The 228,703-nt window shown below is 72.6% G+C and carries 202 protein-coding genes, 1 tRNA gene, 2 rRNA genes and 3 pseudogenes (2 of these 208 running past the window's edge); 134 read left to right on the top strand and 74 right to left on the bottom strand.

The annotated features are described in order from the left end of the window. The 4 genes and pseudogenes from CP980_RS25760 to CP980_RS25775 form a co-directional block, all read left to right on the top strand. Positions 1–2,663, top strand: a 23S ribosomal RNA gene (locus CP980_RS25760); it begins 461 nt to the left of the window's first position. A gap of 106 nt (positions 2,664–2,769) precedes the next feature. Continuing rightward, a 5S ribosomal RNA gene (rrf, locus tag CP980_RS25765) occupies positions 2,770–2,886 on the top strand. A gap of 468 nt (positions 2,887–3,354) precedes the next feature. Continuing rightward, a pseudogene (locus CP980_RS36850) lies at positions 3,355–3,954 on the top strand (hypothetical protein); the annotation flags it as partial. A gap of 615 nt (positions 3,955–4,569) precedes the next feature. Then, on the top strand, positions 4,570–5,412 hold the full coding sequence (locus CP980_RS25775) for a tetratricopeptide repeat protein (RefSeq protein WP_229907189.1): 843 nt from the start codon (positions 4,570–4,572) through the stop codon (positions 5,410–5,412). 84 nt (positions 5,413–5,496) lie between these two features. Here CP980_RS25775 and CP980_RS25780 read toward each other — a convergent pair whose 3' ends face one another. Beyond that, positions 5,497–6,768, bottom strand: a complete 1,272-nt coding sequence (locus tag CP980_RS25780; RefSeq protein WP_132760510.1) for a DUF1015 family protein — start codon at positions 6,766–6,768, stop codon at positions 5,497–5,499. A 140-nt stretch (positions 6,769–6,908) separates the two neighbouring features. On the opposite strand from CP980_RS25780, the gene CP980_RS25785 reads away from it, so the two are divergent. The 4 genes from CP980_RS25785 (at position 6,909) to CP980_RS25800 (ending at position 11,027) form a co-directional block, all read left to right on the top strand. Further along, on the top strand, positions 6,909–7,940 hold the full coding sequence (locus CP980_RS25785; RefSeq protein ID WP_099893531.1) for an HAD hydrolase-like protein: 1,032 nt from the start codon (positions 6,909–6,911) through the stop codon (positions 7,938–7,940). A 71-nt stretch (positions 7,941–8,011) separates the two neighbouring features. Then, positions 8,012–9,058, top strand: a complete 1,047-nt coding sequence (locus CP980_RS25790) for a FecCD family ABC transporter permease (protein ID WP_189998933.1) — start codon at positions 8,012–8,014, stop codon at positions 9,056–9,058. Then, the gene (locus CP980_RS25795) at positions 9,055–10,116 is read left to right on the top strand and encodes a FecCD family ABC transporter permease (protein ID WP_150529178.1); all 1,062 of its coding nucleotides are present in this window, start codon (positions 9,055–9,057) and stop codon (positions 10,114–10,116) included. Before CP980_RS25790 ends, CP980_RS25795 begins: the two co-directional genes overlap by 4 nt. Beyond that, entirely contained in the window at positions 10,113–11,027 is a 915-nt protein-coding gene (locus CP980_RS25800) for an ABC transporter ATP-binding protein (protein ID WP_229907184.1), read from the top strand. The genes CP980_RS25795 and CP980_RS25800 overlap by 4 nt, the downstream gene beginning before the upstream one ends. Here the strand turns inward: CP980_RS25800 and CP980_RS25805 are convergent. Beyond that, complete coding sequence (locus CP980_RS25805; RefSeq protein WP_132760508.1) at positions 11,011–11,358, bottom strand: SCP2 sterol-binding domain-containing protein; 348 nt, start codon at positions 11,356–11,358, stop codon at positions 11,011–11,013. The two genes, CP980_RS25800 and CP980_RS25805, sit on opposite strands and share 17 nt — an antisense overlap. 66 nt (positions 11,359–11,424) lie before the next feature. Between CP980_RS25805 and CP980_RS25810 the strand changes: the two genes are divergently transcribed. The 5 genes from CP980_RS25810 to CP980_RS25830 all read left to right on the top strand — a co-directional run bounded on the left by CP980_RS25810 (position 11,425) and on the right by CP980_RS25830 (position 16,711). Continuing rightward, the gene (locus tag CP980_RS25810; RefSeq protein ID WP_229907183.1) at positions 11,425–11,727 is read left to right on the top strand and encodes a hypothetical protein; all 303 of its coding nucleotides are present in this window, start codon (positions 11,425–11,427) and stop codon (positions 11,725–11,727) included. 7 nt (positions 11,728–11,734) lie between these two features. Beyond that, complete coding sequence (locus tag CP980_RS25815; protein ID WP_099893535.1) at positions 11,735–12,550, top strand: TlyA family RNA methyltransferase; 816 nt, start codon at positions 11,735–11,737, stop codon at positions 12,548–12,550. Between the two features lie 86 nt (positions 12,551–12,636). Next, positions 12,637–13,512, top strand: a complete 876-nt coding sequence (locus CP980_RS25820; protein WP_132760531.1) for an NAD kinase — start codon at positions 12,637–12,639, stop codon at positions 13,510–13,512. A gap of 106 nt (positions 13,513–13,618) precedes the next feature. Then, on the top strand, positions 13,619–15,337 hold the full coding sequence (gene recN / locus CP980_RS25825) for a DNA repair protein RecN (RefSeq protein WP_189998941.1): 1,719 nt from the start codon (positions 13,619–13,621) through the stop codon (positions 15,335–15,337). A 255-nt stretch (positions 15,338–15,592) separates the two neighbouring features. Further along, positions 15,593–16,711 carry a glycosyltransferase family 4 protein gene (locus CP980_RS25830; RefSeq protein ID WP_150529181.1) on the top strand — a complete coding sequence of 373 codons (1,119 nt, stop codon included), beginning with the start codon at positions 15,593–15,595 and terminating at the stop codon, positions 16,709–16,711. A gap of 348 nt (positions 16,712–17,059) precedes the next feature. Here the strand turns inward: CP980_RS25830 and CP980_RS25835 are convergent, their stop codons facing one another. The 3 genes from CP980_RS25835 to CP980_RS25845 all read right to left on the bottom strand — a co-directional run bounded on the left by CP980_RS25835 (position 17,060) and on the right by CP980_RS25845 (position 21,962). Continuing rightward, the gene (locus CP980_RS25835; RefSeq protein ID WP_132760505.1) at positions 17,060–18,685 is read right to left on the bottom strand and encodes a PucR family transcriptional regulator; all 1,626 of its coding nucleotides are present in this window, start codon (positions 18,683–18,685) and stop codon (positions 17,060–17,062) included. 22 nt (positions 18,686–18,707) lie between these two features. Next, positions 18,708–20,087 carry an FAD-binding oxidoreductase gene (locus CP980_RS25840; RefSeq protein ID WP_150529182.1) on the bottom strand — a complete coding sequence of 460 codons (1,380 nt, stop codon included), beginning with the start codon at positions 20,085–20,087 and terminating at the stop codon, positions 18,708–18,710. A gap of 108 nt (positions 20,088–20,195) precedes the next feature. Continuing rightward, complete coding sequence (locus tag CP980_RS25845) at positions 20,196–21,962, bottom strand: glycoside hydrolase family 15 protein (protein WP_165937438.1); 1,767 nt, start codon at positions 21,960–21,962, stop codon at positions 20,196–20,198. 535 nt (positions 21,963–22,497) lie between these two features. Between CP980_RS25845 and CP980_RS25850 the strand changes: the two genes are divergently transcribed. The 13 genes from CP980_RS25850 (at position 22,498) to CP980_RS25910 (ending at position 38,737) form a co-directional block, all read left to right on the top strand. Continuing rightward, complete coding sequence (locus CP980_RS25850; RefSeq protein WP_132760502.1) at positions 22,498–24,141, top strand: CTP synthase; 1,644 nt, start codon at positions 22,498–22,500, stop codon at positions 24,139–24,141. A gap of 122 nt (positions 24,142–24,263) precedes the next feature. Beyond that, the gene (locus CP980_RS25855; protein ID WP_132760501.1) at positions 24,264–24,893 is read left to right on the top strand and encodes an NUDIX domain-containing protein; all 630 of its coding nucleotides are present in this window, start codon (positions 24,264–24,266) and stop codon (positions 24,891–24,893) included. 58 nt (positions 24,894–24,951) lie between these two features. Next, entirely contained in the window at positions 24,952–27,021 is a 2,070-nt protein-coding gene (locus tag CP980_RS25860; protein WP_150529183.1) for a tetratricopeptide repeat protein, read from the top strand. 152 nt (positions 27,022–27,173) lie between these two features. Further along, positions 27,174–28,289: an alanine dehydrogenase gene (ald, locus tag CP980_RS25865; protein WP_132760499.1), complete on the top strand. Its 1,116-nt coding sequence runs from the start codon at positions 27,174–27,176 to the stop codon at positions 28,287–28,289. Positions 28,290–28,748: 459 nt separating this feature from the next. Further along, entirely contained in the window at positions 28,749–29,786 is a 1,038-nt protein-coding gene (locus tag CP980_RS25870; RefSeq protein WP_229340921.1) for a ParA family protein, read from the top strand. Then, positions 29,771–30,262, top strand: a complete 492-nt coding sequence (locus CP980_RS25875) for a hypothetical protein (RefSeq protein WP_099893544.1) — start codon at positions 29,771–29,773, stop codon at positions 30,260–30,262. The genes CP980_RS25870 and CP980_RS25875 overlap by 16 nt, the downstream gene beginning before the upstream one ends. A gap of 1,790 nt (positions 30,263–32,052) precedes the next feature. After that, positions 32,053–33,201: a segregation and condensation protein A gene (locus CP980_RS25880; RefSeq protein WP_150529184.1), complete on the top strand. Its 1,149-nt coding sequence runs from the start codon at positions 32,053–32,055 to the stop codon at positions 33,199–33,201. An 8-nt stretch (positions 33,202–33,209) separates the two neighbouring features. Next, on the top strand, positions 33,210–33,830 hold the full coding sequence (gene scpB / locus CP980_RS25885) for an SMC-Scp complex subunit ScpB (protein WP_132760497.1): 621 nt from the start codon (positions 33,210–33,212) through the stop codon (positions 33,828–33,830). Beyond that, positions 33,830–35,116, top strand: coding sequence for a pseudouridine synthase (locus CP980_RS25890; protein WP_123515157.1), 1,287 nt, complete (start codon positions 33,830–33,832; stop codon positions 35,114–35,116). The genes scpB and CP980_RS25890 overlap by 1 nt, the downstream gene beginning before the upstream one ends. Before the next feature lie 126 nt (positions 35,117–35,242). Further along, a complete protein-coding gene (gene pnuC / locus CP980_RS25895; RefSeq protein ID WP_373312936.1) occupies positions 35,243–35,839 on the top strand; it encodes a nicotinamide riboside transporter PnuC in 597 nt (198 codons plus the stop codon). Then, positions 35,836–36,924 (top strand): AAA family ATPase, encoded by a 1,089-nt coding sequence (locus tag CP980_RS25900; protein ID WP_150529185.1) that lies wholly within the window; start codon positions 35,836–35,838, stop codon positions 36,922–36,924. The genes pnuC and CP980_RS25900 overlap by 4 nt, the downstream gene beginning before the upstream one ends. Further along, complete coding sequence (locus tag CP980_RS25905) at positions 36,921–37,655, top strand: NUDIX hydrolase (protein ID WP_150529186.1); 735 nt, start codon at positions 36,921–36,923, stop codon at positions 37,653–37,655. Before CP980_RS25900 ends, CP980_RS25905 begins: the two co-directional genes overlap by 4 nt. Before the next feature lie 2 nt (positions 37,656–37,657). After that, entirely contained in the window at positions 37,658–38,737 is a 1,080-nt protein-coding gene (locus CP980_RS25910) for an ADP-ribosylglycohydrolase family protein (RefSeq protein WP_150529187.1), read from the top strand. Here CP980_RS25910 and CP980_RS25915 read toward each other — a convergent pair. The 3 genes from CP980_RS25915 to CP980_RS25925 all read right to left on the bottom strand — a co-directional run bounded on the left by CP980_RS25915 (position 38,726) and on the right by CP980_RS25925 (position 40,368). Continuing rightward, complete coding sequence (locus CP980_RS25915) at positions 38,726–39,427, bottom strand: nucleotidyltransferase domain-containing protein (protein ID WP_150529188.1); 702 nt, start codon at positions 39,425–39,427, stop codon at positions 38,726–38,728. The two genes, CP980_RS25910 and CP980_RS25915, sit on opposite strands and share 12 nt — an antisense overlap. Positions 39,428–39,455: 28 nt before the next feature. Then, positions 39,456–39,938: a Rieske (2Fe-2S) protein gene (locus CP980_RS25920; RefSeq protein WP_132760491.1), complete on the bottom strand. Its 483-nt coding sequence runs from the start codon at positions 39,936–39,938 to the stop codon at positions 39,456–39,458. 88 nt (positions 39,939–40,026) lie between these two features. After that, complete coding sequence (locus tag CP980_RS25925) at positions 40,027–40,368, bottom strand: DUF952 domain-containing protein (protein WP_150529189.1); 342 nt, start codon at positions 40,366–40,368, stop codon at positions 40,027–40,029. 107 nt (positions 40,369–40,475) lie between these two features. On the opposite strand from CP980_RS25925, the gene CP980_RS25930 reads away from it, so the two are divergent. The 5 genes from CP980_RS25930 to der all read left to right on the top strand — a co-directional run bounded on the left by CP980_RS25930 (position 40,476) and on the right by der (position 45,212). After that, positions 40,476–40,916, top strand: a complete 441-nt coding sequence (locus CP980_RS25930; RefSeq protein ID WP_150529190.1) for a YidB family protein — start codon at positions 40,476–40,478, stop codon at positions 40,914–40,916. A 190-nt stretch (positions 40,917–41,106) separates the two neighbouring features. Next, complete coding sequence (locus tag CP980_RS25935; protein ID WP_150529191.1) at positions 41,107–42,195, top strand: prephenate dehydrogenase; 1,089 nt, start codon at positions 41,107–41,109, stop codon at positions 42,193–42,195. A gap of 138 nt (positions 42,196–42,333) precedes the next feature. Then, a complete protein-coding gene (cmk, locus tag CP980_RS25940) occupies positions 42,334–43,032 on the top strand; it encodes a (d)CMP kinase (protein ID WP_099893555.1) in 699 nt (232 codons plus the stop codon). After that, on the top strand, positions 42,987–43,676 hold the full coding sequence (locus CP980_RS25945) for a lysophospholipid acyltransferase family protein (protein WP_132760487.1): 690 nt from the start codon (positions 42,987–42,989) through the stop codon (positions 43,674–43,676). The genes cmk and CP980_RS25945 overlap by 46 nt, the downstream gene beginning before the upstream one ends. Before the next feature lie 75 nt (positions 43,677–43,751). Next, positions 43,752–45,212, top strand: a complete 1,461-nt coding sequence (gene der, locus CP980_RS25950; RefSeq protein WP_132760486.1) for a ribosome biogenesis GTPase Der — start codon at positions 43,752–43,754, stop codon at positions 45,210–45,212. A gap of 16 nt (positions 45,213–45,228) precedes the next feature. Here the strand turns inward: der and CP980_RS25955 are convergent, their stop codons facing one another. Next, positions 45,229–45,618, bottom strand: a complete 390-nt coding sequence (locus CP980_RS25955) for a hypothetical protein (protein WP_229907182.1) — start codon at positions 45,616–45,618, stop codon at positions 45,229–45,231. 217 nt (positions 45,619–45,835) lie between these two features. Continuing rightward, the gene (locus CP980_RS25960) at positions 45,836–46,633 is read right to left on the bottom strand and encodes a hypothetical protein (RefSeq protein ID WP_132760484.1); all 798 of its coding nucleotides are present in this window, start codon (positions 46,631–46,633) and stop codon (positions 45,836–45,838) included. Positions 46,634–46,932: 299 nt separating this feature from the next. Here CP980_RS25960 and CP980_RS25965 point away from each other — a divergent pair, with 299 nt between their 5' ends. Together CP980_RS25965 and CP980_RS25970 are read left to right on the top strand one after the other, a co-directional pair. Beyond that, on the top strand, positions 46,933–47,742 hold the full coding sequence (locus tag CP980_RS25965) for a LysM peptidoglycan-binding domain-containing protein (protein WP_150529193.1): 810 nt from the start codon (positions 46,933–46,935) through the stop codon (positions 47,740–47,742). A 100-nt stretch (positions 47,743–47,842) separates the two neighbouring features. After that, on the top strand, positions 47,843–48,808 hold the full coding sequence (locus CP980_RS25970; RefSeq protein WP_132760530.1) for a helix-turn-helix transcriptional regulator: 966 nt from the start codon (positions 47,843–47,845) through the stop codon (positions 48,806–48,808). A 366-nt stretch (positions 48,809–49,174) separates the two neighbouring features. On the opposite strand, the gene CP980_RS25975 is transcribed toward CP980_RS25970, so the two are convergent. Further along, positions 49,175–50,269, bottom strand: coding sequence for a phosphatase PAP2 family protein (locus CP980_RS25975; protein WP_132760482.1), 1,095 nt, complete (start codon positions 50,267–50,269; stop codon positions 49,175–49,177). 271 nt (positions 50,270–50,540) lie between these two features. Continuing rightward, the gene (locus CP980_RS25980; protein ID WP_150529194.1) at positions 50,541–51,662 is read right to left on the bottom strand and encodes a glycosyltransferase family protein; all 1,122 of its coding nucleotides are present in this window, start codon (positions 51,660–51,662) and stop codon (positions 50,541–50,543) included. Between the two features lie 293 nt (positions 51,663–51,955). Between CP980_RS25980 and CP980_RS25985 the strand changes: the two genes are divergently transcribed. Both CP980_RS25985 and CP980_RS25990 read left to right on the top strand, forming a co-directional pair. Then, positions 51,956–53,647: an MFS transporter gene (locus tag CP980_RS25985; RefSeq protein ID WP_150529195.1), complete on the top strand. Its 1,692-nt coding sequence runs from the start codon at positions 51,956–51,958 to the stop codon at positions 53,645–53,647. Between the two features lie 106 nt (positions 53,648–53,753). Further along, positions 53,754–54,923: an acyl-CoA dehydrogenase family protein gene (locus tag CP980_RS25990; RefSeq protein WP_099893564.1), complete on the top strand. Its 1,170-nt coding sequence runs from the start codon at positions 53,754–53,756 to the stop codon at positions 54,921–54,923. A 61-nt stretch (positions 54,924–54,984) separates the two neighbouring features. On the opposite strand, the gene CP980_RS25995 is transcribed toward CP980_RS25990, so the two are convergent. Further along, positions 54,985–55,434 (bottom strand): cell division protein SepF, encoded by a 450-nt coding sequence (locus CP980_RS25995; protein WP_132760479.1) that lies wholly within the window; start codon positions 55,432–55,434, stop codon positions 54,985–54,987. A 282-nt stretch (positions 55,435–55,716) separates the two neighbouring features. Here CP980_RS25995 and CP980_RS26000 point away from each other — a divergent pair, with 282 nt between their 5' ends. From CP980_RS26000 to CP980_RS26015, 4 genes are all read left to right on the top strand, one after another. Beyond that, positions 55,717–57,060 carry a DUF5685 family protein gene (locus CP980_RS26000; RefSeq protein WP_150529196.1) on the top strand — a complete coding sequence of 448 codons (1,344 nt, stop codon included), beginning with the start codon at positions 55,717–55,719 and terminating at the stop codon, positions 57,058–57,060. A 94-nt stretch (positions 57,061–57,154) separates the two neighbouring features. Further along, positions 57,155–58,012, top strand: coding sequence for a DUF1684 domain-containing protein (locus tag CP980_RS26005; RefSeq protein WP_132760478.1), 858 nt, complete (start codon positions 57,155–57,157; stop codon positions 58,010–58,012). A 148-nt stretch (positions 58,013–58,160) separates the two neighbouring features. Then, positions 58,161–59,036: a S1 family peptidase gene (locus CP980_RS26010; protein WP_123515180.1), complete on the top strand. Its 876-nt coding sequence runs from the start codon at positions 58,161–58,163 to the stop codon at positions 59,034–59,036. Between the two features lie 129 nt (positions 59,037–59,165). Beyond that, a complete protein-coding gene (locus CP980_RS26015) occupies positions 59,166–59,939 on the top strand; it encodes a hypothetical protein (RefSeq protein WP_150529197.1) in 774 nt (257 codons plus the stop codon). A gap of 56 nt (positions 59,940–59,995) precedes the next feature. On the opposite strand, the gene CP980_RS26020 is transcribed toward CP980_RS26015, so the two are convergent. Both CP980_RS26020 and CP980_RS26025 read right to left on the bottom strand, forming a co-directional pair. After that, positions 59,996–60,856 (bottom strand): alpha/beta fold hydrolase, encoded by an 861-nt coding sequence (locus tag CP980_RS26020; RefSeq protein WP_229907188.1) that lies wholly within the window; start codon positions 60,854–60,856, stop codon positions 59,996–59,998. Between the two features lie 425 nt (positions 60,857–61,281). Further along, the gene (locus tag CP980_RS26025) at positions 61,282–61,839 is read right to left on the bottom strand and encodes a TetR/AcrR family transcriptional regulator (protein WP_150530359.1); all 558 of its coding nucleotides are present in this window, start codon (positions 61,837–61,839) and stop codon (positions 61,282–61,284) included. 242 nt (positions 61,840–62,081) lie between these two features. Between CP980_RS26025 and CP980_RS26030 the strand changes: the two genes are divergently transcribed. Next, complete coding sequence (locus tag CP980_RS26030) at positions 62,082–63,506, top strand: purine-cytosine permease family protein (RefSeq protein WP_150529198.1); 1,425 nt, start codon at positions 62,082–62,084, stop codon at positions 63,504–63,506. Positions 63,507–63,555: 49 nt separating this feature from the next. Beyond that, complete coding sequence (locus CP980_RS26035) at positions 63,556–65,205, top strand: amidohydrolase (RefSeq protein WP_150529199.1); 1,650 nt, start codon at positions 63,556–63,558, stop codon at positions 65,203–65,205. 178 nt (positions 65,206–65,383) lie between these two features. Here CP980_RS26035 and CP980_RS26040 read toward each other — a convergent pair whose 3' ends face one another. Then, a complete protein-coding gene (locus CP980_RS26040) occupies positions 65,384–66,478 on the bottom strand; it encodes a YhgE/Pip domain-containing protein (RefSeq protein WP_150529200.1) in 1,095 nt (364 codons plus the stop codon). Positions 66,479–66,656: 178 nt separating this feature from the next. Between CP980_RS26040 and CP980_RS26045 the strand changes: the two genes are divergently transcribed. The 3 genes from CP980_RS26045 to CP980_RS26055 all read left to right on the top strand — a co-directional run bounded on the left by CP980_RS26045 (position 66,657) and on the right by CP980_RS26055 (position 72,218). After that, a complete protein-coding gene (locus CP980_RS26045) occupies positions 66,657–70,145 on the top strand; it encodes a DNA polymerase III subunit alpha (protein WP_150529201.1) in 3,489 nt (1,162 codons plus the stop codon). After that, positions 70,142–71,131, top strand: a complete 990-nt coding sequence (locus tag CP980_RS26050) for a DNA polymerase Y family protein (protein ID WP_150529202.1) — start codon at positions 70,142–70,144, stop codon at positions 71,129–71,131. Before CP980_RS26045 ends, CP980_RS26050 begins: the two co-directional genes overlap by 4 nt. 226 nt (positions 71,132–71,357) lie before the next feature. Continuing rightward, the gene (locus tag CP980_RS26055) at positions 71,358–72,218 is read left to right on the top strand and encodes an esterase/lipase family protein (RefSeq protein WP_150529203.1); all 861 of its coding nucleotides are present in this window, start codon (positions 71,358–71,360) and stop codon (positions 72,216–72,218) included. Positions 72,219–72,280: 62 nt separating this feature from the next. Here the strand turns inward: CP980_RS26055 and CP980_RS26060 are convergent, their stop codons facing one another. The 3 genes from CP980_RS26060 to CP980_RS26070 form a co-directional block, all read right to left on the bottom strand. Next, positions 72,281–73,309 carry a lytic polysaccharide monooxygenase gene (locus CP980_RS26060; protein ID WP_150529204.1) on the bottom strand — a complete coding sequence of 343 codons (1,029 nt, stop codon included), beginning with the start codon at positions 73,307–73,309 and terminating at the stop codon, positions 72,281–72,283. Between the two features lie 322 nt (positions 73,310–73,631). Next, positions 73,632–74,114: a ribonuclease FAU-1 family protein gene (locus CP980_RS26065; protein WP_132760467.1), complete on the bottom strand. Its 483-nt coding sequence runs from the start codon at positions 74,112–74,114 to the stop codon at positions 73,632–73,634. Beyond that, entirely contained in the window at positions 74,111–75,055 is a 945-nt protein-coding gene (locus CP980_RS26070) for a GNAT family N-acetyltransferase (RefSeq protein WP_132760466.1), read from the bottom strand. The genes CP980_RS26065 and CP980_RS26070 overlap by 4 nt, the downstream gene beginning before the upstream one ends. 52 nt (positions 75,056–75,107) lie before the next feature. Here CP980_RS26070 and CP980_RS26075 point away from each other — a divergent pair, with 52 nt between their 5' ends. Continuing rightward, on the top strand, positions 75,108–75,512 hold the full coding sequence (locus tag CP980_RS26075) for a GntR family transcriptional regulator (protein WP_132760465.1): 405 nt from the start codon (positions 75,108–75,110) through the stop codon (positions 75,510–75,512). Positions 75,513–75,523: 11 nt separating this feature from the next. Here CP980_RS26075 and CP980_RS26080 read toward each other — a convergent pair whose 3' ends face one another. After that, positions 75,524–76,066 carry a heme-binding beta-barrel domain-containing protein gene (locus tag CP980_RS26080; protein WP_132760464.1) on the bottom strand — a complete coding sequence of 181 codons (543 nt, stop codon included), beginning with the start codon at positions 76,064–76,066 and terminating at the stop codon, positions 75,524–75,526. A 118-nt stretch (positions 76,067–76,184) separates the two neighbouring features. After that, positions 76,185–77,285, bottom strand: a complete 1,101-nt coding sequence (locus tag CP980_RS26085) for a DUF5925 domain-containing protein (RefSeq protein WP_373312935.1) — start codon at positions 77,283–77,285, stop codon at positions 76,185–76,187. A gap of 231 nt (positions 77,286–77,516) precedes the next feature. On the opposite strand from CP980_RS26085, the gene CP980_RS26090 reads away from it, so the two are divergent. Next, a complete protein-coding gene (locus CP980_RS26090) occupies positions 77,517–78,320 on the top strand; it encodes an SGNH/GDSL hydrolase family protein (RefSeq protein WP_132760527.1) in 804 nt (267 codons plus the stop codon). A 55-nt stretch (positions 78,321–78,375) separates the two neighbouring features. Here the strand turns inward: CP980_RS26090 and CP980_RS26095 are convergent, their stop codons facing one another. Then, on the bottom strand, positions 78,376–80,154 hold the full coding sequence (locus tag CP980_RS26095; protein WP_150530360.1) for a serine/threonine-protein kinase: 1,779 nt from the start codon (positions 80,152–80,154) through the stop codon (positions 78,376–78,378). Positions 80,155–80,490: 336 nt separating this feature from the next. Here CP980_RS26095 and CP980_RS26100 point away from each other — a divergent pair, with 336 nt between their 5' ends. Beyond that, positions 80,491–80,760 carry a hypothetical protein gene (locus CP980_RS26100; RefSeq protein ID WP_030870537.1) on the top strand — a complete coding sequence of 90 codons (270 nt, stop codon included), beginning with the start codon at positions 80,491–80,493 and terminating at the stop codon, positions 80,758–80,760. A gap of 35 nt (positions 80,761–80,795) precedes the next feature. On the opposite strand, the gene CP980_RS26105 is transcribed toward CP980_RS26100, so the two are convergent. Both CP980_RS26105 and CP980_RS26110 read right to left on the bottom strand, forming a co-directional pair. Further along, on the bottom strand, positions 80,796–82,046 hold the full coding sequence (locus tag CP980_RS26105; RefSeq protein WP_229907180.1) for a CaiB/BaiF CoA transferase family protein: 1,251 nt from the start codon (positions 82,044–82,046) through the stop codon (positions 80,796–80,798). Between the two features lie 58 nt (positions 82,047–82,104). After that, positions 82,105–83,232, bottom strand: a complete 1,128-nt coding sequence (locus CP980_RS26110; protein WP_167535969.1) for a type ISP restriction/modification enzyme — start codon at positions 83,230–83,232, stop codon at positions 82,105–82,107. 181 nt (positions 83,233–83,413) lie between these two features. Between CP980_RS26110 and CP980_RS35270 the strand changes: the two genes are divergently transcribed. Continuing rightward, positions 83,414–83,575: a hypothetical protein gene (locus CP980_RS35270; protein ID WP_165937435.1), complete on the top strand. Its 162-nt coding sequence runs from the start codon at positions 83,414–83,416 to the stop codon at positions 83,573–83,575. Between the two features lie 29 nt (positions 83,576–83,604). Here CP980_RS35270 and CP980_RS26115 read toward each other — a convergent pair whose 3' ends face one another. Together CP980_RS26115 and hmgA are read right to left on the bottom strand one after the other, a co-directional pair. Continuing rightward, positions 83,605–84,354 carry a GntR family transcriptional regulator gene (locus CP980_RS26115; RefSeq protein WP_123515205.1) on the bottom strand — a complete coding sequence of 250 codons (750 nt, stop codon included), beginning with the start codon at positions 84,352–84,354 and terminating at the stop codon, positions 83,605–83,607. A 116-nt stretch (positions 84,355–84,470) separates the two neighbouring features. Beyond that, on the bottom strand, positions 84,471–85,793 hold the full coding sequence (gene hmgA / locus CP980_RS26120) for a homogentisate 1,2-dioxygenase (RefSeq protein ID WP_150529206.1): 1,323 nt from the start codon (positions 85,791–85,793) through the stop codon (positions 84,471–84,473). A 173-nt stretch (positions 85,794–85,966) separates the two neighbouring features. Between hmgA and CP980_RS26125 the strand changes: the two genes are divergently transcribed. The 8 genes from CP980_RS26125 to CP980_RS26160 all read left to right on the top strand — a co-directional run bounded on the left by CP980_RS26125 (position 85,967) and on the right by CP980_RS26160 (position 97,743). Then, a complete protein-coding gene (locus tag CP980_RS26125) occupies positions 85,967–88,069 on the top strand; it encodes a right-handed parallel beta-helix repeat-containing protein (protein WP_150529207.1) in 2,103 nt (700 codons plus the stop codon). Further along, the gene (locus tag CP980_RS26130; protein WP_229907179.1) at positions 88,066–89,022 is read left to right on the top strand and encodes a cupredoxin domain-containing protein; all 957 of its coding nucleotides are present in this window, start codon (positions 88,066–88,068) and stop codon (positions 89,020–89,022) included. Before CP980_RS26125 ends, CP980_RS26130 begins: the two co-directional genes overlap by 4 nt. Before the next feature lie 76 nt (positions 89,023–89,098). Beyond that, positions 89,099–90,409: a hypothetical protein gene (locus CP980_RS26135; protein ID WP_150529208.1), complete on the top strand. Its 1,311-nt coding sequence runs from the start codon at positions 89,099–89,101 to the stop codon at positions 90,407–90,409. 35 nt (positions 90,410–90,444) lie between these two features. After that, positions 90,445–91,065 carry a TetR/AcrR family transcriptional regulator gene (locus CP980_RS26140; protein WP_150529209.1) on the top strand — a complete coding sequence of 207 codons (621 nt, stop codon included), beginning with the start codon at positions 90,445–90,447 and terminating at the stop codon, positions 91,063–91,065. A 155-nt stretch (positions 91,066–91,220) separates the two neighbouring features. Continuing rightward, positions 91,221–93,524: a molybdopterin-dependent oxidoreductase gene (locus CP980_RS26145; RefSeq protein WP_150529210.1), complete on the top strand. Its 2,304-nt coding sequence runs from the start codon at positions 91,221–91,223 to the stop codon at positions 93,522–93,524. A gap of 73 nt (positions 93,525–93,597) precedes the next feature. After that, positions 93,598–95,100 carry a CitMHS family transporter gene (locus CP980_RS26150; protein WP_150529211.1) on the top strand — a complete coding sequence of 501 codons (1,503 nt, stop codon included), beginning with the start codon at positions 93,598–93,600 and terminating at the stop codon, positions 95,098–95,100. Positions 95,101–95,207: 107 nt separating this feature from the next. Then, a complete protein-coding gene (locus CP980_RS26155) occupies positions 95,208–96,620 on the top strand; it encodes an aldehyde dehydrogenase family protein (RefSeq protein WP_150529212.1) in 1,413 nt (470 codons plus the stop codon). Positions 96,621–96,663: 43 nt separating this feature from the next. Further along, positions 96,664–97,743 carry a Zn-dependent alcohol dehydrogenase gene (locus CP980_RS26160; protein ID WP_123515216.1) on the top strand — a complete coding sequence of 360 codons (1,080 nt, stop codon included), beginning with the start codon at positions 96,664–96,666 and terminating at the stop codon, positions 97,741–97,743. Between the two features lie 53 nt (positions 97,744–97,796). Here CP980_RS26160 and CP980_RS26165 read toward each other — a convergent pair whose 3' ends face one another. After that, entirely contained in the window at positions 97,797–98,450 is a 654-nt protein-coding gene (locus tag CP980_RS26165; protein ID WP_150529213.1) for a TetR/AcrR family transcriptional regulator, read from the bottom strand. 90 nt (positions 98,451–98,540) lie between these two features. Between CP980_RS26165 and CP980_RS26170 the strand changes: the two genes are divergently transcribed. The 3 genes from CP980_RS26170 to CP980_RS26180 all read left to right on the top strand — a co-directional run bounded on the left by CP980_RS26170 (position 98,541) and on the right by CP980_RS26180 (position 100,789). Next, positions 98,541–99,692: an acyl-CoA dehydrogenase family protein gene (locus CP980_RS26170; RefSeq protein WP_132760454.1), complete on the top strand. Its 1,152-nt coding sequence runs from the start codon at positions 98,541–98,543 to the stop codon at positions 99,690–99,692. Positions 99,693–99,752: 60 nt separating this feature from the next. Next, entirely contained in the window at positions 99,753–100,043 is a 291-nt protein-coding gene (locus CP980_RS26175; RefSeq protein ID WP_099893599.1) for a YiaA/YiaB family inner membrane protein, read from the top strand. An 89-nt stretch (positions 100,044–100,132) separates the two neighbouring features. Further along, positions 100,133–100,789 carry a TetR/AcrR family transcriptional regulator gene (locus CP980_RS26180; protein ID WP_132760453.1) on the top strand — a complete coding sequence of 219 codons (657 nt, stop codon included), beginning with the start codon at positions 100,133–100,135 and terminating at the stop codon, positions 100,787–100,789. On the opposite strand, the gene CP980_RS26185 is transcribed toward CP980_RS26180, so the two are convergent. After that, complete coding sequence (locus CP980_RS26185; protein ID WP_123515222.1) at positions 100,780–101,241, bottom strand: MaoC family dehydratase; 462 nt, start codon at positions 101,239–101,241, stop codon at positions 100,780–100,782. The genes CP980_RS26180 and CP980_RS26185 overlap by 10 nt on opposite strands. Positions 101,242–101,375: 134 nt before the next feature. On the opposite strand from CP980_RS26185, the gene soxR reads away from it, so the two are divergent. Then, a complete protein-coding gene (gene soxR, locus CP980_RS26190) occupies positions 101,376–101,819 on the top strand; it encodes a redox-sensitive transcriptional activator SoxR (protein ID WP_099895846.1) in 444 nt (147 codons plus the stop codon). Here soxR and CP980_RS26195 read toward each other — a convergent pair. From CP980_RS26195 to CP980_RS26210, 4 genes are all read right to left on the bottom strand, one after another. Continuing rightward, entirely contained in the window at positions 101,800–102,573 is a 774-nt protein-coding gene (locus CP980_RS26195) for a 3-keto-5-aminohexanoate cleavage protein (RefSeq protein WP_229907178.1), read from the bottom strand. The two genes, soxR and CP980_RS26195, sit on opposite strands and share 20 nt — an antisense overlap. Positions 102,574–102,644: 71 nt before the next feature. Further along, a complete protein-coding gene (locus tag CP980_RS26200; RefSeq protein ID WP_099895848.1) occupies positions 102,645–103,271 on the bottom strand; it encodes a hypothetical protein in 627 nt (208 codons plus the stop codon). A 151-nt stretch (positions 103,272–103,422) separates the two neighbouring features. Further along, entirely contained in the window at positions 103,423–104,769 is a 1,347-nt protein-coding gene (locus CP980_RS26205; protein ID WP_132760451.1) for a serine-threonine protein kinase, read from the bottom strand. A gap of 115 nt (positions 104,770–104,884) precedes the next feature. Next, the gene (locus tag CP980_RS26210; protein WP_132760450.1) at positions 104,885–106,198 is read right to left on the bottom strand and encodes an exo-beta-N-acetylmuramidase NamZ family protein; all 1,314 of its coding nucleotides are present in this window, start codon (positions 106,196–106,198) and stop codon (positions 104,885–104,887) included. A 94-nt stretch (positions 106,199–106,292) separates the two neighbouring features. Here CP980_RS26210 and CP980_RS26215 point away from each other — a divergent pair, with 94 nt between their 5' ends. The 3 genes from CP980_RS26215 to CP980_RS26225 all read left to right on the top strand — a co-directional run bounded on the left by CP980_RS26215 (position 106,293) and on the right by CP980_RS26225 (position 109,479). Next, positions 106,293–107,057, top strand: coding sequence for an SDR family oxidoreductase (locus CP980_RS26215; protein WP_132760449.1), 765 nt, complete (start codon positions 106,293–106,295; stop codon positions 107,055–107,057). Further along, on the top strand, positions 107,054–108,796 hold the full coding sequence (locus CP980_RS26220; protein WP_132760448.1) for a class I adenylate-forming enzyme family protein: 1,743 nt from the start codon (positions 107,054–107,056) through the stop codon (positions 108,794–108,796). The genes CP980_RS26215 and CP980_RS26220 overlap by 4 nt, the downstream gene beginning before the upstream one ends. Positions 108,797–108,873: 77 nt before the next feature. After that, positions 108,874–109,479, top strand: coding sequence for a TetR/AcrR family transcriptional regulator (locus tag CP980_RS26225; protein ID WP_099893605.1), 606 nt, complete (start codon positions 108,874–108,876; stop codon positions 109,477–109,479). A 9-nt stretch (positions 109,480–109,488) separates the two neighbouring features. Here CP980_RS26225 and CP980_RS26230 read toward each other — a convergent pair whose 3' ends face one another. The 8 genes from CP980_RS26230 to CP980_RS26265 form a co-directional block, all read right to left on the bottom strand. Beyond that, positions 109,489–110,688, bottom strand: a complete 1,200-nt coding sequence (locus CP980_RS26230; protein WP_132760447.1) for a S8 family peptidase — start codon at positions 110,686–110,688, stop codon at positions 109,489–109,491. A 189-nt stretch (positions 110,689–110,877) separates the two neighbouring features. After that, positions 110,878–112,116, bottom strand: coding sequence for an acyl-CoA dehydrogenase family protein (locus CP980_RS26235; protein ID WP_132760446.1), 1,239 nt, complete (start codon positions 112,114–112,116; stop codon positions 110,878–110,880). A gap of 9 nt (positions 112,117–112,125) precedes the next feature. Further along, positions 112,126–113,202, bottom strand: a complete 1,077-nt coding sequence (locus CP980_RS26240) for a phosphotransferase family protein (RefSeq protein ID WP_132760445.1) — start codon at positions 113,200–113,202, stop codon at positions 112,126–112,128. Between the two features lie 163 nt (positions 113,203–113,365). Then, positions 113,366–114,277, bottom strand: coding sequence for an MBL fold metallo-hydrolase (locus tag CP980_RS26245; protein WP_132760444.1), 912 nt, complete (start codon positions 114,275–114,277; stop codon positions 113,366–113,368). A 115-nt stretch (positions 114,278–114,392) separates the two neighbouring features. After that, positions 114,393–114,689 (bottom strand): hypothetical protein, encoded by a 297-nt coding sequence (locus CP980_RS26250; protein WP_099893610.1) that lies wholly within the window; start codon positions 114,687–114,689, stop codon positions 114,393–114,395. Positions 114,690–114,772: 83 nt separating this feature from the next. Continuing rightward, positions 114,773–115,096 carry a DUF202 domain-containing protein gene (locus CP980_RS26255; RefSeq protein WP_132760443.1) on the bottom strand — a complete coding sequence of 108 codons (324 nt, stop codon included), beginning with the start codon at positions 115,094–115,096 and terminating at the stop codon, positions 114,773–114,775. Continuing rightward, on the bottom strand, positions 115,093–115,491 hold the full coding sequence (locus CP980_RS26260) for a YidH family protein (RefSeq protein ID WP_099893612.1): 399 nt from the start codon (positions 115,489–115,491) through the stop codon (positions 115,093–115,095). The genes CP980_RS26255 and CP980_RS26260 overlap by 4 nt, the downstream gene beginning before the upstream one ends. A gap of 4 nt (positions 115,492–115,495) precedes the next feature. Continuing rightward, positions 115,496–116,029 carry an NUDIX hydrolase gene (locus CP980_RS26265; protein WP_150529216.1) on the bottom strand — a complete coding sequence of 178 codons (534 nt, stop codon included), beginning with the start codon at positions 116,027–116,029 and terminating at the stop codon, positions 115,496–115,498. A 79-nt stretch (positions 116,030–116,108) separates the two neighbouring features. On the opposite strand from CP980_RS26265, the gene CP980_RS26270 reads away from it, so the two are divergent. After that, a complete protein-coding gene (locus CP980_RS26270; RefSeq protein ID WP_150529217.1) occupies positions 116,109–117,764 on the top strand; it encodes an FAD-binding dehydrogenase in 1,656 nt (551 codons plus the stop codon). Positions 117,765–117,822: 58 nt separating this feature from the next. Here the strand turns inward: CP980_RS26270 and CP980_RS35985 are convergent. Further along, a pseudogene (locus tag CP980_RS35985) lies at positions 117,823–118,092 on the bottom strand (ASCH domain-containing protein); the annotation flags it as partial. 206 nt (positions 118,093–118,298) lie between these two features. On the opposite strand from CP980_RS35985, the gene CP980_RS26280 reads away from it, so the two are divergent. From CP980_RS26280 to CP980_RS26290, 3 genes are all read left to right on the top strand, one after another. Beyond that, positions 118,299–119,246: a hypothetical protein gene (locus CP980_RS26280; RefSeq protein ID WP_132760440.1), complete on the top strand. Its 948-nt coding sequence runs from the start codon at positions 118,299–118,301 to the stop codon at positions 119,244–119,246. A gap of 84 nt (positions 119,247–119,330) precedes the next feature. After that, positions 119,331–120,875: an APC family permease gene (locus CP980_RS26285; protein ID WP_132760439.1), complete on the top strand. Its 1,545-nt coding sequence runs from the start codon at positions 119,331–119,333 to the stop codon at positions 120,873–120,875. A gap of 218 nt (positions 120,876–121,093) precedes the next feature. Continuing rightward, positions 121,094–122,530: an amino acid permease gene (locus CP980_RS26290; RefSeq protein WP_099893617.1), complete on the top strand. Its 1,437-nt coding sequence runs from the start codon at positions 121,094–121,096 to the stop codon at positions 122,528–122,530. 139 nt (positions 122,531–122,669) lie between these two features. On the opposite strand, the gene CP980_RS26295 is transcribed toward CP980_RS26290, so the two are convergent. Then, positions 122,670–122,754 (bottom strand) — tRNA-Leu (locus tag CP980_RS26295). Between the two features lie 169 nt (positions 122,755–122,923). Here CP980_RS26295 and CP980_RS26300 point away from each other — a divergent pair. The 3 genes from CP980_RS26300 to CP980_RS35275 all read left to right on the top strand — a co-directional run bounded on the left by CP980_RS26300 (position 122,924) and on the right by CP980_RS35275 (position 125,478). Next, a complete protein-coding gene (locus tag CP980_RS26300; protein WP_132760438.1) occupies positions 122,924–124,249 on the top strand; it encodes a M20/M25/M40 family metallo-hydrolase in 1,326 nt (441 codons plus the stop codon). A 130-nt stretch (positions 124,250–124,379) separates the two neighbouring features. Beyond that, positions 124,380–124,613, top strand: coding sequence for a chaplin ChpH (gene chpH, locus CP980_RS26305; protein ID WP_030163084.1), 234 nt, complete (start codon positions 124,380–124,382; stop codon positions 124,611–124,613). Positions 124,614–124,710: 97 nt separating this feature from the next. Beyond that, positions 124,711–125,478, top strand: coding sequence for a chaplin (locus CP980_RS35275; protein ID WP_167535879.1), 768 nt, complete (start codon positions 124,711–124,713; stop codon positions 125,476–125,478). 57 nt (positions 125,479–125,535) lie between these two features. Here the strand turns inward: CP980_RS35275 and CP980_RS26320 are convergent, their stop codons facing one another. Next, on the bottom strand, positions 125,536–125,724 hold the full coding sequence (locus CP980_RS26320; RefSeq protein WP_030860319.1) for a DUF5703 family protein: 189 nt from the start codon (positions 125,722–125,724) through the stop codon (positions 125,536–125,538). Positions 125,725–125,771: 47 nt separating this feature from the next. On the opposite strand from CP980_RS26320, the gene CP980_RS26325 reads away from it, so the two are divergent. After that, positions 125,772–126,449: a hypothetical protein gene (locus tag CP980_RS26325; RefSeq protein ID WP_132760436.1), complete on the top strand. Its 678-nt coding sequence runs from the start codon at positions 125,772–125,774 to the stop codon at positions 126,447–126,449. An 83-nt stretch (positions 126,450–126,532) separates the two neighbouring features. Here the strand turns inward: CP980_RS26325 and CP980_RS26330 are convergent, their stop codons facing one another. Next, complete coding sequence (locus CP980_RS26330) at positions 126,533–128,809, bottom strand: ATP-dependent DNA helicase (protein ID WP_150529218.1); 2,277 nt, start codon at positions 128,807–128,809, stop codon at positions 126,533–126,535. Then, complete coding sequence (locus tag CP980_RS26335) at positions 128,806–129,801, bottom strand: aldo/keto reductase (RefSeq protein WP_132760435.1); 996 nt, start codon at positions 129,799–129,801, stop codon at positions 128,806–128,808. Before CP980_RS26335 ends, CP980_RS26330 begins: the two co-directional genes overlap by 4 nt. A 109-nt stretch (positions 129,802–129,910) precedes the next feature. Here CP980_RS26335 and CP980_RS26340 point away from each other — a divergent pair, with 109 nt between their 5' ends. Together CP980_RS26340 and CP980_RS26345 are read left to right on the top strand one after the other, a co-directional pair. Next, positions 129,911–130,960: an LLM class F420-dependent oxidoreductase gene (locus CP980_RS26340; protein ID WP_099893623.1), complete on the top strand. Its 1,050-nt coding sequence runs from the start codon at positions 129,911–129,913 to the stop codon at positions 130,958–130,960. Positions 130,961–131,148: 188 nt separating this feature from the next. After that, entirely contained in the window at positions 131,149–131,937 is a 789-nt protein-coding gene (locus CP980_RS26345) for a ferritin-like domain-containing protein (protein ID WP_150529219.1), read from the top strand. A 27-nt stretch (positions 131,938–131,964) separates the two neighbouring features. Here CP980_RS26345 and CP980_RS26350 read toward each other — a convergent pair whose 3' ends face one another. Next, entirely contained in the window at positions 131,965–132,957 is a 993-nt protein-coding gene (locus CP980_RS26350; protein WP_132760433.1) for a magnesium and cobalt transport protein CorA, read from the bottom strand. A gap of 54 nt (positions 132,958–133,011) precedes the next feature. On the opposite strand from CP980_RS26350, the gene CP980_RS26355 reads away from it, so the two are divergent. From CP980_RS26355 to mshC, 4 genes are all read left to right on the top strand, one after another. After that, entirely contained in the window at positions 133,012–133,749 is a 738-nt protein-coding gene (locus CP980_RS26355) for a histidine phosphatase family protein (RefSeq protein ID WP_150529220.1), read from the top strand. A gap of 62 nt (positions 133,750–133,811) precedes the next feature. Next, a complete protein-coding gene (locus CP980_RS26360) occupies positions 133,812–134,402 on the top strand; it encodes a DUF3090 domain-containing protein (RefSeq protein WP_132760431.1) in 591 nt (196 codons plus the stop codon). Beyond that, positions 134,366–135,238: an SCO1664 family protein gene (locus CP980_RS26365; RefSeq protein WP_150529221.1), complete on the top strand. Its 873-nt coding sequence runs from the start codon at positions 134,366–134,368 to the stop codon at positions 135,236–135,238. The genes CP980_RS26360 and CP980_RS26365 overlap by 37 nt, the downstream gene beginning before the upstream one ends. Positions 135,239–135,359: 121 nt before the next feature. Then, positions 135,360–136,589, top strand: a complete 1,230-nt coding sequence (mshC, locus tag CP980_RS26370; protein ID WP_132760429.1) for a cysteine--1-D-myo-inosityl 2-amino-2-deoxy-alpha-D-glucopyranoside ligase — start codon at positions 135,360–135,362, stop codon at positions 136,587–136,589. An 86-nt stretch (positions 136,590–136,675) separates the two neighbouring features. On the opposite strand, the gene CP980_RS26375 is transcribed toward mshC, so the two are convergent. The 5 genes from CP980_RS26375 to CP980_RS26395 all read right to left on the bottom strand — a co-directional run bounded on the left by CP980_RS26375 (position 136,676) and on the right by CP980_RS26395 (position 142,896). Continuing rightward, the gene (locus CP980_RS26375; protein WP_132760428.1) at positions 136,676–137,656 is read right to left on the bottom strand and encodes a PAC2 family protein; all 981 of its coding nucleotides are present in this window, start codon (positions 137,654–137,656) and stop codon (positions 136,676–136,678) included. 127 nt (positions 137,657–137,783) lie between these two features. Continuing rightward, positions 137,784–139,391 (bottom strand): glycerol-3-phosphate dehydrogenase/oxidase, encoded by a 1,608-nt coding sequence (locus CP980_RS26380; RefSeq protein ID WP_099893631.1) that lies wholly within the window; start codon positions 139,389–139,391, stop codon positions 137,784–137,786. A gap of 37 nt (positions 139,392–139,428) precedes the next feature. After that, positions 139,429–140,955 carry a glycerol kinase GlpK gene (gene glpK / locus CP980_RS26385; RefSeq protein WP_099893632.1) on the bottom strand — a complete coding sequence of 509 codons (1,527 nt, stop codon included), beginning with the start codon at positions 140,953–140,955 and terminating at the stop codon, positions 139,429–139,431. A 73-nt stretch (positions 140,956–141,028) separates the two neighbouring features. Then, the gene (locus CP980_RS26390) at positions 141,029–141,811 is read right to left on the bottom strand and encodes an MIP/aquaporin family protein (RefSeq protein ID WP_150529222.1); all 783 of its coding nucleotides are present in this window, start codon (positions 141,809–141,811) and stop codon (positions 141,029–141,031) included. A 317-nt stretch (positions 141,812–142,128) separates the two neighbouring features. Next, on the bottom strand, positions 142,129–142,896 hold the full coding sequence (locus CP980_RS26395) for an IclR family transcriptional regulator (protein WP_099893634.1): 768 nt from the start codon (positions 142,894–142,896) through the stop codon (positions 142,129–142,131). A 252-nt stretch (positions 142,897–143,148) separates the two neighbouring features. Here CP980_RS26395 and metH point away from each other — a divergent pair, with 252 nt between their 5' ends. From metH to CP980_RS26415, 4 genes are all read left to right on the top strand, one after another. Further along, entirely contained in the window at positions 143,149–146,661 is a 3,513-nt protein-coding gene (gene metH / locus CP980_RS26400) for a methionine synthase (protein ID WP_132760426.1), read from the top strand. 115 nt (positions 146,662–146,776) lie between these two features. Continuing rightward, on the top strand, positions 146,777–147,478 hold the full coding sequence (locus tag CP980_RS26405; RefSeq protein WP_132760425.1) for an HAD family hydrolase: 702 nt from the start codon (positions 146,777–146,779) through the stop codon (positions 147,476–147,478). A gap of 480 nt (positions 147,479–147,958) precedes the next feature. Then, the gene (locus CP980_RS26410; protein WP_132760424.1) at positions 147,959–149,563 is read left to right on the top strand and encodes an ABC transporter substrate-binding protein; all 1,605 of its coding nucleotides are present in this window, start codon (positions 147,959–147,961) and stop codon (positions 149,561–149,563) included. Positions 149,564–149,672: 109 nt separating this feature from the next. Further along, the gene (locus CP980_RS26415; protein WP_229907177.1) at positions 149,673–151,253 is read left to right on the top strand and encodes an ABC transporter substrate-binding protein; all 1,581 of its coding nucleotides are present in this window, start codon (positions 149,673–149,675) and stop codon (positions 151,251–151,253) included. 75 nt (positions 151,254–151,328) lie between these two features. Here the strand turns inward: CP980_RS26415 and CP980_RS26420 are convergent, their stop codons facing one another. Both CP980_RS26420 and CP980_RS26425 read right to left on the bottom strand, forming a co-directional pair. After that, a complete protein-coding gene (locus tag CP980_RS26420) occupies positions 151,329–152,003 on the bottom strand; it encodes a response regulator (protein ID WP_099893639.1) in 675 nt (224 codons plus the stop codon). A 65-nt stretch (positions 152,004–152,068) separates the two neighbouring features. Further along, the gene (locus CP980_RS26425; protein ID WP_189998925.1) at positions 152,069–152,992 is read right to left on the bottom strand and encodes a RecB family exonuclease; all 924 of its coding nucleotides are present in this window, start codon (positions 152,990–152,992) and stop codon (positions 152,069–152,071) included. A 232-nt stretch (positions 152,993–153,224) separates the two neighbouring features. Here CP980_RS26425 and CP980_RS26430 point away from each other — a divergent pair. The 3 genes and pseudogenes from CP980_RS26430 to CP980_RS26440 form a co-directional block, all read left to right on the top strand. Next, positions 153,225–154,379, top strand: a pseudogene (locus tag CP980_RS26430) (site-2 protease family protein); the annotation flags it as partial. Positions 154,380–154,397: 18 nt separating this feature from the next. Continuing rightward, positions 154,398–155,294 carry a tRNA (adenine-N1)-methyltransferase gene (locus CP980_RS26435; RefSeq protein ID WP_030860276.1) on the top strand — a complete coding sequence of 299 codons (897 nt, stop codon included), beginning with the start codon at positions 154,398–154,400 and terminating at the stop codon, positions 155,292–155,294. Between the two features lie 211 nt (positions 155,295–155,505). After that, positions 155,506–156,117, top strand: a complete 612-nt coding sequence (locus CP980_RS26440) for a hypothetical protein (RefSeq protein ID WP_373312934.1) — start codon at positions 155,506–155,508, stop codon at positions 156,115–156,117. 4 nt (positions 156,118–156,121) lie between these two features. Here CP980_RS26440 and CP980_RS26445 read toward each other — a convergent pair whose 3' ends face one another. After that, positions 156,122–156,442 carry a ferredoxin gene (locus CP980_RS26445; RefSeq protein ID WP_030157182.1) on the bottom strand — a complete coding sequence of 107 codons (321 nt, stop codon included), beginning with the start codon at positions 156,440–156,442 and terminating at the stop codon, positions 156,122–156,124. A gap of 264 nt (positions 156,443–156,706) precedes the next feature. On the opposite strand from CP980_RS26445, the gene arc reads away from it, so the two are divergent. From arc to prcA, 6 genes are all read left to right on the top strand, one after another. Beyond that, the gene (gene arc / locus CP980_RS26455) at positions 156,707–158,473 is read left to right on the top strand and encodes a proteasome ATPase (RefSeq protein WP_099893640.1); all 1,767 of its coding nucleotides are present in this window, start codon (positions 156,707–156,709) and stop codon (positions 158,471–158,473) included. 246 nt (positions 158,474–158,719) lie between these two features. Then, on the top strand, positions 158,720–160,237 hold the full coding sequence (gene dop / locus CP980_RS26460) for a depupylase/deamidase Dop (RefSeq protein ID WP_132760421.1): 1,518 nt from the start codon (positions 158,720–158,722) through the stop codon (positions 160,235–160,237). Positions 160,238–160,400: 163 nt separating this feature from the next. Next, entirely contained in the window at positions 160,401–160,613 is a 213-nt protein-coding gene (locus tag CP980_RS26465; protein ID WP_030233608.1) for a ubiquitin-like protein Pup, read from the top strand. 116 nt (positions 160,614–160,729) lie between these two features. Continuing rightward, on the top strand, positions 160,730–161,242 hold the full coding sequence (locus CP980_RS26470) for an endonuclease VII domain-containing protein (RefSeq protein ID WP_150530363.1): 513 nt from the start codon (positions 160,730–160,732) through the stop codon (positions 161,240–161,242). Beyond that, positions 161,194–162,033, top strand: a complete 840-nt coding sequence (prcB, locus tag CP980_RS26475; protein ID WP_132760419.1) for a proteasome subunit beta — start codon at positions 161,194–161,196, stop codon at positions 162,031–162,033. Before CP980_RS26470 ends, prcB begins: the two co-directional genes overlap by 49 nt. A gap of 41 nt (positions 162,034–162,074) precedes the next feature. After that, on the top strand, positions 162,075–162,839 hold the full coding sequence (gene prcA, locus CP980_RS26480) for a proteasome subunit alpha (protein ID WP_099893644.1): 765 nt from the start codon (positions 162,075–162,077) through the stop codon (positions 162,837–162,839). A gap of 89 nt (positions 162,840–162,928) precedes the next feature. On the opposite strand, the gene CP980_RS26485 is transcribed toward prcA, so the two are convergent. Next, a complete protein-coding gene (locus CP980_RS26485; protein WP_132760418.1) occupies positions 162,929–163,924 on the bottom strand; it encodes a LacI family DNA-binding transcriptional regulator in 996 nt (331 codons plus the stop codon). Between the two features lie 114 nt (positions 163,925–164,038). On the opposite strand from CP980_RS26485, the gene CP980_RS26490 reads away from it, so the two are divergent. The 12 genes from CP980_RS26490 to CP980_RS26545 all read left to right on the top strand — a co-directional run bounded on the left by CP980_RS26490 (position 164,039) and on the right by CP980_RS26545 (position 176,496). Further along, the gene (locus tag CP980_RS26490) at positions 164,039–165,325 is read left to right on the top strand and encodes an MFS transporter (protein WP_150529224.1); all 1,287 of its coding nucleotides are present in this window, start codon (positions 164,039–164,041) and stop codon (positions 165,323–165,325) included. Between the two features lie 58 nt (positions 165,326–165,383). Further along, complete coding sequence (gene pafA / locus CP980_RS26495) at positions 165,384–166,745, top strand: Pup--protein ligase (RefSeq protein ID WP_030157196.1); 1,362 nt, start codon at positions 165,384–165,386, stop codon at positions 166,743–166,745. Between the two features lie 104 nt (positions 166,746–166,849). Beyond that, positions 166,850–167,788, top strand: a complete 939-nt coding sequence (locus tag CP980_RS26500; RefSeq protein WP_150529225.1) for an FKBP-type peptidyl-prolyl cis-trans isomerase — start codon at positions 166,850–166,852, stop codon at positions 167,786–167,788. Between the two features lie 42 nt (positions 167,789–167,830). Then, positions 167,831–168,208, top strand: a complete 378-nt coding sequence (locus CP980_RS26505) for an FKBP-type peptidyl-prolyl cis-trans isomerase (protein WP_099893648.1) — start codon at positions 167,831–167,833, stop codon at positions 168,206–168,208. Positions 168,209–168,362: 154 nt separating this feature from the next. Next, positions 168,363–169,319 (top strand): helix-turn-helix transcriptional regulator, encoded by a 957-nt coding sequence (locus tag CP980_RS26510; RefSeq protein ID WP_099893649.1) that lies wholly within the window; start codon positions 168,363–168,365, stop codon positions 169,317–169,319. Between the two features lie 129 nt (positions 169,320–169,448). Then, positions 169,449–170,417: a helix-turn-helix transcriptional regulator gene (locus CP980_RS26515; protein WP_132760415.1), complete on the top strand. Its 969-nt coding sequence runs from the start codon at positions 169,449–169,451 to the stop codon at positions 170,415–170,417. A 114-nt stretch (positions 170,418–170,531) separates the two neighbouring features. Then, entirely contained in the window at positions 170,532–170,789 is a 258-nt protein-coding gene (locus CP980_RS26520) for a CpXC domain-containing protein (protein ID WP_099893651.1), read from the top strand. 26 nt (positions 170,790–170,815) lie between these two features. Further along, positions 170,816–171,016, top strand: coding sequence for a hypothetical protein (locus CP980_RS26525; protein ID WP_150529226.1), 201 nt, complete (start codon positions 170,816–170,818; stop codon positions 171,014–171,016). 225 nt (positions 171,017–171,241) lie between these two features. Further along, positions 171,242–171,538, top strand: a complete 297-nt coding sequence (tatA, locus tag CP980_RS26530; RefSeq protein WP_132760413.1) for a Sec-independent protein translocase subunit TatA — start codon at positions 171,242–171,244, stop codon at positions 171,536–171,538. Positions 171,539–171,611: 73 nt separating this feature from the next. Then, complete coding sequence (gene tatC, locus CP980_RS26535; protein WP_132760412.1) at positions 171,612–172,577, top strand: twin-arginine translocase subunit TatC; 966 nt, start codon at positions 171,612–171,614, stop codon at positions 172,575–172,577. Positions 172,578–172,605: 28 nt separating this feature from the next. Then, positions 172,606–173,511 carry a diacylglycerol kinase gene (locus CP980_RS26540; protein WP_132760411.1) on the top strand — a complete coding sequence of 302 codons (906 nt, stop codon included), beginning with the start codon at positions 172,606–172,608 and terminating at the stop codon, positions 173,509–173,511. Between the two features lie 144 nt (positions 173,512–173,655). Further along, positions 173,656–176,496, top strand: a complete 2,841-nt coding sequence (locus tag CP980_RS26545) for a DEAD/DEAH box helicase (protein ID WP_132760410.1) — start codon at positions 173,656–173,658, stop codon at positions 176,494–176,496. Here CP980_RS26545 and CP980_RS26550 read toward each other — a convergent pair. The 4 genes from CP980_RS26550 to CP980_RS26565 form a co-directional block, all read right to left on the bottom strand. Then, complete coding sequence (locus CP980_RS26550; RefSeq protein ID WP_150529227.1) at positions 176,478–177,455, bottom strand: pseudouridine synthase; 978 nt, start codon at positions 177,453–177,455, stop codon at positions 176,478–176,480. The two genes, CP980_RS26545 and CP980_RS26550, sit on opposite strands and share 19 nt — an antisense overlap. Before the next feature lie 18 nt (positions 177,456–177,473). Next, positions 177,474–179,009 (bottom strand): serine hydrolase, encoded by a 1,536-nt coding sequence (locus CP980_RS26555; RefSeq protein ID WP_150529228.1) that lies wholly within the window; start codon positions 179,007–179,009, stop codon positions 177,474–177,476. Between the two features lie 115 nt (positions 179,010–179,124). Next, on the bottom strand, positions 179,125–179,958 hold the full coding sequence (locus CP980_RS26560) for a siderophore-interacting protein (protein ID WP_150529229.1): 834 nt from the start codon (positions 179,956–179,958) through the stop codon (positions 179,125–179,127). A 49-nt stretch (positions 179,959–180,007) separates the two neighbouring features. After that, positions 180,008–180,913, bottom strand: coding sequence for a 5'-3' exonuclease (locus CP980_RS26565; protein WP_189998937.1), 906 nt, complete (start codon positions 180,911–180,913; stop codon positions 180,008–180,010). Between the two features lie 259 nt (positions 180,914–181,172). Here CP980_RS26565 and CP980_RS26570 point away from each other — a divergent pair, with 259 nt between their 5' ends. Together CP980_RS26570 and CP980_RS26575 are read left to right on the top strand one after the other, a co-directional pair. Further along, the gene (locus tag CP980_RS26570) at positions 181,173–181,784 is read left to right on the top strand and encodes a helix-turn-helix domain-containing protein (RefSeq protein ID WP_099893661.1); all 612 of its coding nucleotides are present in this window, start codon (positions 181,173–181,175) and stop codon (positions 181,782–181,784) included. Further along, positions 181,781–182,518, top strand: a complete 738-nt coding sequence (locus CP980_RS26575; protein WP_150529231.1) for a helical backbone metal receptor — start codon at positions 181,781–181,783, stop codon at positions 182,516–182,518. The genes CP980_RS26570 and CP980_RS26575 overlap by 4 nt, the downstream gene beginning before the upstream one ends. Here the strand turns inward: CP980_RS26575 and CP980_RS26580 are convergent. Then, positions 182,515–183,636, bottom strand: a complete 1,122-nt coding sequence (locus CP980_RS26580; RefSeq protein WP_150529232.1) for a TDT family transporter — start codon at positions 183,634–183,636, stop codon at positions 182,515–182,517. The genes CP980_RS26575 and CP980_RS26580 overlap by 4 nt on opposite strands. 70 nt (positions 183,637–183,706) lie before the next feature. Between CP980_RS26580 and CP980_RS26585 the strand changes: the two genes are divergently transcribed. Next, positions 183,707–184,630 (top strand): LysR family transcriptional regulator, encoded by a 924-nt coding sequence (locus CP980_RS26585; RefSeq protein WP_132760403.1) that lies wholly within the window; start codon positions 183,707–183,709, stop codon positions 184,628–184,630. Between the two features lie 67 nt (positions 184,631–184,697). Here CP980_RS26585 and CP980_RS26590 read toward each other — a convergent pair whose 3' ends face one another. The 3 genes from CP980_RS26590 to CP980_RS26600 all read right to left on the bottom strand — a co-directional run bounded on the left by CP980_RS26590 (position 184,698) and on the right by CP980_RS26600 (position 187,760). Next, positions 184,698–185,402: a gamma-glutamyl-gamma-aminobutyrate hydrolase family protein gene (locus tag CP980_RS26590; protein WP_150529233.1), complete on the bottom strand. Its 705-nt coding sequence runs from the start codon at positions 185,400–185,402 to the stop codon at positions 184,698–184,700. Between the two features lie 31 nt (positions 185,403–185,433). Continuing rightward, a complete protein-coding gene (gene eat, locus CP980_RS26595; RefSeq protein ID WP_229907176.1) occupies positions 185,434–186,903 on the bottom strand; it encodes an ethanolamine permease in 1,470 nt (489 codons plus the stop codon). A gap of 110 nt (positions 186,904–187,013) precedes the next feature. Next, on the bottom strand, positions 187,014–187,760 hold the full coding sequence (locus CP980_RS26600; RefSeq protein WP_150529234.1) for a FadR/GntR family transcriptional regulator: 747 nt from the start codon (positions 187,758–187,760) through the stop codon (positions 187,014–187,016). 77 nt (positions 187,761–187,837) lie between these two features. Between CP980_RS26600 and CP980_RS26605 the strand changes: the two genes are divergently transcribed. The 4 genes from CP980_RS26605 to CP980_RS26620 all read left to right on the top strand — a co-directional run bounded on the left by CP980_RS26605 (position 187,838) and on the right by CP980_RS26620 (position 192,854). Next, complete coding sequence (locus CP980_RS26605; protein ID WP_099893667.1) at positions 187,838–189,202, top strand: glutamine synthetase family protein; 1,365 nt, start codon at positions 187,838–187,840, stop codon at positions 189,200–189,202. A gap of 75 nt (positions 189,203–189,277) precedes the next feature. After that, complete coding sequence (locus tag CP980_RS26610; RefSeq protein ID WP_244328234.1) at positions 189,278–190,657, top strand: aldehyde dehydrogenase family protein; 1,380 nt, start codon at positions 189,278–189,280, stop codon at positions 190,655–190,657. Positions 190,658–190,664: 7 nt separating this feature from the next. Then, positions 190,665–191,456 carry a 3-oxoacyl-ACP reductase gene (locus CP980_RS26615; protein WP_132760400.1) on the top strand — a complete coding sequence of 264 codons (792 nt, stop codon included), beginning with the start codon at positions 190,665–190,667 and terminating at the stop codon, positions 191,454–191,456. 111 nt (positions 191,457–191,567) lie between these two features. Further along, entirely contained in the window at positions 191,568–192,854 is a 1,287-nt protein-coding gene (locus CP980_RS26620; protein ID WP_229907174.1) for a haloacid dehalogenase-like hydrolase, read from the top strand. Positions 192,855–192,886: 32 nt separating this feature from the next. Here CP980_RS26620 and CP980_RS26625 read toward each other — a convergent pair whose 3' ends face one another. Then, positions 192,887–194,092, bottom strand: a complete 1,206-nt coding sequence (locus tag CP980_RS26625) for an amino acid deaminase/aldolase (protein WP_150529235.1) — start codon at positions 194,090–194,092, stop codon at positions 192,887–192,889. Between the two features lie 176 nt (positions 194,093–194,268). Here CP980_RS26625 and CP980_RS26630 point away from each other — a divergent pair, with 176 nt between their 5' ends. The 3 genes from CP980_RS26630 to CP980_RS26640 are packed head-to-tail and all read left to right on the top strand — an operon-like array spanning position 194,269 to position 197,020. Next, a complete protein-coding gene (locus tag CP980_RS26630; RefSeq protein WP_150529236.1) occupies positions 194,269–195,060 on the top strand; it encodes a hypothetical protein in 792 nt (263 codons plus the stop codon). Continuing rightward, the gene (gene mycP / locus CP980_RS26635; protein WP_132760397.1) at positions 195,057–196,277 is read left to right on the top strand and encodes a type VII secretion-associated serine protease mycosin; all 1,221 of its coding nucleotides are present in this window, start codon (positions 195,057–195,059) and stop codon (positions 196,275–196,277) included. Before CP980_RS26630 ends, mycP begins: the two co-directional genes overlap by 4 nt. Positions 196,278–196,279: 2 nt before the next feature. Then, positions 196,280–197,020: an SseB family protein gene (locus CP980_RS26640; protein ID WP_150529237.1), complete on the top strand. Its 741-nt coding sequence runs from the start codon at positions 196,280–196,282 to the stop codon at positions 197,018–197,020. A 96-nt stretch (positions 197,021–197,116) separates the two neighbouring features. Here the strand turns inward: CP980_RS26640 and CP980_RS26645 are convergent, their stop codons facing one another. Then, positions 197,117–197,503, bottom strand: coding sequence for a DUF1844 domain-containing protein (locus tag CP980_RS26645; RefSeq protein WP_099893672.1), 387 nt, complete (start codon positions 197,501–197,503; stop codon positions 197,117–197,119). Between the two features lie 378 nt (positions 197,504–197,881). Here CP980_RS26645 and infC point away from each other — a divergent pair, with 378 nt between their 5' ends. The 10 genes from infC to CP980_RS26700 all read left to right on the top strand — a co-directional run bounded on the left by infC (position 197,882) and on the right by CP980_RS26700 (position 209,012). Then, complete coding sequence (gene infC, locus CP980_RS26655) at positions 197,882–198,601, top strand: translation initiation factor IF-3 (protein WP_099893673.1); 720 nt, start codon at positions 197,882–197,884, stop codon at positions 198,599–198,601. Between the two features lie 105 nt (positions 198,602–198,706). Continuing rightward, a complete protein-coding gene (gene rpmI / locus CP980_RS26660; RefSeq protein WP_030860183.1) occupies positions 198,707–198,901 on the top strand; it encodes a 50S ribosomal protein L35 in 195 nt (64 codons plus the stop codon). A 104-nt stretch (positions 198,902–199,005) separates the two neighbouring features. Further along, positions 199,006–199,398: a 50S ribosomal protein L20 gene (gene rplT / locus CP980_RS26665; RefSeq protein WP_030860181.1), complete on the top strand. Its 393-nt coding sequence runs from the start codon at positions 199,006–199,008 to the stop codon at positions 199,396–199,398. A gap of 125 nt (positions 199,399–199,523) precedes the next feature. Continuing rightward, positions 199,524–200,390: a TrmH family RNA methyltransferase gene (locus CP980_RS26670; RefSeq protein ID WP_123515274.1), complete on the top strand. Its 867-nt coding sequence runs from the start codon at positions 199,524–199,526 to the stop codon at positions 200,388–200,390. 55 nt (positions 200,391–200,445) lie between these two features. Next, on the top strand, positions 200,446–201,708 hold the full coding sequence (locus CP980_RS26675; RefSeq protein WP_132760394.1) for a sensor histidine kinase: 1,263 nt from the start codon (positions 200,446–200,448) through the stop codon (positions 201,706–201,708). Positions 201,709–201,860: 152 nt separating this feature from the next. Then, a complete protein-coding gene (gene pheS, locus CP980_RS26680; RefSeq protein WP_132760393.1) occupies positions 201,861–202,988 on the top strand; it encodes a phenylalanine--tRNA ligase subunit alpha in 1,128 nt (375 codons plus the stop codon). Next, positions 202,988–205,516 carry a phenylalanine--tRNA ligase subunit beta gene (pheT, locus tag CP980_RS26685; protein ID WP_132760392.1) on the top strand — a complete coding sequence of 843 codons (2,529 nt, stop codon included), beginning with the start codon at positions 202,988–202,990 and terminating at the stop codon, positions 205,514–205,516. Before pheS ends, pheT begins: the two co-directional genes overlap by 1 nt. A gap of 159 nt (positions 205,517–205,675) precedes the next feature. Continuing rightward, complete coding sequence (locus tag CP980_RS26690; RefSeq protein WP_229907173.1) at positions 205,676–206,719, top strand: PP2C family protein-serine/threonine phosphatase; 1,044 nt, start codon at positions 205,676–205,678, stop codon at positions 206,717–206,719. A gap of 368 nt (positions 206,720–207,087) precedes the next feature. After that, positions 207,088–208,428, top strand: a complete 1,341-nt coding sequence (locus tag CP980_RS26695) for an NsdA family TPR-like regulatory protein (RefSeq protein ID WP_150529238.1) — start codon at positions 207,088–207,090, stop codon at positions 208,426–208,428. Positions 208,429–208,481: 53 nt separating this feature from the next. Further along, positions 208,482–209,012: an NUDIX hydrolase gene (locus CP980_RS26700; RefSeq protein WP_132760390.1), complete on the top strand. Its 531-nt coding sequence runs from the start codon at positions 208,482–208,484 to the stop codon at positions 209,010–209,012. Positions 209,013–209,099: 87 nt separating this feature from the next. Here the strand turns inward: CP980_RS26700 and CP980_RS26705 are convergent, their stop codons facing one another. After that, positions 209,100–209,993 carry a 3-hydroxybutyryl-CoA dehydrogenase gene (locus tag CP980_RS26705; protein ID WP_063789474.1) on the bottom strand — a complete coding sequence of 298 codons (894 nt, stop codon included), beginning with the start codon at positions 209,991–209,993 and terminating at the stop codon, positions 209,100–209,102. Positions 209,994–210,146: 153 nt separating this feature from the next. On the opposite strand from CP980_RS26705, the gene CP980_RS26710 reads away from it, so the two are divergent. After that, entirely contained in the window at positions 210,147–211,385 is a 1,239-nt protein-coding gene (locus tag CP980_RS26710) for a glycoside hydrolase family 10-like protein (protein WP_150529239.1), read from the top strand. Positions 211,386–211,421: 36 nt separating this feature from the next. Here CP980_RS26710 and CP980_RS26715 read toward each other — a convergent pair whose 3' ends face one another. Then, a complete protein-coding gene (locus CP980_RS26715) occupies positions 211,422–211,619 on the bottom strand; it encodes a DUF1918 domain-containing protein (RefSeq protein WP_132760388.1) in 198 nt (65 codons plus the stop codon). 61 nt (positions 211,620–211,680) lie between these two features. Beyond that, entirely contained in the window at positions 211,681–212,691 is a 1,011-nt protein-coding gene (locus CP980_RS26720; protein WP_132760387.1) for a DMT family transporter, read from the bottom strand. On the opposite strand from CP980_RS26720, the gene CP980_RS26725 reads away from it, so the two are divergent. The 4 genes from CP980_RS26725 (at position 212,690) to CP980_RS26740 (ending at position 215,819) form a co-directional block, all read left to right on the top strand. Further along, the gene (locus CP980_RS26725) at positions 212,690–214,129 is read left to right on the top strand and encodes an aminotransferase-like domain-containing protein (RefSeq protein WP_150529240.1); all 1,440 of its coding nucleotides are present in this window, start codon (positions 212,690–212,692) and stop codon (positions 214,127–214,129) included. The two genes, CP980_RS26720 and CP980_RS26725, sit on opposite strands and share 2 nt — an antisense overlap. Before the next feature lie 41 nt (positions 214,130–214,170). Continuing rightward, complete coding sequence (locus CP980_RS26730; RefSeq protein WP_132760385.1) at positions 214,171–214,926, top strand: N-acetyltransferase; 756 nt, start codon at positions 214,171–214,173, stop codon at positions 214,924–214,926. Positions 214,927–215,016: 90 nt separating this feature from the next. Then, positions 215,017–215,352, top strand: coding sequence for a hypothetical protein (locus tag CP980_RS26735; RefSeq protein ID WP_189998924.1), 336 nt, complete (start codon positions 215,017–215,019; stop codon positions 215,350–215,352). 218 nt (positions 215,353–215,570) lie between these two features. Beyond that, on the top strand, positions 215,571–215,819 hold the full coding sequence (locus CP980_RS26740) for a hypothetical protein (protein WP_150529241.1): 249 nt from the start codon (positions 215,571–215,573) through the stop codon (positions 215,817–215,819). 20 nt (positions 215,820–215,839) lie between these two features. Here CP980_RS26740 and CP980_RS26745 read toward each other — a convergent pair whose 3' ends face one another. From CP980_RS26745 to CP980_RS26755, 3 genes are all read right to left on the bottom strand, one after another. After that, positions 215,840–216,661 carry a S1 RNA-binding domain-containing protein gene (locus CP980_RS26745; RefSeq protein WP_229907172.1) on the bottom strand — a complete coding sequence of 274 codons (822 nt, stop codon included), beginning with the start codon at positions 216,659–216,661 and terminating at the stop codon, positions 215,840–215,842. A gap of 187 nt (positions 216,662–216,848) precedes the next feature. After that, complete coding sequence (locus CP980_RS26750) at positions 216,849–217,547, bottom strand: alpha/beta fold hydrolase (protein WP_132760384.1); 699 nt, start codon at positions 217,545–217,547, stop codon at positions 216,849–216,851. 304 nt (positions 217,548–217,851) lie between these two features. Further along, on the bottom strand, positions 217,852–218,679 hold the full coding sequence (locus CP980_RS26755) for a HEAT repeat domain-containing protein (RefSeq protein ID WP_167535880.1): 828 nt from the start codon (positions 218,677–218,679) through the stop codon (positions 217,852–217,854). Between the two features lie 488 nt (positions 218,680–219,167). Between CP980_RS26755 and argC the strand changes: the two genes are divergently transcribed. From argC to CP980_RS26785, 6 genes are all read left to right on the top strand, one after another. Beyond that, positions 219,168–220,196, top strand: coding sequence for an N-acetyl-gamma-glutamyl-phosphate reductase (gene argC, locus CP980_RS26760; RefSeq protein ID WP_132760383.1), 1,029 nt, complete (start codon positions 219,168–219,170; stop codon positions 220,194–220,196). After that, complete coding sequence (gene argJ, locus CP980_RS26765; protein WP_132760382.1) at positions 220,193–221,350, top strand: bifunctional glutamate N-acetyltransferase/amino-acid acetyltransferase ArgJ; 1,158 nt, start codon at positions 220,193–220,195, stop codon at positions 221,348–221,350. Before argC ends, argJ begins: the two co-directional genes overlap by 4 nt. Next, on the top strand, positions 221,347–222,285 hold the full coding sequence (argB, locus tag CP980_RS26770; RefSeq protein ID WP_132760381.1) for an acetylglutamate kinase: 939 nt from the start codon (positions 221,347–221,349) through the stop codon (positions 222,283–222,285). Before argJ ends, argB begins: the two co-directional genes overlap by 4 nt. Then, positions 222,282–223,481 (top strand): acetylornithine transaminase, encoded by a 1,200-nt coding sequence (locus CP980_RS26775; RefSeq protein ID WP_132760380.1) that lies wholly within the window; start codon positions 222,282–222,284, stop codon positions 223,479–223,481. The genes argB and CP980_RS26775 overlap by 4 nt, the downstream gene beginning before the upstream one ends. A gap of 7 nt (positions 223,482–223,488) precedes the next feature. Next, positions 223,489–224,052 (top strand): arginine repressor, encoded by a 564-nt coding sequence (locus CP980_RS26780; protein ID WP_030157281.1) that lies wholly within the window; start codon positions 223,489–223,491, stop codon positions 224,050–224,052. Between the two features lie 96 nt (positions 224,053–224,148). Continuing rightward, positions 224,149–224,961, top strand: coding sequence for a hypothetical protein (locus tag CP980_RS26785; protein WP_150529243.1), 813 nt, complete (start codon positions 224,149–224,151; stop codon positions 224,959–224,961). On the opposite strand, the gene CP980_RS26790 is transcribed toward CP980_RS26785, so the two are convergent. Genes CP980_RS26790 through CP980_RS26800 form a run of 3 tightly spaced genes read right to left on the bottom strand, consistent with a single transcriptional unit; the run spans position 224,948 to position 227,748 of the window. Beyond that, positions 224,948–225,643 (bottom strand): L,D-transpeptidase family protein, encoded by a 696-nt coding sequence (locus tag CP980_RS26790; RefSeq protein WP_132760514.1) that lies wholly within the window; start codon positions 225,641–225,643, stop codon positions 224,948–224,950. The two genes, CP980_RS26785 and CP980_RS26790, sit on opposite strands and share 14 nt — an antisense overlap. A 6-nt stretch (positions 225,644–225,649) precedes the next feature. Then, positions 225,650–226,231, bottom strand: a complete 582-nt coding sequence (locus tag CP980_RS26795) for a pyridoxamine 5'-phosphate oxidase family protein (RefSeq protein WP_150529244.1) — start codon at positions 226,229–226,231, stop codon at positions 225,650–225,652. Positions 226,232–226,236: 5 nt separating this feature from the next. Continuing rightward, on the bottom strand, positions 226,237–227,748 hold the full coding sequence (locus CP980_RS26800) for a hypothetical protein (RefSeq protein WP_150529245.1): 1,512 nt from the start codon (positions 227,746–227,748) through the stop codon (positions 226,237–226,239). Positions 227,749–227,921: 173 nt separating this feature from the next. On the opposite strand from CP980_RS26800, the gene CP980_RS26805 reads away from it, so the two are divergent. Next, positions 227,922–228,703, top strand: partial view of an argininosuccinate synthase gene (locus CP980_RS26805; RefSeq protein ID WP_150529246.1) — the 5' portion only. The gene runs 412 nt beyond the window's last position; the window shows 782 of its 1,194 coding nt (coding positions 1–782); its start codon is at positions 227,922–227,924; the stop codon falls past the right edge of the window.

Here is a 228,703-nt window from a genome sequence, read left to right on the forward strand (position 1 = left end):
AGCACGGGGCCCGAGAAATCCCGTGTGAATCTGGCGGGACCACCCGCTAAGCCTAAATATTCCCTGGTGACCGATAGCGGATAGTACCGTGAGGGAATGGTGAAAAGTACCGCGGGAGCGGAGTGAAATAGTACCTGAAACCGTGTGCCTACAAGCCGTGGGAGCGTCGCGTTGCATGCTTGCATGTAACGTCGTGACTGCGTGCCTTTTGAAGAATGAGCCTGCGAGTTAGCGGTGTGTAGCGAGGTTAACCCGTGTGGGGAAGCCGTAGCGAAAGCGAGTCCGAATAGGGCGTTTGAGTTGCACGCTCTAGACCCGAAGCGGAGTGATCTAGCCATGGGCAGGTTGAAGCGGAGGTAAGACTTCGTGGAGGACCGAACCCACCAGGGTTGAAAACCTGGGGGATGACCTGTGGTTAGGGGTGAAAGGCCAATCAAACTCCGTGATAGCTGGTTCTCCCCGAAATGCATTTAGGTGCAGCGTCGTGTGTTTCTTGCCGGAGGTAGAGCACTGGATAGGCGATGGGCCCTACCGGGTTACTGACCTTAGCCAAACTCCGAATGCCGGTAAGTGAGAGCACGGCAGTGAGACTGTGGGGGATAAGCTCCATGGTCGAGAGGGAAACAGCCCAGAGCATCGACTAAGGCCCCTAAGCGTACGCTAAGTGGGAAAGGATGTGGAGTCGCAGAGACAACCAGGAGGTTGGCTTAGAAGCAGCCACCCTTGAAAGAGTGCGTAATAGCTCACTGGTCAAGTGATTCCGCGCCGACAATGTAGCGGGGCTCAAGCGTACCGCCGAAGTCGTGTCATTGCAGCAATAAGCCCCAACGGGTGTTGTGATGGGTAGGGGAGCGTCGTGTGCCGGGTGAAGCAGCAGCGGAAGCTAGTTGTGGACGGTTCACGAGTGAGAATGCAGGCATGAGTAGCGATACACACGTGAGAAACGTGTGCGCCGATTGACTAAGGGTTCCTGGGTCAAGCTGATCTGCCCAGGGTAAGTCGGGACCTAAGGCGAGGCCGACAGGCGTAGTCGATGGACAACCGGTTGATATTCCGGTACCCGCTTTGAAACGCCCAATATCGAATCAGGCGATGCTAAGTCCGTGAAGCCGTTCCGGACCCTTCGGGGAAAGGAAAGTGGTGGAGCCGACGAACCAGACTTGTAGTAGGTAAGCGATGGGGTGACGCAGGAAGGTAGTCCAGCCCGGGCGGTGGTTGTCCCGGGGTAAGGGTGTAGGCCGAGGGGTAGGCAAATCCGTCCCTCATTAAGGCTGAGACCTGATGCCGAGCCGATTGTGGTGAAGTGGATGATCCTATGCTGTCGAGAAAAGCCTCTAGCGAGTTTCATGGCGGCCCGTACCCTAAACCGACTCAGGTGGTCAGGTAGAGAATACCGAGGCGTTCGGGTGAACTATGGTTAAGGAACTCGGCAAAATGCCCCCGTAACTTCGGGAGAAGGGGGGCCATCACTGGTGATCGGACTTGCTCCGTGAGCTGGGGGTGGCCGCAGAGACCAGCGAGAAGCGACTGTTTACTAAAAACACAGGTCCGTGCGAAGCCGTAAGGCGATGTATACGGACTGACGCCTGCCCGGTGCTGGAACGTTAAGGGGACCGGTTAGTGACCTTTCGGGGTTGCGAAGCTGAGAACTTAAGCGCCAGTAAACGGCGGTGGTAACTATAACCATCCTAAGGTAGCGAAATTCCTTGTCGGGTAAGTTCCGACCTGCACGAATGGCGTAACGACTTCTCGACTGTCTCAACCATAGGCCCGGTGAAATTGCACTACGAGTAAAGATGCTCGTTTCGCGCAGCAGGACGGAAAGACCCCGGGACCTTTACTACAGTTTGATATTGGTGTTCGGTTCGGCTTGTGTAGGATAGGTGGGAGACTTTGAAGCCCCAACGCCAGTTGGGGTGGAGTCGCCGTTGAAATACCACTCTGGTCGTGCTGGATGTCTAACCTCGGTCCGTGATCCGGATCAGGGACAGTGTCTGATGGGTAGTTTAACTGGGGCGGTTGCCTCCCAAAGGGTAACGGAGGCGCCCAAAGGTTCCCTCAGCCTGGTTGGCAATCAGGTGTTGAGTGTAAGTGCACAAGGGAGCTTGACTGTGAGACCGACGGGTCGAGCAGGGACGAAAGTCGGGACTAGTGATCCGGCGGTGGCTTGTGGAAGCGCCGTCGCTCAACGGATAAAAGGTACCCCGGGGATAACAGGCTGATCTTCCCCAAGAGTCCATATCGACGGGATGGTTTGGCACCTCGATGTCGGCTCGTCGCATCCTGGGGCTGGAGTCGGTCCCAAGGGTTGGGCTGTTCGCCCATTAAAGCGGTACGCGAGCTGGGTTTAGAACGTCGTGAGACAGTTCGGTCCCTATCCGCTGTGCGCGTAGGAATATTGAGAAGGGCTGTCCCTAGTACGAGAGGACCGGGACGGACGAACCTCTGGTGTGCCAGTTGTCCTGCCAAGGGCATGGCTGGTTGGCTACGTTCGGGAGGGATAACCGCTGAAAGCATCTAAGCGGGAAGCCTGCTTCAAGATGAGTATTCCCACCTCCTTGAGAGGGTAAGGCTCCCAGTAGACGACTGGGTTGATAGGCCAGATGTGGAAGCCCGGTAACGGGTGGAGCTGACTGGTACTAATAGGCCGAGGGCTTGTCCTCAGTTGCTCGCGTCCACTGTGTTAGTTCTGAAGCAACGAACAGTTGCTGGTTTCTAGAGCTGGAACACAACTACAAAGTGTGCTTGTTCGCTCGAAACCGATAGGGTTTCGGTGGTCATAGCGTTAGGGAAACGCCCGGTTACATTCCGAACCCGGAAGCTAAGCCTTTCAGCGCCGATGGTACTGCAGGGGGGACCCTGTGGGAGAGTAGGACGCCGCCGAACAATCTTTCAAAGGACCCTTGGTCCAGCGTTCAACGCTGGACCAAGGGTCCTTTTTGTTTTTCACCTCTTTACGCCGAAGCGCGGCCATGGGTTGGTTGCGCGAGAATGACTAGCGGTACCCCGAAGACAGGAGTCACACCCATGTCCAACTCTCCCGACGATCGTCCGGAGCGCGAGCCTCGGCGCAACGACGGCGGTGACAGGGGCGGCTACCGCGGGGGCCGTGACGACCGTGGCGGTGACCGTGGTGGCTTCCGCCGCGACGACCGCGGTGGCCGTCCGACCGGTGGCGGCGCAGGCGGCGGCGGTTTCCGCCGTGACGACCGCGGCGGGCGTCCCGCCGGCGGTGGTGGCGGCGGCTTCCGTCGCGACGACCGCGGTGGCGACCGTCCGTCGTACCCCCGTCGTGACGACGACCGCGGTGGGCGTCCGTCCTACCCGCGTCGTGATGACGACCGCGGTGGTTTCCGCGGCGGTCGTGACGACCGTGGCGGCGACCGTCCGTCCTACCCGCGCCGCGACGACCGGGGCGAGCGTCCCTCGTACCCGCGTCGCGACGACCGTCCCTCCGGTGGTGGCGGCGGTTTCCGTCGTGACGACCGCGGTGGCGACCGCCCGTCCTTCCCGCGTCGCGATGACGACCGCGGTGGTTTCCGCGGCGGTCGTGACGACCGCGGCGGCGACCGTCCGTCCTACCCGCGCCGCGACGACCGCGGTGAGCGTCCCTCCGGTGGTGGCGGTGGCTTCCGCCGTGACGACCGCGGCGGCGACCGCCCGACCGGTGGCGGCTTCCGCGGCCGCGAGGACCGTCCGTCGTACCCGCGCCGTGACGACCGGGGCGAGCGTCCCTCGTACCCGCGTCGTGACGACCGGCCCTCCGGTGGTGGCTTCCGTCGTGACGACCGGGGCGACCGGCCTTCCGGTGGTGGCGGCGGTTTCCGTCGTGACGACCGCGGTGGCGACCGCCCGTCCTTCCCGCGTCGCGATGACGACCGCGGTGGTTTCCGCGGCGGCCGCGACGACCGTGGCGGCGACCGCCCCTCCTACCCGCGCCGTGACGACCGGGGCGAGCGTCCCTCGTACCCGCGTCGCGACGACCGGCCCTCCGGTGGTGGCTTCCGTCGTGACGACCGGGGCGAGCGTCCCTCCGGTGGCGGCGGCGGTTTCCGCCGCGATGACCGCGGTGGCGACCGTCCGTCCTACCCCCGTCGCGACGACGACCGCGGTGGTTTCCGCGGCGGCCGCGACGACCGTGGCGGCGACCGCCCCTCCTACCCGCGCCGCGACGACCGCGGTGAGCGTCCCTCCGGTGGCGGCGGCGGTTTCCGCCGCGACGACCGCGGTGGCGACCGCCCGTCGTACCCCCGTCGCGACGACGACCGCGGTGGGCGTCCCTCGTACCCGCGTCGTGATGACGACCGCGGTGGTTTCCGCGGCGGTCGTGACGACCGTGGCGGCGACCGTCCGTCCTACCCGCGCCGCGACGACCGCGGCGGCGACCGCGGCGGCTTCCGTGGCCGTGACGACCGTGGCGGTGACCGCGGTGGCTACCGTGGCGGCCGTGATGAGCGCGGCGGTGACCGCGACTACCGTGCGGACCGCGACCGTGACCCGGTCAAGCGGCTTCCGATCGACGAGGACGTCACCGGTCTCGAGATCGACGCCGATGTCCGCCAGGAGCTCCTGAGCCTGCCCAAGGGGCTGGCCGAGGAGGTCTCCCGCAACCTGGTCATGGTGGCCCGGCTGATCGACGAGGACCCGGAGCAGGCGTACGCGTACTCGCGCATCGCCCTGCGCCTGGCCTCCCGCGTCGCCGCCGTGCGCGAGGCCGCCGGCTTCGCCGCGTACGCCACGCAGAAGTACAGCGAGGCGCTCGCCGAGTTCCGCGCCGCCAAGCGCATGACCGGCTCCGTCGAGCTGTGGCCCGTCATGGCCGACTGCGAGCGCGGCCTCGGCCGCCCCGAGCGCGCGCTGGCCATGGCCGGCGAGCCCGAGGTGCAGAAGCTGGACAAGGCCGGCCAGGTCGAGATGCGCCTGGTCGCCGCCGGTGCCCGCCGGGACATGGGGCAGCTCGACGCCGCCATCGTGACCCTGCAGAGCCCGGAGCTGGCCTCCAACTCCGTGCAGCCGTGGACCGCACGCCTGCGGTACGCCTACGCCGACGCCCTGCTGGCCGCCGGCCGTGAGGACGAGGCCCGCGAGTGGTTCGCCAAGACGGTCGAGGCGGACAAGGACGGCGCGATGGACGCCTCCGACCGGCTCGCCGAGCTGGACGGGGTCGAGTTCGTCGACGCGCTCGGCGGCGATGAGCCGGACGACGTCGACGCCGACGACGAGGACGACGAGCAGGACGCCGCCGAGGTGGCCGCCGCCGAGCGCGCCTCCGACCAGGCCGAGTACTACGACGAGGACGACGAGGAGTACGAGCCCCTGGAGGGGTCCGCTTCCGACGCCGACGTCGACGTCACCGACGAGATCGCCGTCGTCGAGGACGAGGACGACGAGCAGGACCGTGACAAGGCCTGAGCGCCTGACCGGCTGAGTTGAGAAAGGGCGGTACCCCTCCGGGGGTACCGCCCTTTCTCGTGTCCGAGGCTGCGCCGGGCCGGGTCAGTCGAGGCTGCGCAGGACCAGGCCGGTGGCCGGCTTCGGGCCGAACGAGGTCGACTTGCGGGGCATCGTGACGCCCTGGCGGGCCAGGTCCCGGACGACCGCCTCCCGTACGGGGTGCAACAGGACCGCGGTGCCGCCGTGGCGCTCGGCCATGGCGACGGTGGCCGCCGCGTCGTGGATGTAGGTGATCTGGTCCGGGGCGTCCGGGATCCGCCACAGGGTGTCCAGGAGCGTCGCGTGCAGGACGGTAGCGTCCAGCCGGCGCCAGGCCTCGGGGCGGTCGCGCCGTACGGTGCGCTCCAGCAGGTCCAGGTCCGGGTCGGTGACCAGGTGGAAGGTGCCGTCGCCGGCCAGGAGGAAGGCGTTGCCGCGCTCCGCGGCGTCGGCGAGGGCCTCCAGGGCGAGCGGCAGAGGTCCCTCCACCGGGCGGACCAGGAAGTGGCCCTCCACGGCGGCCAGGGCGTCCGCGACGGGGAGGCGGCGCAGCATCCGGTGGATGGCGCGGACCTGGAGCGGGTAGCGGGCGGTGTCGACGAGGAGGACCAGGCCGAAGTCCCAGTCGGTGGGGGACTGGTGCTCCTCCTGGAGGCGCAGGTACGTCGCCCAGCGGTGGTGGCCGTCGGCGATGAGGGCCTGGCGGTGGCCGAGATCGGTGGTGACGGCGGCCAGGTCGGCCGGGTCGGTGATGGCCCAGAGCCGGTGCCGGAAGCCGTCCTCGGTGGTGGTGGCCAGCAGCGGCGGGCGGGCGGCGGTCCGCTCGACGACCGCCGTCGCGCCGGCCGCGGGGTCGCCGCCGAGGTAGGTGAGCAGGAGCGGTTCAAGATTGGCCGAAGCGGCCCGCATGAGACCGGCCCGGTCGGTGACCACGTCGGGCATGACGTCCTCGTGCGGCAGGACGATGCCGGCGTCGGGCTTCGAGAGGGCCAGGGCGCCGATCACGCCGCGCTGGAGCACGCTGCCCTTGCGCTGCTCGTAGACGTACAGCGCGGGCTCGGGGTCGGCGCTGAGGACGCCCTTGGAGAGCCAGTCGTGCAGGGTGTGCGCGGCCTGTTCGTTGCGCTCGGCGGGAGTGTCGGCCTGGGGGAGGATCAGGCGGACGATGTTGTGCGGGTCGGCGGACTCCAGGTGGTCGACGCCGTCGGGCCGCACGACCACGTCGTACGGCGGTGAGGTGACGGCGGCGAGGCTGCCGACGCGCTCCGGGTCATAGCGCAGTCCATGGAAGGGGATCAGGCGCAGCCCGTCGTCCGCGGTACCAGATGTGGTCATTGGTGCATGGTAAGACGCGTCTCGCGATGCGGGATGATCGGGTGAGGAAGACAGCAAGTCGCATGCGTTCGGTATCGGTCACGGGCGGACGGATGTGACGGACGGACCGTCGTGGATCGAGTGGACAGGGAGCCGACAGGATGACCCGGCAGAGCAGGACGAGTCCGGCGGGCAGCGAGCGCAGCCTGCACCAGGCGTACGACACGGCCCTGCTGGACCTGGACGGGGTGGTGTACGCGGGTGGCGAGGCGATCGCGTACGCGGCGGAGTCCCTCGCCGCGGCCCGGGACGGCGGGATGCACCTCGCGTACGTCACGAACAACGCGCTGCGCACCCCGGAGGCGGTCGCCGAGCACCTGGGCGAGCTGGGGATCCCGACCGAGGCCGGCGAGGTGATCACCTCGGCGCAGGCGGTGGCCCGGCTGATCTCGGAGCAGGTGGAGCCGGGGTCCAAGGTGCTGGTGATCGGCGGGGAGGGGTTGCGGGTCGCGCTGCGCGAGCGGGGGCTCGTACCGGTGGACTCCGCCGACGAGGAGGGGCTCGCGGCGGTCGTCCAGGGGTACGGGGGCCCGGACCTGCCGTGGTCGCGGTTCGCGGAGGCTTCGTACGCGATCCACCGCGGGGTGCCGTGGTTCGCGTCGAACACCGACCTGACGATTCCGGGGGCGCGGGGGATCGGGCCGGGCAACGGGGCCGCGGTGGAGGTCGTACGGATCGCGACGGGAGCGGAGCCGCAGGTGGCGGGCAAGCCGCTGCCCCCGATGCACCGGGAGACGGTGCTGCGGACGGGGGCGGAGCGGCCGCTGGTGGTCGGGGACCGGCTGGACACGGACATCGAGGGCGCGTTCAACGGGGACGTGGACTCGCTGCTGGTGCTGACCGGGGTGACGGACGGGGCGCAGCTGCTGCGGGCCGAGCCGGCGCACCGGCCGACGTACGTGGACCGGGACCTGCGGGGGCTGCTGACGGGGCAGCCGGAGGTCGTGGCCGCGGGGGAGGGTTTCCGCTGCGGGGGCTGGACCGCGGTGGCGGCGGCGGACGCACTGGAACTGCGGGGCGAGGGCGAGCCGCTGGACGGGCTGCGGGCGCTGTGCGCGGCGGCGTGGACCCGGGCCGGGGACGGCTCGTGCACGCTGGACGCGGGCAAGGCGCTGGCCCGGATCGGCCTTTAGGCCGGGCCGCCGGGCCCCCTTGGACCAGGACGGAGGGCCAATTCGGGTGCAGGGTAGGCTAACCTAACCTCGTGTTGGTCGAGAGTCCCCCTGAACAGAGCGCGGCGCCGGTCGCCGCCATCCGCCCGCGGCACGCCGCGCGCGCCGCCGGTCTGCTCGGCGCCCTGGCGGTGCTGGCCGTGATCGCGGTGGCGAGCATCGCCGTGGGGGCCAGGCAGATGCCCCTCGACCAGGTCTGGCACGGCCTGTTCCACTACGCGGGAACGCCCTCCGACGTCGTGGTGCGCGATCTGCGGGTCCCGCGCACCCTCCTCGGGCTGATGGTCGGGCTCGGGCTCGGCCTTTCCGGGGCCGTGATGCAGGCGTTGACCCGCAACCCGCTGGCCGAGCCCGGCATCCTCGGCGTCAACGCGGGCGCGGCGGCCGCCGTGGTCTCGGCGATCACCTTCCTCGGGGCCTCCTCGCTCAGCGAGTTCGTGTGGTGGGCCTTCCTCGGCGCCGCCGTCGTCTCCGTCGTCGTCTACGTACTCGGCGGAAGCCGCAGCGCCACCCCGGTGCGCCTCGCGCTCGCCGGTACGGCGGCCAGCGCGGCCCTGGTCGGCTACATCAACGCCGTGCAGCTGATGGACAGCAAGGCGCTGGACAAGCTGCGCTTCTGGACCGTGGGCTCCCTGGCCTCCGCGAACATGGACACCGTCCGGCAGGTGGCGCCGTTCCTGGTGGTGGGCGCGCTGATCGCGCTCACGCTGGGCCGGTCGCTCAACGCGATGGCCATGGGCGACGACACCGCACGGGCTCTGGGTGCCCATCTGACGCGGACCCGGATCGGCGCCATGGTGGCCATCACGCTGCTGTGCGGGGCGGCGACCGCGGCCTGCGGGCCGATCGTCTTCATCGGGCTGATGATCCCGCACCTGGTGCGGATCATCACCGGTCCCGACATGCGCTGGGTGCTCGCCTACTCGGCGGTCCTCTCGCCGGTGCTGCTGCTGGGCGCGGACGTCATCGGCCGGGTCGTCACGCGGCCCGCCGAGCTCCAGGTCGGCATCGTCACCGCGCTGATCGGCGGGCCCGTCTTCATCTACCTCGTCCGGCGCAAGAGGATGGCCCAGCTGTGACCGTCGACCTTCGGGCGGACAAGCCCGGATCCCGTGCCCTGTGCGGCCCCGCGGGGCTGTCCCTGCGGCTGGAGCCGCGCGCGCTGACGGTCGGGCTGCTGCTCGTCGCGGCCGCCGTGGCGATGGCCGTCGTCCTCATCGGCACCGGCGACTTCGAGATCGCGCCGTGGGACGTCGTACAGACCCTGCTGGGCAACGGCACCCCGGCGAACGACTTCATCGTCAACGACCTGCGGCTGCCGCGGGTGGTGGTCGCGCTGCTGGTGGGCGCGGCGCTGGGGATGGCCGGCGCCGTCTTCCAGTCCGTCTCCCGCAACCCGCTCGGCTCCCCGGACCTGCTCGGCTTCAGCTACGGCTCGTCGGTCGGCGCGCTCGTCGTGATCGTCCTGTTCAAGGGCGGCGCGACGGAGGTCGCCGCGGGCGCGCTGGTGGGCGGGCTGATCACCGGCGTCCTCGTCTACCTGCTGTCCTACCGGCGCGGCATCCACGGCTACCGGCTGGTGCTGGTCGGCATCGGTGTCTCCGCGATGCTCGTCGCCGTCATCAACTACCTGCTGACCAAGGCCGAGCTCGTCGAGGCGACGCGCGCGATGGTCTGGCTGACCGGCTCGCTGGCGGGCCGGGACTGGAGCCAGGTCTGGCCGCTGCTGGTGACCTGCGCGGTCCTGTTCCCGCTCGTCCTCGGGCAGGGCAGGGCCCTGCGGATGATGGAGATGGGCGACGACGCCGCGTACGCCCTCGGGGTACGGGTGGAGCGCACGCGGATGCTGCTGATGCTGGCGGCGGTCCTGCTGACCACCGCGGCCGCCGCGGCCGCCGGCCCCATCTCCTTCGTCGCGCTGGCCGCGCCCCAGCTGGCGCGGCGACTGACCCGCTCGCCCGGGTCGAACCTGCTCACCGGCGCGCTGATGGGCGCCGTCCTGCTGCTCGTCTCCGACTGGGCCTCGCAGCGCGCCTTCGGCGCCGACCAGCTGCCGGTGGGCGTGGTGACCGGGCTGGTCGGCGGTGTCTACCTGCTCTGGCTGCTCGTCACCGAGCGAAAGGCGGGGCGCATATGAGCACGGATGCCGGCACGGATGCCCGCACGGACACGAGCACGGACACGAGCAACTCAAGGAGTACGCAGGTGCAGCAGCGGCTGACCGCGCAGAACGTGACCCTCGGCTACGAGCAGCGGGTCATCGCCGAGAACCTGTCGGTGGAGATCCCCGACCACTCGTTCACGGTGATCGTGGGACCCAACGCGTGCGGCAAGTCCACGCTGCTGCGCGCCCTGTCGCGGATGCTGAAGCCGTCCGCCGGGCAGGTGCTGCTGGACGGGCACGCCATCGGGTCCATGCCGGCGAAGAAGGTCGCCAAGACGCTGGGCCTGCTGCCGCAGTCCTCGATCGCGCCGGACGGGATCACGGTCGCCGACCTGGTCTCGCGCGGCCGGTACCCGCACCAGGGGCTGCTGCGGCAGTGGTCCCCGGAGGACGAGCGGATCGTGCGCGAGTCGATGGCCTCGACCGGGGTCGCCGAGCTCGCGGACCGGTCGGTCGACGAGCTGTCGGGCGGGCAGCGCCAGCGGGTGTGGATCGCGATGGCGCTGGCGCAGCAGACTCCGCTGCTGCTGCTGGACGAGCCGACCACGTACCTGGACATCCAGCACCAGATCGACGTGCTGGACCTGTGCGCTGAGCTGCACGAGGAGCAGGGGCGGACCCTGGTCGCCGTGCTGCACGACCTCAACCACGCGGCCCGCTACGCCACGCACCTGATCGCGATGCGCGGCGGCGAGGTCGTGGCGGAGGGGCCGCCGGCCGAGGTGGTCACGGCGGAGCTGGTGGAGGAGGTCTTCGGCCTGCGCTGCCAGATCATCGACGACCCGGAGACGGGCACCCCGCTGGTGATCCCGGCCGCGCGCAAGCCGAAGACGGCGGCCGGGCGGCTGACGGGGACCGCGGCAGGGGCTACAGCAGGCTCTTGAGGCGGAGCAGGTCGCGGAAGCCGGCCTCCAGGCGGACCCGCCCGGAGGCCCAGGCCTTGGCGAACTTGAGCTCGCCCGCGACCATCGCCACCAGGTCGTCGCCCGTCATCGCGAGCCGGATCTCGGCCTTCGTGGCGGGCGGGCCGGGGGAGACCGCGTCCACCCGGATCCGGCCACCTTCGAGGCGGCCGGTGAAGGTCTGGTCCAGGTCCGTGATGTGGCAGCTCAGGGAGCGGTCCATCGCGGCGGCGCCGCGCACACTGCCGTCGGCCTGCGCGAGGTTGCCGGAGAGTCTGTCGAGTGCGGCGCGGCACTCATCGATCGTAGCCATCGTGATCTCGACCGTACCGCAGAGCCGTGCGTGGCCGCCCGGGGGCTTCGGGGTAGCGTCGGGGGCATGACCGACGACATGGCCGACGACGTACCGGACACGGCCGGCGTACCGGAAGCGGCGGACGCACCGCCCGCGGCGGACGCGCCCGCCGGGTCCGGGCCGGCGGCGCCCGAGCCCCTGGGGCTCGCCCGTACGCCCACCGGCCACGCCGGGGTGGACGCGCACCTGGAGCGGCTGGCCGACGCCGACCACCTCACGGCGGACGGACACGTCGCGGTGTACGAGGATGTGCACAGGGGGTTGCGTGACACGCTGACCGCGCTGGACGCACCGCCCGCCCCCGGACCGTACGAAAACAGGAGCTGAACCGAACGTGGCAGGAGTGGCACGCCGCCGCCTGGACGCCGAACTGGTACGCCGCAGCATGGCCCGCTCGCGCGAGCACGCCGCCCAGCTGATCGCCGCGGGCCGGGTGACCGTCGGCGGCGCCACCGCGACCAAGGCGGCCACCCAGGTCGAGACCAGCGCGGCCCTCGTCGTCCTCAAGGACGACAGCGACCCCGACTACGTCTCCCGGGGCGGTCACAAGCTGGCCGGGGCGCTCGCGGCCTTCCGGCCGCGGGGGCTGGCCGTCGAGGGCCGCCGCGCGCTGGACGCGGGCGCCTCCACCGGTGGCTTCACCGACGTGCTGCTGCGCGCCGGCGTGGCCCACGTGATGGCCGTCGACGTCGGCTACGGGCAGCTCGCCTGGTCGCTGCAGAGCGATGACCGGGTGACGGTCAAGGACCGTACGAACGTCCGGGAGCTGACGGTCGAGCAGCTCGACGGGGTCCCGGTCGACCTCGTCGTCGGAGACCTGTCCTTCATCTCCATCGGCCTGGTGCTGCCGGCCCTGGTGCGCTGCTGCGCCCCGGACGCGGACCTGGTGCTGATGGTCAAGCCGCAGTTCGAGGTCGGCAAGGACCGGCTCGGCAGCGGCGGCGTCGTGCGCAGCCCGGAGCTGCGCGCGGAGGCCGTGCGCGAGGTGGCGGCCCAGGCGGCGAAGCTGGGGCTGGGCGTGCTCGGGGTGACCGCGAGTCCGCTGCCCGGTCCGTCGGGGAACGTCGAGTACTTTCTGTGGCTGCGGGCGGGGGCACCGGCACTCGACCCGGCGGATGTTGACCGTGCAGTGGTGGAGGGGCCTCAGTGACTGATTCAGCGGACAGCTCGTCGTACACCTCGGACAGCTCGAACGACTCGGACCCGGCGGCCCCGGGGCGGGGGCGGACCGTCTTCCTGCTCGCGCACACCGGGCGGCCCGCGGCCATCCGCAGCGCCGAGCTGGTCGTCCAGGGGCTGCTCAAGAACGGCCTGGGCGTACGGGTCGTCGAGTACGAGGCGAGGGACCTGCCGCTGCCGCCCGAGGTGGAGCTGGTGTCCGAGTGCACCCCCGAGGTGCTCGAAGGCTGCGAGCTGCTGATCGTGCTGGGCGGCGACGGGACCCTGCTGCGCGGCGCGGAGTTCGCGCGCGGCTCGGGGGTGCCGATGCTGGGGGTGAACCTGGGGCGGGTGGGGTTCCTCGCGGAGGCCGAGCGGGAGGACCTCGACCAGGTCGTGGAGCGGGTCGTGACGCGGGCGTACGAGGTCGAGGAGCGGATGACCCTCGACGTGCTCGTGCGGACCAACGGTGACGTGCTCCACCGGGACTGGGCGCTGAACGAGGCCGCCGTCCAGAAGGTGTCCCCCGAGCGGATGCTGGAAGTGGTCCTGGAGATCGACGGGCGCCCGGTGTCGGGCTTCGGCTGCGACGGGATCGTCTGCGCGACCCCGACCGGCTCGACGGCGTACGCCTTCTCGGCGGGCGGGCCGGTGGTCTGGCCGGAGGTGGAGGCGCTGCTGATGGTGCCGATCAGCGCGCACGCGCTGTTCGCGAAGCCGCTGGTCACCTCGCCGGACTCGGTGCTGGCGGTGGAGGTGCAGCACGGGGTTCCGCACGGGGTGCTGTGGTGCGACGGCCGCCGGATGCTGGAGCTGCCGGCCGGGGCCCGGGTGGAGGTCCGGCGCGGGGCGGTGCCGGTGCGGCTCGCCCGGCTGCACCACGCGTCGTTCACGGACCGGCTCGTCGCGAAGTTCGCGCTCCCTGTCTCGGGGTGGCGCGGGGCGCCTCGCTGAGAGCCCGGAGTGACCCGCTAATAGCACATGCGTTCGGGAAACTCCCGACGGGTGACGTCACATGGCACGGGTGAAACCTCGGTATCGTCGTCCCGTGCTTGAGGAGATGCGGATACGGTCGCTCGGGGTCATCGACGACGCGGTGGTCGAGCTGTCGCCCGGTTTCACCGCGGTGACCGGCGAGACCGGCGCGGGCAAGACGATGGTCGTCACCAGCCTCGGCCTGCTGCTCGGCGGTCGCGCCGACCCGGCCCTGGTGCGGATCGGGGCCAAGGCCGCGGTCGTGGAGGGCCGCATCGTCTTGCGCCCCGGCGCGCCCGCCGCCGTACGCGCCGAGGAGGCCGGGGCCGAGCTGGACGACGGCGCCCTGCTCATCAGCCGGACGGTGTCCGCCGAGGGGCGCTCGCGCGCCCACGTCGGCGGCCGCTCCGTGCCCGTCGGCCTGCTCGCCGAACTCGCGGACGACCTGGTCGCCGTACACGGGCAGACCGACCAGCAGGGGCTGCTGCGGCCCGCCCGCCAGCGCCAGGCCCTCGACCGGTACGCGGGCGACGCCGTCGCCGTACCGCTGGAGAAGTACGGGGCCGCCTACCGGCGGCTGCGCGCCGTCGCCGTGGAACTCGAAGAGATCACCACCCGGGCCCGGGAACGGGCCCAGGAGGCCGACCTGCTGCGCTTCGGCCTGGAGGAGATCGCGGCCGTGGAGCCGCTGGCGGGCGAGGACGCGGAGCTCGCGGCGGAGGCCGAGCGGCTCGGCCACGCCGAATCGCTGGCTTCGGCGGCGCAGATCGCCCACGCGGCGCTCGCCGGCGATGTCGAGGACCCGGAGGGCGTCGACGCGAACACCCTCGTCGCGGGCGCGCACCGGGCCCTGGACGCCGTACGGTCGCACGACCCGGCGCTCGGCGCGCTCGCGGAGCGGATCGGGGAGCTCGGGATCCTGCTGGCCGACGTGGCCGGCGAGCTGGCCGGGTACGCGGACGACCTGGACGCCGATCCGCTGCGGCTGGCCGCGGTGGAGGAGCGGCGTGCGGCGCTGACCCAGCTGACGCGCAAGTACGGAGAGTCGATCGACTCCGTACTGGAGTGGGCCGAGCGCGGTTCGGCGCGGCTGCTGGAGCTGGACGGCGACGAGGAGCGGATCGCCGAGCTGACCGCCGAGCGGGACGGGCTGCGGGCCGAACTCTCGCTGCTGGCGCAGGCGCTGACGGACGCGCGGGTGGAGGCGGCGACGCGGTTCGCCTCGGCCGTCACGGCGGAGATGGCCTCGCTGGCGATGCCGCACGCGCGGGTGACGATCGACATCCGGCAGGTGGAGGACCCCGAGGGGGTGGAGGTCGACGGCCGCCCGGTCGCGTACGGGCCCTCGGGCACGGACGAGGTCGAACTGCTGCTGGCCCCGCACCCGGGCGCCCAGCCGAGGCCGATCGCCAAGGGCGCCTCGGGCGGTGAGCTCTCGCGCGTGATGCTGGCGGTGGAGGTCGTGTTCGCGGGCTCGGACCCGGTGCCGACGTACCTCTTCGACGAGGTCGACGCGGGCGTGGGCGGCAAGGCGGCCGTGGAGGTCGGGCGCCGCCTCGCGAAGCTGGCCAAGTCGGCGCAGGTGGTGGTCGTCACGCACCTGCCGCAGGTGGCCGCCTTCGCGGACCGGCAGCTGCTGGTGGAGAAGACCAACGACGGATCGGTGACCAGGAGCGGGGTCAAGGTCCTGGAGGGCGAGGACCGCGTCCGCGAACTCTCGCGCATGCTGGCGGGCCACGAGGACTCGGTCTCCGCACGCGCGCACGCGGAGGAACTCCTGGCGGCGGCCCGCGCGGACGCGTAGCCTGCTGCTGCTGCTGCTGCTGCTGCTGCTGCTGCTGCTGTCGCTGCTGTCGCTCGTTCGTGAGGGCCCGGGACGGATGCCGTCCCGGGCCCCCGGCGTGCGCCCGTAGGCGGCGCGCGCTACGCCGTGTGGGTGAGGCTCGGGGGTGTGGGGCGGTATCTCCTGCGGGATCCGTACCCGTATGGTCCCGGAACGCGCGTGCGGACTGGCATTCTGGGCGACGACTCTGCCTCCCTCACCCTGGAGCTTCGGCCAGTGAGCAGCTCCCCGGTCTCGACCCCGGTCCCCGCACAGCCGTACGGGCGGCCGCCGCTCCGCACCGTCCAGGTGCTCGGCGGCGCCGGCGCGGGCAGCAGCGCGCACGTACGGTCGCTGACGACCGGGCTCGCCGCGCGCGGCGTACGGGTCACGGTGTGCGCGTCCGTGGAGGCGGAGGGGGAGTACGACTTCACCGGCGCGGGGGCGCAGTTCACCCCGGACGCGGTGAGCGCGCTGCGGGCCGTGTGCGCCGGGGCGGACGTGGTGCACGCGCACGGGGTGCGCGCCGGGATGCGGGCCGCGGTGGCGCTGCGCGGGCGGCGGGTGCCGCTGGTGGTGACCTGGCACGGCGGCGGACCGGCGGAGCAGGGCGCGTTCGGTCGGCTGGGCCGGGTGCTGGAACGGCACGTGGCGCGGGCGGCGGCGGTGGTGCTCGGGGCCTCCTCGGACCAGGTGGACCTGGCGCGGGCGCGGGGCGCGCGGGACGCCCGGCTGGCGCCGGTGGCCGTACCGATGGGGGCGGCCGGCCCGGACGCAGCGGCCGACCCCGGCAAGGTGCGTGCGGAACTGGGGGCGGTGGAGCGGCCCTTGCTGATCGCGGTCGGGAGCCTGGTGGAGCACCGGGGGTACTCGGTGCTGCTGGACGCGGCGCGGGCCTGGCGGGTGCTGGAGCCGCTGCCGCTGGTGGTGATCGCGGGGGAGGGCCCGCAGCGGACGGAGCTGGCGCGGCGGATCGAGGCGGAGGGTCTGCCGGTACGGCTGTTGGGGCGGCGCCGGGACGCGGCGCAGCTGCTGGCGGCGGCCGACGTGGCGGTGCTGCCGAGCCGCTGGGAGGCGCGGTCCCTGCTGGCGCAGGAGGCCCTGCGGGCGGGGGTACCGCTGGTGGCGACGGCGGTCGGGGGCATCCCGGAGCTGATCGGGGACGCGGGGGTCCTGGTGCCGTACGGGGACGCGGCCGCGCTGTCCTCGGCGGTGACGGACCTCCTCGCGGACCCGCCGCGCCGCGCGGCCCTGGCCGCCGCGGGCCGCGCCCAGGCGGCCACGTGGCCCACGGAGGACGACACGGTGGCCCAGATCCTGTCGGTCTACGACGAGCTGATGGACCGCCGCAGATAGCCTCCGGCGGTCCTAGGGGGCCGGGGCGCCGGCCGCACCGGTGGTCCTGCCCACGCCGTCCTGCGCACGCCGCCGTGGCCGCGGCCGCCGCGGGTCCGGGGCGGAGCCCCGGGGAACGGGCGGCGGGCGGGTGGGGGAAACGCCCCGCAGGGCCGCCCACCGGCCCCGGGCCGGGGTCACCCGCCCGGCTTCGCGGCGGCCTGCGGACGGGTCCCGCCGAGCGCGTGCCCTCGGTCCGCCACGGCGAGACGCCGTCCTGAGCCCCCGCGCGGCGGCCGCCGGACGGACTTCGGCGCAGCCCGGCGGTGCCCGGCAGGGCCGCCGGGCCCGAGTGGTGCGAGGAGGGCGTCAAGAAGGCGAGGGCGTGTGGCGGCGGGCGCGGAGGGCCAGGCTCAGGGAGAGGACCGTCTCCGGGTCGTCCAGGTCCGTGCCCAGCAGCTCCGAGATGCGGGCCAGGCGGTTGTAGAGGGTCTGGCGGTTCAGGTGGAGCTCGCGCGCCGTTTCCGCCTTGCGGCCCGCGTGCGCCAGGTACGTCTCCAGGGTGGGCAGGAGCGGGGGGCGGGACGCCGCGTCGTGCACGCGCAGCGCGCCGATCGCCCGGTCCACGAACGCCGCCAGGTCGGGGTGTTCGCGCAGCCGCCACAGGAGCAGGTCGATGTCGAGCCGGCGGGCGTCGTACCAGGGCCGGGCCGGCAGCCCGTGCGCCGCCGTCGCCGTCTCCGCGGCGTGGCGCAGGCCCGCCGAAGCCGCCGCCCAGCCGCCCGCCACGCCCACCACCACCGCGGGCGGGGCCGCCGCGCGGTCCAGGCCGGCCCGCTCCACGCCCGCCCGCAGCGCGGCGGCCACGCGGTCCGCCACCGTCGTGCGTTCCGATTCGGAGCGCAGCGAGACCAGGAGGGGGACCCGGCCCTCCACCGGGCGCACGCCCAGCAGGACCGGGACGCCCACCGAGGAGAGCTCCTCCAGGACCGCCCTGGCCAGGACCGCCCAGTTGCCCGACGGGCCCAGGGACGGGGAAAGCCGCATCACCACCGGCAGGAGCGGGCCCGCGCCCGGCTTGAAGCCCAGGACGCGCGCCTGCGCCGGAGCGTCCTGGGCCGAGATGCGGCCCTCCGCCAGGTCCGTCAGGAAGTCGCCGCGGCCGCGCGCCGCCAGTTCGTCCTCCTGCCGGGCCTGCATCAGCACCACGGCCAGCACCCCCGCCGTCCGCTCCGCCGCCATCCGGTGGACGGGCAGCAGCGGCGCCGAGACGCCCAGCAGGACCATCCGGGCGCGGACCGAGCCCGTGCCGTGGCCGCCCCCCGGGACGTCGATCAGGACCGCGTTCGCCGAAGGCTCCGCCTCGCGTTGTCCCCGCAGCCCCTCCCATACCTGCAACGGGTCGGCCGCGGCCTCCCCGGAGCCCGGGCCCGCCGCGTACAGGAGCTGCCCGTCGGGGGTCTCCAGGAACACCGGGTTACCGGTGAAGTCGGCCAGGATGTGCAGGACCTGGGGGATCCCGCCACCGCTGAGCAGGGCCTGCGTACACCGCCGGTGCACCTCCTCGGCCCGCTGGAGCAGGGCGTAGTGGTGGTTGACGATCTCGGTGTGGACCTCCTCCGTCACCGCCACGAACGGCACTTCGCGGTGCAGCTGGACCAGCGGCAGGCCGGCCGCCCGTGCCGTCTCGACGAGCGTCGCCGGGAGCCGGGTGAAGCGCGGGCCCAGCTCGACCACCAGCGCGGCGATCCCCCGGTCCGCGAGGCGCCGTACGAACGCGCGCTGCTCCGCGGGCCGCGTGCCCAGGCCCAGCCCCGTGGTCAGCAGCAGTTCCCCGCCCTTGAGCAGGGAGGCGATGTTCGGCACCTCGCCCGCGTGCACCCAGCGCACGGTCCGTCCCAGGCGGTCGGCGCAGGCCACCACCTCCGGCAGCCCGCTGCGCAGTCCGGGCAGCTCCAGCGCCCGCTGAACGGTGATCCCGCCCTGGTTGTCCATGTCGCGGGACGCTATCAGGGGGTCAGGCGGGCCTGATGTTGTGGTTGAAGCGGAAGACGTTGTCCGGGTCGTACGCCCGTTTCACCGCCGCCAGCCTCGCCAGGTTCTCCGCGCCGAGACCGGCCGCCACCCGCTCGGAGCCCTCGTCCCCGGTGAAGTTGAGGTACACCGCGCCGGTGCTCCACGGCCGCACGTGGGCGCGGACGTCCTTCACCCACTGCACGTTGCGCTCGTCCTCGGCCGCGTCCTCCCAGATGGCGAACGGGTGCACGGCCCAGGGGGAGTCCCGGTACGGAACGGGGAACTCCGACGGCCCGTCCGCGATGGCCCCGCCCAGCGGGAACATCACGTGCTGGGTCCCGCCCGTCGGCATCACGTCCCCGAGGGCGCAGAAGACGCTGACGAGTTCGTCCGGCATGCCGGTCAGGTACTCCGCGGACCAGTAGTTCCGCAGCCCCGGCGGGTCGTCGAGCATGCACTGGAAGTCCGCGTAGGGCAGGGCGGTGAGCACCTCCACCTCGTGCGGCAGCGCGAGCAGCGGCGCCGCCAGTGCGCGCAGCGCGTCCTCGCCGCCCGCGTACGTGAGCAGCGCGCCCGCCATCAGGGTCCCGACCAGGTGTTCCGGTACGAAGGGCTCGGGCGGGGCGGTCAGGTAGATCATGCCGCCGCCCGCCTCGGCGGGACCGCTCTCGACGACGTCGCGGTAGGTGCGCAGGACTTCGGGGCCGGCCTCCAGCGGGTACAGCAGCAGGCAGATCGCGAACTCGGGGAGCTCGTGCAGGCGCAGCGTGAGGGAGGTCGCGACCCCGAAGTTCCCGCCGCCGCCGTGCAGGGCCCAGAACAGCTCGGGGTTGTCCTCCGCGGTCGCCGTCAGGGTGGAGCCGTCGGCGGTGACCAGGTCCACGCCGAGCAGGTTGTCCACGGCCAGCCCGAACTTCCGGTCGAGCCAGCCGGAGCCGCCGCCGAGGGTGAACCCCGTGACCCCGGTGGTGGAGACCCGGCCGCCGGTGGTGGCGAGCCCGTACGGCTGGCAGGCGCGGTCCAGCGCGCCCATCAGCGCACCGCCCCCGACGCGTACGGCCTTCGCGCCGGGGTGGACGGTGACCTCCTGCATGCCGCGCATGTCGACGACCACGCCGCCGTCGTTGAGGGACATCCCGGCGACGCTGTGGCCGCCGCCGCGGACGGCGACGGGCAGGTCCAGTTCGCGGGCGAAGCGGACCGTGGTGACGACGTCCGCCTCGCTCTCGCACCGGGCGATGACGGCGGGACGGCGGTCGACCATCGAGTTGAAGACCGTCCGGGCCTCGTCGTATCCGGGATCCCCGGGGGTGATGACCTGACCGGCCAGATCGTCACGCAGATCGGCCAGGGCCCGGCCGGCCTTTGACGGGGCAGTCATGGCTGCGGCCCTCCTTCCGCAGGAGGCGTAGGACCATTCCAGCGTAGGCGCGGCCGGTGCCGGGGGCGCGGCGGGACCGGACGGCCCCACCGCGCCGAAAGACACGGCCTAGCCCCCGTACGCCCCGCTCGCCGTCAGGCGCAGGGCCGTGTCGATCAGGGGGACGTGGCTGAAGGCCTGGGGGAAGTTGCCGACCTGGCGCTGGAGGCGCGGGTCCCACTCCTCCGCCAGCAGGCCCAGGTCGTTGCGGAGCGCCAGCAGCCGTTCGAAGAGCTGGCGCGCCTCGTCGACGCGTCCGATCATCGCCAGGTCGTCCGCCATCCAGAACGAGCAGGCGAGGAACGCCCCCTCGTCGCCCTCCAGCCCGTCCACGCCCGCCTCGCCGCCGGCCGTCGGGTAGCGCAGGATGAACCCGTCCGGGGTCGACAGCTCGCGCTGGATCGCCTCGATCGTGCCGATGACCCGCTTGTCGTCGGGCGGCAGGAAGCCCATCTGCGGGATCAGCAGCAGCGAGGCGTCCAGCTCCTTGGAGCCGTACGACTGCGTGAACGTGTTGCGCTCCTTGTCGTAGCCCTTCTCGCACACGTCCTGGTGGATCTCGTCGCGCATCTCGCGCCACCGCTCCAGCGGCCCGTCCGCGTCCCCGCTCTCGATCAGCTTGATCGTGCGGTCCACGGCCACCCACGCCATCACCTTCGAGTGCACGAAGTGCCGGCGCGGACCGCGCACCTCCCAGATGCCCTCGTCCGGCTGGTCCCAGTGCTCCTCCAGGTAGCGGATCAGCTTCAACTGGAGCACCGAGGCGTAGTCGTTGCGCGCCAGGCCCGTCATGTGGCCCAGGTGCAGGGCCTCGGTGACCTCGCCGTACACGTCCAGCTGGAGCTGGTGCGCGGCGCCGTTGCCGACCCGGACCGGGCGGGAGTCCTCGTACCCGGGAAGCCAGTCCAGCTCGGTCTCGCCGAGCTCCCGCTCGCCCGCGATCCCGTACATGATCTGCAGGTTCTCCGGGTCCCCGGCGACCGCGCGCAGCAGCCACTCGCGCCAGGCCTGGGCCTCCTCGCGGTAGCCGGTGCGCAGCAGCGAGGAGAGGGTGATGGCGGCGTCGCGCAGCCAGGTGTAGCGGTAGTCCCAGTTCCGGACGCCGCCGATCTCCTCCGGGAGGGAGGTGGTCGGCGCGGCCACGATGCCGCCTGTGGGGCCGTACGTGAGCGCCTTGAGGGTGATCAGGGAGCGGATCACGGCTTCGCGGTAGGGGCCGTGGTACGTGCAGTGGTCGACCCACTCGCGCCAGAACGCGGTGGTGGTCGCCAGCGCCTCCTGCGCGTCGGGGGTCTCGGGGGCGCCCTTGTGGGAGGGCTGCCAGCTGATGCAGAAGGCCTTGCGGTCGCCGGGGCCGACGGTGAAGTCGGAGTACGTCGTCAGGTCCTTGCCGTACGTCTGCGCGTCGGTGTCCAGCCAGACCGAGTCGGGGCCCGCGACGGCCACGGTGCGCCCGTCGACCTTGTGCACCCAGGGCACGACCCGGCCGTAACTGAAGCGCATGCGCAGCGCGGAGCGCATCGGGACGCGCCCGCTGACGCCCTCGACGATGCGCACCAGCTGCGGTGCGTGGTCCTCGCGGGGCGGCATGAAGTCGGTCACGCGGACCGTGCCGCGCGGCGTGTCCCACTCCGATTCCAGGATGAGCGAGTCGCCCTGGTACCGGCGGCGCGTCGCCGCGGGGGCCTCGGCGCCCCCGGGGAACGCCGGGCCGATGCGCCAGAAGCCGTGATCCTCCGTTCCGAGGATGCTCGCGAAGACGGCATGGGAGTCGAAACGGGGCAGACACAGCCAGTCCACCGATCCGTCCCGGCAGACCAGTGCGGCGGTCTGCATGTCCCCGATCAGTGCGTAATCCTCGATGCGCCCGGACACGTTAGATCTCCCAGTCGAACGGCCACGTCCGCCCCGAAGGGCGCTTGCATTGCGCGGTTGCGCGGTCCCGTGGGTATGGATCCCCGCACTGAGCTCATGATTCCGGATGCGGCCGGGTTACGCCGTCTGCCGGACTGCTCGGCGGCGATGTGATGCGATATCCGAGCAGGATATGACGGCACCCTAGTGATCTCCTGAAGTCTGAGGACAATGTGTCTAGTCCGAATGGGTGACCAGGGCGGATGTCGGCGTGACCGGCCCCGCAGCGGCCGGTGGCGCTGCGTCGAGCGGTCGTGGCGGCGCGTGGCCGGAGGCGGACCGGCCCGGGCGCTGATAGGCTGGTACCCCGTGGACCGGTGGTCTGCCTGTGCGAATCAGGAGCCCCGAAACCGCAGCTTCGGCGCCCCCTGAGAGCCTCCGGTTCGAGGGTGGTCGGCGCCGGAAGCACCGCACTTCACTTCGCGACCACGGGAGCCCCCTCTTGGCGAGCACAGCCATGACGACCAAGCACATCTTCGTCACCGGGGGTGTCGCCTCCTCCCTCGGCAAGGGCCTGACGGCCTCCAGCCTGGGTGCGCTGCTCAAGGCGCGGGGCCTTCGGGTCACGATGCAGAAGCTCGACCCGTACCTGAACGTCGACCCGGGCACGATGAACCCCTTCCAGCACGGTGAGGTGTTCGTCACCAACGACGGCGCCGAGACCGACCTGGACATCGGCCACTACGAGCGCTTCCTCGACGTGGACCTCGACGGCTCGGCCAACGTCACCACCGGCCAGGTCTACTCCCAGGTCATCGCCAAGGAGCGGCGCGGCGAGTACCTCGGTGACACCGTGCAGGTCATCCCGCACATCACCAACGAGATCAAGCACCGCATCCGCCGCATGGCGACCGAGGACGTCGACGTCGTCATCACCGAGGTCGGCGGCACGGTCGGCGACATCGAGTCGCTCCCGTTCCTGGAGACCGTCCGCCAGGTCCGCCACGAGGTCGGCCGCGACAACGTCTTCGTCGTGCACATCTCGCTGCTGCCCTACATCGGCCCCTCCGGCGAGCTCAAGACCAAGCCCACCCAGCACTCGGTCGCCGCCCTGCGCAACATCGGCATCCAGCCGGACGCGATCGTGCTGCGCGCCGACCGCGAGGTCCCGACCTCCATCAAGCGCAAGATCTCGCTGATGTGCGACGTGGACGAGGCGGCCGTCGTCGCGGCCATCGACGCCAAGTCGATCTACGACATCCCGAAGGTGTTGCACACCGAGGGCCTCGACGCGTACGTCGTGCGCAAGCTCGACCTGCCGTTCCGCGACGTGGACTGGACGGTCTGGGAAGACCTGCTGGACCGCGTCCACAACCCCGACCACGAGGTCAAGGTCGCGCTCGTCGGCAAGTACATCGACCTGCCCGACGCCTACCTGTCGGTGACCGAGGCGCTGCGCGCCGGCGGTTTCGCCAACCGGGCCCGCGTCCAGATCAAGTGGGTCACCTCCGACGACTGCAAGACCCCGGCGGGTGCCGCCGCCGTCCTCGGCGACGTGGACGCGATCTGCGTGCCCGGCGGCTTCGGCGACCGCGGTGTCAACGGCAAGGTCGGCGCCATCACCTACGCCCGCGAGAACAGGATCCCGCTGCTCGGCCTGTGCCTGGGCCTGCAGTGCGTGGTCATCGAGGCCGCGCGCAACCTGGCGGGCATCACGGAGGCCAACTCCACCGAGTTCGACGCCTCCACCCCGCACCCGGTGATCTCCACGATGGAGGAGCAGCTGGCCTTCGTCGAGGGCGCCGGCGACCTGGGCGGAACGATGCGCCTGGGCATGTACCCGGCCAAGCTGGCCGAGGGCTCCATCGTGCGCGAGGTCTACGGCGACCAGGCGTACGTGGACGAGCGCCACCGCCACCGCTACGAGGTCAACAACGCCTACCGCGGCGAACTGGAGAAGAAGGCCGGCCTCGTCTTCTCCGGCACCTCCCCGGACAACAAGCTCGTCGAGTACGTCGAGTACCCGCGCGAGGTGCACCCCTACCTGGTGGCCACCCAGGCCCACCCGGAGCTGCGCTCGCGCCCGACCCGGCCGCACCCGCTGTTCGCGGGCCTGGTCAAGGCCGCGGTGGAGCGTCAGCAGGCCGCGAAGGCCAAGTGACGGTCTGACCGCATAACGTAGACGGCCGGGGCACGGAACGTGCCCCGGCTGTCGCGTTTGCGGCGCGTCCTACGGCGCGTCTTCTGTTCGCTTTCGGAAGGTACGGGGTACGGGTCATGGCCATGGGCATCGCAGACAGCGGGGAGTCGTGGGAGGTCATCGCCTCACGGACCCCGTTCGAGGGCGCGAAGACGGCGGTCCGCTCGGACCAGGTGAGCATGCCGGACGGATCGGTGGTGCGCCGGGACTACCAGGTGCACCCGGGATCGGTGTGCGTGCTCGCGCTCGACGAGGACGGCGGCGTGCTCGTGCTGCGCCAGTACCGCCACCCCGTACGGCACAAGCTGTGGGAGCTCCCGGCCGGGCTGCTCGACGTACCCGGCGAGAACCCCCTGCACGCGGCCCAGCGAGAGCTGTACGAGGAGGCGCACGTCAAGGCGGAGGACTGGCGGGTGCTCGTGGACTTCTTCGCGTCCCCCGGCGGCTCCGACGAGGCGATCCGGATCTTCCTCGCGCGCGGCCTCTCCGAGGCCGAGGGGGAGCGGTACGCCGTGTCCGAGGAGGAGGCGGACATGGAGATCGCCCGCGTTCCGCTCGCGGACCTGGTCCGCGGGATCCTGGAGGGCCGGCTGGGCAACCCGGGCCTGGTCACCGGAGCCCTGGCGCTGTCCGCGGCGCTCGCCGCCCCGGGCGGCCTGGACGCCCTGCGCCCGGCCCAGCCGCCGTGGCCGGCCCGCCCGTACGAGGTCTGACACCGCCGGCCGGGCCCCGGGGGAGCGTGGTGTGACGATCCGCTGATCCGATTGGGCGATGTGTCCGCCGCGCTCCACACGGGTCGTCGCTCTGCGTGAACTACGCTCGCAACCCGAAGGCAGGGAGAGGAGCGGATCCGTGACGGATTTCGTCGGGCGGCGGCGTGAGCTCAAGGAGCTGCGCGAGGACATCGCACGGACCGGGCTCGACACCCTCTCGGGACGCAAGGCCAAGTCCCCCCGCGCCCGCGTCCTCCTCGTGGCCGGGCGCCCCGGGTCGGGGCGCACCGCCCTCGCCGAGGCGTTCGTGCGCGAGGTCGGCGGGGACTACCCCGACGGGGTCCTGCGCACCCGGCTCACCTCCCCCGGCGGGCAGGCCGTCACCACCGAGCGGGCGATCCGGAACCTGCTGGAGGGGCTCGGGGAGCCCACGCCCCCCGGCGCCGCCGAGGACGAGCTCAGCTCCGCCCTGCGCGCCGCCCTCGCCCACCGCAAGGCGATCCTGCTCGTCGACGACGCCGCCGATCCGTACCAGGTCGACGCGTTGCTGCCCGACACCCCCGAATGCCTCGTCGTCATCACCGCCGAAGGGCCGCTCACCGGGATTCCGGATGTCCGCCCGTGCACCCTCGGCGGTCTCGACACCCCCTCCGGGGTCCAGATGCTCGCCCAGCGCATCGGGGACACCCGGATCACGGTCGACCCGTACGCGGCCGAGGCCCTCGTCGAGGAGTGCGGCGGGCAGCCCGCCGCACTGGCCCTGGCCGGCGGCTGGCTCGCCGCGCACCCCAAGGCCGCCGTCTCGGACGTGGCCAAGCAGCTGCACGAGATGTCCCCGGGCACCGACGGGCCGCTCGGCCGCGGCTTCCGGCTCGTCTACGAGTCCCTGCCGCAGCCAGCCCAGCGCACCCTCCGCTTGCTGCCGCTGGCCCCTGCCGGGATCGTCGACTCGCACACGGCCTCCGCCCTCGCCGGCTGCTCCGTGGCCGCGGCCCAGTCCACCCTGGAGGACTTCGCCGGGCTGGGCCTGCTGCGCCACGGATCCGACGGGCTCTTCGGGCTGCCCGGCTGCCTGGTGCCGATGCTCCAGGCCCTGCTGGAGAGCAAGGAGCGCCCCGCCGAGGTCCAGCTGGCCCGGGCCCGGATGCTGGAGCGCACCGTACGCCTGCTGCACTCCTGCCGGGTCATGGCCGAGGCCGAGGACGAGGGGGCGCCCGGCCCGGCCGGGGCGGACGTACGGCAGAAGCTGGACGGGGTGCCGCGGGCACTGCGCTTCCCCGACCGGCGGGCCGCCGCCAAGTGGCTCGACACCCGGCTGCCCGCGCTGTCCGCGGCCGCCACCCTGGCCGTGGCCGACGGCGGGCTGGACACCCTGGCCCGCCGGCTGGTCGCCGCCCTCGTACGGGCCCTGGCGGAGCACCGCGGCACCGCCGCGGCGGCCCCCGAGCTGTACGGGCTGCACCGGCTGGTCCTGGACGTGGCCGAGCGCCGCAGCCTGTACCGGGAGCAGGCCGCGGCCCTGCTGAACCTGGCCGACCTGGACGCCGAGACCGGCCGCACCCAGGAGGCGCTGGAGCGCTACCGTGCCGCGCTGGACGCCGGACGGGCCGCGAACGACCCGTACGCGACGGGCCGCGCGATGGAATCCGTAGGCGGTGCCTACCAGGAGCTCGCGGACTGGCACCGGGCCGCCGACTGGTTCGGCCGGGCCCTGTCCCAGGCCCTCGCGCGCGGGGAGCGGGCGGACGAGGCCAGGCTCTACGGACGCCTGGGCAACGTGCACACGTACGCGGGCCGCTACGGGGACGCGCTGCGCAGCTGGCGGGCCGCCGCCGCGGGGTACCGGAAACTGGCCGATGTGCCGGGCCAGGCAAAGGCGTTGAGCGAGATGGCGCGAATCCAGGAGTACGCCGGGCGGCCCGAGGAATCGCTGCACACCTGCCGCGAGGCGGTGGAGCTCGCGCGCCGGGCCGCAGACCTGCGGCTTCAGGCGGCGCTCCAGGTGCGTCTCGCCGACACCCTCGACCAGCTGGGCGACCCGGCGGCCGCGAGGCTGCACCGGTCCGCGGCCGACAGATTGCTGGGAGATGACCCCGCAGCCTGCGAAATCCGTAGTGGTTCCGACTGAGATTATTGGTTTGCAAGGCTAGACAGGGCGTCGTCCTTCATTAGACTGGCTTCACCACGACATCCCGTGGTGCATCCCGTTGCGCGTTCTTGTGGGCGGGTATGTATGGAAGTGCCCCGAAAAATCCCCTGAGCCAAGGACCGTGATCGACGATGAAGGTCGGCATCCCCCGCGAGGTCAAGAACAACGAGTTCCGGGTCGCCATCACGCCCGCCGGCGTGCATGAGCTGGTCCGAGGCGGCCACCAGGTCTTCGTCGAGCAGAACGCCGGTGTCGGCTCCTCGATCACGGACGCCGAGTACGTCGCCGCCGGCGCCGAGATCCTCGGTACCGCGGACGAGGTCTGGGCCACCGCCGACCTGCTGCTGAAGGTCAAGGAGCCCATCGCCGAGGAGTACCACCGCCTCCGCAAGGACCAGACCCTCTTCACCTACCTGCACCTCGCGGCCTCCCGCGAGTGCACGGACGCCCTCCTGGAGTCCGGCACCACCGCCATCGCGTACGAGACGGTCGAGCTCGCGAACCGCGCGCTCCCGCTGCTCGCCCCGATGTCCGAGGTCGCGGGCCGCCTGGCCCCGCAGGTCGGCGCCTACCACCTGATGCGCTCGGCCGGCGGCCGCGGCGTGCTCCCCGGCGGCGTCCCCGGCACCCACGCCGGCGAGTGCGTGGTCATCGGCGGCGGCGTCTCCGGCTGGAACGCCGCGCAGATCGCCATCGGCATGGGCTTCCACGTGACCCTGCTCGACAAGGACATCAACAAGCTCCGCGAGGCCGACAAGATCTTCGGCACGAAGATCAAGACGATCGTCTCCAACGCCTACGAGCTGGAGAAGGCCGTCGTCGAGGCCGACCTCGTCATCGGCGCCGTCCTGATCCCGGGTGCGAAGGCCCCGAAGCTGGTCACCAACGAGCTCGTCGCCAAGATGAAGCCCGGAAGTGTCCTTGTCGACATTGCGATCGACCAGGGCGGCTGCTTCGAGGACTCCCGTCCGACCACCCACGCCGAGCCGACCTTCCAGGTCCACAACTCGGTCTTCTACTGCGTCGCGAACATGCCGGGCGCGGTGCCGAACACCTCCACCTACGCGCTGACCAACGCCACGCTGCCCTACATCGTGCAGCTCGCGAACCTCGGCTGGGTCGAGGCGCTGCGCCGTGACCCCGCGCTCGCGCTGGGCCTCAACACCCATGACGGCCAGGTCGTTTACGGTCCGGTCGCCGAGGCCCACGGCCTGCCGACCCTTGAGCTGGGCACGCTGCTCGGCTGATCGGTCAGACCCCGTCAACGACTGACGTCAATCTCACGTATCCGGCCGGACCTTGCCCCCAAGGTCCGGCCGGAGGCGTTTGAGCGGCGGGTGCGGACGCGGCTCAACTCGCCTCGAACGTAACCCTTTAACCCTTTCGCACACCCGCGAAACTTCGCGGTGACAGCCCGGACGCCCTTGACAGAGTGGTGTTCGGTTGCCGACACATCGTTGCCGGTCCGACGGATTGTGTTGCCGCTGAGTGGTGACACGCCATAGAGTCGCCAACCGTCGGCATGGTGCCACGCTGACCTATCGATAAGTGTCCTGGTCACGTCCGAGGAGGTAAGACGACTTGTGAATGAGTCGACATTTGCTCCCGGAGGTGGTCGAGCAGGGACGCCAGACCGGGGCCAAGGATCCGGCGGGCTCGAAGCGGTCGGCTCCGTCGCGGTCCGCACCTTCGCAAACCACCAGCACATGACGACGCCCCAAAAGAGCATGGACGGCCTAGACGTGAACTCCAGGGCCGGCGACCTGAGCGGCGAAAAGCCCGTGGGTTTCGCCGACTACGAAAACGTGCCCGAAGGGCACTTCTACGACCCCGACGCGGAGTACGAGCCCGACCCCGAGTACGCGGCCACCCTCGCCCCCGACGCTGCCCGTCAGCGCCGGGAGCGGATCGGCCCGACCGGACGGCCGCTGCCGTACTTCCCGATCCCGGGTCCGCTGACCGACCACGGTCCGGCGAAGATCATCGCGATGTGCAACCAGAAGGGCGGCGTGGGCAAGACCACGTCGACCATCAACCTGGGTGCGGCGCTCGCCGAGTACGGGCGCCGCGTGCTGCTCGTCGACTTCGACCCGCAGGGCGCGCTGTCCGTGGGCCTCGGCGTGAACCCGATGGAACTCGACCTGACGGTCTACAACCTGCTCATGGAGCGGGGCATGTCGGCCGACGAGGTGCTGCTCAAGACCGCGGTTCCCAACATGGACCTGCTGCCGAGCAACATCGACCTGTCCGCCGCCGAAGTGCAGTTGGTCAGCGAGGTCGCGAGAGAGTCGACGCTGCAGCGGGCGCTGAAGCCCCTGATGGCCGACTACGACTACATCGTGATCGACTGTCAGCCCTCGCTCGGCCTGCTGACCGTGAACGCCCTGACGGCGGCTCACAAGGTCATCGTGCCGCTGGAGTGCGAGTTCTTCGCACTGCGCGGTGTGGCGCTGCTGACCGAGACCATCGAGAAGGTGCAGGAGCGGCTCAACCCGGAGCTGGAGCTCGACGGCATCCTCGCCACGATGTACGACTCCCGTACGGTGCACAGCCGCGAGGTGCTGGCGCGCGTCGTCGAGGCCTTCGACGACCACGTCTACCACACGGTCATCGGCCGTACGGTGCGCTTCCCGGAGACCACGGTCGCCGGTGAGCCCATCACCACGTACGCCTCCAACTCCGTCGGGGCCGCCGCCTATCGCCAGCTGGCCAGGGAGGTGCTCGCCCGGTGTCACGCCGAGTGAGTCTGCCCGGAGCCGACGAACTGTTCCGTACGACCGGTGGGATGGCGCTCCAGGCGTCCTCGCCGAGGCGCAGCCCGGAGGAGTCGACCGCCGGGGAGCACACGGCGACGACGGCCGAGGGCGCGGCGGTCGAGGGCCGCAGCCGGGAGGCAGCGGCGGCGGGCCCGGAGTCGGTGGTCGCCCCCCGGCGTCCGCAGGAAGGTTCTGTCAGCCCGGAGCCCCGGCGGGGCAAGGGCCAGGGCCGCGGGGCGAACCGCAGGCCCAGCGGGCGCGAGCGGCACGACGAGAAGATCACGGTCTACGTCTCCGCCGAGGAGCTCATGGACCTGGAGCACGCGCGGCTGGTGCTGCGCGGCGAGCACGGGCTGGCCGTGGACCGCGGCCGCATCGTCCGCGAGGCGGTGGCGGTCGTACTGGCGGACCTGGAATCCCGCGGCGACGCGAGCATCCTGGTCCGCAGACTCCGCGGCCGCTGACCACCTGGGCCCCGAGCCCGACCGCCTGAAGGCGGGGGCGCTGGCTGGTTGGCTGGTACGGGTGCTGACCGTCTGAGTGCGGGCGTTGCCGGATGGTGGGCGTGACCGGGACGGGCGGCCTGTTGTGCCGGGCGGTGGCGGTGGCAGGGGCTTCGGTGGGCGGTGTCGGTGGAGTGCGGGGTGTGACCCTGCGGGCAGGCCCGAAGCCGCCCATGGCCGCCGGGCTTGATGCCGGATGCGGCCTGCGGCCCGTCTTTCTCGCGCCTTACGACGCCCTGTCCGTCGTTCTGCTCCGTGTGCCCGCCCTGCGCGCGGCTTCTGGCCTCTGCCACTGTGGTGACGGTGGCTGATGCCGGCTTGGCGGCGGTTCCACGGCGCCCGGTATGCCGTTCTGCTCGTGCGTCCGCCGTACGGCGTCGGCTGCGGGCTTGGCCGTCGTGACGGTGGCCGGTGACGGGCAGGGGCTTCGGTGGGGCGGTGTCGGTGGGGTGCGGGGCGTGACCGCGCGGGCAGGCCCGAAGCCGCCCATGGCCTCCGGGCTTGACGCCGGATGCGGCCTGCGGCCCGTCCTTCCTGCGCCTTACGACGCCCCCGCCGTCGTTCTGTTCCGTGTGCCGCCCTGCGCGCCGTTTGCGGGTCCAGCCATCGCTGTGACGGTGCGGCTGGTGGGTCCTCGCGGCCGTGGTGGCCGGTGCCGTGGTCGGTCGAGAGACGGGCCGGTGGCGGTGGCAGGGGCTTTGGTGGGGCGGTGTCGGTGGAGTGTGGGGTGTGACCCTGCGGGCAGGCCCGAAGCCGCCCATGGCCGCCGGGCCTGATGCCGGATGCGGCCTGCGGCCCGTCCTTCCTGCGCCTTACGACGCCCCCGCCGTCGTTCTGTCCCGTGTGCCGCCCCGCGTGCCGTTTGCGGGTCCAGCCATCGCTGTGACGGTGCGGCTGGTGGGTCCTCGCGGCCGTGGTGGCCGGTGCCGTGGTCGGTCGAGAGACGGGCCGGTGACGGGCAGGGGCTTTGGTGGGGCGGTGTCGGTGGAGTGCGGGGCGTGACCGCGCGGGCAGGCCCGAAGCCGCCCATGGCCGCCGGGCTTGACGCCGGATGCGGCCTGCGGCCCGTCTTTCTCGCGCCTCACGACGCCCTGTCCGTCGTTCTGCTCCGTGTGCCCGCCCTGTGCGCCGCTTTGGCCTCTGCCCCCTGTGGTGACGGTGGCTGATGTCGACCTGGCGGTGATTTCGGGGCGGTGGACCCTCTTACCCGTAGTGACCGGTGCCACAGTCGGCAGACGGGCCCGAGACGGGCGGTCGGGAGGCGGGAAGGGCGGGCCACCGGGCCTGCTTTGACTGCACCCCGGTGGGGATGACACGCTCCCGCCCTGGCAGCTCCTGCCCCCTGCTCCGCGGGTCGGCTTGCTGCTTCCGCGCGGGTGGCTGCCGCCGTGTTCCGCCGACTGACCTTCCGCTCCCGCGCAGGGTGGCTTCCGTCCTCCGGTCCACCGGTCGGCTTGCTGCTTCCGCGCGCGGGTGGCTGCCGCCCTGTTCCGCCGACTGACTTCCCGCTCCCGCGCCGGGCTGCTTCCGTCCTCCGGTCCGCCGGTCGGCTTGCCGCTTCCTTGCCTGGGTGGCTGCCGCCCCTGCTGCGCCGGTGGGCTTTCGCCCTTCGGTCCGCCGGGTGGCCTGCTGCTTCCGCTTCGGCGGCTGCCGGGTTACGGGCGGGTCCGGGGGAGGGTGGGGGGCGGGGCGTGGCAGCCTTGGGGTGGCCCCGGCCGACCGTTAGCCCTTCCGTACCGCCTTGGACCCCCATGCCCCCTCCCGTAGATCCCAGCCGCCCCGCCCGCCGCAGTCTGGGGCGCGGGCCGCGAGAGCCCCACGTACCCCCTGAGGGGCCCGCGGCGCCGGGGCCGGGCGAGGAGTCCGGTGAGGCCCCCGCGCCCGCGGAGGCCCCCACAGGGGCCCCGCAGGGGTCGGTGGAGGGCTTCGCCGAGGCTCCCGCGCCCGCCGAGGCCCCGCAGGAGCAGGTGGAGGGCTCCGCGGGGGTCCCCGCTCCCGCCGGGGCCCCGCAGGATGCGGTGGACGGTTTCGCCGAGGCCCCCGAGGCACCCGCGCCCGCGGAGGTACCCGCGCGCGTCGAGGCTCCCGCAGGGGCCTCGCAGGGCGACGGGCGGTTCACGTTGCGGCTCGCCAACTTCGAGGGGCCCTTCGACCTCCTGCTCCAGCTGATCTCCCGGCACAAGCTCGACGTCACCGAGGTGGCCCTCTCCAAGGTCACCGACGAGTTCATGGCGCACATCCGGGCCATGGGCCCCGACTGGGACCTCGACCAGACCACCGAGTTCCTCGTGGTCGCCGCGACCCTGCTCGACCTCAAGGCGGCCCGCCTGCTGCCCGCCGCCGAGGTCGAGGACGAGGCCGACCTCGCCCTGCTGGAGGCCCGCGACCTGCTCTTCGCCCGGCTGCTCCAGTACCGCGCGTACAAACAGATCGCCGAGATCTTCGAGCGGCGCGCCGAGAGCGAGGGCCGCCGCTACCCGCGCACCGTCGGCCTGGAGGACCACCACGCCGAGCTCCTGCCCGAGGTCGTCATCAGCATCGGCGCCGAGGGGTTCGCCCGGCTCGCGGTCAAGGCGATGCAGCCCAAGGCGAAGCCCCAGGTCTACGTCGACCACATCCACGCCCCGCTGGTCAGCGTGCGGGAGCAGGCCGCCCTCGTGGTCGCCCTGCTCAAGACGCGCGGCGAGGCCACCTTCCAGGAGCTCACCGAGGACGCGGGCGACACCCTCACCGTCGTCGCGCGCTTCCTGGCGCTCCTGGAGCTCTACCGGGAGAAGGCGGTGGTCCTCGACCAGGAGGAGGCCCTGAAGACGCTGACCGTGCGCTGGAGCGGCGGGGACGGCGACGGGATGCCGACCGTCACCGACGAGTTCGACCGGATCGTGGAGGTCAAGGAGTGAGTCAAGGGATGAGTGACGTGGTCGGGCTCGCGCTGAAGCCCGCCCTGGAGGCCGTCCTCATGGTCGTGGACGAGCCCGCGACCGAGGCGCACCTCGCCAAGGTGCTGGACCGCGCCCCGCGCGAGGTCGCGGACGCCCTGCGCGAGCTGGCGGACGAGTACACCGTCCAGGGGCGCGGCTTCGAGCTGCGGCTCGTCGCGGGCGGCTGGCGTTTCTACACGCGGGCGCAGTACGCGGCCGCCGTCGAGAGCTTCGTACTGGACGGCCAGCAGGCCCGGCTGACCCAGGCTGCCCTGGAGACGCTGGCGGTGGTCGCGTACCGCCAGCCGGTGAGCCGTTCGCGGGTCTCGGCGGTCCGCGGAGTGAACTGTGACGGGGTCATGCGGACCCTGCTCCAGCGCGGTCTGGTGGCCGAGGCGGGCACGGAACCCGAAACAGGTGCGATCCTGTACAGGACGACGAACTACTTTCTGGAGCGGATGGGCCTGCGCGGCCTGGACGAGCTCCCGGAGCTCGCGCCCTTCCTCCCCGAGGCGGACGCGATCGAAGCCGATACGCAAGAGGGTGTTCCGTCGTTCGATCCGGATGCACCGGATACCGATGAAGACGACAAGACGACGGAACTTTGATGCGAAGCAGCGGCAACGGCAACGGTGGCGGCAACAGGAACAGCGGCGGCGGCGGTGGCGGGCGCGGTAACAGCCGCGGCGGCTCCTCCTCCGGCGGCGGTGGCTACCGCGGCGGCGGCTCCTCCGGCGGAGGCGGCCAGCGCGGCGGCTCCGGCGGCGGTGGCTACCGCGGTGGCAGCTCCTCCGGCGGCGGCTACGGCGGCGGCTCCGGCTCGGGCGCCCCGCGCGACCGGGACCGCGACCAGGCCCCGCAGCGCCCCCGCAACCCCCGCCCCGAGGAGCGTCGCTACGACGTGGGCCCCGAGGGCGAGCGCAGCCGCGGCGGCGGTGCCAACGCCGGTCGCGGCGGTGCCCGCGGTGACGCGGCGCGCGGTGGTGCCAAGGGCGGTCCCCGCACCTCCAAGACCCCCGGCATCGGCGGGGCCGGCGGCCCGCGCCGCGGCCCCGGCAGCCGTAGCGGCCAGTCCCGCCCCCGCGAGCTGGACGCGCGGATCGAGGAGCGCGTGCGCGACCGGTACGCCGACAAGCCCGTGATCAAGACCCCGAAGACCTTCCCTGGCGCCGAGCAGGAGGGCGAGCGCCTGCAGAAGGTGCTCGCGCGGGCCGGCATGGGCTCGCGCCGCGCGTGCGAGGAGCTCATCGAGCAGGCCCGCGTCGAGGTCAACGGCGAGATCGTGCTGGAGCAGGGCAAGCGCGTCCAGCCGAAGGACGAGATCAAGGTGGACGGCCTGACGGTCGCCACCCAGTCGTACCTGTTCTTCGCGCTGAACAAGCCGGCCGGTGTCGTCTCCACCATGGAGGACCCGGACGGCCGCCAGTGCCTGGGCGACTACGTCACCAACCGTGAGACGCGTCTCTTCCACGTCGGCCGGCTCGACACGGAGACCGAGGGCATCATCCTGCTCACCAACCACGGCGAGCTGGCCCACCGCCTCACGCACCCGAAGTACGGCGTGAAGAAGACGTACGTGGCCGCCATCACCGGCTCGCTGCCGCGCGACATCGGCAAGCGCCTCAAGGACGGCATCGAGCTGGAGGACGGCTGGGCCCGCGCCGACAACTTCCGCGTCCTGGACCAGGTCGGCAAGAACTACATGGTCGAGGTGACCCTCCACGAGGGCCGCAAGCACATCGTCCGCCGCATGCTCTCCGAGGCGGGCTTCCCCGTCGACAAGCTCGTCCGGACCTCCTTCGGTCCCATCGAGCTGGGCGACCAGAAGTCCGGCTGGCTGCGCCGCCTGACCAACACCGAGGTCGGCATGCTCATGCGCGAGGTCGGTCTGTAAGCCCCTCCCGGCGGTTCGGAAAGCCCGCAGTGCCCTCGTGGCACTGCGGGCTTTTTCGCTTGTCAGGGACCCCACCCCCTGTTTATAGTCAGGATGACTATTAAAGAACGAGGGGGGTCGGCCGTCATGAGCTGGACCGAAATCCTGGGCTTCGCCACCGGAGCCCTGTGCGTCTGGCTCGTCGCCCGGCAGCACGTGGCGAACTGGCCGATCGGCATCGCCAACAACGTCTTCTTCATCGTGCTGTTCGCCCAGTCCGGCCTGTACGCCGACGCCGGGCTCCAGATCGTCTTCATCGCCCTCGCCGCGTACGGCTGGTGGTCCTGGACCCACGGGGGTGGACCAGGAACCGCCGAGGCCCTGCCGGTGCGCCGCACCACGCGCACCGAATGGGCCGTGCTGGCCGCGGCGGGGGCGGTGGGGGTGCTCGCGCTCACGCTCCTGCTGGGCCGGGTCACCGACTCCACCGTCCCCTTCTGGGACGCGCTGACCACCGGGCTCTCGCTCATGGCCACCTACGGCCAGTGCCGCAAACTGGTCGAGTCCTGGTGGCTGTGGATCGCCGCCGACCTCGTGTACATCCCGCTGTACGCCTACAAGGGGCTGTACCTGACCTCGGCCCTGTACGTCGGCTTCCTCGCGCTCTGCGTGGTCGGCCTGCTCGGCTGGCGCCGTACGCTGCCGGCGCGCGGCGCCCGTACGGCGGCGGAGGCGGCCGCATGAGCGACGAGCGGCGGTACGCCCACGGGCTGGTCCTCGGCAAGTTCTACCCGCCGCACGCCGGCCACCACCACCTGGTGCGCACCGCCCAGGAGCGGTGCGAGCGGCTGACCGTACTGGTGTGCGCGGCCTCGGTGGAGTCCGTGCCGCTCGCCGACCGGGTGGCCTGGATGCGCGAGGCGCACCCGGGGGCCGAGGTCGTCGGCGCGGTCGACGACATCCCGGTCGACCTGCACGACCCGGCGGTCTGGGAGGCGCACATGGCGGTCTTCCGGGGCGCGGTGCCGCAGCGCGTGGACGCCGTCTTCACTTCGGAGGAGTACGGGACGGAGCTCGCCCGGCGGTTCGGCGCCGAGGAGGTCCGCGTGGACCCGGGGCGGACCCGCTTCCCCGTCTCCGGTACGGCGGTACGGGCGGACCCGGCCCGGAACTGGGAGTTCCTGGGCCCGGGCGTACGGGCGGCCCTGACCCGGCGCATCGTCGTGCTCGGCGCCGAGTCCACCGGTACGACCACCCTGTCGCGGGCGCTCGCGGCGCACTACCGGGCGCGCGGCGGAGTGTGGGCCGGAACGGGCTGGGTCGCGGAGTACGGGCGCGCGTACAGCGAGGAGAAGCTCGCGGCGGCGCGGGCGGCGGACCCGGCGGCCACCTGGGAGGACGTGTCCTTCGGGTCGGAGGAGTTCCCGGTGATCGCGCGGCGGCAGGACGCGGAGGAGGAGCGGGCGGCCCGGGCGGGTTCACCGGTGCTGATCTGCGACACCGACTCCTTCGCGACCGGCATCTGGCACGAGCGGTACACGGGGGGCCGCAGCGAGGAGGTCGAGAAGATCGCCGCGCTGACACACCGGGACCTCTACCTGCTCACGCACCACGCGGACGTGCCCTTCGAGGACGACGGGCTGCGCGACGGCGAGCACCTGAGGCCCTGGATGACGGAACGCTTCCGCGCGGAACTCACGGCCACCGGCAGGCCCTTCCTGGTCGTGCGCGGTGACCGCGAGGCGCGGCTGGCGCAGGCCGTCGAGGCGGTCGACGCACTGCTGGCCGGCGGCTGGCACTTCGCGGACCCGCTGCCGGAGCACCGATGACGACGGCGGCCTACGACCCGCACGCCTTCGAGCCGTTCGCGGTGACGGTGGACCTGGCGGTGTTCACCGTCCGGGGCGGGGCGCTGCACGTCCTGCTGATCCGGCGCGGGCAGGAGCCGTACGAGGGGGCCTGGGCGCTCCCCGGCGGCTTCGTGCTCCCGAGGGAGTCCGCGGAGACCGCGGCCCGCCGGGAACTGGCCGAGGAGACCGGCCTGTCGGAGGCGGTCGTCGCGGGGCTGCACCTGGAGCAGCTGCGCACGTACAGCGATCCGGACCGCGATCCGCGGATGCGGGTGGTCTCGGTGGCCTTCACCGCCCTGGTGCCGGACATGCCGGAGCCGGCGGCGGAGGGCGGCGGGGACGCGGCGCAGGCGCGCTGGGTACCGGTGGGGGAGGCGGCCGGCCTGGCCTTCGACCACGGGCCGATCCTGGCGGACGCCCGGTCCCGGGTCGGCGCGAAGCTGGAGTACACCTGCCTGGCCACGGGGTTCTGCCCGCCCGAATTCACCCTCGGGGAGCTCCAGTCGGTCTACGAGACCGTCTGGGGCACCGCCCTGGACCGGCCCAACTTCCGCCGCAAGGTGCTGGCGACCCCGGGCTTCGTCGAGGCCGTGCCGGGTGCGGCCCGGCTGACCGGAGGGCGGGGGAAACCGGCCGCGCTGTACCGGGCGGGCCCGGCGACCGCCCTCCACCCGCCCCTGCTCCGCCCCACGGAAGGACACGCGAAATGACCATGGCTGCGACTACGGGGAAGCGGCCGGCGACGGGGGCCCTGATCGGCCTCGCGCTGGGCGACGCGCTGGGCTTCCCGACGGAGTTCGACGACGTCCCGTCGATCCTGGCGAAGACCGGCCCGTGGCGGTCCATGCCCCTGCCCCGTCCGGCGATCGTCACGGACGACACCCAGATGACGCTGGCCCTGGCGCGCGGCATACGGACGGCGACCGGCCGCGGCCGCGTGGGCCCGCTGCGCCTGGCCCGCCCGGTCCGGGAGGAGTTCGTCGACTGGTACCACTCCCCGGAGAACAACAGGGCGCCCGGCAACACCTGCCTGCGGGCGTGCAGCCTGCTGAACGACCCTTCCCGGGACTGGAGGGACGCGAGCCAGGTCGGCTCGAAGGGGTGCGGGGCGAACATGCGCGTGGTCCCGGTGGGCTTGGTCCCCGGCTGGACGGAGGAGGAACGGGCCGGCGCGGCCCAGCTCCAGTCGGCGCTCACCCACGGCCACCCGACCGCCCTCGCCGCCAGCGACCTGACGGCCCGGGCGGTCTACCTCCTCGCGCAGGGGACCGAGGTGACCGGCCTGGTCGGGCAGCTGCGCTCGTACGCCCTCGACAACCGGACCCGCTACCACGAGCGCTGGCTGGGCGACCTCTGGATGCGCACGGCGTCGGACGCCTCGCCGGAGTCCTTCATGGCGCGGGGCTGGGACGAATGCCTGGCCGTACTGGACCGCCTGACGGCGGCCCTGCGGACCCCCTCCCCGGAAACGGACCCGTGCCTGACGACGGGCGACGGCTGGATCGCCGAGGAGGCCCTCGCCACGGCCCTCCAGTGCTTCCTCCTCTTCCCGCAGGAACCCCTGACGGCGCTGCGCCGCGCGGCCTGCACGAAGGGGGACTCGGACTCGATCGCCTGCCTGGCCGGCGCCTTCGCCGGCGCCCACCTCGGCGCGGAGGTCTGGCCCCGGGACTGGGAGGGCCGCATCGAGTACCGGGACGAACTCCTGGCCTTCGGCGCCCTCTGGGACGCCGGAGCCGTGTCGGACGCACTCGACGCGTCCGTGGTCCGGCGGCGGGGGCTACGCGGCTGAGGTGCGTCGGGCGCGCAGGAGGAAGTCCTCCACGCGGGCCCGGTCCGGCTCCGGAGGGAGGGGGGTGAGGGCCAGGGCCGTCTGCGACTCCTCCTGGAGGCGGGACATCCACGTGTCCACCTCCGGCCAGGTCAGTTCGCCGCGCCTGACCGCCAGGAGGCGGTCGCGGTACTCGGTGGCGTCGATCGTCAGGCGGCCCGTGCGCAGGAGGTCACGGCAGGACAGGAGCAGCCGCAGCAGGTGCATGGCGTGCTTCCAGCGCGGGGCGCCGTGGATGCGGACGTCCGCGAGCAGTTTGGCGTGCTGGGAGACCGCGTACCGGGAGAACGTGGTGTGTGCCCGGCGGGACAGGAAGGCCTCCCGCAGGGAGAGGAGTTCCTCGCCCTGCGGGGTCAGCCGTTCCACCAGCGGGGAGTGCAGGCACTCCAGGATGTTCGGGTTGGCGCGCAGGGCGAGTTCGCAGAAGCGTTCCAGCTCCCAGGAGAACTCCTCCTCCCGCGGGCCCTCCACGTGCGGGGGCGGCTTCTCGAAGCGCCAGAAGAGCGGGGTCGGGGCGAGGTAGACGCCGCGCCGGTCGACGTCGCTCGCCTCCGTCGCCAGGCCGAACGCCCGGGATCCCATCACGCACGCGTAGATCGTGTGGTCGCGTACGAGGGCGAGGGCTTCCGGGGGTGTCGTCGGCGCGTTCATCCCGGGAGCCTAGGCCGCGGCGGGCGGGCTACGCGAGCGAGATATCCCCGTCCGGGGCCACCGTGATCTGCTTCTCCGCCAGGGGGCGGGTCGCCGGGCCGTGGGCCACCGCGCCGTCCGTGATCTGGAACTTGCTGCCGTGGCAGGGGCAGTCGATGGTGCCGTCCGCCACCTTGTTCACGAGGCAGCCCTGGTGCGTGCACACCGCCGTGAAGCAGCGGAAGGACCCGGCCGTGGGCTGGGTGACCACCAGCTTCTCGTCCTTGAGGACCGTGCCGCCGCCCACCGGTACCGCGGAGGACTTGAGCAGCGCCTTGCCCGTTCCCGACGAGGGGGCGGACGGGGAGGCGGGGGAGGACGGGGCCGCGGCCTGCGGGGTGGAGGGGCTGCCCGGTTCGCTCTTCGGGCTCTTGTCCTCGCCGCCGCACGCGGTGAGCGTGCCGCCTGCCAGCGCGACGGCCGCTCCTGCCGCCAGGACCGTACGGCGGGCCGTCGGCGTGGGGTCGCTCATGGGGTGCTCCTCGATCGGGTCGCTGCGGGATGGCGAGCAGCATCCTGGCGCCTCCCGGGCCCCAGGAGAAGCCCCCGCGCCGTGCGGTTCAGGAGCCCTGCTCCCACGCGACGAGCCGCGCCGGGGCACCCGGCGTGCGCACGACCTCCCAGAGGCGGACCACGGCCGCCCGGTCCAGCGGGCCGTGGACGTGCGGGTAGCGGCCGCCCGTCTCACCCTCGCGGCGGACCTCCGAGGTCAGGGCCCGCTCGTCGAGCTCGACGGCCAGCAGCGGACCGGGGACCTCGCGGTAGTGCGCGTCCGCGATCGCGAGCACGGTCGGGCGGTCCGCCGAACAGTGCACGAAACCCTCGGAGTCGAGGGAGGCGGGGGCGTAGGGGAGCTCGGGCGCGGAGGTCCAGTCGGCGAGCGGCACGATGTGGAAGATCATGCCGATCGTTCTACCGCAGGGCCCGCCGAACGGTTGCAGCAAGTGGCGCAATGAGGTGGATCGGGTGACATTGTCCGTGTCTCGAACCCTCTCGAAAGGCTTGGACGATGGCGGGTAACGACCTCGGCTCCCTTCTGGGCGGCCTCCTCGGAGGTGGCGGCGGCGGCCAGGCAGGCGGTGGCGGCGGCAACATCCTCGGCGCGCTGCTCGGCGCTCTCATGGGCGGCGGTGCCGGCGGCGCCCGGGCCGCCGGGGGCGGGAACAATCCGCTCGGCGGGCTGATGGACATGCTCGCCAAGTCCGGTCTCGCGGACCAGGCGCAGTCCTGGGTCGGTACGGGTGACAACAAGCCGGTCAGCGGCGCCCAGATCGCCGAGGCGCTGCCGGACGACACCCTCCGGCAGGTCGCCGAGCAGGCGGGCGTCAGCCCGCAGGAGGCCGCCGACCAGATTGCGCAGGAGCTGCCGCAGGCCGTCGACAAGCTGAGTCCGGCCGGTTCGATCCCGAGCGGTTCGCTGGAGGACATCATCCGGCAGCAGAACCTCTAGGGGGTGTCCGAGGCGGATCACGGCCGGGCCGGGGCGAGCGGCCCTGATCCGCCGGACACCCCCTGGACCCCGCGGGCACCGAGGGCCCGGCCGCCGTCCACATGACGGGCTGCCGGGCCCTCGCGCCGTGATCGCTGGCTACTCTGGCCCTGACTTGCCGTTACCCGTCACCGCATCCCAGGAGCGCCCCGTGAGAACCGCCGTCGTGATCGGAACCGGACTGATCGGCACCTCCGCGGCACTCGCCCTGGCCGCCCGCGGGATCACCGTCCACCTCACCGACCACGATCCGGCCCAGGCCCGTACGGCCGCCGCCATCGGCGCCGGCACCGACGAGGCCCCCGAGGGCCAGGTCGACCTCGCGATCGTCGCCGTACCGCCGGCCCACGTGGCCGCGACGCTGGCCGAGGCGATCGGCCGCGGCGTGGCCCGGGCGTACGTGGACGTGGCCAGCGTCAAGGGCGGCCCCCGCCGGGAACTCGCGGCCCTCGGCGTGGACGTCACGTCGTACATCGGGACCCACCCGATGGCCGGCAAGGAGCGCTCGGGTCCGCTCGCCGCGACGGCCGACCTCTTCGAGGGCCGGCCCTGGGTGCTGACCCCGACCCGTGACACCGACCACGAGGTGCTCAACCTCGCGCTCGAACTGGTGGCCCTGTGCAAGGCCGTACCGGTGGTCATGGACGCCGACGCGCACGACCGGGCGGTCGCCCTCGTCTCCCACACCCCGCAGCTCGTGTCCAGCATGGTCGCCGCGCGCCTGGAGGAGGCCGACGAGACGGCGGTACGGCTGTGCGGGCAGGGGATACGGGACGTGACCCGGATCGCCGCCTCCGATCCGCGGATGTGGGTGGAGATCCTCTCGGCCAACCCGGGCCCGGTGGCCGACGTACTCGCCGGGATCGCCTCCGACCTGGAGGCCACCGTCGACGCGCTGCGCGGGCTCCAGTCGGCGGACGTCGAGAAGCGCCGCGGCGGTGCGGCCGGCATCGAGGACGTACTGAAGCGGGGCAACGCGGGCCGGGTCCGGGTGCCGGGCAAGCACGGCACGGCGCCGGTGGCGTACGAGACGATCGCCGTACTGATCAGCGACGAGCCGGGCGAGCTCGCCCGGATCTTCGCCGACGCCGGGCGGGCCGGGGTCAACATCGAGGACGTCCGGATCGAGCACGCCACGGGCCAGCAGGCCGGTCTGGTGCAGCTCATGGTCGACCCGAGGGCCGCCGCCGCCCTCACCGCGGAGCTGCGCGAACGCGGCTGGGCACTGCGCCAGCAGTAGTCCCGGCCGCCGCCGGGCGCCCCCCGCCCGCGGTACTCCCCGGTACTGGGCGGCGCCCGTGTCCGGGGCCGGTAACCTTGGGGAGGGGCGCTTTGGCGCGCCCGGACACGTACGCGCAACCAGGAAGGTGCCCGCACCGTGGAAACCGCAGCTCCGTCCGCCGTGATCGTCGCCATCGACGGTCCCTCCGGCACGGGCAAGTCCAGCACCTCCAAGGCCGTGGCCGCCAAGCTCGGGCTGCGCTACCTGGACACCGGTGCCCAGTACCGGGCCATCACCTGGTGGATGATCACCAACGGGGTCGACACCGACGACCCGCACGCGATCGCCGTGGCCGCCGGCAAGCCCGGCATCGTCTCCGGTACGGACCCGGCCGCGCCGACCATCACGGTCGACGGCCTGGACGCCTCCGGCCCGATCCGCACCCAGGAGGTCACCTCCAAGGTCAGCGCCGTCAGCGCCGTCCCCGAGGTGCGCACTCTGATCACCGAGCTCCAGCGCTCCATCGCCGCCTCGGCGCAGGGCGGGATCGTCGTCGAGGGACGGGACATCGGCACCACCGTCCTGCCCGACGCCGACCTCAAGATCTTCCTGACCGCGTCCCCCGAGGCCCGCGCCGCGCGCCGCAGCGGTGAGCTGCGCGGCAAGGAGGCCACGGACCTCGCGGCCACCAAGGAAGCCCTGATCAAGCGCGACGCCGCCGACTCGGGCCGCAAGACCTCCCCGCTGGCCAAGGCCGGCGACGCGGTCGAGGTCGACACCACCGAGCTCACGCTCGACCAGGTCATCGAATGCGTCGTGACGCTGGTGGAGGAGAAGCGGGCGGGGCGCAAGTGAGCTCAACGCCCTCCCTCAAGGGTGCGGCGCTCGGCCGGCGGATCGGCATCGGCCTCATGTACGGGCTGTGGAAGCCGCGCGTACTGGGCGCCTGGCGCGTCCCCGCCTCGGGGCCTGTCATCCTTGCCGTGAACCACGCGCACAACATCGACGGACCGATGGTCATGGGCACCGCCCCGCGACCGCTGCACTTCCTCATCAAGAAGGAGGCGTACGTCGGCCCGCTCGGCCCGTTCCTGGACGGGATCGGCCAGGTCAAGGTCGACCGTACGGGCGCGGACCGGGGCGCGATCAGCAAGGCCCTCGCGGTGCTCGACAACGGCGGGGCCCTGGGGATCTTCCCCGAGGGCACCCGCGGCGAGGGCGACTTCGCCTCGCTGCGCGCCGGGCTCGCGTACTTCGCGGTCCGCAGCGGCGCGCCCGTCGTACCCGTGGCCGTGCTCGGCAGCACCGAGCGCCGAGGCCGGCTGGTCCGCGGACTGCCGCCGTTCAAGAGCAGGGTCGACGTCGTGTTCGGCTCCGCCTTCGACGCGGGCGACGGCACCGGCCGCCGCACCCGTACGGCCCTGGACGAGGCCACCGTACGCATCCAGAGCAGGCTGACCGCCCACCTGGCCGACGCCAAGCGCCTCACCGGGCGCTGAGCGAGACTTGACCCAGTAGTGGTCCCGCGCTGCGCGGGCACCACCGACCACCACGAACGACGAGGAACGGACTTCATGAACGACCAGCACGACCACGGAGCGCTCGGCGATGCCGAGTACGCGGAGTTCATGGAGCTCGCCGCGGAGGAAGGCTTCGACGTAGAGGACGTCGAGGGCGCGATCGCGGAGGCCGGCCACGGGCCGCTGCCCGTGCTCGCCGTCGTCGGCCGCCCGAACGTCGGCAAGTCGACCCTGGTGAACCGCATCATCGGCCGCCGCGAGGCGGTCGTCGAGGACAAGCCCGGTGTCACCCGCGACCGCGTCACCTACGAGGCCGAGTGGGCCGGCCGCCGGTTCAAGGTCGTCGACACCGGCGGCTGGGAGCAGGACGTCCTCGGCATCGACGCCGCGGTCGCCGCCCAGGCCGAGTACGCCATCGAGACCGCCGACGCGGTCGTCTTCGTCGTCGACGCCAAGGTCGGCGCCACCGACAGCGACGAGGCCGTCGTCAAGCTGCTGCGCCGGGCCGGCAAGCCCGTCGTCCTGTGCGCGAACAAGGTCGACGGCCAGAGCGGCGAGTCCGACGCGGCCTCGCTGTGGTCTCTGGGCCTCGGCCAGCCGCACCCGGTCTCCTCGCTGCACGGCCGCGGTACGGGCGACATGCTCGACGCCGTCCTGGAGGCGCTGCCCGAGGCCCCCGAGCAGACGTTCGGCGGCGCCCCGGTGGGCGGCCCCCGGCGCATCGCGCTCATCGGCCGGCCGAACGTCGGCAAGTCCTCGCTGCTCAACAAGGTCGCGAAGGAGGACCGCGTCGTCGTCAACGAGCTGGCCGGCACCACCCGCGACCCGGTCGACGAGCTGATCGAGCTCGGCGGGGTCACCTGGAAGTTCGTGGACACCGCGGGCATCCGCAAGAAGGTGCACCTCCAGCAGGGCGCCGACTACTACGCCTCCCTGCGCACGGCCGCCGCCGTCGAGAAGGCGGAGGTCGCGGTCATCCTGATCGACACCACCGAGACGATCAGCGTCCAGGACCAGCGCATCATCACCATGGCCGTCGAGGCCGGGCGCGCGATCGTGATCGCGTACAACAAGTGGGACGAGCTCGACGAGGAGCGCCGCTACTACCTCGAACGCGAGATCGAGACCGAGATGCAGCAGGTCGCCTGGGCCCCGCGCGTCAACGTCTCGGCGAAGACCGGCCGCCACATGGAGAAGCTGGTCCCGGCGATCGAGACCGCCCTCGCGGGCTGGGAGACGCGCGTCCCGACCGGCCGGCTGAACGCCTTCCTCGGCGAGATCGTCGCGGCCCACCCGCACCCGATCCGCGGCGGCAAGCAGCCCCGCATCCTGTTCGGCACCCAGGCGGGGAGCAAGCCGCCGCGGTTCGTCCTCTTCGCCTCCGGCTTCCTGGAGCACGGCTACCGGCGCTTCATCGAGCGCCGTCTGCGCGAGGAGTTCGGCTTCGAGGGGACGCCGATCCACATCTCCGTGCGGGTGCGCGAGAAGCGCGGCGCGCAGTACAAGAAGAAGTAGCGGCGGCGGTCCGGGGTCAGTAGCCCCGGCGCGGAGCGGGCGGCAGGGCCGCCGGGATGTGGTGCATCCCGGTGTGGTGCTGCCGCCCGTTGGCGTACGAGGGGCCGGCGCCCGCGTGCTCACCGCCGCCGGTCGCGGACCCGGCGTACGCGTACGAGGGCTGCGGCGCGGGGGCGTACGGGGCCGGCCACGGGTCCGTCTGCCACGCCGAACCGTTCCAGCCGCTCCCGTACGAACCGCCCCCGTACGCGACGGCGGCGCCGCCGGCGTGCGTGCCTCCGTACGAGAACGCCGTGAACCCGAGGTCCTCCTCGCCCGTACGGTCGCCCGGCAGGGCCCGGAAGGCCCGCAGGTACTCCGAGTAGAGCGCGTCGTAGATCGGGGTGTGCGAGACGGCGGGGCGCATCGGGGAGACGCTGCTCGCGTGGGCAGGGGCGCGGGAGGGGTCGTATGAATGCACGTATCAGCCAACGAACCCGGGGCCCTGCGGATGCGGGCGGAAGCAGAAAAACGCAGATCGCCGGGGGTGCGCGGGATGGACCGCGTACCCCCGGCGCGCATGCCGCGCCGCCCCTGGCCGAGGGGCGGCGCGGCCGTTCCGGGTCCCCTGCCGAGGACGGGGCTCAGGCGCCCGTGGTGCCCGCCAGCGGCATCGAGGCCGCCACCAGCTTGCCGCCGGCGGCGGCCTTGTCCAGGGCGTCGCGGAGCAGGTCCTCGCGCGGCTGCTGGCCGATGGAGCCGACCGGGGCGGCGTAGATGAGCACCCGCTGGGTCTTGTTGACGGCGGCGCGCCAGCCGTCGGTGACCGACAGCGCCTGGTGCGCCTGCCACCAGGCGACCTGGCCGCCGCCCTCGGCGCCGGGCTGGAGGACGGCGTGCAGCTGGCCGGCGGCGAGCAGCACGGACCAGCCGCTCAGCGGGGTGGGCAGCTCGGCGGTGTCGGTGACCGGGATGAACCCCTGCTCGATGAGGAGCGGCAGGAAGTCGTCGCCGGGGCCGGTGGTGCCGGGGCGGGCGATCGGGGCGGTCGGCTCGACCACGAGGGCGGGGTGCAGCTCGCCGCCGATGAGGACCAGGCCGCTGGTGATGCCGAGGACGGCCTGGCCGCCGGGCACGTTCTGCGGGGACTGGCCGCCGGCGGGGCTGTCGCCGGTGATGCTGCGCACCGCCCCCTGGAGCTGCTCCTCGGAGACGTTGACCACCTGCGAGGGGATGCAGCCGGCGTGGGCGAAGGCGAGGACGGCGGTCTCCTCGCCGACGAACAGCACCGTGCTCGTGCGGTCGGTCTCGGGGTCCCCGGGGGTGCGGCAGGAGGTGCAGTCGTAGCTGCGCGGTGCGTCGTCGCCGGTGAGCAGCCTCTCGGCTTCTTCGTCACCGATCTCGGCACGTACCTCATCACTGACGTCGAGCATGCGGGGCACGGGCTGGCTCCTCGGATTGGGCGGGCGGGCGGCCGGGCGGTTCCCGGCTCGCCGGGCTCAACGGTGCGGCGGGGGCCGGGGTCACGCCGTTGGAGGGAACGGAATCGAACCTGGCCCCCGGAGGGGTGAACGGTCGGACCGGAGCTTTGTTTTCGTTCCAACTCTTTTCCGCATGCGCGCAGTTGGTGGCCGGTCCTGCCCGTTTCCGGCGGGGTGGCGGCTGCGCCGACCGGGTGGCCCGCGGGACGGGCCGCGTGGCAAGGCCGGGCGCGGGCCGCGGCGCTGCGTAGCGTGACGCGATGCCCGACCTCCGGATCCGGTGGGCCGCCCCGGCGGCCGCCGCCGCAGCTGCCGCGCTGGCCCTCGTCCTCGTACTCCCGTCGGGGGCCGGCGCGGCCCCGCCGCCCCCCGCTCCCGGGCCCGCGGGGGCGGCCCACCCCGGCTCGCCCGGCGTCATCGGGACCGGCCCGGGGGACTGCGGGCCGGGCGGGCAGTGGCCCTGGGACTGCGTGGCCGACTGCGAGAGCAGCGGGCGCTGGGCCGTCAACACCGGCAACGGGTTCTACGGGGGCCTGCAGTTCTGGCAGCCGACGTGGGAGGAGTACGGGGGCCTGGCCTTCGCGCCGCGGGCCGATCTGGCGAGCCGGGAGCAGCAGATCCGGGTGGCCGAGGACGTGGTGGGCCTCCAGGGGTGGGACGCGTGGCCGGTGTGCTCGAAGCGATACGGGCTGGCGGGGCGGATGCACGCGGTGCGGGCGGGGGACACGCTGGAGAAGATCGCCCGCCGGTACGGGGTGAAGGGCGGCTGGCAGGCGCTGTACGAGGCGAACCGGGCGGCGATCGGCCCGAAGCCGCAGACGCTGGTGGTCGGCACGCTGCTGGTCCTGCCGGCGTCGACGCCTCCGGCGCCTTCCGCGCCTGCCGCGTCGGTCCCGGTCCCGGTTCCGGTCCCGGTCACGACGCCGGTGCCGGCCCCGGCGGCGTCTGCGAAGCCGGCCGCGGCCCAGAGCCCGGCGGTTGCGAAGCCGGCGGTCGCGAAGCCGGGGGGCTCCCGGCCGGCCGCGGTCCCGGCGCGTACGCGGGCTCCCGCGGCCGTACCGGCTCCCTGACCCGGGCTCGGGCCCGGGCCCTGACCCGGGCCGCCCGGCAACCCCTCGGCCCGTGGGCGGCGATTCGGACGCGGGCCGGGGTACCGGCAGACTGCTCGGCATGCTGGAGACCTCCGCACGACTGCTGCGCCTGCTGTCCCTGTTGCAGGCCCACCGCGAATGGACCGGCGCCGATCTCGCGGAGCGCCTCGGCGTGACCCCGAGGACGGTGCGGCGCGATGTGGACCGCCTCCGGGAGCTCGGCTACCCGGTGAACGCAAGCCCCGGCACCGGCGGCGGCTACCAGCTGGGCGCCGGGGCCGAGCTGCCGCCGCTGCTGCTCGACGACGACGAGGCCGTCGCCGTGGCGGTGGGCCTGCGGACCGCAGCCGGGAACGGCGTCGAGGGGATCGGCGAGGCCTCCGTACGGGCGCTCGCCAAGCTGGAGCAGGTCCTGCCCGGACGGCTGCGGCGGCGGGTGTCGGCGCTCAACGAGTTCACCGTCCCGATGCTGCGCGGGCCGGGGCCCGCCACCGTCGACCCCTCCGTGCTGACGGGGCTCGCCGCCGCGTGCCGGGACTGCGAGCGGCTGCGCTTCGACTACCGGGACCACGCGGGCAGCGTCAGCCGCCGCGTGGTGGAGCCGCACCGGCTGGTGTGCACCGAGCGGCGCTGGTACCTGGTCGCCTGGGACCTGGACCGGGAGGACTGGCGGACCTTCCGCGCCGACCGCATCGAGCCCAGACCGCCGCACGGGCCGCGGTTCACCCCGCGCCCGGCGCCCGCCGAGGACCTCGCCGCGTACGTGTCGCAGGGTGTGTCCCAGGGCGCGTACGCCGCCCGGGCGGTGCTGCGGCTGAAGGTGCCTGCGCAGGCGGCGGCCGTGATCGTGGGGCCGAGCCAGGGGGCGCTGGAGCCGCTCGACGCCGAGAGCTGCCTGCTGCGGACGGGCGCCGTGAACCTCGACGTCCTCGTCATTCACGTGATGCTGCTCGGCTGTGAGTTCGAGGTGCTGGAGCCGCCGGAGCTGGTCGACCGGATCAGGGCGGCCCGGGACCTTCTCGGGCGGGCCGTGGAGAAGTTGTAAGGAAACGGAGGGGGGTTCACCCGCCGTGCCGGCCGGGTCACCGCAATCCCCGGGTGAATTCCGGGGGTCCCGGACGGAATGCGAAACAGGATGTGCGCGGGGCGTGTTGCGGGCCGGAAAAGGAAAGGCGAGCGGGCGTTTTCGCGGCGGCGCGGATGAACCCGGCCCCGTCAAAGAACTGTCGACATTCCGTGACCCAAGCGTGACCCGGTTCGGACGAACCTGCTGGCGCTGCGCTGACGTTCCGGTCGGGTGCCCGTCGGTAACCACTGAAATGGCCGAGGCGGGCCGGGTGGTGACCCGGCCCGCCTCGGTGGTGCGGGGTGAGGTGGTGCGTACCGCCCCGCGGTGTCTTCCGTACGGGGGTCAGCCCCCTGCCGGCCGGGCCGCGGCCCGGCCCGCGGGGGGCCGCTCGGTGTGGGCCGGGCGGCGGCTGCCGACCGGGGTGACCGGGGTCCGCTCGGACCGGATCAGGTGCGGCCGGCCGGAGACGTGCGCGGGGGGCCGGGGCGTGGGGGCGTGCCCGGCGCCCGCGGCGGCGGCCTGTGCGCTCACGGGGACGGGCGTGGCGGCGGGCTCCTGCGAGGCGGCGGAACCGCCGGCCGGGGAGGGTTCGTCGGCGAGCCGGAGCTGCCACTTGCCGCCCGCGGAGAGCAGCGGGGTGAGCGCGGTGGCGACGGGGACGGGCACGGTCCCGGTCTCCAGGCGGCGGCGCAGCCGCTCCCGGAGCGCGAAGACCCGGGCCTCCACGGCGGCGATCAGCGGCTCGAACCAGGGCAGCGCCAGCATGATCAGCAGACCCGCGGACCAGCCGAGCAGTACGTCGCTCACCCAGTGGGTGCCGAGGTACACGGTGGTGGCGCCGACGCTCAGCGAGACGACGGCGGACACCACGGACAGCACCCGCCGGGTGACCGTGGTGGAAGCCAGGTAGGCCAGGATTCCCCAGGTCACGACGGCGTTGGCGGTGTGGCCGGAAGGAAATATATCGCCGCCGGCGAAGAGTTCGGCGGAGCCGATCTGCGTGGCGTAGTGGGGGCCGAGCCGGCCGAGGCCGAGCTTGACGGCGCCGACGGTGATGTTGAGCAGGAGCAGCGCCACGCCGAGGGTGATCAGCGGGCGGAGGGTGTGCTGGCGCCAGGAGCGCCAGCCGAGCCATGCGGCGACCATGACCGCGGTGGGTCCGCGCTGGCCCAGGACCACCAGGTAGTCGAGGAAGGCGTGCAGCTGAGGCCACTGCTCGTAGGGCCGGAAGAACATGACCTGCCAGTCCAGGCGGACGAGCCAGGACGTGGTCAGGACGGCCACCACGATCGCGAGGTAGAACGCGAGGGTCGATCCGAGGAGCACGACGCGGTGCCGGCTCATCTGCGGTGTTTGCAGATGAGCCGGTCGCTCTGGTTCCCGGTCCAGCCGGGCGAACACCCGCTCCGGACGGGTCAGGATTTGGTCGGTACGCACTCAATCGACGTTACCGCGCGCCGATGGGCGGCCCGGTCGAATCACGGGCTTTGTGATGACCATGTGATGTGGAGTTGGTCTCACGCGGAGCTTAATTCCTGGCATTCGGGCATTAGTTGGAGGCGTCTTGATCCATTGCCCTGGCCATTCTTTCGCATACTTAGCCGCGCTTTATCGCCGCAGCTCATTTACTTTGCTGAAAGATGGATCGGAATGATCCATTCCGTTACGCGCCCTCGGTGCGGGCCCCAGCGGCAGCCCTGCGGCGGTCCTACGGCGGGCCCGATCCGTTCAGCCAGAAGGCCCCGTACACCGCCGACGCCAGCGCCAGTGCGCCCAGCACCGCGGCCGCCCGGCCGGTCCGCCACCCGGCCAGCGCCACCGCCGGCGGCAGCAGCAGCGGGAACGCCGGGAGCAACAGCCGTGGCTTGGAGCCGAAGTAGCCCGACGCGCACAGCGCCAGCGCCACGACGATCCCGCAGTAGACGAGGAGCGCGGCCGGCTGGCGCTGCCGTACGCACAGCCCGTACAGCCACAGCACCAGCGCGACCCCCGCGATCAGCCCGGTCCCGGCCGCGGCCCCGGCGGGGGAGGAGACCAGCTTCGCCCCGACGAAACGGGCGAACGCCCAGCCGCCGTCGAAGCCGTTGCCCCAGCCGCCCTGCACGTCCAGGTAGCCGAGCAGCCCACCGCCGGTGCGCGCCCCGACCCACAGCACGTACGCGGCCGCGCCGAGCGGGGCCAGTACGGCGCCCACCGCCATCCGCCAGGAGCGCTCCCCGCTCCGCCACGCCCGAGCGGCCGCCACCCAGACCGCCGCCACGACCGCGGCGCCGACCGGGCGGGTCAGCCCCGCGCCGGCCGCGAGCAGGCCGGCCGTCAGCCACCGGCCGCGCAGCGCTCCGTACAGGGCCCAGGCCGCGAGCGCCGTGAACAGCGACTCGCTGTAGGCCATGGACTGCACGATCCCGACGGGCAGCGCGGCCCAGACCCCGGCGGCGAAGACCCCGGCGCGGCGGCCGTGGAGGAGATCGGCGACGGCGAAGATCCCCCAGGCCGCGGCGAGGCCGGCCACGGCCGAGACCACCAGTCCCGCCGAGCCGTGCGACAGCCCGGTCGGCGCCGCGACCAGCCGCTCCAGCCAGGGCAGCAGCGGGAAGAACGCCAGGTTCGAGTGCACGTCCCCGTCCGGGAGGAGCACCTCGTACCCGTACCCCTCGGCGGCGATGCGGGCGTACCAGAGCGAGTCCCAGCGCGCCGACAGCAGCGTGTGCGGGCTGCTTCCGGCGGCCGCGCACCAGAGCGCGAGCACGGCCAGCCCGAGCAGCCGGACCGCCGCGAAGACGGCCAGGGCGGGCGCGGCCCGGCGAAATCCAAGATCTTTCACGGGCATGATTATCGGTGGCGCCCCTGTGTGCCCGTGGCGCAGAACCACGGGTCGTGACCACGCGTGTACGCGGGGGAGCGCAGAGGGGAAGGGCGGGGTGAGGCGAGTGGCGCACACCACACCGCGGTCGCCGCCGCGGTGAGAGCTTGGCCACGTGTCGGACACACGAACTCGCGTACGCTGACGCTTCACTCGCGTGTCGATGCCGGACCCCGTAGGACGCCGCCCCAGTGCACCACCCCCGTGGCTCCGCAAACGCTGGTCCGCCGAGTGCGAGCGATCATCTGGGAGGTACATGCATGTCGGGGACGAACGCGGCCTCCTTCCGGCTGCGGCTGCGAGCCGCCTCCGGCGGGGCCAACCGCTGGCTCGTCCTCGCGGTCCTGTGCGTCAGTCTGGTCCTCGTCGCGCTCGACGCGACGATCCTGCACGTCGCCGTCCCCTCCGTCACCGAGGACCTGCGCCCCGGCTCGATCGAGCTCCTGTGGATCGTCGACGCCTACCCGCTGGTCTGCGCCTCCCTGCTGATCCTCTTCGGCACCCTCGGCGACCGCGTCGGCCGCCGCCGGATACTCCTGCTCGGGTACGGGCTCTTCGGCGCGGCCTCGGCGCTGGCCGCCCTGGCCGACAACGCCCAGGTACTGATCGCCGCCCGCGCGCTGCTCGGCGTCGGCGGCGCGATGATCATGCCCGCCACCCTGTCGATCCTGCGGCAGGTCTTCCCCGACCGGCGCGAGCGGGCCCTCGCCATCGGCATCTGGACCGCCGTCGCCGCCATCGGCGCGGCCAGCGGACCGGTGCTCGGCGGCTTCCTCGTCCAGCACTTCTGGTGGGGTTCGGTCTTCCTCATCAACATCCCGCTCATGGCGCTGATCCTGCCGCTCGGACGCTGGCTGCTGCCGGAGTCGCGCGGCACGGCCGAGGGGCCGTGGGACGTGGTCGGCGCGCTCATGGCCGCCGCCGGCGTGCTGGGCTTCGTCCTCGGCGTCAAGCGGATCGGCGCGGAGCGCCGGCTCCTCGACGCCGAGGCGCTCGTGCCGCTGCTCGTGGGCGCGGCGCTGCTGATCTTCTTCGTACGACGGCAGAAGAGGCGCACGCACCCGCTGATCGACATGCGGATGTTCTCGCGGGCCGCGTTCTCGACCTCCGTCGGATGCATCGTGCTCGCGATGCTGGCCCTGGTCGGGCTGGAGCTGATCGCGGTCCAGTACCTCCAGCTGGTGCTGCACCTCAGCCCGCTGGAGACCGGGCTGCGGCTGCTGCCGCTGACCTTCGCGGCCATGGCGGCCGGGGCCACGGGGTCGTACACGCTGGCCCGGATCGGGCCGCGGACGATGGTGTCGCTCGGCTTCGTGCTGACGGCGTTCGCCGTGCTGATGCTGACCTTCATGGGGCAGCAGGACCGGCCGGTGCTGCTCACGGTCGGGTTCATCCTGCTCGGCTTCGGGCTGCAGACCACGCTGTTCGCGGCGTACGAGTCGATGCTGAGCGAGGCCCCGGCGGCGACGGCCGGCGGGGCGGCCTCCATAGGCGAGACCTCGTACCAGCTGGGCGCCGGGATGGGCATCGCCCTGCTCGGCAGTGTCATGAACGCGGCCTACGCGCCGGGGCTGACGCACGTGCCGGGGGTGTCGGCGGCGGATGCAGCGGGGGCCGCGAACTCCCTGGGCGAGGCGTACCAGATCGCGGGGGCGCTCGGAGGCGCGGCGGGGCAGTCGCTGTACGCGGCGGCGCGGCATTCGTTCGTGCACGGGCTGCACGTGACGCTCGTGGTCAGCGCCGCCCTGCTGCTGGCGGGGGCGGTGATGGCGCTGAAGCTGCCGCGGGTGATGGAATGCCCGGACGCTGCCGAGCGTGACGGTGGCGCCGAGCCGGTCCGCCTCCCCGCCCAGGCGGGTTCCGAATCCGCGCGGGTCCCGGCGGCGACGCCGGCGTCCGACCGCGACCGCGGTCGTGATCACGGCCGCGATCCGGCCACCCGCCCGGCCTGACGCCGCCTTCCCAGCCGCGCGTGCAGGTGGGGGTGGACCGCGGGGCTCCGCGCCGACAAACTTGCAGCGCTAGGTTTCGTACCGCCGGTCCGCACCAGGAGGCGCCGTGCCCTTCGTACCCACCGATCCGCTCGGGATCGACGAGCTCCTCGCGCCCGAGGACCTCGCCATCCGCGACACCGTGCGCGGCTGGGCCGCCGACCGCGTACTGCCCCACATCGCCGGGTGGTACGAGAGCGGTGAGCTGCCCGGGATCCGGGAGCTGGCCAGAGAGCTCGGTGCGCTCGGGGCGCTCGGCATGTCGCTGGAGGGGTACGGCTGCGCCGGCGCCTCGGCGGTGCAGTACGGGCTCGCCTGCCTGGAGCTGGAGGCCGCCGACTCCGGGATCCGGTCCCTCGTGTCGGTGCAGGGTTCGCTCGCCATGTACGCGATCTGGAAGTACGGCTCCGAGGAGCAGAAGCAGCGCTGGCTCCCGGGCATGGCCGCCGGCGAACTGATCGGCTGCTTCGGGCTGACCGAGCCCGACGTCGGCTCCGACCCGGCCGCGATGCGCACGTACGCGAAGCGCGACGGCACGGACTGGGTCCTCAACGGGCGCAAGATGTGGATCACCAACGGCAGCGTCGCGGCCGTGGCCGTGGTGTGGGCGCAGACCGACGAGGGGATCCGCGGGTTCGCCGTCCCGACCGACTCGGCCGGGTTCTCCGCGCCCGAGATCAAGCACAAGTGGTCGCTGCGGGCCTCGGTGACCAGCGAGCTGGTCATGGACGACGTACGGCTGCCCGCGGACGCGGTGCTCCCCGGGGTCACCGGGCTCAAGGGGCCGCTGGGCTGCCTCAGCCACGCGCGGTACGGGATCATCTGGGGGGCCATGGGCGCGGCGCGCGCCAGTTTCGAGGCCGCGCTCGACTACGCGAGGACGCGCGAGCAGTTCGGCAAGCCCATCGGCGGCTTCCAGCTGACCCAGGCGAAGCTGGCGGACATGGCGCTGGAACTCCACAAGGGCATCCTGCTCGCCCACCACCTGGGCCGGAGGATGGACGCGGGCACCCTGCGGCCGGAGCAGATCAGTTTCGGCAAGCTCAACAACGTCCGCGAGGCCATCGACATCTGCCGCACCGCGCGGACCATCCTCGGTGCCAACGGGATCTCGCTCGAATACCCCGTCATGCGGCACGCCACGAACCTCGAATCGGTGCTCACCTACGAGGGCACCGTCGAGATGCACCAGTTGGTGCTGGGCAAGGCGCTCACCGGGCTCGACGCCTTCCGGTGAGGATCCCCCAGCTACTTCCCCCGGACTCCGTCCGGGGGGACCCCCAGAGGTACCCCCAGGCTCAGCTCTGGTTGAAGAAGTCGCGCGAGCGGCCGGCGGGCTCGCCGCTCACGATCTGGGTGTCGGCCGGGGTCAGCAGGAAGACCCTGGTCGCCACCCGCTCGATCGAGCCGCGCAGGCCGAAGGTCAGGCCGGCCGCGAAGTCGACCACGCGCTTGGCGTCGGCCGGGTCCATGGACGACAGGTTCACGATCACCGGGACGCCCTCGCGGAACAGCTCGCCGATGCCGCGCGCGTCACGGAAGCCGTCCGGGGTAACCGTCGCGATCCGCCGGCCCTGCTCGACGGCCGACTCCGAGGCGACCTTGACCCGGGGGTCGGTGACCCACTGGTCGCCGGGGCCCGAGACGGAACCCTGAGCGGCCTCCGTGTAGTCGTCGTCGTAGTAACGCTCGTCGTCGCTGTCCTCCACGAGACCCAACCAGGCACTCGCCTTGCGTACCGAACCCATGGACGCCTCCTTTCACCGCGGTCAGTCGTCTTCTCTCCGCTGCCCCTATGGTCGTCCATGATGCTGACAACGCGCCAAGTGGATAGCCGCCGCGCAGGGTTTTCGTGACGGTACTGGTGCAGAACATCCGTTGCACCGTCAAGCCTCCCGGCGGCTACCGCTGCTGACTGAGTGAAAATACGACCGCCGCCGCCGTGTGGGTGAACCACGCGGACGTCCGGGTGAACGATCCCGCTCGATACGATGCGCATCACGCACGCGTATGACACACGGGGGACCGTTTTGTTCGGCATCGTCAGACCCTGCACGCACCGGCTGGGGGAGCGCTTCAAGACCGAGTGGATGGCCCATCTCTGCGGGCTCTGCCTGGCACTTCGCTCGGACCACGGCCAGTTCGCGCGGATCGTCACCAACTACGACGGGCTCCTCGTCTCCGTTCTGACGGAGGCTCAGTCGGGACCGGCACCCGGCTCGCGCCGCACGGCGGGGCCCTGCCCGCTGCGCGGGATGCGGACCGCGGCGGTGGCCAAGGGGGAGGGTGCGCGGCTCGCGGCCGCCGTCTCGCTCGTCCTGGCCTCGGCCAAGGTACGGGACCACGTGGCGGACCGGGACGGTCTGTTGGCCCGCGCGCCGATCGCCGCCGCCGCGCGCAGGGTGGCGCGCGGGTGGGACCGGGCCGGGGCCCGCACCGGAGCCTCGCTCGGCTTCGACACGGCGGTCCTCGTCGACGCCGTGGACCGGCAGGAGGGCATCGAGACGCTCGCCGGCCCCGGCACGCCGGTGCTCGTGGTGACCGAGCCCACGGAGACCGCGACCGCCGCCGCCTTCGCCCATACCGCGCAGCTGGCCGGACGGCCGGGCAACGCCCCCGCACTCGCCGAGGCAGGCCGCTATTTCGGGCGCCTCGCCCACCTGCTGGACGCCGTCGAGGACCAGGCCGCGGACGCCGCCGCCGGCGCCTGGAACCCGCTGACGGCAACCGGGACCCCGCTCGCCGAGGCCCGCCGGCTGGCCGATGACGCCCTGCACGGCATCCGGCTGGCGCTGCGCGAGGTCGAGTTCGCGGACGCGGGGCTGGCCCACCGGCTGCTGGTGCACGAGCTGAAGACCTCGGTGGACCGGGCCTTCGGGGTCAGCGGCTGCGGACACGCGGGCGGGCTCGCGGGCGGGCCCGCGGGCATGAACGCCGCCGGGCAGGGCGGCCACGGGGCGCCGCCGCAGGGTTACGGACCGGGCCAGGCGGGCCCGTACGGCAGCGGCCCGTACGCCGGCGCCCCGTACGACGGTCGGGGCGGCCAGGGCGGAAACCCGTACGGCGGGAATCCGTACGGCGGCGGTGCGGGCGGGCCCGGCGGACCCTGGCTGCCCGGGCCGCCCGGGGGTCCCGGCGGCCTGCCGCCGCAGAGGCCGCGCCGCGGGCTGCTCGCGGGCTGCGCCGTGTCCATCGGACTGTTCTGCACCTGCCAGCTGTGCTGCACGGAGCACGAGGGGCCGTGGTCCCGCAAGAAGCGGGATCCGTGGTGCGACGCCTGCGAGTGCTGCGAGAGCTGTACCGACTGCAACGGCTGCTGCGACTGCTGCAACTGTGACGGCTGCTGCTGCGACGGGTGCGGCTGCGACTGCTGATTCCGCGCGGGGCTGAGGGGTCGTCAGATGCGCACGGGGCCGGACGGCGTACAGGGAGATTCCCGTCCGGGCCCGTGTGGAAGGGTTGAGCGGCATGAGCGATGACGCAGACGGCGCAGATGGTGCAGATGACGTGGATGACGCAGACGATCCGAAGGCCGCCTGGCGGACCTGGCACGAGCACCGGGTGGCTTCCGTGTCCGCCCCCTACGGCCCCCTGTCCCTCATCGGCACCCACTGGCTCTCGGACTACCCGGAAGGTCGAATTCCGGCCGTTCCGGGGCGTTGGCGCGCCACCGAGGGCGGGGTGGCGCTGAGCGCCTCCGCCGAGGACGGCCTTAGCCTCGACGGCGAGCCCTTCACGGGCGACGCCGTACTCGCCGCCGACGAGGCCCCGCCCGCGCGCTCCCGGGTCGCCGCCGCCCGCGAGCTCCGGATCACCGTGATCCGGCGCGAGGGAGAGTGGGCGGTACGGGTCTTCGACCCCGGCTCCGCGGCCCGCCGCGCCTTCGCCGGCATCGAGGCCACCCCGTACGACCCGGACTTCGTGCTCCCGGGGCGCTTCCGGCCGTACGGCGAGGACCTGACCGTCCAGGTGGCGAACGCCGACGGGCGGGAGCGGGGGCTCGGTCTCGGCGGTGAGCTGAGCTTCGCGTACCGGGGCGCCGAACACACCCTCCAGGTCGCCGTCGACGAGGACGACGGCAGCCTCTGGGCCGTGATCGGCGATGCCACCGGGGGCGGCTCCAGCTACCGCTTCCGCTTCCTGAGGCCCGGGGTCCCGGACCCTGTGGACGGCTCGATCACCGTCGACTTCAACCGGACCGTGCTGCCGCCCTGCGCGTTCGCGGACCATTTCATCTGTCCGTTCCCGCCCCCTGGGAACACCCTGCCCTTCGAGGTCTCGGCGGGCGAGCGGAGGCTGAAAGATGCCCTTGCCGCCCGAATCTGACGCCGAGACACTCCCGACAGCGCCTTCCGGGGGCTTGTCAGGGGCACGACGAAATCCTGTGCGCCCGCCGTACCCCCGGCTGCGCCTCACGGGCTCCGGCGCCCCCCACTGTCCGCCGGGCCCCCGATCCCTCCCGGGAGGACGAGAAGTGAGGATCAAGAGCATCACCCGTACCCGGCTGCTCGCCGTGGCCGCCGGCCTGGCGGCCGTCGCCGGGCTCGCCGCCCCCACCGCGGCGAGCGCGGACAGCGGCTTCAGCGCGGCGCGGCTCGCCGCGGCCGGAGCCTCCGTCCAGCGTGCCGACGTCGCCGGCACCGCCTGGTACACCGACCCCGCCAGCGGAACCCTCGTGGTCACCGCCGACTCCACCGTCACCGCCGCGGACCTCGCCAGGATCCGCAGCGAGGCCGGAGCCGACGCCGCGGCCCTGCGCATCGAGCGCACCCCCGGCAAGCTGCGCAAGCTGATCTCCGGCGGCGACGCCATCTACACCTCGGGCTGGCGCTGCTCGCTCGGCTTCAACGTGCGCAGCGGGAACACGTACTACGTGCTGACCGCCGGGCACTGCACCGACGGCGCCGGCACCTGGTGGACGAACTCCTCGCACACCACCACCGTCGGCTCGACCGTCGGATCCAGCTTCCCGACCAACGACTACGGCCTGATCAAGTACGCCAGCAGCTCGCCGGTGCCGCCCGGCACCGTCGGCAGCCAGGACATCACCAGCGCCGCCAACGCCACCGTCGGGATGTCCGTGACCCGGCGCGGCTCCACCACGGGCACCCACGGGGGCTCGGTGACCGGCCTCAACGCCACCGTCAACTACGGCGGCGGCGACATCGTCTACGGCATGATCCGCACCAACGTCTGCGCCGAACCCGGCGACAGCGGGGGCCCGCTCTACTCCGGCACCCGCGCCATCGGCCTGACCTCGGGGGGCAGCGGCGACTGCACCTCGGGCGGAACCACCTTCTTCCAGCCCGCGGTCGAGGCCCTGAACGCCTACGGCGTGAGCGTGTACTAGCGTCCGTCGCCGGCCCGGACGGGCGCGCCGCGCCCGCCCTCGTGCCCACCGGGACAACCCGGCACAATCATGAGCCCCCGCCCGAACTCCCGGGCGGGGGTCCGTGGTTGAAGGAGTGAGGTGGCGCTCATGAACAACAGCGCACCATCCGGCCGGCCCGTGGCCGTTCCCGTCTCCGACGCGCAGCGGCGCATCCGGCGCAATCCATGGCTGTTCACGGCGCCCCTGGTGCTGCTGTGTCTGCTGGTCGCCATCCTCGTCTGGGAGGTCGTCCGCGGGAACCTGTCCGAGGCGACCCGCGCCCACTGGCCCTGGCGGCTGCAGCTGATGCCCGAAGAGCCCCTGGCGAGTCTGCTGGCCGTGGCGGCCGGCGCCGTCGTGGCCCGCGCCCAGTACGCCCGTACGGTCCGGCCCATGCTGGGGTGGCGCTCCGAGTACGTGGCGGGGGAGCTCCCCGGCGAGTCCAAGGCCTGGAGCACGGGAGTCTTCAACGGGGGCCAGCACAACGTGGGAGTGCACCGCGTCGACTACTTCGTGGTGAGGGACGGCGACGTCCTCGACGGTCCGGTTCCGGAAGACGCCTGGCTGAGCCTGCGCGAGACCGGTGAGCGGCTGGCGGCGGTGGGGCTGCGGCCCGCGAGGGACTACCGCCTGGTCTGGCTCGGGACGGGATTCCCGCTGGTGGCGACCGGTACGTACGAGACCATATCCGTGGGGGTGTTCTCGAAGAGGTTCATCGAGGAGGTGCGGGCGCTCCACCTGCGCATCCAGGTGGTGGACAGCGTCGGGGACACGCACGAGCGGATCCTCGACTGCCTCAAGGGGGCCCGCGAGCCGGTGGCCGCGCCCGTGGAGCAGGGTCCGGCGGCACCGGCCGCCGTGCCGGTACCCCGCTTCCCTTAGCGTCCGCCCGTGGCCGGTGCGGACGGCGCCCGCCGTACGGGCACCGTCGCCCGGCCTCAGTGGAGCCAGTCCAGCGCCGCGGAGAGTGCGTACTGGGCCGCGAAATGGCCGGCTCCCGGTTCGAGCACCGCCGTGCTCCGCCCGATGTGCTCCGCCAGCCAGTGGAAATGCCCCACCGGCGAGAACACGTCCTCGGCGCCGTGCCAGAGCAGCACCCGCCCGGTGATCCCCGCCGGCTCGAACCCCCAGGGCCGGCAGAACGCGAGGGAGTCGTCCAGCCAGCCGTACGCGGAGGTGCGCAGCGCCTCGCGGTGGGTGGCCAGGACGGACCGGCGTACCCGCTCGTCGGCCAGGACCTCCAGGTCGGCGGCGGGGAGGTCGGCGCGCAGCTCTTCGAGCAGCCGGCCCGGATCGCGGCGTATCGCCTCGGCCCGGGGCGCCAGGCGCCGTTCCAGGGCCGCCGGATCGCTGTCGGCGAGGGTGTAGTGCTCCACGTTGTACGGGGTCATGCCGGCGAACCAGTCGAGTCCGGCGCCGTCGCGGGGTGCGAGGCCGACCAGGCAGGCCGCCGCCGTGACCCGGCCGGGGAGCAGGGCCGCGCAGGCGAGCGCGTGCGGTCCGCCTCCGGACCGGCCGACGACGGCGAAGGCGTCGATGCCCAGGGCGTCCGCGACGGCCGCGGAATCGGCGGCCGCGTCGGCGACCCGTCGCCCCGGCGCCCGGTCGGAGTCCCCGTAGCCGGGCCGGTCGTAGGCGAAGAAGCGGACGTGCGGATGGCGCTCTGCGGCGTCGTCCAAGGCGACGCCGAGCCGGCTGCCCGGCATGCCGTGGTGCAGCAGGACCGGTGAGCCGTCGGGAGCCCCCCATTCCCGCACGATCAGCTTCCGGCCGCCGTCCCGGCCCACTTCGGTGCGCACCACGGTCCCCTCCCGTTCGCCGCTCTTTCGATGGAAGCACGGTGCGCCGGGCAAGGGGAGCGAGGAGTTCCCGCCATGCAGGCGAACGAGATGGCGAACGGGCTGGTCGCCGGCCGCGTACGGGGAGCTCGGGCGGCTCGCCGTCGAGGAGATCGGGCGATCGTCTTCGCCTTCCACCGCTCCGCGCAGCGGTGTTCGGCCGAGGGCGTCCGGATCGTGCGCGACGCCGCGCGCGGCCGGTGCCTCCGCCGACTGCGTGCAGGGGGTCGAGCAGCCCTCGACGGAGGCCACCGGCGCCCTCAACGCGGAGGGGGATCCGGGCGCCTGACCCCCCGTCGTCGAGAGCGGCGCGGGGCCGCCCGGGTGCGAACGTCCCGCGCGGGCCTGCGCCGCGCCCCGTCCAGAGGTGCGGGACGGCGTACCCCTCAGGTGTGCGGGACGAGCAGGGCCGCCGCCGAGCGGGCCCGTTCCAGGGACGCGGCGCGGTCGGCGCCGCGCTGCCCGAGCACCACCCGGGTGCTCAGGCCGTCCAGCAGCGCGAGCAGCTCCGAGGCGCGGGCGGGCACGTCCAGGGCGGCGGCGAAGCGGCCCTGGTCCACGCCCTTCGCGAGCAGGGCCTCCAGGTCGCGCTGCCAGCCGTCGTCGATCTCCTGCTGGGCGGCGCGCAGGTCCTCGTTGGCGGGGGTGCGGGCCCACAGTTCGATCCACAGGGTCCAGCGCGGGTCGCGCGGTCCGCGCGGCAGGTACAGCTCCAGGAAGAGCGCCAGCTTGCGGTGCGCGGTGACCCGGCGGGCCAGCAACTGCGTCCGCTCCGCGGCGAGTCGGTCCTCGCTCCAGCGCAGTGCGGCCAGCAGCAGTCGGTCCTTGCTGCCGAAGTAGTAGAGGATGTGGCCGCCGCTGGTGCCGAGCCGCTCGGCCAGCGCGGACATGGTGAGCTCCGCGAGCCCGCCCTCGGCGATCGCCGCCATGGCCTCTTCCAGCATCCGCTCCTGGGCGATCCGCCCGTCGCGCCGCCGCGCCGACCCGGTCGCGCCGCCCGCCGGCCCCGCCGCCCCGGTTGCTCCCGCCGCTCCCGCCACCCCTGCCGCCTTCCCGGTCTTCGTGGCCCGACCTTATCCCGGACAGGGTCTTGACGCGGTCCCGATCGGCGGCGCATCTTGAATGCCATTCAAGAACTTAGAACGTCATTCAAGGTTCAGCGGGTCCACAGTCAGGGGTACGGCGCATGACGCAGCAGGACGCGGCACGGGACGCGACGCAGGACACGACGGCCGACGTCGACGAGGTGTTCCGGGTCGAGACCCATGGCATCGACCCCATCCCCGACGCCGAGCGGCACGGCGGCGCCCAGGACCTCTTCTGGCTCTGGTTCGGCTCCAACCTCACCTTCACCTACGTGATCAACGGCGCCCTCGCCGTGGCCTTCGGCCTCTCCTTCTGGCAGGCCACCTCCGTCGTCGTGATCAGCGGACTGTCCTTCTTCGCGGTCAGCGTCGCCGGGCTCAGCGGCATCCGCACCGGCACCGCCACCCTCGTCATCTCCCGGGCCGCCTTCGGCGTCCGCGGGAACTTCCCGGCCGGCGTCCTGAACTGGGTGGTGAGCATCGGCTACACCATCGTCAACACCGTGGTCGGCACGCTCGCCCTGGAGGTGTTCTTCGCCGAGGTCGGCCTCGGTGGAGGCGCGGCGGTACGGGCCCTCGCGCTCGGGATCACCCTCGCGCTCACCTTCGCCGTCGCGATGTGGGGCCACGCCACCGTGCAGTTCGCCGAGCGCTGGATGGCCTACGTCCTCGCCCTCGGCTTCGGCGCGCTGCTGGTCTTCCTCCTGCCCGGCGCCGAGACCGGCGCCCCGGCCGGGGCCGGGGCCCCCGGCCTGTCCGGCTGGAGCCTGGCGTTCGTCGTGATGCTGGCCGGGCCCTTCTCGTACCTGCCCATGCCCGCCGACTACACCCGCTACCTGCCCCGGACCACCTCGCTGAAGTCGATCACCTGGATGGGGGCGCTCGGCGGGTTCGTCTCCTCCGTCGCCCTCGGCGTCGCCGGGGTCGCGGCCGCCACCCAGACCGACATGACCGACGCCGTCGCGGGGGCCGAGAGCCTGCTCCCGGGCTGGTTCAAGCCGGTCTTCCTGGCCCTCGTCCTCGGCGGCTCCGTCACCAACTCGATCATCACCCTCTACTCCTCCAGCCTGAACCTCCAGGTCCTCGGCATCCCGTGGAGCCGCGCCCGCGCCATCGTGATCAGCGCCGCGGTCACCGCCGCCGGATCGCTCGCCGCCCTCTTCCTGACCGACTTCACCACCTCCCTGCTCTCCTTCCTCTCCCTGCTGATCATCGTCTTCGCGCCCTGGGGCGGGGTCTTCCTCGCCGACATGCTGCTGCGCCGCTGCCGCTACGACTCCGACGCGCTGCACGCCGGGAGCGCGGGCGGCTACTGGTACCGGGCCGGCTACCACCCCGCCGGGATGGCCGCGCTGCTGGCCGGCATGGCCTTCGCCGCGCTGACCTGCGACTCCGAGCTGTGGACCGGCCCACTGGTGGCCCCGCTCGGCGGCGCGGACCTGACCCTGCTCGGCTCGGTCGTCTCGGGGCTCACGTACTGGGTCCTCGTCCGCCGGGTGCCCGGCGCGTACGTCCCGGCCGCCTGACCCCCGTACCGCCACCTCCCCCAGCCCCCTCTGCACAGGAGCACCACCCATGCCGCACCCCTTCCCCGCCGACCTGCTGCTCACCGGAGCCCGGATCCACACCGTCGACCCGGACCTGCCCGAGGCCGAGGCCCTGGCCGTGTCCGACGGCCGGATCGTCTGGATCGGCCCGGACGCGGAGGCCGCCGCCTGGTCGGGCCCCGACACCGAGCGGATCGACGCGGGCGGCCGGCTGGTGCTGCCCGGTTTCATCGACGCCCACAACCACGTCCGGCTCGGCTCCGACGACGCCTGCGTACAGCTCGCCGGGGTCCGCACCCTGGAGGCGATCCTCGACCGGATCGGAGCCTGGCGGGAGGCCCACCCGGAGGCCGGGTGGATCGAGGCCGAGGCCTTCGACTACTCCGCGATCCCGGGCGGCCGGATGCCCACCGCCGCCGACCTGGACCCGGTCACCGGCGAGGTCCCGGCGATCGTGCTCTCGTACGACGTGCACACGGCCTGGCTGAACACGGCCGCGATGCGCCGCCTCGGGGTCACCCGGGACCGTACGGACCTGCCCTTCGGCACCGCGGCCGTCGACCCGGAGACGGGCGAGCCCACCGGCTTCGTCAAGGACTTCGCGATCAAGGGGCTCTCCCGGGACGGCCACCGCGCGCTGCGCGAGCTCGGCGTGCCGTGGGCCTCGCCGGACCGGCAGTACGGGCGCCTCGCCAAGAGCCTGGACGACGCGATCGGCTTCGGCATCACCACGGTCGTGGAGCCGCAGAACTCCCTCGACGACCTGGAGCTGTACGAGCGGGCCCGCGCCGAGGGCCGGCTGCGCTCGCGGATCGTGGCCGCGCTGTTCCACCCGCGCGGTACGACCGAGGAGGAACTCGACGCGTTCGCGGCGGCGGCCCGCAGGTACCCGGGGGACCGGCTGCGGGTCGGGCCGCTCAAGCTCTACATCGACGACGTGGTCGAGCCGCGCACGGCCGCGCTGCTGGAGCCGTACACCGGGTGCGGGGCGCACCGCGGCGAGACCTTCTACCCCGCGGAGGAGTTCGCGGAGCTGCTGGCGCGCCTGGACGCGCGGGGGTTCCAGTGCTTCGTGCACGCCACGGGCGACCGGGGCATCCGTACGGTCCTGGACGCCGTCGAGCACGCCCGTACGGTCAACGGGCCGCGGGACGCGCGCCACCAGGTGGTGCACGTGGAATGCCTGGACCCGGCGGACGTGCCGCGCTTCGCCGGGCTCGGCGTGGTGGCCTGCATGCAGCCGAGGCACTGCGCGCCGGAGATCGCCGGGCCGGGCCAGGACTGGGCGGAGAACGTGGGGGAGGAGCGCTGGCACAAGGCATGGCCGATGCGGAGCCTGGCCGAGGCGGGGGCGGTGCTGGCGTTCTCCAGCGACTGGAACGTGGCCGAGATGGACCCGATGGTCGGGATCTACACGGCGGTCACCCGCCGCCCGCTCGGCGGCGGCGACCCGTGGCAGCCGGCCGAGACGGTGGACGTGGCGACGGCGGTGTACGGCTACACGATGGGCTCCGCGTACGCCAACTTCCTTGAGGAGGACCGGGGTTCGCTGACGGTGGGCAAGGCGGCGGACTTCGTGGTGCTGTCCCGGGACATCCTGGCCGTGGCCCCGGAACGGATCCCGGGCACGGTGGCCGAGACGGTGGTGGTCGCGGGAGAGGTGGTCCACAGGGCCTGAGGGTGCCGGGGGCGTCTGGGACGTCAGGGGCGTCCGTGCCGGGCCCGGACGCGCCGGTCAGGTCTCCGGGTGCTCCTCCGGGGCCAGGAAGCGGCCCATGGGGAGCACCTGGCGGCCCCAGGTGCTCGGCGTGATCTGCCCGGCGCGCGGCCGCTGCCGCAGCCTTGGCCCGGGGCGCTCACCGGGTCGTCGCCCCCTCGCCGGCCGGCGCGTCGTCCGGGAGCCCGCTGCCCACGGCGGCTCCCGGGCGGCCCTTGCGGAAGACCGCGCAGGCCACGGTCACGGCCGAGCCGACCACCGCCCAGGCGGCCAGCACCAGCATCGGCCCGGCCGCGGCGTTGCCCTTGAAGTACGCGATCGAGCGCGCGGCGTACGTGCCCGCACCCGGTGGCAGGGCCGGTCCGATGGCCCGCCAGAACGGCGGCAGCAGCGGGTACGGGTAGGCGCCGCCCGCGCTCGGGTTGCCGAACACCACCACCACCAGGATCGCCAGGCCGATGCCGACGACGCCCGCCACCCCCTGGAAGGCCAGGGTGATCGCCCCGACCGCGAAGACGACCAGGGTGCCGAGCCCCCACAGGGCCATGATGCCGCCCGGCAGCGCACCCAGGACCGGGCCCGCGATGACGGTGCCGAGCAGCCCGGCGGCGATCGAGTAGAGCAGCAGCGCGCCGAGCCGGATGAAGGCGCGGTGGGAGTTGGCGGGGCGGGCGCCGGCGCTGATCGCGAGGATCGCGGCGCACAGGTAGCCGCCGACGCACCAGCCGATGACGAGGTAGAAGGCGCTCAGGCCGCGCGCGTCGCCCGCCGCGGCCGGGGCCACGTCGACGACCCGGACGGCCCGGCCCCGGGCCTGCTCGACGCGGCCGACCACCTGTTCGAGGGCCTGGGAGAGCGAGGTGCCGGCGCCGCTCGCGACCAGCAGCCGGTCGGTCGGGCCGGCCGGGTCGATGACCAGTGCCCCGTCCACGTCCCGGTTCTCCACCTCCGCCCTCGCGGCCGCCTCGTCCTGGGCCGCGTGCGGGTCGAGCGGTTTCCCGGGCAGGTCCGCGAGCTGCTGTACGGACTGCTCGGCGACCGGCCGGGCGGGGGCGGCCACGGCGATCGGGATCTCGCTGGGCTTCGGCTGGTGGAAGGCCCCGATGTACGAGGTCACGAAGGCGAGCTGGAGCGCCAGCACCCCCAGGAGCAGCAGGGCGGCCCGGACGGTCACGGCGTCCTTGACCTCGGCGAGGAACCCGGCGGGCGGAGGCGGGGAGGTGGGCTGGGTCATGTCTCACACGGTCGGCGTACGGGGGGTGGGGCGCAGCAGGGACGGGCCGAATGGATGACGGGGCGGGAGGCGGCCGGACCAGCGGGTCTTTCGAACGAATGTTTCGCACGGGTATTCGAATTGCTCTATGGTGGAGACGGGGGTGGTGTTCACGTTCGAGCGAAGCAGGAGGCCGCGGGTGCCTGGTTTTACGCATCTGCACACCGTTTCGGGGTTCTCCATGCGCTACGGAGGCTCCCACCCCGAACGGCTGGCGGAACGCGCCGCCGACCGGGGCATGGACGCCCTCGCCCTGACCGACCGCGACACCCTCGCGGGCGCCGTCCGGTTCGCGAAGGCCTGCGAGAAGGCCGGGATCCGGCCGCTGTTCGGGGTCGACCTGGCCGTGTCGCCCGCGGCCGGTCCGGCGGGGCCGGGGGGCTCCGCCGGACCGGGCGGCCCCGGCGGCTCCGGCGAGGCCTCCTACCGGCGGCGGACCCCCGTCGTCGGCGGCGCCTTCGTCGACGAGTCCGCGCCCCGGGCCACCTTCCTCGCCCGGGACGGCGCCACCGGCTGGGCCGAGCTGTGCCGCATGGTCACCGCCGCCCACGCCCACGCGGGCGAGGGCCCGCCGGCGCTGCCCCGGACGGAACTGCGCGGCGAAGGGGTGTACGTACTGCTCGGGCCCGGTTCCGAGGTGGGGCGGGCGCTGGCCGCCGGCCGTCCGGACCGGGCCGCCCGGCTCCTCGCGCCCTGGCGGGAGGTCTACGGGGACTCCCTGCGCCTGGAGGCCGTCGACCACGGCCGCACCGGCGCCGGCCCCGGCTCGCTGCGCCTGGCCGCCCGTACGGTCGGCTTCGCCGCCGAGCAGGGCGTCCCGGCCGTGCTGACCAACGCCGTCCGGTACGCCGACCCCGGCCAGGGCCCGGTCGCCGACGTCCTCGACGCGGCCCGCCGCCTCGTCCCCGTCGACCCCCGCCGTCTCGACGGCGGCGAGCGCTGGCTCAAGGACCCCGGCGCCATGGCCGAGGCCGCCGACCGGATCTGCCGTGCCGCGGGCCTGCGCCCCGCCGACGCGCGCGGGCTGCTCGCGCAGACCCGGCGTACGGCCGAGGCGTGCGCGGTGGACCCCGAGGACGACCTCGGCATCGGCTCCGTGCACTTCCCCGAGGCCCACCTCGTCGGCGCGGCCCACCGCACCGCCCAGCGGGTCCTCGCCTCCCGGGCCTCCGCGGGCATGGTGCTGCGCGGGTACGCCGACGACCGCAGGTACTGGGAGCGGATGCACCACGAGCTGGACATCATCGCCTACCACGGGTACGCCTCGTACTTCCTGACGGTCGCCCAGGTCGTGGACGACGTACGGGAGATGGGCATCCGGGTGGCCGCCCGCGGCTCCGGCGCCGGCTCCCTCGTCAACCACCTCCTCGGCATCGCGCACGCCGACCCCGTCGAACAGGGTCTGCTGATGGAGCGCTTCCTGTCCAAGCGCCGCCACGTCCTGCCCGACATCGACATCGACGTGGAGTCCGCCCGCAGGCTGGAGGTCTACCGGCGGATCATCGACCGCTTCGGCACCGAGCGCGTCGCCACCGTCTCCATGCCCGAGACCTACCGGGTCCGGCACGCGATCCGCGACGTCGGCGCCGCCCTGTCCATGGACCCGGCCACCGTCGACCGGCTGGCCAAGGCCTTCCCGCACATCCGGGCCCGCGACGCCCGTACGGCCCTGGCCGAACTCCCCGAACTGCGCGACGTGCGCGGCGAGGAGCACGGGCGGCTGTGGGAGCTCGTCGAAGCACTGGACGCGCTGCCGCGCGGGATCGCCATGCACCCGTGCGGGGTGCTGCTCTCCGACGCCTCGCTGCTCGCGCGCACCCCCGTGGTGCCGACCAGCGGCGAGGGCTTCCCCATGTCCCAGTTCGACAAGGACGACGTGGAGGACCTCGGGCTGCTCAAGCTCGACGTGCTGGGCGTACGGATGCAGTCCGCGATGGCGCACGCCGTCGCGGAGATCCGGCGCGGTACGGGGGAGGAGCTCGACCTGGACGACCCGGCGCAGGTGCCGCCGGGCGACCCGGCGACGTACGAGCTGATCCGCTCGGCCGAGACGCTGGGCTGCTTCCAGATCGAGTCCCCGGGCCAGCGCGACCTGGTGGGCCGGCTCCAGCCGTCGACCTTCCACGACCTGGTCGTCGACATCTCGCTCTTCCGGCCCGGGCCGGTCGCCGCCGACATGGTGCGGCCGTTCATCGAGGCGCGGCACGGACGGGCCCCGGTCCGCTTCCCGCACGCGGACCTGGCGGACGCGCTGCGCGAGACGTACGGGGTGGTGGTCTTCCACGAGCAGATCATCGAGATCGTGCACGTCATGACCGGCTGCGGACGCGACGAGGCGGACCGGGTGCGGCGCGGGCTCTCCGATCCCGATTCGCAGGCGCGGATCAAGGTGTGGTTCGCGGCGAAGGCGGGCGAACGGGGTTACTCGGCCGAGGTGATCGGCCGGACTTGGGAGATCGTCGAGGCGTTCGGCAGCTACGGCTTCTGCAAGGCGCACGCGGTGGCCTTCGCCGTACCCACGTACCAGTCGGCGTGGCTGAAGGCCCATCACCCGGCGGCCTTCTACGCCGGGTTGCTGACCCACGACCCGGGGATGTACCCGAAGCGGCTGCTGCTGGCGGACGCGCGGAGGCGGGGCGTGCCGGTGCTGCCGCTGGACGTGAACCGCTCGGCGGTGGCCCACCGCATCGAACTGGTGTCCGATGCCGGGGCTCCGCCGGTATGGGGGCTCCGGCTGGCCCTGGCCGACGTCCACGGCATCAGCGAGGCGGAGGCCCGCCGGATCGAGGACGGCCAGCCGTACGGATCGCTGCGCGACTTCTGGGACCGGGCGCACCCGGGCCGGCCGGTCGCGGGGCGGCTCGCGCAGGTCGGGGCGCTGGACGCGTTCGGCGCCAACCGGCGCGACCTGCTGCTGCACGTGGCCGAACTGCACGGCGCCCAGCGCTCGGCGGGATCCCGGCCGGGCGGCGTCCAGCTCCCGCTGGACGGCGGCCGGGCCACGGCCCCCGTCGGCCTGCCCGACCTGAACGAGGCGGAGCGGCTCAGCGCGGAGCTGGGCGTGCTCGGCATGGACGCCTCGCGCCACCTGATGGGGGACCACCAGGACTTCCTCGCGGAGCTGGGGGCGGTCCCGGCCCGCAGGCTGCGCGAGGTCGAGCACGGCCGTACGGTGCTGGTCGCGGGGGCCAAGGCGGCCACCCAGACCCCGCCGATCCGGTCCGGGAAGCGGGTCGTCTTCACCACGCTGGACGACGGGACCGGCCTGGTCGACCTGGCCTTCTTCGACGACAGCCACGAGGCGTGCGCGCACACCGTCTTCCACTCGTTCCTGCTGCTGGTGCGGGGCGTCGTCCAGCGGCGCGGGCCGCAGAGCCTGAGCGTGGTCGGCGAGGCGGCCTGGGACCTGGCCGAACTGGTGGAACTGCGGGCGTCGGGAGGCCTGGACGCGGTCGCGGCCCGGCTGGCGGAGCCGCTGCCGGGCGACGGGGGCGCTGCCGGTCCGGGGCGCCGCATCCACCTGTCCACCGGGTACGAGATGAACGCGTGGGCCGACCTCCAGCCGGCCGGCGACCGCGCCGCCACCGGCCGCAAGCTGTGGCACTCCAGCCCGGGGAGCGCGGGATGACCCCGGCGGGCGGCGTCCTGCACGTACGGTGCGTCGGCGTGCTGACCGAGGAGGGGTACCGCGAAGTCCTGGAACTGCTGCGGGAGTTCTCCCCGACCGTGCAGGCCCTGCCGCCCCGGGCGGCGCTGGTGCAGGTACGCGGCGCCCGGCGGTACTTCGGCGCGGACGCCGCCCGGATCGCCGAACTGGTGCGGCTGCGCGCGCTCGCCCGGCTCGGCACCGACGTACGGATCGGGGTCGCCGGGACCTGGGCGGTGGCGGCGACCGCCTCCGCCCGGGTGCCCGGGCCCGGCGGGGTCCTGGCCGTGCCCGAGGGCGGGGTGGACGGCTTCCTGGGGCCGCTGCCGGTGGAGGCCCTGCACGGCATCGGCCCGAAGCAGGCGCAGGCGCTGCGCGGGTACGGATTGCACACGGTCGGCGCGGTCGCGGCCGTCTCCCCGGGCACCGTCGAACGGATCCTGGGCCAGCGGGCGGGCCGGCTGGCGGCGGAGCGCGCCCGCGGGATCGACCCGCGCCCCGTCACCCCGAAGGACCTGCCCCCGTCGGCCGCCGTCCGCAGCGGTTTCACCCGGCACGAGCTCGACGGCCCGCACGCCCGGGCCGTGCTGCTCGCCCTGGTGGTCCGCCTCGGCGCGGTGCTGCGCGGGCGCCGCCAGGCCGCCCGGGCCCTGTCGCTGACGCTGCAGTTCGCCGGCGGCACCCGCTGGGAGCGGACCCGGCGGCTGCCCGAGGCCTCCGGGCACGACGAGGACCTGCGGGCGGCGGCGTACCGCCTGCTGGACGCGGCCGGGCTGCAACGGGCCCGGCTGACCGGCATGGTGCTGCGCGCCGAGGACCTCACGGACGCCGGGCGGGCGCCCCTGCAGATCTCGCTGGACCCGGTCCGCGAGGCCCGTCTGACGGTGGAGGCGGCCGTCGACCGCGCGAACGCCCGGTTCGGCCCGGGCACGGTCCGCCCGGCGGCCACCTTCCGCCGCGCGGCCTAGGCGTACGGCCGGCGCGGCGCGGCGAAGCGCGGCGAGGCGCACCGGCCGAGCCGGGCCTATTACCTGACGTACGGCGTGCTTCTGTCGGCGGACACGGATTTTTTACTGACGCGTAACTTCCAAGTCTTGCTACTCGCCCGTAATTTGGCGGGAACGCAGCACCCTTGTGATCCGGATCACGGGACGAACCCCCACGTATTTCCCTGACCCGCAAGGAGATCACCCGATGCTGCCCTGGCGACGCCTGCTCCGCCCGCTGGCCGTCCTCACCCTCGCCGCCGCCGCCCTCGTCGCCCCCACCGGCGCCGCGCAGGCCGCGTCCGCACCCAGCAGCGGCTGGAACGACTGGTCCTGCAAGCCCTCCGCCGCCCACCCGCGCCCGGTCGTCCTCGTCCACGGAACGTTCGGCAACTCCGTGGACAACTGGCTCGGGTTCGCGCCGTACCTCGTGCACCGCGGGTACTGCGTCTACTCGCTCGACTACGGGCAACTGCCCGGCGTGCCCCTCTTCAACGGCCTCGGCCCCATCGACAAGTCGGCCGGGCAGCTCCAGGGGTTCGTCGACAAGGTGCTGGCCTCCACCGGGGCCAAGAAGACCGACCTCGTCGGCCACTCGCAGGGCGGCATGATGCCGAACTACTACCTCAAGTTCCTCGGCGGCGCCCCCAAGGTCAACGCGCTGATCGGGCTCGCCCCCGACAACCACGGCACCACCCTGGACGGGCTCACCCAGCTGCTCCCGTACTTCCCCGGCGCCGAGGACCTGATCAGCTCGGCGACCCCGGGGCTGGCCGACCAGATCGCCGGATCCCCCTTCATCACCCAGCTGAACGCGGGCGGGGACACCGTCCCCGGGGTCCAGTACACGGTCATCGCGACCAAGTACGACGAGGTCGTCACGCCCTACCGGAGCGCCTTCCTCCAGGGGACCGGCGTACGGAACGTCGTGCTCCAGGACCTGTGCCCGCTCGACCTCTCCGAGCACGTGGCCATCGGTCTCACCGACCGGATCGCCTGGCACGAGGCGGTCAACTCCCTCGACCCGGCGCACGCCACCCGCACCACCTGCGCGTCGGTCTTCGAGTGACGCGCAGCCGGTGCGGGCGAGAGGGGTGAAGCGGTCCCAGTGGTCCTAGCGTTCCAGCGGTCCTAGCGGCCGTGACGGCCCGGCGTCGTCGCACGGCGCCGGGCCACGCCGAACAGCACGGCCGCTCCGACGGCCAGCACACCCGCCCCGGCGATCGCGATCGCCGGGGTCGCGGCGCTGCCGCCCGTCTCGGCCAGGTCGGTGCCGGCCGGGGACTGGGACCGCCCGGGGACCGGGTCGAGGGCGGTGCTGCCGTTCGTCTTCGGGTCGTTGTCACCGTGGCCGTTGTGCTCCACGGTGGACTTGCTCTCGCCGTCGGCGATCTGCTGGTCCGTCGGGGCCTTGGGCGCGTCCGAGGGCTTGGCGCCGGGCACCGTGCTCGGCTTCGTGCTCGGGGTGGTGCCGGCGCCGCCGTTCGCACCGCCGTTGCCCCCGCCCCCGCTCCCGCCGTTGTCCTTGCCGAACACCACGTCCGAGCAGGTGTAGAAGGCCTCCGGGCTGTCGGAGCGCTGCCAGATGCTGTAGATCAGGTGCCGGCCGGACTTGCCCGGCACGCTGCCCGAGAAGACGTAGTCCCCGTTCTGCATGCCCGGGTCGGTGGCCTTGGCGAACGGGGCCGGCTCCAGGTCCGACCACTTCAGCGGCTTCGACGGGTCGTAGCCGTCCTTCGTGATGTACAGCTCGAAGGACCCCTTGTGCGGGGCGGTCCCCTTGTACCGGAAGGTGTGCGCGCCCGAGGTCATCGGGCTGGCCGGCCAGTCGGCGCGGGCCAGGTCCAGGCCCCGGTACTTGTCGTTGCCGGCGGAGCAGAGCTGCCCGTTCGGGATCAACGACCGGTGGTTGCCCGCCGCGTTGGCGATGTTCACCGCGTTCCAGTCGTAGAACGCCTGCGCGCCGCTCGCCGCCACCGCCGCCTTGCAGGCCGCGGACTTCGGCGACTCCGGCCCCTCCGCGTAGCAGGCCGCCACCCGGCTGACCGGGTCCGTCATCGAGCCGTGCGCGGCTGCCGGCCCGGCGGCGTACGCGGCCACCGCGAGCGGGGCGAGGCCGGCTGCGGCGATGCGGGTCACGGTGCGGCGGCGTGCGGGCATGGGTGGATCTCCTTCGGGCGGCGATGCGGGCACCACGGTCGTGGGCGCGGACGGGAGCCGGGCCGGGCGGCGCCGCCCCCCGTGGGTCCGACGCCGCCCCGTGCCCTCCTCGGCCCCGCCAAGCTAGCCGCCCGCACCCCCGCCGCCACCCCTCCGAGCCCCCTCCCGAAGATCCTTAGGGCGCGCTTAAGGCACCGGTAAGCAGCACCTCAGGAACAGGCCCCGCGGAGCCTTCCCAGCCCTCCTCGACGCCTCTTCGCGCCCACTCCGCCGCCGGGGAACAGAAGGCGAGCCACAGGGCCCCGGGCGTGGTGGGTACGGGTCAGGCCAGGAGGGCGGGGAGGCCTTCCGGGGCGTGGGCCTGGGCGGCGAGGGCGTCGAGGGCGCGGACGGCTTCGGCCGCCGCGTCCGGGTCGCTCCGCGCGAGGCCGCTCGCGGCGAACTCGTCCTCGTCCAGCCGCAGGACGGACTCCCCGTCCGCCGAGACCCACAGGTCCAGGTCCAGGTCCTCCACGAGGACCTCGCCGCCGCGCACCACCGCCGGCCGCGTGATGTCGCAGTACCAGCCCTTGAGGACGCCCTCGCCGGTCCGGACCTCCTTGATCGCGTACCACCGGGTCCGCCAGAAGTGCTCGGTGAACACGTCGCCCGGCTCGAAGCGCACGAAGCCGAAGTCCCGTACGCCGTCCGCCGCCCAGGGCGCCCGTACGCAGATCCGGTCGCCCGTGTCGGCGACCAGGGCGGCGGGGTAGCGGATCTTGGTGCGACCCGCCTTGGTGAGGGTGACGGTGAGCTCGTCGGTCATGTCCCGTTCTCCTGCTTCTTGGTGAAGCGCGTCTCGGTCGCGCAGATCTCGTACCCGAACCACTCGTTGACGGCGAGCATCGGCCCGTTGCCCGCGTCGTTGCCCGTGAAGGCCTCCGTGAAGCCGGCGGCGCGGGCCCGGCGCAGCGAGTCCGTCTTCGCGAGCTTGGCCAGGCCGCGGCCTCGGAAGGCGCGCAGGGTTCCGGTCATCGCCGAGCCGTACCGGGTGGCGCCGTCGGTCCGGGCCGCGCAGAACGCGGCCACGACCCCGTCGACCAGTACGACTCTGGTCAGCTCGCGGTCGAGCGTCGGCTCGTTCCAGACGCTGCTCAGCCAGTCCTCGTAGTCGTCCAGCAGCACCGGTACGTCGCCCGGCTCGTCCGCCGACACCGCCGCGTCGGCCTCGAACAGCGGGCGCGGGTCGGCGGCGAACGCCGAGGCCGGGCGCAGCTCGACCCCGGCGGGCAGGACGGCCGGGAGCTCCGGCAGCGGGCCCGCGGCCAGGTCCAGCCGCAGGAAGTGCGCGGAGCGCGAGGGGCGGTAGCCGTGCCGCTCGGCGAAGGCGCGATGGGCCGGCTCGTCGAGGACCCATGCGTACGTCTCCACCGCGCCCTCGGCGGCCAGGTACCCCTCGGCCGCGCGCAGCAGGGCGGACCCCGCGCCGAGGCCGCGGTGCGCGGGATGGACGTAGGTGTTGACGAAGGACTGGCCGGGCTCCGGGCTCTGGTACGCGAGACCGAGCTCGGCGGTGCCCACGACGAGGCCCTCCCCGGTTTCGGCGACGAGGACGCGGTACCGCTTGCCGGGGTGCGCGGTGGTCAGCTCGTAGGCCAGGCCGGCCGGGGTGGTGATCATGAAGGGCAGCGCGGCGCGGCGCACCCGTACGACGGACTCCGTGCCCGAGGGGTCGTCCGGGCGGAGCTCGCGGATCTTTACGGTCATGGTCGGACCGTAGGCGCGGGGGTGGGGCGGACGCCTCCGAATTTCCCGGCGGATGGGGGAGAATCGCCGGGTGACCTCGACGAACCTGAAGATCCGGATCGACGGCGCGGCCGGAGCCCCGGCCCCGTACGAACAGCTGCGCGCCCAGATCGCGCAGGCGGCGCGGTCGGGGGAGCTGCCGATCGGGTACAAGCTGCCGACGGTGCGCGGGCTCGCCGAGGAGCTGGGGCTGGCGGCGAACACGGTCGCGAAGGCCTACCGGGCCCTGGAGGGCGACGGGGTGATCGAGACCCGCGGCCGGAACGGGACCTTCGTCGCGGCGGCCGGCGACGGGGCCGCCCGCGAGGCGGCCTCCGCCGCACAGGCGTACGCGGAGCGCGCGAAGAGGCTGGGCCTGAGCTTCGACGAGGCGACGGCGGCCGCCCTCGACGCCCTGCGCGCCCGCTACGGCAACTGACCGGCCGGGGCTCAGCCCTTGTGGGGGGCCAGCCGCGCCCGGAGGTGGTGGGTGAGGGGCTGTCCCATCGCCGCCATGTCCTGTTCGACGGTCAGCTCCCCGCCGCCGAAGGCGTACCGGCGCCGCATGGCGGTGACCTCCTTGGCCTTGGGAGTGCGCGCCACGGTCTCGGTGGAGATCTCGATCTCCGTCCCGGACACCCGGCCGGTGTACGTCTCCACGATGCCGGTCGGATGCGCGAGGACGACCTCCAGCGAGGCGTCGGGCAGCACCCGCCACCATCCGGACTCCCGCCCCGAGGGCCGCAGCGCCGTGCCGGCCTCGTCGATCAGCCAGGCCCGCGACTCGTAGCGCAGGAACGGCCGGCCGTCGTGGCTGAAGGTGATCTCCTGCGCGTACCGGAAGCCCTCCTCCAGGGTCGGGTATTCACCGCGGCCGCTGCCGTGCCAGCGCCCGAGGAGGGCCAGTACGGGCCGCAGCTGCGGATGCGGTTCGGGGCCCTCGCCGAGGACGTGGCTGTCGGGGTACGGATTCTCCTGCGCCGGCTCCGGCACGTGCACTCTCCTGCTCGGTGGGTGTCCCCGGCGGCCGTGGCCGGGTCCGCCGCCCATTGTCTTCGGCGCGCGGGCGCCGCCCGTGCGCGCCCCGCCCGCGAGGGCGCCCGGGGGTCGCTCAGAGGTACAGGCCCGGCTCCGCGCCCTGCTGTCCCTGCGGCGGCAGCAGCGAGGCGGGTCCGGCCCCCCGCCGCAGCGCGAACAGTTCGGCCAGCGTGGCCCCCTCGCGCGAGACCCCTTCGTCCGTGCCCAGCCAGTCCACGGCCTCGCCGTGCGTCAGCCGGCCGACCTCGATGCGGGCCAGGCAGCGGCCCGGCCGGACCACTGCCGGGTGGAGCCGTTCCAGGTCCTCGTTGGTGGTGACCCCGACCAGGACGTTGCGGCCCTGGCCCAGCAGACCGTCCGTCAGGTTCAGCAGCCGCGACAGCGCCTGGCCGGCGGTGTGCCGGGCCTCGCCGCGGATCAGCTCGTCGCAGTCCTCCAGGAGCAGCAGCCGCCAGCGGCCCTTGGCCGTGCCCTCGTCCTCGCCGATCGCGATGTCCATCAGGTAGCCCACGTCGTTGAACAGCCGCTCCGGGTCCAGGACGCAGTCCACCTGGCACCAGTCGCGCCACGACCGGGCCAGCGTCCGCAGCGCGGAGGTCTTGCCCGTGCCCGGCGGTCCGTGCAGCAGGAGCAGCCGGCCCGCGATGTCGTCGGGGGTCACCTTCATCAGCCGGTCCATCGCCCCGGCCACCGGCGCCGTGTAGTTGGGCCGCACCTCGGCCCAGGTGCCGGCCGCGATCTGACGGGTCGTACGGTACGGGCCGCGGCGCGGGGAGACGTACCAGAAGCCCATGGTGACGTTCTCGGGCTGCGGTTCGGGCTCGTCCTGCACGCCCTCCGTGGCCTCGCCGAGCACGCTGGAGGCGAGTTCGTCGCTGACCGCCGTCACCGTCACGTCCGCGCCGCGGCTCCAGCGGGAGACGAGCATCGTCCAGCCCTCGCCCTCGGCGAGCGTGGCGCTGCGGTCGGAGTCGCGTGCGGAGCGCAGCACCGTGGCCTCGGGCGGCAGGAGGGTCGCCTCCGCCTTCACCCGCTCGATCGTGACGCTGTGCGAGTACGGCTGCTCGCCGGACGCGAACCGGCCGAGGAACAGCGCGTCCACGACGTCGGACGGCGAATCGCTGTCGTCGACGTTGAGCCGGATCGGCAGCGCGTCATGCGGGTTGGCTGGCATGGCGCCCATGATCCGGCACGAAGTGGCCCCGTGCACCCGTGTTTCGCCGGATCGGGTGCGCGGGTTCCCTCTTCAAACGCACCGGTGGTGAAGGTTCGGGGCGCAACTCCGCGCCGAAAATTCTTGGCATGAACACTTCCGGCCATGCCCGGCTCCCAGTACCACGGACTCAGGAGTAACTCCTGAGTAACCCCCGCGTACCTCCCCCCACAAGGAGCCGCACACATGAGCATGAAGACGTCGCGCTTCGCCGCCCTGACCTCCTCCCTGTTACTCGCCGCGGGCGCCGCCCTGTTCGGCGCGGGACAGGCGGCCGCCGCCTCGGCCGACTTCGGCTACGTCGCCCTCGGCGACTCGTACTCCTCCGGCGTCGGCGCCGGCAACTACGACAGCGGGAGCGGCAACTGCAAGCGCACCACCCGCGCCTACCCCGCCCTGTGGGCCGCCGCCCACGCCCCGCAGACCTTCTCCTTCGCCGCCTGCTCGGGCGCCCGTACGGGTGACGTCCTCTCCGGCCAGCTCTCCCCGCTGAACTCCGGAACCGACCTGGTCAGCATCACCATCGGCGGCAACGACGCCGGATTCTCCGACGTCATGACGACCTGTGTGCTCCAGTCCGAGTCCACCTGTGTCAGCCGCGTCAACCAGGCAAAGGCGTACGTGGACTCCACCCTCCCCGGCCAGCTCGACCAGGTCTACGACGCCATCCACGGCCGGGCGCCCGGTGCCCACGTCGTCGTCCTCGGCTATCCCCGCTTCTACAAGCTGAACGGAACCTGCGTCACCGGGCTCACGGAAGGCGAACGCTCCGCCATCAACGGCGCCGCCGACTACCTGAACGCCGCCATCGCCAAACGCGCCGCCGACCACGGGTTCACCTTCGCCTCGGTCGCCGGCGCCTTCACCGGCCACGAGATCTGCTCCGGCGACGCGTGGCTGCACAGCGTCAACTGGCTCAACATCGGCGAGTCGTACCACCCCACCGCCGCCGGACAGTCCGGCGGCTACCTGCCCGTGTTCACCAACGCGGCCTGACAGGTCCGCGTGCGGCCGCACGAACGGCGGCCGCCCGCGGACGGGGGGCGCGCGGTCACGAGGCGGCGGTCTCCTGGCCGGCCGCCGCCTCCGGCGCCGTACCCGGGTCCGTCGCCTGCGGCGACTGCGGGCCGGCTGGCACCGGCCCCGCCGTCACCGGGGCCGCGGTACCGCTCGCACCGGGGGAGGGGGAGGCGCCGGCCGGCGGGGTCTCCCCCTCGCCACCCCCGTCCTCGCAGGTCACGGAGAACTCCACCCACTCCGAGGCCGAAGGCTCGGCGCCCCGCAACTCCAGCCGGATCGCGTCGGTGAAGGTCGCGCTCGGGTAGTACGTGAGCTCGGTGTGGTCCAGCTGCCGGCTCCGGGAGCCCCCCTCCTCGTACATGACGGACTGCCAGCCGGAGCCGGAGGTGACCCCGCTGCGCGTCGCCCAGCGGTACTCCAGCACGGCGGGCGCACGGTCCGTCTCGACCGTCGCCGTGAAGGCCGGCGCCCGGTCCTCGGGCGGCGGGCACGTCCCGCGGTAGTCGTCCCGTACGGCGCGCACCGCCACGGCGAACCGCGGCGCGGGCGTGGCCGACGGCGAAGCGGAGGGCGAGGCCGAGGGGGAGGGGGACGCGGACGGCGAACGCGACCGCGACGCGGAGGCGCTCTCGGACGCGGCCGACGAGGCGGTGGCCGGCGCGGTGGTGCCGGTGCCCCCGGTCCCGCCCGACTCCTCGCGGTCCTTGAGCAGCAGCCACCCGAGGAAGACGATCGCCAGCAGCAGGATCACGATCCCGGCGGCCAGCACCGCCCCGGCCGCACCCCCGCGCGCCGGCGCCCCGCCGCCGGGCCCGGTCCCGCCGGTCCCGGTCGCGGCGGGCGCCGCAGAAGGCGGGGGCACCGGCATGGGCATCGGCGGGGTCGGCCCGTCCTCGCGGCCGCCGTCCCGGTGGTGGGCCGTGGCCGTCGGGGAGTCCGGGCCCGACACCGCGCCGCCGGAGCCCCGCAGGAGCCCGCCCGTCCCGACGATCCGCAGCATCCGGGCCGCCTCCGTCGCGGACAGCCGCTCCGCCGGGTCCTTGCGCAGCAGCCCCTCCAGTACGGGCGTCAGCGGGCCGGCCCGGTGCGGCGGCGGCAGTTCGTCGTCCACCACCGCCCGCAGCGTGGACAGCGGGGTGTCGTGCCGGAACGGCGTGACCCCCTCGACGGCGGCGTACAGCATCACCCCGAGCGACCACAGGTCCGACTCGGGCCCCGGCTCGCGCCCGAGCGCCCGCTCCGGGGCGAGGTACTCGGGGGAGCCCACCACCTCGCCCGTCATCGTGATCGCGGAGGAGCCCTCCAGGCTGGCGATCCCGAAGTCGCTCAGCACCACCCGGCCGTCATTGGCGATCAGCACGTTGGCGGGCTTGACGTCCCGGTGCAGCACCCCGGCCTCGTGCGCGGAGCGCAGCGCGGCCAGCACCTGCTCCCCGAAGTGCGCGGCCCGCTGCGGGGTGAGGGGCCCGTCGGCCTCCAGCACGTCGGCCAGCGAGAGTCCGCGCACCAGCTCCATCACGATCCAGGGCCGGCCGTCCTCGGTGGCCACGTCGTAGACCGTGACGACCCCGCGGTGCGAGACGCGGGCGGCCGCCCAGGCCTCCCGTTCGAGCCGCCGGTACATGCGTCCGATCGCGGCATGGTCCAGTCCGGCCGGGGCCCGCACCTCTTTGACGGCCACCTCGCGGCCCAGCACCTCGTCGCGGGCCCGCCACACGACGCCCATGCCGCCGCGGCCCAGCTGGTCGAGCAGCAGGTAGCGGCCCGCGATGACACGGCCCGGGGCGGATTCCCCGCCCGGTTCACCCATGTAGTCACTCACGCGAGCCCCCAGCGTGTCCGTGTGTCGGCGGGCGGTCACTCCAAGTTAGCGCAGTGCGCGCCCCGTGGCCCGGGTCCGCGCGGCGACGCGCGCGCGGGCCCGTCGCAGGGGTGGTGCGCAGCCGTGTCGGGGGCGGCGACGGACCCGCGCGGCCCCCGCGAGCCCCCGCCCCCTTGCGGAGAGTGACGGGTGACTCCGCTGAGTAACCGTCAACTCCCCATCGCCATAGGGGTAATTCACACCACCGGGATACCCGAGCACGACGCGGGGGCGATAGGGTTACCCTGCCCGGGCCGGGTGCCCTCGTACGGGTGGGGAGAGATCATGGAACAGATAGCAATGCGCAGCAGGCCGCCTCGCGTGCCTGCCATCACCTGCGGCAGCAGTGCGACCAGTTCGCGCCTCGACCGCCACCTCGCCGTGCTGGGCGGACCCGCCGTCCCTCACCGCGAGGTCGCCGAGGCGACGCTGCTGATGCGCGAACTGACGTCCCGCGACCACACGCACCGCCTGCGGAGCCGGAGCGCGCGCGTCTCGCTCTTCGCGCCGCTGCGCCGCCTGCGTCGCACGCTCTTCGGCAGCCGCCGTTCGTAACAACGTCCCCGACCCTCATTGGTTTCGCCCCGGCCCTACGCAACCACACCATCCCGGCGCAGTGTCGTGATCTGCGCGTCCGTCATCCCCAGGGCGCGCAGCAGGGGCCCGGTGTGTTCGCCGAGCGCGGGCACCGCACCCATGTGCGGTGCCTCGCCTCCCGGCAGTCCGATCGGCGGCAGCAGCGCCCGCAGCGGACCCGCCGGTGATCCCACCTCCCGCCAGCGATCCCGCGCGGCGAGCTGGGGGTGCTGCGCCAGCTGTGCCACGGAGTTCAGCCGCGCGCAGGCGATGCCCGCCGCCTCAAGACGCCCGATCGCCTCGTCCGCGCCCAGCCCGGCCAGCGCCTCGGCCACCACCGCGTCCGTCTTCTCCCGGCCCCGGGTGCGCGCCGCATTCGTCGCGTACGCCGGATCCTCGGCCAACTCCGGCCGCTCCAGCACCTGTTCCGCCAGCCGCCGCCACTCGCGGTCGTTCTGCACCGACAGCAGCACCCGGTCCCCGTCCGCCGTCGGGTAGGCGTCGTACGGGGCGATGACGGCGTGCGCGAGTCCCGTCCGTACCGGCTGCTCCCCGCCGTGCATCGTGTGGTGCAGGGGATGCCCCATCCACTCGGCCAGCGCGTCGAGCATCGAGACCTCGACCGGGCCCCCGCGCCCGGTGGTCCCGCGGCGCAGCAGGGCCGCGAGGACCCCGGAGAAGGCGTACATGGCCGCCGCGATGTCCGCGGCCGGGACGCCCGCCTTGACGGGCCGCTCCGGGGTGCCGGTCACCGAGACCAGCCCCGCCTCGCACTGCACGAGCATGTCGTAGGCGCGTTTGTGGGCGTACGGGCCCTCGGCGCCGTATCCGGAGACGTCGACGGCGACCAGGCGCGGGTACCGCGCGCACAGCGCGGCCGCGTCGAGCCCGAGCCGGGCGGCGGCGCCCTGGGCGAGGTTCTGGACGAACACGTCGGCGCCGTCGAGCAGCCCGTGCAGGACCTCCAGACCACGCGGGTCCTTCAGGTCGAGCGCGATCGACTCCTTGCCGCGGTTGGCCCAGACGAAATGCGAGGCCAGTCCGTGCGCGGCCGTGTCGTAGGCGCGTGCGAAATCGCCGCCGTCGGGGCGCTCGACCTTGATCACCCGGGCGCCGAGGTCGGCGAGCTGCCGGGTGGCGAAGGGGGCCGAGACGGCCTGTTCGACGGCGACGACGGTCACGCCGTCGAGGGGGAGCGGTTCCACGGGGCGCGCGGGGGCCACGGGGTCCCCGTGCGCGCGGTGGGCGGGCGAGTCGGCAGTCATGGGGCCTGCCTACCTGCTCGCACCCCGGTCTGTCACCACACCCTCGGGCCGGAATCCGTCACAGCAGCGCGAACTGGCCGCCCGGGCCCTCCTCGTGGTGGTCCAGTACGGAGGCCGGGCGGCGGGACCAGCGCGGCGGCGGCAGTACCCCGGCCGCCGCCAGCTCGGCGGCCGGCAGCGCCGGCCCGGGTTCGAACGCAGCCCGTTCCGGGGCCAGATCGGCCAGCAGCGCCAGGGTGGTCACCAGCGCCAGCAGCTCCGAGGTCCAGGCCTGCGGCCACTCGGCGGGCCCGAGCGCCTCCAGCCCGTCGGCCTCCGGGTCCCGGTGGGCGGTGCGGGAGGCGAACCAGGCCTCCAGCACCCGGATGCCGCCCTGGACCTCGAACTCCCAGGCGCCCGCCGGCACGGGGGAGACCGTCCCGGCCCCCAGGCTCAGGGTCTCGGTCTCCGGGTCGTACGCGAGCCCCTGCGGCCAGGCCTGGACCGCCGAGCGGACGTACGGGCGCCGCCCGCCCGGCAGCCGCGGCGGCTCGCCGCCGGGACCGCCGCGCAGCTGGACGGTGAGCAGCCGGTGCCCCAGCTCCACCCCGGCCCGCCAGCGGCCGGGGTCCCCGGTGAGCGGGACCTCGTACCCCCGGGGGCCGGGGCGGCCCGCCGCGAGGATCCAGCACAGTACGTCCTGCGGGGTCACCCAGCCGCCGTAGCGCTCGCCCAGCAGTGGCAGCAGGCCCGGCGCGAGATTGGGCTCGGCCGCGCCGGGGCGCCGGTGCAGGGGGCGGATCCGGCCCAGGCGGCCGGCGGGCAGATGGGCGGTGACCAGCAGTTCCGGGGTCTCGACGGCGAAGAGCTGGTGCTCGTCCAGGACCCGCCACAACTCCGGGCGGGCCAGGTCGATGAGCCGCTGGTCGGGCAGCAGCCACTGCTCGTCGAAGGGATCGCGCAGCACCCGTACGGGCTCCGGGCAGGGGCCCGGGGCATCGGCGAAGCGGGCGGTCGACGGGGAGCGCTGCCCGGGCAGCGCGGCCGCGCCGGTGGTGGGCGTACGGCTCCTGGTCGGGCGGAACAGCTGGTCCCGCTCGGCGGCTTCGGCGCCGGTCAGGGCCGCCCAGCGGGCGCGCAGCGCCGCCGGGTCGGGGGCCGCCACCCAGGCCCGGCCCAGGCGCAGGCCGCCCACGGCCCAGGGCATCAGATCGTCCAGCAGCGGTACGTCTTCGCTCACCCGGCAGATGGTAGCGACGGGAGGCTGCGGGCGGGGGCACGGGCGGGGCGCGGGCGCGGGGCGTGGCCGGGCTGGGCGGGGGCCGAAGAGCTACGCTCCCTATATGGGGGAATGTACCGGTACATCGATCGATGGCGAAGAGGCGGACATGAGTCATTACGACGAATACACGACTCCCTCGCAGGCCGAGGGCGAGCGGCTCGACGAGGACATGGACGAGAAGGAGAAGACGCAGCACCACCCCGCGACGACGCGGACCACCCCGTCGCAGGCGGAGGGCGAGCGCGGTACGGACGACGAAGGTAAGTAGTCCCTCCTGGGTCCTGGGTGTGGCAGCCGTCAGGTGGCGTCGAGCGTCACCGTGAACGAGAACCGGTCGCCGCGGTACCGGATCCGCGCCACGTCCACGACCCGCCCGTCCTCGTCGTACGTCACGCCCGTGCACAGCAGGATCGGGCTGAGCAGCGGTACCTGGAGCAGCTCGGCCGTCTCCGGGTCGGCGAGCCGCGCCTCCACCGTGTCCGTGATCCGGCTGATCCGCACGCCCACCACGTCGCGCAGCACCTTGGTCATCGGCCAGCGCGCCAGATCGGCCAGGTCCACGCCCTCGGCGAGCTCGGGGCGGACCGCGTTCTCCGCCCAGTTGGTCGGCTCGCCGCTCTCCCCGTCGTGGCGCAGCCGGCGGTACGTGACCACCTCGGCCGTGTCGGGGAAGTGCTCCAGCAGCTCCCCGGACACGGCCGTCCGCGCGCGGCCGAGAACCGTCGTGCGGTCGCCCGACTGCTGCGCCACGATCGCGTCGACCGAGCCCAGCAGCCGTACCGGCGCCCCACGCCGCGCACCCGGCTCGATGAACGTGCCGCGCCGCCGGTGGCGGCTGATCAGCCCCTCGCCCTCCAGCTCCTTGAGCGCCTGGCGCATGGTCAGCACGCTCACCCCGTAGTGCTCGGCGAGCTGCTCCTCGGTCGGCAGGCGCAGCGAGGCGTCCGGGGCGCGCCCCAGTATCGAGGCGCGCAGCGACTGCGACACCTGGTACCAGAGCGGCAGCTTCCGGTTGAGCACGAGCGAGTCGGGGGCGAAGGCGGTCACGGGTGGTTCTCCGTACGGACGGGGCGTGGGGGTGCGTGGCGCGGGCTCCGGGCTCCGGGGGTCCGCAGATCCGTGGGCCTGTGGGTCCGGGGATCCGGGGTCCGCGCCTTGCGATATTAGGCGCGGAAGTGGCGCTGGAGCCCCTGCCAGACGTCGTCGTATCCGCGCTGGAGGTGGTCGGCGCCGGCCGCCTGGGGGGTGGTGGTGATCGGCCAGCGCGTCTCGAACATGAAGGCCAGGCCGTCGTCGATCTTCTGCGGCTTCAGTTCGGCGGCGCTCGCCCTGTCGAAGGTCTCGCGGTCCGGCCCGTGCGCGGACATCATGTTGTGCAGCGAGCCGCCGCCCGGGACGAAGCCTTCCGCCTTGGCGTCGTAGGCGCCCTCGATCAGGCCCATGTACTCGCTCATGACGTTCCGGTGGAAGTACGGCGGGCGGAAGGTGTCCTCGCCGACCAGCCAGCGCGGGGCGAAGACGACGAAGTCCACGCCCGCCAGCCCCGGGGTGTCGGAGGGCGAGGTCAGCACGGTGAAGATCGACGGGTCGGGGTGGTCGTAGCTGATGGACCCGATGACGTTGAAGCGGCGCAGGTCGTACACGTACGGGGTGTGCGTGCCGTACCAGGCGACCACGTCCAGCGGGGAGTGGTCGTAGGTGGCGGACCAGAGGTTGCCGCAGAACTTGTTGACGACCTCGGTCGGGCGCTCGACGTCCTCGTACGCGGCCACCGGGGCCCGGAAGTCGCGCGCGGCGGCGAGGCCGTTGGCGCCGATCGGGCCGAGGTCGGGCAGCTCGAAGGGGCGGCCGTAGTTCTCGCAGACGTACCCGCGGGCGTCCTCGTCCAGGAGCTCCACGCGGAAGCGCACGCCGCGCGGGATCAGGGCCACCTCGCCGGGGCCGGCGCTGAGCAGGCCGAGCTCGGTGCGCAGCAGCAGGCCGCCGCGCTCGGGGACGATGAGCAGCTCGCCGTCGGAGTCGCTGAACACCCGGTCGGTCATGGAGGCGTTGGCGTGGTAGAGGTGGATGGCCATGCCGGTGCGCTGGCCGGCGTCGCCGTTGCCGCCCAGGGTCCACAGCCCCGCGAGGAAGTCGGTGCCGGGGGCCGCGTCGGGCAGCGGGTTCCAGCGGAGCCGATTGGGGTCCGCCGGGGCCTTGGTGAAGGGCGCGGTGCGCAGGGCGCCGTTGTCGGTGCGGGTGAAGGGCGGGTGGGCCGCGGAGGGGCGGATCCGGTAGAGCCAGGAGCGGCGGTTGTGGCCCCGGGGCTCGGTGAAGGCGCTACCGCTGAGCTGCTCGGCGTACAGGCCGAGGGGGGCGCGCTGGGGCGAGTTGCGGCCGGGCGGCAGGGCGCCGGGGACGGCCTCCGAGCTGTGCTCGTTGCCGAAGCCGGTGAGGTACTCCAGTGCCTCTGCCGTCTTCCTCGCCTGCTCGGCCTGCTCGCTCATGGGTGCTCCCGCTCTGTGACGGACGGACGGTCCAATTAATCCTATGGTCGACAGTAGGATTCCCTGGCCCACCCGTCAATGGCACCTCGATTCCGCACCGCGGATTCCGCCCCCTCGATTTCGCGCTGCCGCGGGGGCTCCAAAAAGATGAACATTGCTCTACTCTCACGCCCATGTCGTGGACCCGCAGGTTCCCTGCCGTGCCGGCGGCGCTCCTCGCCGCCCTCCTCGCGCTGCTGTCCCTCTTCGCCGCAGCGCCCGCCGCCCGCGCGCACGAGGAGCGTCCCGTGACCCTGCCGGACGGCTCCGGATCCGTACCGCGGTACCGCGAGGCCGAGCCCGACCTGCTGGTCTGCAAGACCGACCGGCCCGCCTTCGAGCGCCGGATATCCGCCTTCCCGGAGGAGCTCAGGCAGCGCAACCTCGCCCTGTACGAGCGGTGCGAGAAGGGCGGCTACCGGCACCTCCAGGAAGCCGTGGACGCCGTGGACCGGCCCGGGATGAACATCGCGATCCTCCCCGGCCTGTACGAGGAGGAGCCCTCACTGCCGAAGCCGGCGGGGGAGTGCGCCGCGCTGAAGGCCCCCAACTCCGCGCTCGGCTACCAGATCCTGTCGTACGAGCAGCAGGTGCGGTGCCGGCACAACCAGAACCTCGTCGCGATCCTCGGCAAGACGGACCTCCAGATCGAGGGCACCGGCGCGAGCCGCCAGGACGTGGTCATCGACGCCAAGTACCAGAAGCTGAACGCCATCCGCGCCGACCAGTCGAACGGCATCTACTTCCGTAACTTCACCGCGCAGCGGACCACCTTCAACTCGCTGTACGTGCTGGCCGGCGACGGGTTCGTCATCGACGACGTCCTGACCAGGTGGAACGACGAGTACGGCTTCCTGACCTTCGCCAGCGACCACGGGCTGTACAAGAACTGCGAGTCGTACGGGAACGGCGACTCCGGCATCTACCCCGGCAGCGCCTCGAACATCAACGACGGGCGGGGCTACGAGGTCCCGCGCTACTCGATCGAGATCACCGGCTGCCACAGCCACCACAACATGGTGGGCTACTCCGGGACCGCCGGGGACTCCGTCTGGGTCCACGACAACGAGTTCGACGCGAACATGGGCGGCGCCTCGATGGACAGCGCCTTCCCCGGGCACCCCGGACTCCCGCAGAACCACGCCAAGTTCGAGCGGAACCTGATCCACGACAACAACGCCGACTACTACGGGTACGTCGCGGACGGCACCTGCGCCAAGCCGCCGATCGAGCGCGGCTACGAGCAGGGGGTGGTCTGCCCGCAGATCTCCATGCCGCCGGGCACGGGGATCATCACGGCGGGCGGCAACTGGAACGTGTACGAGAACAACTGGGTGTACGGGCACCGGCGCGCGGGCTTCTTCCTCTCGGCGGTCCCGGCATTCATCCGGGGCGAGGAGGAATGGTCGAAGCAGACGGACACCTCCCACCACAACCGTTACGCCGCCAACGTCCTCGGCAAGGACAGGTCCGGGGCGTCCCGCCCCAACGGGATGGACGTGTGGTGGGACGGGCAGGGCCGGGGGAACTGCTGGCAGCCCGGACCGGACGGCTCCACCCCGGGCACGCTCCCGCACTGCGGCGACCGCCGCGGCGAGGTGTCCGGCGCCTCCTGGCGGCTGGTGGGCGAACCGGTGAAACTCGCCCAGCTCCTGGTCTGCGCCGACTACAGCGTCCAGGCGCGCAAGCTGCCGGCGGGCTGCGACTGGTACGGGGCGCGCGGCCCGGAGCGGGTGGAGACGCAGATCGCGCTGGCGGTGGCGGCGGTGCTGCTGCTGGTCGGCGGGGTGCTGTGGTGGCGCCGGCTGCGCGGGTCCCGCCTGGGCACGACGGCCTCGCTGCTGGGCCTTGCCGGGCTGGCCCTGGACGTGGCCGGCTCCACGACTCCCCTGGTGGGCACCGCCGTGCCGGCCCTGGCGCTGCTCCTGCTGGGCCTGTGGTGGACGGGCGTGGGCCTCGCCCTCAGGCCCACCCGCCCCTGGCCGGCACGGCTGACCCTGCTCCTGGCGGCCCTCACCCTCCTCGACGCCTTCGACAAGGCCGTCCTGATGATCCCCTGGATCCCGCTGAGCCCGGCCTGGGTCCGCACCCCGGTGGCCGTGGTCTGGGTGCTGTGGGCCGTCGTCGCCTCGGCCCGCCCCACCGCCGCGGGCGGCGACCCCGAGGGGGACCGCGCACCGGCGCCGCCGCCCCCGCCCCCGGCCCTGCACACCGCGGCCACCCCGGACCCGGCATGAACCCCCACGCCCCCGGCCGCGCCGGGAACCGTGCCCGCCACGGCGGCGCGGGTGTGCCGCCCCGCACGGCCCGCGGCCGGGGCCGGGGCCGGGGCCGGTCCACCCGTACCGCGGCGCTGCTCACGGTCGCACTCCTGCTCGTCGGCGGCGCGGCCGCGGGCTGCGGCGGCCGGGCCACCACCCACCACAAACCCGGCACCGGCCACGAGCAGGCCACCGGCAGCGCCGGTACCCTGCTCGACGCCCAGGACCCCACCGGCCACCGGCTCCGCGAGGTCCCGGCCGCGGGCGCGCCGCAGGTGCGGCTCGCAGCCCGCCCCGACTCCGAGGACGGCTGGAACCTCCAGCTGACGGTGGAGAACTTCCGCTTCACCCCCGACAGCACCGGCGGCGCCGCCCTCCCGGGCGCCGGCCACGCGCACCTGGAGCTCGACGGCCGCAAACTGGCCCGGTTGTACGGCCCCTGGTTCCACCTCCCGGCGGCCCAGGTGCCCGAGGGCGCGCACACCCTGACCGTCCGCCTCTACGCCGACGACCACACGGCCTGGACCGTCGCCGGAAAGGCGGTCGAGGGCACGCTCCAGCTCACCGCCACCGCCGCCGCCCCCGGCCAAGGGGGCCACAGCCACACCCCGCCCACGGCACCCCCGTCACCCCCGTCGGCGCCGGCGTCACCGTCGGAGGCGTCCGCCGACCGCACGGTCACCCTCACCGTCCGGGACGGCAAGGTCACCCCCGCCCCCGGCCGCACCGAGCTGCGGCGCGGGGAGCGCGTCGCCCTGCGCGTCACCAGCGACCGCGCGGACACCCTGCACGTCCACGGCTACGACAAGGAACTCGCCCTGTCGGCGGGCCAGGAGGCCACCCTGGTCCTGACGGCCGACCGCACGGGCCTGTTCGAGGTGGAGACCCACGAGTCCCACCTCGTCCTGACCCAACTCCTCGTCCGATGACCCGGCCCGGGCCGCAGTGACCCCGCACGCACCGGAACGCGCTCTCGTCGCGGGCAGTGGCGGCGGGGGCCGGGGCGTGGTCCCTGGTCCGGCCGATCCGCTCACCACGCTCGCGCACGGGATCGGGTCCCGGCACGATCTGCCGATCTCTCCCTTCTACGCCTTCGCCGGTGCCTTCGCCGCACTGTTCGTCTCCTTCCTCGCGCTCGGCCTCCTCTGGTCCTCCTCCCGCTTCCGCGGCGACCGCTCGGGCCTCGCCCTGCCCGCCGGCCTGGAGCGGGTGGCCGACGCGCCGGCCACCCGTACCGCCCTGCGCGGACTCGGCCTCGCCGCCGCCCTCGCCGTCCTGCTCCACCTCCTCCTCGGCCCCGACGATCCCGCGCGCAACCCCGCCCCGGGCGCCGTCTACGTCCTCCTCTGGGTCGGCCTCGTCCCCGCCTCCCTCCTCCTCGGCCCCGTCTGGCGCCTGCTCAACCCGCTCCGCACCCTGTACCGCCTCTCCCGCCGGCTGCCCCGCGCCCACCGGCGGCGCCACACACCCGCCCCCCTCCCCGCCCGGCTCGGCCAATGGCCCGCCGCCGCCGGACTGTTCGCCTTCACCTGGCTAGAACTCGCCGCTCCGGATCCCGCATCCACCACCACCCTCCTGATCGCCCTCGCCCTCTACACCGCCGTCCACCTCGCGCTCGCCGCCCGCTTCGGCGAGCGCTGGTTCGCCGACGGCGACGCCTTCGAGGCGTACTCCGCCCTCCTGGCCCGGCTCTCCCCCCTCGGCCGCCGAGGCGACGGCCGCCTGGTCCTGCGCAACCCCTTCCACGGACTCGACGCGACGCCCGAGCGTCCCGGACTCGTCGCCACCGTCTGCGTCCTGCTCGGCTCCACCGCCTACGACGGCTACTCCGACGACCCCTCGTGGATCAACGCCCTCCAGGCCTCCCCCCTCGGCCGCACCCCCACGGCCACCCTCGGACTGCTCGCCGCCATCGCCCTCGTCGCCACCCTGTACTGCCTCTGCGCGGCGGCCACCCGCCTCGTCTGCGGCCCGCACCCCGGCCCGCTGACCGCCTTCGCGCACTCACTCGTGCCGATCGCGCTCGGCTATCTCGTCGCCCATTACTTCTCCCTCCTCGTCACCGAAGGACCACGCACGGTAACCATCGCACTCGGCACTGACAACGCCCCCGAACCCTTGTCGCCACTGGGTCCCGGCGCCCTCGCCGCCCTCCAGGTCATCGCCGTCGTCACCGGCCACGTACTCGGTGTGATCGCCGCCCACGACCGCTCCGTACGCCTCTTCCCGCCGGCCCGGGCCGTCGCCGGCCAGCTGCCGCTGCTCGCGCTCATGATCACTTACACGATCGGGGGCATCGGCCTCCTGCTGAACTGAGACCCCTGCTGAACCGAGGAGCCAGGAGCGGCATGATGGACCCCGTGCCCCCCGCCCACCCCCTGCGCCGGACGCCGGTCCAGCAGCGCAGCGCCGACCGGCTCGCCCGGATCCTCGACGCCTGCGCCGAACTCCTGGACGAGACCGGGTACGAGAACCTCAGCACCCGGACCGTCGCCCTGCGCGCCGGCGTGCCCATCGGCTCGGTCTACCGCTTCTTCGGCAACAAGCGGGCCATGTCCATCGCCCTCGCCCACCGCAACCTGGACCGGTACACCGACGCCATCGCGGAGCGCCTCGACACGCTCCCGGCCGGCGACTGGCGGCCGGTCGTGGACGCGGTGCTCGACGAATACCTGGTCATGAAGCGCACCGTCCCCGGTTTCGCGTTCGTCGACTTCGGGGTACCCGCCCCGCCCGCCGAGGGCCCGGCCGCCGACCCCAACGGGCTGGTCGCCGTACGCCTCACCGAACTGCTCGGCTCGCACCTCGGCCTGACCCCGGACCCGGCCATGGAACGGGCGGTCCTGGTGGCGGTCGAGGCCACGGACGCGCTCACGAAGCTGGCCTTCCGCACCGACCCCGAAGGCGACCCCGCCATCGTGGCCGAGATCCGGGCCATGATGCACGCCTACCTGGCCCGCGTACTGGACTGACCCGCGTACGGGACTGACCCGCGCGGAGCCGAGGCGGCGGCTCCGCCGCGCCCGCCCCAGGACTCCGCCGCAGCACCCTCCCTCGCGTGCCAACCGGTCGGTATGCTCGGCTCACCCGCGTGTCCGTGTCGCGTCCTGCCGCCCCTGGAGGGCCCATGCCCCGCACAGCCCTGCGCATCTGCCCGCTCTGCGAAGCCACCTGCGGCCTCACCCTCACCATCGAGGGCGCCACCGTCACCGGCGCCCGCGGGGACCGCGAAGACGTCTTCAGCCGCGGCTTCATCTGCCCCAAGGGCGCGGCCTTCGGCGCGCTCGACGCCGACCCCGACCGCCTGCGCGCCCCCCTCGTCCGCCGCGACGGCCGGCTCCAGGAGGCGACGTGGGAGGAGGCGTACGAGGCCATCGCGGAGCGGGTCCCGGCCCTCGTGCGCACGTACGGGGCCCAGTCCGTCGGCGTCGTCCTCGGCAACCCGAACGTGCACACCATGGCGGGCAACCTGTACCCGTCGCTGCTGCTCAGAGCGCTCGGCACCCGCAACTTCTTCACCGCCAGCACCCTCGACCAGATGCCCAAGCACGTTTCCAGCGGACTCCTCTTCGGCGACCCGTTCGCCATCCCGGTCCCCGACCTCGACCGGACCGACTTCCTCCTGATCCTCGGCGCCAACCCGGTCGAGTCCAACGGCTCCCTGTGCACCGCCCCCGACTTCCCCGGCCGGCTCAAGGCGCTGCGCGCCCGCGGCGGCACCCTGGTCGTCGTCGACCCGCGCCGCACCCGCACCGCCAAGCTGGCCGACCTCCACCTCGCGCCGCGCCCCGGCAGCGACGCCCTGCTGCTGGCGGCCCTCGCGCACACCCTGCTCGCGGAGGGGCTCGCCGCCCCCGGCGCCCTGCGGGAACGGACCGAGGGACTCGGGGAACTCGCCGACGCCCTCGCGCGTTTCACTCCCGAGGCCGTCGCCCCCGCCTGCGACCTCACGGCCGCCGAGATCCGCGCCCTCGCCCGCGCCCTCGCGGCCGCGCCCACCGCCGCGGTCTACGGGCGGATCGGCAGCTGCACCGTCGAGTACGGCACGCTGGCCAGCTGGCTGGTCGACGTACTGAACATCCTCACCGGCAACCTCGACCGGCCGGGGGGAGTCCTCTTCCCGCTCCCGGCCGCCGGTCCGCGGCCGCGCCCCGCCGGGCCGGGCAAGGGCTTCACCCTGGGCCGCTGGCTCAGCCGGGTCAGCGGCCACCCCGAGGCCAAGAGCGAACTGCCCATCGCGGCCCTGGCCGAGGAGATCGAGACACCGGGGGAGGGGCGGATCCGGGCCCTGATCGCCATCGCCGCCAACCCGGTGCTGTCCGCCCCCGACGGGCGGCGCCTCGACGCGGCCCTGGCCGGGCTCGACTTCATGGTCAGCGTCGACCCGTACCTCAACGAGACCTCCCGCCACGCCCACGTCGTGCTGCCCCCGCCGCCGCCCTCGCAGAGCGCGCACCACGACTTCGCCTTCAACGGGTTCGCCATCCGCAACCAGGTGCGCTACAGCCGGCCCGCCGTCCCGCTCGAAGCGGACCGGCTCGACGAGTGCGAGATCCACGCGCGCCTGGTCCTGGCCGTCTCCGGCCGGCACGGCTCCGCCTCGCCCGCCGACGTCGACGAGATGGTCATCCAGGGCGCCCTCGCCAAGGAGACCGCCGACCCGCGCTCCCCGCTGCACGGGCAGGACCCGCAGCACCTGGCCGCCCTGCTCACCGGGGAGAACGGCCCCGAGCGCAGGCTCGACCTGATGCTCCGACTCGGCCCGTACGGAGACCGGTTCGCCTCCGGCCGCACTCCCGGGGCGGCACCGGGTGCGGGCGAAGACGCGGTCGCGAGCGCGACCGGGGGCAGGGGTGAGGACGGGGGCGAGGGGCTCACCCTGGAGCGGCTGCTCGCGCACCCGCACGGCATCGACCTCGGCCCGCTGCGGCCCCGGCTCCCGGGCGTGCTGAGGACGCGCAGCGGCAGGATCGAGCTGCTCCCGGACCCGATCACGGCCGAGCTCCCCAGGCTGCGCGCGGCGCTCGCCGACCGCCCCGCCACCCTGGTGCTCGTGGGCCGCCGTCATCTGCGGTCCAACAACAGCTGGTTGCACAACGTCCCGGCCCTCACCGGAGGTTCCAACCGCTGCACCCTCCAGGTGAACCCCGAGGACGCCGGCCGACTCGGTCTCACCGAGGGCGGCCTGGCCAGGATCACCGCGGACGGCGGCAGCCTGGAGGTCCCCGTCGAGGTCACCGACACCGTCCGCACCGGCGTCGTCAGCCTCCCGCACGGCTGGGGCCACGACCGGGACGGGGCCCGGCTCTCCGTCGCCTCCGCCGCGCCCGGAGCCAACGTCAACCAGCTCCTCGACGGCTCCCGGCTCGACCCGCTGTCCGGTACCGCGGTGCTCAACGGCTTCCCCGTCGAACTGACACCCCTGCCCTGAGCTGGGGTTTTGCTCGTATTGCTCACGCCCTGACGTCTTGTTGACGCGACTGGGGGGCACCTACGTTCCCTGCATGCTGACCTTCCTCGGCTTCGCCATGATCGCCACCTTCCTGGTGCTGATCATGATGAAGAAAATGTCGCCCATCGCGGCGCTCGTCCTCATTCCCGCGCTGTTCTGCGTGTTCGCAGGAAAGGGCGCCCACCTCGGCGACTACGTCATCGACGGCGTCGGCAAACTCGCGCCGACCGCCGCCATGCTGATGTTCGCCATCGTCTACTTCGGCGTGATGATCGACGTCGGTCTGTTCGACCCGATCGTGCGCGGCATCCTGCGCTTCTGCAAGGCGGACCCGGTACGGGTCGTCGTCGGCACCGCGGTCCTCGCCGCGATCGTCTCGCTCGACGGCGACGGCTCGACCACCTTCATGATCACGGTCTCGGCCATGTATCCGCTCTACAAGCGGCTCGGCCTCAGCCTCGTGGTCATGACGGGCGTCGCCGCCACCGCCAACGGCGTCATGAACACCCTGCCCTGGGGCGGCCCCACGGCCCGCGCCGCCACGGCCCTCAAGGTCGACGCCTCCGACATCTTCGTGCCGATGATCCCGGCCCTCGCGGTCGGCCTGCTGTTCGTGTTCGGCCTCGCGTACGTCCTCGGCCTCAAGGAGCGCGGCCGGATCGGCACGCTGGTCATGCCCGGCGATGACGCGGACCGGCCGGCCGAGGAGGCGGTGGAGCCCGCCGAAGAGCGTCTGCTGGTCGCCACCGCCACCGCCACCGCGACCGCCACCGGGTCCGCCACCGCCGCCGGGACCGGACCCGGCTCCCGTACGGGCGGCGGGTCCGGCTCCGGCGCGTCGGATCCCGCCTCCGACCCCGCCTCCGACCCCGCCTGCGACCCCGCCTCCGCCCCGTCCCCGTACGAGGGCGGCTTCCAGGGCCTCGACCCCCGCCGCGCGACGCTGCGCCCGCGCCTCTACTGGTTCAACGCCGGCCTCACCGTCGCCCTCCTCGCCGCGATGATCACGGAACTGCTGCCCATTCCCGTGCTCTTCCTCCTCGGCGCCGCCCTCGCCCTCACCGTCAACTTCCCGCACATGCCGGACCAGAAGGCCCGGATCGCCGCCCACGCCGACAACGTCCTGAACGTCGCCGGCATGGTCTTCGCCGCGGCCGTCTTCACCGGCGTCCTCAGCGGCACCGGCATGGTCAAGCACATGGCCGACTGGCTCGTCGGCGTCGTCCCGGAAGGCATGGGCCCGCACATGGCCCTGGTCACCGGCCTGCTCAGCCTGCCGCTCACCTACTTCATGTCCAACGACGGCTTCTACTTCGGCGTCCTGCCGGTCCTGGCCGAGGCCGGCGCCGCCCACGGGGTCTCCCCGCTCGAAATCGCCCGCGCCGCCCTGGTCGGCCAGGCCCTGCACATGTCCAGCCCGCTCGTTCCCGCCGTCTACGTGCTCGTCGGCATGGCCAAGGTCGAGTTCGGCGACCACACCCGCTTCACCGTGAAATGGGCGGCGCTCACCTCCCTCGTCGTCCTCGGGGCAGGGATGCTTTTCGGCATCATCTGAGCCCGCGACCCCTGGCGGGCCGAAAACTACCGCCGGTAGTTTGTAGGGTGGTCGAACGAGGTCAGGTCTACGCGTCCACGCGTTCGTGCGTGCTCGGGAGGAAAGCCATGAAGGCCCACGACGGGATGTACATCGACGGCGCATGGCGGCCCGCCGCCGGACGCGAGCGGATCGAGGTGGTCAACCCGGCCGACGAGCAGGTCATCGCCGGGGTCCCGGCCGGGAACGCCGACGACGTGGACGCGGCCGTACGCGCGGCACGCGCCGCCTTCCCCGGCTGGGCGGCCACCGCTCCGGCCGAGCGGGCCGCCCTGATCGGGGCGCTCCGCGACGTGCTGGTCGCCCGAAAGGGCGAGTTCGCCGAGCTCATCACCGCCGAACTCGGCTCCCCGCGGGGCTTCTCGGAGATGGTTCACGTGGGCGCGCCGATCGCCGTGTCCTCCTCCTTCGCGGAGCTGGGCGCCTCGTACGCCTTCGAGGAGAAGATCGGCAACTCCACCGTGCTGATGGAGCCGGTCGGCGTCGTCGGGGCCATCACCCCCTGGAACTACCCGCTGCACCAGATCGTTGCCAAGGTGGCACCCGCTCTCGCCGCCGGCTGCACCCTCGTCCTCAAGCCGGCCGAGGACACCCCGCTGACCGCGCAGCTCTTCGCCGAAGCCGTGCACGAGGCGGGCATTCCGGCGGGCGTGTTCAACCTGGTGACCGGGACCGGCCCGGTCGCCGGCCAGGCGCTGGCCGCGCACGAGGGAGTCGACCTCGTCTCCTTCACCGGCTCCACCGCGGTCGGCAGGCAGATCGGCGCCACGGCCGGCGCCGCCGTCAAGCGCGTCGCCCTCGAACTCGGCGGCAAATCGGCCAACGTCATCCTGCCCGGGGCCGACCTGGCCAAGGCCGTCGCGGCGGGCGTGGGCCACGTCATGAACAACTCCGGCCAGAGCTGCAACGCGCTCACGCGGATGCTCGTCCACCGCGACCAGTACGAGGAGGCCGTCTCGCTCGCGGCCGCCGCCGTCGCCAAGTACCCCTCGGGCGACCCCACCGACCCGGGCACCCGCCTCGGCCCGGTCATCAACGCCAAGCAGCGCGACCGCGTGCGCGGATACATCAGGAAGGGCGTCGAGGAGGGCGCGCGCCTCGTCGCGGGCGGCCCCGAGGCGCCGTACGAGCGCGGGTACTTCATCGCCCCGACCGTGTTCGCCGACGTCACGCCCGAGATGACCATCGCGCAGGAGGAGATCTTCGGCCCGGTGCTCTCGATCCTCTCGTACGAGGACCAGGACGAGGCCCTGCGCATCGCGAACGGGACCGTCTACGGCCTGGGCGGCGCGGTGTGGGCGGCGGACGAGGAGACGGCGGTCGCCTTCGCGCGGCGCATGGACACCGGCCAGGTGGACATCAACGGCGGTCGCTTCAACCCGCTCGCACCCTTCGGCGGCTACAAGCAGTCGGGGGTCGGACGCGAGCTCGGCCCGCACGGCCTGGCCGAGTACCTCCAGACCAAGTCGCTGCAGTTCTGACCGACCCGACCGCAAACCCTCCTGCCGAGAGACGGAAACGACCATGGTCCGCGCCGCCATCCTGCCCGCCGTCGGAGCACCGCTGGACATACGGGAGATCGTCCTGCCCGATCCCGGCCCCGGGCAGGTCCGGGTACGGCTCGCCGCAGCCGGTGTCTGCCACTCCGACCTCTCCCTCACCGACGGCACCATGACGGTCCCCGTCCCCGCCGTCCTCGGTCACGAGGGCTCGGGGACGGTCCTCGCCGTCGGCGAGGGCGTCACCCACGTCGCCCCCGGCGACGGCGTGGTGCTCAACTGGTCCCCGTCCTGCGGGGAGTGCCACCACTGCTCGATCGGCGAGGTCTGGCTCTGCTCCAAGGCGCTCAGCGGGGTGGGGGCGGTCTACGCCCACGACGCCGAGGGCACGCCGCTGCACCCGGGGCTGAACGTGGCCGCCTTCGCCGAGGAGACGGTCGTCGCCGCCCGCTGCGTGCTGCCCGCGCCCGCCGGGATCCCGCTCGCGGAGGCGGCCCTGCTCGGCTGCGCGGTCCTCACCGGCTACGGCGCCGTGCGCAACAGCGCCCAGGTACGCCCGGGCGAGTCCGTCGCCGTCTTCGGCGTCGGCGGAGTCGGCCTGGCCGCGCTCCAGGCCGCGCGGATCGCCGAGGCGGGCCCGATCGTGGCCGTCGACGTCTCCCCGGCCAAGGAGGAGCTGGCCCGGGCGGCCGGGGCCACCGAGTTCGTGCTCGCCTCCGACACCACCGCCAAGCAGATCCGCGCCCTCACCGGCGGGCAGGGCGCCGACGTCGCCGTCGAGTGCGCGGGCCGTGCGCAGTCCATCCGTGCGGCCTGGGACTCCACCCGTCGCGGCGGGCGCACCACGGTCGTCGGGATCGGTGGCAAGGACCAGAAGGTGGGCTTCCACGCCCTGGAGATCTTCCACTTCGCCCGCACCCTCACCGGCTGCGTGTACGGGAACAGTGATCCCGCGCGCGATCTCCCGCTGATCGCCGAGCACGTCCGCGCGGGCCGGCTCGACCTCGGCTCCCTGGTCACCGACCGCATCACCTTGGACGGCATCCCGGCCGCCTTCGAGGCGATGCTCGCCGGCAAGGGCGGCCGCTCGCTCGTCGTGTTCTAGCCGCCAGCCGCCAGCCGCCAGCCGCCAGCCGCCAGCCGCCAGCCGCCGGCCGTCTAGCCCGCGGCCCGGCCCGTCAACGCCTCGTGCTGGAGGGCCAGTCCGTCCAGCAGGGCGGCCAGGCCCGTCTCGAACGCGCCCTCGTCCACCTCGCGCCGGCGCTCCGCCAGCAGGTGGGCCTGGCCGAGGTGGGGGTAGTCCGACGGGTCGTACGCGGCCTCGTCGTCCACGAAACCCCCGGCGAACGAGGCCACCGCCGAGCCCAGGATGAAGTACCGCATCAGCGCGCCGATCCGCGTCGCCTGGGCCGGCGGCCACCCGGCCGCCGTCATCGCCCCGAACACCGCGTCCGCCACCCGCAGCCCCGCCGGACGCCGGCCCGGGCCGCGCGCCAGCAACGGCACGATGTTCGGGTGGTCGGCCAGCGCGTCCCGGTACGAGTGGGCCCAGTCGTGCAGGGCGCCCCGCCAGTCCCGGCCCGCTCCCGGCTCGAACATCGACAAGTCGACTCGGGCGCTCACCGCGTCCGCGACCGCTTCCAGGATCTCGTCCTTCGTGCGGAAGTGGTTGTACAGCGAAGGCCCGCTGACCCCCAGCGCGGCGGCCAGCCGCCGCGTCGACACCGCCTCCAGCCCCTCCGCGTCCACCAGCGCGCCCGCCGCCCCGACGATGAGGTCCCGACTGAGGAGGGGCTTGCGCGGTCTGGCCATGCGCCACATAGTAGGGCCTGCCCGCCATAAACTACCGGTGCTAGTTAACCCTTCCGGGTCGACCCGCGCCGGACCGCCCGGAGGTGCCCGGTGAACCTGGAGCTGAGCGAGGAACAGGAAGCCGTACGCCGGCTCGCCCGCGAGTTCACCGAGCGCGAGATCGCCCCGTACGCGGCCGAATGGGACCGCGCCGAGAGCGTGGACCGGGCCGTCGTCAGGAAACTCGGCGACCTCGGCTTCCTCGGCCTGACCGTCCCCGAGGAGTACGGCGGCTCCGGTGGCGACCACCTCGCCTACGTCCTCGTCACCGAGGAGCTCGGCCGCGGCGACTCCGCCGTGCGCGGCATCGTCTCCGTCTCCCTCGGCCTGGTCGCCAAGACCATCGCCGCCTGGGGAACGGAGGAGCAGAAGCGGGAGTGGCTGCCCCGCCTCTGCTCCGGCGAGGCGCTCGGCTGTTTCGGCCTGACCGAACCCGGTACGGGCTCCGACGCCGGCAGCCTCACCACCCGCGCCGTGCGCGAGGGGGACGCGTACGTCGTCAGTGGCAGCAAGATGTTCATCACCAACGGCACCTGGGCGGACGTGGTCCTCCTCTTCGCCCGGACCGGCGAAGAGCCAGGCCACCGCGGCATCTCCGCCTTCCTCGTCCCCACCGACACCCCCGGACTCACCCGCCGCGAGGTCCACGGCAAGCTGGGCCTGCGCGGCCAGGCCACCGCCGAACTCGCCTTCGACGGGGTCGAGGTCCCCGCCTCCGCGATGCTCGGCCCCGCGGGCAAGGGCTTCTCCGTGGCCATGTCGGCCCTGGCCAAGGGCCGGATGTCGGTGGCCGCCGGATGCGTGGGCATCGCCCAGGCGGCGCTGGACGCCGCCGTCTCGTACGCCGCCCAGCGCGAGCAGTTCGGCAAGCCGATCGCCCACCACCAGCTGGTCCAGGAGCTGATCGCCGACATCTCGGTCGACGTGGACGCGGCCCGGCTGCTCACCTGGCGGGTCGCCGATCTCGTGGACCGCGGGCAGCCCTTCGCCACCGAGTCCTCCACCGCCAAGCTCTTCGCCTCCGAGGCCGCCGTGCGCGCCGCGAGCAATGCCCTCCAGGTGCACGGCGGTTACGGCTACATCGACGAGTACCCGGCCGGCAAACTCCTGCGCGACGCCCGCGTGATGACCCTGTACGAGGGCACCAGCCAGATCCAGAAGCTGCTGATCGGCCGCGCCCGCACCGGGGTCTCCGCTTTCTGAGTACCTACCTGAGTACGTGAGCCGAGGCGCGGCCCGGCCCCGCCGCCCGATGCTGGGCCCATGAACGAGACACCGGTCAAGCAGCGCAACTCGGCGGCGTACTACGGTCAGGCGGTCGCCTCCTTCGCCATCGCCATCTGTGCCGTCGCCGTCGGGATCTACCACCTCCAGGTGGACGGCTGGGTCCGCGCCTTCCTCGGTATCGCGGTCCTCTACCTGACCACCTCGGCCTTCACCCTCGCCAAGGTGGTCCGGGACCGCCAGGAGCTCACCCAGATCGTCACCCGGGTCGACCAGGCCCGGATGGAGAAGATCATGGCCGACTACGACCCCTTCCAGCCGAAGGTCTGAGCGGAGGCCGGTGTCCTCCAAGGCTGCTAAGCGCTTGCTCACCCTCCGGTAAGGTGTTCCTTCCACAGGACGAAGAGGGTGAGCGAGCGATGGACAGCGCGGAGGAGACGACCGGCGGCTACCGGCCGTGGTCGGAGGTCACCCCCGACGCCGCACGGCGGCTGCTCGTCGCCGCGGTCGAAGCGTTCGCGGAGCGCGGGTACCACGCCACCACCACGCGTGACATCGCGGGACGGGCCGGGATGAGCCCGGCCGCGCTCTACATCCACTACAAGACCAAGGAAGAGCTGCTCCACCGGATCAGCCGCATCGGCCACGACAAGGCCCTGGAAATCCTGGAGACCGCCGCGCACGGCCCGGGTTCGGCCGCCGAGCGCCTCGACGCCGCCGTCCGGTCCTTCGTGCTGTGGCACGCCGCGCACCACACCACCGCGCGCGTGGTCCAGTACGAGCTCGACGCCCTCGCCCCGGAGCACCGCCTGGAAATCGTCGAACTGCGCCGGCGGAGCGACGCCGCCGTACGCCGCATCCTCGCCGACGGGGTCGCGGCGGGGGAGTTCGACGTTCCCGACGTCCCCGGCACCACCCTCGCCGTCCTGTCCCTGTGCATCGACGTGGCCCGCTGGTTCAACACGGCCGGCCGCCGCACGCCCGACGAGGTCGGTGGACTCTACGCCGACCTCGTCCTGCGCATGGTCGGAGCGGCCCCCGGCGGATCCGCCGGATCCGCCGTGCCTCAGAAGTAGTACCGGGACACCGACTCCGCGACGCACACCGGCTTGTCGCCGCCCTCGCGCTCGACCGTGACCGTCGCCGTGACCTGGACCCCGCCGCCCGCCTCCGTGACCTCGGCGATCACGGCGGTGGCGCGCAGCCGCGAGCCGACCGGCACCGGCGCCGGGAAGCGCACCTTGTTCGTACCGTAGTTGATGCCCATCTTCATGCCCTCGACCCGCATGATCTGCGGGACCAGGCTCGGCAGCAGCGACAGCGTCAGATAGCCGTGGGCGATGGTGGAGCCGAAGGGCCCGTCCGCGGCCCGCTCCGGGTCCACGTGGATCCACTGGTGGTCACCGGTGGCGTCGGCGAACAGGTCGATCCGCTTCTGGTCCACTTCCAGCCACCCGCTCGGACCCAGCGGTTCCCCGATCCCTGCGCGCAGCTCCTCGGCGGACGTGAAGATCCTCGGCTCGGCCATGCGTCTCCCTCTCCCTGGCGATCTCGGGCGAATAAGCGCTTGCTCAGCGCGCTGCTCAGCATGCTGGGGCCGCATGTATCTGTCAACGACACGTCTGTCAACGAATGTCGGACCGGCCGACTACCCTCGGCGTCGTGCCGCAGATTCCCGAGAAAGTCCACGAGCTCACCGTCGGCCAGCTGTCCGCCCGCAGCGGCGCTGCCGTCTCCGCGCTGCACTTCTACGAGACCAAGGGCCTGATCAGCAGCCGCCGCACCACCGGCAACCAGCGCCGCTACAGCCGCGACGCGCTGCGCCGGGTGGCCTTCGTACGCGCGGCCCAGCGCGTCGGCATCCCGCTCGCCGCCATCCGCGACGCCCTCGCCCAGCTCCCCGAGGGGCGCACCCCCAACCGCGAGGACTGGGCCCGGCTCTCGGAGGCATGGCGCGCCGAACTCGACCAGCGCATATCCCAGCTGGCGCGCCTGCGCGACCACCTGACCGACTGCATCGGCTGCGGCTGCCTCTCCCTGAAGAACTGCGCCCTGTCCAACCCGGACGACGTCTTCGGCGACCGGCTCACCGGCTCCCGGTTGTAGCAGCCGCGTCGACAGCGGCGATGTCGCGGGCCGCGGTCACCAGCTCGGCGTTCGAGCGCGCCGGACGGCCGTCCGGCAGGTGCAGTACGTCGCCCAGGCCGGTCCGCGCCGCCGCGCCGCACCGCGCGGCCAGCCGCAGCACCGGCCAGGCGGCGGCCTCCCGCCCGAACAGCAGCAGCGGTACGGGCGGCAGCCAGCGCAGCCCCGCCACCAGCGCCGGATCGGCGGCGGCCAGTTCCACCGCGAGCCGGATCCGCGCGGGATCCCGTACGGGCCAGGCCAGGAACCGGGCCAGCGGCCCCGGCTCCGACCCCGACCCCGACCCCGACCCGGCGTCGTCCTCCCCGCCCAGCGGAACCACCGCGTCCACGGCCACGCCCCGCGCCAGCAGGGCCCGCCCCAGCTCCTCGGCCCCCGGCTCCGCGAAATGCACCACCGCCCGGTCCGGCAGCACCGTCCACGACCGGACCCGCTCCAGCCGCCCCGCCGGATCCGGCTCGGCCCCGATCCCCGCGGACACCGAAAGCGGTACGAAGACCCCCGCGCCCCGCATCGCCTCCAGCAGCGGCCCGACGACCCGGGGAGACAGGCTCTCCCGGCCGCACGGGGTCCGCGGATGGACCAGCACCTCCCCGGCCCCGGCGGCCACCGCCGCCAGCGCCGACTCCACCAGATCGGGCGGGGACAGCGGTACGGCGGCGCCGTCGGCGGCTCCGCGCCCCCCGTTGAGCGACACCAGCACCGGAGCCGGCACCCGATCGGGCTCCTGATCCGGCACCTGACCCGGCGCCGGACCCGGCCCCGCCGCCCCGCCTCCCCGCACGCTCATGCCGCCCCGGCCGAAGCGGGGTCGGCCATCGACACCGCGTCCGCCAGCGCCGGCCTCGGCACGACGATCCCGCAGCCCGCGCACACCGGCCCGTCCCAGGCCCATGCCCCCTCCCAGGCACGATGCCCCGCACGGGGCCCCCGTCTCTGCCCCGGCCCGTGCGCGGGCCAGCGCAGCTCCTGCTCCCCGCAGACCGGGCAGCCCGTCCCCGGCTCCGACTCCAGCGCCGTCACCAGCCGCCGCAGCACCTCGCCCAGCGCCCCGTCCGGCCGTACGCCCGGATCGGCGCACCGGACCACCGCGTCCCCGCTGCCGCCCCACGCCCACTCCGGCCGGCGCAGCCCGTGGTGCTTCTCCCGCCGGCGCCGCTCCGCGAACTGCCTTTCGTACTCCAGCCAGACCGCCCGCGCGTCCTCCAGCTCCTCCAGCGCGGCCACCAGCCGCTGCGGATCCGCCGCCCGGTCCTCGGGGGCGATCCCGTGCCGGTCGCACAGATGCCACCACGTCGCCCGGTGCCCGTACGGAGCGAACCGCTCCAGGCAGCGGCGCAGCGAATGGCGCCGCAGAGCACGGTCATTGCGTGCGTCCCGCACCTGGTACGCCAGACTTCGGAATCCCGCCATCACACCTTCACCTCCGTCGCGCCCACGCCCGCACCGGGGGGCGTCGTACTACCTCGAACGACGACGCACCGTGAGATGTGCCCAACATGCCCGGCCAGGTGCGGGCGCATGCGGGGGCGGTCGAGGCGTACGGGTGGCACGTGGCCGGAAGTCAGCGCCCCATGCGCCCCGCGGCAACCACGAGCCGGGCCAGCTCCTCGTGGCAGATGTCGCTGTGCGCCCCCGACGGCGGACCCCCGCGGCGCACCACCGACCCGGTGTCCACACTGACGCAACCGGCCTGCGGCACCCCCGCGCTCAGGGCCGCGTCGAGGGTGAGACGCGGCGCACCCGACACCGCCTGCACCCCGTCGTGACCGATCGCGCCCCACCGCTCGCCGAAACCGAGGAGACCGGCCGAATCACCTGCCATCCGCGAGGCCAGCGGATAGAAGACCTTGAGGGCGGAGTCGTACGGGGAGTGGCAGGCGACCACCGGGCCGTCGACCTTGCGCTGCATCCCGCGCAGGGCGCCGCCGCTGCTGTTGTCGTAGGGGAGCCGGTCGGCGAAGGAGTAGTGGGAGAAGGCCCCCTGGAGCAGGGTCGCGGACTTCACGTACCGGGCGCCGTCCGGCACCGCGCGCAGCGAGAAGGACACCACCCGGGCCCCGAAGCTGTGGCCGATGAGGTGGATGCGCAGGGCCGGGCGGCGGGCGGCCAGGTCGGCGAGGACCGGGCCGAGGCCGTGCTCGCCGACCACTCCGGCCCGTTTCTTCATCTGGTAGTACGTGGCCTGCCGCAGCAGTTCCTTGGCGCCGTTCCACAGCGAGCGCAGGCCGCCGCCCGGGGAGAAGCCGGGCCCGGCGGCGCCGCCGGGCAGCCCGCCCGCCTCGACCAGCCCCTCGGTGAGGGCCCGGCACACCTCCAGTACGTCCTCCGTGAAGATCGCGGGCACCGCGGGAGCGCCGGTGGCAGCGGCAGCGGCGCCCACCCCGCTCACCGCGGCCGTCGGGTCCGTCGGGTCCACCGCGTCCACGCCCGCCAGCTCCCGGACCAGCGCCCCGAATTCGGTGAACGCGGCCTGTGACTCCGGCCGGTCCTCCAGCAGTTCGGCGACCCGGTCCAGCTCCGCCACCCGCCCCGGCCAGAACTCCCCGAGCGCCCGCAGCGTGGCGGGGTCCAGGGCCGTGCCGTGGCCCGGTTCGGCGAGAGCGCCGTGCGGGTCGAAGTCGGGGATCGGCTCGTCCGAGAACCGGATCGAGGGCCAGACGACACCCACGAACCCCAGCCGCACCCCCGGCCCCACCAGCCTCGGGAAGGGTGCGTAGAAGCGGTCGAAGAGCCGGGTCGATGTCGACCGGTCGCTGTTCCAGCCGTGGGCGAAGACCAGCAGGTCGGTGGCCTCCAGCAGGCCCACCGCGTCCCGGGTGCCCGGGTCCGCGTCCCCGTCGGCGTCGAAGGTCAGCTCCGCGTACGGACCGACTCCGATCCCGCCGCCCGCCGCCGTTGCGTCCGACATGAGGTCTCCCCTCCGCGCCGTCTCTCCGGTGCCGTCCAGCATCCTGCCGGTGCCCTTACCCGGCCAGACCCCGGTGCCCACGGATCCACGGGAACTCACGCGGATCCACGGGAGTTCACGGATAGAGCAGGTACCGCCCCCGCACCGCCGCGAACCGTTCCAGGCCCGCCGCCCAGTCGCCCGCGATCTCCTCGACCCCCGCCCCGGCGTCGATCATCTTCCGGACCCGGTCCGTTCCGGTCAGCTGGTCGATCCAGTGGTCCGTGCGCCACGCGAAGCCGCTCCAGGCCCGCTTCGCGGTCACCAGCAGCCCGATCCCCGCCCGCACCGGATCGAAGGCCGCCCGGTCGTGCACGATCAGCCGGACCCCGCCGCACACCTTCCCGGTGAACTTGGAGAAGGCCGGGGTGAAGTAGGCCTCCCGGAACCACACCCCGGGCAGGCCGAGCTCCTGGGCCGCCTCCGCCCACCGCCGGTCGACGCCCTCCGCGCCGACCACCTCGAAGGGTGTGGTCGTCCCGCGCCCCTCGGACAGGTTGGTGCCCTCGAACAGGCAGGTGCCGGCGTACGCGAGGGCCGTGTCCGGCGTGGGCACGTTCGGGCTCGGCGGCACCCAGGGCAGCCCGGTCGCCCCGAAGAAGGAGTCCCGCCGCCACCCGGTCATCCTCACGGTGCTCAGCCTGACCGGCTTCGACGCCAGGAACTCCGCGTTGAACAGCAGGGCCAGCTCGGCCACCGTCATCCCGTGCGCGAGCGCGACCGGCTCGCGGCCGACCCCGCTCGCGTACGCCGCCTCCAGCACGGGCCCGGCCGCGCGGCGGCCGCCCACCGGGTTCGGCCGGTCCAGTACGACCACGGCCTTGTCCGCCAGCGCGGCCGCGCGCATGCAGTCGTACAGCGTCCAGATGTAGGTGTAGAAGCGCGCCCCGACGTCCTGGATGTCGAAGACGACCGTGTCGATCCCGGCGGCGGTGAACAGGTCCGCGAGCTTCTGCCCGCTCTTGCCGTACGTGTCGTACACCGGCAGGCCGGTCGCCGGATCGCGCCCGGCCGCCTCGGAGCCGCCCGCCTGAGCCGTTCCGCGGAACCCGTGCTCCGGCCCGAACACCGCGACCAGCTTCACCCGCGCGTCCGCGTGCAGTACGTCGACGAGGTGGCGGGCGTCGGCGGTGATCCCCGTGGGGTTGGTGACGACGCCGACCCGCTGACCGGCGAGCAGCGCGTAGCCGTCGGCGGCGAGCTGCTCGAAGCCGGTGCGGACCCGGCCTGCGGCCGCGTCCGCCCGGTCCGGGTCCGCCCGGCCCGCGTCCGCCCGGTCCGGGTCCGCTCGGTCCGGGGCGGGGCCCGGCGCCGCTCCCACCGCTCCCAGGGTGCCCAAGGCCCCTGTGGTCCCCGCCAGTCCCAGCAGCCCCCGTCGCGACAGCGTCATCCCGCCACGCTAGGTGCCGCCCCCCTTCCACCCCGACATACCGACCGGTTAGTCTGCCCGGCATCCGGCCGTGAGCCCGTTGAAAGGTGATCCCGTGAGCGCGTACCTGGACCAGCGAGTCGTCGTCACCGGCGCGGGCGGCGGCATCGGCGCCGCCCTCGCCCGCCGCTTCGCCGCCGAGGGGGCCACGGTCGTGGTCAACGACCTCGACGCCGCCAAGGCCGCCGCGGTGGCGGGCGAGATCGGCGCCAGGGCGATCGCGGTACCCGGCGACGCCTCGGCCGTCGTGGCCGAGGCCCGCGAGGCGCTCGGCGGGCGGGTGGACGTCTACTGCGCCAACGCCGGACTCGGCTCGGGCGGCGACGCGTTCGCCGACGAGGCCGTCTGGGAGGCGGCCTGGGACACCAACGTCATGGCCCACGTACGCGCGGCCCGGCTGCTGCTGCCCGAGTGGCTGGAGCGCGGCAGCGGGCGCTTCGTCTCCACCGTCTCGGCCGCGGGACTGCTGACCATGATCGGGGCGGCGCCGTACAGTGTCACCAAGCACGGTGCGCTCGCCTTCGCGGAGTGGCTCTCGCTGACCTACCGCCACCGCGGCCTCCAGGTCCACGCCATCTGTCCGCAAGGGGTCCGCACCGACATGCTGACGGCAGCGGGCTCGGCGGGCGAACTCGTCCTCGCGCCGACCGCGATCGAGCCGGAAGCGGTCGCGGACGCGCTGTTCGACGGCATGGAGAAGGGCCGGTTCCTGATCCTCCCGCACCCCGAGGTCGCGGACTACTACGCCGCCCGCGCCACCGGACCGGACCGCTGGCTCGGCAACATGAACCACATCCAGCAGAAGTGGGAGACCAGGTGACGCAGCCGAACCAGCCCTCCGGCTACGCGGCCAAACCCTGGCTGGGGCTGCTCAGCCCGGCCCAGCGCGCCCCCGTCTCCCCGCCGCCGAGCCTGCTGCACGCCTTCCGTGAGGCCGTCGCCAGGGCCCCCGGGCGCACCGCGCTGGCCTACTTCGACGGCCGCGTCGGCTACGCGGAGACCGACGCGCTCTCCGACTCCGTCGCCGGCCACCTCGCCGCGCACGGCATCGGCCGCGGCGACCGCGTCGCCGTCATGCTCCAGAACACTCCGCACTTCGTGCTCGCCGTCCTGGCCGCGTGGAAGGCCGGGGCGGTGGTCGTCCCCCTCAACCCCATGTACAAAGCGGGTGAGATCGGGCACATCCTGCGCGACTCCGGAGCCGCCGCGCTGGTCTGCGACGGCCGCACGTGGACGGCGTACGGGGCCGAGGCGGCCCGAGGCACCGCCGTACGGATCGCCCTCACCGCCTCCGACCGGGACTTCCAGACCCGCGACGACCCGCGCGTCTTCGCCCCGGCGGAACCGGAGGCCGCACCGGAGGCCGCATCCGAGGCCGCACCGGAGCAGGCCCCGGCGGAGCCCGCCGACCCCCCGGCCCCCGCCGACCCACCCACCCCCGCCGACCTCACCGCCGTGGCCCGCCGGGGCCACCCCGCCCCGCCCGACCCCGGCCTCACCGCCGCCGACACCGCCCTCATCAGCTACACCTCCGGCACCAGCGGCACCCCCAAGGGCGCCATGAACCCGCACGGTGCGCTCACCCACAACGCCGTCCGCCAGGTCACCGGGCACCCCCTCCCCGAGGGGGCCACCTACTTCGCCCTCGCCCCCCTCTTCCACATCACCGGCATGGTCTGCGAGCTCGGCGCCTGCTTCGCCAACGCCGGCACCCTCGTCCTCGCCCACCGCTTCGAGGCCGGCGTCGTCCTCGAAGCCTTCCTGGCGCACCGCCCCGCCTACACCGTCGGCCCGGCCACCGCCTTCATGGCCCTCGCCGCCCACCCCGAGGCCACCGCGGACCACTTCTCCTCGTTCCAGGTGCTCTCCTCCGGCGGCGCCCCGCTCCCGCCCGCCCTCGTCGAGCGCCTGCGCGCCGCGTACGGGTTCTACCTGCGCAACGGCTACGGCCTCACCGAGTGCACCGCCCCCTGCGCCTCGGTGCCCGTGCACCTCGAAGCCCCCGTGGACCCCGGCTCCGGCACCCTCTCCGTGGGCCTGCCCGGCGCCGACACCCTCGTACGGATCCTGGACGAGCAGGGCGCCGAGGTGCCCTTCGGCGAGACCGGGGAGATCGCCGTCCGCGGACCCCAGGTCGTCCCCGGCTACTGGGGACTGCCCGCGGACACCGCCAAGGCCTTCCCGGACGGCGAACTGCGCACCGGCGACGTCGGGTTCATGGACGCGGACGGCTGGCTCTACGTCGTCGACCGCAAGAAGGACATGATCAACGCCTCCGGGTTCAAGGTCTGGCCGCGCGAGGTCGAGGACGTGCTCTACACCCACCCCGCCGTACGCGAGGCGGCCGTGGTCGGCGTCCCGGACCCCTACCGCGGCGAGAGCGTGAAGGCGTACGTGAGCCTGCGCCCCGGCACCTCGGCCGAGCCGCAGGAGCTGTCCGCGTACTGCGCCGCCCGCATCGCCGCGTACAAATACCCGCGGGAAGTGGAGATCCTGCCTGTCCTGCCGAAGACGACCAGTGGCAAGATCCTGCGACGGGAGCTGCGCGACCGCGGCTGAAAACAGCCGTACGGTCGTACAGCCGCTCGTCCAGCTGGTCGTACGGACCAGGGAACACGGAAGGGAAGGTCAGCGCCATGGCCGCCAGGACCACGGAGCCCGAAGGCACGCACGAGACCCCGGTGCCGCAGCGGCTGCTGGCCGTCGCCACCCGGCTCTTCGCCGAGCGCGGCTACGACCGCACCTCCGTCCAGGAGATCGTCGAGGCGGCCGGCGTCACCAAGGGCGCGCTCTACCACTACTTCGGTTCCAAGGACGACCTGCTGCACGAGGTCTACGCACGGATGCTGCGCCTCCAGCAGGAGCGCCTCGACGCGGTGGCCGGTTCCGGAGCCCCGGTCGAGGAGCGGCTGCGCGCCGCGGCCGCCGACGTGGTGGTGACCACCATCGAGAACCTCGACGACGCGGCGATCTTCTTCCGGTCGATGCACCAGCTCAGCCCGGAGAAGTTCAAGCAGGTACGGGCGGAGCGCCGGCGCTACCACGAACGGTTCCGGGCGCTGGTCGAGGAGGGCCAGCGCACCGGGGTGTTCTCCACCGCCACCCCCGCGGACCTGGTGGTGGACTACCACTTCGGCTCCGTCCACCACCTGTCCACCTGGTACCGGGCGGACGGTCCGCTCACGCCGCAGCAGGTCGCCGATCACCTCGCCGACCTGCTGCTGCGCGCCCTGCGCCCGTAGCGGGAACCGCTACGGGGCCACCTTCAGCAGCTTGTTCGCCGTGCCCGCAGAAGGGTTGGTGACCGCGCCGCTCGTGGCCGCGGCCGTCAGCGCCGCCGCCGTCTGCGCCGGGGTCGCGGACGGGTGCCCGGCCAGGTAGACCGCCGCCGCGCCCACCACGTGCGGGGTGGCCATGGAGGTGCCCGAGATGGTCTTCGTACCGGTGTCGCTGTCGTTCCAGTCGGACGTGATGTCCGAACCCGGCGCGTACAGGTCCACCACCGAGCCGAAGTTGGAGAACGAGGACTGCTGGTCGTCGATGGTGCTCGACGCCACGGTGATCGCCTCCGGGACCCGCGAGGGCGAGCCCTGCCCGGCGTCCGCCGACTCGTTGCCCGCCGCCACCGCGAAGGTGACACCCGAGGCGATCGCACGGCGGACCGCCTCGTCGAGCGCCTCGTCCGCGCCGCCGCCCAGGCTCATGTTGGCGACCGACGGACCCGAGTGGTGCTGGGTGACCCAGTCGATTCCGGCGACCACCTGCTCGGTGGTGCCGGAGCCGTTGTCGTCCAGCACCCGCACCGCGACCAGCTTCGCCTTCTTGGCGACGCCGTGCGCGGTCCCCGCTATGGTGCCGGCGACGTGCGTGCCGTGGCCGTTGCCGTCGTCGGCCTTGTCGTCGTTGTCCACCGCGTCGAACCCGGACGTGGCGCGGCCGCCGAAGTCCTTGTGGGTCGTCCGTATGCCGGTGTCGATGACGTACGCCGTCACGCCCTCACCGGCGCTGTCGGGGTAGTTGTACTTCTTGTCGCCCGCCTTGGCGCTCTGGTCGATCCGGTCCAGACCCCAGGACGGCGGGTCGTCCTGTGTGGCCTTGATGGTGAACTTCTTGTTCTGCACGACCTTGCCGACCGCCGGGTCGGCGGCGAGCCGCTTGGCCTCGGTCTCGCTCAGCCCCGCGGCCGAGAAGCCGTTGACCCCGGAGCTGTAGGTGCGCTTGAGCTCGCCGCCGTACTTCTTGGCCAGCTGTTCCTTGTTCGCGGATGCGTCGAGGATGACGACGTAGCTACCGCTGATCGCACCGGGCGCGCCCAGTCCGTACACCGTGCCCTCGGCCGGTGTCGCAGCTCCCGCTAAGGGGCTGGCGACCAGGGCCGCGACGGCCGTGGCGGCCACCGCCGTGCCGACCGCCGCGTACCGGACAGTGCGCGAGCGCTTGTGAGTTGCCATCGGGAGAGTTCTCCTCTTGCTGACGTGTGGGGCGTCAAACTTTCTGGAGAACCCTGTTCCGATTGACAAGCGCAAATCAAGAACGTACCGGCGGTTCGGGGTTGTTCAACAAGGTTTCTCAAAAGGCCCCCCGCACCGCCTTCACTTCGTACACGGGTTCGCATGAACTCCCGCACGATTTCCACACGTTCAGGGGCGGGGCGCGTACTTCTTCAGCTCGCGGTGGGCCAGCGAGCGCTGGTGCACCTCGTCCGGGCCGTCCGCGAGGCGCAGCGTCCGCGCCGCCGCCCACAGTTCGGCCAGCGGGAAGTCCTGGCTGACCCCGCCCGCGCCGTGCAGCTGTACCGCGTCGTCCAGGATCCGCACCACGGCCCGCGGAGTCGCGATCTTGATGGCCTGGATCTCCGTGTGGGCGCCCCGGTTGCCGACCGTGTCCATCAGCCAGGCCGTCTTCAGCACCAGCAGGCGCAGCTGCTCCACCGTGACCCGGGCGTCCGCGATCCAGTTCTGTACGACCCCTTGCGCGGCCAGCTCCTTGCCGAAGGCCGTACGGCCCACCGCGCGCCGGCACATCAGCTCGATGGCCCGCTCCGCCATGCCGATCAGCCGCATGCAGTGGTGGATGCGGCCCGGGCCGAGCCGGGCCTGGGCGATCGCGAAGCCGGAGCCCTCCTCGCCGATCAGGTTCGCGGCCGGCACCCGGGCCCCGTCGAAGACCACCTCGGCGTGGCCGCCGTGGTCGTGGTCCTCGTACCCGTACACCGTCATCGCCCGGCGCACCTCGACGCCCGGAGTGTCGCGGGGGATCAGGATCATCGACTGCTGGCGGCGCGGATCGGCGCCCTCCGGGTCGGTCTTGCCCATGACGATGAAGATCTTGCAGTCCGGGTTCATGGCCCCGGAGATGAACCACTTGCGTCCGGTGACCACGTACTCGTCGGCCCCGTCACCGCCCGCCGACCGCTCGATGCGGGTCTCGATGTTCGTCGCGTCCGAGGAGGCCACCTCCGGCTCGGTCATCGCGAACGCGGACCGGATCTCACCGGCCAGCAGCGGTTCCAGCCACTGCTTCTTCTGCTCCTCGCTGCCGAACTGCGCGAGCACCTCCATGTTCCCGGTGTCCGGGGCCGCGCAGTTGGTCGCCATCGGCGCCAGGTGCGGGCTGCGGCCGGTGATCTCGGCGAGCGGGGCGTACTGGAGGTTGGTCAGCCCGGCGCCGTGCTCGGCGTCCGGAAGGAAGAGGTTCCACAGGCCCTGGCGGCGGGCTTCGGCCTTCAGTTCACCGAAGACGGCCGGGGTGTCCCAGGGCGAGGCCAGCCGCGCGCGCTGCTCGGCGGCGACGGGTTCCGCCGGGTACACGTACGCGTCCATGAACGCGAGGAGCCGCTCGCGGAGTTCCTCGGTCCGGGCGTCGAATGCGAAGTCCATGGGTGTGTCTCAGCCTTCCTGGCCGTTTTCGGATGCCCGCAGGCCCTGGAGGGCGGTCAGGCCGTGCTCGATGAAGACCGGGACCAGGTCGCCGATCCGGTCGAAGCCGGCGCCGACCGTCTGCCCGAGCGTGTAGCGGTAGTGGATGCCTTCGAGGATCACCGCGAGCTTGAACCAGGCGAAGGCGGTGTACCAGGCGATCGCTCCGGTGTCCCGGCCGGAGCGGGCCGCGTACCGCTCGATCAGCTCGGCCGGCGCGGGGTGGCCGGGCGCGCCGCTCGTCGTACTGACCGGCGAGTCCGTCAGCCCCAGGTCGGAGCTGTACATGACCAGCAGGCCGAGGTCGGTCAGCGGATCCCCGAGCGTGGACATCTCCCAGTCCAGCACCGCCCGGATCGTGTCGTCCGGACCGCCGATCAGCACGTTGTCCAGCCGGAAGTCCCCGTGCACCACGGTCGGGGCGGGGGAGACGGGCAGGGAGCGGCCGAGCGCGGCGTGCAGCTCGTCGATGCCCGCGAGCTCGCGGCCCCGGGAGGAGTCGAGCTGCTTGCCCCAGCGCCGCAGCTGCCGGTCGAGGAAGCCCTCGGGCCGGCCGAAGTCGCCCAGGCCCACCGCCTGCGGATCCACCGCGTGCAGGTCGACCAGCGTGTCCACCAGGCCCAGCACCGCCCGCCGGGTGCGCTCGGGGCCGAGGGCGGCGAGCTGGCCCGCGCTCCGGTACGGGACCCCGTCCACGTACTCCATCACGTAGAACGGCGCCCCGAGGACCGACTCGTCCTCGCACAGGAGCACTGGCTCGGGCACCGGTACGGCCGTGCCGTGCAGCGCCCGGATGACCCGGTGCTCGCGCTTCATGTCGTGCGCCGTGGCCAGCACATGGCCCAGCGGAGGACGGCGCACCACCCAGCGACCGGTCCCGTCGGTGACCTCGTACGTGAGGTTCGAGCGGCCCCCTTCGATCAGCCGGCCGCGCAGCGCCCCGGCCACGAGCCCGGGCCGCGCCCGGTCGAGATGACCGCGCAGCCGCTCCAGGTCGAGGCCCGGGGGGCCGGCCGAAGCGGACTCTGACGCTGACGCTGAGGTCATGGTGCGCACCTCCGTACGGAGTGGACGGGACGGGACGAACGAGAGACATCATGCCGACCAGTCGGTATGTCGTCCAGTGTGCCGGGCACACGCGTGCGGGCCGGAGGGAAATCCTCCGGCCCGCACGCGGATCAGGACGGCCGCAGCACGCGCGTCACACGCCTCACGCGTGACACAGGATCGGCGTCCCGCCGTTCATCACGGTCATGTCCTGGAGCACCGCCAGTATGTTCAGCGGCGCCCCCTCCGGCTCCCCGGCCAGCTCCGCGTACGCCCGGTGCACGTTCGCCACCAGCCGCTCGCTCTCCCGCCAGGCCGCGAACTCCCCGAGGTCGGCCCCTTGCGCCGTCTCCAGCGGGGTCAGCCCCTTCGCCCTGCCCTCCCGGGCCAGTTCGGCCACGTACCGCAGGTAGCGCTCGGTGGCCCCGTACGCGGAGGGGTCCGTCAGCGGGCCGTGGCCCGGTACGACGGTCTCCGCGTCCAGCGAGCGCAGCAGCTCCAGGGCCCGCAGCGAACCGGCCAGCGAGCCCATCGCGAGGAACGGCGTGCCCTCGGCGAAGACCAGGTCGCCCGTGAAGACGATCCCCTGGCGCGGCAGGAACACGATCGAGTCCCCGGTGGTGTGCGCGACGCCCGGATGGATGACCCGGACCTCCGTCCCGCCGAGGTGGAGGGTCGTCCGGTCGTTGTACGTGAGGTCCGGTGCGGTGATCTCGACCGAGCCGAAGTCGGTGGCGGGCCAGATCAGCTCCAGCTGGTGCCCGGCCGCGATCTGCTCGGTGCGCGCGTTGTCGTGCCCGAGGATCAGCGCCTCGGGGGCGAAGACGGCGTTGCCGTACGTGTGGTCGCCGTGGTGGTGGGTGTTGACCACCGTGCGCGGCAGCGGCACCCCGGCGCCCGCGATCGCCTCGCGCAGGGCCAGGGCCCGCCGCTCGGTGGCGGCGGTGTCGATGAGCAGGGTCCGGCCGCCGTCGCTGACGAAGCCGGCGTTGTTCAGGCACCAGCCGCCGTCCGGCTGGACGTAGGCGTACACCCCGGCCGCGGGCTGGACGAGGTACGGCTCTTCGGCGGTCATGACTGCTCTCCCCGGGTCGCTCTGACAAGCGGTCAGCATCCTGCCAGTCATGGCGCCGCCGGGGGAGGGCGGGGGTCGGCCGACCGGGCGGCCGGCCGGGGTGCGTCCGCCGCCGTCAGTGGTCGTCGTAGTGGCCGTCGTGCTCGGCGTGCCGGTGCCCGTCGTGCACGTAGTCCACGTGGTCGCCGTGCTGCACCGCCTCGTGCCCGCACGCCGGTCCGTGCGCGTGGTCGTGCTCCTCGTGGGCGGCGTGCCCCGCGGGCTCGCACTCGTCCCAGTGCCCCGCGTGCTCGCGGTGCAGGTGGCCGTCGTGCGCGTAGTCGACGTGGTCGCCGTGGGACACCTCGGTGTGGCCGCAGTCGGGGCCGTGGGTGTGGGCGTGGGTGGGGTGTTCCTGGTGCGTGGTCGTCATGGCGCCGAGGCTAGTGCGGAACGCCCCGTATCGCCTGTTATGTCCCGGTCGGCACGGACAAGCCGGATCATCCGATCACCGGCTCAGAAGATGACCGCCACCGCGAACACCGACAGCGCCACCGTGCAGGCCACCGCTGCCAGCGCCGACCGCGCCGCGAGTGCCGGCGGTCGGGCCGCCGCCAGCTGCCGCACCCGCCGGTGCGCCACCCCCAGGAACGCCAGCCAGACCAGCACGATCACCGCGGCCCCGAGCACCTCCACGGGCGAGCCCGACCCGCGCAGCGCCGTCCGCAGCGCCAGTACCGCCGTCACCGAGCAGGCCAGCGTCGTACGCCGCCACGCGAGCCGGGTCCGTTCGGGCTGCAGCCCCGCGTCGCGGGCCGCCGCCTCGCCGGAGGCCGTCACCGTCCGCTCGTCCAGCCCAGCAGCACCACCAGCACCATCGCCACCGCGACCAGTCCCACCCCCAGGCTCAGCACCACCGGGAACCGCGAGATCGGCAGGTCCTCGCCCCGCCGCATCGCCCGCTCGCACTTCACCCAGTGGTTCACCGCCCGCAGCGCGCAGGCGGCGCCCACCGCGAGCAGCGCGAGCGACATCCCGACCCGCACCCCCCAGCGCAGGTCCGGCAGGAACTGGTCCACCGCGAATCCGCCGCCCACCAGGGCGAGGGCGGTCCGGATCCAGGCCAGGAAGGTCCGCTCGTTGGCCAGCGAGAACCGGTAGTCGGGGGTTTCGCCCTCGTCCCGCACCCGCTGCGGCGCGAACCAGAGGCGCACGTCCTTGACGAAGTCGATCACCCGGTCAATCTACTGGCCGCTCCCGGTGCGCGCGCAGCCGCCGGTACGCCTCCAGCCCGTCCGGCACCCACTCCCACTCCCCGTCCGCGACCCGCGCGGCCAGCTCCTCCTCGGAGAGCCACGCGTGCCAGGCCACCTCCGACTCCTGCGGCCGCACCGGCAGCTCGCAGCGCACTTCGTGCACGTACGACCACCAGGCCCCGCCCGGCCCCTCGTACAGGAACTTGAACAGCGGCACCGGCTGCGCCAGCCCCGCCACGCCCAGTTCCTCCCCGGCCTCCCGCAGCGCGGCCTCGGCGTAGCTCTCGCCGGCCCCCACCACCCCGCCCACGAACATGTCGTAGGCGGAGGGGAAGACCAGCTTCGACGCCGTCCGCCGGTGCACGAAGATCCGCCCCTGCGCGTCCCTGGCCTGGACGAACACGCACCGGTGGAGCAGCCCGCCCGCGTACACCTCGCCCCGCGGGGCCCGCCCCGTCACCCGGTCGTCCCGGTCCACCACGTCCAGCACTTCGTCAGCAGCACTCACACGAACCATCCAACCACCGCTGTTGACTGGTTACCGCTCCGTAGCCAAGGATCTGCCCCACCACCGACCGGAGGACGGGTTCGCACACATGACGTACGACGCAGACGTGATCGTGATCGGGGCGGGTCTCGCGGGTCTCGTGGCCACCGCCGAGCTCGTCGATGCGGGCCGCAAGGTCATCCTGCTCGACCAGGAGCCGGAGCAGTCGATCGGCGGCCAGGCGCACTGGTCCTTCGGCGGGCTGTTCTTCGTCGACTCGCCCGAGCAGCGGCGGATGCGGATCAAGGACAGCCGCGAGCTCGCCCTCCAGGACTGGCGCGGCACTGCCGGCTTCGACCGCGAGGAGGACGCCTGGCCGCGCCGCTGGGCCGAGGCGTACGTGGACTTCGCGGCGGGCGAGAAGCGCCCCTGGCTGCACGCCCGGGGCGTCCGCTTCTTCCCGGTGGTCGGCTGGGCCGAACGCGGCGGCTACGACGCGAACGGCCACGGCAACTCCGTCCCCCGCTTCCACATCACCTGGGGCACCGGGCCCGGCCTCGTCGCCCCCTTCGAACAGCGGGTCCGCGCCGGCGCGGCCCGCGGGCTGGTCCAGCTCCGCTTCCGCCACCGGGTCACCGGACTCGCCCGTACGGCCGGGGCCCTGGACACCGTCACCGGCGAGGTCCTGGAGCCCTCGGACGCCGTACGGGGCACCGCGAGCGGCCGCGGGAGCACCGGCACCTTCTCCCTCCGGGCCCAGGCCGTGATCGTCACCAGCGGCGGGATCGGCGGCAACCACGACCTCGTGCGCGCCCAGTGGCCCGACCGGCTCGGCACCCCGCCGCAGCGGATGCTCTCCGGGGTCCCGGCCCACGTCGACGGCCTGATGCTCGGCATCGCGGAGCGGGCCGGGGCCAGCCACATCAACAAGGACCGGATGTGGCACTACACCGAGGGCATCGGGAACTGGGACCCGATCTGGGCCCGGCACGGCATCCGCATCCTGCCCGGACCGTCCTCGGTCTGGCTGGACGCCACCGGCAAGCGGCTGCCCGTACCGCTCTTCCCCGGGTTCGACACCCTCGGCACCCTCGACCACATCATGAAGACCGGCCACGACCACACCTGGTTCGTGCTCAACCAGCGCATCATCGGCAAGGAGTTCGGCCTCTCCGGCTCCGAGCAGAACCCGGACCTGACCGGCAAGTCGGTGCGCGACGTCATCGACCGGGCCCGCCAGGCCGTGCCGGGCCCCGTGAAGGCCTTCATGGACCGCGGCGCCGACTTCGTCGTCGAACGCGACCTCGGCGCGCTGGTGCGCGGCATGAACGCCGTCACCAAGGAGGACCTCCTCGACGAGGAGACCGTCCGCCGCGAGATCGTGGCCCGGGACCGGGAGATCGCCAACCCCTTCACCAAGGACCTTCAGGTGACGGCCATCCACGGCGCCCGCAAGTACCTCGGCGACCGGCTGATCCGCACCGCCGCCCCGCACCGCATCCTCGACCCGAAGGCGGGCCCGCTGATCGCCGTACGGCTCTCCATCCTGACCCGCAAGTCCCTGGGCGGCCTGGAGACCGACCTGTCCTCCCGGGTCCTGAACGGATCCGGCGAGGCGCTGCCCGGCCTCTACGCGGCGGGCGAGGCGGCCGGCTTCGGCGGCGGCGGGGTCCACGGCTACCGCGCCCTGGAAGGCACCTTCCTCGGCGGCTGCATCTTCTCGGGCCGCGCGGCGGGCCGCGCCGCGGCCGCGGCGGTGGCCTGATCCGGACTGCATCCCCCGGGCGGCCGGGAGGATCTCGGCGACCGGACGGCCGGGAGGTCTCGGCGACCCGGAAGCGCTCCGCGACGACCAGCGTGTCCTCGCGCACCGCGAACCCCGGGTCGCCGAGCACCTCGCGGATCTGCGCACCGTGCCGGAACCGCCCGTGCGGAGCGCGTCATTCGGCCACAGTCGTGTACCCCTCGCCCTCGTCCAGCGCGTGCCGCAGGTCCACCTCCCCGAGCGACGGCACCCGTACGTCCGTCCCCTCCAGGACGGCCACCGAGTCGCGCAGCGGGCCGGGGAAGGCGATCAGGGCGGCGGGAGGTCCTCGTACGTCGTGATGCGGCCGGCCCACGGTCGCGTCGCCTCGGTCGCGAACGGGTTGAAGCGCACCAACTGTCCCCTTATTTCTACCAGTTGAAACGCGCCACGCAGTGGACTGGACCTTGACGCGGAGCTGTGCCTACCGCTTTGCTGTGCGTGATCATCCAGCCAAACCGTCCGCCCGCGCCCGTGTTGGAGGGAATCCCGCGGATGTCCCCGCCTCCGCCGCCCCTCGGCCGCGCCCGCAAGCGGGACGCCCAGCTCTTCGATCCGGCTCTGTGCGACACCGAGCTGGTCGACGTACGGGCCCAGTTCACCCAGGGCCGGTGGGCCAGGGCCCGCTCCCTCCTCGTCTCCACCGGCGACGACTGGGACCGCCGAGGCCACCGCCTGGTCGTGCTCGCCGAGACCCCGGCCGCCACCGCCTGGGCCCGGGAGTGGCTGCTCGCCGAACCCGAGAGCCCCGACGCCGCCACCCTCCTCGCCTGCGCCGCCGTCTTCACCGCCCTGCGCCGCAAGGGCACGCCCGAGGCCGCCGAGGAGGCCTGCCGCCGGGCCGCCGCGCTGCTCCCCGCCGACCCCACCCCCTGGCTGGGGCTGCTCATGCTCACCCGGGCCTTCGGCACCGTGGAGGAGTTCAGCCGCCACTTCGACCAGGTCCGGGCCCGCCACCGCGAGCACCACCACGCACACCACCTGATGGTCGCCAGACTGGCCGAACACACCCCCGCCTCCGGCCAGGACCCCCTCCACGAGGTCTACGACTTCGCCGCCTGGGCCGCGGAGGAGTCCCCGGCCGACTCCCCGCTCGCCGTCCTCCCGGTCATCGCCCACGCCGAGCGCTACCGGGTGCTCGCCGCCACCCAGGGCCGCACCCCCGACGGGGCCGCCGCCCACTGGTCGGGCCGGCGCGCCCGCCAGGTCCTGCGCTCCGCCTTCGACTGGTGGCTGGAGTGGGAGCGCGAGGACCACCCCCGCAACCGGGTCGACCTCAACTTCCTGGCCCACGCCAAACTCTGCGAGGGCCGCCCGGCCGAGGCCGCCGCCCTCTTCCACCGCATCGGCAGCCACGCCACGCCCGCCCCCTGGTCCTATCCGGACCTCGACCCGCACAAGGCCTTCCTCGCCGCCCGCAGCGCCGCGCTCGGCACGGCCTGACGCGGCAGGGCCGCACAGCACCCCGCTCGACCGCACCCCCGCTCCGCACGACCTTCCCCCGGACCTTCCCCGAAAGGACCCGCCATGGCGACGGGCAGATCCACCACGCTCGGCACCGCGCCCGAGATCCGCACCTACAAGGGCCAGGACCGCGCCCTGCGCGCCGACCGCCTCGGCACCGCCGGGCTGCTGCTCTCCGTACTCGCCGCCAGCGCGCCCCTGATGGTGGTCGCCGGTGTGATGCCCACCACCTTCGGCGTCATGGGCATCGTCGGCCAGCCGCTGCTGTTCGTGATCCTCGGCGTCGTGCTCGCGCTCTTCGGCGTCGGCTACGCCGAGATGAGCCGGCACGTCCACAACGCCGGCGCCTTCTACGCGTACATCGCCCGCGGCCTCGGCCCCACCGCGGGCGCCGGCGCCTCGCTCGTCGCCCTCGTCGCCTACAGCGCCATGCAGGTCGGCGTCTACGGCATCCTCGGCTTCGAGATCTCCAGCCTCTTCGCCACCTACCTCCAGATCGACCTCGCCTGGTGGATACCGGCCCTGGCGGCCGTCGCCCTCACCGGCGGCCTCGGCTGGCTCAAGATCGACCTCAACGCCAAGGTCCTCGGCGTCCTCCTCCTCATCGAGGTCGTCCTCGTCGTCATCTTCGACGTCGCGGCCCTCGGCAAGCCCGGCGCCGAGGGCATCTCGCTGCACGCCTTCGACCCCGCGACCCTGAGCGGACCCGGCCTCGGCACGGCCCTGTGCTTCTGCATCGCCGCCTTCGTCGGCTTCGAGCAGTCCCCCGTCTACGCCGAGGAGACCAGCAAGCCCCACATCGTCGTCTCCCGCGTGATGTTCCTGGCCGTCGGCTTCGTCGCCCTCTTCTTCGCCTTCAGCGCCTGGGCCCTCACCGTCGCCACCGGCCCCTCCGAGGTCGTCAAGGCCTCCGCCGAAGCCGGCCCCGGCCTGCTCTTCCAGCTCACCGAGGCCCGCCTCGGCGCCACCTTCACCGACGTGCTGCACGTCCTCTTCGTGACCGGCATGTTCGCCGCCATGCTCAGCTTCCACAACGTCGTGGCCCGCTACGCCTTCGCCATGGGCCGCGAGGGCCTGCTCCCGGCCGCCTTCGGCCGGACCAACGCCGGCACGGGCGCCCCCGCCACCGGCTCGCTCCTGCAGACCGTGGTCTCCGTCCTCGTCGTCCTGGCCTTCGCAGTCACCGACGACAAGCCGACCGGCGACCCCACCACGCCCGTGCTGCACCTGTTCACGTGGATGGGCAACGTCGGCGCCCTCGGCGTGACCCTCCTCATGGCCGCCGCCTCCTTCGCCGTCATCGCCTTCTTCGTCCGCCGCGGCACCGCCGGCGCCCAGATCTGGCGGCTCGTCGCGGCCGGCGCCGCCGGGATCGCCCTGCTCGCCATCGCCGTCTACACGGTGAAGGACTTCGACGTCCTCGTCGGCGCCGCGAAGGGCTCCGCGCTCAGCTGGGTCCTGCCCGGCATCGTCGGCGCCGCCATCGCCGGCGGGCTGCTGTACGGGGCCGTCCTGCGCAGCCGCCGCCCCGAGGTGCACGCCCGCATCGGCCTCGGCAACGAGGCCTTCCGCCTCGACCAGGCGGCGGAGGCCGACCCGCGCGACTGAGCCCCGTCGCCTCGCTTTCCAGCCCGTACGAAGCCCCCGGCGCCCGTTTCCATGGTCGCCGGGGGCTTCCGCGTGGGGAGGCCGGGTTTTGGCCCTGGCCGGGGCTCATGGTCTCCTGGGGCGACAAAAACATCCGGACCCCCGCACAGGTGACACCACCCAGCTCCCCTGCGCGGCGTCCGGGCCTGCCTGTCCCACGTACGAAGGCGAAGCGCTACATGAGTGACCGCACCTTGACCGAGGCCACCGCCCCGGCGTCGTCCCGCCACGTCGACGCGGGTGACGAGGGCTACAGCAAGGACCTCAAGTCCCGCCACATCAACATGATCGCGATCGGCGGGGCGATAGGCACCGGCCTGTTCCTCGGCGCGGGCGGCCGGCTCGCCAACGCGGGCCCCTCCCTCGCGATCGCCTACGCGGTGTGCGGCATCTTCGCCTTCTTCGTCGTCCGGGCCCTCGGCGAGCTCGTGCTCTACCGCCCCTCCTCCGGCGCGTTCGTCTCCTACGCGCGCGAGTTCATGGGGGAGAAGGGCGCCTACACGGCCGGCTGGCTGTACTTCCTCAACTGGTCCACGACCACCGTGGCCGACATCACCGCCGCCGCGACCTACGCGCACTTCTGGTCGATGTTCACCAGCGTCCCGCAGTGGGTCCTCGCCCTGATCGCCCTCGCCGTGGTCCTCACCGCGAACCTGATCTCGGTGAAGTACTTCGGCGAGATGGAGTTCTGGTTCTCCCTCGTCAAGGTCGCGGCCCTCGGCATCTTCCTGCTCGTCGGCATCTACCTGGTCGCCACCAGCCACCCGATCGACGGCCACACCCCGGGCCTGTCCTCGATCACCGACAACGGCGGCATCTTCCCGTCCGGCATGCTCCCGATGCTCCTGCTGCTCCAGGGCGTGGTCTTCGCGTACGCCTCCGTCGAGCTGTGCGGCGTCGCCGCCGGTGAGACCGAGAACCCCGAGAAGATCATGCCGAAGGCGATCAACTCGATCATGTGGCGCGTGGGCCTCTTCTACGTCGGCTCCGTGATCCTCCTCGCGCTGCTGCTCCCGTACACCTCGTACTCCTCGGACCAGAGCCCCTTCGTCACCGTCTTCGACAAGCTGGGCGTCCCCGGCGCCGCCGGCATCATGAACCTGGTCGTCCTGACCGCCGCGCTCTCCAGCCTGAACTCCGGGCTGTACTCCACCGGCCGCATCCTGCGCTCGATGGCCATGTCCGGCTCCGCCCCGAAGTTCACCGCCCGCATGAACAAGGGCAAGGTCCCCTACGGCGGCGTGCTCTTCACCGCCGCCTTCGGCCTCGCCGGCGTCGGCCTGAACTACCTGATGCCCAAGGACGCCTTCGAGCTCGTCCTGAACTTCGCCTCGCTGGGCATCCTCGGCACCTGGGCGATGGTCATGATCTGCTCGCTCTTCTTCTGGCGGCGCGCGCAGCAGGGCGGTGTGCAGCGCCCCGCGTACCGCCTGCCCTGGGCCCCGTACACGCAGATCGTCACGCTGGTGTTCCTGGTCGCCGTGCTGGTCCTGATGTGGTGCGACGGCGGCGTCGGCCGCACCACGGTCATGTGCGTCCCCGTCATCGGTGCCGCGCTCGTCGGCGGCTGGTTCCTGGTCCGCCGCCGCGTGGCGGAGATCGCCGCGAACCGCTGACACCCGCTCCCGCAGACAGAGAAGGACCCCGCCCTCGGGCGGGGTCCTCCTCGTTCGTCGGGCCCCGTTCGTCCGGCAGCCGCCGCGAGACAGGGCCGGACAACGCGAAGAACCCCACCGAAGTGGGGTTCTCGCTCTGTGTCCGAGGGGGGACTTGAACCCCCACGCCCGATAAAGGGCACTAGCACCTCAAGCTAGCGCGTCTGCCATTCCGCCACCCGGACAAGGTGTCTGTCTCGCGTCCCTCGCGGGCCGTTCCGACGTGGAAAACATTACCAAACATTCCGGGGCCCTCGATCACACCCCCCTGCGGCCGAGGATCGCCCTTGGGCGGAGCCGGGCGAAGCGGGAGGATGGGGAGGCAGTCGGTACCGATCAGTGGGAGGAAGCAGCGTGAGCGAGTCGAGCGCGGGCAGGACAGTCTCGGGCGAGGACGAGGTCGTCGACCTCTGCCGGGACCTCATCCGGATCGACACCAGCAACTACGGGGACCACTCCGGGCCCGGGGAGCGCAAGGCGGCCGAGTGGGTCGCGGAGAAGCTCGCCGAGGTCGGACTGGAGCCGCAGATCTTCGAGTCCCACAAGGGCCGCGCCTCGACCGTCGCGCGCATCGAGGGGGAGGACCCGTCGCGGCCGGCGCTGCTGATCCACGGCCACACCGACGTGGTCCCGGCCAACGCCGCCGACTGGACGTACGACCCCTTCTCGGGCGAGATCGCCGACGGCTGCGTGTGGGGCCGCGGCGCCGTCGACATGAAGGACATGGACGCGATGACGCTGGCCGTCGTGCGCGACCGGCTGCGCAGCGGCCGCAAGCCCCCGCGGGACATCGTGCTGGCCTTCCTCGCCGACGAGGAGGCGGGCGGCGTGTACGGCGCCCGGCACCTCGTGGACAAGCACCCCGGCCTCTTCGACGGGGTCACCGAGGCGATCGGCGAGGTCGGCGGCTTCTCGTTCACCGTCAACGAGAACCTGCGGCTGTACCTGGTGGAGACCGCCCAGAAGGGCATGCACTGGATGCGGCTCACGGTGGAGGGCACCGCGGGCCACGGCTCGATGACGAACAACGACAACGCCATCACGGAGCTGTGCGAGGCCGTGGGCCGCCTGGGCCGCCACCAGTGGCCGGTGAGGGTCACCAAGACCGTACGGAGCTTCCTGGACGAGCTCTCGGACGCGCTGGGCACCCCGCTGGACCCGGACGACATGGACGCGACCCTGGCCAAGCTGGGCGGCATCGCCAAGATGGTCGGCGCGACGCTGCGGAACTCGGCCGCCCCGACCATGCTCGGCGCCGGCTACAAGGTCAACGTCATCCCCGGCCAGGCCACCGCGCACGTGGACGGGCGCTTCCTGCCCGGCTACGAGGACGAGTTCTTCGCCGACCTCGACCGGATCCTCGGGCCGCGCGTGAAGTACGAGGACGTGCACGGCGACAAGGCCCTGGAGACGGACTTCGACGGGCGGCTCGTGGACGCCATGCAGGGAGCCCTGAAGGCCGAGGACCCGATCGCGCGGGCGGTCCCGTACATGCTCTCCGGAGGTACGGACGCGAAGTCCTTCGACGACCTCGGCATCCGCTGCTTCGGCTTCGCCCCGCTCCAGCTCCCGCCGGAGCTCGACTTCGCCGGGATGTTCCACGGCGTGGACGAGCGGGTGCCGGTCGACGGGCTGAAGTTCGGCGTGCGCGTCCTCGACCGATTCATCGACAACTGCTGAGAATCGGGAAGGTGTGCGTTTCTCACTGGGAAGAGTGAATGCACTCATACGCTCGTAGCCCTGGTGATGCCTCCTCGTTACAGGTGGTGCGGTCCGCGGCTGGGACCGCATTGCCAACTAGGAGGAACTCATGCTTAAGAAGGTTGTCGCCGCTGCGGCTGCCACCGGTGGTCTGGTTCTCGCGGGTGCGGGCATCGCCGCCGCCGACGCGGGTGCGCAGGGTGCGGCCATCGGCTCCCCGGGCGTCCTGTCCGGCAACGTCGTCCAGGTCCCCGTCCACGTCCCCGTGAACGTCTGCGGCAACACGGTCAACGTGATCGGCCTGCTGAACCCCGCGTTCGGCAACACCTGCGTCAACGCCTGACGCGTCTGAAGTCTTGGGCCCCGGAGCGCATTCCAGCGCTCCGGGGCCGCCGGGCTTTCCAGGCCCGGCTGTTCTTACACCGCAGGGGGACAATCACATGCGACGACAGGCAGCGGTCACCAGGAAGACGCTGATCACCATGGCGGCGGCGGGGGGTGTGCTCGCGCTGGGCGGGGGTTACGCACACGCCGACTCCGGCACGTCCGGCCATGCCGTGAACTCTCCGGGCGTGGCGTCCGGGAACTCCGACCACGTACCCGTGGACGCTCCGGTGAACCTGTGCGGCAACACCGTCTCGGTGGTGGGGCTGCTCAACCCGGCCTTCGGGAACCGGTGTTCCAACGACTCGGCCACGCCAAACCACCCCGGTCACCCGGGGCACCCGGGCAACCCCGGCCACCCGGCCGAGCCCGAGGAGCCGGACGAGCCGTGCGACGAGGACGAGCCGGGGCACCCCGGCAACCCGGGGACTCCCGGCCACCCGGGCAACCCCGGCACGCCCGGCAATCCGGGACACCCGGGCACTCCGGGCACGCCCGGCACCCCGGGGACTCCCGGCAATCCCGGCACCCCGGGCACGCCCGGTAACCCCGGCACGCCCGGTCAGCCCGGCAACCCCGGCACGCCCGGCCAGCCCGGAACCCCCGGCACCCCGGGTACGCCCGGGCTCCCCGGTGGGCCCACCGGACCGGGTACGGGCGGGGTCACTCCCGTGACCCACCCCGGCCAGGGCATCGCCCCGGCCCAGCAGGCCGGGCTCGCCGCGACCGGCGCCGGAGACGTCCTCGGCGTGGGCCTTCCGCTCGCCGCGGGCACGCTGCTGGCCGGCGCCGTGCTCTACCGCCGCGCCCGCAGCGCGGCCTGAGGCGCGGCAGCCTTACGACGCGGGCCCCGCTCCGGGGTCCGCGTCACCGGTCCCGCGTCACCAGGTGGCGCGGACCTGACGGATGATCCTCCGGCGCAGCCGTACCCGGCGACTGCCGTCCCGGTAGAGGGCCAGCCGGTCGATCTCCCAGTTCCCGTACTCGGCATGGTCGGTGAGCAGGCGGGTCGCCTCCTTCCGGGGCACACCGCGGGGCACGTACACGTCGACAAATTCGTATTCCGGCATCGCATCTATTGTGCGGGCAGAGCCCCGCTACGGATAGCGTCTGCACTATGTCTGATGCCGCTCTGCCCAGTGTTGCCGAGGTACGCGCCGCCGCCGAGGCGGTCAAGGCCGCTCTCGACCGTCACCTCGCCGCGGTCGAGAGCAGGATCGGGGACGAGGATCCGGCCGTCTACGCCGCGTTCAACGAACTCGCCGCCGCCGCCGAGGAGTACGACGAGCTCCTCTACGACCGTTACGACGAGGTCACCCCGTTCGAGATCCCCACGCCCGAGGACGGTGTCCCGTACACCGGTCCTGCCGAGCCCGCCGCCTTCAGCGTGCTCATCCGCCGTGACTACGCCGTCGTCGAACCAGCGAGGCTGATCGCCCAGGCCGAGCGGGTCGCCGCCCACGACCGGGAGGCCGAGCTCGCCCTGGACGGCGGCACCGCCGGTGCGCTGGGCGTTCTCTTCGGGGAGTACGAGCCCGACGAGATCGCCTCCCGCCACAAGGACTTCGGCCTGGACGAGGGCGACTCCACCCTCTGGATCGCGGCCTCGGAGGAGGTGGCCGAACCGGGGGAGTGGCTGGGCTCGCCGTTCGGGCACACCGATCCGCAGGACGTACTGCACCGGTTCGACATGAGCTCCGTCTTCGACGAGGAGACGGACGATTTCGACGAGGAGGGGGACGAGGAGGAAGCCGCGGGCGGCCAGGAGGCGCGGCCCGGGCTGGCCCCCGCCTGATCCCCTTCCGTTCCCGTACGCACGACGCCGCGGCCCCCGTCCCGAAAGGGCGGGGGCCGCGGCGCGCACGCCTCACACGCGTATCACTCCGGCTGGTCCTGCGCCGCCGCCACGAGGGCCCGCAGCAGCCCGGTCAGGCGTGTCGTACGCGGCTTCGGCAGCACCTCGGCGACCGCGCGCGGCAGCGCCTGGTCCACGCCGTGCACCACCGACAGGTGCCGCTCGGCCCGCCCGAAGGCCGTGTACACCCAGTCCCGGGAGAGGGACTGCGCCGCGTCTCCGGGCAGGACGACGACCACGGCGGGCCAGCGCGCCCCCACGGCCTGGTGCGCCGTCACCGCCCAGCCGTGCCGCACCCGTGACTCCACCTGCTCCTTCGGTACGACGATCCGCGCGCCGGCGGTGTCCAGGTGGAGCCCCTGCGCGTCGGCCGACACCACCCGGGCCGGGACGGCCCTGCCGGGCGAGGGCACGTGCACGACGCGGTCGCCGGGGTCGAACCCGCCGAACCGGCCGGGGCCGGGGTTCAGCCGCTCCTTGAGGGCCGCGTTCAGGGCCCGCGTACCCGCCGAGCCGCCGTGGCCCGGGGTGATGACCTGGACGGCGTCCACGGGGATCCCGAAGGCGCGCGGCACGGACTCGGCGACCAGCTGCACGCAGCGGTGGACGGCCTCCCCGGCGTCGCGTACCGGGACGATGACGACCTCCTTGCCGGGGGCGTCGACCTGGTTCAGCTCGCCGACGCCGACGCCGGAGACCAGTTCGCCGACCGGTCCGGGGTCGGGGGTGCGGGAGACCAGCTGCGGGCAGGCGCGGGCCGCGAGCACATCGGCGAACACGCGCCCGGGTCCGGCGGATCCGAGTACGCCGGGGTCCCCGGAGAGCACCAGGCGGGCCCCGTCGGGGACGGACTCGACGAGGGCGGCGGCGCTCTCCACGTCCAGCTGGGGGGCGTCGAGGACCACGAGCAGGTCCACCGCGAACTGCCCGTCGGCGTCCCGGCCGGGGCCGGCGGCGCCGGAGAGCAGGTCCGCGACGGTGACGGCCCCGTGCGCCGGGGTGTGCGCGGCCAGGCAGACGCGCAGCCCCAGGTCACGGGCGGCCGCGAGCAGGGCCAGCGGTTCGGCGCGGGCGGACTCCCCGCCGGTGTGGGTGACCAGGCCGTGGCCGGAGACGGCGCGGATCAGCTCGGCGCCGGGGCCGGTGGCGGCCTTCTCCCAGTCCGCCGGGTCGTTGAAGGTGTTGGCGAGGCGGGCCAGGCCGTCGGCCAGGCTCTCCTCGGCCAGCGCGTAGCCCTCCAGGCCGACGAGCACCCGTACGGGCTGCTCCTCGCCCTCGGCGACGGGCGGGCCGAGCGGCTCCTGGAACACCAGGACGGCGCCCTCGCCGATGGCCTGCTCCAGGCACCCGGCGGGGTCCGGTACGCCGTACTGGGCCAGGGCCGCTTCGAGGGTGGGGGCCTCCAGGGCGGTGTGGCCCTTGAGCGCCGCCTGCTCCAGCAGCCAGCCCACGAGGGCGGCGGCGCGCCGCTCGTCGCCGGGACCGGCGTCCTGGCCGAGCAGGGCCCGGGCGAAGCCGTCGGCCTGCGTGGGGCGGACGCCGGAAACGGCGAGGAGCCGCCAGGGGTCCTCGGCGAGCCGCTCGGCGGCGTCCTCGCCGAGGGCGGTGGCGGCCGGGACGGCCAGCGCCTCGGGGGCTCCGCCGCGGGCGAGCACGGCGCGCACGCCCTCGATGCCGGCGGCCGTCGGGGCGGGGGCGGCGGGCCGGGCGGGGCGGGGGGCCGCGGGAGCCTCCGGAGCGCGCCGCGGGGCGACGGGGGCCTCGTCGAAGTACACGGGGGAGGGCTTCTCCCCGCTCTCCACGGCCCGTACGGCGGCCAGCAGGTCGGCGGCCTTCCCGCTGAGCTTGGCTCCGGCGTCGACGGGTCCCTGCCGCTCCGCCTTGCGGCGGGCGATGCGCTCCCGCTCCACCTTCTGCGCGGCCAACTCGGCGGCGGCCTCACTGAGCGCGGGCTTCCCCGCTTCCCCGCCCCCCTCCCCGCCCTGGGCGTCGGCGCCGCCCTCGACCTCGGCGCCGCCCTCGGCCTCGGCCCCGCCCTCCGGCCGGTCGGCCGCAGCCTCTTCGCCCTCGGCCGCCTCGGATCCGTCCCCGTCCCCCGCGGTCGGCGGTTCCGCCGCTTCCGTGGTCCCGGCTCCGCCTGCGTCGGCCGCGCCGGTGTGGGGCTCCGGCGCCGCGTGCGGGGCGGCGTTTTCGGGACCGGCTTCGGCGGCGCCCTGCGGCTCCGCCGCTTCCGAGCCGGAGGGGGCCGCCTCGGGGGTGGCCGGGTCCGTCGGGGCGTCGGCTTGGCGGTCCGTGCTCACAGCGTGCTCCAGTCGTGGTCGGGATAGCGGTGCACGGGCGCGGACACATCGTCCAGCGCCCGGCAGATCTCCTCGGGAAGGGTAAGCGGCTCCACCGACAACGCCTCGCTGAGCTGCGCGGACGTCCGGGCGCCCACGATCGGCGCGACCACGCCCGGCCGGTCCCGGATCCACGCCAGCGCGACCTGGAGCGGGGTCACCGCGAGCCCCTGGGCCGCCGTCGCCACCGCGTCCACGATGCCGCCCGCCGCCTCGTCCAGGTAGGGGTCCACGAAGCCGGCCATCGTCGGGGAGGCGCCCCGGGAGTCCGCCGGGGTCGTGCCCTCCCGGTACTTGCCCGTCAGGACCCCCCGCCCCAGCGGGGAGGAGGGGAGCAGCCCGACGCCCAGGTCCAGCGCCGCCGGGAGCACCTCGCGCTCCACGCCCCGCTGGAGCAGCGAGTACTCCATCTGCGTCGAGGCCAGCCGCGTCCGCACCCCCGGAGCGGCCAGCTGCCACGTCGCCGCCTTCGCCAGCTGCCAGCCGCAGAAGCCCGCCACCCCCGCGTAGCGGGCCCGGCCGCTGCTCACCGCCAGGTCCAGGGCCTGGAGGGTCTCCTCCAGCGGGGTCGCCGGGTCGAACGCGTGGACCTGCCACAGGTCGACGTGGTCCGTGCCGAGCCGGGCCAGCGAATCGTCCAGCGCGGCGAGCAGGTGGCCGCGCGAGCCGTCGACGCGGCGGTCCGCGGCGCGGACCGAGCCCGACTTCGTCGCGATCACCAGGTCCCGGCGCGGGACCAGTCCGCCGATCAACTGCCCCAGCAGGTACTCCGCCTCACCGCCCCCGTACACGTCGGCGGTGTCGACGAGCGTCCCGCCCGCCTCCCAGAACGTCTTCAACTGCTCGGCAGCGCCCGACTCGTCCGTGCCCTGCTCGGAACGGCCCCAGGTCAGGGTGCCGAGGCCGATCCGGGACACGCGCAGTCCGGTGCGGCCGAGATGCCTCTGCTCCATGACCGCTGAGACTACTGGGGCACTGACGCGGGAAGCCCTGGCGCGCTACAGTCCCCCGCAGACCCACGTTACTGATCGGTAAACCGGCATCACCGTAAGGGGACGACACATGCGGCTCGGCATCAATCTCGGCTACTGGGGCGCTGGCATGGACGCCGACAACCTGGCCGTGGCCCAGGAGGCGGACCGCCTCGGCTACGACGTGTGCTGGGCGGCGGAGGCCTACGGCTCCGACGCCCCGACCGTGCTCGCCTGGGTCGCCGCCCAGACCGAGCGCATCGACGTCGGCTCCGCGATCCTGCAGATCCCGGCCCGCCAGCCCGCGATGACCGCCATGACGGCCGCCACCCTGGACTCCCTCACCAAGGGCCGCTTCCGGCTCGGCCTCGGCGTCTCCGGCCCCCAGGTCTCCGAGGGCTGGTACGGGGTCAAGTTCGACAAGCCGCTCGCCCGCACCCGCGAGTACGTGGAGATCGTCCGCAAGGCCATGTCCCGCGAGCGCCTCAGCTACGAGGGCGAGCACTGGACGCTGCCGCTGCCGGGCGGCCCGGGCAAGCCGATCAAGCTGACCGTGCACCCCGAGCGCGAGCACATCCCGCTCTACATCGCCGCCATCGGGCCCAAGAACCTGGAGCAGACCGGCGAGATCGCCGACGGCGCGCTGCTCATCTTCCCGGCCGCCGAGCACCTGGAGGCCACCGCGCTCACCCACATCCGGGCGGGCCGCGAGAAGGCCGGCCTGACCATGGAGGGCTTCGACGTCTGCCCGACGGTCCCGCTGGCCGTGGGCGAGGACGTGAGCGGCCTCGCCGACATGTTCCGCCCGTACACCGCCCTGTACGTCGGCGGCATGGGCAGCCGGAAGCAGAACTTCTACAACCAGCTCGCCCAGCGCATGGGGTACGAGAAGGAGGCCGCCGAGATCCAGGACAAGTACCTGGCGGGCGACAAGACGGGCGCGGCCGCGGCCGTCCCGCACTCGCTGATCGACTCGACCACCCTGCTCGGCTCCGTCGAGCGGATCGCCGACGGGATGCGGGCCTACGCCGAGGCCGGGGTCACCACCCTCACGCTCGCCCCGGCCGGTTTCACCCTGGACGAGCGGATCACCGCCCTGCGCGCCGGTACGGAAGCCATGGAGCGGGCCGGCCTCGCATAGGCGGCTCCCACGAAGCTCTGCGGCCGTGGTGGGGGCTCGGGGGTCTTCCCCGCCACGGCCGACACAGGCACAACGCGGGCGACGCCCTGCGGGTTACGCCCGCGACCCCACCCGTTGCCGTCGTTCATTCGGCCGAGCCGTCCACCCCTTCGGTTGCCGGGCCCCCGGATCGGCCGTTGACTCGATGCATGCTCTCTGCCCGCAGCCTGTTCCAGGAGATCGTCGACCACGACGACTCGTTCCAGCTGTTCTGCTCCATCGCGGCCAGCGGCGAGTCCCAGGGCGGCTGGGAGAACGCCCGGATCGCGGCCCTGGTGCCCGACGGCATGCGCGAGCTCGCGCCCAAGATCACCCGGCACGGCGCCGACGAGGACAAGCACGGCCGGATCTTCCACGCCCTGCTGCGCAAGCGCGGGCTGCCGCCCGTCCCCGTGCCGCCCGAGACCGACTACACGATGCTGCTGGAGCGGCGCGGCATCGGTCTCGCGCACGAGAAGCTGCGCCGCGACGAGCCGCTGACCGAGCAGGACATCGTCGTCTACCTCGCCCACAGCCGGGTCACCGAGCAGCGCGCCGCCGACCAGATGGTCATGCTGGTCCGGCAGTTCGGGGACCACCCCGAGGTCGGCAAGGCCATCCGCATGATCAGCCACGACGAGGACAACCACCTCGCCTACTGCCAGGAGGAGCTGCTCCGCCTGGTCCGCGAGGGGCACGGCCGGACCATCCAGCGGGTGCTGCGCGAGAGCGCCCTCGCCGAGATCTCCATCTACCGGGACGTGAGCCTGGCCGTCATGGACCACATGGGCCGGCTGCTGCGCTGGCCCGCACCCAAGGCGGCCGCGCTGGCCGCCGGGATCCGCGGGATGTACGCGTACGAGCGCTTCGCCGGCTGGCACCGGATGATCAGCCTGCGCATGCCGGAGCGGCGCGACGCGCTGGGCGGCGCGGCGATGACCACGCCCGAGTACGCCTGAGGGAAGACGCGGCCCGCGGGACGGCCCTCAGAGCCAGCCCCGGGTCTTGAACAGGCGGTGCAGGCCCAGACAGGCGCCCACCATCACCAGGACCACGGCCGGGTAGCCCCAGGGCTGCCGCAGCTCCCACATGTGGTCGAAGTTCATCCCGTAGATCCCCGCCACCATCGTCGGGACGGCCGCCATCGCCGCCCAGGCCGAGATCTTGCGCATGTCGTCGTTCTGCCGGACGCCCATCTGCGCCAGGTGCGCGGCCAGCGCGTCCGACAGCAGCCGGTCCAGGCCCTCGATGTACTCGCTCGCCTTGGTCAGATGGTCGGCGACGTCACGGAAGAACGGCTGCGCGTGCTCGTGCACGAAGGGCACGTTCCCGAAGGCCAGCCGGTCCATCGGCTGGAGCAGCGGGCTCGTGGCCCGGCGGAACTCCAGCACCTGCCGCTTGAAGGCGTAGATCCGGGCGGCGGTGTTCTTGGTGTCCGTCGCCTGCGGCGCGAAGACGTCGGCCTCCACCTCCTCCAGATCCACCTGGAGCTCGGCTGCGACCTCGATGTAGTGGTCGACCACCGCGTCGGCCACCGCGTACAGCACCGCCGTCGGCCCGTGCCGCAGGACCTCCGGCTCGTGCTCCAGCCGGTGGCGCACCGCGCTCAGCGGGGCCCCCTCGCCGTGCCGGACCGTGACCACGAAGGAGTCGCCGATGAAGAGCATCAGCTCGCCGGTGGTGACCGTGTCGGTGTCGTCGTCGTACATGACCGGCTTGAGGACGACGAACAGCGAGTCGTCGTACACCTCCAGCTTGGGGCGCTGGTGCGCGGTCAGCGCGTCCTCCACGGCCAGCCTGTGCAGCCGGAACTCCTTGCTGACGTGCTCGAACTCCTCCTCCGTCGGCTCGTACATGCCGACCCAGAGGAAGGCGTCACCACTGGCCCGCGCCTGGTCGAGGGCGTCCGAGAGGTCCTCGGGCGCGGGGGAGCGGCGGCCGTCCCGGTACATGGCGCAGTCGACTATCACGGACGGCATTCTCCCCCCACCGCCCCCGGTCCGCACGCACCGGCGACCGCTTACGCTTGCGCCATGGCCACGCTGATCCTCGTACGACACGGGCGGTCCACCGCCAACACCGCAGGGCTGCTCGCCGGATGGACGCCGGGAGTGGCCCTCGACGAGCGCGGCGCCGAGCAGGCGGCGGCGCTGCCCGGACGGCTCGCCGCCGTGCCACTCGCCGCCGCCGTCAGCAGCCCCCTCCAGCGCTGCCGCGAGACCCTCGCGCCGCTGCTCGCCGCGCGCCCGGAGCTGGAGCTGCACACCGACGACCGCATCGGCGAATGCCACTACGGGGACTGGTCGAACCGCAAACTCTCCGAGCTCTCCGACGAACCCCTGATGAAGATCGTCCAGCAGCACCCCTCGGCCGCCGCCTTCCCCGGCGGCGAGTCGATGCGCGCCATGCAGGCGCGCGCCGTGGACGCCGTACGGGAGTGGAACGCGCGGATCGAGGAGGAGCACGGCAGCGACGCCGTCTTCCTGATGTGCTCGCACGGGGACATCATCAAGTCCCTCGTCGCGGACGCCCTGGGCATGCACCTCGACCTCTTCCAGCGCATCCACGTGGACCCCTGCTCGGTCACGGTCGTCCGCTACACGCCGACGCGCCCGTTCCTGCTCCGGCTCGGCGACACGGGGGACTTCGGCTCGCTCGCCCCGCGCCCGGCCCCCGCGCCGGACGCCGCGGCCGCCGGCACCGCCGATTTCGAGAGCGCGACCGAGGACGGAGGCGACGCGGTCGTCGGAGGCGGCGCGGGCGCGGCCTGATCGCAGCGCGCAGTAGGGTGGACGGGCCGAAACAACGCGCCACCGAGCCTTGGAGACTGGACGTGCCCCGTCAGGTGTTCCTCTACGACCCGCCGGACCGCTTCGTGGCGGGCACGGTCGGCCTGCCTGGACGCCGTACGTTCTTCCTGCAGGCCTCCTCCGGCCCCCGCGTCACCAGCGTCTCCCTGGAGAAGACCCAGGTCGCGGCGCTGGCCGAGCGGATGGACGAGCTGCTGGACGAGGTCGTACGGCGCACCGGGGGCAATGCCCCCGTCCCGGCGATGGCCCCCGCCGAGGCGGCCGACACCGCGCCGCTGGACGTCCCGGTCGACGAGGAGTTCCGGGTCGGCACCATGGCCCTGGCCTGGGACGGCGAGGAGCAGCGGATGATCGTCGAGGCGCAGGCGCTCGTGGAGCTCGACGCCGACTCGGAGGAGGACCTGGCCGAGGCGGAGGAGCGGCTGCTCCAGGACGAGGAGAACGGCCCGCCGATGCTCCGGGTCCGCCTCACCGGCGCCCAGGCCAGGGCCTTCGCCAAGCGGGCCCTGGACGTGGTCAACGCGGGCCGGCCGCCCTGCCCGCTGTGCAGCCTGCCGCTCGACCCCGAGGGACACGTGTGCCCGCGCCAGAACGGCTACCGGCGCCAGGTGTGAGCGCCACGGGGGAACTTGAGGAGCTGCTGGCGCGCGGCGAGCTCACGGTCGTCGGCCGGATCCGCGAGGCGTCCAACGCCGTGCTGCTGTGCACGGTGACGTACGGGGGCCTGAGCGCCGAATGCGTCTACAAGCCGGTCAAGGGCGAGCGCCCGCTGTGGGACTTCCCCGACGGGAACCTGGCGCAGCGCGAGCTCGCCGCCTACCTGGTCTCCGAGGCCACGGGCTGGGGCCTGGTACCGCCGACCGTGCTGCGCGACGGGCCGTACGGGGAGGGCATGGTCCAGCTGTGGATCGGCCCCGGCGAGAGCGGGGAGCCCGACGGCGAGGACACCGGTGACGGGGAGTCCGGCGGCGGCCTGCTGGCCCTCGTCGAGGGCGAGGAGGCGGGGGAGGGCTGGAAGCCGGTCGCCCTCGCCGACGTCGGGGAGGGCCGCACCGCGCTGCTCGTCCACGCCGACGACCCCCGGCTGCGCCGGCTCGCCGTCCTCGACGCCGTGATCAACAACGGTGACCGCAAGGGCGGCCACCTGCTCCCCGCGCCCGACGGGCGGCTCTACGGCATCGACCACGGGGTGACCTTCCACCGCGAGGACAAACTGCGCACCCTGCTCTGGGGCTGGGCCGGCGAACCGCTGACCGAAGAGGCCCGCGAGGTGCTCACCGCCCTGGCGGCCCGGCTGGCCGACGGGGAGCCGCTCGCCACCCGGCTGGCCGAACTGATCACCCCGGTCGAGCTGGCCGCCGTACGCGCCCGGGTGGCCGATCTCCTGCGCACCGGAGTGCACCCGCAGCCCTCCGGGCAGTGGCCGGCCATCCCCTGGCCGCCGGTCTGAACAGGCGTGGCCGGGCACAGCCCGGCCAGGCACAGAACCGGCCGGACCGCAAGAGCGCCGATCAGGACAACAGTGCAGGTCCGGTTCGTTTTCGGAACACGCGTCCGGTTAGGCTCGACCCATGCATGCCTGGCCCGCTTCTGAGGTCCCCGCCCTTCCTGGCAAGGGCCGCGACCTCCAGATCCACGACACCGCGACCCAGGGGACGATCACCCTCGCCCCCGGTCCCGTCGCCCGTATCTACGTCTGCGGCATCACTCCGTACGACGCGACCCACATCGGTCACGCGGCGACCTACAACGCGTTCGACCTCGTACAGCGCGTGTGGCTCGACACCAAGCGGCAGGTCCACTACGTCCAGAACGTGACGGACGTCGACGATCCGCTCCTGGAGCGGGCGCTGCGCGACGGCCAGGACTGGACCGAGCTCGCGGAGCGCGAGACGGCCCTCTTCCGCGAGGACATGACCGCCCTGCGGATGCTGCCGCCGCAGCACTACATCGGCGCCGTCGAGGCCATACCGGGCATCGTGCCGCTGGTGGAGCGGCTGCGCGACGCCGGCGCCGCGTACGAGCTGGACGGCGACATCTACTTCTCGGTGGAGGCCGACGCCCACTTCGGCAGCGTCTCCCACCTCGACGCCGAGGCGATGCGGCTGCTGTCCGCGGAGCGCGGCGGCGACCCGGAGCGCCCGGGGAAGAAGAACCCGCTGGACCCGATGCTGTGGATGGCGGCCCGCCCGGGCGAGCCGAGCTGGGACGGCGGCTCGCTGGGCCGCGGCCGGCCCGGCTGGCACATCGAGTGCGTCGCCATCGCCCTGGACCACCTGGGCATGGGCTTCGACATCCAGGGCGGCGGCTCCGACCTGGTCTTCCCGCACCACGAGATGGGCGCCTCGCACGCCCAGGCGCTGACGGGCGAGTTCCCGATGGCCAAGGCCTACGTGCACGCGGGCATGGTCGCGCTGCACGGCGAGAAGATGTCGAAGTCGAAGGGCAACCTCGTCTTCGTCTCCGCGCTGCGCCGCGCCGGGGTGGACCCGGCGGCGATCCGCCTCGCCCTGCTCTCGCACCACTACCGGGCCGACTGGGAGTGGACGGACGAGGTCCTGGAGCAGGCGGTGGCCCGCCTGGAGCGCTGGCGCGCGGCCGTGTCCCGCCCGGACGGCCTGCCGGCCGACGGCCTCGTCGAGGAGGTCCGCGAGGCGCTGGCGAACGATCTGGACGCCCCCGCCGCGCTCGCGGCCGTGGACCGCTGGGTGGACGCCCAGAACGCCTCCGACGGGGACGACGAGTCCGCGCCGGGCCTGGTCTCGCGCACGGTCGACGCCCTCCTGGGCGTGGCCCTGTAAGACCCGGGGCCGAAACCGCCGATGCCCCCCGACCGTCCGGTCGGGGGGGCATCGTGGTGTCCGGCCGCGCGGGGCGGCGTCCGGGGCTACGCCTCGGGCGCGTCGTCCTCGCCGGGCTCGGTCTCGGCCCCCGCCTCGGGGTCCGGCTTGCGCTTGGGCGGGCGGGTCAGGCCGCTGCTCGTATCGCGCAGGTACGAGCCGTCGCCCGGCTCGGCCGTGGGGGCCGCCGGGTCGCGGCGGCGCAGGTACCGCTCGAACTCCCGGGCGATGGCGTCGCCCGAGGCCTCCGGCAGGTCCGCCGTGTCCCGCGCCTCCTCCAGCGTCTGGACGTACTCCGCCACCTCGCTGTCCTCCGCGGCCAGTTGGTCCACGCCGAGCTGCCACGCCCGCGCGTCCTCCGGGAGTTCACCCAGCGGGATCCGGATGTCGATCAGATCCTCCAGCCGGTTCAGCAGCGCCAGCGTCGCCTTCGGGTTCGGCGGCTGCGAGACGTAGTGCGGGACCGCCGCCCACAGCGACACCGCCGGGACGCCCGCGTGCGTACACGCCTCCTGCAGGATGCCCACGATGCCCGTGGGGCCCTCGTACTTGGTCTCCTCCAGGTCCATCGTCCGCGCCAGGTCCGCGTCCGAGGTGACCCCGCTGACCGGCACCGGCCGGGTGTGCGGGGTGTCCCCGAGCAGCGCGCCCAGGATCACGACCATCTCCACGCCCAGCTCGTGCGCGAAGCCCAGGATCTCGTTGCAGAACGACCGCCAGCGCATGGACGGTTCGATGCCCCGCACGAGCACGAGGTCGCGCGGTTTGGCGCCGCCGATCCGGACCACCGACAGCCGCGTCGTCGGCCACGTGATCTTCCGTACCCCGTTGTCCAGCCACACCGTCGGCCGGTTGACCTGGAAGTCGTAGTAGTCCTCGGCGTCCAGTGCCGCGAAGACCTCGCCCTTCCACTCCCGGTCCAGGTGCGCGACCGCACCGGAGGCCGCGTCACCCGCGTCGTTCCAGCCCTCGAACGCGGCCACCATGACCGGGTCGATCAGCTCGGGCACGCCCTCAAGCTCGATCACCCAGGTCTCCTTCCGAAGTTCCCTTGCGTACGTGGGCCAGCCTAAGCCTTGAGGGGACACCGGCCACAGCCCACGACAGAGGGGCGGTTCCCCTCGGAACCGCCCCTCTTCCCCACCTGCGTACGAGCTATGCCTTGCGGCCCAGCATCTCCTCGACCCGTGCGCGCACGGAGTCGTCGTCGAGTCCGCGGACCGTCACCGTGGTGCGGCGGCGCAGCACGTCGTCGACCGTCTCGGCCCACTCGTTGTCACGGGCGTAGGCGACCTGCGCCCAGATCTCGGGACCGTCCGGGTGGATCCGCTCGGCCAGCGCCGGGTCCTCGTTCGCCAGGCGCGCGATGTCGAAGGCCAGCGAACCGTAGTGCGAGGCCAGGTGGCGGGCGGTGAGCGGGTCCATCCGCGTGCCGGGCTCGCGGTCCACCAGCAGGCGGTGCGCGACGGCGTTCGGGTTGGCGACACCGGGCAGCGGCACCCGGCGTACGAGCGACTTCACCGGCTCCATGTCGTCGGTCAGCGGGCTGCCGGGCAGCTTGGCCAGCTTGTCCATGACGACGCGGCCGATGTGGCGGTACGTCGTCCACTTGCCGCCGGCCACCGACAGCATGCCGCCGGCGCCCTCGGAGACGACGGTCTCGCGCTTGGCCTTCTCGACGCCGCCGGGGCCGCCGGGCAGCACCCGCAGGCCGGCGAAGGCGTACGTCATCAGCGAGCGGTCCAGGTCGGCGTCCTTCACCGAGAAGGCCGCCTCGTCCAGGATCTGCTGGATGTCGGCCTCGGTGGCGCGCACGTCGGCCGGGTCGCCCTCGTACACCTCGTCGGTGGTGCCGAGCAGCAGCTGGTCCTCCCACGGGAGGGCGAAGGTGATGCGGTACTTGTCGATCGGGGTGGCCATGGCGGCCTTCCACGGCGACTTGCGCTTCATGACGATGTGCGCGCCCTTGGAGAGGCGGATCGACGGCATCGAGTGCTTGTCTTCCATGCGCCGCAGGTGGTCCACCCACGGGCCGGTGGCGTTGAGCACGACGCGCGCGTCGACGCCGAACTCGGTGCCGTCGAGGCGGTCCTTGAGCTCGGCACCGGTGACCCGGCCGCGCGTCATGCGCAGGCCGGTGACCTCGGCGTGGTTGAGGACGACGGCGCCCGACTCGACGGCCGCGCGGACCGTCATGACGGCGACGCGGGAGTCGTTCATCTGGTGGTCGTAGTAGACCGCGACGGCCTTGAGGTTGTCCGTCTTCAGACCCGGGTTGTCGGCGGCGGCACGGGCGGGGGATATGACCTTGCCCATGCCGTCGCCGAAGGCCGAGAGGGCGGAGTAGGCGAAGACGCCCGCGCCCAGCTTGGCCGCACCGACCGGTCCGCCCTTGTAGACCGGCAGGTAGAAGGTGAGCGGGTTGACCAGGTGCGGGGCCACGTCCTTGGCCAGCACCCGGCGCTCGTGGTGGTTCTCGGCGACCAGCTTGACCGCGCCGGTCTGCAGGTAGCGCAGACCGCCGTGGACGAGCTTGGAGGAGGCGGAGGAGGTGGCGCCGGCGAAGTCGCCGGCGTCCACCATGGCCACCCGCAGACCCGACTGCGCGGCGTGCCAGGCCACCGAGGTGCCCAGGATTCCACCGCCGATGACCAGCAGGTCGTACGTGGCCTTCGCCAGCTGCTCACGGGTCTCGGCGCGGCTCGCGTTCGAGCCGGCGGTCGGGTGCGTACCCAGGGTGGGGACGCTCTGCAGGGTGCTCATATCTCTTAGCTCCTCGTCGATTGACTCAGCTGGTGCGTCAGCTGGCGTCTTCGTCGTCGATCCAGCCCATGGACCGCTCGACGGCCTTGAGCCAGTTCTTGTACTCGCGGTCCCGCTGTTCGGCGGGCATCCGCGGGGTCCACTCCGCCGCGCGGCGCCAGTTGGCGCGCAGGGCGTCGGTGTCGGGCCAGAAGCCGACGGCCAGGCCGGCGGCGTAGGCGGCGCCGAGGCAGGTGGTCTCCGCGACCATCGGACGGACCACGGGGGCGTCCACGAAGTCGGAGAGGGTCTGCATCAGCAGGTTGTTGGAGGTCATGCCGCCGTCGACCTTGAGGGCGGCGAGCTCGACGCCCGAGTCCTTGGTCATGGCGTCGGTGATCTCGCGGGTCTGCCAGGCGGTGGCCTCCAGGACCGCACGGGCGATGTGCGCCTTGGTGACGTACCGGGTGAGGCCGGCGATCACACCGCGGGCGTCGGAGCGCCAGTACGGGGCGAACAGGCCGGAGAAGGCCGGCACGAAGTAGGCGCCGCCGTTGTCCTCGACGGAGAGCGCGAGGGTCTCGATCTCGGCCGCGGTCTTGATCATGCCCATCTGGTCGCGCATCCACTGGACGAGCGAGCCGGTGACGGCGATGGAGCCCTCCAGCGCGTAGACCGGCTTCTGGTCGCCGATCTTGTAGCCGACCGTGGTCAGCAGGCCGCTGTAGGAGTTGATGACCTTGTCGCCGGTGTTCATCAGCATGAACGTGCCGGTGCCGTACGTGGACTTCGCCTCGCCCTCGGCGAAGCAGGTCTGGCCGAAGAGGGCGGCCTGCTGGTCGCCGAGCGCCGATGCGACCGGGACACCGGCGAGGACGCCGTCCTTGACGTGGCCGTAGACCTCGGCGGAGGACTTGATCTCGGGGAGGATGTCGAGCGGGACCTCCATCGACTCCGCGATCTTGGCGTCCCACTCCAGGGTGTGCAGGTTCATCAGCATGGTGCGCGAGGCGTTGGTGACGTCGGTGACGTGCACGCCGCCCTGGGCGCCGCCGGTGAGGTTCCAGATGACCCAGGAGTCCATGGTGCCGAAGAGGATGTCCCCGGCCTCGGCGCGCTCGCGCAGGCCCTCGACGTTGTCGAGCAGCCAGCGGGCCTTCGGACCGGCGAAGTAGCTCGCCAGCGGCAGGCCGGTCTCGCGGCGGAAGCGGTCCTGGCCGACGTTGCGGCCGAGCTCCTTGCAGAGGGCGTCGGTGCGGGTGTCCTGCCAGACCAGCGCGTTGTGCACCGGCAGGCCGGTGTTCTTGTCCCACAGGACGGTGGTCTCGCGCTGGTTGGTGATGCCGACGGCCTTGACGTCGGCGGCGGTGATCTCGGCCTTGGCGATGGCGCCGGCGACGACCTCCTGGACGTTGGTCCAGATCTCGGTGGCGTCGTGCTCGACCCAGCCCGGCTTCGGGAAGATCTGCTCGTGCTCCTTCTGGTCGACGGCGACGATGCGGCCGTCGCGGTCGAAGACGATGCAGCGGGAAGAGGTGGTGCCCTGGTCGATCGCGGCGATGAAGGGGCCGGTGCTGTGGCTCATGTGGCTGCTCCTGGCAGGTCTAGGTAGGCGGAATCAGGGGCGGTGCGGATCTTGCGATACGTGCCGGTGCTGATCAGGCGAACGCGAGGTTGTACAGACCACCGGCGAGGGCGGCACCGGCGAGCGGGCCGACCACCGGGATCCAGGAGTATCCCCAGTCGGAGCCGCCCTTGTGGGGAAGCGGCAGCAGGGCGTGGACGATGCGCGGGCCGAGGTCGCGGACCGGGTTGATGGCGTAGCCGGTCGGACCGCCCAGGGAGAGGCCGATGCCGACGACGACGAAGGAGGTGATCAGGACGCCGATGACGCCGAGGCCCTTGCCGTCGTCCTGGAGGCCCTGGGTCAGGATCGCCAGGACCAGGACGGCCGTGCCGATTATCTCGGTGGCGAGGTTCTGGACGACGTTGCGGATCTCGGGGCCGGTGGAGAAGACGCCGAGCACCGGGCCGGCCTGGTCGTGCGGGTGCGGGTCCTCGGGGCCGAGCTTGGCGTCACGGATGTGCTCGGGGTCCGAGAGGTGCGCGGCGAACTGACCGTAGTAGGTGACCCACATCAGGACCGCGCCGAGCATGGCGCCGAGGAGCTGGCCGGCGAAGTAGACCGGAACGTCGCTCCAGTCGCTGTTCTTGATCGCAAGGCCGACGGTGACCGCCGGGTTGAGGTGCGCGCCGGAGAGCGGCGCGGAGACGTAGGCGGCGATGAGAACGGCGAAACCCCAGCCGAACGTGATCGCGAGCCAGCCTGCGTTCCGGGCCTTGGAGCTCTTGAGCGTCACGGCGGCGCAGACGCCACCACCGAGCAGTGTGAGCAGGGCGGTACCGATGGTCTCGCCGATGAAGATGTCGGAGCTGGACACCCGCGACTCCTTTGTCTTACGTCCAGGGGTGTGCGGACACCGGGTCCCGTCCGGTGGTCCGCGCACTCGGTGAGTGGTTCACCGGTCCATGGCCTTGCCACACCCTAACGCGTATTGCCGGTAGGTGTTCGACAATGCCGACCGATGAACGGCAGTTTTCATCCCAGGTGAAGAAGGCGTCAAGGGTTGTCCAGGCCTAAGTGTCGGATCGTTACCACTAGGTACGATCAGCCAAACTCGGCCATCGGATGGCCGGAATATGGCGAAAAGAGGGCAGAAAGCAGCCAAGGGGTGGCCGAGAACGCTCTGTGCGGGGCCTAGAACCGGCCCGCGCCGAGATCGCGTGAAACGGCCCGTGCGCAGTCCCGCACGGACGCCACGAGGCTCGCCCGGGGCTCCCCGGCCTCCCCGCACACCCGCTCCACCGCGCCGGCGACCGCCACCGCGCCCACCGGCATCCGGCGCCGGTCGTGGATCGGCGCCGCCACCGAGGCGACGCCCTCCCAGGTCTCCTCCACGTCCGCGGCCCAGCCGCGCGCCCGGGTCAGGTCGAGGATCTCCTCGAAGCCCGCGCCGTCGGTGACCGTCCGCGGGGTGAACGCCTCGCGCTCCGCCTCCAGCGCCTCCGTGTGGGCGACCGGGTCGTACGCGGACAGCACCTTGCCCAGGGCCGTGGAGTGCAGCGGCTGCATGGCCCCCACCTCCAGCACCTGGCGGCTGTCGTCCGGGCGGAACACGTGGTGCATGATCAGCACCCCGCTCTTGTGGAGCACGCCCACGTACACGCTCTCGCCGCTCGCCCGGGCCAGGTCGTCCGTCCAGACCAGGGCGCGGGCGCGCAGCTCGTGCACGTCCAGGTAGCTGTTGCCCAGGCGCAGCAGCTCCGCGCCCAGCTGGTAGCGGCCCGAGGCGGGGTCCTGCTCCACGAAGCCCTCGGCCTGCAGCGTGCGCAGGATCCCGTGCGCCGTGCCCTTGGCCAGGCCCAGGGAACTGGCCACGTCCGAGAGGCCCAGCCGGCGCTCACCGCCCGCCAGGAGTCGCAGCATCGCAGCGGCTCGTTCGAGCGACTGGATGTTCCGTGCCATCGCGCAGCCTCCTGCTGACGTAGTTCGACAATGCTGAACAGTATCGGCCCATGTCGACCTTGTGCATGGTTGGGCAACTGTTCAGGCCTCCGTCGACCAGGTGACCCCTGGCAGACCCCCGCGCACAGAATGCAGTCCGCCACGTGGGACGGCACCACCGGGGCCGGTGCCGCGCGGTTACCCTGACCGCGTGCACCCTTGACACAGCGAGGGTGCAAAGCCGACAGCCGTCGCATCCCAGGGAGCACAACCATGGCCTCGTTGCCGAACCCGCCCGCCGACACCCAGACCCGGGCAGACGCCCTCCGCGAGGCGCTCGCGACCCGCGTGGTCGTCGCCGACGGAGCCATGGGAACGATGCTCCAGGCGCAGGACCCCTCCATGGAGGACTTCCAGCAGCTCGAAGGCTGCAACGAGGTCCTGAACGTCACCCGCCCCGACATCGTGCGCTCCGTCCACGACGCGTACTTCGCGGTGGGCGTGGACTGCGTCGAGACCAACACCTTCGGCGCGAACTTCGCCGCCCTCGCCGAGTACGACATCCCCGAACGCAACTTCGAGCTGTCCGAGTCCGGCGCCCGCATCGCCCGCGAGGTCGCCGACGAGTACACCGCCGAAACCGGGCAGCAGCGCTGGGTCCTCGGCTCCATGGGCCCCGGCACCAAGCTGCCCACCCTCGGCCACATCGACTACGCGACCATCCGCGACGCCTACCAGGTCAACGCCGAGGGCCTGATCTCCGGCGGGGCCGACGCCCTGCTCGTCGAGACCACCCAGGACCTCCTGCAGACCAAGTCCTCCATCATCGGCGCCCGCCGCGCCATGGAAGCCCTCGGCGTCTCCGTCCCGCTGATCTGCTCCGTCACCGTCGAGACCACCGGCACCATGCTGCTGGGCTCCGAGATCGGCGCCGCGCTCACCGCGCTGGAGCCGCTCGGCATCGACATGATCGGCCTGAACTGCGCCACCGGCCCCGCCGAGATGAGCGAGCACCTGCGCTACCTGGCCCGCAACGCGCGCATCCCGCTCTCCTGCATGCCCAACGCCGGCCTGCCCGTCCTCGGCAAGAACGGCGCGCACTACCCGCTGTCCGCCGCCGAGCTCGCCGACGCCCAGGAGACCTTCGTCCGCGAGTACGGCCTCTCCCTCGTCGGCGGCTGCTGCGGTACGACGCCCGAGCACCTGCGCCAGGTCGTCGAGCGCGTCCGCGAGCTCAGCCCGGCCGTCCGCGAGCCCCGCCCGGAGCCCGGCGCGTCCTCCCTCTACCAGACCGTCCCCTTCCGCCAGGACACCGCGTACATGGCGATCGGCGAGCGGACGAACGCCAACGGCTCCAAGAAGTTCCGCGAGGCCATGCTGGAGGCCCGCTGGGACGACTGCGTCGAGATGGCCCGCGACCAGATCCGCGAGGGCGCGCACATGCTCGACCTGTGCGTGGACTACGTCGGCCGCGACGGCGTCGCCGACATGAAGGAGCTCGCCGGCCGCTTCGCCACGGCCTCGACGCTGCCCATCGTCCTGGACTCCACCGAGGTTCCCGTGATCCAGGCGGGCCTGGAGAAGCTGGGCGGCCGCGCCGTCATCAACTCGGTGAACTACGAGGACGGCGACGGCCCCGACTCCCGCTTCGCCAAGGTCACCCGCCTGGCCCGCGAGCACGGCGCCGCGCTCATCGCGCTGACCATCGACGAGGAGGGCCAGGCCCGTACCGTCGAGCACAAGGTCGCCATCGCCGAGCGCCTGATCGCCGACCTGACCGGCAACTGGGGCATCAACGAGTCCGACATCCTCATCGACACGCTGACCTTCACCATCTGCACCGGCCAGGAGGAGTCCCGCAAGGACGGCATCGCGACGATCGAGTCGATCCGCGAGCTCAAGCGCCGCCACCCGGACGTGCAGACCACGCTCGGCCTGTCCAACATCTCCTTCGGCCTGAACCCGGCCGCCCGCGTCCTGCTGAACTCCGTCTTCCTCGACGAGTGCGTCAAGGCGGGCCTGGACTCGGCGATCGTCCACGCCAGCAAGATCCTGCCCATCGCGCGCTTCGACGAGGAGCAGGTCAGCACCGCCCTCGACCTGATCTACGACCGCCGCGCCGAGGACTACGACCCGCTCCAGAAGCTGATGGCCCTCTTCGAGGGCGTCAACACCAAGTCCCTCAAGGCCGGCCGAGCCGAGGAGCTCATGGCGCTCCCGCTCGACGAGCGGCTCCAGCGCCGCATCATCGACGGCGAGAAGAACGGCCTGGAGGCCGACCTCGACGAGGCCCTGCAGACCAGGGCCGCGCTCGACATCGTCAACGACACCCTGCTGGAGGGCATGAAGGTCGTCGGCGAGCTGTTCGGCTCCGGCCAGATGCAGCTGCCGTTCGTCCTTCAGTCCGCCGAGGTCATGAAGACCGCGGTCGCCTACCTCGAACCGCACATGGAGAAGACCGACGACGAGGGCAAGGGCACCATCGTCCTCGCCACCGTCCGCGGCGACGTCCACGACATCGGCAAGAACCTCGTCGACATCATCCTCACCAACAACGGCTACAACGTCGTCAACATCGGCATCAAGCAGCCGGTCTCCGCGATCCTGGAGGCCGCGCAGGAGCACAAGGCCGACGTCATCGGCATGTCCGGCCTCCTCGTGAAGTCCACCGTGATCATGAAGGAGAACCTGGAGGAGCTCAACCAGCGCAAGCTGGCGGCCGACTACCCGGTGATCCTCGGCGGCGCCGCCCTCACCCGCGCCTACGTCGAACAGGACCTCCACGAGATCTACGAGGGCGAGGTCCGCTACGCCCGCGACGCCTTCGAGGGCCTGCGCCTGATGGACGCCCTGATCGCCGTCAAGCGCGGGGTCCCCGGCGCCTCCCTGCCCGAGCTCAAGCAGCGCCGCGTCGCCAAGCGGGACACCCCGCTCCCGCAGGTGGAGGAGGCCGAGGAGAAGGGCGGCCGCTCCGACGTCGCCGTCGACAACCCGGTCCCGACCCCGCCGTTCTGGGGCACCCGCGTGGTCAAGGGCATCCCGCTCAAGGACTACGCCTCCTGGCTCGACGAGGGCGCGCTGTTCAAGGGCCAGTGGGGCCTCAAGCAGGCCCGCGCCGGCGGTGCCACGTACGAGGAGCTCGTCGAGAGCGAGGGCCGGCCGCGGCTGCGCGGCCTCCTGGAGAAGCTGCACACCGAGAACCTGCTCGAAGCCGCGGTGGTCTACGGGTACTTCCCCTGCGTCTCCAAGGGCGACGACCTGATCATCCTCGACGACGACGGCAACGAGCGGACCCGCTTCACCTTCCCGCGCCAGCGCCGCGGCCGGCGCCTGTGCCTCGCCGACTTCTTCCGCCCGGAGGAGTCCGGCGAGACCGACGTGGTCGGCCTGCAGGTGGTCACGGTCGGGTCGAAGATCGGCGAGGCCACCGCCAAGCTGTTCGAGTCCGACTCCTACCGCGAGTACCTGGAGCTGCACGGCCTGTCGGTCCAGCTCGCCGAGGCCATGGCCGAGTACTGGCACGCCCGCGTCCGCGCCGAGCTCGGCTTCGGCGGCGAGGACCCGGCCGCCGTCGAGGACATGTTCGACCTGAAGTACCGCGGCGCCCGCTTCTCACTGGGCTACGGGGCCTGCCCCGACCTGGAGGACCGCGCCAAGATCGCCGACCTCCTCCAGCCGGAGCGCATCGGCGTCCACCTCTCCGAGGAGTTCCAGCTCCACCCGGAGCAGTCCACCGACGCGATCGTCATCCACCACCCCGAAGCGAAGTATTTCAACGCACGCTGACGCGGACCGACGTAGACTTGTCGGTCCCATACAGGCCGGTCGCCTGTTCCCCGGGGGAATGCCCATGGGGAAGAGGCGACCGGCCTTCTCGTCCCCTGAGAGAGGTGTGTGCCGGATGACCAGCACCGTTCCCGCGCCCGTGGCCCGTACGGCCGACGGGCATGCCCTGCAGGCGGTGCTGCTGGACATGGACGGCACCCTCGTCGACACCGAGGGCTTCTGGTGGGAGATCGAGGTCGACGTCTTCGCCGAGCTCGGCCACCGCCTGGAGGAGTCCTGGCGCGATGTGGTCGTCGGCGGGCCGATGACCCGTTCGGCCGCCTTCCTCATCGAGTCCACCGGCGCCGCCGTCACCATCGGGGAGCTGAGCGTCCTGCTCAACGAGCGCTTCGAAGCGCGCATCGCCGATCAGGTCCCGATGATGCCCGGCGCCGAGCGGCTGCTGGCCGAGCTGGCCCGGCACAACGTGCCCACCGCCCTCGTCTCCGCCTCGCACCGCCGCGTCATCGACCGGGTGCTGCGCGCCCTGGGCCCCGAGCGGTTCGCGCTGAGCGTCGCCGGCGACGAGGTGGCCCGTACGAAGCCGCACCCCGACCCGTACCTGCTCGCCGCCCGCGCCCTCGGCGCCCACCCCTCGCGCTGCGCGGTCATCGAGGACACCGCGACGGGGGTGGCCTCCGCGGAGGCGGCCGGCTGCCGGGTGGTGGCCGTGCCCTCCGTCGGCGTCATCGCACCGGCGCCGGGCCGTACGATCGTCCGCTCACTGGAGGACGTGGACCTTCCGTTCCTGCGCTCCCTCATCACTCCGATGAACTGACCGCATACGCTCAGTGCCGAACGGAATGGCGGTGTGACCGAGGCCCCACGGAAGGATCTTCCGTTCCATGGCCTGGAGGCTGAAATTCCATCCTTTCCGTGGCAGTTGAGTCGGGTGACCTTTGTCACCCGCCAAGCCCCCGACGGACCTGTCCGGGGGCTTGGAAACCTGCCTTTGTGTCCGGATTGATCAGCTCCTGACCGAATCTGCGGCGACCGGCACATAAACAGCCAGTCCGCACCCATCACCGTGCGATTACGCCCCAAGTCCTGCCAGTTCAAGCCATCCCCTCCCAGAGCACTAATGTCGACGCGGGCACTACGCCGCACCTCTGCTGTCCCGGACACACACCCATGTGCCGGAACCGCGTGGACCGATCGTCACAACACCGGCCCGATCGTTCCGCCCTGAACGGGCGACCGCCGCGAAGTGCCCTTTACGCCGCTTTGAGCAAGTGCCGGTATAGGGAGTACTTCCAGCATGAACCGCAAGACCCTGGTGCTGACGGCCGCGGCCGGACTGCTCACCCCCACGCTCGCCGCCTGCGGCAGCACGAGCGGAGGCGCAGCGGGATCCGGAGTGATCGTCGTCGGAACCACCGACCGGTACGAGGCGGCCGACTACGCCCCCGCACCGCTCGACCCGGCCTACGCCTACGACGCCGGCGCCTGGAACATCCTGCGGCAGACCGTCCAGACCCTGATGCACACCCCGCGCGGCGGCGGCCAGCCCGTCCCCGAAGCGGCCTCCGACTGCCGCTTCACCGACGCCGGCAACGAGAGCTACCGCTGCACCCTGCGCCCCGGCCTCAAGTTCGCGAGCGGCGAGCCCCTCACGGCCAAGGACGTCAAGTTCTCCATCGACCGCGTCCTCGCCATCAAGGACGAGAACGGCCCCTCCTCGCTGCTCTCCACCCTCGACACCGTCGAGGCGAAGTCCGCCGACACCGTCGTCTTCCACCTGAAGACCCCGGACGCGACCTTCCCGTACAAGCTCTCCACCCCCGCCGCCGGCATCGTCAGCGAGAAGAACTACGACGCCAAGAAGCTCCGCGAGGGCTTCGCCGTCGACGGCTCCGGCCCGTACACGATGAAGGCCGAGGTCAAGGACAACCACCTCGTCCGCGCCGTCTTCAGCAAGAACCCGAACTACAAGGGCGACCTGAAGCTGCAGAACGACAAGGTCGAACTGCGCACCTTCGACGACTCCGCCGCCATGGGCAAGGCCCTGACCGCTGGATCCGTCCACATGGTCTCGCGCACCCTGTCGCCCGCCCAGATCACCGAGTTCGCCGGCAAGCCCCCCAAGGGCGTCAAGCTGGTCCCGATGCCCGGCCTGGAGATCCGCTACATCGGCTTCAACACCGATGCCCCCGGCGTCAAGGACAAGGCCGTCCGCCAGGCCCTCGCCGCCGCCGTCGACCGCAACGCGATCATCGACAAGGTCTACGGCAAGGCCGCACAGCCCCTGTACTCCCTGGTCCCCAGCTCCGTCCCCGGCCACGTCAACTCCTTCTTCAACAAGTACGGCGAGGCCAACACCGCCAAGGCCGCCGACCTGCTGAAGGCCGCCGGGATCAAGACCCCGGTCAAGCTGACGCTGAACTACACCAAGGACCACTACGGCGACGGCACGGCCACCGAGTTCGAGATCCTCAAGAACCAGCTGAACTCCACCCAGCTGTTCGACGTCACCGTCCAGGGCTCCGAATGGTCCGACTTCCGGCCCGCCCAGAAGAAGGGCGACTACGCCGCCTACGGGCTCGGCTGGTTCCCCGACTACCCCGACGCCGACAACTTCCTCGCCCCGTTCCTGGAGCAGGACAACTTCCTGGGCACGCCGTACGCCAACGCCGCGGTGCGCACCAAGCTCATCCCCGAATCCCGGCGCGCCGTCGACCGCAACGTCGCCGTCCCCGCGATCACGGAGATGCAGGACATCGTCGCCGAGGACGTGCCCGTCCTGCCCCTGTGGCAGGGCAAGCAGTACGTCGCCGCGCGCGACGGGATCACCGGAGTGGAGTGGTCGGTCAACGCCATCTCCGACCTCCAGCTGTGGGAACTCGGCCGCGGCGTCAGCGGCTGAGCCGACGGCACGGCAGTAGGGCAGCACGGCAGTACGGCAGGACCGGCGGCGGGTGTCGCAGGCCGGCGCAAACGAAACAATTCGACCGACTCTGAAGGACGTTCGCGTGATGAGACGTAACCAGTGGCTTGCGGCCCCGCTCGGCGCGGCCACCGCCGCCGCACTGCTCAGCGGTTGCGGTTCGACCGGCAGCCCGACCGGCGACGGCGGCAAGGGCGTGGTCATGGGCATATCCGACCGGGTCCAGTCCACCGACCCCGCCTCCGGCTACGACGCCGGCTCCTGGCTGCTGTTCAACAACGTCTTCCAGTCCCTGCTGGCCTTCCCCAAGGGCGGCACCACGCCCGAGCCCGACGCCGCACAGAGCTGCAACTTCGAGGGCGCCGACAGCAAGCTCTACAAGTGCACCCTGCGCACCGGCCTCAAGTTCAGCAACGGCCACCCGCTCACCTCCAAGGACGTCAAGTACTCCTTCGAGCGCACGCTGAAGATCAACGACGACAACGGCCCCGCCGTCATGCTGTCGTCGATCGCCGGCATCGACACCCCCGACGACAAGACCGTCGTCTTCCGCCTCAAGACCTCCGACGCCACCTTCCCCAGCAAGATCGCCTCCGGCGCCGGCTCCATCGTCGACCACAGCGAATACCCCGCGGACAAGCTGCGCACCGACAACAAGGCCATCGGCTCGGGCGTCTACAAGCTGGACTCCTTCAACGACAAGAGCGCCGGCTTCTCCGTCAACGAGAACTACAGCGGCAAGGCCAAGGCCAAGAACACCGGCGTCACCCTCAAGTTCTTCAACGGCGACCAGGCCGGCCTCAAGAAGGTCCTCGACACCGGCGACGTCGACTTCGCCTTCCGCGGCCTCGCCGCCAAGGACATCGCCGCCCTGTCCTCCACCAAGACCGGCGACCACAAGGTCGAGGTCGTCCAGGGCACCGGCGCCGAAGTCGAACACCTCGTCTTCAACATGAACGACCCCGTCGCCGGAAAGCTCCCGATCCGCAAGGCCATCGCCTACCTCGTGGACCGCGAAGCGATCGTCAAGGACGTCTACGAAGGCACCACGACCTCCCTGTACTCGATCGTCCCCGCCGGCATCGCCGCCCACAACACCGCCTTCTTCGACCGCTACGGCGGCAGCCCCCAGCCGAAGAAGGCCGAAGCCGTCCTGCGCGCCGCCGGCATCAAGGACAAGGTGAAGATCACCCTGTACTCGACGACCGGCCGCACCGGCCCGGCCACCGACCAGGAATTCCAGCTCATCGCCAAGCAGCTCAACGACAGCGGCCTCTTCGAGGCCGACGTCAAGTCCATCGAGTGGACGCAGTACCAGAAGGACATCCAGGACGGCAAGTACGGCGTCTACGTCAAGGGCTGGGTCCCCGACTACCCCGACGCCGACAGCTTCACCCAGCCGTTCTTCGGCCCCGAGAGCGTCGTGCACAACAACTACGACAACAAGGAGATCAGCGGGACGATCATCCCGTCGACCTCCACGAAGTCCGACCGCACCGCCGCCAACCCCGACTACAACCGCCTCCAGGACATCGTCGCCGACGAGATCCCGCTGCTCCCGCTCTGGCAGAGCAAGCAGTACGCCGTCACCCGCGACAACGTCACCGGCCTGCAGTGGTCGCTGGACGCCTCCACCGTCTTCCGCTTCTGGGAGATCAGCAAGGGCTGACCCGACCCGGTACGGCGAAGGGGCCGGCAGCCGCACGATGCGGCAGCCGGCCCCTTCGGCCGTTCCCCGGGCGCGTCAGGCCCCCGCGCCCGGCCGCACCAGACCGCTCTCGTACGCGTACACCGCCGCCTGCACCCGGTCACGCAGACCCAGCTTCGTCAGCACGTGCCCCACATGCGTCTTCACCGTCGTCTCACTGACGAACAGGTCCGCCGCGATCTCCGCGTTCGACAGGCCGCGCGCCACCAGCTTCAGCACCTCGACCTCCCGCTCCGTCAACGTGCCCAGCGTGTCCGGCACGCTCTCCTCACCCGACGGCAGGTGCCCCGCGTACTTGTCCAGCAGCCGCCGCGTGATGCTCGGCGCGAGCATCGCCTCGCCCCCCGCCACCACCCGGATCGCCTGCACCAGCTCCACGGCCGGCGCGTCCTTCAGCAGGAACCCGCTCGCCCCCGCCCGCAACGCCTCCACCACGTACTCGTCCAGATCAAACGTGGTCAGCACGAGCACCTTCGCCGGACCGTCCCGGCCCGGACCCGTGATCTGCCGGGTCGCCTCCACCCCGTCCATCCGGGGCATCCGGATGTCCATCAGCACCACGTCGGGCTGCAGCGCCCGTACCTGCTCCAGCGCCTGCAGACCGTCCCCGGCCTCACCGACGACCGCCAGGTCCTGTTCGGCCTCCAGGATCATCCGGAAGCCGGTGCGCAGCAGCGGCTGGTCGTCGACCAGTAGGACGCGGATCGCCACGGGGGGTACCTCGTATTCGTACAGCGGCTTCGACGGACCCGCCCCATTCTGCCCTGATCGGCCCCTCAGGATTCCCCGGCCCCGGACCCCGCCCCCGCCCCGGTGCCCTCCCCGGGCCTCGGGGCGATCACCAGCGGATACACCGGAGGAGTCCCGCCGAACTCCGGACACACCGCCCGGTGATCGCACCAGCCGCACAGCTTCGTCGGCCGCGGACGCCACTCACCCGTCTCCGTCGCCTCCTTGATCGCGTCCCACAGCGCCAGCAGCTTGCGCTCCACCCGCTCCAGATCCGCCACCACCGGGTCGTACGTCAGCACGTCCCCGCTGCCCAGATACACCAGCTGCAACCGCCGCGGCACGACCTGCTTCAGCCGCCACACCACCAGCGCGTAGAACTTCATCTGGAACAGAGCGCCCTCGGCATACTCCGGCCGCGGCGCCTTGCCCGTCTTGTAGTCGACGATCCGCACCTCACCCGACGGTGCCACGTCCACCCGGTCGATGATCCCGCGCAGCCGCAGCCCCGACTCCAGCTCCGTCTCCACGAAGAACTCCCGCTCCACCGGCTCCAGCCGCGTCGGGTCCTCCAACGTGAACCACCGCTCCACCAGCGCCTCGGCCTCCGTCAGCCAACGCGCCAGCCCCGCCCCCTCGTCCGCCTCCGGGAACAGCTCCACCAACTCCGGCTTCGACTCCAGCAACCGGTCCCACTGCCCCGGGATCAGCGCCTTGGCCCGCGGCGCCGTCCGCTCCACCGCCGGATGATCGAAGAGCCGCTCCAGCACCGCGTGCACCAGCGTGCCCCGCGTCGCCGCCGCACTCGGCTTCTCCGGCAACCTGTCGATCACCCGGAACCGGTACAGCAGCGGGCACTGCATGAAATCGCTCGCCCGCGAAGGGGAGAGCGAAGAGGGCGCCACAGCGCGCGGCGCCGCATCGGCATCCGCATCCGCCGCGCCAGAAACCGGACCGGGACTCGTCGTCATGGACAAAACCCTACGACCCGCCGCCGACAGCGCGCGCATACCATCGACGCCGAGCCCCCTCGCCCTGCATGATCGGAGCATCACACCGCGCTACCAGGGCCCCCACCCCGCACCGACCGTGCACCTGCACCACACTGGAAGCACCGCCGGCCGCAACCCGCCGGACAGCACCGAACGAAGGACAGCCGTGGCAGACACCGACGAAACCGGCGAGCGCGCAGACAAGCGCTCCGGACCGGGCGGCGGCATCCTCATGGGCCGCCCCTTCGGCGTCCCCGTCTACGTCTCGCCCAGCTGGTTCCTCGTCGCCGCCCTCATCACCTGGGTCTTCGGCGACCAGCTCGACCGCGTCCTGCCCGACCTCGGCCCGGCCCGCTACCTCGTCTCCCTCTTCTTCGCCGTCGCCTTCTACGCCTCCGTCCTCGTCCACGAACTCGCCCACACCGTCGCCGCACTCCGCTTCAAACTCCCCGTGCGCCGCATCCAGCTCCAGTTCTTCGGCGGAGTCTCCGAGATCGAGAAGGAATCCGAGACCCCCGGCCGCGAATTCGTCCTCGCCTTCGTCGGCCCCCTCCTCTCACTCCTGCTCGCCGGCGCCTTCTACCTCGGCATGGAACTCGTCGACCCGGCCACCGTCCCCGGCGTCCTCCTCGCCGGCCTGATGATCTCCAACCTGCTCGTCGCCGCCTTCAACCTGCTCCCCGGCCTCCCCCTCGACGGCGGCCGCATGCTCCGCGCCGTCATCTGGGGCATCACCGGCAAACCCATGACCGGAACCGTCGCCGCCGCCTGGGTCGGCCGCGCCCTCGCCGTCGCCGTCCTCATCGGACTCCCGATGATCACCCACACCGGCGTCCTCGGCACCGGCGCCATCGAGTCCACCGGCATGAACACCGTCATGGACGCCCTCCTCGCCGCGATCCTCGCCGCCATCATCTGGACCGGCGCCGGCAACAGCCTGCGCATGGCCCGCCTGCGCGAACACCTCCCCGAACTACGCGCCCGCACCCTCACCCGCCGCGCCGTCCCCGTCGAGAACGCCACCCCCCTCTCCGAGGCCCTGCGCCGCGCCAACGCCCACGGCGCCCGCGCCATCGTCGTCGTCGACGGCCACGGCGACCCCCTCTCCATCGTCCGCGAGAGCGCCATCGCCTCCGTCCCCGAACACCGCCGCCCCTGGGTCGCCGTCAGCACCCTCGCCCAGGACCTCACCGACGGAATGAAGGTCTCCGCCGAACTCACCGGCGAAGAGCTCCTCGACCACCTGCGCGCCACCCCCGCCACCGAATACCTCGTCCTCGAACCCTCCGGCGAGATCTACGGCGTCCTGTCCACCCTCGACGTCGAGAAGGCCTTCGTGAAGGCCATGGCACGGCCCCAGTCCTGAAGCCAATACACTGGTCACATGTCCGAACCGACCGGTGCCGCCCGCCGACGCGGGCCCTTCGAGGTCGGGGACCAGGTTCAGCTCACCGACCCCAAGGGCCGCCACTACACGTTCACGCTCGAAGCCGGGAAGAATTTCCACACCCACAAGGGTTCCTTCCCGCACGACGAGCTGATCGGCTCCCCCGAAGGAAGCGTCGTCCGTACCACGGGCAACGTCGCCTACCTCGCGCTGCGTCCCCTGCTCCCCGACTATGTCCTGTCCATGCCCCGCGGCGCCGCCGTGGTCTACCCCAAGGACGCGGGCCAGATCCTGGCCTTCGCCGACATCTTCCCCGGCGCCCGCGTCGTGGAAGCGGGAGTGGGCTCCGGCTCCCTGAGCAGCTTCCTGCTGCGCGCCATCGGCGACCAGGGCATGCTCCACAGCTACGAGCGCCGCGCGGACTTCGCCGAGATCGCCACCGCCAACGTCGAGCGCTACTTCGGCGGCCCCCACCCCGCGTGGAAGCTGACCGTGGGCGACCTCCAGGACAACCTGGACGAGACCGACGTCGACCGCGTGATCCTCGACATGCTCGCCCCCTGGGAGTGCCTGGACGCGGTCAAGAAGGCCCTCGTCCCCGGCGGCATCCTCTGCTGCTACGTGGCCACCACCACCCAGCTCTCCAAGACGGTCGAGTCCATCCGCGAGATCGGCTGCTTCGCCGAGCCGCAGCCCTGGGAATCGATGATCCGCAACTGGCACGTCGAGGGCCTCGCCGTCCGCCCCGACCACCGGATGATCGGCCACACCGGCTTCCTCGTCACCGCCCGCCGCCTCGCGGACGGCGTCGAGCCCCCCATGCGCCGCCGCCGCCCCGCCAAGGGCGCCTACGGCGAGGACTACGACGGACCCGGCAGCGACCGCTCCGCCTAGACCCCGCGGCGGCCGCCCGGCCCACCCAACACCAAGGCGCTGTGGCGCAGTTCCCCGGACGATCCGGGAACTGAGCCACAGCGCCTTTTCGTTGTCCCACCAGCGACCCCCCATACCGGCCCCAGCCGACACGGACCCGGCCGTTCCGCCCCGGTGTGAGGTGTGGCACGATGCTGGCTCCCCGTCACCCCTCGCACAGGAGACACCCCGCGTGCCGCACCGCCCCGCCGAGCTGACGCCGACACCGGAATTCCTGCCCCACAGCGGCGCCCGGCCGCTCCACTGGCTCGCCACGGCCACCGCCATGGCCGGCGTCGTGGCCCTCGCGGGACTCGTCCAGCCCGACGCCTCCGCCACCGGCCACGCCGGCCCCGCAAGCGCCTCCGCGGCCCCCGCGAGCGGCCCTCAGGCCGCCGCCCCCGACGCGGCGGCCGTCACCTACCCGCTGGACTGCAAGGGCCTGCCGACGGCCGTCACGGCCACCGCCCAGGGCGACCTCGACGGCGACGGCCGCCCCGAGACGGTCGCCGCCGTACGCTGCGACGCCGGATCCGGCACCCCGCCCCACGCGATCTACGTACTCGCCCAGGACAAGACCCCCGGCGCGGCCCCCAGGATCGTCGCCACCCTGCTGGAGGCCGGGAAACGACAAACCGCCGCCGATCTCACGATCAGCGACGGAGTCGTCACCGCCAGCCTCCTCGGCTACTCCTCGCCCCAGGTGCCCCGCTACAGCCCCGACGTGAAACAGCTCGCCAAGTGGCGCTGGAGCGGCGGAAAATTCCGCCAGGAGCTGACGAACTCAGACGCCAGGAGTGTTTGAACCGTCACTCCGCGTCCGGACCGAACACCTCGACCCTGTCCGAAACGCGCCTTACGTGGATGCAGTCACCCGGGCACTCCTTCGCCGAGTCCACCACGTCCTGCAGCAGCGTCAGGGGAACCGGAGTCGTCGCCCCCGCCTCCACCAGAAGCTCGTCCTCAGGGCTCTTCACGTACGCCAGACCATCGATGTCCAGCTCGAACACCTCCGGCGCGTACTGCACACAGATGCCGTCACCGGTGCACAGGTCCTGGTCGATCCAGACCTCTAGCGGCTCGCCGGCCTGCCCGGCACCACCCGTGGGAGCCTCCTGCTGCACGGTCATATCTCCTGCCGTTCCCTGCGCTCAGTGATCCGTTTCCGCCACAAGCCGCGGCAAGTCGCGCGGGCCCTGACGGGTGTTGAACACTTCGACCTTACAACCGGCCGCTTTCCGATGTTGATGGGTGGGTATTTCCTTGGCGTGAGGGAGTACGCAAGGGTGAAGATCGGACACACCTCTACCGTCTTTGTGATCTAGGGGTTTCAATCACCACCAGCCCAGGTAGGGTCAGGAAGCGTCCAGCTCCCCTTGGAGGAGGTGAGGACCGTGGCAGCCCACGACGACGACATCAACCGCGGCATCCGGCCGGGGCGAGGGTCTGAGGACCCCGCAGGCCAGGTTGCCTATCTCGAGCAGGAAATCGCCGTCCTGCGACGTAAGCTCGCCGACTCTCCGCGACACACGAGGATTCTCGAAGAGCGGATCGTCGAGCTCCAGACAAACCTGGCCGGCGTCTCCGCGCAAAACGAGCGACTGGCAAATACGCTCCGTGAGGCCCGCGACCAGATCGTCGCACTCAAGGAGGAAGTCGACCGGCTCGCACAGCCGCCGGCCGGTTTCGGTGTCTTCCTTCAGGCGAACGAAGACGGCACCGTCGACATCTTCACCGGCGGCCGAAAGCTCCGCGTGAACGTCAGCCCCAGCGTCGAACCGGAAGACCTCCGGCGCGGCCAGGAGGTCATGCTCAACGAGGCCCTCAACGTGGTCGAGGCCATGGAGTTCGAACGGGCCGGGGACATCGTCACCCTCAAGGAGATCCTTGAGGACGGCGAGCGCGCCCTGGTGGTCGGGCACACCGACGAGGAGAGGGTGGTGAGGCTCGCCGAGCCGCTCCTGGACATCACCATCCGCCCCGGCGACGCCCTCCTGCTCGAACCCCGCTCCGGCTACGTCTACGAGGTCGTCCCCAAGAGCGAGGTCGAGGACCTGGTCCTCGAAGAGGTCCCCGACATCGACTACGACAAGATCGGCGGCCTGGGAGACCAGATCGAACTGATCCGCGACGCGGTCGAACTCCCGTACCTCTACCCCGACCTCTTCAAGGAACACGAACTGCGGCCCCCGAAGGGCATCCTGCTCTACGGCCCCCCCGGCTGCGGCAAGACGCTCATCGCCAAGGCAGTGGCCAACTCCCTTGCCAAGAAGGTCGCCGAAGTGACCGGACAGGCCCAGGGCAAGTCCTACTTCCTGAACATCAAGGGCCCCGAACTCCTCAACAAGTACGTCGGCGAGACCGAGCGGCACATCCGCCTCGTCTTCCAGCGTGCCCGCGAGAAGGCCAGCGAGGGCACCCCCGTCATCGTCTTCTTCGACGAGATGGAATCCCTCTTCCGCACCCGCGGATCCGGCGTCAGCTCGGACGTGGAGAACACCATCGTCCCCCAGCTGCTCGCCGAGATCGACGGCGTGGAGGGCCTGGAGAACGTCATCGTGATCGGCGCCTCCAACCGCGAGGACATGATCGACCCGGCCATCCTGCGCCCCGGCCGGCTCGACGTGAAGATCAAGATCGAGCGCCCCGACGCCGAAGCGGCGAAGGACATCTTCGCCAAGTACCTCAAGGCCTCGCTGCCGCTCCACACCGACGACCTCACCGAACACTCCGGCTCGCCCGAGGTCGCCGTCCACAGCATGATCCAGACCGTCGTCGAGCAGATGTACGCCGAAACCGAGGAAAACCGCTTCCTTGAGGTCACGTACGCCAACGGCGACAAGGAAGTCCTGTACTTCAAGGACTTCAACTCCGGCGCCATGATCCAGAACATCGTGGACCGGGCCAAGAAGATGGCCATCAAGGCCTTCCTCGAACACAACCAGAAGGGCCTGCGGGTCTCCCACCTCCTCCAGGCCTGCGTGGACGAGTTCAAGGAGAACGAGGACCTGCCCAACACCACCAACCCCGACGACTGGGCCCGGATCTCCGGCAAGAAGGGCGAGCGGATCGTATTCATCCGCACACTCGTCACCGGAAAGCAGGGCGCGGACACCGGACGCTCCATCGACACGGTGGCAAACACCGGTCAGTACCTCTGATCGAACAGGGCGGCTGCGGGTGCCCTGCCCGGGCACCCGCAGCCGACTGCTTTACCGACTGCTTTTCAGCCGGTGACGGAGTGAAGTCAATGACTGAAATGATCTCCCCACCAGCGCGGAGTGGTTCTAGGCTCTTCCGTACCGCCGGTCGCGCAGTGCGGGGACGGGCACCGCACACGCACCGGAGCACCAGCGGTACTTGAGCGCCGCTCCCGAACGGGAGCGCCGCCGGGCAAGGAGGGCCGCATGACCGTACGGCGAGTAATGGGAATCGAGACGGAGTACGGGATCTCCGTCCCCGGGCACCCGAACGCCAATGCCATGCTCACCTCGTCCCAGATCGTCAACGCCTACGCGGCGGCGATGCACCGGGCGCGCCGCGCCCGCTGGGACTTCGAGGAGGAGAACCCGCTGCGGGACGCCCGCGGCTTCGACCTCGCCCGCGAGGCCGCCGACAACAGCCAGCTCACCGACGAGGACATCGGCCTCGCCAACGTCATCCTCACCAACGGTGCACGGCTCTACGTCGACCACGCGCACCCCGAATACAGCTCCCCGGAGATCACCAACCCGCTCGACGCCGTCCTCTGGGACAAGGCCGGCGAGCGGATCATGGCCGAGGCCGCCGTACGGGCCGCCCAGCTCCCCGGCGCCCAGCCCATCCACCTCTACAAGAACAACACCGACAACAAGGGCGCCTCCTACGGCACGCACGAGAACTACCTGATGAAGCGGGAGACCCCCTTCTCGGAGATCGTGCGCCACCTGACGCCCTTCTTCGTCTCCCGCCAGGTCGTCACCGGCGCCGGACGGGTCGGGATCGGCCAGGACGGCCGCGAGCACGGCTTCCAGATCAGCCAGCGCGCGGACTACTTCGAGGTCGAGGTCGGCCTGGAGACCACGCTCAAGCGCCCCATCATCAACACGCGCGACGAGCCGCACTCGGACGCCGAGAAGTACCGCCGCCTCCACGTGATCATCGGCGACGCCAACCTCTCCGAGATCTCCACGTACCTCAAGCTGGGCACCACCGCGCTCGTCCTGTCGATGATCGAGGACTCCTTCATCAACGTGGACCTGGCCGTCGACCAGCCCGTCCGCACCCTGCACCAGGTCTCCCACGACCCCGACCTGCAACACCTCATCACGCTGCGCAGCGGCCGCACGCTGACCGCCGTCCAGCTCCAGATGGAGTACTTCGAGCTGGCCAGGAAGTACGTGGACGAGCGTTTCGGTTCGGACGCGGACGAGCAGACCAAGGACGTGCTGGTCCGCTGGGAGGACGTGCTGGGCCGGCTGGAGAGCGACCCGATGAGCCTGTCGGGCGAGCTGGACTGGATCGCGAAGCGGGAGATCCTGGAGGGCTACCGCAGGCGCGACGGGCTCGGCTGGGACGCGGCCCGGCTCCACCTGGTGGACCTCCAGTACGCGGACGTACGGCCCGAGAAGGGCCTGTACAACCGCCTGGTGGCCCGGGGCAAGATGAAGCGGCTGGTGGAGGAGACGGCCGTGGAGCGCGCGCAGGGCAAGCCGCCGGAGGACACCCGGGCGTACTTCCGGGGCCGGTGCCTGGAGCAGTACGCGGACGACGTGGCGGCGGCCTCGTGGGACTCGGTGATCTTCGACCTCCCGGGCCGGGACTCCCTCCAGCGGGTTCCGACGCTGGAACCCCTGCGGGGTACCCGCAAGCACGTGAAGGAGCTCCTGGACCGCTGCCGCACGGCGGAGGACCTGGTGCGGGTACTGAGCGGGAACCAGGGCTGAAAAGCCGCTGTTACGGGAATCATGAAAGAAGCCGCACGTTATGAAAGTGCGGGGACGAATGTCGGACCCTCCTTGTAGGGTCCGACGTAGGGTCTGATCTTGAGAGATCCCGATCCCGGGGTCTCTCGACATGAGCGCGCGAACCGAGCGGGGTGAGGTAGACATGGCGACCAAGGACACCGGCGGCGGACAGCAGAAGGCGACTCGCTCGACCGAGGAGGTCGAGGAGGCGGCGGTCGAGGAATCGACCGACCTCAAGGAGCGCCAGGAAAAGCTCTCCGACGACGTCGACTCAGTGCTTGACGAAATCGATGATGTGCTCGAGGAGAACGCAGAGGATTTCGTGCGCTCCTTCGTTCAGAAGGGTGGAGAGTGATTTCGCCTTCGAATCGAAGGTGAGGCTCTCTGGGGGGCGTGAGTGTCGGGGCAGAGAAGCAGTGTCCGCGGTGTGGATTACTGAAGCCGCTGGAGGCCTTTGCCTCCAACAAGGCCATGCGAGACGGCCTGCAGTGTTACTGCAGGCCGTGCGCGGCCGAATATCACCAGCAGCGCCAGAAGGCCAAGGGGAAGAATGTCCGCCCCCGTGTTGAAGCTCCTGAGGGGCACAAGTACTGCCGTCGATGTAGGGAGATCAAGCCCCACTCGGAATGGGATCGGAACAAGACGGCGTCAGACGGGTTGTCTACACGCTGCAAGGCGTGCCGGGCCGTCGAGGGCCGCGCAGGTCATCTCAAGCGGATGTACGGCATGACCGAAGCCGAGCGGGACGAAATGATCGCAGCTCAGGGCGGGCTCTGTTGCATCTGCCTGAAGGCTCCAGCCGTACACGTGGATCACTGCCACGAGACGGGTAGGGTCCGAGGCGTACTGTGCTTCAACTGCAACTCGGCCATCGGCAAGTTGGGAGACGATCCCGACACTCTACGTCGGGCCATCTCGTACCTGGAGGGAAACGCGTGGAAGCCAACAATCGCGGCACAGGGCGTCTACCGGCAGCCTTCCTGACGCCGGGGTCCTCGTCCTTCATGGACTTCCTCGGGGCGCACGCGCCCGAGATGCTGCCGGGGAACCGGAAGCTGCCCGACGGTGTCATCGAGGCGCCGCACGGGACGACCATCGTCGCCACCACCTTCCCCGGCGGGGTCGTGCTCGCCGGTGACCGGCGGGCGACCATGGGGAACATGATCGCGCAGCGGGACATCGAGAAGGTGTTCCCGGCCGACGAGTACTCCGCGGTGGGCATCGCCGGTACGGCGGGTCTGGCCGTGGAGATGGTGAAGCTGTTCCAGCTGGAGCTGGAGCACTTCGAGAAGGTGGAGGGGGCGACCCTCTCCCTGGAGGGCAAGGCCAACCGGCTCTCCACCATGATCCGGAGCAATCTGGGGATGGCCATGCAGGGGCTGGCCGTGGTACCGCTCTTCGCCGGCTGGGACGAGGGCAAGGAGAAGGGCCGGATCTTCTCCTACGACGTGACCGGCGGCCGCTCCGAGGAGCACGGCTTCGCCGCCACCGGTTCCGGTTCCATCTTCGCCCGGGGCTCCATGAAGAAGCTGTACCGCCCCGATCTGACGGAGGAACAGGCCACCACCCTGGTCGTGCAGGCGCTGTACGACGCCGCCGACGACGACTCGGCGACCGGTGGGCCGGACCTGTACCGCCACATCTACCCCATCGTCACCGTCATCACCGACGAGGGCTTCCGCAGGCTGACGGACGAGGAGTCGCAGGAACTCGCCCGCAGCGTCACCAACCGGCGGCTCGAGCAGCCCGACGGGCCGCGCGCGGCCCTGCTCTGACCAGTCCTCCTCGTCGCCCAGAAGAAAGGGACGGATAACCGGTGTCGACTCCGTTCTATGTGTCACCCCAGCAGGCCATGGCCGACCGGGCGGAATACGCCCGGAAGGGCATCGCCCGCGGTCGCAGCCTTGTCGTGCTGCAGTACGCCGACGGCATCGTGTTCGTCGGCGAGAACCCGTCCCGCGCGCTGCACAAGTTCAGCGAGATCTACGACCGGATCGGCTTCGCGGCCGCCGGCAAGTACAACGAGTACGAGAACCTGCGGATCGGTGGCGTGCGCTACGCCGATCTGCGCGGATACACCTACGACCGTGACGATGTGACGGCCCGTGGGCTGGCGAACGTCTACGCGCAGACGCTCGGCACGATCTTCTCTTCGGCCGGTGAGAAGCCGTACGAGGTGGAGCTGGTGGTGGCCGAGGTCGGTGCGACGGCCGCGGGTGACCAGATCTACCGGCTGCCGCACGACGGTTCGATCGTGGACGAGCACGGTTCGGTCGCGGTCGGCGGCAATGCCGAGCAGATCAGTACGTACCTGGACCAGCGTCACCGGGACGGGATGACCCTGGCGGAGGCGCTGAAGCTGGCGGTGCAGGCGCTGTCGAGCCAGGCGAACGGTGCGGACAAGACGATTCCGGCCGAGCGGCTGGAGGTGGCGGTGCTGGACCGTACGCGGGCGCAGCAGCGGAAGTTCAAGCGGATCCGGGGGCGGCAGTTGTCGCGGCTGCTGGAGGCGGACGTCACGGCGGCGGTGCAGGCGGATGCCGTGTCGAACGACGAGGCTCCCGAGGACGATTCCGAGTAGGGACGTGTGTCTCGTGGCGCCCCTGGCCTTGTGGCCGGGGGCGCCTTCGCGTTGTCGGGGGCCGGGCGGGCGGGCGGGTGGGGCGGGGCTCAGGCGGGGGCGGGGCCGGTGGAGGCGCGGACGATGAGGTCGACGGGGAGGTCGGGGGCGGTCCAGGGGGTGCCGTCGAGGACGGCGAGGAGGGCGCTCATGCCCTGTTCGCCGACGCGTTCGGCGGGGAGGTGGACGGTGGTGAGCTCGGGTTCGACGGCGGTGGCGAGGGCGAGGTCGTCGAAGCCGGTGACGGAGAGGTCCTCGGGGACGCGCAGGCCGAGGCGGCGGGCGGCCTTGCAGGTGCCGGCGGCGAGGATGTCGTCGTCGCAGACGACGGCGGTGGGCCGGTCCTGCGGGGCCGCGAGGGCGGTTTCCATGGCCGTGCGGGCGTCGGTGACGGTGAGCTGGGCGCGTACGGTGCGCAGCTCGGCGTGGGGCTTCAGGTGGGCGGCGAGGGCTTCGGCGCGGACGTCGAAGGTCCAGGAGTCGACGGCGGAGGCGAGGTGGAGGATGCGGCGGTGGCCGAGGGCGAGGAGGTGTGCGGTGATCTGGCGCATGCCGTCGGCCATGGCGAGGTTGACGTGGGCGGCGGCGCGGGTGGCGGTGGGGTCGCTGTCGAGCATGACGAGGGGGAGTTCGGCGTCGCCGATGGCGTCGAGGGCGTGGGCGGCCATGGAGGAGGCGATGATGCCGTCGAGGGCGGCGCGGGCTGAGGCGAAGGGGTCGCGGGCGGGGCCGGTGCCGTCGGGGGAGGGGTAGAGGACGACGCCGAAGCCGTGTTCGGCGGCGATGCGGGCGGCGCCGGTGTAGACGCGGGCGAAGAACTCGTTGGTGAGGGCGGGGACGACGAGGAGGGCGGTGCGGGTGGAGCCGAGGCGGAGGTTGCGGGCGGCGAGGTTGGGGCGGTAGCCGAGGGTGGTGGCGGCTTCGCGGACGAGGCCGGCGGTGCGTTCGGAGACGCGGCCGCGCCATTTGTCGCCGAGGACGAGGGAGACGGTGGCTTGTGAGACTCCGGCGGCGGTGGCCACGTCGCGGCTGGTGGGTCTCGTCACACTCTGCTCCTGGTCGCGGTTGTTCGGGTGGACCCCCGTGGTGTGGCCATGGTACGTATGACGGGTCACGTTATACGTATTACCCCGGCTGGGGCCGGGCAGAAGGGGGCCGTCATGGCCGCGGGATACGCGGAGCTGCTCAGAACCCGGCACGCCGCGAGGCTGCTGGTGGGCACGCTCATAGGCCGGCTGCCGAACGGCACGGGGCCGATCGCGATCGTGCTGTTTACCCGGGCGGAGGGCGGCAGCTACAGCCTGGCGGGCGCTCTGGCGGCGGTGTACGGGCTGGCGAACGCGGTGGGGCAGCCGCTGCTGGGGCGGGCCGTCGACCTGTTCGGGCAGCCGCGGGTGCAGCTGCCGGCGGCGGTGGTGTCCGCGCTGGGCATGGTGTGGCTGGCGGTGGCGGGCACCGGGTCGGCCTGGGCCGCGTACGGGGCCGTGGTGGTGGCGGGGCTGTTCACCCCGCCGCTGGAGGGCGGGCTGCGGGCGCTGTGGCCGGGTGTGCTCGGCGGCAGGGAGGAGCGGGTGCACGCCGCGTACGCGATGGACGCGGTGGCGCAGGAGGTCATGTTCACGGTCGGTCCGCTGCTGGTGACGCTGTTCGTGGCGCTGTGGGACCCGGCGGCCGCGCTGCTGGTGATCAATGCCATCGGTGTGCTGGGTGCGCTGTCGGTGGTGGTGTCGGAGCCTTCGCGCGCCTGGCGGTCGGAGCCGCGCGAGGCGCACTGGCTGGGGGCGCTGCGCTCGCCGGGGCTGCTGGCGCTGCTGGGGTCGTTCTTCTTCGTGGGCGGGGCGCTGGGTTCGATCACGGTGGCGGGTGTGGCGTACGCCGATGACCACGGGAACCAGGCGGTGTACGGGTGGCTGATGGCGGCGCTGGGTCTGGGCGCGCTGGCCGGCGGGGTGACGTACGGGGCGCGGCAGTGGGCGGGGGCGCCGGAGCGGCGGCTGCGGCTGCTGGTGGCGCTGCTGGCGGTCTGCTATCTGCCGCTGATGCTGGTTCCGGGGCCGGTGGCGATGGCGGGTCTGGCGGCGCTGGCGGGTGTGTTCCTGGCGCCCGCGCTGGCGTGTGCGTTCATCGTCGTGGACCGGCACGCTCCCGCGGGCACGGTGACGGAGGCGTTCTCGTGGCTGGTGACGTTCTTCGGGGTGGGTGCGGCGATCGGTACGGCGGCGGCGGGTCCGGCGGTGGAACTGGGGGGTACGGCGAGCGGGTTCGCCGTGGCGGGTGTCGCGGGTGCGGCGGCGCTGCTGGTGCTGACGGTCACTCAGCGGATCCTGGCCGCTCCCGCCCGCGCGCGTACGGTGACGGGCGCGGCGGCAGTCCCGGTGGCGGGTCCGGATGCGGGCGCGGACGGCGGCGTGGCGGGGGGTCCGGCGGAGCGGTTCGTCGGCAACTGATCGAAACGGCGTTCCCGAACCCGGTTTCAGAACAGTGCGAAAGGCGTAATGTTCAGTCATGGACCGCCGCATTTTCGGGCTGGAGAACGAGTACGGCGTCACGTGCACGTTCAGGGGACAGCGCCGACTGTCTCCTGACGAAGTGGCGCGCTACCTCTTCCGCCGTGTTGTGTCATGGGGCCGCAGCAGCAATGTCTTCCTGCGGAACGGTGCCCGCCTGTACCTCGACGTGGGTTCGCATCCGGAATATGCAACTCCCGAATGCGACAACGTGACGGAACTCGTCACGCACGACAAGGCGGGCGAGCGCATTCTCGAAGGTCTGCTCGTCGACGCCGAACGCCGCCTGCACGAGGAGGGAATCGCGGGCGACGTCTATCTCTTCAAGAACAACACCGACTCGGCGGGCAACTCGTACGGCTGCCACGAGAACTATCTGGTGGCCCGGCACGGGGAATTCTCCCGTCTGGCGGACATCCTCATTCCGTTCCTCGTCACGCGCCAGCTGATCTGCGGTGCGGGCAAGGTGCTGCAGACCCCCCGGGGTGCGGTCTACTGCGTGAGCCAGCGGGCCGAGCACATCTGGGAGGGCGTCAGCTCGGCGACGACCCGGTCGCGGCCGATCATCAACACCCGGGACGAGCCGCACGCGGACGCCGAGCGCTACCGGCGCCTGCACGTGATCGTCGGGGATTCGAACATGTCCGAGACGACCATGCTGCTCAAGGTCGGGGCCACCGACCTGGTGCTGCGCATGATCGAGGCGGGCACGGTGATGCGGGACCTGACCCTGGAGAACCCGATCCGGGCGATCCGCGAGGTCAGCCACGACATCACGGGCCAGCGCAAGGTGCGTCTGGCGAGCGGCCGGGAGGCCTCGGCGCTGGAGATCCAGCGCGAGTACTACGACAAGGCGGTGGACTTCGCCGAGCGCCGGGGGATCCGTACCGGCACGGTGGACCAGGTGCTGGAGCTGTGGGGCCGCACCCTCGACGCGATCGACGCGGAGGACCTGGACCGGATCGGGACCGAGATCGACTGGGTCATGAAGTACCAGCTGATCGAGCGGTACCGGGCCAAGCACGGCATGACCATGTCGAATCCGCGGGTGGCTCAGATAGACCTCGCCTACCACGACATCCACCGCCGGCGCGGGCTGTACTACCTGCTGGAGCGCAAGGGGCAGGCGGCGCGGATCTGCAACGACCTCAAGATCTTCGAGGGCAAGTCGGTGCCCCCGCAGACCACGCGGGCGCGGCTGCGCGGCGATTTCATCCGCCGGGCGCAGGAGCAGCGGCGGGACTTCACGGTCGACTGGGTGCACCTGAAGCTGAACGACCAGGCGCAGCGGACCGTGCTGTGCAAGGACCCGTTCCGGTCGGTGGACGACCGGGTGGAGAAGCTGATCGCGGGGATGTGAGATCCCGCTGATCTTGGGCAGGGCCCCGTACGGATCTCGTACGGGGCCCTGCGCACGCCTTAGAGTGGCGTCGACCGCACCGCCGTCTGAGATCTGAGGAACACGTGCGCCGACTTGCCGGCCTGCTTGTCGTACCCCTTCTGCTGCTGTCGGCAGCAGCCTGTGGTGACAGCGGCTCCGACTCTGCCGAGATGAAGAACGGGGCGCCCGCGATCACCAAGGGTGCCAAGTTCGGTGAGACCCCGACCCTGTCGAAGGGAAAGGGGGACCCGCCGAAGGAACTGAAGGTCGTGACCGTCAGCGAGGGCGACGGCCCGGTGCTGAAGAAGGGCGATGTCGCCCAGGTCAACTACCTCGGTCAGGTCTGGGACGGCAAGGAGCCGTTCGACCAGAGCTTCGGCAAGGGCAAGCCGTTCGAGGTGACCATCGGTGCCGGAATGGTCATCAAGGGCTGGGACCAGGGCCTGGAGGGCAAGAAGGTCGGCAGCCGCCTGGAGCTGGTGATCCCGCCGGACCTCGGTTACGGCGACAAGGGCTCCGGCGAGAAGATCAAGCCGAACGCCACGCTGGTCTTCGTCGTGGACATCGTCAAGGGCACCTCGGTCCCGGCCTCGGCCAAGGGCAAGGAGGTCGCGCAGGACGACAAGGACCTGCCGAAGATCGGTACGAACACGGACGGCAAGGAAGTCTCCGTGACCGTTCCGAAGGACGTGACGCCGCCGGCGAAGCTCGTCTCGAACTACGTGCTGGAGGGTGACGGCCCGGCCGTCAAGGACACCGACAGCGTCGTGGTCAAGTTCAACGGCAAGACGTGGAAGGACGACAAGACCTTCGAAAGCACGTACGCCACGGACCAGACGGTGACCTGGCCGATGGACCAGCTGTCGGTCAAGGGTCTCAAGGAGGGCCTGGTCGGCAAGAAGGTCGGCAGCCGCATCCTCCTGGTCATCCCGCCGGACCAGGGCTTCGGCGACAAGGAGACGGGCACCATCCCGGCCAACTCGACGCTGGTCTTCAGCCTCGACATCCTCGCCGTGATGTAAGACTGTCCGGGTTGACCTGATTCAGTTTTGAGGAGCAGTTCCGTGAGCAACCAGCTCGAAAAGCCCGAGATCGACTTCCCCGACTTCCCGGTCCCCGCCGACCTGGTCATCGAGGACATCTGGGAGGGCGACGGCCCCGTGGCCACCGCCGGGAACAAGGTCTCCGTCCACTACGTGGGCGTGTCCTATTCCACGGGCGAGGAGTTCGACGCCTCCTGGAACCGCGGCGCCCCGCTGCAGTTCATCCTGGGCATCGGCCAGGTCATCGCCGGCTGGGACCAGGGCGTCCAGGGCATGAAGGTCGGCGGCCGCCGCAAGCTGGTCATCCCGGCCCACCTGGCGTACGGCGACAACAGCCCGACCCCCGCGATCAAGCCGGGCGAGACGCTGATCTTCGTCTGCGACCTGATGGGCGTCTGATCCGACGACCTCCGATCGCTGAAGGGGCCCCCGCCGTCAGGCGGGGGCCCTCGCTTTTGCCGGGGCCCGCCGGGGCGGTACGGTCAACGGTCACGGGGCGTGTCCTGCGTGCCGTGGGTGCAACGTGTGGGCGGAGAAGGGCGGAAGGGCGTCGATGGCGATTGCCAAGGCCGAGCGGCTGATGAATCTGGCGCTGTGTCTGCTGGGGACCCGCCGGCCGCTCAGCAAGCGCGAGCTGCGCGGTTCCATCGAGGCGTACATGGAAGCCGGGAACGACGAGTCGTTCAACCGCATGTTCGAGCGGGACAAGGACGATCTGCGCGAACTCGGCCTGGTCATCGAGACGGTGGAGAACCTGGAGGGCGAGACCGGCTACCTCGCCCGCCGCGACAGCAACCGGCTGCCGCCCGTCTCCCTCGACGCCGAGGAGGCCGCGGCCCTCGGCCTCGCGGCCAAGGTCTGGCAGCAGGCCCGCCTGGCCGGAGCCGCCAGCGGCGCCCTGCAGAAGCTGCGCGCGGGCGGGATGCCGGAGGCGGGGGACCCGTACGAGGGGCAGCACAGCGCCATCGAGCCGCGCATCCCGGTCCACGAGGCGGCCTTCGAGCCGCTGATGCTGGCCTGCCGCGACCGCCGGCCCGTGGTCTTCGACTACCGCAAGTCCACCGCCGCGCGGCCCGAGAGCCGGCAGGTGGAGCCGTGGGCGCTGGAGTGCTGGCGCGGCCACTGGTACCTGGCCGGATACGACCGTGATCGCGGGGCGGAGCGCGTGTTCCGGCTCTCCCGGATCACCGGCAAGGTCAAGTCCCGGTCGGCGAAGTACACCGCCGAGGTCCCGGACGTGGTCACCGTACGGGAGACCGTGGCGAGCTGGGCCGGGGAGAGCGCGGACCGCTCCGCGCTGATCCGGCTGCGGAGCGGCGCCGGATATCCGCTGCGGGCCAAGGCCACCGCCGTGCGCGAGGGCGGGGACGGCTGGGACGAGCTGGAGATCCCGTACGGGCACGGGCTCGACGCCTGGCTGGTGGAGTTCGGGCCGGACGTGGTGGTCGTGGAACCCGCCGACCTGCGGGCGGACGTCGTGGACCGGCTGCGCGCCGTGGCCGCGGGCTGAGGCCGCCCCGGCGGGCCGGACGGCGGCCCCGCCCGGCCCGCCGGGCCAGAGGCGGCCCGCCCGGTCCGCCGCACCGATCGCACCACCGCACCGTTCGCAAGACGTGCCCTGAGGGGGAGACGTACCAGCATGGCTGCCAACGCCATCGACCAGACCCGCCGGATGCTGTCCCTGGTGACGTACCTGCGCGAGCGCCCCGGGGCGCACGTCGCCGACGTCGCCCGCGCCTTCGGGATCACCGAGGACGAGCTGATCTCGGACCTCGACGTGCTGCCCATGTGCGGGACCAGCTTCCGCGGCGGGGACCTGCTCGACATCGACACCGACGGGGAGCGCATCTGGTGGCGCAACCCCGACGCCTCGGGGGAGTCCACCGCCGAGCCGCTGCGCCTGGCCGCCGACGAGGCGACCGCGCTGCTGGTCGCCGCCCGCGCCGTGGCCACGCTGCCGGGGCTGCGCGAGAGCGACCGGGACGCCCTGCTGCGGGCGACCGCGAAGCTGGAGGCGGCCGCCGGCGAGGCGGCGGGGGCCAGCTCCCGGCTGTCGGTGACCTTCGAGGCGGAGGGCGGGGTCTTCGCGGACGTCGACCGGGCCATCGCCGAGCGCCGCAGGCTGTGGCTGCGCTACTACTCGCCGGCCCGCGACGAGCTGACCGAGCGCAAGGTCGACCCGATCCGGCTCTTCGCGGTGGGCCACACCTACATGGAGGGCTGGTGCCACCTCTCCGAGGCCCGGCGCACCTTCCGTCTCGACCGGGTCGCCGAGATCCGGCTGCTGGACGAGCGGGCCGAGCCGCCCGCCATCGAGCCGCGCGACCTGTCCGAGGGGCTCGTCCAGCCGGCCGCCGAGGACCCGGAGGTCGTGGTCGAGGTCGGGCCGGGCGGCCGCTGGGTCGCCGAGTACTACCCGCACGACAGCGCCGAGGAGCTGCCGGACGGCGGCCTGCGGATCACGCTGCGCAGCCCGGACCCGGCCTCGCTGCGCCGGCTCGCGCTGCGGCTGGGCCGCGAGGGGCGGATCGTGGCGCCCGCGGAGCTGGCCGACAGTGCGCGGCAGGCGGCGCGCGAGGCGCTGGCCGGCTACGGGGAACAGGGCTGAAGCAGCGGTACGAGCAGGGCTGGGCAAGGGGAAGCGGCGGGGTCGTGCGGTACGGGCCCCGTCGTACGGGAGCCGCGCCGTCCGGCGGGGACGGTCTGAGGGGAGCGCCGAGCGATGTCGCCAACGTCCGGGTCACGGAAGGTGCAGGCCGCGGCCGGGCCGCCGGTCTCCTTCAAAGCGGCCTGTTCCGACTGCCGGGCCCGCTTCGAGCTGGACGCGGGGGCGCTGCGGCTGGTGATCGGCGGGAGCCGGCGCACCACGTTCTACTCGTTCACCTGTCCCGCGTGCGGGGCCTCGGTGCGCAAACCGGCCGGTGAGCGCATCGTGGAACTGCTGACCGGGGGCGGCGTGAGCACCCTGCGCAGCGTCTGAGCCGGCCGGTGGCCTAGGCTCGACCCATGCTGTGGCCGATGCTCGCAATCGCCCTGGGTTTCCTCGGGCTCGCCGTTCTCGCCGTTCTCGCCGTACGGGTCTTCGTGGAGGTGCGGCGGTTGTCCGGCCAGGTCGAGCTGGCCAGCCGGCGGATCGCGGACGCCTCGGTGGAGCTGGAGCGCGCGGCGGACGACCTGGCGCGGGCGGGCGGCGCCGCCCGCCCGTGAAACGGGACAACCCGCTACAAGTCACAGCATCGTGACGGGGCACATCTCTGGAAAGTGCGGGTCGGGACCCGTACCGTCGGTCCCAGCCGTACGCAAGGCGGGATACCCCCGGGGATTGCCGGGCGTTAACCCCCGGGGGTTACGATCCTTGCCTGAGCGGTCACGGAGCACCATCCGTGGCCGCTGACACCACAACCAGCCGTTCCGGTGAGAAGGAAGTCAGACATGATCGGCAATCTGAAGCCTCTTGAGATCCTCCTGATCATCGCCGTGATCTTCCTGCTGTTCGGTGCCAAGAAGCTCCCCGACATGGCGCGCTCCCTCGGCAAGTCGGCCCGCATCCTCAAGAGCGAGGCCAAGGCCATGAAGGCGGAGAGCGCGGCGGAGGACAACGCCACCGCTGCGACCGTCGCCGACCAGGCCCCGCAGCAGGCCGCCGCCCCGCGCACCATCAAGGCCGCCCCCGGCGACGTGACCGGCTCGCGTCCGGTCAGCGAGCCGAACCACACCACCCAGGGCTGATCGCCCGGCCGCCGGGCTGACCGCCCGCGGCCCGGATCACGCCGGTCATCTGCAACGAGACAAGGGACGTGGGTTGCTCAAGTCTGCCCGCAAGCAGGAGAAGCAAGGCAAGCAGGGCAAGGACGCCGAAGGGCGGATGCCTCTTGTCGAGCACCTGCGTGAGCTGAGAAACCGCCTGCTGAAGTCGGTCCTGGCGATCCTCGTGATCACCGTCGTGGCGGCGCTCTACTACAAGAACCTGATCGACTTCATGCTGAAGCCGATGCTGGACTCCGTCGGCTGCACCAACGGCGTGGTCTCTCAGCGCAACGGCCGGCCCTGCGCCGACATGACCGTGAACGGCCTCATCGCGCCGTTCTCGATCGCCCTCAAGGTCTCGCTCACCGCCGGTGTGGTGCTCTCGGCACCGGTGTGGCTCTACCAGCTGTGGGCCTTCGTCGCCCCGGGCCTGCACAACCACGAGAAGCGCTACGCCGTCGGTTTCGTGGCCGTCGGGGCTCCGCTGTTCGCGGCCGGCGGGGTGCTCGCCTACAAGCTGCTGCCGCAGACCGCGACGATCCTCCTCGAATTCACCCCCGACAACGCGCGCAACCTGCTCCCGGTCGACGACTACCTCGACCTGGTCACGCGCATGGTCATCGTCTTCGGCCTCGCCTTCGAGCTGCCGCTGCTGCTGATCCTCCTCAACTTCACCGGGGTGCTGACCGCGAAGCGGCTGGCGAGCTGGTGGCGGGCGATGGTGCTGGGCATCACGATCTTCGCCGCGTTCGCCACGCCCACCGGCGACCCGCTGACCATGATCTCGCTGGCCGCGCCGATCGTGGCCCTCTACTTCATCGCCCTCGGGATCTGCCTGGTCAACGACCGCAGGCGGCGCCGCGGCAACCCGGACGCGCTGCTCGACGACGACGAGGCGTCCGAGCTGGACCTCACGCCCGCGCCGATCGGCGAGATGGAGCCCGTCCACGCCCCGACCGCCCTGCCCGAGCAGGCCGACGGCGGGCGCAGGCAGATCAACGGCTACGACGACGCGACGTGACGGCTGCCTGACAGGTACATTCCCGTGGGTGAGCGCTGAGATCACCCTCTTCGTCAATCCCACCGCGGGACGCGGCCGGGGCGCGCATGCCGCGCAGCCGGCCGCTTCCGCGCTCCGGGCCGCGGGATTCTCCGTACGGACGGTCCTCGGCGCCGATGCCGGGGACGCGCTGGCCCGGCTGCGCACCGCCGTACGGGAGGGCACCGGGGCGGTGATCGCCGTGGGCGGCGACGGGGTGGTCTCGCTGGCCCTGCAGGCACTGGCCGGGACGCTGGTACCGCTCGGGGTGGTCGCTGTGGGCACCGGGAACGATTTCGCCCGGGCCATGGGGCTGCCCGTACGGGAGCCCGCGCGGGCGGGGCGGCTGGCCGCCGAGGCGCTCAAGGAGGGTCGGGTCCGCGAGATCGACCTCGGGCGGCTGGCGGGGACCCCGGGCCGGGCGCAGACCTGGTACGGGACGGTGCTGTGCTCCGGCTTCGATTCGCGGGTCAACGACCGCGGCAACCGGATGCGGCTGCCCGCCGGCCGGTTCAAGTACGACCTGGCGATCCTCGCGGAGCTGGCCTCCTTCCGGCCGTTCCCGTACCGGATCACGCTCGACGACGGCCCGGCGATCGAGACCGAGGCCACGCTGGTGGCCGTCGGCAACAGCTCCTCGTACGGCGGGGGCATGCGCATCTGCGCGGACGCCGTCGCGGACGACGGGCTCTTCGACGTGGTGGTCGTGGGCGACTGCAGCCGCGCCACCCTGCTGAAGGTCTTCCCGCAGGTCTACAAGGGGACGCACCTGGGCCATCCGAAGGTGACCGTCCACCGGGCCGCGAAGGTCACCCTGGAGGCGGCCGGGATCACGGCCTACGCCGACGGGGAGCCGCTGGGGCCGCTGCCGGTGACCGCGGAGTGCGTGCCGGGCGCCCTGCGGCTGCTGTCCTAGGCCCGGCGGGGGCCCCCGTGGGGCCGTCGCAGGAGCCCTGCGGGGCCGCCGCAGGGCCGCCGGGGCGCCGCCCGGGGGCGGGTGCGCGGTCCGTATAAATGATCGCGACTGTTGTCAGGGGCGACGGGTAGGCTCGAAGACAAGATGACCGAAGAACTCTCACCGGCGGAGCGGTACGCCGCTGCCCGGATCCGCGCCGCCGAAGAAGCCACCGCCCTGGCCCCCTTCCGCGAGATGTACGAATTCGATCTGGACGCCTACCAGGTCGAGGCCTGCAAGGCACTGGAGGCCGGCAAGGGCGTCCTCGTCGCCGCCCCCACCGGCTCGGGCAAGACGATCGTCGGCGAGTTCGCCGTGCACCTCGCCCTCGGCCAGGGGCGCAAGTGCTTCTACACGACGCCCATCAAAGCCCTGTCGAACCAGAAGTACGCCGACCTCGTCAAGCGCTACGGCGCCGACAAGGTGGGCCTGCTGACCGGCGACAACAGCGTCAACTCCGAGGCGCCCGTGGTCGTGATGACCACCGAGGTGCTCCGCAACATGCTGTACGCGGGCTCGCAGTCGCTGCGCGGCCTCGGCTACGTCGTGATGGACGAGGTGCACTACCTCTCCGACCGGTTCCGCGGAGCCGTCTGGGAGGAAGTGATCATCCACCTCCCCGATTCGGTCACGCTGGTGTCCCTGTCGGCCACCGTGTCCAACGCCGAGGAGTTCGGCGACTGGCTCGACACGGTGCGCGGCGACACCGAGGTGATCGTCTCCGAGGAGCGGCCCGTTCCGCTGTGGCAGCACGTCATGGCCGGCCGCAAGATCTACGACCTCTTCGAGGAGGAGTCCGACCACGGGGGCCGCGGCTCCGCGCGCCGCGAGGTCAACCCCGACCTGCTGCGCATGGCGCGCGAGGAGAACACCCGTACGTACAGTCCGAAGGACCGGCGGCGCGGCAAGATGGTCCGCGAGGCCGACCGGGAGCGCGAGCGGCGCTCCCGGGGCCGGATCTGGACCCCGAGCCGGCCCGAGGTCATCGCGCGCCTCGACGGCGACGGGCTGCTTCCCGCCATCAACTTCATCTTCAGCCGGGCCGGCTGCGAGGCCGCCGTCCAGCAGTGCCTCTTCGCGGGCCTGCGGCTCAACGACGACACCGCCCGCCTGAGGGTGCGCGAGATCGTCGAGGAGCGGACCGCCTCCATCCCCGCCGAGGACCTCCACGTCCTCGGGTACTACGAGTGGCTCGAAGGCCTGGAGCGGGGCATCGCCGCGCACCACGCCGGCATGCTGCCCACCTTCAAGGAGGTCGTGGAGGAGCTGTTCGTCCGCGGCCTGGTCAAGGCCGTCTTCGCCACCGAGACCCTGGCGCTGGGCATCAACATGCCCGCGCGCACGGTGATCCTGGAGAAGCTGGTCAAGTGGAACGGCGAGCAGCACGCCGACATCACCCCGGGCGAGTACACGCAGCTCACCGGCCGGGCCGGGCGGCGCGGCATCGACGTCGAGGGCCACGCGGTGGTGCTGTGGCAGCGGGGCATGGACCCGGCGGGGCTCGCCGGGCTCGCGGGCACGCGTACGTATCCGCTGCGTTCCAGCTTCAAGCCCTCGTACAACATGGCCGTGAACCTGGTCAGCCAGTTCGGGCGGCACCGCTCGCGCGAGCTGCTGGAGACCTCCTTCGCGCAGTTCCAGGCGGACCGCTCGGTCGTCGGGATCTCCCGGCAGGTGCAGCGCAACGAGGAGGGCCTGGGCGGCTACCGGGAGGGCATGACCTGCCACCTCGGGGACTTCGAGGAGTACGCGCAGCTGCGCCGCGACCTCAAGGACCGCGAGACGGAGCTGGCCAAGCAGGGCGCGGCCCAGCGCCGGGTGCAGGCGGCCGGTTCGCTGGAGAAGCTCAAGCCGGGCGACATCATCCACGTGCCGACCGGCAAGTTCGCCGGGCTCGCGCTGGTCCTGGACCCGGGGGTGCCGGCCGGGCGGGTCAACGGGCACCGCGGGTACGAGTACGCAGAGGGCCCGCGCCCGCTGGTGCTGACGGCGGAGCGGCAGGTCAAGCGGCTCGCCGCGATAGACTTCCCGGTTCCGGTCGAGGCCATCGAGCGGATGCGGATCCCCAAGACGTTCAACGCGCGCTCGCCGCAGTCCCGTCGGGACCTGGCCTCCCAACTGCGGGCCAAGGCCGGGCACATCGCGCCGGAGCGGCGCGGGCGCGGCCGGGCCGCGGCCGCCGACGACCGCGAGATCGCGCGGCTGCGCGCGGCGCTGCGGGCGCACCCCTGCCACGGCTGCGACGAGCGCGAGGACCACGCGCGCTGGGCGGAGCGCTACCACCGGCTCAAGCGGGACACCCAGCAGCTGGAGCGGCGCATCGAGGGGCGGACGAACACGATCGCCCGCACCTTCGACCGGATCCACGCGCTGCTGACCGAGCTGGACTACCTGCGCGAGGACGAGGTCACCGTGCACGGCAAGCGGCTGGCCCGGCTGTACGGGGAGCTGGACCTGCTGGCTTCGGAGTGCCTGCGCGAGGGCGTCTGGGAGGGGCTGTCCCCGGCGGAACTGGCCGCCTGCGTCTCGGCGTTGGTGTTCGAGGCGCGGCAGTCCGACGACGCGGTGGCGCCGAAGGTGCCGGGCGGCGCGGCCAAGGCGGCGCTGGGCGAGATGGTCCGGATCTGGGGCCGCCTCGACGCGCTGGAGGAGGAGCACCGCATCAACCAGGCGGAGGGCGTGGGCCAGCGCGAGCCGGACCTCGGCTTCGCGTGGGCGGCCTACCAGTGGGCCTCCGACAAGAGCCTGGACGAGGTGCTGCGGGAGGCGGAGATGCCCGCCGGCGACTTCGTGCGCTGGTGCAAGCAGGTCATCGACGTGCTGGGGCAGGTCGCGGCCGCGGCGCCCTCGGCCTCCGGCGACAGCGGGAGCACGGTGGCCCGCAACGCCCGCAAGGCCGTGGACGCGCTGCTGCGCGGCGTGGTGGCCTACAGCTCGGTCGGCTGAGCGTCGGGACCCCGCCAGCCGGCGGGGTCCTCCCAGGCCAGGAGGGTCAGGCCGCTGTCGAAGCGGCGCGCCGCGCCGGTGACCGGGTCGGTGAACGACAGGCTGCGGGCGAGGAGCTGGAGCGGTCTGCGGTAGTCGTCCGGGGCCGGGTCGGTGAGCCGCGGATAGAGCGGGTCGCCGAGGATCGGCAGCCCGAGGCCGTTCATGTGCACCCGCAGCTGGTGGGTGCGGCCGGTGTGCGGGGTCAGCCGGTAGCGGCCCAGCTCCCCCTTGGTGTCGCGGAGTTCGACCAGGCTCTCGGCGTTCGGCTCGGCGCCGGGCACCTCGACCGCGGCCATCACCCCGCGGGTCTTCTCGATGTGGCTGCGGACCGTGCGCGGAAGTTCCACCGACGGATCGTGGCGCGCCAGCGCCTCGTACTGCTTGACCACGCGCCGCTCCTGGAACAGGAGCTGGTAGGCGCCGCGGTCCTCGGGGCGGATGCTGAACATCACGAGGCCGGCGGTCAGCCGGTCCAGGCGGTGCGCCGGGCTGAGCTCGGGCAGGTCGAGCTCGGTGCGCAGCCGGGCCAGGGCGGTCTGCGTGATGTGGCTGCCGCGCGGGGTGGTCGCCAGGAAGTGCGGCTTGTCCACGACCAGCAGGTGCGCGTCGCGGTGGACGACGCGGATCGGGAACGGCACCACGGGCTCTGGCTCCATGTCCCGGTGGAACCACAGGTAGGCGCCGGGTTCGTACGGGTCCTGCGGACTCAGTACCCGCCCGCCGGGGCCGAACACCCGCCCGGCGCGCAGCAGGTGCGCGATGGACTCGGCGCCGCGGGTGCCGGCGTAGCGCGCGGCGAGGTAGCCGCCGAGGTCGGGCCAGCGCCCGTCGGGGTCGGCGGGCAGCCGCAGCCGGACCGGGTCGATGCCGGCGACCTGGGGCAGGGGCGAGGGGGGTGCCTGGGTTCTGCGTCTCATCGGGTCCAGGCTATGCGGCTACTGCTTGGTGAAGGTGCCCAGGTGGTTGGCGTCCAGGTACTCGATGCGGACCGTGCCGTCCTTGAAGGACACCCCGGTGCGGCCGACGGCGTTCTCGCCGGAGGTCACGTAGCTGAAGGTGTCCCCGTCGTAGTGGGTGAGCGGGAAGCGCATCGGCTTGGGGCCCAGCGACAGGGTGAGCCCGCCGCCCTCCTTCGCCGTCACGGTGAGCTTTCCGTAGTACGGGCTGACGTAGGTGCCGGTGTACGCACTGTCGGCGCGGGCCGGCTTCGCGCCCGCGGGCGGGTGCGCGTAGTCGGTGGCGGAGGGGCCGGGGCCGAGTTGCTGGGCGTACAGCTCGGCGAAGAGCGGCAGCCAGTCGGTGGTCGGCGCGCCGTGCTCGGCGGTGTCGAAGAAGTCCATCGCGATGGCGTCGGCCATGCCGACCGGGGCGCCGTTGGTGAGGACGACGATGCCGAGCTTCTCCAGCGGGAGCAGCGTGACGTTGGTGTTGGCGCCGAGTTCGAACCCGCCGGAGTGGCTCAGGCGCAGCCGGCCCGCGTCGTCGTAGGAGACGTTCCAGCCGAGCCCGTAGAAGCCGGTGTGGTCCAGGGGCGGGGTCGGCGCCTGCGACACGATGTGCGGCAGGCGCGTGGCCGCCAGGGTGCCGGCGGGGATGATCCGCTTCCCGTCGAGGGTGCCGTCGGCGAGCTGGAGGCGCAGCCAGCGGGCCATGTCGGTGACGGTGGAGCTCACGCCGCCGGCCGGGGCCTGGGCGTCGGGGTCGCGCACGAAGCGGGGCGACCAGGTGCCGTCCGGGTTCTTGACGTGGGTGGCCGCGTGGTCGGGAGCGTTGATGAAGGACGAGAACTCGGTGCTGGTGTGCGTCATCCCGGCGGGCTTGAAGAGGGTGTCCTGGCTGAGCTTCTCCCAGGTCGTGCCCTGCTGCCGGGCGACGGCCTCGGCGGCGGCGGTGAGGCCGAAGTTGGTGTAGTTGTAGCTCGCGCGGAAGGGGGTGAGGGGCTCCAGGCGCAGGTGGTCGAGGATGTACGCCTGGTCGTAGCCGAGGTCTTCGAGGAGGTCGCCCGCGTGGTCGGGGAGGCCGCTGCGGTGGGAGAAGAGGTCGGCGGTGGTGACGTGGCCGGTCACCCAGGGGTCCTTCAGGGCGAAGCCGGGGAGTTCGGTGCGGCCGTTCCAGTCGGCGGGGTCCTTCAGGGCGCCGGCCACCACCGTGGAGGAAATCGGTTTGGAGACGGACGCGACCTGGAAGACGGTGTCGGGGCCGATGGCCCCGGGCGCGTCGGTGCGGCGGACGCCGAAGCCCTTGAGGTAGACGACCTTGTCGTCGTGGACGACGGCGACGGCGGCCCCGGGGACCCCGGTGCTGCGCATGGCGTCGGTGACGAACCCGGGCAGACGCCCGAGTGCGGCGTCCACCTCCGCGTCCGTGATCTGGGGCTTCGGGGCGGGCGGCGGGCTGGGCGCGGCGGCGGTGCCGGTCGCGGCCAGCACGACGGCTGCTCCTGCTACGCCGAGCGAGTGGAGCGTACGCATGGCGACATTGTCCCGCCGAACGGGCGACCCCGCTCGGCGTGCGGGCGGCGCCGGGGCTCGTGCGGGGTGGTCATCGAAGCGCCCCCGGGCCTCCCGGGGCGGGCCGCCGCGAGCGTCAGGCCGCCGACTCCTGTTCGGCCAGGACCCGCTCGTTCCAGTCGCGCTTGATCGCCCGCCAGCCCTCGTCGGTCTCGCCGAGGCGCCAGTAGCCGGAGATCGACAGGCGCTCCTTGGGGACGCCCCGCTCCAGACGCAGGTGGCTGCGGAGGTCCTTCACGAAGCCCGCCTCGCCGTGGACGAAGGCGTGGACGTCACGGGAGGGGAACTCCAGGGCCCTGACCGCCTCGACGAGCTTCTCGCCGAGCGGGCCGGAGCCGCGGTGCAGCCAGACCGGGACGACGCCGTCCGGGGTGGCGATCTTCTGCTCGTCCTCCGGGCCCTCGACCTCCACGAACGCGTGCACCCGCGCGCCCGCCGGCATCCGCTCCATCGCGGCGGCGATCGCCGGCAGGGCGCTCTCGTCGCCCACGAGCAGGTGCCAGTCGGCCTCCGGGTCCGGTGCGTACGCGCCGCCGGGGCCGAGGAAGCGGACGAGCTCGCCCGGCTGGACGCGGGCCGCCCACGGGCCGGCCAGTCCTTCGTCGCCGTGGACGACGAAGTCGAGCGTCAGCTCCAGGTGCACCGGGTCCCAGGCGCGCACCGTGTACGCCCGCTGGCGCGGCCAGGCGTCGCGCGGGTACTCGGCGCGGATGCGGTCCAGGTCCCACGGCGAGGGGTAGGTGACGCCTTCGGGGGCGAAGAGGAGCTTGATGTAATGGTCCGTGAACCCGCCCGCACTGAACCGGACCAGTCCGGCGCCCCCCAGCACGACGCGCACCATGTGCGGCGTCAGCCGCTCTGTGCGCACGACGACTGCGGTGCCGATCTTGCGGGCGCGTCCTTCTGCCACGGCGTCTCCCCTTGCTCCCCTGACACTTAGGATTACCTAAGTTAGCACCTCACGGGCGCAGCGCGCTGCCCAGGCGCGACACCGCTCCGCCCAGACCCCACCGGCGCGCCAGCGCGTCGACGAGTTCCGGCTGCGCCGGCACCGCGGGCAGGGCCGGGTCGAACTCCGGAAGGGGAACGTCCGAGGCCACCTTGACCACCTTCGGGGCCACCGCCAGGTACGGCCGGGACTCGTCCAGCCGCTTGCGCTGCGTGGGCGTCAGCTTCGACTTCGGGTCGTCGATCGCCGCGATGATCCCGGCCAGCGAGCCGTACGCGTCCAGCAGCTTCGCCGCCGTCTTCTCGCCGATCCCCGGCACCCCCGGCAGCCCGTCGCTCGGGTCCCCGCGCAGCAGAGCCAGGTCCGCGTACCCCCCGCCGTCCACCCCGTACTTCTCGCGCAGCCAGGCCTCGTCCGTCACCTGGAGCGTGCCGACCCCCTTGAGCGGGTACAGCACGCGCCGCTGCCGGGCGTCGTCCACCAGCTGGTACAGGTCCCGGTCGCCGGTGACGATGTCCACCGGGCCCGTGGCGCGCGCCGTGAGCGTGCCGATCACGTCGTCGGCCTCGTACCCCGCGACGCCCACCCGGGCGATCCCGAACGCGTCCAGCGCCGCCTCGATGATCGGGACCTGCGGGGACAGGGTGTCGGGGGTCTCCTCCACGTCCGGGCCGCTCTCGGTCTCCTCGGCGACCCGGTGCGCCTTGTACGAGGGGATCAGCTCCACCCGCCAGGCCGGACGCCAGTCGGCGTCCATGCACGCCACCAGATCGTCGGGGCGGTGGTCCTGGACGAGGCGCCCGATGAAGTCGAGCAGCCCGCGCACCGCGTTGACCGGGGTGCCGTCCGGGGCCTTCACGGAGTCGGGTACGCCGAAGTACGCGCGGAAGTAGAGGGAGGCGGTGTCCAGCAGCATCAGGCGTCGAGTCGTCGTCACGGAGACGATGATGCCGCACCCCGCGCACGTGCCCGCAGCCGACGGTTACGCCCCGGGGCACGGAAAGTGGCCGTAAGTGCGCTCGAACATGGCACGGGAGTTTCACCCGGGGCGTACCCTGGTCGGCTCTTGCACGCGAAACCGGGGACGGTTGCTGCGTAAGGTGCTTACAGCACACCGATGTGAGACGGACGCCGACGTACGCCGACGGACCAGACAAGGGGAGGGCAGCCCCGCCATGGACGACAGGGACGGCTCGGACGACAAGGAACGGGACAAGGACGCCAAGGAACCGCTCCGGGTGGGCGTGGCCGTGCGCAAGCGGCGCCGGGCCCTGCACCTCACCCTCGCCGCCGTATCGGCGCGCAGCGGTCTGTCGGTGCCCTTCCTCAGCCAGATAGAGAACGAGCGGGCCCGGCCCAGCATGCGCTCCCTGGAACGGGTCGCGGACGCGCTGGAGACCACGGCCGTCGAGCTGCTGGCCGCCTCCGACACCGCGCGCACGGTCGACCTCGTACGGGCCGGCGACGACTCCGGGCTCACGCCGATGCCGGGCGTGCGCCCCCTCGTACGCGGACACCACCAGCTGCACGCGCTGGAGTTCACCGGGGACCAGGACGCGGGCCGCGAGTACCAGCACCGCAACGACGAGCTGATGTACGTGGTCTCGGGCGCCTGCCAGGTGGAGGCCGAGGGGCGGGCGTACCGGCTGGAGAGCGGGGACGCGCTGTTCCTGTCCGGCGGCGTGCGCCACCGCTGGCGGGCCGTCTCCGAGGACACCCGGCTCCTGGTGGTGGCGGTCGGAGAGCACATCCACGCGACCTCCGAGCCGCCCTCTCCCGGGCAGTGAGCGGCGCCCGTACGCGCGTCGTCTCGCTCGTGCCCTCGCTGACCGAGGCGGTGGCCGCGAGCGCTCCCGGGCTGCTCGTCGGGGTGACCGACTGGTGCACGCACCCCGGCGGCCTCGACGGCAGCGGCGCGGTGCGGATCGGCGGTACGAAGAACCCCGACGTGGAGCGGATCACCGCGCTGCGCCCCGACCTGGTGATCGCCAACGAGGAGGAGAACCGGGCCCCGGACGTGGCGGCGCTGCGCGCGGCCGGGACGGAGGTGCTGGTCACCGAGGTACGGGAGCTGCCGCAGGCGCTGACCGAGCTGGACCGGGTGCTGGTGGGGGCCCTGGGGCTGACACGGCCGCGGTGGCTCGACGAGGCCGAGGCGGCCTGGGCGGACGTGGAGCCGGCCGGAGCGCTGAGGGCCTTCGTACCGATCTGGCGGCGGCCCTGGATGGTGCTCGGCCGGGACACCTTCGCGGGGGACCTGCTGGCCCGGCTGGGTGTGCACAACCTCTACGCGGACCACGCCGAGCGGTATCCGCGGGTGCCGGTGGAGGAGCTGGCCGCCGCCGGCTGCGACCTGGTGGTGCTCCCGGACGAGCCGTACCGCTTCACCCGCGAGGACGGTCCGGAAGCCTTCCCGGACCGTCCCTGCGCGCTGGTCAGCGGCCGCCACCTCACCTGGTACGGGCCCTCGCTGGCCGAGGCCCCGGCCGTACTGGCGGCGGCGCTGGGGGCCGCCCGCTAGCGGGGCAGCAGCGTGCCGGCGAACAGCCCGCGCAGGGTGTGCGCGGCGGCCAGCAGCCAGGCGGTCAGCAGGCCCAGGAACAGGACGGTCGCGAGCCAGGCGAACGCGGTCAGACCGGTGTGGCGGGCCAGGCCGGCGGCGCCGGTGACGCAGGTGCCGACGGGGAAGGTCAGCGCCCACCAGGTCATTGCGAAGCCCATGCCGCCCCGGGCGGCCCGCACCAGCATCGCGGCCGCGAGGGCCAGCCACAGCAGGGCGAAGCCCATCACGGGCACCCCGTAGACGACCGCGAAGGCGCCCAGCGCACCGGCGTAGGGGGCGCCGATCGCCCCGGGGGCCAGGTCGGCGAGCTGGTTGACGGCGGTGGTGGACTGGCCGAGGGGGCCCAGCACCAGGAACAGGGTAGGGGTCAGCAGCAGGGGCAGGGGCCCGCCCACGATCAGCCGCCCGAAGACCAGGGGCAGCATCAGGAGGGTGGCCAGCAGGCTGATGCCGAACATGGCGTAGCAGGCCAGCAGGAGCGCCTCGCGGGGCTGGCCGGCGGGCAGGTGGGGTATCAGCAGGGGGCCCAGGGCGGCGGAGACCATCGGGGAGACCAGGGGGAGCAGCCACACGGGGGTGGCCTGGGAGGCCTCGACCTTGTGCCGGACCACCATCAGATAGGGCACGACCACGGCCATCAGCAGGCCGATCGCGGTGCCGGCGGTGAAGAGCACGGCGTCGACGGCGACGGCGGCGTTCAGGCCGATGAGGTCCTTGCCGACGATCAGGGTGCCGCCGCCGACGGCCAGCAGGGCCATGGCCAGGCACCCGTAGAAGGGGGCCACGGCGGGGTCGAGGAGGTGGGCGCGGGCCTGGTCGCGGTGGTGCAGCCAGTGGCCGGCGCGGGCGGTGAGCAGGACGGCGAGGGCCACCGCGGACAGCGCCCAGACGATCTGGCAGGCCACGCGCTGGCCGGGCACCTGGTACGGGAGGGTCGCGCCGGCGTTGGCGACGATCGCCGTGCCCATGACGGACGCGTACCAGTTGGGACCGAGGTGACGGAGCGCCGCGAAGGCCTTGTGGGCTTCGGGGTTCCGGGTGGTGTGGGCGCGGGGTCGCGCCAGGGTGGTGGCCATGGATCCAGCCTCGGGGTCCGGCCCGGCCGACGGCAGGGGCCATCTCTGTATAAGGCCATAAACTGACTTTATGGGTAACGAGGAGTGGGTCCCGCTGGCACACCGGGTACCGGATCTGGGGGCGCTGGAGCTGCTGCTCGAAGTCGCCCGGGTCGGCAGCCTGAGCGGCGCGGCCAAGCGCATGGGCATCACCCAGCCCGCCGCGAGCAGCAGGATCCGGGCCATGGAGACGCGGCTGGGCGTCGCGCTGGTGGACCGCTCGCCGCGCGGGTCGACCCTGACGGCCGAGGGGGCCCTGGTCACGGACTGGGCGCGGCGCGTGGTGGAGGCGGCGGAGGCCTTGGACGCCGGGGCGCAGGCGCTGCGCGGTCGGCGGGACTCGCGGCTGCGGGTGGCCGCCAGCATGACCATCGCGGAGTACCTGCTGCCGGGGTGGCTGATCGCGCTGCGCGGGCAGCGGCCGGGGACGGCGGTGTCGCTGCACGCGGGGAACTCGGCCGTGGTCGCGGAGCGGGTACTGGCCCATGAGGCGGACCTGGGCTTCGTGGAGGGGCTCTCGGTGCCCGAGGGACTGGATTCGGCGGTGATCGCGCAGGACCGGCTGGTGGTGGCGGTGGCGCCGGGGCACGCCTGGGCGCGGCGCTCCAAGGGGGTGACGGCCGCCGAGCTGGCGGCGACGCCGCTGATCCTGCGGGAGCGGGGTTCGGGGACCCGGCAGGTGCTCGACGCGGCGCTGGCGGGGAGCGGGGGGCTGGCGGCCCCGCTGCTGGAGCTGGCCTCGACGACGGCGGTGAAGGCGGCGGCGCTGAGCGGAGCGGGCCCGTGCGTGCTGTCCGAGCTGGCGCTGGGGGAGGAGCTGGCGGCGCGGCGGCTGGTCGAGGTCCCGGTGACGGGGGCGGCGCTCGGGCGGGCCCTGCGGGCGGTGTGGCCGGTGGGCAACAGGCCGGCGGGCCCGGCCCGCGACCTGCTGTCGCTGACGCGGGCCCGCCCCTGAGCCGCGGTCCTCGACCGGTCACCCGGCACGGCCGGCGCGCGCCGGGTGAGCCGGGCGGGCCGGTCCGTCAGGCCGGGACCGCCGCGGTGAGGGCGGCCGCTTCGACCAGCGCGGACATCACGCGGGTGTCCTTGTCGCGCTCCGGGTGCCACTGGACGCCCAGGACCCAGTGCGCCGGGTCGGGCAGTTCGATGGCCTCGACCGTGCCGTCGACCGCGTGCGCCGAGGCGATCAGGCCCGCGCCGAGGCGGTCCACGGCCTGGTGGTGGTAGGTCGGCACCTCCGCCTCCTCCGGGACCAGGGCCGCGTACCGGGTGCCCCCGACCGGCCGGACCGGGTGCCAGGACATGACGCCCGGTCCGACCGCATGGCCGTCGATGTGCTGGACCAGCGTGCCGCCCAGGGCCACGTTCAGCGCCTGCATGCCCCGGCAGATGCCCAGCACCGGCAGCCCCGCCGCCAGGGCCGCCCCGATCAGGGCGAGTTCCCACTCGTCCCGTACGGTCGCGGGAGCGCCCGTACGGGGGTCCCGGTCGGCCCCGTAGCGGACCGGGTCCACATCGGGGCCGCCCGCGACGACCAGGCCGTCCAGCCGGCTCAGCACCTCCGCCGCCGAACCGGGTTCGTCCGGCGGGAGCAGCACGGCCGCGCCGCCCGCCGCCTGGACGAGTTCGTAGTACCCGGTGGGGACGAGGGACGTCGGTACGTCCCACACCCCGTATCGGGTGGATTCCTCCACGTAGGTCGTGATGCCGATGAGCGGCCTGGGCACGCTGCCACCTCCAGGGGATGGGGAACGGGGGTCAGTCCCGGCTGAGTTCGGCCTCGGCCTGCGCCAGCGCCGCGAACTCCTCCTCCGGCGCGGAGGCCACGAGGTGGTGCCGACTGTAGAACGCGAAGTAGGCGAGGGCGACCGCGTACACACCCAGTGCGATGAACGCCGCGTCCTTGTCCACCAGGAAGGTGGCGACGAGCGCCGAGAGGGCGAGGACGAAGGCCACCGAGGAGGTGGCGATGCCCCCGGGCGTGCGGTACGGGCGCTCCAGCCCCGGCTCCCGCTTGCGGAGCACGATGTGGGAGAGGGCCATCAGCGCGTACGAGATGGTCGCTCCGAACACCGCGATGTTGAGCATGCGCGGGCCGTTGCCGGTGGCCGCGGCGAGGGCGAATCCGATCGCGCCGGGGATGAGCAGGCCCAGGTAGGGGGCCTTGCGCTTCGAGGTGAGCGAGAGGAAGCGCGGCAGGTAGCCGGCCCGGGAGAGGGCGAAGAGCTGGCGGGAGCCGGCGTAGATGAGGGAGAAGAAGGAGGCCACGAGGCCGGCGAGACCGGCGTAGTTGACGAAGGTCTTCAGCCAGGAGAGGCCGAAGTCGCCTTCGAGGGCGACGACCAGCGGGTTACCGGCGTCCTTGATGGCGTCGGCGCCGCGTGCGCCGGTCGAGGCCAGGAAGGTGAGCAGGGCGAGCAGGACGAGGATGCCCATGGAGATCGACAGGGCCCGGGGCATGGAGCGCACCGGGTCCTTGGCCTCCTCGGCGGCCAGCGGCACGCCCTCGACGCCGAGGAAGAACCACATGCCGAAGGGGAAGGCGGCCCAGATGCCGAGGAGGCCCAGCGGCAGCCAGGAGCTCGATCCGGCGGCGGTGGTGTCCACGGCGATGTCGTCGAGGTGCGAGGGGTCGAACTGGGTGAAGGCGCCCAGCGCGAAGACGACCAGAGCGAGCACGGCGACGGCGGTCACGACGAGGGAGAAGCGCAGGGCCTCGCCCACGCCCCAGAGGTGGATGCCGATGAAGACCGCGAAGCAGGCGAGGTAGACCGGCCAGCCGGAGGTGAGGCCGAAGAGGTTGAGGGATTCGACGTAGTCTCCGATGAAGATGGAGATGGCCGCCGGGGCCAGGATGTACTCGATCAGGATCGCGGTGCCGGTGAGGAAGCCGCCCCAGGTGCCGAGCGCACGGCGGGCGAAGCCGTAGCCGCCGCCCGCCGTGGGCAGGATCGCGGAGAGTTCCGCCAGGGAGAAGACGAGGCAGGCGTACATCGCGCCCATGAGGACGGTGGCGATGGCGAGGCCGCCGAAGCCGCCCTGGGCGAGGCCGACGTTCCAGCCGGAGAAATCGCCGGAGACGACGTACGCGACGCCGAGGCCGGTCAGCAGCAGCCAGCCGGCGCTGCCGCGGCGCAGCGTACGCCGCTCCAGATAGCCGTCGCCGCCCTCGGGGGACGTGGTGGGTTCGGGTACGGCTGTCAGCCGTGCCTCGGTGTCGTCGGCCATGTGCGCTCCTGCCTAGGGCAATGGTTGTGGGGCGTACCTTTGTCGTAGGGGAGTGGACTGCGCAAGACCCCTGCGTTAAACAGGGGTTACGAAAAGCTCACGGACACGACCTAGGCGAGGAAGCCGCGCAGCAGGGCCGCCGTTCCGCAGCAGTGCTCGCGCATCACCTCGCGCGCCGCGTCCGGGTGGCGTTCCAGCACCGCCTCCACGAGCGCGCTGTGCTGCTGCTGCGAGTGCTCCAGGTTGCGCACCAGCAGCGGGATGCAGTCCAGCAGGTCGTTCACGGTGGCCCGGACGGCGGCGTACTGGGCCGTGAGGGTGGCCGATCCGGCGAGTTCGCACAGGGTGAGGTGGAACAGGGTGTCCTGGCGGCGGTAGTCGCCCAGCTGGGCGTCGTGGGTGGCGGCCAGCGCGCCGAGCAGCCGCTCGGAGCCCTCCTCCGTCAGCCCCTGGGAGGCGCACAGTCCGGCCGCGCCCACCTCCAGGACCTCGCGGAACCGCAGGACGTCCTCGATGTCCACCCCCACCACGCGCCGGCGCAGCTCGTCCTCGGCGCCGCCGGCCGGGGTGTCGGGGCGGGGGAGCACGAACGTTCCGCCGTACCGCCCGCGCCGGGCCTCCACCAGGCCCTGGTCCTGGAGCACCTTCAGCACCTCGCGCAGGGTGACCCGGCTGATCCCCATCCGCTCCGCCAGCTCCCGCTCGGGCGGCAGCCGTTCGCCGCCCGGCACCAGACCCAGCCGGACCACCTGGAGGATCTGCTCCAGGGCCTCCTCGAAACCGTTGCCCGCCCGCACCTGCCGCAGTACCGGATTCAGCCGCGCGATCGCGCCGCCTTCGCTCGCCGTGTCGGTCATCTCGGCTCCTCCCCTTCCCAAGCAATGGTTCTGTTCAATACCTTAGGCGTTCTCGGCTCACCGAAGGAGAGATTCCAGTGGTAGACCGCAAGCCCCCGCTCGCCCCCGAGGAGCTCCGCGCCCTCGTGGCGGGCGGAGAGATCGACACCGTCGTCCTGGCCTTCCCCGACATGCAGGGGCGCCTCCAGGGCAAGCGGTTCGCCGCCCAGTTCTTCCTCGACGAGGTCCTCGCCCACGGCACCGAGGGCTGCAACTACCTCCTCGCCGTCGACACGGACATGAACACCGTCGACGGCTACGAGATGTCCTCCTGGGACCGCGGCTACGGCGACTTCGCCATGCACCCCGACCTCGCGACCCTGCGCCGGATCCCCTGGAACCCGGGCAGCGCCTTCGTCCTGGCCGACCTCGCCTGGAACGACGGCTCGCCCGTCGTCGCCGCGCCCCGCCAGATCCTGCGCCGCCAGCTGGAGCGCCTCGCGGAGCACGGGTACACGGCCATGGTCGGCACCGAGCTGGAGTTCATGGTCTTCCAGGACACCTACGAGCAGGCCTGGAACTCCGGCTACCGCGGACTGACCCCCGCCAACCAGTACAACATCGACTACTCGGTCCTCGGCACCGGCCGCATCGAGCCCCTGCTGCGCCGGATCCGCAACGAGATGCAGGCCGCGGGCCTGACCGTGGAGTCCGCCAAGGGCGAGTGCAACCTCGGCCAGCACGAGATCGCCTTCCGCTACGACGAGGCGCTGACCACCTGCGACCAGCACGCCGTCTACAAGACGGGCGCCAAGGAGATCGCCTCCCAGGAAGGCGTCTCGCTCACCTTCATGGCCAAGTTCGACGAGCGCGAGGGCAACTCCTGCCATATCCACCTCTCGCTGGGCGACGCCGACGGGCACAACGCGATGGCCGGTGACGGCCCCGGCGGAATGTCACCGGTGATGCGGCACTTCCTGGCCGGTCAGCTGGCCGCGCTGCGCGACTTCTCCCTTCTCTACGCCCCGAACATCAACTCGTACAAGCGTTTCCGGCCGGGATCCTTCGCGCCGACCGCCGTCGCCTGGGGCGTGGACAACCGGACCTGCGCGCTCCGGGTCGTCGGCCACGGCCGCTCCATGCGCTTCGAGAACCGCCTCCCCGGCGGCGACGTCAACCCGTACCTCGCCGTCGCCGGCCTGGTCGCGGCCGGTCTGTACGGCATCGAGCACCGCCTCGAACTGCCCGAGGCCTGCGCGGGCAACGCCTACACCGCCGACTTCGCACACGTTCCCACCACCCTGCGCGAGGCCGCGGAGCTCTGGGAGAACAGCGAGATCGCCAAGTCCGCCTTCGGACCCGAAGTCGTCGCCCACTACCGCAACATGGCCCGCGTGGAACTGGACGCGTACGACTCCGCCGTCACCGACTGGGAGCTGCGCCGCTCCTTCGAACGCCTGTAGTCACCTGGCCATCCGGTCGCCACCCGGCCGACCGGCCACCGCCAACCCTGCCCCCGAACATCTGTGAGGCAATACGTGTCCGACGTGCTGGCCCCCGACCAGTTGACAGTCTTGAACCCGGCCACCGAGGAGGTCGTCGCCGTCGTCCCGGCCGCCACACGGGACGACGTCGACGCCGCCGTCGCACGGGCCGCCGCGGCCCAGCGCGGCTGGGCCGCGGCCGCCCCCGCCGACCGGGCCCGGCTGCTGCGCCGCTTCGCCGCGGTCGTCGACGGGCACATCGAGGAACTCGCCCGGCTGGAGGTCCGCGAGGCCGGACACACCATCGGCAACGCCCGCTGGGAAGCCGGCAACGTCCGCGACCTGCTCGAATTCGCCGCCGGGGGAGTGGAGCGGCTCTCCGGACGGCAGATCCCCGTCGCCGGCGGCATCGACGTCACCTTCCTCGAACCCCTCGGCGTCATCGGCGTGATCGCCCCGTGGAACTTCCCCATGCCGATCGCCGCCTGGGGCCTGGCCCCCGCCCTGGCCGCCGGCAACGCCGTCCTCCTCAAGCCCGCCGAGACCACCCCGCTCACCGCCCTGCGCCTCGCCGAACTCGCCCTCGAAGCCGGGATCCCCGAGCACCTCTTCCAGGTGCTCCCCGGCCGCGGGAGCGTCGCCGGGGACGCGCTCGTCGAGCACCCGGGCGTCGCGAAGATCGTCTTCACCGGGTCCACCCCGGTCGGCAAGCAGATCATGGCCAAGTGCGCCGACCGGGTGAAGCGCGTCACCCTCGAACTCGGCGGCAAGAGCCCCAACATCGTCTTCGCCGACGCGGACCTCGAAGCCGCCGCGGCCGCCGCGCCGATGTCCTTCCTCGACAACACCGGCCAGGACTGCTGCGCCCGTACGCGGATCCTCGTCCAGCGCTCCGCCTACGACCGGTTCCTGGAACTGCTCGCCCCCGGCATCGAGGGCGTCGTCGTCGGCGACCCCGCCGACGAGAAGACCCAGATGGGTCCGCTGATCTCCCGCGTGCAACTGGACCGCGTACGGTCCTACGTCACCGACGACCTCACCGCGATCCGCGGCACCGCCCCCGAGGGCCCCGGCTTCTGGTACCCGCCGACCCTGATCACGGACGTCGCCCCCACCGCGCCCGTGGCCGCCGCCGAGGTCTTCGGCCCCGTGGCCGTCGTCCTCCCCTTCGAGGACGAGGAGGACGCCGTACGCCTGGCCAACGCGACCGACTACGGGCTCTCCGGCTCCCTCTGGACCCGCGACATCGGCCGCGCGCTGCGCGTCTCGCGCGCCGTCGCCGCCGGCAACCTGTCCGTCAACTCCCACAGCAGCGTCCGCTACTGGACCCCCTTCGGCGGCTACAAGCAGTCCGGACTCGGCCGCGAGCTCGGACCCGACGCCCTCACCGCATTCACCGAGACCAAGAACGTCTTCATCAGCACGGAGGCCTGAGCCCACCATGACCACTTCTGACACCGAGATCGTCTGCCGCCGCCTGGTCGGCCGTACCGCCGTCATCACCGGAGCCGGCAGCGGCATCGGCCTCGCCACCGCCCGCCGCCTGGCCTCCGAGGGCGCCAACGTGGTCTGCGCCGACATCGACGAGAGCGCCGGCAAGGCGGCCGCCGAGGAGGTCGGCGGCCTGTTCGTCAAGGTCGACGTCACCAGCCCGGAGGAGGTCGAGGCCCTCTTCAAGACCGCCTTCGACACCTACGGCTCGGTCGACATCGCCTTCAACAACGCGGGCATCTCGCCCCCGGACGACGACTCGATCCTCACCACCGGCCTGGAGGCCTGGAAGCGGGTCCAGGACGTCAACCTCACCTCCGTCTACCTGTGCTGCAAGGCCGCCCTGCCCTACATGCAGCGCCAGGGCCGCGGCTCCATCATCAACACCGCCTCGTTCGTCGCCATCATGGGCGCGGCGACCTCGCAGATCTCGTACACCGCCTCCAAGGGCGGCGTGCTCGCCATGTCGCGCGAGCTCGGCGTGCAGTTCGCCCGCGAGGGCATCCGCGTCAACGCGCTGTGCCCGGGGCCGGTCAACACCCCGCTGCTGCAGGAGCTGTTCGCCAAGGACCCGGAGCGGGCCGCCCGCCGCCTGGTCCACATCCCGCTCGGCCGGTTCGCCGAACCCACCGAGATCGCGGCCGCCGTCGCGTTCCTCGCGAGCGACGACTCCTCGTTCATCAACGCCACCGACTTCCTGGTCGACGGCGGCATCTCGGGCGCGTACGTGACGCCGCTGTAAGCGTTCACCCGGGCTCCACCCGCACGACAGCCGGACGTCGCACGACGTCCGGCTGTCGTGTCCTACCGTCCGAGATGATCTTCGTAGGAACGTGAGGAAGTGTTCACCCCAGTGACCCCACGCAGCACCGTACGACGGCTCCAGGCGATCGGCGCCGCCGCCGCGATGGCCGCCGGCACCCTCGTCGCCACCGCGCCCGCCGCCCAGGCCGCCCACTGCGCCACCCCGAGGCTCGCGGCCGGCTGGTACGGGGACAACCAGGCCCGGCTCCAGCAGCTGATCGACCGGTACGGGAAGTGCAACCCGTACCGGCCCGGCCGCGCCAAGCCCGTCGCCGTCTTCGACTGGGACAACACCGTCGTCAAGAACGACGTCGGCGACGCCCAGATGTACTGGCTGCTGCGCAACGGCAGGATCCGCCAGCCGGCCGCCGGGGACTGGACCACCACCAGCCGCTACCTCACCCCGGCCGCCGCCCGGGCCCTCGCCGACGCCTGCGGCGCCCTCGCCCGCCCCGGCGCCCCGCTGCCCACCGGCACCCCCGCGGGCGCCGGCTGCGCCGACGAACTCGCCGCCGTCTACGGCACCGCCGCGACCCGCTCGGGCGCCGCCGCCTTCGCCGGCTGGGACCACCGCACCATCGAGCCCGCCTACGCCTGGCTGCCCCAGCTCATGCAGGGCTGGACCGCGAACGAGGTCCGCGGCTTCGCCGCCGCCGCGCGGGCCGAGAACCTGGCCGCGCCGATCGGCGCCGTACAGCAGGTCGGCAGCGGCTCCGTCACCGGCTGGGTCCGCTACTACGACCAGCAGAAGGACCTGATCCAAGGCCTGCGGAAGGCCGGCTTCGACGTCTGGATCAGCTCGGCCTCGCCGCAGCCGGTCGTCGAGGTCTGGGCCAAGGGCGTGGGCGTCGCTGCCGACCACGTCATCGGCATCCGCAACACGACCACCACCGGCGGGAAGTTCACCGCGCACCTGCAGGGCTGCGGGTCGGTGAAGGACGGCGCCGACACGATGATCACGTACATCGACGGCAAGCGCTGCTGGATCAACAAGGTGGTCTTCGGCGTGCGCGGCGCGGCCGCAGAGAAGGTCCAGCCCGCTGCCCGCCGCCAGGTCTTCGCCGCGGGCGACTCCGACACCGACATCTCGTTCCTGCGGGACGCCACCGCCCTGCGCCTGGTGGTGAACCGGAACAAGAACGAGCTGATGTGCCGCGCGTACGACGACAGCGACGGCAAGTGGATCGTGAACCCGATGTTCATCGAGCCGAAGAAGCAGAAGGCAACGCCGTACCCGTGCTCGACCACGGGCTACGTCGACCACGACGGCACGGCCGGACCCGTCCGCCGGGGCGACACCAGCGTCGTCCCCGACCAGACGGACTCCGTCTTCTAGGCCGTGTCTTCCGGATCAGGGTGGGCCCGGGGCTACAGGAACGTGCGGCCCTCGCCCCGGTAGGTCGGGACGGTGGCCGTCACCCGGTCGCCGTCGACGAGGTGCAACGCCTCGAAGCGCTCGCACAGTTCCCCCGCCTTGGCGTGGCGGAACCAGACCCGGTCGCCGATCAGCAGATCGTCGGCCGGGCTGCCGAGCAGCGGCGTCTGCACCTCGCCGGCCCCCTCCTGGGGGTCGTAGCGCAGCCCCTGCGGAAGGTACGGGACCGGCAGCCGGTCCGGGCCGGCCGCGCCGGAGGCGGGGTACCCGCCGCCGAGGACGGTGACCACCCCGACGCCGGGCCTGCGGACCACCGGCTGGGCGAACAGCGCCGCCGGGCGGCCGCGGAAGGACGTGTAGTTGTCGAACAGCCGCGGCACGTACAGCCCCGAGCCGGCGGCGATCTCCGTGACCGCCTCCTCGGCGGCGGTCTGCTGCACGCTGCCGGTGCCGCCGCCGTTGACGAACTCCAGGTCCGGCACGACCGCGCGGACGGCCCGTACGGCTTCGGCGCGGCGGCCCGCGAGCTCCTTGCGGGCGGCCGCCTGCATGAGCCGGATGGCGCGGGAGCGCAGCGGACGCCCGGCGAGGGCGTCCCCGACGCCGGCGACATGGCCCTCGTAACCCATGATCCCCACGACCCGGAAGCCCGGGCGGGCGGACACGGTACGGGCGAGGTCCGCGAGCTGGGCCGGCTCGCGCAGCGGCGAACGGCGGGCGCCCACGCGGAACCTGCCGCCGAGGAGGTGGAGGGCGGTGTCCAGCTCCAGGCAGACCCGGACCTCCTGCGTCCCGCCCTCGCGCGCCCCGTCGATCAGCTCCAGCTGGGCGGGGTCGTCGACCATGACGGTGACGGCCGCGGCCAATTTGGGATCGCCCGCGAGCTCGGCGAAGCCGGCGCGGTCGGCGGAGGGGTAGGCGAGGAGCACGTCCTCGAACCCGGAGCGGGCCAGCCAGATGCTCTCGGCGAGGGTGTACGACATGATCCCGGCGAAACCGGGCCGGGCCAGCACCCGTTCGAGGAGCGCGCGGCAGCGGACGGACTTGCTGGCGACGCGGATCGGCTTTCCGCCCGCGCGGCGGACGAGATCGTCGGCGTTGGCGTCGAACGCGGCGAGATCGACGATGGCCAGGGGCGCGTCGAGGTGCGCGGTCGCCCGCTCGTAACGGGCCCGGTCCCCACTGGCGGGAAGATTCATGGGCGGCAGCCTGCCAGATGGCCGTACCGGTGGGTAGGGGTCTGCGCCCGCCGCCCCCGGAGCCCCGCCGGCCCCCGGACCCCGCGCCGAGCCCGGTCCGGGCCCCGCGGCCGGGGCGGTCAGGGCGCGTAGAGTACGCGGTGGCAGCCGGACGGAACGGGGGGCGGAGCCGCCGGATGAGTGCGTCTACACCGCGGACCGCGGTCCCGTCCGAGCCCGCGGCCGCATCCGGACCGGGGCGGCGCGGGACCGGCCGCGGCGTCGCCGTGGTGGTGTGCGCCGTACTGGGCGTCGGCCTCCTCGCGGGCGCCGGGGTCGGCGGATGGACGCAGCAGCGCGACGCCCAGCGGCCCCTGGCCCCCGCCGCGGCCTACCGCAAAGCCGGATCCCTGTGGCGCGAGACGCCGGTGGACAGCCTGATCCCGCCCGTCCTCGACGGCGCGGACGCCGGCCCCGGCGGCGCCGACCGGACCTGGATCCGCGTCGCGCTCGCCCCCGACTCCGACTGCGGGCCCGCGCTCGCCGCCGACTGGCAGGCGGCCCTCGCCGCCACCGGATGCACCCGCGTCCTGCGCGCCACTTACAGCGACGCCACCCGCAGCTCCCTCGTCACCGTCGGCCTCGTCTTCACCCCCGCCGACGCCGCCGGCATGGCGACCCTGCGCGGACGCCTCCCCGCCCCGCCCGGCTACGGGTTCGCCGACAGCCAGCGCGCCGCCTGGACCGCGTCCGTGGTTCCCGACGCCCCCGTCGTCGTCTACACCGTCTCCGCGTTCACCGACGGCCGTACGCTCGACTCCCCCCGCCCCGCCGAGGACATGATGCGCAAGGACGCCACCGGAGCCGTCGCCCAAGCCGGCCTCGGCCACGAGGCCAAGGGCGTCGCGGAGCGCGTGGAGCGCGCCGTACGCACCCTCGCCGCGCCCGGGGCGCCCACCGCGCCCGCCCCGTCGGGCGCCCCCCGATGAGCCGCCCCCGGCTGGCCTCCCGGGCCGCCGCCGGCCTCGTGCTCGGGGCCCTGCTCGTCGCGGCCGGGGCCGGGCCCGCCGCCGCCGACACCGTCCGCGACCGGCAATGGGGGCTCACCGCCCTGCGGGCCGAGGAGGCCTGGGGGACCACCCAGGGCGCCGGGGTCACCGTCGCCGTGCTCGACACCGGGGTCGACGGCACCCACCCCGACCTCTCCGGGCAGGTGCTCGACGGGGCCGACCTCATCGGCATGGGCGCCGGGCGCGGCGACCGCGCCTGGGCCCGGCACGGCACCGCCATGGCGGGGATCATCGCCGGGCACGGCCACGGCGGAAACCGCCGCCAAGGTGTCCTCGGCATCGCCCCCCAGGCCAAGATCCTCCCCGTCCGCGTGATCCTGGAGGAGGGAGACCCCGGCCGGGCCGCGGCACGCGAGAACAAGGGCGGCGCCCTCGCCGAGGGCATCCGCTGGGCCGCCGACCACGGGGCTGACGTGATCAACCTCTCCCTCGGCGACGACAGCGACTCCGCCCACCACGAAGCCGCCGAGGACGAGGCCGTCCAGTACGCCCTCGGCAAGGGCGTGGTGGTCGTCGCCTCGGCCGGCAACGGCGGCCGCCAGGGCGACCACGCCTCCTATCCGGCCGCCTACCCCGGGGTCATCGCCGTCACCGCCGTCGACCGCGGCGGCAGGAAGGCCCCCTTCTCCACCAGCAACTGGTACGCCGCCGTCAGCGCCCCCGGCGTGGACGTGGTCATCGCCGACCCCGACCGCTCCTACTACGAGGGCTGGGGCACCAGCGCCGCCTGCGCCTTCGTCTCCGGCGCCGCCGCCCTCGTCAAGGCCGCCCACCCGGACCTGTCCCCGGCCCAGATCAAGAGGCTGCTGGAGGCGACCGCCTCCGACGCCCCGCCCGGCGGGCGCGACGACTCCCGCGGACACGGCCTCGTGGACCCCGTCGCCGCCCTCCAGGCCGCCGACGCGCTGCGCCCCGAGCCGCCGGTCCCCGCGCCCGTCGCCGCGGGGCAGCCGTACTTCGGCCCCGGCCCCGGGCCGGTACGGGCCGCCGGCCGCGGCGGCCGCCTCGGGGCTCCGGCGGCCGCGGGCGCCGGGCTGGCGCTGCTCCTGCTGGCCGCCGTACTGGCCCGGCGCCCTCGGGGCGCCCGGCGGGAGCGGGAGGGGGACCGGGAGCCGGACCGGGATAGGGTCGGGTAACTGTGGCGAACAAAAACATTCCCGACCCCGGCTTCTCCGACGACGACGGCTCCGCCGACCCCCGGCTGAGCGCGGCCCTGGCCGCCTGGTCCGAGGACCGGGCGAAGGAGCCGGAGCTGCTGGCGGCCCTCAAGGGCGCCCGCCTGCTGGTCCCGGTCGTCGCCGTGCTCGGCGAGGTCGAGACCGACCCGGAGACCGGCCTGAAGCGCGAGAAGACCAGCGACATGGCCGTTCCCACCCTGCGGGCGGGGGACCGCCGGGCGCTGCCCGCGTTCACCTCGATCGCCTCGCTGGCCCTGTGGGACCCGGCCGCCCGCCCGGTCGCCGTACCGCTGCACCAGGCCCTGGCCGCCGCCGCGCACGAGAAGGCCGACACCGTGGTCCTGGACCTGGCCGGGCCCGTCACCTACCAGCTCACCGGCCCCGCGCTGCTCGCGCTCGCCGAGGGCCGTACCGACGCCGGTCCGCTGGCCGACCCCGCGGTGCGCGAAGCCGTACGGGCCGCCGTCTCCGCCGAGCCCGCCGTGCTCCGCGCCCACCTCGGCCCGGGCGGGGCGGACGCCGACGGCACCCTCGCGATCGTGCTGGCCGCCGGGGCGCCGGCCTCCGCCGCGGCCCGCCGCGTCGCCGAGGCCCTGGCCGCCGACGAGACCCTGCGGGCCCGCCTCGTGCGCGGACTCGACCTGGCCCTGCTCCCGGAGGAGGCCCCGGCCCCGGCCGGCGAGCCGCTCTTCACCCGCTGAGCCGACGGAAAACGCCGAGCAGCGCAAACGCCGTGCGACGGAAACGGGGAAGGGCCGGGGCAGTGCCCCGGCCCTTCCCCGTGCAGGACGTGCGGCTCAGCCGAAGACCGGCCCCGTGAACTTCTCGCCCGGACCCTGGCCCGGCTCGTCCGGGACGATCGAGGCCTCGCGGAAGGCGAGCTGGAGCGACTTCAGGCCGTCGCGCAGCGGGGCCGCGTGGAAGGAGCTGATCTCGGTGGCGCTCGCCGTGACCAGGCCGGCCAGGGCCGTGATCAGCTTGCGGGCCTCGTCGAGGTCCTTGTGCTCCGAGTCCGGCTTGTCCAGGCCCAGGTTGACCGCCGCGGCGCTCAGCAGGTGCACGGCCACCGTGGTGATCACCTCGACGGCGGGCACGTCCGCGATGTCGCGGGTCATGGCGTCGTAGTCGGGGGCGTCCGGCGTGGTGCCGGCCTCGGTGGCGGGGGTGGGGGTCGCGTCAGTCATGCCTCACACGATAAGCCGGGGCGCGCGGGCCGCCGACCGGGCCCCGCTCCGGTCACGGCCGCCGGCCGCCGGGTGAGCGGACCCGGCGCGGAATGCTATATTGGACTGACGACCGGCCGGAGACGTATGTCCCCGGCCCACAAGTGGAGGCTCCGTTCTCCCACCCGACCACCCTCCGGGGCGGCGGGTCACCGGTCAGGTGGCATCCATCGTTCCGTACGGACGATGGAAAGCTGCCCGAGTCTGCGCCCCGCGATAGCACGCGGCGGTGCTCCGGTTGTATTGGAGCCCCTGCCTGTGCCTCGGCGGGGCATTTTTCATGTTCCGCCGCGGTCGGTCTGACGACATCAGACGTCAGCGGCTGTCTGCCAGACAGCCGTGTGGTGCTACCGAGGAGGATCCATCAGCACCGAGCCCCGCATCAACGACCGGATTCGCGTTCCCGAGGTACGACTCGTCGGTCCCAGCGGTGAGCAGGTCGGCATCGTGCCGCTTGCCAAGGCCCTTGAGCTGGCGCAGGAGTACGACCTCGACCTGGTCGAGGTCGCGGCGTCCGCACGCCCGCCGGTCTGCAAGCTCATGGACTACGGCAAGTTCAAGTACGAGTCGGCCATGAAGGCCCGTGAGGCGCGCAAGAACCAGGCGCACACGGTCATCAAGGAAATGAAGCTCCGGCCGAAGATCGACCCGCACGACTATGACACCAAGAAGGGTCACGTCGTTCGGTTCCTCAAGCAGGGCGACAAGGTCAAGATCACGATCATGTTCCGTGGTCGCGAGCAGTCCCGGCCGGAACTCGGCTACCGACTGCTGCAGCGTCTGGCTTCGGACGTCGAGGACCTCGGGTTCATCGAGTCGAACCCGAAGCAGGACGGCCGCAACATGATCATGGTCCTCGGTCCGCACAAGAAGAAGACCGAGGCGATGGCCGAAGCCCGCGAGGCGCAGGCCGCCCGCAAGGCCGAGCGCCAGGGTGTCGCCGCCGACGAGGCTCCTTCCGAGGAAGCCCCCGTCGAGGAGGGCACCGAGGTCGCCTCTGCCGAGGCCGAAGCCGAGGCCCCCGAGGCCGCCTCTCCCGAGGCACCGGCCGAAGCCTGATTCCGAGGCAGCCTGTCTCGGATCACCGACACAACATGACGCTCCCGGGCGCCGGTCCTCCACCGGACCGGCTGGGGGCGCCACCGACGAGGAGATAACGGCGCCATGCCGAAGAACAAGACGCACAGCGGTACCAAGAAGCGCTTCAAGGTCACCGGCTCCGGCAAGGTGCTCCGCGAGCGCGCCGGCAAGCGCCACCTGCTCGAGCACAAGTCGTCCCGTGTCACCCGCCGCCTGACCGGCACCGCGGAGATGGCCCCCGGCGACGCCGCGAAGATCAAGAAGCTTCTCGGCAAGTGATGTTCTCCGCTCCCGCGCAGGGAGCGGATGAGCGTCAAGACCGGGACCCCATCGAATTCGGGCCGTGTGAAGACACCCACGGCCCCGCTACAAGGAGTTAAAAAGTGGCACGCGTCAAGCGGGCGGTAAACGCCCACAAGAAGCGCCGGGCGATCCTCGAGGCGGCCTCCGGCTACCGCGGTCAGCGTTCGCGCCTGTACCGCAAGGCCAAGGAGCAGGTCACCCACTCGCTGGTCTACAACTTCAACGACCGCAAGAAGCGCAAGGGCGACTTCCGTCAGCTGTGGATCCAGCGCATCAACGCCGCTGCCCGCCAGAACGGCATGACGTACAACCGCCTCATCCAGGGTCTGAAGGCCGCCAACATCGAGGTGGACCGCAAGATCCTCGCGGAGCTGGCCGTCAACGACGCCAACGCTTTCGCCGCGCTCGTCGAGGTTGCGCAGAAGGCGCTTCCGGCCGACGTGAACGCCCCGAAGGCCGCTGCCGCCGCCTAAGCAGCGCGCAGCAAGCCCTTCACAGGCTTCAGCCCGGACCCGCAGGCCCCGTGCCTGCGGGTCCGGTGCGTTGTAGCCGATCCACCTGTTTCGACCCGCAGTACGTAGGAAGCGAGCCGACCGCCATGGGTACCCCCGCCCCCGCCGAGCTGATCTCCCCCCGATCCCCGCGGGTGGCCGCCGCCAGGCGCCTGGCGCGGCGCAACTTCCGCACCAAGGAGCGCCGGTTCATCGCCGAGGGCCCCCAGGCCGTGCGCGAGGCCGTCGAGCACCGCGCCGCCGGTGGCGCCTCGACCCTGATCGAGCTGTTCGCGACCGTGGAGGCCGCCGAGCGCTACGACGGGATCATCGAGGCCGCGCTGGAGGCCGGCGCCCGGGTCCACTACGCCTCCGACGAGGTCCTCGCCGAGGTCTCGCAGACCGTCACCCCGCAGGGGCTCGTCGGCGTCTGTCACTTCCTCGACTCGCCCTTCGAGGACATCCTGGCGGCCCGGCCCAAGCTGGTCGCCGTCCTCGCGCACGTCCGCGACCCGGGCAACGCCGGCACGGTGCTGCGCTGCGCCGACGCCGCCGGCGCGGACGCGGTCGTCCTGACCGACGCCTCGGTGGACCTGTACAACCCGAAGTCCGTACGGGCCTCGGTGGGCTCCCTCTTCCACCTGCCGGTGGCGGTGGGCGTCCCCGTGGAGCAGGCCGTCGAGGGGCTCCGGGCGGCCGGCGTACGGATCCTGGCGGCCGACGGGGCAGGTGAGGACGACCTGGACGCCGAGCTCGACGCGGGCACCATGGGCACCCCCTCGGCCTGGGTCTTCGGCAACGAGGCGTGGGGCCTGCCCGAGGAGACCCGGGCGCTCGCGGACGCCGTCGTACGCGTCCCGATCCACGGCAAGGCCGAGAGCCTGAACCTCGCCACGGCCGCCGCGGTGTGCCTCTACGCGTCCGCGCGGGCACAGCGGGCTCCCGGAGGGTGCCGCTCCGTGACCCCCAGCTAGTAATGTGGCGGCCCGGGGGCCCACTGCGCTACTCGGAGATGTGGGGTACGGGGACATGACCGTCGGTACGAACAGCTCGCCAGGGGCCAGGGCGGCAGGGCCCGCTGCGGCGCCCGGGACGCCGTCCCTGGCGGCCGTGCCCCCGCAGGGCTCCGGCCGCGCGGCACCGGCCGCACCCGGGGCGCACGCGCCCCGTGAAGCCCACGCATCCCGCGAGACCCGCGATCCGGCCGGGCTCCCGGAGTTCGAGGCCGTCGGCATCGACCCCGACGACCTCCCCGACGGACTCGTCGTCGCCGACGCCACGGGCCATGTGATCTGCTTCAACGCCGCCGCCGCCCGGATCACCGCACTGGTCCCGGGCGAGGCGCTCGGCGTACGCATCGACCGGGCGCTGCCGCTGGAAGACCTCGACGGCCGCCGCTGGTGGGCGCTGACCGACCCGTACGGGGGCCTCGCGACCCGGCGCGGCCAGCCCGAGCGCAATCTGCTGCTGCCCGGCGGCCGCGAGGTGCTCGTCTCCGCCAGCTACGTGCGCACCCACCCCACCGGCCCGCTGCGCCGCCTGGTCGTCACCCTGCGCGGCACCGAGGCGCGCCGGCGCACCGAGCGCAGCCACGCCGAGCTGATCGCCACCGTCGCGCACGAGCTGCGCTCGCCGCTGACCTCCGTCAAGGGGTTCACCGCGACGCTGCTCGCCAAGTGGGAGCGGTTCACCGACGACCAGAAGCGGCTGATGCTGGAGACCGTCGACGCCGACGCCAACCGCGTCACCCGCCTCATCGCCGAGCTCCTCGACATCTCCCGCATCGACTCCGGCCGCCTGGAGGTGCGCCGCCAGCCGGTGGACATCGCCACCGCCGTGGGCCGCCACGTCCAGGCGCTCACCGCGAACGGGCAGGCGCCCGACCGGTTCCTCGTACGGGTCAGCTGCTCGCTCCCCGATCTGTGGGCGGATCCGGACAAGATCGACCAGATCCTCGGCAACCTCCTGGAAAATGCGGTGCGGCACGGCGAGGGAACGGTCACCATCGACGTATCGCCGACCAGCCTGACGAACGCAGCGGGCAAGACCGAGAAGGGAACCGCCGTCACCGTGACCGATGAGGGCCCCGGGATCCCCGAGGAGTCGATGAACCGCGTCTTCACCCGTTTCTGGCGGGGCAGCAAGCGCGGTGGCACCGGCCTGGGCCTGTACATCGTCAAGGGCATCGTCGAGGCCCACGGCGGCACCATCACGGTCGGCCGCGGCCCCGGAGGCGGCGCCGAGTTCCGATTTATCCTGCCCGTGGGCGCGCCGGCCTACCTCACGCAGTAGTCCTGCGGAGCGTCTCGCCAGGCGGCCCACGGGCTCCTTCACCCCCAGCGACCTTTAGACTCGTCCTTTGGCACCTTTGTGTCCTAGTGCCGAGCGCGCCCTGCGCGTCGCGCGGGGGACCCACCAGCCAGCCATCGGAAGTACGGGAAGAGATGTCGGCACCGAACAAGTCGTACGACCCTGTCGAGGTCGAGGCACTGAAACCGGAAGAGATCGAGCGCATGCGGGACGAGGCGCTCGCCGCCTTCGCCTCCGCCGGCGACCTCGACGCGCTGCGTGAGGCGAAGACCGCGCACATGGGCGACCGCTCGCCCCTGGCGCTCGCCAACCGCGAGATCGGCGCCCTGCCGCCGCAGGCCAAGGCCGAGGCGGGCAAGCGCGTGGGCCAGGCCCGCGGCGCCGTGAACAAGGCCTTCGGGGCCCGCACGGCCGAGCTCGAAGCCGAGCGCGACGAGCGGGTGCTGGTCGAGGAGGCGGTGGACGTCACGCTGCCCTACGACCGGGTCCCCGCCGGTGCCCGGCACCCCCTGACCACGCTGATGGACCGCATCGCGGACATCTTCACGGCCATGGGCTACGAGGTGGCCGAGGGGCCCGAGGTCGAGGCGGAGTGGTTCAACTTCGACGCCCTCAACTTCACCCCCGACCACCCGGCGCGCCAGATGCAGGACACGTTCTTCGTCCAGGGCCCGAAGGGCACCCAGGGCGACGAGTCCGGCGTCGTGCTGCGCACCCACACCTCCCCGGTGCAGGCGCGCACGCTGCTCGACCGGGAGCCGCCCGTGTACGTGGTGTGCCCGGGCCGGGTGTTCCGCACCGACGAGCTCGACGCCACGCACACCCCGGTCTTCCACCAGGTCGAGCTGCTCGCCGTGGACGAGGGCCTGACCATGGCCGACCTCAAGGGCACCCTGGACCACATGGTCCAGGCGCTCTTCGGCAAGGACATGACCACGCGGCTGCGCCCGAACTTCTTCCCGTTCACCGAGCCGTCCGCCGAGATGGACATGCAGTGCTACGTGTGCCGCGGCGAGTCGGTGGGCAACCCCGACCGGCCGTGCCGCACCTGCTCCAGCGAGGGCTGGATCGAGCTCGGCGGCTGCGGAATGGTCAACCCCAAGGTGCTCATCGCCTGCGGCGTGGACCCGGAGAAGTACAGCGGGTTCGCCTTCGGGTTCGGCATCGAGCGGATGCTGATGTTCCGCCACAACGTCGAAGACATGCGAGACATGGTCGAGGGTGACGTCCGGTTCACCCGGCCGTTCGGGATGGAGATCTGATGCGGGTCCCGCTTTCTTGGCTGCGGGAGTACGTCGACCTGCCTGCCGGCGAAACCGGTCGTGACGTACAGGCCAAGCTCGTAGATGCCGGCCTTGAGGTCGAAAGGGTCGAGCAGCTCGGCGCCGGTCTCAAGGGCCCCCTGGTCGTCGGCCAGGTGCTGACCATCGAGGAGCTCGAAGGCTTCCGCAAGCCGATCCGTTTCTGCACGGTCGACGTCGGCCAGGCCAACGGCACCGGCGAGCCGCAGGAGATCGTCTGCGGCGCCCGGAACTTCTCCGTCGGCGACAAGGTCGTCGTGGTCCTGCCCGGCGCCGTCCTGCCCGGCGACTTCGCGATCGCCTCGCGCAAGACGTACGGCAAGACCTCGCACGGCATGATCTGCTCCGGTGAGGAGCTGGGCATGGGCGACGACGGCACGCACGGGATCATCGTGCTGCCGCCGGAGCACGAGGTCGGCACCGACGCGATCGAGCTGCTCCAGCTCGTCGACGAGGTCCTCGACATCGCCGTCACCCCGGACCGCGGCTACTGCCTGTCGATGCGCGGTGTGGCCCGTGAGACCGCCACCGCGTACGGCCTGCCGCTGCGCGACCCGGCGCTGCTCGACGTGCCCGCGCCGAACTCGTACGGCTACCTGGTCAAGATCGACGACCCGGCCGGCTGCGACCGGTTCACGGCCCGTACGGTGACCGGCCTCGACCCCGAGGCGAAGTCCCCGATCTGGCTGACGCGGCGCCTGCAGAAGGCCGGCATGCGCCCGATCTCGCTCGCCGTCGACGTCACCAACTACGTGATGCTCGAACTCGGCCAGCCGCTGCACGCGTACGACCGCTCCCGCCTGGACGGCGCGATCGGCGTGCGCCGCGCCGAGCAGGGCGAGAAGTTCACCACCCTCGACGGGGTCAAGCGCACGCTCGACGCCGAGGACCTGGTGATCACCGACAACAGCGGGCCGATCGGCCTGGCCGGTGTCATGGGCGGTGCCAACACCGAGATCGCCGACTCCGTGACCGACCCCGAGACGGGCGCCGTCTCGGGCACCACGGACGTGGTCATCGAGGCCGCGCACTTCGACGCCCTGACGATCTCGCGCAGCGCCCGCCGCCACAAGCTCGCCTCGGAGGCCTCCAAGCGCTTCGAGCGCGGCGTCGACCCGCAGGCGGCCTCCGCGGCCGCGCAGCGGACCGTCGACCTGCTCGTGCTGCTCGCGGGCGGCACGGCCGAGGCCGGCGTCACCGAGCTCACCGCCCCGGGCGCCCCGCGCAGCATCGCGATGCGCGCGGACCACCCGGACCGGGTCGCGGGCATGGACTACGGCCGCGAGACCGTCGTCCGCCGCCTCCAGGAGGTCGGCTGCGACGTCTACGGCCAGGACGAGCTCGTCGTGACCGTCCCCTCGTGGCGGCCCGACCTCGCCGAGCCCAACGACCTCGCCGAAGAGGTCATCCGGCTGGAGGGCTACGGGAACCTCCCGTCGACCCTGCCGAAGCTGCCCTCCGGCCGCGGTCTGACCGCGCGCCAGGAGCTGCACCGCCGGGTCGGCCGCGCGCTGGCCGGCGCGGGCTACGTCGAGGCGCTCAACTACCCGTTCATCGGCGAGGGCGTCTTCGACCAGCTCCAGCTGCCCGCGCACGACGCGTCCCGCCAGGTCGTCAAGCTGGTCAACCCGCTCTCCGACGAGGAGCCGGCGCTGCGCACCACGCTGCTGCCGGGTCTGCTGGGCGCGCTGCGCCGCAACGACAGCCGGGGCAGCCACGACCTCGCCCTCTTCGAGACGGGCTCGGTCTTCCGGGCCGGCCCGCAGCCGGGTGTCGCCGTACGGCTGCCCGTCGACCGGCGTCCCACGGCCGAGGAGATCGCCACGCTGAACGCCGCCCTGCCGGCCCAGCCGCGGTACGCCGCGGTCGTGCTGGCCGGTGCGCGCGAGCAGGCCGGCTGGTGGGGCAAGGGCCGCCCGGCCGACTGGGCGGACGCGGTGCAGGCCGCGCGCTCGCTGGCCGCCGAGGCCGGCGCGGAGCTCGTCGTGCGCCAGGGCCGGTACGGGCCGTGGCACCCGGGCCGGTGCGCCGAGCTGCTCGTCACCCTGAACGGGGTGGAGACGGTCATCGGGCACGCCGGTGAGCTGCACCCGCGCGTCGTCAAGGCGATGGGCCTGCCGGCCCGCACCAGCGCCATGGAGCTCGACCTCGACCGCCTCGCGGCGGCCGGTGGCGGGGCCGTGATGGCGCCCCGGATCTCCACCTTCCCGGTGGCGACCCAGGACGTCGCGCTGATCGTCGACGCGTCCGTCCCGGCGGCCGACGTCGAGGCCGCGCTGCGCAAGGGGGCCGGCGAACTGCTGGAGTCCCTGCGGCTGTTCGACGTGTTCACCGGCGACCAGGTCGGCGCGGGCAAGAAGTCCCTGGCGTACGCGCTGCGCTTCCGCGCGGCCGACCGCACGCTGACCGCGGAGGAGTCCACGGCCGCGCGCGACGCGGCGGTGGCACTGGCGGGCGAGCGCACGGGCGCGGTGCTGCGCGGGGCGTGACGGCGTAACGGCCTTTCCGCCGAAGCGGATTGAGGCATCGAGGGGCATGTCCGCAGCTGCGGATGTGCCCCTCACTCATTTGGGTGAGAACGCCGGTGACCCGTGTCCAGGGGCGGGGCGGGTCGACAGAATCGTTGCGGCCGAGGGGAGGCCGGAACGATGATCACGCGCGGGGAGATGCCCCAGGTGCGTCGGGTGTGCGTCCTCGCGTGGGGCGCCGCCGCGGTCTCCTGGGAGCTGTCCACCCCCGGGCGGCTCGGCGCCAGCCTGGCCAGCTGTGCGGCGTTCCTGTTACTGGCAGCCGGGTGTGCGCTGCACATCCGGCACGCGCTCATGGCCGAGCTGCGGCGGGTGCAGGAGATCGCGGGCGCGGCGCAGCGGGCCGTGCTGCGGCCGCTGCCGGGGCACATCCAGGGCCTGACTCTGGCCGCGGCCCAGCTGTCGGCGAGCCGGGGCGCGGCGGTGGGCGGGGACCTGTACGAGGCCGTGCCGACGGGGTACGGGGTCCGGGTCGTCATCGGGGACGTACGGGGCCACGGACTGCCGGCGCTGGGAGCGGCGGCGGCGGTGCTCGGTGCCTTCCGGGAGGCGGCGTACGACGAGCCCGGGCTGGGCGGGGTGCTGGTCCGCATGGAACGCGCCCTGGCCCGGCACGTCCTGGCGCAGGACGCCGCCGAGGAGTTCGTGACGGTGCTGCTGCTCCAGATCGCGCAGGACGGCTCCGTGCTGGCCCTGAACTGCGGGCACCCGTGGCCGTACCTCCTGCGCGAGCCGCGGCCGCTGGAACCCTGCGGGGCTCCGCCGCGGGCCGCCCCGGGCCGGAGGGTCCGGGCAGAGCCCGGGAGACGGAGACGGGGCGGGGCGGTGGAGGACGCGGCGCAGCGGCGCACGGTCGTACGGTCGCTCGACGGCGGTGAGGTGTTGCCCCCGCTCGGGGTGGTGCCCGTACCGCCCGGCCTGCCGGCGCAGGACTGCGGCCAACTGTGGCCCGGCGACGTGCTGTTCCTGCACACCGACGGCGCCGAGGACGCCCGCGACGCGGCGGGGCGGTTCTTCCCCCTGCGCAGCGTGCTCGCCGGGCTTCCGGCCGACACGCCCGCGCGGCTGGTCGCGGGCGTGCACGCCGAACTGCTGCGTCATACCGGCGGGCGACTCACGGACGACGTCGCCCTGTTGGCGCTGCGCAGCGACCGCAACCCCTGAACCGGAGGGGACCGCACACCGGGCCCGGTGGGAGGGCCCGGCGCGCGTTCCACGGCCCCTGCCGGGGCCCGGCGACCAACCGGGCGCCGGCGGGGCCGGATCGCGCCGCCCGCCTGCCATGGAGTGTCGGGCAGACAGCAAGGCGGGCGGCGCGGGGCGGGTCGTCGCACTGTACGAGGGGGAGCCGACGACCCGGGCTGCCTCTTTGGCGAGGCTCTTAAGTGAAGCGCCCCCGGGGCTCGTTGCGGCAGGGTGCGTATCGCATTTATGCGCGTTCCTGGTTCACACCCCGTGTGAATCAAAAGGAGTGCACCCCGTGTGAAGCACGCACCCACTAGCCTGAGACCGAAGAGCCCTTGGAGGGGCCCATGCAGCCCAACGCCCTGCTCGACGCCCTCCTCGCCGAGGCGGGCATGTCCCACGCGGGACTCGCGGCGCACGTCAACCAGGCGGGCCGCTCCCGTGGACTGGCCCTGCGCTACGAACACACCGCCGTCACCCGGTGGTTGAAGGGCCAGCGGCCGCGCGGCCAGGTGCCCGACCTGATCTGCGAGGTGCTCGGCGGCCGGCTCCGGCGCCCGGTGTCCCTCGACGACGTGGGGCTCGGCCTGCCCGGCCAGCCCGTGTCCCCGCACGGCTCCCCGCTCAGCGGCTTCGTCGACCGGGCGGCCGCCCTGTGGCGTTCCGACGAGCAGGGCCGCGTCCAGCTGCTCACCGCCGAGGCCGTCACCGGGACGCCCGCCGTGATCCCGGTCTGGGAGTGGGAGAACCCGCCGGAGGACGCCGACGTCTCCCGCGACGGGCCGAACCGGATCGGCCCCGAGCACATCGAGATCCTCCGGGCCGCCCGCGCCCACTACGAGCTGATGTACCGCCGGGCCGGCGGGGTGGCCACCCGGGCCCGGATCGTCCGTTTCCTCGGCAGCGAGACGGCGCCGATGCTGCGCGGCAGCTACCCCGACGGGCTCGGCCGCCAGCTGCACCGGGCCACCGGCTCCCTGGTGGCGGTGGCCGGGATCTGCGCGTACGACTCGGACGCCCACGGGCTCGCCCAGCGCTACTTCCACCAGGCGCTGCGGCTCGCGAAGGCCAGCGGGGACCGGGGACTCGGGGCCTACGTTATCGCGCTGATCGTCAACCAGTCCCTGCACCTGCGGGAGTACCGCCAGGCCGTCGCCTTCGCCGAGGCCGCGCTGCGCGCCGCGGGCCGGGACACCACCCCGGCGCTGACCGCCGACCTGTACGCCATGCAGGCCAAGGCCTATGCCCAACTCGGTGACACCTCCGCCGCGCTGGCCTGCATCCGCAGCGCCGAGGCCGCCGCCGAGCGGATCCGGCCCGGCACGGAGCCCGACGAGACGGGGTACGTACAGCCCGGGCTGGTCAACGTACAGGTGGCCGAGGCGCTGCTCAGCCTGGGGGACCTGCACGCCGCCCACGAGCAGGCGACGGCCGCGGTCGGGACCCCGGCGCACGACCGCGGGCGGGTCCACCGGCTGGCGATGCTGTGCGAGATCCAGCTGCGCCAGGGCGAGGCGGACGGGGCGGTGGCGGCCGCCGCGGAGATGGCGGAGCGGGCCAAGGGCATGGAGTCGCTGCGACTGCGGGACCGGCTGCGGGCGGTCCGCGAACAGCTGCTGACCAGCGGATGTTCCGGCGCGGAGGAGACCGCGCAGCTGATCGACGGGGCGCTTCGCGTTCCCCTGTGAGCGCGCGAACTGCTGCCATGTTGCCACCTACTCGAACGGAAGGTGGCACAACCGTGCAGTGGACGAACCTGAGTGAGCAGACCGTGTACAAGAACCGCTGGTTCGACGTGAACCTCGCCGATGTGGAACTTCCCGACGGCCGGCACCTGGACCACTTCGTGATCCGGCTGCGGCCGGTCGCCGTCGCCACGGCCGTCAACGAGGCCAACGAGGTGCTGCTGCTGTGGCGGCACCGCTTCATCACCGACAGCTGGGGCTGGGAACTGCCCGCCGGCGTGGTCGAGGACGGCGAGGACATCGCGGTGGCCGCGGCCCGTGAGATGGAGGAGGAGTCGGGCTGGCGGCCCGGGCCCCTGCACCACCTGATGACCGTGGAGCCGGCCAACGGGCTGACCGATGCCCGCCACCACCTCTACTGGGCGGACGGGGCGACGTACATCGGACATCCCGAGGACGACTTCGAGTCCTCACGCCGCGAGTGGGTGCCGCTCAAACTCGTGCCGGACATGATCGCGCGCGGCGAGATCCCGGCCGCCAACATGGCGGCCGGGCTGCTGCTCCTGCACCATCTGCGGCTCGGCTGAACGCGCCGGCAGCGGGCCGGCGGCGGGTCGGCAGCGGGCCGTACGCCGTGGGCCGGGGGGCCGTGCGGGGGCCGCGACGGTACGGGATCAGCCGTACGGGTAGAAGCCCGAGCCGGTCTTGCGGCCGAGGCGGCCCGCGTCGACCATCCGCTGGAGCAGCGGGGGAGCGGCGTACAGCGGCTCCTTGTACTCCGCGTACATCGAATCGGCGATCGAGGCGATCGTGTCGAGGCCGATCAGGTCGGAGAGCTTGAGCGGACCCATCGGGTGGGCGCAGCCCAGCTCCATGCCGTTGTCGATGTCCTCGCGGCTCGCGATCCCGGACTCGAACATCCGGATCGCCGACAGCAGGTAGGGGACCAGGAGCGCGTTGACGACGAACCCGGACCGGTCCTGGGCGCGGATCGCGTGCTTGCCCAGGACCTTCCCCACCAGGGCCTCGGCCCGCTTGATGGTCTCCTCGCTGGTGGTCAGCGCCGGGATCAGCTCGACCAGCTGCTGCACCGGCGCCGGGTTGAAGAAGTGGATGCCGATGACCTGGTCGGGCCGCGAGGTGGTGACGGCCAGCTTGACCAGCGGGATCGAGGAGGTGTTGGAGGCGAGGATCGCGTCCGGCCGGGTGATCACCTGGTCGAGGACCTGGAAGATCTCCGTCTTGACCTGCTCGTTCTCGACGACGGCCTCGATGACGAGGTCGCGGTCGGCGAACTCGCCGAGATCGGTGGTGAAGGTGAGGCGGGCCAGGGTCGCGTCCCGCTCCTCCTCGCTGATCTTGCCGCGTTCGGCGGCCTTGGTCAGGGAGTTGTGCAGCCGGGTGCGCCCGATCTCCAGGGCCTCGCCGGTGGTCTCGGCGACCTTCACCTCAAGGCCGCTGCGGGCGCACACCTCGGCGATGCCCGCGCCCATCTGGCCACAGCCCACTACGCCGACCCGGGTGATGTCGGAAGGGAGGTCAGTCACTTCGTGCCTTTCGCTGCTCATCCGTCGGCGGGTCCCCCGTGCTGCGCAGTGTCACTGCGTCCCGGCGCCCGCCACGCCCCACGACGTTACCCCCGACCTTGACCGTGGCGGGGGGCCGGGGCGGGCATGCTGTCAGATGCAGGGAACTGTCACGCAACGGAACGGAGTCGTCACATGGCGTACATCGGGCGTCGGGGGCTGCTGGCGGGAGCCGCCGGGCTGCTGGCCACGGTGGGCGGAGCGGCCCCCGCGCGGGCGGCGCACGGGCGCGGTCCGCGCCGCAAGGCGGCCGCCGAGTTCCGCGCGATGTGGATCGCCTCTGTGGAGAACGTCGACTGGCCCTCCGAGAGCGGGCTGGACGCCGCGGACCAGCGCGAGGAACTGGTCCGCCTGCTCGACACCGCCGTCGCCCGCCGCCTGAACGCCGTGATCCTCCAGGTCCGCCCCGCCGCCGACGCCATGTGGCCGGGGGCGCGGGAGCCCTGGTCGCAGTGGCTGACCGGGGTGCAGGGCGAGGACCCGGGCTGGGACCCGCTGGGTACCGCGGTCGCCGAAGCGCACGCCCGGGGGCTGGAGCTGCACGCCTGGTTCAACCCGTACCGGGTGGCCAACCACACCGACCCCGACCGCCTGGCCGAGGACCATCCGGCCCGGAGCAACCCCGACTGGACGGTCGCGTACAACAACAAGCTGTACTACAACCCCGGGCTGCCCGAGGTGCGCGCCTTCGTGCAGGAGGCCATGCTCGACGCCGTCTCCCACTACGAGGTGGACGGGGTGCACTGGGACGACTACTTCTACCCCTACCCCGTGGAGGGGGAGGAGTTCGACGACGACGACGCGTACGAGCGCCACGGCGCAGGCTTCGCCTCCCGCGCCGACTGGCGGCGCGCCAACACCGACGCGCTGGTCCGCGAGATGTCCGAGCGGGTACGGGCGGTCCGCCCGGCCGCGCGCTTCGGCATCAGCCCGTTCGCGGTCTGGCGCAACAGCGACCGGGACCCGCTGGGTTCCCCGACGCAGGCCGGGGTGGAGACGTACGACGACCTGTACGCGGACACCCGCAAGTGGGTCCGGGAGGGCTGGATCGACTACATCGTGCCGCAGGTGTACTGGCAGATCGGCCATCCGAGCGCCGACTACGCGAAGCTCGTGCCCTGGTGGGCGCAGACGGTGGCCGGCACCGACGTGGCGCTGTACGTGGGCGAGGCGCTGTACCGGTGCGACCGGTACAGCGCCACCGCCGCGTGGCGCGATCCGCAGGAGCTGTCCAAGCACCTGACGTTCGCCCGCGATTACCCCGAGGTCCGCGGCCACGTCTACTTCTCGGCGAAGCAGGTGGTCGCGGACCCCAATGGTGCGATGGCCAGGGTCGTCGCCGACCATTACCCGACGGCCGTGCCGCCGAGGTGACGCGGGGGCCGTGCCGGCCGCGTCGCGTGGGTGAGGTCAGTGAGGGGGCTCCGACGGGTGCTTGACGACGCAGTCGGGGCCCGGAGACATGACTGCCTCGTGACCGTCCTGGAAACGGACCCGGTAGGGAGGGGTGCCGTTGTCACCGAGTACCTGAGTGATCTCACCGACCTTGTCGTGCTGCCCCACGATCCTGCCGTGCTGCACCAGCTGGTCGCCCTCGGTCGCGCGCATTGCTGACCTCCTCGGAGGCGGTCTGAATCCGGTGACAGCAGTTTACGGCGGTTTGTCGGGATTAGGCCCGCTGGGTCACGGCGATGCAGACCAGGACCGCGCAGGCCGCGACCGGGGCGGCCGGGGACAGCTGCTCGCCCAGCAGTGCCACCGACCAGACCAGGGTCAGCAGCGGCTGGGCGAGCTGGAGCTGGCTGGCCCGCGGGGCGCCGATCTCCGCCATCCCGCGGTACCAGACGTACAGCCCGAGGAAGGTGGAGCCGGCCGCCGCCCAGAGGAGCCCGGCCACCCCGTGGCCGCTGAGGTGGACCGGCTCGTACGCGAGTCCCAGCGCGGAGCCGGCCAGGCTGAGCGGCAGGCACAGCACGAGAGCCCAGCCGATGACCTGCCAGCCGGGCAGGGTGCGGGCCAGTCGCCCGCCCTCGGTGTACCCGGCGGCGCAGACCAGCAGGGCCCCGAAGAGGTAGCCGTCGCCGGCCGAGAGGGCGCCGCCGCTCTGGGTCAGGGTGAAGCCGAGCACGACGGCGGCCCCGGCGACGGCCGCGCCCCAGAACCGGCGCGAGGGGCGGGCCCCGGTGCGCAGCGCCGACACGGCGGCCGTGGTCAGCGGGAGCAGGCCGACCACGACGGCGGCGTGCGAGGTGGTGGAGGTGGTCAGCGCCAGGGTGGTGAGCAGCGGGAAACCGACGACGACTCCGGCGGCGACCACGGCCAGGCCCGTCCAGTGCGCGCGGGCGGGCAGCGGTACGCGCCCGGCCAGCAGGAAGGCGCCCGCGATGAGCGCGGCGAGGAGGCTGCGCACGGCGACGAAGGACCAGGGGCCGAAGCTCTCCAGGCCCCAGGCGGTGGCGGGGAAGGTCAGCGAGAAGGCGATGACGCCGAGGCCGGCGAGGGCGGTACCGCCGGTGGCCCGGCCGCCGAGGCCGCTGCGACCGCCGAGAGGCCCGCGACCGCTGCGAAGGCCGCGAGGTCCGCGGCCGCCGCGGCCGCTGCGTTGCTCCTGCGGAGCGCGGGGTGCGGGATCCTCGACCGCTATCGCGGTGTGGGGAGTAGCGCTATTCTGTGCTGTCATGTACGAGCGTAGCAGTGTGGCGGAGCTGGCAGAATCCTTGCGGTCCGAGCTCGACCGCTACTCAGTGGGTGGAAAGCTCCCTTCCAGTCGGGCGCTGGTGGAGCGCTACCGGGTCAGCCCCGTCACGGTCTCCCGCGCCCTCGCGCAGCTGGCCGCCGAGGGGCTGGTCGTCACCCGGCCCGGCGCCGGGGTGTTCCGGGCCCGTCCCCGCACGGCGGAGCCCGCGCCCGGGGACACCTCCTGGCAGGAGGTCGCCCTGAGCGCGGAGGGCGCGGGCGAGGTGGTCCCGCGTTCGGTGGACGCCTCCGGGGTGCTGGCCTGCCTGGCCGCGCCGCCGTCCGGGGTGATCGGGCTCAACAGCGGCTACCTGCACCCCTCCATCCAGCCCGAGCGGGCCATGGCCGCCGCGCTGGCCCGGGCCGGGCGGCGCCCCGGGGCCTGGGAGCGGCCGCCGATGGAGGGGCTGCCCGAGCTGCGCGACTGGTTCGCCCGGGAGATCGGCGGGGCCGCCGGGGCCGTCGGGGCCGCCGATGTCCTGATCACGGCGGGCGGGCAGAGCGCGCTCACCACCGCCCTGCGGGCGCTGGCCCCGCCCGGGGCGCCGATCCTCGTGGAGTCCCCGACCTACCCCGGGCTGCTGGCCATCGCCCGCGCCTCCGGATGCCGGCCGGTGCCCGTCCCGGTGGATGCCGAGGGGGTCCGGCCCGAGCTGCTGGCCGCCGCCTTCGAAGCGACCGGCGCGCGGGTGTTCGTATGCCAGCCGCTGTTCCAGAACCCGACGGGTGCGGTGCTGGCCCCCGGGCGGCGGGCCGAGGTGCTGCGGATCGCGCGGGCCGCCGGGGCCTTCGTGGTGGAGGACGACTACGCCCGGGCGCTGGGCCACGACGACGCCCCTCCGCTCCCGCCGGCGCTGGCCGCCGAGGACCACGACGGGGTGGTCGTGCACGTCCGGTCCCTGACCAAGGCCACCTCACCCAGCCTGCGGGTGGGCGCGCTCGCCGCCCGCGGCCCGGTGCTGGACCGGCTGCGGGCCATCCAGGTCGTCGACTCCTTCTTCGTGTCCCGGCCGCTCCAGGAAGCGGCCCTGGAGCTGGTCGGCGCCCCTGCCTGGCCCCGCCACCTGCGGTCCGTCTCCGCCGAGCTGCGCCACCGCCGGGACCTGCTCGCGGGTGCGGTGCGCCGGGAGCTGCCCGGGCTGACCCTGCCCCATCTGCCCTCGGGCGGCTACCAGTTGTGGGCGCGCATGGCCGAGGGCGACGACGACGCGGCCTTCGCGGCGGCGGCCCTGCGCGCCGGGGTCGCGGTCGCCGCGGGCCGCCCGTACTTCTGCGCGGAGCCGCCCGGTCCGTACGTACGGCTCAGCTTCGCCGGGGTCTCGGGCGCGGCGGAACTGGGCGAGGCCGTACGCCGGCTGCGCGCACTGCGGGCCCCGTCCTAAATCGCTGGAGCAACTCCGCGCCACCGGCCTACCCTGCGGTCATGGACGGCATCAAGATCACCACGCTCGCGCAGCGACCCGAACTGGCCGAGCGGCTCTGGGACATGAAGGACACCTGGCCGCAGTTCGCCCAGCACGACCCGATCGCCTGGCTCCTCTACCCCCGGATGGTCGCGGAGCTCGCCGACTACGTCCTGGTCGCCACCGACGGCGACGCGGTGATCGCCCGCGGGTTCAGCGTGCCCTTCGCCCAGCACGCGCCGGGCCGGGACGGGGCGCTGCCCGCGCGGGGCTGGGACCAGGTCCTCATGTGGGCCTTCTCCGACCTGCGGCGCGGGATCGCACCCGACACGGTGAGCGCCATCGAGATCACCGTCGCCACCGACCGGCTCGGCGAGGGCCTGTCGGGGCGGATGCTGGCCGCGATGCGGGACAACGCCCGCGCCCGCGGCTTCGCCGAGGTGGTCGCTCCGGTCCGGCCCAGCGGCAAGCCGGCCGAGCCGGAGACCCCGATGGAGGAGTACGCGTACCGCACGCGCGAGGACGGTCTGCCGTACGACCCGTGGCTGCGGGTCCACGTCCGCGCAGGGGCGGTGATCGACTCGGTGGCCCCGCTGTCGATGACGATCACCGGCTCGCTGGCGGAGTGGCGGGAGTGGACCGGTCTGCCGTTCGACACGACGGGCCCGGTACGGGTGCCGGGAGCGCTTGCCCCGGTCCGCTGCGAGGCGGAACAGGGCCACGCGTCGTACGTGGAGCCGAACGTCTGGGTCCGCCACCCCCTGAACACCCTCTAGGTACGGCCCGGTCAGGATGAGCACGAGGACCGGCCGGCGCTGAGTACGGCCGCCCAGGCGGACCGGCGCCGGGGCCGGTTGGCTGTGCCCATGCACGAGACGGCACCTTCCCCGACCACCGACCGCGCCGCCGCCGGAACCTCTGCGGCGGACGTGGTGCTGCGCTATGTCACGAGCTTGGCGCTGGCCCTGATTCCGGTGGCGTTCCTCTTCGGCGCCTTGGCCGGGATGGCCGAGGAGGTTCACCCCCGGACCGTGGCGGTCGTCACGGTCTGCTGGTTCGGGTCCTGGACGGCCACTCCGCTGCTGGTGGCGGCCTTCTGGCTGTGCCGGCGCCGCCCCGCCCTGGCCGCGGCGGGCCGCTGGGCGGGATGGGTCGCGACGCTCCCACCGACGGTCACGATCATGCTGGCCCTCGGCCTGTGACGCCCGCTGCTTCCCGGCACCCGGCGGACCCCAATCGCCGTCCCCGTCCCCGCCCCCGCTCCGGTCGGCGGGGCTGAAGGCCAGGACGGGCTCGGTTACCCACGCGTCCGGGGACGACTCGCCTTCGGCGTCGAGTCCGGTGACGGCGCCCCCCGGCTGCCGCCGCGCGCGGCCAGACACCACCCCGCGTGCTTCGTCGATCAGCAGACACGTCGGCAATGGACCAGCTGCCCTCGGCCGTTGTCACCGTGCCACCAATGACGAGCGTGCCCGATGCCGCGGTCTCGACGCCGTGGGCGACCCCGAGTCCCGCGACGTCGCCGAGCGGTGGCTCTGCAACATTCAGCCGCTGTGCCGAGCGATCCTCTGGCCCGTCAGCCGCGCAGATGAACGATGCGCTGGAGAAGTTCATCGAGATTGCCAGATCCGTGATCGCCGTGGACTGGCAGGCCCCAGCTGTCTGCTGAGCCGTGTTGGCACCAGGTCGCTAGGTTCTATCCACTCCACCAGCGAAGCCCAGCCGCACCAGATGGCGTTGGAGGTCGACCTCGACGACCTTCACCGTGATCAGCTCGCCTTCATCGACAAGCTGATCCGGGGTCTCGGCCGGCTCGTCCGTCAGCTCTGAGACGTGAAGCAACCCCACAACGTCGGGAGCAAGCTGCACGAACACACCAAAGGGAACGATCTTGGTGATCGGCCGGGCGAGGACCCGACCGACCTGATCCGCAAACGAAATGAGCGGATCTTCCTGCAAAGCCTTCAGCGAGAGCGTGACCTGTCCGGAGCGCGTATCGGCAACGATCACCTCAGCCGTGATCCGCTGGCCAGCCTCGACGGCCTCGGAGGGGTGGTTGACCCAGCCCCACGTCAGGTCCGGCACCCGGATGAAACCGGTGCACAAGCCGTCCGGCTCGCCGTCGACGTGGACGAAGGCCCCGATATCGTGAACCGCGGCGATCGTCCCAGCGACGACCTGCCCTCTTTCAAACGCGAGGAGGAAGGCCCGCAAGGCCGGAATCTCGCACGCCCTGGCTGAAAGGTGAAGCTGACCTTCGCGCCAGCGCCCGATCTCTTCGGCCTTGAGCTCCTGGCCGACCTCAAACAGCTCGGATGGATGCTCCATCCGACGCATCGACGCCTCATGTCGAGGAATCCGACCGATCTCGACTTTCTCCCCCGCGGCACCCACGAGCTGCACCAGAACGTCGGCTCCGTCGAACCCGGTGACCCTCACCGTTCTCACTGCCCCCGGCCGGAGCCGGTCGATCAAGTACTGCATGCGAGGGTCAAGGGCTGGTTCGGACATGGAGGTGACCCTAGTCGGCCCCCGCCGCACTGCTTCTAACTCTCGTGACCCCGCCGAATGAATTGCTCGGCGGGCTTCGGCCTGACCGGACGCTCCGGTGCGCCGGCGTCACAGAGTGGGTGGCGTGCCTTTCCGGCGGGGGGCTCGGCAGGCGCGCGGCGCCCGGAGGATCTCGCAGCCGGGGGTGTCAGGAGCTCTGCACGGTCTTCGCGGCCGTGCGGATCACGTCGAGTACGAGGGCGGGGTTGGAGAGCATGGGGACGTGGCTGGTGTCGGTCTCGACGGTGGTGGCGTCCATGCGCTTGGCCATGAAGCGTTGCAGCTCGGGGTTGATGGCGCGGTCCTGCTTGCCCACGATGTACCAGCTGGGCTTCGACTTCCAGGCGGGTTCGTCGGTCTTGGCGGTGGCGAGCAGGTCGGCGGGCGGCGCGCCCTGGGTCGCCCAGACGAGCTGCTGCTCCTGCTCGGGCAGGTCTCCGCAGAAGTGCGAGATGCCGTCCTTGGAGATCCAGATGCGCCCGTCCTCGACGTCGAGGTGGGAGAACAGCGCTGGGGGGTCGTACTTGGCGATCAGGTCCTGCGGTGTCTCGCCGGCGTCCGGGCCGAGGGCGTTGATGTAGACCAGGCCGGCGACGCGGTCGTCCGTTCCCGCCGCTGTGATGACGAAGCCGCCCCAGGAGTGGCCGACGAGAATGGCCGGGCCGCTGACGCGTCCCAGTGCGCGGGAGACCGCGTCCACATCGCCTTCCAGGGTGTCGAGGGCGTTCTGTGCGGACACCACCTCGTGCCCCTCTTGCTGCAGCGTGGGGATCACCTTGCTGTAGCACGAGCCGTCGGCCCACAGGCCGTGGGCGAAGACGATGCTCGGTTTGGTCGATGTCGACACAGCGCGCTCCTCACTCCTTGTGGAGCGCGGGCCGCGCTCCACAAGGAGTCGACACCAGGCGCAGCCACGCCGCATCTTCGGCAACCCAACCGGGGATCCAGCCCAGAGCGTCCGGGTTCTTCGTGGTCGGCGACGAGGCGACGCGGGACGGTCATCCCTCCCGTCCCGCCTTGCTCGTACGCGGCCCCTCACCGGCAGGGCCCGCTCGCCGGCTTTCTGTGGGCCCTCATCCGCGACCAACGCCCATGGGCAGCCCAGCCACCGCAATCGGATCTGGCCGGCGCCGCATGAAGCGCACGGCTCGTCAGCCGCGGAGGGGCTTGCGCTGACGTGCCTCGGTTGCCTGGTCACGAACGTACGGGTCAGCGTCGGCTGCCAGCTGGTCGAGCATGGCCGAGGTCGCGGGGTCTGCCGGCTCTGGGGCGGGAAAGCGGCCCAAGGCGATCGCGACCCAGGCTCGAACGAGGGGGTCGTCGTCGTTCGCGAGCAAGCGGATCTTCGGCAGGGTTCTGGGTTGCTGAAGGAAGCCGAGGGAGCCGAGGGCGGAGATGCGTACCTGCGGGGAAGGGTCTTCCAGCAGGTTCAACAGCAGGTCGATGGCCGCCGGCTCTGTCCCGTGGCTGCCGAGCGTGCCCACGACCGCGCTGCGGACTCCTTCGTCCGAGTCCTGCGCGGCGTGGGCCAGCAGGGTGAGATCGGCTGGTTCGGGGACGAAGCCGAGCAGCCAGATTGCCGCCCTGCGAAGGTCCTCATCGTTGCCGACGGCGCACGGCAGGAGGATTTCGCGCGCGGCGGCGGGGTCCTCCTGCGCGAGTACATGGAGCCTCGTCGAGAGGGAGTCCTGGTCGTCACCCAGATTGCGGGAATATGCCCGCAGCAGGGTGGCAAGGGACGTGTGGCCGGCGGTCTCGGCCAGAATCCGGGCGAGCACATGACGGGCGTACCAGTTGCCCGCTTCCACGGCTGCCGCGAGATGCCGTTCCAGGTGCGGAATCAGCTCTCGCCGCCGGGCGGCTGCGAGCTCCTCTTCGATTTCTGCAAGGTCGTCGAGATCGCAGTCCGGATCCGTGAGTCCGGCCGCCAGCTCATCAAGGCGCTGGGTGAGATCATGCGCTGCGCGTTGGTCTTCCAATCCGTCCTCCTTGTGATCCTTCAGACCGCACCGGACCTGCCACTGCGGGTCTCCGTGCTGCGGTCACGGCACGGATTGTCCGACAGGCCACTGACAACGTTCGTGGTAGCCGGCGCCCTCAGCCGCTCAGACCCTCTCGACGTCCTGCCGGGCCTTGTAGGGCGCGTGACCGGCGGTGCGCGTCGTTGGCCGGGGTGAACTGCATGCGTCCGGGCGAGATCCCGAGAAGCTCGGCTGCCTCGTTCATGGAGCCTCCGGAGGCCCAGTGAACGAGGCGGACGGCGGCAGTCCGCCGCAGGATCTTGGGGGTGGTGCCTTCCAGGTGACTGAAGTGCTCCTCGAACCACCGGGGGCCCAGAAAGGCCGGGATGTGTTCGGGCCGGTAGTCGCTGCGCACCGAGTCTCGGCGCGCCCCGGGGTGCTCTGTGCATTGCTTTGCATAAAAGTGCGGGAGTACGTATAGTCATGCCATCGAGGAGGAGGGTCCGATGGTGGTACGTGTAGCGGTGGCCGGAGCGAGTGGGTACGCGGGCGGGGAAGTCCTGCGTCTGCTGCTCTCCCACCCCGAGGTCGAGATCGGCGCGCTGACCGGCAACTCCAACGCCGGACAGCTCCTCGGCAGCCTCCAGCCGCACCTGGTGCCCCTGGCCGGGCGAACCCTCGAAGCGACCACGCCGGAGGTCCTCGCCGGCCACGACGTCGTCTTCCTGGCCCTGCCCCACGGGCAGTCCGCGGCCGTCGCCGCCGAGCTCGGCCCCGACGTCCTCGTCGTCGACATGGGCGCCGACCACCGGCTCAAGGACTCCGCCGACTGGGACGCCTTCTACGGCGCCCCGCACGCCGGCACCTGGCCGTACGGGCTCCCCGAGCTGCCCGGTGCCCGCGCCGCCCTGGAAGGGTCCAGGCGCATCGCGGTGCCCGGGTGCTTCCCGACCGCCGTCACCCTCGCCCTCTTCCCGGCCTACGCCGCGCAGCTGGCCGAGCCCGAGGCCGTGATCGTCGCCGCGACCGGCACCTCCGGCGCCGGCAAGGCGCTCAAGCCGCACCTGCTCGGCTCCGAGGTCATGGGATCGGTCAGCCCGTACGGCGTGGGCGGCGGGCACCGGCACACCCCCGAGATGGTGCAGAACCTGAGCCCGCTCGCCGGGCGGAAGGTCTCCGTCTCCTTCACGCCCACCCTCGTGCCGATGTCGCGCGGCATCCTGGCCACCTGCTCCGCCAAGGCCCTCCCCGGCACCACCGCCGACGCCGTGCGCGCCGCGTACGAGAAGGCGTACGCGGACGAGCCCTTCGTGCACCTGCTGCCCGAGGGCCAGTGGCCGGCGACCTCGTCCGTCCTCGGTTCCAACGCCGTTCAGATCCAGGTCGCGTACGACGGGTCCGCGCAGCGGATCATCGCGATCAGCGCCATCGACAACCTCACCAAGGGCACCGCCGGTGGCGCCGTGCAGAGCATGAACATCGCCCTCGGGTTCGCAGAAGAGCTCGGGCTTTCCACGATCGGAGTCGCGCCGTGACCGTTACGGCAGCACAGGGATTCACGGCCGCCGGCATCGCGGCCGGGATCAAGGCGAACGGCAACCCGGACCTGGCCCTCGTGGTCAACAACGGTCCGCGGCTGGCCGCGGCGGGCGTCTTCACCTCCAACCGCGTCAAGGCCGCGCCCGTGCTCTGGTCCGAGCAGGTCCTGCGCGGCTCCGTCGTCAGCGCGGTCGTCCTCAACTCCGGCGGCGCCAACGCCTGCACCGGCCCCAAGGGCTTCCAGGACACCCACGCCACCGCCGAGAAGGTGGCGCAGGCGCTCGGAGGCGGGCACAACGCCGGCGAGGTCGCCGTCGCCTCCACCGGCCTGATCGGCGTCCTGCTCCCCATGGACAAGCTCCTGCCCGGCATCGACACCGCCGTCGCCGCCCTGACCGCCGACGGCGGCGAGGACGCCGCGATCGCCATCAAGACCACCGACACCGTGCACAAGACGTCCGTCGTCGCGCGGGACGGCTGGACGGTCGGCGGCATGGCCAAGGGCGCCGGCATGCTCGCCCCGGGGCTGGCCACCATGCTCGTCGTCCTCACCACCGATGCCGACGTGGACAGCGCCACCCTCGACCAGGCGCTGCGCTCCGCCACCCGGACCACCTTCGACCGGGTCGACTCCGACGGCTGCATGTCCACCAACGACACGGTGCTGCTGCTCGCCTCCGGGGCCTCCGGCCAGGTGCCGGCGTACGAGGCCTTCGCGGAGGCCGTACGGACCGTCTGCGACGACCTCGCCCGCCAGCTGATCGGCGACGCCGAGGGCGCCAGCAAGGACATCCGCATCGAGGTCGTCGGCGCGCTCACCGAGGGCGACGCGGTCGAGGTCGGCCGGTCCATCGCCCGCAACAACCTGCTCAAGTGCGCCATCCACGGCGAGGACCCCAACTGGGGCCGGGTGCTCTCCGCGATCGGCACCACCCGGGCCGCCTTCGACCCGGACCGGCTGAACGTGGCCATCAACGGCGTCTGGGTCTGCAAGAACGGCTCGGTCGGCGAGGACCGCGACCTGGTCTCCATGAAGGACCGCGAGGTCCGCATCACCGCGGACCTGGCCACCGGCTCCGAGTCCGCCGTGATCTGGGCCAACGACCTGACCGCCGAGTACGTCCACGAGAACAGCGCCTACAGCTCATGAGCGACGAGAAGGCCGGCCAGCCCGGCACCGGAACCGCGCGCAAGCACACCGCGCTCCCCAAGGCGCAGATCCTCATCGAGGCGCTGCCCTGGCTCACCCGCCACAACGGCAAGGTCGTCGTCATCAAGTTCGGCGGCAACGCCATGATCGACGAGGACCTGAAGGCGGCCTTCGCCCAGGACGTGGTCTTCCTGCGCCAGGCCGGCCTGAGGCCCGTCGTGGTGCACGGCGGCGGCCCCCAGATCAACGCCCAGCTCGACAAGCAGGGCCTGGTCAGCGAGTTCAAGGCCGGCCTGCGCGTCACGACCCCCGAGGCGATGGACGTCGTACGCATGGTCCTGGCGGGCCAGGTCCAGCGGGAGCTGGTCGGGCTGCTCAACCAGCACGGGCCGCTCGCCGTCGGCATGACCGGCGAGGACGCCCACACCATCACCGCCGCCCGGCACACCCCCGAGATCGACGGCGAGCTCGTCGACATCGGACGGGTCGGCGAGATCACCGCCATCGACACGGGCGCGATCGAGGCGCTGCTGGCGGACGGCCGGATCCCGGTCATCTCCTCCATCGCACGCAGCGCCGACGACCACCACGTCTACAACGTGAACGCCGATACGGCGGCCGCGGCGCTCGCCGCCGCGCTGGGCGCCGAGACGCTGATGGTGCTCACGGACGTCGAGGGCCTCTACGCGGACTGGCCGAGCAGCGACGAGGTCATCAGCCGCCTCACCGTCAGCGAGCTGGAGAAGCTGCTGCCCGAGCTGTCCAGCGGCATGGTGCCCAAGATGGAGGGCTGCCTGCACGCCGTACGCGGCGGGGTGAGCACGGCCCGCGTGATCGACGGGCGGGTCCCGCACTCGATCCTGCTGGAGATCTTCACCGACGAGGGAATCGGCACGATGGTCGTGCCCGACGCACAGGGAGGGGAACCCGCGTGACCGGCAACCAGGAGTTCGCGGCCCGCTGGCAGGGCGCGCTGACCAACAACTACGGCACCCCCGCGCTGGCCCTCGTACGCGGCGAAGGCGCCCAGGTCTGGGACGCGGACGGCAAGCAGTACACCGACTTCGTCGGCGGCATCGCGGTCAACGCCCTCGGCCACGCCCACCCGGCGATCGTCGGGGCCGTGACCGCGCAGATCTCCACCCTCGGCCACGTCTCCAACCTGTACGCCTCCGAGCCGGTGCTCGCGCTCGGGGAGCGGCTGCTCCAGCTCTTCGGCCGCCCCGGCCGGGTTTTCTTCTGCAACTCCGGCGCCGAGGCCGTCGAGGCCGCCTTCAAGATCGGCCGGCTGACGGGGCGCACCCACATGGTGGCCACCGACGGAGGCTTCCACGGCCGGACCATGGGCGCCCTCGCGCTCACCGGCCAGCCGAAGAAGCAGGCTCCGTTCCTGCCGCTGCCCGGCGAGGTCACGCACGTCCCGTACGGCGACGCCGAGGCCCTGCGGGCCGCCGTCACCGAGGAGACGGCCCTCGTGATCATCGAGCCGGTCCAGGGCGAGAACGGCGTCGTCGTACCCCCGGCCGGATACCTGACGGCCGCCCGCGAGATCACCCGGGCCACCGGCACCCTGCTCGTCCTGGACGAGGTGCAGACCGGCATCGGGCGCTGCGGTCACTGGTTCGAGCACCAGGCCCACGAGGGTGTCGAGCCCGATCTCGTCACGCTCGCGAAGGGTCTGGGCGGCGGACTGCCGATCGGCGCCGTGGCCGCGTTCGGGCCGGCCGCGGAGCTGCTCCAGCCCGGCCAGCACGGCACCACCTTCGGCGGGAACCCCGTCGCGTGCGCCGCCGGCCTCGCCGTCATCGACACCATCGCCGCCGAGGGGCTGCTCGACCGGGTCAAGGCGCGCGGGGAGCGGCTGCGCTCCGGAATCGAGGCTGCCGGCCACCCGCTGGTCTCCCATGTCCGTGGGGAAGGCCTTCTCCTGGGTATCGTGCTGACCGGGCCGCTCGCACCGCAGGTGCAGCAGGCGGCCCAGGATGCCGGCTTCCTGGTCAACGCGCCCGCCCCCGACGTCGTACGGCTCATGCCTCCGTACGTACTCTCCGAGGCCGAGGCGGACGCGTTCGTCCGGGCCCTGCCCGGCATCCTCGACGCAGCCGACGGGGACGGACACACCGGGGAATGAGACGACGATGAGCCAGGCGCAGGACCACGAGGAGTGGGGCTCCCCCCGGACCGAGTCCGGGGGCGGTCCGTCCGTTCCGCAGACCCGTACCGCCCGCCACCGCCGGATCGTGGACATCCTCAACCGGCAGCCGGTCCGCTCGCAGAGCCAGCTCGCCAAGCTGCTCGCCGACGACGGGCTGAGCGTCACCCAGGCGACGCTCTCGCGCGACCTCGACGAGCTGGGCGCGGTGAAGATCCGCAACACCGGCGGCGAGCTGATCTACGCGGTCCCCAGCGAGGGCGGTTTCCGCACCCCGCAGGCCCCGCTCGGCGAGTCGGCGAAGGAGGAGCGCATGCGGCGCCTCTCCGGGGAGCTGCTGATCTCGGCGGAGGCCTCCGCGAACCTCGTCGTCCTGCGCACCCCGCCGGGCGCGGCCCAGTTCCTCGCCTCCGCGATCGACCAGGCCGAGCTCCGCGAGATCCTCGGCACGATCGCCGGCGACGACACGCTGATGCTGATCAGCCGTGACCCCTCGGGCGGCCAGGCCCTCGCCGACCACCTGCTGAGGCTGGCCCAGAAGGAGGGCTGACCGCCCCCGGGGCCCGGCCCACGGCCCGTCAGTTCCCGTACGGCGGGGCGGACATCCGGCTGTACCGGCCGCGGCCGGGCCGCCTAGGGTCGGCGTGTGCATGCCTCCACCGTCGCCAGTGTCGCCGTGCCCGTCACCGCCGCGCTGTACGGGCTGACCGGTGTGGTCCGGGGCCGCGCCGCGGTGCGCCACCGCCGCGCCCTCGACCGGTGGGCGGCCGTACTGGCCGACCCGTACCAGGCCGCCCTGGAGCGCTGGTGGCCGAACGACGCGGTCCAGGCGGCCACCGCCCGGCTGCTCCTGGACGGGCTCGTCACCGTCAACCACCGCGGCAACCTGCGCCCCGCCCCCGGCGCCGCGGACCCCGCCCGCGCCCCGGGCCATCCGCTGCCCGAGGCCGTGCTGGCCGCCCTGCGGCGCCGCAGCGCCCCCGCCACCCTCGGCAGCCTCGTGCTGCGGGACGAGGGGTTCGCGAGCGCCCGCCGGGAGTTCCGCGAAGCCCGCCCGGACCTCCTCACGGTCCGCGAACCCGCCGGCGCGTCGAAGCTCGGGCTGTACCTGGTCCTGGCCGAGATGCTCTTCTGTGTCTGCGGCCTGATGTCCTTGCAGCCCGGCGGCGACGCCGAGTGGACGGCGGCCTGGGCCGCCTGGATCGGAGTGATCGCCCAGATCGTCTGGTTCCCCGTCCACGACCGGGCGCGCGGGCTCGGCTGGACGGGGGACGCCGACGCCGTGGAGACCGCGCGCCTCGGACCGCCCCATCCGGCGCTCTGCGCCCTGGAGGCCCGCGATCCCGAGACCTTCCGGCGGCTGCGCGTGAGCCGGCTGCGCACCCGCCGCGGCCGCAACCGGGGCCGCCCGCGCCGCCGGACACCCGCCGGCAGCGGCGAGCCCGTCAGTACCGGGTGACGGCGAGCGCTCCCTCCCCGGTGCCGATGGCGATGTGCGGGCGGCGGCGCGGGTCGGCCCAGCGCAGGAGCGCGCGCATCGCCCGCTCCGGCACGGACACGCAACCGGCCGTCGCCCCCTTGCCGTTGACGTGCAGGAAGATGCCCGCGCCCCGGCCCCGTACCGGCCGCTCGTAGTTGAACCCGATGACCAGCGCGTACGCGTACTGCTTCTCGTACGTGACCAGGTGCTCCGCCTCGCCCGGCGCGCAGTGCGCGGGGAGCGGCTCGGTCCACCGGTTGTAGGCGGGTGAGGCGTTGTCCTGGCACCACCAGGAATCGGGGGTCACCCGGCGGTAGCGGAACTCCGTCCCGGCCGGCGCGCGGCGGATCCCGAAGGCGTACGGGAGCTCGTACAGGCCCGTCGGGGTCGTGTTCGTGCCCTGGGTGCGGTTCGCGCCCTCGGTCAGCCCCTTCGCGCCGAAGCGGGCCTCGGCGCTGCCGGCCTCGTACCAGCGCCCCGCCCTGCGGTCCCACCAGGTCAGCCGCCCGGCCGTGGACCCGGGCGCGGGCGCGACGGCCGTGATGAGCTGGCTGCCGCCGCCGGTGTCGGCGAGGCGGGCGGGCAGCGGATCGGGCCCGTACGGACCCTGCGCGAGCAGGCTGGTGACGATCAGTGAGGTGGTGACGAGAGCGGTACGCAGCACATGTCAGACGGTACGGGGCGGAAGGGGCAGCGGCAGCGCAGGCAGGCCGTCGAGGCTCGATCCGATGAACTCCTTCTTCTCGCAGTACGCGCCGAACTCCTCGTCGCTCTTGCGGCCGAAGTACTCCGCGTGCAGGGTGCGCTCGCCCTGGTACTCCATGAACGGGACGGCGTACCCGCACACGTCGGCGATCCGGCGGGCGTGCACGAGGATGATCGCCCGCGCCGAGGGCCCGTCGGCCGCCCCGAACAGGCCGATCAGCTCGCCCCAGCGCGGGTCGTCGCGGAAGACGGCCTCGCCCTCGCCGTGGATGCGCACGATGGTGGGAGGACCGCTGAACGCGCACCACATCAGCGTGATCCGGCCGTTCTCGCGGACGTGGGCGATGGTCTCGGCGCCGCTGCCGCCGAAGTCGAGGTAGGCCAGGGTCTGCTCGTCGATGACGACGAGCGTGCCCGCGCGGCCCTTGGGGGACAGGTTGACGTGGCCGTCCCCCGCGAGCGGCGCGGTGGCCGTGAAGAACACCGGTTGCTCCTCGATGAAGGAGCGGAGCCGGCCGTCTATGCGTGCGTAGAGCTTTCCCATACGGGTCAGTATCCGATCGGGCCGGAACCGGCGCGGGGAATTCCGAGCTGTGAGCGCAGCCGCCCCATGACGTGGTCGCCGAACAGCTCGGTGCAGCGCTCCAGCAGGGCGCCCACCTCCGGATCGCGCAGCGGCAGCGCGGGCGGCGCGTACGGGGACCACAGGCTCTGCACGCGCTGCGCGGCGAGCCGGCGCAGCCCCGGGTCGGCGTCCGTCAGCAGCTCCACGGAGGCCCGCAGCCCGAGGACGCCGCCGCGGGCGTGCAGCACCCGGTAGGCGCCGCGGCGGGTGTGCGCGGGGCGGCCGGGCGCGATGCGCTCCAGCAGCCACTCGGCGGGCAGTCGGGCCGCGACCTGGGCCAGGCTCACGGACGCCTCACGGGCGACCGCGGCCGACGGGTCGTCGAGCAGGGGCCGCAGCAGGTCCGCGTCGGTGATGTCCAGGGTGCGCAGTCCGGCGACCGCCGCCGCCCGAACGGCCCCCGCGGGGTGGTCCAGCAGCGCGCGCAGCAGCGGCGCGTCCGCCCGCCGGGCGCATTCGGCGAAGCCGGTGACGGCGTGCGCGGTCAACCGGGCCGGGTCCTCGACCAGGGCGCGGCAGAGGGCGTACGGGTCGCCGCCGTCCTGTTTGACGAGCCAGCGCGCGCAGGCCCGTACCAGCCCGGAGCGGTCGGCGAGGTGCTCGGCCGCCTCGGCGTGGCGCCCGGCGCGGCGCAGGGCGGTGACCCCGCCGGCCCGGACCATCGGCATGTGCCCGCGCAGCAGGGAGTCGATCGCCTCGTCGTCGGGCCCGTCGGCGGCCAGCGCGGCCAGCGCCGCGTCCGCCCACAGCCGGGCCGTCGCGGGATCCTGCTCCTGGCCGGCCCGCAGGGCCAGCTCCCGTACGCCGAACAGCCCGGCGCCGAGCGTGAGGCGCGTGGCGAAGCGCCGGGTCGGCAGGTCCCCGCTGCGCCGCAGCCAGCCGAGCACCGTGTCGGGCTCCTCGCCGGTCATCGTGCGCGCGGGCTTGGCCGCACGGCCCCACCGCGCGGGTTGCGCCGGACGCCAGTAGGGGGCGAGCACCGGCTCCGGCGCCCGCAGGGCGGTCTCGAACAGCTCCAGCGCCCAGGCACCCTGCTCGCGCCCGCCGAGTCGCAGTACGAGCGGGGTCAGGCCGATCAAGGTGTTCGCGGGGCGTGCGGCCAGCGCTTCGGCGAGCACCCGCCGCGCGCGCTCGCGTACCGCGGGAACCCAGTCGGCGCACCGGATCGCGACGAGGGGCAGCGGCGGCTTCGGATCCTGGAGCGCTGCCTCGCGGACCCGGCCGTCGGGGTGGCACAGGCGCACCTCGATCCGGGCCGCGCCGCGCGGGCCCGGGAACCAGGGGGAGTGGACGCGCCGGATCTCCGCGTCGAAGGCGATCCAGGAGGCCGGCAGGACGGGGCGCGCGACGCCGCCGATCCCGAAGCGCCCGCCGCGCAGCAGGCCCGCCGCCGCGGCCCGGCCCTCTTCGCTCTGCCGCCGTGCAACGGCTCCCATATGTCCTCCCCCGGTGGTGCAGACCGCTGATCCTAGGCCTTTCCCGCGGCAGTCGCCTCTGATATCGCCCTGGTCAGCGGGGTGTCGAACAGGTTCGATTGACGAAACATACGGAGCAGTGCATAGTTATGCCTGCACCTGGATGTACCGCCGGAGCCCGGAAGGAGAAGCCCGTGACCGACCGCGTCGTACTCGCCTATTCAGGCGGACTGGACACCTCCGTCGCCATCGGCTGGATCGCCGAGGAGACGGGCGCCGAGGTCATCGCCGTTGCCGTGGACGTCGGCCAGGGCGGCGAGGACCTGGAGGTCATCCGCAAGCGGGCGCTCGCCTGCGGCGCCCTGGAGGCCGAGGTCGCGGACGCCAGGGACGAGTTCGCCGACGAGTACTGCCTCCCGGCGATCAAGGCCAACGCCCTCTACATGGACCGGTACCCGCTGGTCTCGGCGCTCTCCCGGCCGGTCATCGTCAAGCACCTGGTCGCCGCCGCCAAGAAGCACGGCGCCGGCACCGTCGCCCACGGCTGCACCGGCAAGGGCAACGACCAGGTCCGCTTCGAGGCAGGCATCCAGACCCTCGGCCCCGACCTGAAGTGCACCGCCCCGGTCCGCGACTACGCCATGACCCGGGACAAGGCCATCGCCTTCTGCGAGGCCAAGGGCCTGCCGATCGCGACCACCGGGAAGTCCCCGTACTCCATCGACCAGAACGTCTTCGGTCGCGCCGTCGAGACGGGCTTCCTGGAGGATATCTGGAAGGCGCCGGTCGAGGACGTCTACGAGTACACCGCGAACCCAGCCGAGCCGCGCGAGGCCGACGAGGTCGTCATCTCCTTCGAGGAAGGCGTCCCCGTCGCCATCGACGGCGGGCCGGTCACCGTGCTCCAGGCGATCCAGCAGCTCAACGCCCGCGCCGGCGCCCAGGGCATCGGCCGGATCGACATGGTCGAGGACCG

Source organism: Streptomyces vinaceus, from assembly GCF_008704935.1.
GTDB lineage: Bacteria > Actinomycetota > Actinomycetes > Streptomycetales > Streptomycetaceae > Streptomyces > Streptomyces vinaceus.

Bases quoted from the DNA above. Each gene is read 5' to 3' on its own strand.
- CP980_RS26405 (WP_132760425.1), top strand. From the start codon at position 146,777: ATGACCAGCACCGTTCCCGCGCCCGTGGCCCGTACGGCCGACGGGCAT.
- CP980_RS26715 (WP_132760388.1), bottom strand. From the start codon at position 211,619: ATGCGCGCGACCGAGGGCGACCAGCTGGTGCAGCACGGCAGGATCGTG.
- CP980_RS26085 (WP_373312935.1), bottom strand. From the start codon at position 77,285: ATGCCAGCCAACCCGCATGACGCGCTGCCGATCCGGCTCAACGTCGAC.
- recN (WP_189998941.1), top strand. From the start codon at position 13,619: ATGCGGATACGGTCGCTCGGGGTCATCGACGACGCGGTGGTCGAGCTG.
- CP980_RS26320 (WP_030860319.1), bottom strand. From the start codon at position 125,724: ATGCCGGAATACGAATTTGTCGACGTGTACGTGCCCCGCGGTGTGCCC.
- CP980_RS26095 (WP_150530360.1), bottom strand. From the start codon at position 80,154: ATGGGTGAACCGGGCGGGGAATCCGCCCCGGGCCGTGTCATCGCGGGC.
- CP980_RS26345 (WP_150529219.1), top strand. From the start codon at position 131,149: ATGCTCTCTGCCCGCAGCCTGTTCCAGGAGATCGTCGACCACGACGAC.
- CP980_RS26415 (WP_229907177.1), top strand. From the start codon at position 149,673: ATGAGACGTAACCAGTGGCTTGCGGCCCCGCTCGGCGCGGCCACCGCC.
- CP980_RS26290 (WP_099893617.1), top strand. From the start codon at position 121,094: ATGAGTGACCGCACCTTGACCGAGGCCACCGCCCCGGCGTCGTCCCGC.
- CP980_RS25970 (WP_132760530.1), top strand. From the start codon at position 47,843: ATGCTGGAGACCTCCGCACGACTGCTGCGCCTGCTGTCCCTGTTGCAG.
- CP980_RS26355 (WP_150529220.1), top strand. From the start codon at position 133,012: ATGGCCACGCTGATCCTCGTACGACACGGGCGGTCCACCGCCAACACC.
- CP980_RS25785 (WP_099893531.1), top strand. From the start codon at position 6,909: ATGACCCGGCAGAGCAGGACGAGTCCGGCGGGCAGCGAGCGCAGCCTG.
- CP980_RS26340 (WP_099893623.1), top strand. From the start codon at position 129,911: ATGCGGCTCGGCATCAATCTCGGCTACTGGGGCGCTGGCATGGACGCC.
- CP980_RS26155 (WP_150529212.1), top strand. From the start codon at position 95,208: ATGAAGGCCCACGACGGGATGTACATCGACGGCGCATGGCGGCCCGCC.
- CP980_RS35270 (WP_165937435.1), top strand. From the start codon at position 83,414: ATGAGTCATTACGACGAATACACGACTCCCTCGCAGGCCGAGGGCGAG.
- CP980_RS26200 (WP_099895848.1), bottom strand. From the start codon at position 103,271: ATGGCGGGATTCCGAAGTCTGGCGTACCAGGTGCGGGACGCACGCAAT.
- CP980_RS25840 (WP_150529182.1), bottom strand. From the start codon at position 20,087: ATGACTGCCCCGTCAAAGGCCGGCCGGGCCCTGGCCGATCTGCGTGAC.
- CP980_RS26050 (WP_150529202.1), top strand. From the start codon at position 70,142: ATGACCCCGGCGGGCGGCGTCCTGCACGTACGGTGCGTCGGCGTGCTG.
- CP980_RS26070 (WP_132760466.1), bottom strand. From the start codon at position 75,055: ATGACCGTAAAGATCCGCGAGCTCCGCCCGGACGACCCCTCGGGCACG.
- CP980_RS26800 (WP_150529245.1), bottom strand. From the start codon at position 227,748: ATGGGAGCCGTTGCACGGCGGCAGAGCGAAGAGGGCCGGGCCGCGGCG.
- CP980_RS26520 (WP_099893651.1), top strand. From the start codon at position 170,532: ATGTCGCCAACGTCCGGGTCACGGAAGGTGCAGGCCGCGGCCGGGCCG.
- CP980_RS26350 (WP_132760433.1), bottom strand. From the start codon at position 132,957: ATGCCGTCCGTGATAGTCGACTGCGCCATGTACCGGGACGGCCGCCGC.
- CP980_RS35275 (WP_167535879.1), top strand. From the start codon at position 124,711: ATGCGACGACAGGCAGCGGTCACCAGGAAGACGCTGATCACCATGGCG.
- CP980_RS25855 (WP_132760501.1), top strand. From the start codon at position 24,264: ATGGGCATCGCAGACAGCGGGGAGTCGTGGGAGGTCATCGCCTCACGG.
- CP980_RS25980 (WP_150529194.1), bottom strand. From the start codon at position 51,662: ATGCCCGTGAAAGATCTTGGATTTCGCCGGGCCGCGCCCGCCCTGGCC.
- CP980_RS25915 (WP_150529188.1), bottom strand. From the start codon at position 39,427: ATGAACGCGCCGACGACACCCCCGGAAGCCCTCGCCCTCGTACGCGAC.
- CP980_RS25890 (WP_123515157.1), top strand. From the start codon at position 33,830: ATGCGAAGCAGCGGCAACGGCAACGGTGGCGGCAACAGGAACAGCGGC.
- CP980_RS25955 (WP_229907182.1), bottom strand. From the start codon at position 45,618: ATGCGCCCCGCCGTCTCGCACACCCCGATCTACGACGCGCTCTACTCG.
- CP980_RS26145 (WP_150529210.1), top strand. From the start codon at position 91,221: ATGCCCCGCACAGCCCTGCGCATCTGCCCGCTCTGCGAAGCCACCTGC.
- hmgA (WP_150529206.1), bottom strand. From the start codon at position 85,793: ATGAGCGAGCAGGCCGAGCAGGCGAGGAAGACGGCAGAGGCACTGGAG.
- pafA (WP_030157196.1), top strand. From the start codon at position 165,384: ATGGACCGCCGCATTTTCGGGCTGGAGAACGAGTACGGCGTCACGTGC.
- CP980_RS26210 (WP_132760450.1), bottom strand. From the start codon at position 106,198: ATGACGCTGTCGCGACGGGGGCTGCTGGGACTGGCGGGGACCACAGGG.
- CP980_RS26060 (WP_150529204.1), bottom strand. From the start codon at position 73,309: ATGCCCGCACGCCGCCGCACCGTGACCCGCATCGCCGCAGCCGGCCTC.
- CP980_RS25845 (WP_165937438.1), bottom strand. From the start codon at position 21,962: ATGCAGACCGCCGCACTGGTCTGCCGGGACGGATCGGTGGACTGGCTG.
- CP980_RS26245 (WP_132760444.1), bottom strand. From the start codon at position 114,277: ATGACCGCCGAAGAGCCGTACCTCGTCCAGCCCGCGGCCGGGGTGTAC.
- CP980_RS26515 (WP_132760415.1), top strand. From the start codon at position 169,449: ATGGCTGCCAACGCCATCGACCAGACCCGCCGGATGCTGTCCCTGGTG.
- CP980_RS26580 (WP_150529232.1), bottom strand. From the start codon at position 183,636: ATGGCCACCACCCTGGCGCGACCCCGCGCCCACACCACCCGGAACCCC.
- CP980_RS26265 (WP_150529216.1), bottom strand. From the start codon at position 116,029: ATGGTTCGTGTGAGTGCTGCTGACGAAGTGCTGGACGTGGTGGACCGG.
- CP980_RS26470 (WP_150530363.1), top strand. From the start codon at position 160,730: ATGCGAGACGGCCTGCAGTGTTACTGCAGGCCGTGCGCGGCCGAATAT.
- CP980_RS25850 (WP_132760502.1), top strand. From the start codon at position 22,498: ATGACGACCAAGCACATCTTCGTCACCGGGGGTGTCGCCTCCTCCCTC.
- pheT (WP_132760392.1), top strand. From the start codon at position 202,988: ATGCGGGTCCCGCTTTCTTGGCTGCGGGAGTACGTCGACCTGCCTGCC.
- CP980_RS26740 (WP_150529241.1), top strand. From the start codon at position 215,571: ATGGACCAGCTGCCCTCGGCCGTTGTCACCGTGCCACCAATGACGAGC.
- CP980_RS26555 (WP_150529228.1), bottom strand. From the start codon at position 179,009: ATGCGTACGCTCCACTCGCTCGGCGTAGCAGGAGCAGCCGTCGTGCTG.
- CP980_RS26250 (WP_099893610.1), bottom strand. From the start codon at position 114,689: ATGACGACCACGCACCAGGAACACCCCACCCACGCCCACACCCACGGC.
- CP980_RS26035 (WP_150529199.1), top strand. From the start codon at position 63,556: ATGCCGCACCCCTTCCCCGCCGACCTGCTGCTCACCGGAGCCCGGATC.
- CP980_RS26625 (WP_150529235.1), bottom strand. From the start codon at position 194,092: ATGAATCTTCCCGCCAGTGGGGACCGGGCCCGTTACGAGCGGGCGACC.
- CP980_RS26695 (WP_150529238.1), top strand. From the start codon at position 207,088: ATGCAGCCCAACGCCCTGCTCGACGCCCTCCTCGCCGAGGCGGGCATG.
- CP980_RS26630 (WP_150529236.1), top strand. From the start codon at position 194,269: ATGAGTGCGTCTACACCGCGGACCGCGGTCCCGTCCGAGCCCGCGGCC.
- CP980_RS26645 (WP_099893672.1), bottom strand. From the start codon at position 197,503: ATGACTGACGCGACCCCCACCCCCGCCACCGAGGCCGGCACCACGCCG.
- CP980_RS26335 (WP_132760435.1), bottom strand. From the start codon at position 129,801: ATGGAGCAGAGGCATCTCGGCCGCACCGGACTGCGCGTGTCCCGGATC.
- CP980_RS26030 (WP_150529198.1), top strand. From the start codon at position 62,082: ATGACGCAGCAGGACGCGGCACGGGACGCGACGCAGGACACGACGGCC.
- CP980_RS26280 (WP_132760440.1), top strand. From the start codon at position 118,299: ATGTCCCCGCCTCCGCCGCCCCTCGGCCGCGCCCGCAAGCGGGACGCC.
- CP980_RS26425 (WP_189998925.1), bottom strand. From the start codon at position 152,992: ATGACGACGAGTCCCGGTCCGGTTTCTGGCGCGGCGGATGCGGATGCC.
- CP980_RS26780 (WP_030157281.1), top strand. From the start codon at position 223,489: ATGAGCCAGGCGCAGGACCACGAGGAGTGGGGCTCCCCCCGGACCGAG.
- CP980_RS25805 (WP_132760508.1), bottom strand. From the start codon at position 11,358: ATGGCTACGATCGATGAGTGCCGCGCCGCACTCGACAGACTCTCCGGC.
- mshC (WP_132760429.1), top strand. From the start codon at position 135,360: ATGCATGCCTGGCCCGCTTCTGAGGTCCCCGCCCTTCCTGGCAAGGGC.
- CP980_RS25985 (WP_150529195.1), top strand. From the start codon at position 51,956: ATGTCGGGGACGAACGCGGCCTCCTTCCGGCTGCGGCTGCGAGCCGCC.
- CP980_RS26395 (WP_099893634.1), bottom strand. From the start codon at position 142,896: ATGGCACGGAACATCCAGTCGCTCGAACGAGCCGCTGCGATGCTGCGA.
- CP980_RS26225 (WP_099893605.1), top strand. From the start codon at position 108,874: ATGGCCGCCAGGACCACGGAGCCCGAAGGCACGCACGAGACCCCGGTG.
- CP980_RS26525 (WP_150529226.1), top strand. From the start codon at position 170,816: ATGCTGTGGCCGATGCTCGCAATCGCCCTGGGTTTCCTCGGGCTCGCC.
- CP980_RS26710 (WP_150529239.1), top strand. From the start codon at position 210,147: ATGGCGTACATCGGGCGTCGGGGGCTGCTGGCGGGAGCCGCCGGGCTG.
- CP980_RS26075 (WP_132760465.1), top strand. From the start codon at position 75,108: ATGGGGGAGAATCGCCGGGTGACCTCGACGAACCTGAAGATCCGGATC.
- CP980_RS26185 (WP_123515222.1), bottom strand. From the start codon at position 101,241: ATGGCCGAGCCGAGGATCTTCACGTCCGCCGAGGAGCTGCGCGCAGGG.
- CP980_RS26570 (WP_099893661.1), top strand. From the start codon at position 181,173: ATGGACGACAGGGACGGCTCGGACGACAAGGAACGGGACAAGGACGCC.
- CP980_RS25870 (WP_229340921.1), top strand. From the start codon at position 28,749: ATGACGACGCCCCAAAAGAGCATGGACGGCCTAGACGTGAACTCCAGG.
- CP980_RS26090 (WP_132760527.1), top strand. From the start codon at position 77,517: ATGAAGACGTCGCGCTTCGCCGCCCTGACCTCCTCCCTGTTACTCGCC.
- CP980_RS26705 (WP_063789474.1), bottom strand. From the start codon at position 209,993: ATGAGCAGCGAAAGGCACGAAGTGACTGACCTCCCTTCCGACATCACC.
- CP980_RS26380 (WP_099893631.1), bottom strand. From the start codon at position 139,391: ATGAGCACCCTGCAGAGCGTCCCCACCCTGGGTACGCACCCGACCGCC.
- scpB (WP_132760497.1), top strand. From the start codon at position 33,210: ATGAGTGACGTGGTCGGGCTCGCGCTGAAGCCCGCCCTGGAGGCCGTC.
- CP980_RS25780 (WP_132760510.1), bottom strand. From the start codon at position 6,768: ATGACCACATCTGGTACCGCGGACGACGGGCTGCGCCTGATCCCCTTC.
- eat (WP_229907176.1), bottom strand. From the start codon at position 186,903: ATGGCCGACGACACCGAGGCACGGCTGACAGCCGTACCCGAACCCACC.
- CP980_RS26490 (WP_150529224.1), top strand. From the start codon at position 164,039: ATGGCCGCGGGATACGCGGAGCTGCTCAGAACCCGGCACGCCGCGAGG.
- CP980_RS25925 (WP_150529189.1), bottom strand. From the start codon at position 40,368: ATGATCTTCCACATCGTGCCGCTCGCCGACTGGACCTCCGCGCCCGAG.
- der (WP_132760486.1), top strand. From the start codon at position 43,752: ATGAACGACCAGCACGACCACGGAGCGCTCGGCGATGCCGAGTACGCG.
- CP980_RS26325 (WP_132760436.1), top strand. From the start codon at position 125,772: ATGTCTGATGCCGCTCTGCCCAGTGTTGCCGAGGTACGCGCCGCCGCC.
- CP980_RS26160 (WP_123515216.1), top strand. From the start codon at position 96,664: ATGGTCCGCGCCGCCATCCTGCCCGCCGTCGGAGCACCGCTGGACATA.
- CP980_RS25900 (WP_150529185.1), top strand. From the start codon at position 35,836: ATGAGCGACGAGCGGCGGTACGCCCACGGGCTGGTCCTCGGCAAGTTC.
- CP980_RS26585 (WP_132760403.1), top strand. From the start codon at position 183,707: ATGGGTAACGAGGAGTGGGTCCCGCTGGCACACCGGGTACCGGATCTG.
- CP980_RS26725 (WP_150529240.1), top strand. From the start codon at position 212,690: ATGTACGAGCGTAGCAGTGTGGCGGAGCTGGCAGAATCCTTGCGGTCC.
- pnuC (WP_373312936.1), top strand. From the start codon at position 35,243: ATGAGCTGGACCGAAATCCTGGGCTTCGCCACCGGAGCCCTGTGCGTC.
- CP980_RS26745 (WP_229907172.1), bottom strand. From the start codon at position 216,661: ATGTCCGAACCAGCCCTTGACCCTCGCATGCAGTACTTGATCGACCGG.
- argC (WP_132760383.1), top strand. From the start codon at position 219,168: ATGGTGGTACGTGTAGCGGTGGCCGGAGCGAGTGGGTACGCGGGCGGG.
- CP980_RS26130 (WP_229907179.1), top strand. From the start codon at position 88,066: ATGAACCCCCACGCCCCCGGCCGCGCCGGGAACCGTGCCCGCCACGGC.
- metH (WP_132760426.1), top strand. From the start codon at position 143,149: ATGGCCTCGTTGCCGAACCCGCCCGCCGACACCCAGACCCGGGCAGAC.
- CP980_RS25965 (WP_150529193.1), top strand. From the start codon at position 46,933: ATGCCCGACCTCCGGATCCGGTGGGCCGCCCCGGCGGCCGCCGCCGCA.
- rpmI (WP_030860183.1), top strand. From the start codon at position 198,707: ATGCCGAAGAACAAGACGCACAGCGGTACCAAGAAGCGCTTCAAGGTC.
- CP980_RS25905 (WP_150529186.1), top strand. From the start codon at position 36,921: ATGACGACGGCGGCCTACGACCCGCACGCCTTCGAGCCGTTCGCGGTG.
- CP980_RS26670 (WP_123515274.1), top strand. From the start codon at position 199,524: ATGGGTACCCCCGCCCCCGCCGAGCTGATCTCCCCCCGATCCCCGCGG.
- CP980_RS25835 (WP_132760505.1), bottom strand. From the start codon at position 18,685: ATGGACAACCAGGGCGGGATCACCGTTCAGCGGGCGCTGGAGCTGCCC.
- CP980_RS25810 (WP_229907183.1), top strand. From the start codon at position 11,425: ATGACCGACGACATGGCCGACGACGTACCGGACACGGCCGGCGTACCG.
- CP980_RS26550 (WP_150529227.1), bottom strand. From the start codon at position 177,455: ATGAGACGCAGAACCCAGGCACCCCCCTCGCCCCTGCCCCAGGTCGCC.
- CP980_RS26270 (WP_150529217.1), top strand. From the start codon at position 116,109: ATGACGTACGACGCAGACGTGATCGTGATCGGGGCGGGTCTCGCGGGT.
- CP980_RS26675 (WP_132760394.1), top strand. From the start codon at position 200,446: ATGACCGTCGGTACGAACAGCTCGCCAGGGGCCAGGGCGGCAGGGCCC.
- dop (WP_132760421.1), top strand. From the start codon at position 158,720: ATGACCGTACGGCGAGTAATGGGAATCGAGACGGAGTACGGGATCTCC.
- CP980_RS26730 (WP_132760385.1), top strand. From the start codon at position 214,171: ATGGACGGCATCAAGATCACCACGCTCGCGCAGCGACCCGAACTGGCC.
- CP980_RS26720 (WP_132760387.1), bottom strand. From the start codon at position 212,691: ATGACAGCACAGAATAGCGCTACTCCCCACACCGCGATAGCGGTCGAG.
- CP980_RS26055 (WP_150529203.1), top strand. From the start codon at position 71,358: ATGCTGCCCTGGCGACGCCTGCTCCGCCCGCTGGCCGTCCTCACCCTC.
- CP980_RS26690 (WP_229907173.1), top strand. From the start codon at position 205,676: ATGATCACGCGCGGGGAGATGCCCCAGGTGCGTCGGGTGTGCGTCCTC.
- CP980_RS26510 (WP_099893649.1), top strand. From the start codon at position 168,363: ATGGCGATTGCCAAGGCCGAGCGGCTGATGAATCTGGCGCTGTGTCTG.
- CP980_RS26600 (WP_150529234.1), bottom strand. From the start codon at position 187,760: ATGACCGACACGGCGAGCGAAGGCGGCGCGATCGCGCGGCTGAATCCG.
- CP980_RS26175 (WP_099893599.1), top strand. From the start codon at position 99,753: ATGAACGAGACACCGGTCAAGCAGCGCAACTCGGCGGCGTACTACGGT.
- CP980_RS26615 (WP_132760400.1), top strand. From the start codon at position 190,665: ATGACCACTTCTGACACCGAGATCGTCTGCCGCCGCCTGGTCGGCCGT.
- CP980_RS26735 (WP_189998924.1), top strand. From the start codon at position 215,017: ATGCACGAGACGGCACCTTCCCCGACCACCGACCGCGCCGCCGCCGGA.
- CP980_RS26065 (WP_132760467.1), bottom strand. From the start codon at position 74,114: ATGACCGACGAGCTCACCGTCACCCTCACCAAGGCGGGTCGCACCAAG.
- CP980_RS26100 (WP_030870537.1), top strand. From the start codon at position 80,491: ATGGAACAGATAGCAATGCGCAGCAGGCCGCCTCGCGTGCCTGCCATC.
- CP980_RS26435 (WP_030860276.1), top strand. From the start codon at position 154,398: ATGTCCGAACCGACCGGTGCCGCCCGCCGACGCGGGCCCTTCGAGGTC.
- CP980_RS25945 (WP_132760487.1), top strand. From the start codon at position 42,987: ATGCGTCGTGACGCTGGTGGAGGAGAAGCGGGCGGGGCGCAAGTGAGC.
- CP980_RS26410 (WP_132760424.1), top strand. From the start codon at position 147,959: ATGAACCGCAAGACCCTGGTGCTGACGGCCGCGGCCGGACTGCTCACC.
- CP980_RS26025 (WP_150530359.1), bottom strand. From the start codon at position 61,839: ATGCTGGAAGAGGCCATGGCGGCGATCGCCGAGGGCGGGCTCGCGGAG.
- argB (WP_132760381.1), top strand. From the start codon at position 221,347: ATGAGCGACGAGAAGGCCGGCCAGCCCGGCACCGGAACCGCGCGCAAG.
- CP980_RS25995 (WP_132760479.1), bottom strand. From the start codon at position 55,434: ATGGGTTCGGTACGCAAGGCGAGTGCCTGGTTGGGTCTCGTGGAGGAC.
- CP980_RS25800 (WP_229907184.1), top strand. From the start codon at position 10,113: ATGAGCACGGATGCCGGCACGGATGCCCGCACGGACACGAGCACGGAC.
- CP980_RS26005 (WP_132760478.1), top strand. From the start codon at position 57,155: ATGAGCGATGACGCAGACGGCGCAGATGGTGCAGATGACGTGGATGAC.
- CP980_RS26110 (WP_167535969.1), bottom strand. From the start codon at position 83,232: ATGCCCTGGGCCGTGGGCGGCCTGCGCCTGGGCCGGGCCTGGGTGGCG.
- CP980_RS26565 (WP_189998937.1), bottom strand. From the start codon at position 180,913: ATGCTGCTGGACACCGCCTCCCTCTACTTCCGCGCGTACTTCGGCGTA.
- CP980_RS26150 (WP_150529211.1), top strand. From the start codon at position 93,598: ATGCTGACCTTCCTCGGCTTCGCCATGATCGCCACCTTCCTGGTGCTG.
- CP980_RS26465 (WP_030233608.1), top strand. From the start codon at position 160,401: ATGGCGACCAAGGACACCGGCGGCGGACAGCAGAAGGCGACTCGCTCG.
- CP980_RS26235 (WP_132760446.1), bottom strand. From the start codon at position 112,116: ATGGACTTCGCATTCGACGCCCGGACCGAGGAACTCCGCGAGCGGCTC.
- CP980_RS25910 (WP_150529187.1), top strand. From the start codon at position 37,658: ATGGCTGCGACTACGGGGAAGCGGCCGGCGACGGGGGCCCTGATCGGC.
- CP980_RS26140 (WP_150529209.1), top strand. From the start codon at position 90,445: ATGGACCCCGTGCCCCCCGCCCACCCCCTGCGCCGGACGCCGGTCCAG.
- CP980_RS26205 (WP_132760451.1), bottom strand. From the start codon at position 104,769: ATGTCGGACGCAACGGCGGCGGGCGGCGGGATCGGAGTCGGTCCGTAC.
- chpH (WP_030163084.1), top strand. From the start codon at position 124,380: ATGCTTAAGAAGGTTGTCGCCGCTGCGGCTGCCACCGGTGGTCTGGTT.
- pheS (WP_132760393.1), top strand. From the start codon at position 201,861: ATGTCGGCACCGAACAAGTCGTACGACCCTGTCGAGGTCGAGGCACTG.
- glpK (WP_099893632.1), bottom strand. From the start codon at position 140,955: ATGAGCCACAGCACCGGCCCCTTCATCGCCGCGATCGACCAGGGCACC.
- ald (WP_132760499.1), top strand. From the start codon at position 27,174: ATGAAGGTCGGCATCCCCCGCGAGGTCAAGAACAACGAGTTCCGGGTC.
- mycP (WP_132760397.1), top strand. From the start codon at position 195,057: ATGAGCCGCCCCCGGCTGGCCTCCCGGGCCGCCGCCGGCCTCGTGCTC.
- tatA (WP_132760413.1), top strand. From the start codon at position 171,242: ATGATCGGCAATCTGAAGCCTCTTGAGATCCTCCTGATCATCGCCGTG.
- CP980_RS26105 (WP_229907180.1), bottom strand. From the start codon at position 82,046: ATGACTGCCGACTCGCCCGCCCACCGCGCGCACGGGGACCCCGTGGCC.
- CP980_RS26795 (WP_150529244.1), bottom strand. From the start codon at position 226,231: ATGGGAAAGCTCTACGCACGCATAGACGGCCGGCTCCGCTCCTTCATC.
- CP980_RS25920 (WP_132760491.1), bottom strand. From the start codon at position 39,938: ATGAGCGACCCCACGCCGACGGCCCGCCGTACGGTCCTGGCGGCAGGA.
- CP980_RS26180 (WP_132760453.1), top strand. From the start codon at position 100,133: ATGGACAGCGCGGAGGAGACGACCGGCGGCTACCGGCCGTGGTCGGAG.
- CP980_RS26230 (WP_132760447.1), bottom strand. From the start codon at position 110,688: ATGGCAACTCACAAGCGCTCGCGCACTGTCCGGTACGCGGCGGTCGGC.
- CP980_RS26240 (WP_132760445.1), bottom strand. From the start codon at position 113,202: ATGACCTCAGCGTCAGCGTCAGAGTCCGCTTCGGCCGGCCCCCCGGGC.
- CP980_RS26545 (WP_132760410.1), top strand. From the start codon at position 173,656: ATGACCGAAGAACTCTCACCGGCGGAGCGGTACGCCGCTGCCCGGATC.
- CP980_RS26015 (WP_150529197.1), top strand. From the start codon at position 59,166: ATGAACAACAGCGCACCATCCGGCCGGCCCGTGGCCGTTCCCGTCTCC.
- CP980_RS26040 (WP_150529200.1), bottom strand. From the start codon at position 66,478: ATGACCCAGCCCACCTCCCCGCCTCCGCCCGCCGGGTTCCTCGCCGAG.
- CP980_RS26125 (WP_150529207.1), top strand. From the start codon at position 85,967: ATGTCGTGGACCCGCAGGTTCCCTGCCGTGCCGGCGGCGCTCCTCGCC.
- CP980_RS25930 (WP_150529190.1), top strand. From the start codon at position 40,476: ATGGCGGGTAACGACCTCGGCTCCCTTCTGGGCGGCCTCCTCGGAGGT.
- CP980_RS26285 (WP_132760439.1), top strand. From the start codon at position 119,331: ATGGCGACGGGCAGATCCACCACGCTCGGCACCGCGCCCGAGATCCGC.
- CP980_RS26445 (WP_030157182.1), bottom strand. From the start codon at position 156,442: ATGACCGTGCAGCAGGAGGCTCCCACGGGTGGTGCCGGGCAGGCCGGC.
- CP980_RS26165 (WP_150529213.1), bottom strand. From the start codon at position 98,450: ATGGCCAGACCGCGCAAGCCCCTCCTCAGTCGGGACCTCATCGTCGGG.
- CP980_RS25880 (WP_150529184.1), top strand. From the start codon at position 32,053: ATGCCCCCTCCCGTAGATCCCAGCCGCCCCGCCCGCCGCAGTCTGGGG.
- CP980_RS25860 (WP_150529183.1), top strand. From the start codon at position 24,952: ATGTGTCCGCCGCGCTCCACACGGGTCGTCGCTCTGCGTGAACTACGC.